Genomic DNA, 230686 nt, shown 5'->3' with positions numbered 1-230686 from the left:
ATATGGTATCCAAAAGAGGAGGCGGTATCGTCCAACTGCCCCAATTGCGGCAGCGAAAATACGGCGAATGAAAAATTCAACTTTATCGCGACCATATTGTTCTATTTGACCGGCCTGGTCGTGCTAGGCCTGGTGTTGTTCAGCTGGCAACAGCCTGAGCCCGCCCCGGTAGTCGAGCCATTAAGCGCGGTGGAAGATTCCCTGACCAAGGCAGAGCAACAGATAGCGCTACCCGACATTGAAGAAGAAACCGAAAATGCGGTTGCACCCGCAAAAGCGCCGCCAGTCACAAAACCTGCCGATATTGAAAAATTACCAGTGCCGGCTGAGCCCGCCGTCGTCACGCCACCACCAGCGCCGGTCGCCGAAAATGTGCCTCCGCCAAAACCTGAGCCAGCGCCTGTAGAAGACCTGCGGCCGATTGTGAATGTGTCTACCAACCAGATCACTTTCAGCCTGTGGAGTGTGTCTGAACTCAGGTTGAGACGCGCTTATACCAACTTGCTGAATGATGGTTCTATCAGGTCAGAATTGAACAAAAAGGATTATCTGCACTTTGTGAGCAACCGGGCCAAAAAGTGCGGCGAGCTAGACCCCGCTTTTGAGAAGAATATTAATGCCATCGAAAGCATTAAATTCAAGGCAAATGACTCCAAGGTACTGGAATGCTACGCCTCGGAAAATACCAGTGAATACAACAGGTTAAATATCGCTACAGAAGGGAATTGATTTCAATATTGCCATTTATTCCAGGCTGCTTCACAGCGGGTGGTGGAACAGCTCACATCAGGGTATCTTGAACATTTACAGGAGCGCAATATGAATAAAAGTGGTGTGATCGTGGTTGATCTGCAAAACGAATATCTGCCTACCGGCAAACTGCCGCTTGCTGGTATTGAAGCCGCTGCCGCCAATGCAGCAAGCGTCATTGCCGATGCCCGTCAAAAAGGCATTCCTGTCTTTCATATCCGTCACGAGTTCGCCAACGGAGAAGCGCCGGTATTTGTGCCGGGCACGCCTGGGGTTGAAATCCAGCCTGCCGTTGCGCCGCTGGCAGGTGAAGTGGTGATCGTCAAGAATCACATCAACGCTTTCCGCGATACTGACCTGAAACAGCAACTGGATGCACAGGGTGTGGAAGAAGTGATTGTGATTGGCGCAATGAGCCATATGTGTGTCGATGCCGTCGTCCGCGCGGCGGTAGATATGGGCTATGTCGCCACCATATTGCACGATGCCTGTGCCACGCTGGACCTGGAGTTTGACGGCGTGAATATCCCCGCTGCGCAAGTGCATGCTGCCATGATGGCTGCTTTTGCATTCGGTTATGGCTCAGTGATCTCTACCGAAAAATATCTTTTTTAATCACGCTTTCTGGCAGTGCACGCTGTAAAAAACAGGGCCGGGAAACCGGCCTTTTTGATTGGTCACATCGCATCCATCGCTTTTCCCACATTTAGGCAAATCTATCTCTACACAAAGCTGGCAGGTTGATCTATCGCAAATATAGATGTGCGCCTGTTATGTATGCTTAGGCTTGCATAACATCGCAGTCACATGAATAATTTATGCTGAGAGTACAACCTTCGCTCCTCCCAGCCTGATAAGAAAAGAGAGTGCCTCATGGGGATTTATAAAAAGCTTTGGCTTATTTTAATTGCCGTACTGATAGCTACGTTTACTATCCTGGGTTACATGGGGGCGGAGATTTACCGTTCTGCGCCACCAGTACCTGCCAGTGTGGTGAGCGGTGACCAGCGCCTCAACTTTGCAGAAGCCGATATCCTGGCAGGGCAGTCACACTGGCAATCCATAGGCGGCATGCAGGTGGGTTCCATCTGGGGGCATGGCGCTTACCAGGCGCCAGACTGGACGGCCGACTGGTTGCACCGTGAACTGGTCAACTGGCTGGATCTGGCCGCTCAAGAAAATTACACTGCAAACTACGCCATGCTAGACCCGGTCAAGCAAGCTGGCCTGCGTGCGTTGCTCAAACAAGAGTACCGCAGCAACCGGCTGGATGCGCAGGGCACTTTAACGCTGACACCTCGCCGCGCCCAGGCTGTGCAACAGACCGCCGCCTATTACGAAGCCTTATTTTCTGACGCGCCTGCACTCAAGAAAACCCGCGTCGCCTATGCCATGAAGGACAACACTTTGCCAGCTGCCGAAGCCAGGCAAAAGATGGCTTATTTTTTCTTCTGGACAGCGTGGGCAGCCGCGACAGAACGTGCTGATAGCACAGTGACCTACACCAATAACTGGCCGCACGAACCGCTGATCGATAACCAGCCCAGCAGTGAAAATATGCTGTGGTCCCTGGGTAGTATTGTATTTTTACTGGCAGGCATAGGCTTGTTGATTCTGGGCTGGTCTATATTGCGTAAAGAGGATGATGTGCCGCCCAAGGCCGGCAAGCTTGACCCGATCAGCAGTTTTAGCTTAACGCCTTCGCAGCAGGCATTGGGCAAGTACCTGTTTGTTGTGGTGGCATTGCTGGTTTTCCAGGTGTTTATCGGCGGGTTCACCGCGCATTACACGGTTGAAGGCCAGGAATTCTATGGTGTTGATGTCTCGCAGTGGTTCCCTTATTCACTGACGCGTACCTGGCATATCCAGAGTGCCTTGTTCTGGATAGCCACCGGCTTTCTGGCAGCCGGGTTGTTTCTTGCACCCATCATCAACGGCGGCAAAGATCCGGCTTATCAAAAGCTAGGTGTGAACAGCCTGTTTGTCGCCTTGCTGATCGTAGTCGTCGGCTCTTTCCTCGGCCAATATTCAGCTATCGCTAACCTGATGCCTGGCGCATTCAATTTCTGGTTCGGGCATCAGGGCTATGAATATATCGACCTCGGGCGTTTCTGGCAGATCGCCTTGTTTGTCGGGCTGTTGCTGTGGCTGGGCCTGATGCTGCGCTGCATGATCCCCGCGCTCAAGGCGAAAGACAGCGACAAAAACCTGCTGGCATTGCTGACGGCGTCTGTGATCGCGATTGGCCTGTTTTATGGCACCGGCCTGTTTTACGGTGAGCACAGTAATCTCTCGGTGATGGAGTACTGGCGCTGGTGGGTGGTGCATTTGTGGGTAGAAGGCATTTTTGAGGTATTTGCCACCGCCGCGCTGGCCTATATTTTCATGTCGCTGGGCCTGGTGTCACGCACGGTAGCCACAACTGCCAGCCTGGCTTCGGCATCGCTGTTTATGGTGGGCGGTATCCCCGGCACTTTCCATCACCTTTACTTTTCAGGTACCACGACGCCGGTGATGGCGATAGGCGCCAGTTTCAGTGCGCTTGAAGTAGTGCCTTTGCTGGTGCTCAGCCACGAAGCCTGGCATCACTGGCATTTGCATAAACGTGCCGCCTGGCTGGAAAACCTGCGCTGGCCGCTGTGCTGCTTTGCCGCAGTAGCTTTCTGGAATATGTTAGGCGCAGGCGTGTTCGGCTTTTTAATCAATCCCCCCATTTCGCTGTATTACATCCAGGGCCTCAATACCACGGCAGTGCATGCGCACGCCGCCTTGTTTGGCGTGTATGGTTTTCTGGCGATAGGCTTCACCCTGCTGGTGTTACGTTATATCCGGCCGCAGGCCATCTTTAACGAGAAACTGATGCGCACTAGTTTCTGGACGCTCAATATCGGTTTACTGCTGATGATTTTCACCAGCCTGCTGCCTATCGGCATCATGCAGTTTCAGGCCAGTTTTACGCATGGCCTGTGGTATGCGCGTAGCGAAGCGTTTATGCAGCAGCCACTCTTGCAAACCTTGCGCTGGGTGAGGACGTTCGGCGATGTCGTGTTTATAGTGGGCGCATTAGCCATCGCCAGCCAGGTTGCCTTAAGCCTATTTGGAAAGCCGGCGCAGTCGCGTTAAAATCAATACACGCGTCAAACTAAAGGCTTACCCATTATGAGTATCCAGCATTTTGCCCCTGGCCAAGTTATTGATATCAGCCCATACGGTGCAGACTTTGATTCTGCCGCATCGGAAACACTGATACGTGAAAGCCACATTGAAGTGTTCAGGTTTGTGTTAACCGCAGGTAAAACCACGCCGGAACATACCGCAGCTGGTGCCATCACCATACAGTGCATTGAAGGTGAGGTAGAACTGGGGCTAGGGGATGAAATCAGGGTGCTCAAGCCGCACAACCTGGTGTATCTCGGTGTCGGTGAGGCGCATACCGTGAAGGCGCTGACTGATGTAACACTGCTGATCACTATCCTGCTGCAACGCGAGTAGTGCTTAAATCTATATCGCTACATAGCAACGCTAAATCATCGGCTAAACGCCGACCGGTGCTGCGACATACCCAGTGATCATCTATCGATCTGTCGGTATGAAGCTGGCGAGAATCTGGCACAGAGTATCAATAACAACACGGCCCCGAGTAGCATGGCTATCCAGGCATGCGTCAGGTCAGAAAACTGATCCCGCAGCACACCCGCCAGCAAAGGCATACCACTGGCGATCATGTATCCACCCCCTTGCACAAACGCTGTCAGCATACCTGCCTGTGCCGGGTCTTCGATATGATCCAGCGTCAATATCAGTGACAAAGGAAACAATGCGCCTATGCCCAACCCCAACAGCAAGCTCGCTGGCAAAGCCAAACTTAAAGGCGCAAAAATCAGGCATGCCAGGCCAGCAATCAGCAGTATCAGCACCGTGAAGAGTGGCAGGCGCCTGTCATTAAACTTGCCTATCCAGGCTGAGACGGCCAGCCCTGCGATCACCTCGGCCAGTGTCAGCCCGCCTAATAGAAAACCTGCCGCAGAGGGTTGCCAGCCCAGGCTGGTATAAAACGGCGGTAGCCACGCGAGCACCAGGGTATACGCGCCGGTACCTATGCCAAAAAACAGCATCAACTCCCAGGCTCTTTGATTTCGCCAGAAGTTTCGTTTTGGTAAATGAGAAGAGGGGGCAGATTGGATCAATGTGGCTTTGCCTTTTGTGGCCTTTAACCACAGCATAAAAGCAAGTAATGCCGGAAGCGCCCAAATGGATAGCGCCAACGGCCAGCGGCCATGCCCGGCAACGATGGCCACCGAAGATGCCGCGATGGCAGCCCCAGCCATGATGCCAGTGGTATATAGCGCAAATACGTTACCAGCCTAGGTAGCAAAGTGACGTTTGATAAATGCAGGCAGCAAGGTTTGCGCTAACGCGATCCCGATACCGGCCACCACAGCAGTGACAAGCAAACCAGCGCTGCTTGTTATCTGGTAGCGCGCCCAGCATGCCGCGACAATGAGCGCTATGCCTAAGGCAACACCGTTTCGTTCACTCAGGCGGCCAGTCACATGCTGGCCAAATAGCGCGCATAACCCCATGACAAACACGGGCAGGGTGGTTAACAGGCTTGCGTAGGTATGCGACAAACCCGTGGCCGCCACTATCATATCCAGCAGTGGCCCAATCGCGGCAATCACCGGGCGCAGATTCAGGGCGACGCTCACAATGGCAATCATTATCAGCACATCAGCATAGCGCTTGCTAAACATACAATATCTCTACATAAAGATTCTTTATAAGGAATCATATACACAATATCAACCTTATACAATGCTATGATTAAGTTATAAATTAATTTGATAAAGAGATAATAATGAATGATAGAGCGAATCTTGCGACTGAACAGTGGCAACAAGAGCGCCCTGACATCGATGCCGCGGTCATGGCTTTAGTCGGCAGATTGTTGGAAGCAACACAACTGATAGAGCGGGATTGGCTTTACCCGCTGGCTACACAGTTCGAACTGCATCAAGGCGAATTTGACGTGATCGCCACCTTGCGCCGTTCAGGTCAGCCATATGCCCTCACACCTACCGCACTCTATGAAAGCCTGATGCTTTCTTCTGGTGCCATGACCAGCAGATTGGACAGGCTGGAGAATAAAGGATTAATTGAGCGTAGCCGTGCGCCCGAAGACCGACGCAGTATCCTGGTCAGGCTTACCCCGGCTGGGCTGGCGCTCATTGATAAGCTATTGCCGCTGCATGTTGCCAACGAGCAACAGGCTTTGTCTGCATTAAACCAGGCGGAGCAGAGGCAGCTGGACACGCTGTTGGCTAAATTGTTGACTGGTCTGCATAACAAGCCTGAGTAAGTTTGACTAACAGTGTATTTATAAACATTTACATGCATGCCTCGCACCCATATCCCGTATAGATAGTTGTAGTTTTTAGGACTATACCGGGCCGTATTTTTTCAAATATCTGAAATATTCCAGGCGTAATTTGGCAGCGTTAGAAGGTGTTCTAACCCATTGCCATCGCCAACCTTAAGGAATACATCATGATCTCATCAGCATTCAAATTGAAAGTAGTTGCCAGCCTGTTGCTGGCTTTCGCCGGTAGCGCTTCAGCGGCGGTTTACACCAACGTGCCAGCTGGCGCCAGCACAGGTTTGCCATTTGCGTCGTTTGGCAATGCAGCTAACCCAAGCGGTGACTCCCCCAAAGTCGGCCAGGTGTTTTCACTGGCCGAAGCCAGCCTGCTGTCCTCTTTCAGCTTCTACGCCCTTGGTAATACTTCAGCCTCTATCCAGTTGAACGTTGCCCAGTGGAACCCGGACACCAACGCGCAAAACCAGGCCGTGAATACGGTTGGCAGCAATTTGCTGACTACCACGTTTAACGCGGTGGAAACTTACAATGCCGCCGGCGGTTACACCACCTTGTCATTTGAAAACCTGGGCCTGAGCCTGAATGCAGGTACAAAATACATTGCTTACCTGACCAGCAGTGACGCCAGCGTGACAGGCATTCAGCTTTCACGTACCCAAACTACAGTTGATGCCACAGGTTTTGGTCTGGGCAATGCCTATAACAGCACCATTCCAGGCCAGGGCTGGCAGTTGCCTTTCAACGGTAACGGCTTCCTGAGCCTGCAATACACAGCAGTGACTGCTGCTGCGGCAGTACCAGAGCCAGAGTCATACGCCATGATGTTTGCTGGTCTGGCTTTGGTGGGTGCAGTTGCCAAACGCCGTAAACAGGCTTAATTCGCCAGTTATAACGTAATAAAGTTATAAGGCTATAAAGCAACAGGTAATAAAAAACGGGAGCATCTGCTCCCGTTTTTTATTCATTTGAGTACCGCTTAGTGATCTTTACCATGCCCGGCAATTTTATCCATCCAGGCAAACAGCACGCCGGTGATGATAAATGTTAAATGAATGCCCACCAGCCAGGCCATTTGTTCGGTCGTAAAGCTGGCCGTGCCAGAGCTCTGGTGCACAAATGCTTTCAGCAAGTCGATCGCAGAAATCGCCACGATCGAACCGATCAGCTTGATCTTCAGGCCGGAGTAATCGACTTTACCCATCCATTCGGGCCTGTCTTCACTGTTGGCCGTATCAATGCGTGAGACAAAGTTTTCATAACCACTGAAAATCACCATGATCAGTAAATTGCCGACCAGCGTGATATCCACCAGCGCCAGCAGCGAAAGCACGGTTTCTTGTTCTGAGAAGGAAGCTAAATGCGAAACAATGTGGAAAAACTCCTGGCCAAATTTCACCAGCAAAATAAACAGGCCACCCACCAAGCCAAGATACATTGGCGCCATCAACCAGCGGCTCTGGAAAATCCAGCCTTCTATTAATCTTTCTAAATAACGTCCCATATACACTCCAGATAAATATAACAACTACTTTTATAAGTGATTTTGCGGGATGAAGTGCAAGGCGCACGGAGCACAGAAACCGCAATGTACAGTTAGTACATGAGGATTTCGAGCACCGCGCAACGCAACAATTCGCCCGTTAAATCACTTATTTTTTAAAACTGAACCAGCATCTCGCGAACTGCCTGTTCATCAATCCCTTTGCCGATAATCACAATCCGGCTGATCGGTTCCTCTTCATCCCAGCCTTCCAGCAGCGTGGGCGGGTAGGGCGTAAAGTGCACCGCGTGTACCGCCAATGGCGCTGGCGCGTCTTCCACATGCAAAATCCCTTTTAAACGCAATAACTGCTCACCATGCACCTGGCACAGCTTGAGGATCACGCCCCTGAAATCCGACCACGTCATTGGCTTGGGCAAATAGACGGTAAACGTAGTCACATCGTCATGCGCCGGTGCTTGCGGCAGCGTACCTTTTTTAGCAGTGCTGAAACCACTGGCCGGCGCACGCAACCAGCGCTCCGGGTTGGCCTGCTTATTGGCAAAATCAAACAGCCCCACGTCAATGATCTGCATCGGGTTTATCTCGCCATGCGACACAAACTGCTGCGTGGCATTCGGGTTGATCGCGCTTAGTTTTTGCTGCAAAGCGCCAATCTGCTCCGGCGTGGCCGTGTCTGATTTAGTGATCAGCAACACATCCGCCACCGCAGCCTGTTTCAACGCTTCTTTCTGCGTTTCAATCTGCTGCAAACCATAGGCGGCATCAATGGTGACGACTACTGCGTCTAATCTATAAACCGATTCAATCACCGGCTCATTCATCAGGTTGGCTAATATCGGGCCAGGGTCAGCCATGCCGGTGGTTTCAATCACCAGACGGTTAAACTCCGGCACCGCCTGCAAGCTGCGTTTGAAGAACAAATCGCGCATGGTGTCAGCCAGCTCGTTTTTGAGTGAGCAGCACAAACAGCCAGAGCTCAACAACACCGTGTTATCAGCCACATGCTCGCTCTCAACGGTCTGCGAAATCTGGCTATTGGCAAAAATCTGATCCAAACCTGCTTCACCAAGCTCATTGATGATCACGGCAGTGTCTTTCATCGCCGGGTTATGCAGCAGCTTGTTAAGCAGGGTGGTTTTACCGCTGCCCAAAAAACCAGTGAGCAGCGTGACGGGGATACGTTTATCCATATGAATTCTAATAAAACGAGTGTGGCGGTATTTTAACGCGGATGATTGTTGGTGGTGCTAAGTGTTTCGACTTATATGGTGGTGTAGTCATAAATGACAAGGGATTTATAAACAAGAAGCCTCAATTAATTGAGGCTTTTCGAGTCCGCTTTGGCTCACCAATGCTGATAAATCTGGTAACTGGACATTTAAAGTAGTGCTGTAATTATTTAAGATTATGGTCGAATCGAAATGATTAACTGCTGTTCAGACAAACATTTATAAAGTACAGAGTCGGGATTCTGTTTTCCACCTTGAGATAAGGCAAATTTTTGAGTTGGATCAATACTTTCTTGATGTGCAAGCCCTACAGTTTTAAAGGCATAGCTAGGACTAATTTTCTTAGCTGCATCAAGGAAGTTGGATAGATAAACTCCGCCAGTCGATGTGTCGTATGAAGCCTCTCCAATTGAGCATGAGTAAAGTGATGCCTGCTGAGGTATCGCCTGCATTATTCTATTATCATATCGCTCTCGAACAGTACTTTGAGATTTTCTAATTAGATTTGCAAGCGAGTCTTGCGCATAGCCCTCATATACAGGTCTTAATTGAACTCTGCAGCAATCATAAATATTAAGCTGCCTCGAGGATAAATTTTTTAGTAGTGACTCTTCAATCTTCTCACCTTGCGCATTTATTTCCAAAACAGTTTGGCGTAAGTAGCCTCCGTGACCGCTAAAAACTACCACACAATAATCATATTGTTGTCTACGAATAATATCTAAATTACTTCGAAGTGTAATTTTCTGAGGATTTACTAAAGTATCAATTTCTTTTTCATTCCAACTTCCGCCTATTTCGCTCAGAAGAAAGGCTCTGAATTTGTCTAAATCGACTTTTACTCCATTTAAACCCTGCGTATTACCTATTAATAAAGCTTTTCTTTTCATTAGGTTCTCACTTTTAAGTAGATTCAGATTGCAGGAAATTATCGATATTTTGCTTGGACAATGCTGGAGTCTTTCTCTTTGCGTATTCTTTAGTTATAGATGTTCGCAAGTTTTTCAGTACGTTCGTATAACGTAACATCGTGGAAAGATGACCTCAAAGTGTTTACATCGCTGCTAAGGGCTGCCCACCAATACCTGAATGGTATGCAAAATGAATTATGTATAATGCCTTTATCAACCCAGCCTCTGAGATAAAAGTCGGCAACAGTCTCAAGATGATCTAGCACAACTTCCATTTGAGCAGATGTTGGTTTCACATTTGTAAGTAAAAGATTGGCAAGGTCTCTTCTGTTCTCCCTCATGTGCTTTTCATCGTACCTATCTCCTAACTGAAGGGATATTTGAACCTTAAGAGATTTCTTTGATGAGCATATTTGAAAAAGCACCATAACAATTGATGCAATTACTGCTGCAACAGCTGCCCATGCTGTTATTTGAATATAAAAAAGTTCTGGGCTTACAGTTTGGCTAGTTGGCATAGTTTTATCTCAGTTTGAAATTTCCCCAGTTATGTAACACGGGGGGGCTATAAATACATTCCTACATAATATTCCAAATTTATAGAAATGTACTGCCCTACATAACCAGATGTTCATAAAGAATATAAGACCCAATCGCAATCAAAACCAAGCCACCAACAATTTCCGAGCGCTTCCCAAACATTAACCCCAGCACACGCCCCAGCATCACCCCGATAGTCACCATAGTAAATGTTGCTAAGCCAATCGCTGCGGCGGTGACGAATATATTCACTTCCATAAACGCCAGGCTGACGCCTACGGCCATGGCATCTATGCTGGTGGCGAATGCAGTGATGGCGAGGATATAGAAGGAGTGTTTGGTGGGTTTTTCTTCTTCGGGTTCTGCGGGTTGAAAGCCTTCGTAAATCATGTGCAGGCCGAGGGCGAGCAGGAGGGTGAAGGCGATCCAGTGATCCCAGTCGGTAATGTAATGTGACGCAAAAGTTTTGATGGTGAAGGTGGCGATGGCCCAGCCGATTAAGGGCGTGATGGCTTCGATGACCCCAAAAATCAATCCGGTGCGTAGGGCTTCTGACAGTTTGGGATTTTTGAGCGCTGCGCCTTTGCTGATGGCGGCGGCAAACGCGTCGGTGGACATGGCTAGCGCAATAAGCGCGATGGAGGTGCTGGTAAGGTTCATTGAGTGTTGTTTTCTAGTCGGGACGAAATCAATAGATAGCAGCACGCCCGACTTTTGTCGCACTGTTATCCATTAGTCTCGCCAACCGAAAACGGCCGCCTGCACCACGACGTGAGTCGATTATGTTGACACAGGCGCTTCGCATCCCAAAAACTTATCAGGCCGAAGCAGGCTACTCCCCAAAGGTTGCGGCATTATAACTGATTCGGCATGGTTTTTTATTTGAAGCTTGTAATAGAATAGGGCTATGCGCCGCCTGTTTATTTTGTTCATCATCTGGCTTTTACCGCTGCAACCGTTACTGGCTGCGGACGTAGAATTCGCGCATCTGGTCGGCTCGCAAAGCTCGCAGGAAAAAACACTCACGCATATGGTCGAGCATATGGCGCATATCGCACATCACCATGAGCAAGATGGCGATTTGCATCAGGATGACTCGGTGCCATCGGTGCTGCATTTAATTGATTTTGAGCACAATATCCACCTCTCTACCTTGCTGGCTGATGAAGTGTTGATGACTGCCAGCAGGTCTGCCACTGAAGTGCCAGGGTTTGTGCCTGTGATTTACCTCAACCCCTCTGCCTCTCCCCCGCAAAAGCCGCCTTACCTCGCCCTGTAAGCGCCTGACGACAGTGTTCGCCCGGCGCTCTATGTGTATTTCTTAAACATTGAGGGGCTTTTATGATGGTTATTTCTACGCTGTCTCTGCGAGGCAGTTTTATTTGCATGTTGTCTGCATTGGAGAGTTCAAATGGGTGATTTTTTGAATTTGATCCAGCACGGCAACGGCTGGTTGTTTATCCCTAGCGCCATTTTGCTTGGCGTATTGCACGGCCTGGAACCCGGCCACTCCAAAACCATGATGGCGGCTTTCATTATTGCCATCCGCGGCACGGTGAAACAGGCGGTGTTGTTAGGGTTAGCGGCGACCATTTCACATACGGCTATCGTCTGGGCGATTGCCATGCTGGGGCTGTATTTTGGCAGTGGCTGGAACGCTGAAACTTCAGAGCCTTATTTTCAAATCATCTCAGCGGTTATTTTGATCGCCATGGCGATCTGGATGGCTTGGGTGACACGTCAGCACGCGAGAATGGCGCATGACGATCACGATCACGATCACGATCACGATCACGATCACGATCACGATCATAAAGCCGGGCTGGAAAATCTGTCACTGGGCTATCAAGACCCGCATGAACTGGCGCATGCCAAAGAGATACAGCACAGGTTTGCAGGTCGTCAGGTTACCACCGGGCAGATTGTGATTTTCGGGTTAACCGGCGGATTGATTCCTTGCCCGGCATCCATCACGGTATTGCTGTTATGTTTGCAGCTTAAGCAGATTGCATTGGGGGCGACGCTAGTACTTTGTTTCAGCATAGGTCTGGCATTGACTATGGTGGCTTCTGGGGTGCTGGCGGCGATGAGTATCAAACATGTTTCCAACCGTTGGGCCGGGTTTGGTGAATTTGCCAGAAAGGCGCCGTATTTCTCTGCGGTGTTGATTTTGCTGGTGGGGATTTATGTGGGCTACCATGGGCTCAGTGGATTGCCAGGATAGTACGTTTGAACCAATAAAAAAGCCTCCGAATCCGGAGGCTTTTTAGTTTGTGGTATCAGGCTGAGCCTGAATGGGTAGCGTAGGGCATGCTTGTCTGTCGATATCAACAATCCCGGCAGGAGAGATAGCTAGTTTTGCAAAACCTGCAGCATTTCTTTGCGGTCTTTACGCGAGCGTTTGTTCGCATACATGCGTTTGTCGGCGATGCGCATCAATTCTGCCGGGGTATTGGCTTCACGCGCAAACACGACGCCCTGGCTGGCGCCGGCGCCGATAAAACCGCCGACTTGCAGTTGTTTGTTGGTGGCCTCTACCTGGTGCTGGCACCATTCCACTTCATCTTCATGACACAAAATGGCAAATTCATCCCCACCAAGGCGGTATAACTGTGCCTCGCGGCCCAGGCGCTGGTTGAGGTAGAGGCTGAAGTTTTTCAGCAGGGTATCGCCCACATCATGCCCAAAGTGGTCGTTGAAGTGTTTGAGGTTATCCATATCCAGGAAGATCAGGCAGCCATAGGCCGGAAAATTCAGCATTTTGCCTTCCAGCGCGTGACGGTTGGGCAGGTTGGTCAATCGGTCGGTCAGGGCGAGCGAGCGGGTATCTTGCAGCTCCACCAGCATGCGGTCTTTGTCTTTGTGCAGGCGGTTGATCTGATAGGCCAGCACCAGTGCCAGCAAAATGGCTTCAACCGTCACGGCGATCAGCCCCATCTGTTCTATGGTCCAGATATTGGTGCTGAGTTTTTGCGCGCTGATACTCATGCCACCCAGCACGCCAAACACGGTGATGGCGATCAAATAGTATTGCGCGGTGCGATGTTTGAGCCAGCTGAAATAACTGCCGCAAATAAAGCCAAAGACCAGAAAGATCGCGACACCGGTGCGTGCCATTTCCAGCATCCAGTTGGGGTTGATCAGGGCATTGACTAATAGCGCCACCAGAATGGCGTAAACGATCAGCGAGAACTGATGCAGCCTGGGATAGTGCGTGGCGTTGATGCCGAGCAGGTGGCGCACAAAGGCAACGTAGGCGATATTGGACAGCAGGATAGGGGCGCTGCTCAGGTAAAACCAGTGTGAATCTGCCAGTTGTGCAAACGCGCCCAGGGCCGCACCCTGGAAGATCAGGTTGCCTAGGATAAACAAGGCATACATGCGTTCGGTCACATGGCCGGGTGCCAGGCCGATAGCGATGTAATAGACAAAAATACCCATTAGAACGCCCAGCATCAGGATCGCGCCTGCCGAGCTTGCGAGCACCTGGGAAAGGTAATCCGGTTCAGTGGCGATAAACAGTTCGGGTTGTGCCAGGAAATAAGGCGAATTGAGCTGGGTGGAAAGTTGGTAGGTGCCGGGTGACAGGTCGAACTTGCGCCCGTGACGCAACAGGTAAGGGTTTTTTTCAGCGCTGTTGAGGCCACCGTGCGCAGTATAGGCCTTGCCATCTGCCGCACTGAGCTGATGGTTGAAATTGGCGATCACGGTGGTGTTTTTAAAGTCGAGCACATAACTATCAGCTGCGGTGATGGTCAGCGTGGTGTGGCAGGTGAATTTGCCGCCATATAGCGGAATCTGCTGCACGGTTTGGCCGCGCTCATTCTGGCACACGCTGTCGCTGAGCGTAGGGTTTGCAAATAAGGGGTTCGCAAATGCGGGGTTTGCAAACGCAGCCCCGGCGAATAGCAGGCTGAGCAACAACAGGCTGAGCAACAACAGGCAACGATAGAATATGGGTGAAAGCTGCAAACTGACCCTTAAGCGCCGACGATTGAGTAAAACACCATTATGTATGAATCTTTCCCGATTTGATGCCGCCTGAAAAGAATTTGCAAGTGTCAGGATGGCTATCATACGTAAATATAGACCATATTACTGGCCAGAGGGCGATGCCGCGCTCGCCCTGGCTTCGATTTGCGGCATGATCCATTTACGGAACATCAGCGGCGTGATCAATGTGGTCACCACGCCCATCAATACCAGCACCGAGAACAGGTCCTGGCCGATAAATCCGCGCTCGTAGGCGATGCTGGCGATCACCAGTTCCATCACGCCGCGGCCATTGAGGATAAAGCCTATGCCCAGTGCATCACTTTTTGGTAAGCCGATCAGGCGGCCACCCAGCCATCCGGCCAGGATCTTGGTCACGATAGACACCAGCAATACCACCGCCACAAACCAGAATGATTCGATGATATGCACTTTGAATTCCAGCCCCAGGTAGGCAAAAAACACCGGTGCCAGAAAGCCACCAGTGATAGAACCCAGGGTTAACTCCAATTCTTTGTAGCGGGAGGGCAGGAAGAAGTTACGGTCTATCAGCAACGCGCCAAAAAATGCACCGATGACGAAATGGAAACCAAGTGCGGCACTCACCGAGCCGAAGATGAGGACAAATAGCAGCAGGATGCCGAATAGCGCTTCATTGCCTATCAGGGCGACCAGTTTTTCTGACCACAAATGCAGGTTAACGCCTTTATCAATGACTTTTTTGATCAGCAGACTGACACTCAGGATCAGCAAGATCAGCAGGATCAGTTTCCAGCTGGCATTAAAGATGGCAATGCTCACCGCCTGGTAGGATTTTTGTTCCGGCAGGTTGAGGATCACGCCTAAGACCAGCAGCGCGGCGATATCGTTAAAGATAGCCGTGGCAACGGAATAGCGTGCGATATCTGAATCCAGCAGTTTGAAGCTTTGCAGGATGCTGACGGTGACCGGCAGTGCGGTAATGGATACGCACAAGCCTAAAAAGATGGTGCGGCTGACATCCAGCCCAAACGCAACGCCGACCAAGATACCGCCTGTGAGCGGCAGTAAAAAGCCGAGCAAGGCAATCACGATGCCTTTGCCGCGCATGGAGTCTATGACTTCCTTGAAATTCATTTCCAGGCCGGCAGAGAGGACGATCAGAAACACTGCCAGTTCTGAAATGCCGGATAAGGCCGGGGTCGGTGTAATCAAATTGAACAGGCTGGGGCCAAGAATGACGCCGGCGACCATTTCACCGATGATGGCGGGCTGGTTAAAGCGGGTGAACACTTGCCCGAGCAGGCGGGCGCAGACGATCAGGACAAGCAGGGTAGTGAGTAAAGGCATGACTACTTTCTTCTGGTGCTTAAGCAAGGCAACTGAGGCTTGTTTTAAACATGTATCTAAAGCCTTTTAATGCACAGGTTAAAAGGTCTTACATCAGATGCGCTGGTGATAGTGCCTTGCGAACAATTTGATGAGTATAAATCATAAGCGGGCCAGCTTTGCGGTTTTAAATACAGCAATGCATGTATGTGGCAAGAAAGTAAATCTGACAGGGCTTTTATGAACGCCCTCTGCAATGATCAGGGGTGCAGGACCTGCATCATTTCCTTGCGGTTTTTGCGCGTGCGTTTGTTTTCGTACATGCGTTTATCGGCGATCCGTAACAAGGCTTCGGTGCTGGATGCCTCGTGCGCAAAGACGATGCCCATGCTGGCACCCACGCCGGCAAAGCCTTCTTTGCCTAACTGGATATGCGTGTATTCCAGCTGGTGCTCGCACCATTCGACATCATCTTCATGGCATAGAATAGCGAATTCGTCCCCGCCCAGCCGGTAAAGCTGGCCATGTTCGCTGAGTTTATTGGAAAGTATCTGGCTGAACAGCGTGAGCAACAGGTCACCGGCTTCATGGCCAAACTGGTCGTTCACGTGCTTGAGGTTATCCATATCGAGAAACATCAGGCAGCCATGTTGCGGCAACTTCAACAGTTTATTTTCCAGCGCATGCCGGTTCGGCATGCTGGTGAGCCTATCTGTCAGCGCCAGTGAACGGGTGTTTTGCAACTCGACCAGCAATTGCTCTTTTTCAAGATGCAGGCGACTGAGTTTGTAAGCGACTAATATCGATAGCAGGATGGCATGTATGGTCACCGCAAACAGCCCGAGTTGCTCCAGGGTGAAAATGTGCTGCGTGGCGTTGGCCGCACTGCTCGCCATAATGCAAAGCATACCAAAGCCTATGGTCGTCAGCAGGTAGAGTTGGCCGATGATCTGCCTTTGCATGCTCAGGCGCAACCCGCATAACAGGCCAAAGGCCAGGGAAATGAGCACGCCCATGCGCGACATTGCCAGCATCCATGCCGGGAAGATCATGCCGAGTACAATCAGGGCGATCAGCAGACTGCTGGCAATCAGCGATAGCTGGTATAGGCGCGGCCGGTGGAACTGGTTAATGCCCAGCAAGTGGCAGATAAAACTCACATAGGCTAGGTTGGCGATCAGCAACGGCAGGCCGGTCAGGTAAAACCAGTGCCAGTTGAAGAACTGGTTAAACGCGCCCAGCGCGGCTGCGTGAAACACCAGGTTGCCAAAAATAAACGTGGCATACATGCGTTCTGTCATATGGCCAGGCAGGGCGCCCAGCGTTGCATAGTAAGCGAATAAGCCCAGCAAAGTCCCCAGCAGCAGCAAGCTGGCGGCTGCGCTGATATTGCTCTGGCGCTGGTAGCTGGCCAGGTCGGTGATCAGCAGAGTAGGCGCTGCCAGGTAGTAGGGGGATTGCAGCCAGGTGATCAGCCTGTAGGTGCCGGGGTTCAGGCTGACGATGCGCCCATGCCGCAGCATAAATGGGTTGTGTTCTGCACTGCTCAAGCCGCCGGTCAGAATATGCAGCAGGTCTTTTTTTTGTAGAGCTTGTGAGTGGGTGGCTTGGTTTGGCGATGTGCCTGCTGAGGAATGTTTCCCTTGAGCTTCGTCGGGCTGTGCGCCATTTTCCTGGAAAATTTCATGCTGGAAACGTGCAATGGTCGAGGTGTTTTTGAAATCGATCACATACTGGTTGGCCTGTGTGATTTTAAGCAGGCTCTGGCAAGCAAACTTTCCGCCCTGCAACGGGATGCTCTCGATGATGGCGCCTTGCTGGTTAATGCAGGTAGTGCCGAGCAAAGCCGGGGCCGCTGATGCCAATGGCACCATAAAAAACACCAATGGAACAAAGCGCATCCATTGTGTCAGTCGCGTCCAAAACCGATATCGTTGCAATCAAATTTTCCAGTCAACGCTGCAAATCACGGGGCAGTGTACATGAAAAATTCCTGTGCTATAGCTGGGCCAGCCGATTAAGAAAAGCAAAGAATTACTAACTAACGTTGTGACTTGGGCTATAAAAAAACCCGCCTGTGAAGACGGGTTTTTTATGCGGGCCCAGACTTATTTATTTTCAACGGTTTTTTCAGCCGCTTCAGTGGTTTCCTTAATCTGTTCCTTGGCTGCCGCTGCGGCGTCTTTGGCAGCCTGCACAGCATCGACAGCAGCTTCTTTGGCTTCAGCTGCGGCCTCCTCGGTGTGGGTTTGCGCAGATTCCAGCGCCTCTTCAACCGTGGGTTCTTTCTCGCCACAGGCAACCAGCAAGGTGGCACTTAAACCGGCGATGATTAACAAACGAAAAAATGCAGACATGATCTTTCCTCCTGATAGTTTTTAAATAATCTGATATTGCCGACAATAATGAATGACTGACTAATGAATCACTGATACGCAACTGATAAATCAGTACGCGTTACTCCGGAATGCGTAATGCCTGGCCAGGGTAGATTTTGTCAGGATGGTTAAGCATGGGCCGGTTGGCTTCAAATATCTTCATGTAGGCATTGGCATTGCCATACATCTCTTTGGCGATCCTCGATAAGGTATCGCCTTTGACGACAGTGTAAAACCTGGCTTCCGGCTCCTGGCTGGGCACGTATAATTGGTCCTGCACACCTTCCACGCCGGACACATTGCCACAACATAACAGGATTTTTTCCTTGATCTCCTGCGTCTCTACATTGCCTTGCACGATGACGGTGCCGCTGCCGCCATCAAATTTAATGTCGTAGCCTTCCGTCGGCAGGTTGTTTTTTGCAATGTAATTCTGGATAGCCTTGGCGGCAGCGGCGTTGGCCGCGTCGACATTGACCGGGGTAGGTGTTTTACTGGCTGTTTCCTGCGCAGCTTTGGCCTCGCCAGCGCCAAACAGCTTCTCACCCGCTTCTTTGATAAAAGAGAATAAACCCATTACCAGCTCCTGACTTTTTTATTGTGAATGGAAAAGTCATCATAGCAAATAGACGGTGTTGCCACTAGCGCGTGACCAGCGCTTCGCATAAAAAAACCGGCTACCAAAAGCAGGTGCCGGTGATTCATTCTTGCAGGCTGACCAGCCTAGGGCGTGCGTGGTCATTGCCCTGCGATCTGCGCGCTGAGTAGATCCAGGTTATTGCCTAATGCGCGCACCAGTGCCGGGTAGCCACTCTCTGCCAGCGGCGTAGTGAATTTGAATGAATGGCTTTGCAAAGGCTTGTGGTCGGCAGACAGCAACTGCCACTGGCCACTGAGCACGGCATAGCCATCGATCTGGCCGTGGAACTGGTCTATGGTCAATTGCAGGCTGGTAGCAGCAGGTGCGCCGGCTAGTGGATCTATGATGGCAGTATCTGGCAGACGGCTGGAGAGTCGCGCACGCAGGCCACGGCGCAACTCCTGTGAAAGGTTATCTACCCATAGATGGTCGCGCGCAGGATGCAAAGTGACATCATCCAGCTGCACCACAATGCGGTCTGTATCCAGGTAATCTGCCAGTTGAATACGGTTTAACACTAGGGTTTGTTTTGCTGCATTTGCCGATGGCGGTTTAGGTAGTACGGCAGACACTTCTGGCAAACTAAAGCGCTGACTTTGCACCGGCGGGTTTGATTTCAGGCATGCACCCAGGCTGCATGCCACTAGTAACAACAAGCCAGTCCGTAATTGTTTTTTGATCATCATGAATATTTTTCCTTACGGGTTGGCCGGCGCTTGTTGATTTTCTGGTGCCTTAGGCACTTTTAAGTCTGCCGGTGCTTTAGGTACTTTTAAATCTGCCGGTGCTTTAGGCACCGGGTCATTGCCCGGTTTGCGGCCAAACAGGATGGCGCTCGGCTCTTCATTCAGGGTGCGCGCCAATGGCTGTATATCACGCAAGGCTTTATCCAGCCGTTGCAGGGTAGTGGTCAGTTCCTGATAAGCAGGCGAGTCTGGTGACAGGCCTTTGAGTGTGGCTTGTACTTCCTGCATGGTTTTGTTCAGGTTGGCTGGCATCTGTTGCAAGTCAGGCTGGCTGATAAACTGGTTCACCTGCACGCTTAGCGCACGGATTTCTTTCATGGTGATTTCAGATTGTTGCAGGTTTTTATCCAGCCCGGAAAGCACAGGTTCTACATTCAGGTGGTTGAGTTTATCCAGCAGGTCAGACAGTTTCTGTTCGATCTGCGCCAGGCTGGTGGCACTGGTCGGCAATACCGGCAGGCCTTCAAAACGTTCTCGCTTGTAGGGTTTATGCGCTTTTTGATCCACATTCAAATCGACATACACTGAACCTGTCAGCAGATTGCCGGATTTAAGGGTGGCATGCAGCCCGCGCTGTAACATGTGGCTAATGCGGCTTTTCCATTCTTCCAGGTCTGCCTGGCCGTTGTCGGCCAGCCGTCCAGGTTCCAGGTGGATCAGCACCGGGATCGCATAACGGAAATCTTTTTTGCGTTCAGGCGAGTTGAATTTCCACGGCACGTTCATGACAGTGCCTATACGTAAGCCCCTGAATTCAACCGGGGCGCCTTTCGTCAGCCCGCGCACGGTATCGTCCACCAGCAGCACATATTCGATGTACTGGTCATAGGTTTGCTGGCGTGCAGCGTCTTCATTGGCAAACAGTTCAAAAGTGGTTTCCGAGCGCACCGGTTGCCCCATGGGGATATCGTCCGGATGACCGAAGCTGACGCCGCCGGCGATCAGGGATTCCACGGTGGGGATATTCGCTTTAAAGCCTTCTGCGTCTAATTTGACATCAATGCCTACCGCAGTCCAGAAGCGGGAGTTTTTAGTCACCAATACATCGTAAGGGTGCTCAATAAACAGTTCGTGCTGCATTTTGCGCTGCTTGGGATCAAAGGTGGCGCTGACAACGCGACCAACGCGTAAACCCTGATACGTGACCGGGTCACCAACGCGCAAGGCATTGCCGACTTTGCCTTCAAGATTGACATGTACGCCTTTGGCGCCATTAAGTGAGATAGGCGGTTGATCGAGCACAGTAAAGTGGTCGGTTTCCTCAACCTCTTTGCCAGGTTGCAACTGGATATAAGAACCTGAAATCACTGTATTCAAGCCACTGATGCCTTCCAGCCCGATGCGCGGTTTGACTACCCATAACTGGGTATCCTTGACCAGCATGGGTTGCGCTTTGGGCGTGATGCGCGCCAGCACTTCGATATGTGTGAGATCATCGGACAAGGTCACTTGCTCGACCTGGCCGATATCCACGCTATGTACCTTGATTTTGGTTTTCCCGGCTTCAATGCCCTCGGCGTTGGTCATGGAGAGGGTGATCTGTTTGCCGACGCGGGTGTAATTGTCATAGATCAGCCATAAGCCTATCAGCAGGGCGACGATAGGCACTATCCAGATCGGCGAGACGCGTACTTGCTTGCTGACATTGGCCAGTAAATGGTCATGGGCTGGCTGACCATTCGTTTGCTGGCTGTTTGTTTTCTCATCAGGCGCTTGCTGGCTGCTTGTTTGCTGATCAGGTGCTTGCTGATCAGGGCCGGGCGGGTTTTTAGGTGGCTGATTATTATTTTGCTCTGTCATAAGGTTTTCCTTGGGTATCCCACAATAAACGGGGATCAAAAGCCATCGCCGCCAGCATGGTTGTAATCACAACCGCGCAAAATGCCAGTGCCGCCGGGCCGGGCAATACCGACATCAGGTTGCCGGATTGTATCAGCGCTACCATGATGGCGACGACGAATACATCGACCATGGACCAGCGGCCGATCAATTCGGTAATACGGTAAAGCGCAGTTTTTTGCTGCGCATTCAATGGGCCGGGATGGCGCGCCAGCCATAGCAACAGCATTAATATCAGCATTTTAATGATAGGCACCAGCACGCTGGCGACGAAAATAATGACTGCTACCGGCTCAGAGCCATGCTGCCAGAGTTCTATCATGCCGCCAATGATGGTTGAGGAGTGACTCTGGCCTAATGAAGTGGTGATCATCATCGGGTAGGCATTGGCCGGAATATATAACACGGCGGCTGTCAGCAATAATGCCCAGGTGAACTGCAAGCTATTCGGTTTGCGTGCATACAAGGTGCTGCCACAACGCATGCATAGATAAGCGGAGTCTTTGCCTGCGGCGGGTAGTGCATTGATCAGGCCGCAAGTCGTGCAGCCGGCCACATGTTGTTCAGCCGCATTGACACCGCAACGGATGCCGGTATCAGGCGGCGGTTCGCCCGCCAGTTTCAGCCATAGCAGATCGATATCGACAGAACGCGTGGTCATCAATAATAACAAGGCAAACACGCAATAGGCCCAAAACGAAACGCCTAGCTGCACTTCACCGATATCAGTCAGTTTCACCAGGCTCACTAACGCTGCGATCATAAAAACATCCGCCATCATCCACGGATGCAGGCGCGAGAACAGCCGGGCGATGATGTCGCTATAAGCACGCGGCACGGTGCGCAACACATTGGCCTGCATGAGGATCACCCCTATCAGGTACAACGCAGGCAGAATGATCGCCGTGGCGCTGACGATCAGCGCCACCAGCGGCTGGTTGACATTCAGCAGGGTGACGGCAGTTTGCGGCAAGGCGATCTGACTATCCAGGCCGTTGGTATCCATGCTGATAAACGGGAAGGCGATGGCGATCAATAAGCTCAGTAGCGCGGTGACTGCCAACGCGATACTGCGTTGCACAGGGTGCAAATGCCGCCGCGCCAATACATGACCACAGCGCGGGCAACTGGCGTGCTCGCCGGGGCGCAACACCGGGATCGCGCTGACCATATCGCAAGCGCTGCAGGCACGCAAGCGCCGCCATTTAATTTTTTGCTGGGTAGTCATCAAGATTGGTTTGATAGATTAAGGCACGGCTTTAAATGGCATGTTAAACGGATTGGATTTGAACGGGCAAGCACATTTCATCATGCATGTTATGGCAAAGCCCCTATAGGAGTGACCGGGAAAACGGAAAAAGATTCTCGCGTGGCTGCCTTACCAGGCTTAGCTATTGAATCCTGCCGCCTTCATCAATAGTTTAATGATCACACTCACCAGTGCGAGCGCAGCAATGCTGGTAGCCCAGATCAGCACCAGCCAGCCTAATCTTTTGGCAAAACTGCTTTTCGGTTTTGTGCCTGTCATGCAACTGTTCCCTTAATGGTAAGCCTCATCCGGGTCTACCTTGCCGCGGAAAACGTAATAAGCCCAGCCAGTGTAGATCAGGATCACCGGGATAATCACCAGCGCGCCTATCAGTGCGAACATCTGGCTTTGCTGCGGTGCCGCTGCGGCATGTATTGAGATATGTGGCGGGATGATATTAGGCCAGATGCTGATGCCCAGGCCTGCATACCCTAACAGGATCAGGCACAGCGTGTAGATAAACGGCGTGGTTTCAGATTTCGCACGCAGCGATGCTTGCAGGCGATAAAAGAAAAACGCTACCAGCAGTGGCACCGGCGAGAGATATAAGAAGTTAGGCATTGAAAACCAGCGCTCTGCAATGCCGCTATCCATCAGCGGTGTCCACAGGCTGATGCCTATGATGATCAGGAACAAAATGATGGAAACTTGGCGTGACAGTTTATAGCAGGTCGCCTGTAAATCGCCCGCTGTTTTCATGATCAGCCAGGTGCAGCCGAGTAGGGCATAAGTCACCAGCAACCCGAGGCCGGTGAAAATGGAAAAAGGTGAAATCCAGTCTAACGGCCCACCCGCATAGGTATGATTGACGACCTTGATGCCTTGCAGGTAAGCGCCTAGCGCCATGCCCTGGAAGAACGTCGCCGCAATCGATCCGCACAAGAATGCTTTATCCCAAAAATGACGTTCTTCATCGGTCGCGCGGAACCTGAATTCAAATGCCACACCCCTGAAGATCAGCGCCATCAGCATAAATAACAACGGTAAGGAAAGCGCGCTTAAGATCACCGCATAAGCCAGCGGGAAAGCCGCCAGCAAACCGGCACCGCCCAGTACCAGCCAGGTTTCATTGCCATCCCACACCGGTGCGACGGTATTCATCATCAGGTCGCGGTCATGCTTCTCTTTGAAAAATGGATAAAGGATGCCTATGCCCAGGTCAAAGCCATCCATGATGATGTACATCATGATGCCAAACAGGATGATGACGGCCCAGACCAGTGATAAATCCATTTATTGATCCTTTTTATCAGTGTGAGGTTGCTCAGGGTTATGTTGAGAAGTCGCTGGCTCCTTGGTGTCAGGGTGGAATTCTGGTGCCAGTGCAAATTCATCGAGCTCATTGCGGTTGATGGAAATAGCATCCCCCTGCAAAGCCTCATCGGTTTTAGGCCCGACATTCACCAGTCGTAATACATATAAAGTGCCCATGCCGAACAGGGCGAGGTAGATCACCACAAACAAGCCCAATGTGAGCGCCACTTCACTGGTGGTGTGCGGCGTCACCGCATCTGCCGTACGCAAAATGCCATATACCACCCATGGCTGGCGGCCGATTTCTGTGGTGTACCAGCCGGCCAGGATGGCTACCACCCCGGCAGGCCCCATGGCGATGGAGAATCTCTGGAAAGCCGTGCTTTCATATAAGCGATCTTTCAGGCGCAGCCACAGTGAAGTGACTGCCAGCAATATCATCAGCAAACCTAATGCCACCATGATCCGGAAAGTCCAGAACACAATGGTGGCATTCGGCCGGTCTGCGGCAGGGAAGTCTTTGAGCGCCGGGATCTGCTCAGTCAGCGAATGGCGCAATATCAGGCTACCCAATACCGGGATCTCGACCGCAAAGTGATTTTTCTCCTGTGCCATATCTGGCCAGGCAAACAAAATCAGTGGCGTTGCTTGTTTGTCTTTGTTTTCCCAGTGGCCTTCAATCGCGGCGATCTTGGCCGGCTGGTGTTTCAAGGTGTTCAGCCCATGCAGGTCACCCACTACCGCTTGTAGCGGCGCGATCAGCAAGATCAGCCATAAACCCATAGATAGCATCTTGCGCACGCTAGGGTTATTTTTACCATGGAACAATTGCCAGGAAGCCGCCGCCGACACAAACAAGGCCGTGGCCAGATAAGCACCAATCACCATATGCACGAGACGGTAGGGGAAAGAAGGATTGAAAATGATTTTAAACCAATCGACAGGGATGACTTTGCCATCTACCAGCTCAAACCCCTGCGGCGTATGCATCCAGCTATTGGAAGCCAATATCCAGGTGGCCGAGACCAGTGTGCCAATCGCTACCATCAATGTCGCGGTGAAATGCAGGCCTGGCCCCACTTTGTTCCAGCCAAACAGCATCACGCCTAAAAAACCCGCTTCAAGAAAAAACGCCGTCAGTACTTCATAAGTCAATAGCGGGCCAGTCACGCTCCCGGCCACTGTAGAAAACCCCGCCCAGTTGGTACCGAATTGGTAAGCCATCACCAGGCCAGACACCACGCCCATGCCAAAACATAAAGAGAATATCTTGACCCAGAAATGGTAAAGATCGAGGTAAACCGTGTTCTTGGTTTTTAACCAGCTGGCCTCAAGCACCGCCAGATAACTTGCCAAACCAATAGTGATCGCCGGAAAGACGATATGGAAAGAGATGGTAAATCCAAATTGAATTCTTGCTAACGTTAATGCCAGATCAGACATTCTTATCCTTATATATCGCGCATGGTGCTACCGGCTAGTCACCTGCCGAGCAAATAATGGCTTACTCAGGAATGTTAACAGAGTGACTACGGTTATAACATGGAGCTGATTTAAAGCAGGATAGTTGCATCGCCTTTTTTAAATATGGTTGAGCAACCCACATGAAAGTGGGTGCCGGTGAGTATTCATGAGTGTTACAGTGATAAGGTGTGACCGCTGCGATGGCATTGCGGATAGGATAAAAACATCACATAAATAAGTAACTGGTGACTAATGATTCAAATGGAGAGATCAATGAAAAAAGCACTTACATGGGGTTTGGGGATCATTGCAGCGCTTATCATCGTTTGGTTGATAGTGGGTGCGTCGTCTGAAGAAACGCAGACTCAACAAACCGCGGAAGAAAAACCTGTACCAGGTAACAACGCGCCACCTTTTGAAACTACCGCAGGGGAAATAGCCAAAGCTTATGCCGACGATACCGTTGCGGCAGATAAAAAATACAAAAACAAAGCTTTTATAGCCAGCGGTAGTGTTGTCGAGGTGAAGACTGATGAGTCTGACCATGCCGTGCTGGTACTCGACGGTGGCGTGAATCCATCGCTGGAACCACACTTCATTTTGGCGGATAGTGAGAAGAACAAAGCTGCCGAGCTCAAAAAAGGACAAAAAGTAAAACTACAGTGCTATGGCAAAGGCGAAGTGACCAAGATCGCACATGCTGAAGATTGCGAGTTGTTGTTTATAGACTGGAATTAAAACTGGCCGCTGCACACAGCCTCTTGATGAGCCACGCATGACCAGATGAAATTTATTTTTATGGAAGAATTACGGAGTGCTCCGAAAATCGTATAAAAAGCAAAAGGCCTTGCATTTCTGCAAGGCCTTTTTTATTTGGCTCCTCAACCTGGGCTCGAACCAGGGACCTACGGATTAACAGTCCGGCGCTCTACCGACTGAGCTATTGAGGAATCGGTACGTCGTTTGAAGGCGCTATATTACTGAGAGCGTGCCCCTTGGTCAACCACTTTTTGCGAATTTCTTTATATTTTTCCATGCGCACTTTAATTGCCTGTTTCGTTAATAATTTGTCTATGGAAGTCAAGGGGTGAATGTCGCTTAGAGACCACTTTGTTACCCGAATGGGCCAATTTTTTATTGTGGCAACGTCGTTTATAATAAGCGCAACAGGAGATGACGATGCGTACAGTTTTAGGGAAAGTGGTGGGGCTGACCGGTGATGCGGAAGTTGTAGATCAACATGGCCAGCATAGATTGCTAAAGGCAGGGGATGCGTTGCACGAAGGCGACCAGTTAGTGACGGTGGCAGGCGCGCAGGTTGCCATGCAGGCTGCCAATGGCGAGGTCGTTCAGTTTGCCGAACAGCAGGCGATCAAGCTTTCTGATGTGCTGTCCGCCTCATCTGGTGCCGTGGATATCAGCGAATACGCTGTGAATCCGGCTGTGATCCAGCATGTGCTAGCGGTCTTGCAGTTGAATGATGCGATCGATTTATCGCCACCGTTGGCTTCTATGTTGCAGGAAGACAGCAGCGCTTTTGTTTCAATCGCCCATGCGTCTGTCACCGAGCAAACCTTGCAGCTGGATGCGTTGAATATCCATGATGTACTGGTCTCCGGAGATAATCAGGCGGCTGTCGCGCCTACGGTGCTGCCAATTACGCAGCTGGCTGACCTGATGACGCAAACCACCAATGCAGATATCGGCTTGCCAGGTGGCCCGTTAAAAGATTTCCTGAATGATTGAGGATTAATTCTTTAAAACTAAAAAAGCGCCTGAGGCGCTTTTTTATTGTCTGCTAAATGCCGTGCTTTATACGCTAAGGGCTTTTTCAATCCGGTCTAAAGCTTCGCGCAGATTATCCATGCTGGTGGCAAACGAGATGCGGAAGTAACCTTCGGCACCAAAAGCCGAGCCCGGTACCACTGCCACGTTATGTTCTTCCAGCAAATATTCAGCCAGCGCCATGTCGGAGGTTTGTTTGATTTTACCGGCCTGGTGCAGGTGATTGATCGCGTGACGCGCATCCGGGAAGGCATAAAAAGCGCCACCCGCCATCAGGCAGCTCAAGCCTGGCATCGCGTTAAAGCGGTCAACGACGTATTTGTGGCGCTTTTTAAAGGCAGCGACCATGGGCTTGATACAGTCTTGTGAACCACTTAATGCCGCTTCAGCTGCATATTGTGAAATGGAAGTCGGGTTGCTGGTGGACTGGCTTTGCAGGATTTCCATCGCCTTGATGATGTAAGCAGGGCCAGCCGCGTAACCGATACGCCAGCCGGTCATGGAGTAGGCTTTTGAAACGCCGTTCAACACGATACAGCGGTCTTTGAGGCCAGGTGCTGCATTCAAGATGTTATGGAATTTTTCGCCAGTCAGGTTGACGTGTTCATACATGTCATCCGTAGCGATCAGCACATGCGGGTGCTTGAGCAATACTTCGCCCAGGGCTTTTAATTCTTCCAGACTGTACACCGCGCCTGTGGGGTTGGAAGGTGAGTTGAACATCACCAGTTTGGTATGGTTGTTGATCGCCGCTTCCAGCTGGCTGGGCAGCAATTTAAAGCCTTGTTCAATACCACATTCAAGGATCACTGGTTTGGCTTCGGCCACCATGGCGATATCGGCATAGCTGACCCAGTAAGGTGCCGGGATAATCACTTCATCGCCAGGGTTTAGCACGGCCAGGCACAGGTTGAAAATGGTTTGTTTGCCACCAACGCCGACGATCACTTCATTGACTGCATAGTCAAAACCGTTTTCATTCTTGAATTTGTTAACGATGGCTTTTTTCAGGGCAGGGATGCCGCTGACCGGGGTGTATTTTGTGTAACCGGCATCAATCGCCGCTTTGGCTGCATCTTTAATGTGTTGTGGCGTATCGAAATCCGGCTCGCCTGCTGCCAGGCCAATAATCGGTCGGCCTTCAGATTTATATCTGGCGGCTTTGGCAGTAATCGCCAAAGTAGGGGATTCTTTAATGGATAAAACACGCGCAGACAGCACGTTGGCGGCAGGTTTGCTCAAAATGGCTTCCTTGTTGGTCGGTGTGCACATGCAGGCAGAAAGTGCCTGCAAAAAAATGAAAAACGCAACATTTTACGCAAAAATGAGCGGTCGTGGAAGTCAGCAGCTAGCGTTTTTTGCCGGTTTAACTCATTGTTTCTGACAGTTTTTCTCGCATTGCAGGTAATTCTGGTAAATAGACACCAGTAAGGGGTCGATTTTCTGTAATTGCAACTCAATATCTTTCACTGTTTGGTGGTCGCCAAGTAGCTGGGCGACTTCACCGCGCCTGAACCAGGCTTCGACAAATTGGCCATCAAGGGTGACGGCTTTCTGGAAAGCATTGGCAGCCGCATCTAGCTGCTTAAGCGATTGTTCGGCCAGGCCCAGGCTGAACCAGGCATCGGCATTAGTGACTTCCTGCTGCGTCCACAGCAGGCTTATTTTTTCCAGGTTAGGCCAGTCCTGTCGGGATTCTGGCACGGCTGCCCGCATGTAATAAGGTTTTTTATCTTCGTCTTCTTCCCAAAGCGCTTTGCCGCGCACCGGGAATTCAGTACTGGCGGGCATTTTCTCCAGCGTCTCCAGCCACTCCACCGGCAATGCAAAGTAGATGCTGCCGCCATGACCCGCGGTTTTGAAGGTATTAATACCTACCAGCTTGCCATCCATATCAAACAAGCCACTGCCGCTCGCGCCCATCAGAAACTTGGCGCTGCTGCGTATCATATTGCCGGAAGGCGTAGGGTAAAGCCCCTGGATTTCACCGATAGAGGTGATAGGGGCGGGCACGCCATTGGAATGACCGATCGCGCTGATCTCCTGCCCGCGCAGCAGTGCATAGCTATTGCCGCGCGGCACCGGTTTAAACGGCAGCGTAGGTGAGGTGACTACACACAGGTCATGCCAGACATCGGCCCGTACCGTGGTGATAGGGTAGGTATCTTCCCCACGCGACACCCAGGGCTGCTTGGTGGCGCGCAACACGTGGCAGTTAGTGACGACAGTATGGTCAGCAATAATGACGCCGGAGCCATAAGCCATGCCGCCATTTTCGTTGTAGCCGCGTATCATGACCACGCCAAAATAGGCTTGCATCATGGCTTGCTGATTGTAAGCCTGTGCCGATGAGGAGAGTAGTGCGATGAAAACCAATAACAGAAGCTTCAAGCTGTTCCCCGGGGTGATTGTGCAGGCATTCAAAAAAGGACCATTTTTTGTGTGTAAAAGTTCTGTCAATTGCGTGTGCTTTCAAATGTAAATCACACGCCTGATGAACTAAAAACGGTTAAAATGGGACTATTGTATATTTCATCAGATTGTTTTTGTGATCGTCACCTTTCCAGGTAGCAAGTTTGAGTTACATCAGCCTTTTCCTCCGGCTGGAGATCAGCCACAGGCCATCGAGAAACTCACGCAGGGCGTTGAAGACGGGCTGAAGTTTCAGACCCTGCTCGGCGTGACCGGCTCTGGTAAAACCTACACCATGGCCAACGTGATTGCGCGTACTGGCAAACCTGCGATCGTGATGGCGCCTAATAAAACCCTGGCAGCGCAGCTTTACAGTGAGTTCAAAGAGTTTTTCCCCAATAATGCGGTTGAGTATTTCGTCAGTTACTATGACTATTACCAGCCGGAAGCGTATGTGCCATCGCGCGACCTGTTTATCGAAAAAGATTCCAGCATTAACGAGCATATCGAACAGTTGCGCCTGGCAGCCACCAAGGCCTTGCTGGAGCGTGAGGATGCGGTGATCGTGGCAACCGTGTCGGCGATTTACGGTATTGGTGACCCAGGTGAATACCATGGCATGGTGTTGCATGTGCACCAGGGCCTGAAAATTGCGCAGAAAGACGTCGTTTTGCGCCTGATCGCGATGCAGTATGACCGCAATGACTTTGATTTTGGCCGCGGTTGTTTCCGTGTGCGTGGCGACATCATTGATGTCTTCCCGTCTGAAAACAGTGAAACGGCCGTGCGTATCAGCCTGTTTGATGATGAAATCGACAGCATTCAGCTGTTTGACCCACTCACCGGCCAGGTCTTCAACAAAATCCACAACTTCCGTATCTTCCCTTCCAGCCATTATGTGACAGCGCGTGAAGCAACCGTGCGTGCGATGGAGACCATCAAGGTCGAATTGCGTGACCGCGTGGCGACTTTCCTTGCGGATGGCAAACTGGTGGAAGCGCAACGTATTGAGCAGCGCACGCGTTTCGACCTGGAAATGCTGAATGAGATCGGCTTCTGCAAAGGCATTGAGAACTATAGCCGCCATTTAACCGGCCGCAACCCTGGTGACCCGCCGCCGACATTGATTGATTATTTACCGGAACAGGCGTTGATGATCATCGACGAAAGTCATGTCACCGTGCCGCAGATCGGCGGCATGTACCTGGGTGACCGTTCACGCAAGTCTAACCTGGTAGATTACGGCTGGCGATTGCCTTCCGCAATGGATAACCGTCCGCTCAAGTTTGAAGAATTTGAGCGCATTATGCGCCAGTGCGTGTTTGTATCTGCTACGCCTGCCGATTACGAAAAGAACCACCAGCAGCAAGTGGTGGAAATGATTGCGCGGCCCACCGGGCTGGTCGACCCTGTCATCATTGTCAAACCGGCAGATACGCAGGTAGATGATTTGCTGGGCGAGATCAAGGAACGTGTAGCCGTGGGCGAACGTGTGCTGACCACCACGCTGACCAAGCGCATGGCAGAAGACCTCACTGATTACCTGTCTGAGCACGGCGTGAAAGTGCGCTATCTGCACAGCGATATTGAAACCGTAGAACGCGTGGAAATTATCCGCGATTTGCGCCTGGGTGAGTTTGATGTGCTGGTGGGCATTAACCTGTTGCGCGAAGGCCTGGATATCCCGGAAGTCTCACTGGTGGCCGTGCTGGATGCGGATAAAGAAGGCTTTTTGCGTTCGGAACGCTCGCTGATCCAGACTGCGGGCCGTGCGGCGCGTAACCTGAATGGCAAGGTGATTTTTTACGCCAACAAGATCACCCGCAGCATGAAACTGGCGATGGATGAGTCCGCCCGTAGACGTGCCATCCAGGAAGCTTTCAATGCCGAGCATGGCATCATTCCTAAAGGCGTAACCAAACGCATTAAAGATATTATTGAAGGTGTGTACGACAAGGATGAGGCACACCGCGAGCGTAAGGCCGCGCAAGAGCAGGCCAGTTATGAAAACATGAGCGAAAAAACGCTGACCAAAGAACTCAAACGGATTGAAAAGGCCATGCACGATGCAGCTAAAAACCTTGAGTTTGAAAAAGCAGCCCAATTCCGTGACCAGTTTAAAAAACTCAAGTTGCAGGCCTTTGGTGCCGAAGTAGAAGATTTGAAATGACCACGCTAAATACCTGTATTGGTGCGATAGCGGCCGCGTGTACTACCCTAGCATTTGTGCCGCAGGTCGTTAAATCGTGGCGCACGCGTGATTTGAGTGGCATCTCGCTGCCGATGTACACGATTTTTACCATAGGCGTTATTTTGTGGCTGGTGTATGGAGTATTGATCAGTGATTGGCCGGTCATCATTGCCAACGCAATTACAGCTTTGCTGGCCAGTGTCGTTCTTTTGCTAAAATTGAAATCAATTGCATAGTGCTGATGTCAGATTAAGTATTATTTATTTTATAACTATATATTTACTTTATAACTAGAAGTTTCTTAGGATTATGACCATGAAAAGAATTACAAAAGCAGTGTTTCCTGTTGCCGGGTTAGGGACCCGTTTTCTGCCGGCGACCAAAGCAAGCCCTAAGGAAATGTTGCCCATCGTAGACAAGCCATTGATTCAATACGCCGCTGAAGAAGCCATCGCCGCGGGTGCCACCGAGCTGATCTTTATTACCGGGCGTAATAAACGTTCGATCGCAGACCATTTTGACAAAGCCTACGAACTGGAAGCTGAGCTGGAAGCGGCCGGTAAACAGAAATTGCTGGATATCGTACACAGCATTTTGCCAAAAGGCGTCAGCTGCGTATTTATCCGCCAGTCACAAGCGCTGGGCCTGGGCCATGCGGTGCTATGCGCCAAGCCAGTGGTTGGTAACGAGCCATTTGCCGTGCTTCTCGCAGATGATCTGTTGTGCGGCGATGTCTCCATCACTAAACAAATGGTTGATATCTATCAGGAACATCAGTGTTCCATCCTGGGCATTGAAACGGTTGCCCCTGAAGAAACCAGCAGTTATGGCGTGGTGGATGCAGTGGCAGAAACAGATGATTTGTTGCTGGTGAAAGGCATGGTTGAAAAACCAAAACCAGAAGAAGCACCTTCTAACCTGGCAGTGGTTGGCCGCTATGTCTTGTCCCCACGTATTTTTGATTGCCTGGAACATGTCAAACCAGGCAAGGGCGGCGAGATCCAGCTGACGGACGGTATCTCTGCCCTGATGGAATTTGAAAAAGTGAAAGCCTACCGCTACAAAGGCAAGCGCTACGATTGCGGTAGCAAACTCGGCTTTATGCAGGCGAACGTTGAGCTGGCGCTGCAACATAGCGAAATCTCTGACAGTTTCAGAGCCTATCTGAAAACCCTGGCGATTTAATTCTAAATTTAAATCATCATGCAAGATCCCAATACCCAGTCGCCTGACTACTGGCTTGCACATTCTGACATCGTCTTCACTGAAGCGGATGTCAGGCGGGCATTGGATCATATCGCCCGGACACTGCACGAGAAATTAGCCGGTCAATCCGTGCTGCTGTTATGCGTCATGCGCGGCGGGCTTTACCTGGCTGGCCAGTTAATGCAAAGGCTGCAATTGCCAGCGCGCCTCGATTACCTGCAGGCGAATCGCTACCATGGCACATCCGGTAGCGATATCGTCTGGGCCAAAGCACCAGAGTTTGACCTGGCTGGGCAAACCGTTGTCGTGCTGGATGACATCCTTGATGAAGGCATCACGCTGGCTGAAGTAGTCCGTCATTGTGAACAGGCCGGGGCAAAACAAGTGCTGACCGCCGTACTGGCAGATAAAGACAATGGCCTGACCAAACCACTCAACGCCGATGTCGTGGGCTTAACTGTACCCAACCGCTATGTGTTTGGCTGTGGCATGGATGTCTATGGCTGGTGGCGAAACCTGCCCGAGATTCGCGCGCTGAAAGAAGCCTGAATAAGCCCCAAAAACAAAACGCCCTTGCGGGCGTTTTGTTTTTGGGTGATGTTTAATAACATCCGCACTGGGTTTATCCCTATTATTTACTCACTTACTCTCGATACACATATTCAGGAAAAACTCCTATAGGCACGAAGAATGATTCCCTGCATGCTTATGGCTAGGGCTTGAGCTTGCCACTAGGACTGTTTAAATTGAGGCGACTTAATTTAAACAGGGCAAATCAAACCCTGCCAGTATTCCCCAATATGGTCTCCGATTTATAAGGCATCTTTCAAAGGTGCCTTTTTCTTTTTCAAGACTTCACCGGCGCAATTATTCTTCGGGATTAACAGAGCAAATTCAGAACAAAGAAATTCTGTATTCCCGGCCTGTAAAAGAATGCATGTCTGTATCTGTGTTAGTCATGTTTGGCGAACACCATAGAGTAAATACTTTAAAGTTTCCCGTTAATCCACCGTTTAGTATTGATATAAATAATAACTATTCGGGTCACGATGTCAATTTCTGTTTCACTAGTGAGCGCTACCAGTAAATCCAACCTTCCTAGCAACTCTGGAGGTGGAGGGACAGCGATTGAAGTGTTACAGAGAAAACTTGCGGCACTACAAAATGACTTAAAGGAAGCTTTAGGCAGTCTGAAGAAGGCCAGGCTAAGGCGAAACTGATCCAGATGCAAATCCTGGCCACTCAGTCACAATTGCAGCAGTTGATGCTTGAAGAGAGTAGAAAAGCGGCTGAGAAGCAAAACAAGAATAACAACACTACAATGCCGACTGTTAATCAAACCTCGCAACCTAAGACTACTTACATAGATGAGTATGTATAAGTGAACGAAACTGAGATAGGGCTAACTTAAAGAGGCTCTTCATCATCACTCTTTTGCATTAATGCCCGTCTGGTTCTTTCAATAAGTAACTTTCCTGGTTAAGAATTACCTTAAGCTTCCCTCCAGGAATCACATTAAGCGACTGGCCATCGCGCCGCTTTTCAAACATATCAGAGGTGCTGTCTCAAAGGTGATGCGGTGAGCGATAGAGGCTAAAGAATTCAGAATATTTGCTACGACTTGCATGGGATGCCCTTGACTGATTCATTGAATATTCCAAGGGACATCCTTAAGTCTTCACAATCTGGGGTGAAAACGTGGGTGGAATCTAACGCTAACTATTAATAACCTATTGATTTATAAATATTAACAGGCAGGTATAAAACCTGGCGGAGAAGGAGGGATTCGAACCCTCGATGCGCTCTCACGCATGCCTGATTTCGAGTCAGGTACATTCAACCAGCTCTGCCACTTCTCCGGTATTGCGCAAGCGTCAGGGTGCCAGGCAAGGGCGTTAGTCTACACCGGGCGGATGACGCGTTTCAATAAAAATCTGGCTTGGGTGAGTGGTTAAAGACTCAGTTTAAAGGCAAGTCGATATGGATGATGAGCCCTGACGCTGGCGCTGGTTTGTTGCTCAGGGTCATGCTGCCGCCGTGTTTTTCCACAATCATGCGGGCGATGGATAATCCCAGCCCTGTGCCGCCAGTGTGGCGTGAGCGCGAATCCTCCAGCCTGCGGAATGGTTCTAGCACCGTATCCAGTTCTTGCTCCGGAATGCCAGGCCCTTCATCGGTGATGATGCAGATGACGTGCTTGTTTTCCGTGTGTATGGAGAGCGTCGGCGATAAGGCGTAATGGATAGCATTATTCAATAAGTTATTCAGGCAGCGGGTCAGCAGGTGCGCCGAGCCCATGATGGTAATGGCTTCGGTTGGCAGCGTTTTGTGGATAGGGTAACCCGCTTCGTCAAAATCATCGCACACGGCGGTGGCCAGGGCAGTGAGGTCGACGCGGTTCTTATCAATGCTGTCACTGCATAGCCGGGCAAAATCCAGGCCTTCACGCACCATTTCCTGGGTGGCTGTCAGGTCTTTGACCAGGCCTTGTTTGAGTTCCGGGTCTTTCACTTTTTCCAGACGCAGGCGTAAGCGGGTCAATGGGGTTTGCAGGTCATGCGCAATCGCCCCGAGGATAAATCCGCGTTCCTGCACATGGTTGAGGATGCTGCGTTGCATCTCATTAAAGGCTTTGGCGGCATGGCGCACTTCGGTGGAACCCTGGTTTTCAGGCAAGGGCGGATGTTCGATATTTCGCGCCAGTTGCAGGGCGGCGTTTGCCAGTTTGCGTAAAGGCTGCGTGGCCACAGAGGCGACCACCCAGATGATGCTGATCAGGCCGAGCAAGGCCAGCAAAAAGGCCAGCGGGCTACGTTCCGCCGGGTGTCCGGGTGGTGGTCTATGGCCGCCGTAACGCAGTTGTATCAGCACCGGGGTGCCATCTTGCAAATGCGTATACACCGCCAGGCAATGGCCTTGTGGCGGAGGCGGGCCAAAGCCGGAGGGAGGCGGCGGTGGCGGGCGGTTGCGCGGGGCGCACTGATCCAGGTCCAGCGTGTTGATCTGGTCGGCTATTTCCGGCACCAATAGTGCATTCAGGGTAGCCAGTTCCGCAGGTAGCGCCGGTGCATTGGCAGGCGGGATAGCATTGAGCTTCAGGCTGCTGCCCATGCGGTTAAATACATTCTGGATTTCCGGGCGCTTTTCGGGCACGGTGATTTCAAGGATGCGGATCATGCTCTCAATGCGGTCAAACGCAAACTGATCGCGCAGGCGGGATTCATTCACGCGTGAGTCGCGCTGCCCCAGCATATTGACCACTGCAGCTGTCAGCAGAATGCCGATGACAGTGATGAGGAATATCCTCACTGACATGGCGCCTAACAGGTTTTTCAACATAGCCTAAAGCCTCTTTATTTGAGATATCGCACATTGGCGGTGAGCAGGTAACCTTCATTGCGCAAGGTCTTGATCACGGTAGGGTTTTTGCTATCGACTTCCACTTTTTGCCGGATCCTGCTGATCTGCAGGTCGATCGATCTGTCGAAAGGACCCGCTTCACGGCCGTGCATTTCTTCCATCAGCTGATCGCGGCTGAGGGGACGGTTTGCGTGCAGCAACATAAACCGCAGAAATTTGAATTCTGCGTTGGAGAGCGGGATGCTGGTATTGAGTTTATCGATCAATGTGCGATTCTGGATATCCAGCGTCCATTCATTAAAGGCAATGAAGCGCAAAATGCCGTTATCCAGCTCTTCGACATGCTTGCCGGCCGTTTCTGCCGCCATGCGGCTACGGCGCACCACGCTGCGTATGCGCGACAATAATTCCAGCGGTTCAAACGGCTTGGCAACGTAATCATCTGCGCCTGTCTCCAGGCCCATGATGGTATCCAGCGAGCTGCTGCGCGCTGTCAGCATGATGATGGGGATGTTGTGGTACTTGGGAGATTCACGCAGTTCACGGCACAGTTCTATGCCATTGCGCTGCGGCATATTGATATCCAGGATGACCACATCAGGGACTTTTTGTTGCAACACCTGCCACATCTGCGCATGGTTGGCGGCCTGATGGGTGCTGAGCTGATTTTCCTGCAGAAAATCACACAGCAGATCGCGGATCGCGTCATCATCATCTACCACCAGAACATGGGTTTCGTGGTTGGCTTCGGTCATCACTGGTTATCTCTATGAGTTGAAGTAAATATTTGAGCACAAAACCGGCCATTCAGGCCGGTTTATATACGTCAGCGATTATGATTGTGGCTTGTCGTGGTGTGATTTGTCATGCTGGAGGCCGCCATGATCGTGACCACGTCCGCCATGATGAGGATGCTGGAACGCATTCTCATCAAACACCTTTTTCTGTGCGTCGTTTAATTGAGCATAGAAAGTACGGATGGCTTTTGAGCGCTCAGCCTGGCGTGCATCACGGGTTTTATCCCAGGCTTCCATTTTGTCCAGACGCTGGAGGGTGCCTAATTTGTCCAGTTCGGCAAAATCAGGATGCTCGCCTTTTTCCTTAGGCTTGATTTGCCCTTGATAGGCGTTCCAGGCAGTTTCCTGGGTGGCGTTCAATTGAAGCACGGTGTGCAGTTTTTCCTGGTGCTTTTCAAAGTGCTCCAGTTTATGTTCTTGCCAATGGGCTTTGTCGAATTTACCTTTGCCACAAGTGGGTCCGTCTGCAAAGGCAGCCATAGAGACTAAAACCAGAGCACCTGCGATAGCCAGTTTTTTTAGTTTCATCATGTATCCTTTAGTCATCATTGCGAAATTGCAATGTTGACATTAAAACACCCGAATGTATCGGGTGTTTGTCAGGGGTGCTGGGCTATGTATCGGAATGTATCATTGACTGCCGCGTAATCAGGGCCAGATTACTCAATGCCCTGGCTAGCCAGGTAATCTTCATAATTGCCGGTGAAATCAACGATGCCATCGGCCTTGATTTCAATGATGCGGGTGGCGATCGAGCTGACGAATTCCCTGTCATGGCTGACAAAGAACAAAGTGCCTTTGTATTTATCCAGCGCCGTGTTCAGCGCTTCAATGGATTCCATGTCCATGTGGTTGGTCGGCTCGTCCATCAATAGCACATTGGTTTTAGCCAGCATCAGTTTGCCATACAGCATGCGGCCTTTTTCACCACCAGATAGCACTTTGACTGATTTTTTGGTGGCTTCTGTCGGGAACAGCAAGCGGCCCAGCATGCTGCGTACAGTATTGTCGTCATCGCCTTGCTGGCGTTGCGCGGTCATCCATTCAAACAGGTCTTCCCCTTTTTCAAACTCGTATTCGTGGTCTTGCGCAAAATAACCAAGATTGGCTTTTTCTGCCCATTTCACTTCACCGTGTTTGGCTTGCAGATCACCTGCCAGGCAGCGTAAGAAGGTGGTTTTACCAATGCCGTTCTCACCAATGATGGCGACTTTCTCGCCGGCTTCAAACATCATTTCAACGCCGTTGAATAAGGGTTTATCAAAGCCATGGCTGAGTTTTTTGAGTTCTACCGCATTGCGATGCAGTTTTTCGCGCTCGTCATATTCAAAGCGGATAAACGGATACTGGCGGCTGGAAGGCTTGAACTCTTCCACCTTGATTTTATCGATCTGCTTGGCACGGCTGGTCGCCTGTTTGGCTTTAGATGCGTTGGCTGAGAAGCGACGTACAAAGTCCTGCAAGTCAGCAATTTGCTGTTTGGCTTTGGCGTTGTCTTTGGCCTGCTGGTTACGCGCAGCGATGCTGGCTTCCATGTAGTCGTCGTAGTTACCCGGGTAGGAGGTGATTTTGCCGTAATCCATGTCACAGGTATGCGTACAGACCTGATTCAAAAAGTGCCTGTCATGCGAAATAATGACCATGGTGCAGTCACGATTATTGACGATATCTTCCAGCCAGCGGATGGTGTTGATATCCAGGTTATTGGTCGGTTCATCAAGCAGCAATACGTCCGGGTTAGCGAACAGGGCCTGTACCAGTAACACACGCAGTTTCCAGCCTGGTGCAACGGCGCTCATCGGGCCGGTATGCTGCTCGATAGGAATACCCACGCCCAGCAGCAATTCGCCAGCACGCGCTTCGGCGGTATAGCCGTCATACTCGGCAAACTCGCCTTCGAGTTCTGCGGCGCGCATGTAGTCATCTTCCGTGGCTTCGAGGTTGGCGTAGATCGCGTCACGCTCCTGCATGGCTTTCCACATCTGCTCGTGGCCCATCATGACCACATCAAGCACGCGTTGGTCTTCATAAGCGAACTGGTCCTGTTTCAGGAAAGCCATACGCTCATTCGGGTCCAGGCTGATATTGCCACTGGAAGGTTCCAGTACACCTGCCAGGATCTTCATAAAGGTGGATTTACCGCAGCCGTTAGCGCCAATCAGGCCATAACGGTTACCATCGCCGAATTTCACGGAGACATTTTCAAACAGTGGCTTGGAGCCAAACTGCATGGTGATATTGTTTGCAACTAACATGCAAGAACTCTCAAAAAATAGTTAACTGGGGATGCGATCTTCAGGAAGGTGCGCAAGATTATTCAAAACGGTTATAGATGACGACTTCATTGATGGGCAACTGCCCACCGCGTGGCTTGGCGGCTTCCAGTGCTTTGCCAACCACCACGAACATGACAGGGACATGGTCTGCCGGCAGGTTGATCAGCTTGGCTACGGCGTCAAAATCAAAGCCATCCATAGGACAGGTGTCATAGCCCATCTCCTTGGCGGCCAGCATCAGCGTCGTGGCAGCCATGCCGCCAGAACGCATGCCTTCATCACGTTCGGCCTGGGGATGGTCTTTGTAGTAGCCAAGGATCGCATTCACCAGATACTCACGTACAGCTTCTGGCGCATTGGCACAGTAGCGCGCAGGATCTTTCTGCCAGGCCTTGAGGTCCACGGTTAAAATGATCAGCAAAGACGCATCGGTGACTTGGGCCTGGTGCCAGCTCACGGCGCGGATCTGATGGCGTAGTACCGGATCGGTCACCACCACAAAGCGCCAGTGCTGGATATTGAACGCGGTCGGGGAGAGCATCGCCAGCGACAGCAGCTGCTCTATCTCAGCTTCCGTCATGCGGTGGCTGGCATCGTAAGTTTTAATCGAGCGCCGCTCGTGTATGGCTTGTGATACGTTCATGTGCTTCTTCAATATTCAATATTTAAAATGTCTAGCTGCATGGCGCCCGCCGGGCGCTGCCACTGCGTACTGTCCCCGATTTTACGGCCCAGTAATGCTTTCGCCAGCGGCGAGACATAACTGACTTTGTGCTGCGCGATATCTGCTTCGTCTTCGCCGACGATCTGAAACGTGTGCTGGTCACCATCTTCGTCTTCAACCGTGACGATGGCACCAAACAACACCGTATGTTGCGGTTGCTGCTCTGGTGTGACTAATTGCACAGATTCCAGCCTGGCGACAACATAACGCAGATCGCGGTCTATCTCTGCCAGTTTCTGTTGCGCATTGGTTTCTTCCTTGCGCCTGGTATATTCAATGCGCTCGCTCTCGAGCGTTTTCGCGCTGAGCTGTAATTGTTGCAGGCCGTTAGGCGTCACATAATTGGCATGCGGACTGATAGGGCGCTCTGGCAGATCAGTGCCAGCCCGCTCCAGATCATCTTCCTTCACAAATCCGCGACTCATATTGGTTAACTGTTAGTCTGCAGTGGCAATCAAAAGTAGGTCAGACCCAAAGCCGCACGCACCTCACTCATGGTTTGTGCAGCGACTTCGCGCGCCTGCTCGGTGCCTTCACGCAGCAGTTGCAGGATATAGCCTTTATCTTCAGCCAGTTCGGCACGGCGCGTGCGTATAGGTTCCAGCATCTCCTGTAACACTGCTTCCAGGCGCTTTTTCACGATGCTATCTGCCAGGCCACCACGCGTGTAATGCGCTTTCAGTTCTGCCACGGCGGCTTTATCGATATCAAACGCATCCAGGTAGGTGAACGCAATATTGCCTTCTACATGGCCTGGGTCTTCAATTTTCAGGTGCAGCGGGTCGGTATATACTTTTTTCACGGCTTTGCTGACTTCATCAGCAGTCGCGCCCAGATTGATCACATTGCCCAGCGATTTACTCATTTTGGCTTTGCCATCTATGCCAGGTAAACGGCCTAGCTCAGGTACTAGCGCTTTGGTTTCGACCAGGATTTCTTGTTTAGTGCTGGCATGTTTATAAGTGCGGTTAAAGCGGCGCACGATCTCGTTGGTTTGCTCTATCATCGGGATCTGGTCTTCGCCCACTGGCACCAGTGTAGCCTTGAAAGCGGTGATATCTGCCGCCTGGCTGACCGGGTAAGTGAGGAAGCCAGCCGGAATATCGCGCTCAAAATCACGCAGGCGGATCTCTTCTTTCACGGTCGGGTTTCTTTCCAAACGCGCGACTGTGACCAGGTTCAGGTAATAAAACGCCAGCTCAGTCAGCTCAGGCACTTGTGACTGGATGAAAATCGTCGACAGCTTGGGGTCTATGCCCACCGCCAGGTAATCCAGCGCCACTTCGACCACATTGCGATGCACTTTATCAATATCATCCATATTGTCGGTCAGCGCCTGCGCGTCAGCCAGCATCACGTATTGCTTGTATTCGTGCTGGTATTTCACGCGGTTACGCAAACTGCCGACAAAATGCCCCAGGTGCAAAGGGCCGGTAGGGCGGTCGCCAGTGAGGATAATGGGTTTTGTGCTCATCGTCTTGTTCTCTGTTTTAAAGGTGAGATCGAATCAAAATCAGGGTTTATTCCCACTCAATCGTGGCTGGTGGCTTGCCGGAGATATCGTAGACCACGCGGTTGATGCCGCGCACTTCATTGATAATACGGTTAGACACTTTGCCGAGCAGGCTATAAGGTAATTCTGCCCAGTGTGCGGTCATGAAATCACTGGTGACCACCGCGCGCAAGGCCACTACATAATCGTAAGTACGGCCATCACCCATCACGCCTACCGATTTCACCGGCAGGAACACGGTAAACGCCTGGCTGGTCAGGTCATACCATGACTTGCCTGATTTTTCGTCTACGGTATTGCGTAACTCTTCAATAAAAATGGCATCCGCACGTTGCAACAGCAAGGTGAATTCGGGTTTTCACTTCACCCAGGATACGTACACCCAGGCCTGGGCCAGGGAAGGGGTGACGGTAGACCATGTCTCGCGGCAAGCCCAGGGCAACGCCGAGTTCACGGACTTCGTCTTTAAACAGTTCGCGCAGAGGCTCTAACAGTTTTAAGCCTAATTGTGCTGGCAAGCCACCTACGTTGTGGTGGCTTTTGATGGTCACGGCTTTTTTGGATTTTGCACCACCTGATTCAATCACATCCGGGTAAATGGTGCCTTGCGCCAGGAAGGTCGCGCCTTTATGCCCGCCACCGCTGGCCTTGAGTTTGGCGGCTTCGGCTTTAAACACTTCTACAAACTCGCCACCAATGATTTTGCGCTTGGCTTCCGGGCTCGCTCACGCCAGAAAGCTTGCGCATGAATTGTTCGGTGGCATCGACACGGATGACATTCGCGTTTAAACGTCCGGCAAACATCTCCATGACCATGTCACCTTCGTTCAGGCGTAACAGGCCATGGTCTACAAAGACGCAAGTCAATTGGTCGCCAATGGCGCGGTGGATCAATGCCGCAGCTACAGAGGAATCTACCCCACCAGACAAGCCTAAAATGACTTCTTCATCACCGACTTGTGCCTTGATATTGGCAACCGCTTCGGCGATATAGTCGCCCATGATCCAGTCCGGTTTCGCAGCACAGATTTCAAGGACAAAGCGCTCCAGCATGGCCTGGCCTTGTCTGGTATGGGTCACTTCCGGGTGGAACTGCACGGCGTAGAACTTGCGCTCTTCATCAGCCATGGCGGCGATAGGCGTCGTCTCGTTGCTGGCGATCACTTTAAAGCCAGCTGGCAGTTCAGTGACTTTATCACCATGGCTCATCCATACGTCAACCAGGCCGTGGCCTTGTTCATTGGTGGCGTCCTGAATGTCGCGGAACAGGGCAGAATGACCGCGTGCGCGCACCTGGGCATAGCCGAACTCACGTTTTTGGCCTGCTTCGACTTTACCACCCAGTTGTTGCGCCATGGTTTGCATGCCATAGCAGATACCAAGTACAGGAATGCCGAGTTCAAACGCGGCTTGTGGCGCTTTGTCGGTTTCTTCTTCGTATACGCTGGCATGGCTGCCGCTGAGGATGATGCCATCTGCGCCGAAGTTGCGCACAAATTCGTCAGATACATCACAGGGATGGATTTCACAGTAGACGTGGGCTTCGCGCACGCGGCGGGCGATCAGCTGCGTTACTTGCGAACCGAAATCAAGAATAAGGATTTTTGAATGAGACATTTTTTTAGCCACAGAGTGCACAGAGGACACAAAGGGTTGAGAGAAAAATCTCTGCGTCCTCTGTGTCCTCTGTGGCCAGGTTTAGTTGTTGATAGTTAGATTTAATCAATACGCTAGATTTAATCAATGCGGTAGTTCGGTGCTTCTTTAGTGATCTGCACATCGTGCACATGCGATTCATGCATGCCGGCACTCGTGATCTGTACAAACTCGGCTTTGCTGCGCATGTCTTCAATCGTGGAGCAGCCGACATAGCCCATGGAGGCACGCAGGCCGCCCATCAGTTGATGCACAACCGCCAGCACGCTGCCTTTGTAAGGCACGCGACCTTCGATGCCTTCTGGCACCAGTTTGTCAGCATTCGCATTGTCCTGGAAGTAACGGTCAGACGAGCCTTTTTGCATGGCGCCTATTGAACCCATGCCACGGTAAGACTTGTATGAACGGCCCTGGTACAACTCGACTTCGCCAGGGGCTTCTTCAGTGCCCGCAAACATGCCACCCAGCATCACACTGTTGGCACCAGCTGCGATCGCTTTGGAAATATCACCGGAGAAGCGGATACCGCCATCGGCAATAAACGGCACACCGGATTTTTCCAGCGCTTTGGCGACATTGCTGATGGCCGTGATTTGCGGCACGCCTACACCAGCGACAATCCGTGTGGTGCAGATAGAGCCAGGGCCTATGCCTACTTTTACGCAGTCTGCACCATGATCTACCAGCGCCAATGCGGCATCGGCAGTGGCGATATTGCCACCAATGACTTGCAGGTTAGGGTAGCGCGTTTTTGCCCATTTCACGCGGTCCAGCACGCCTTGTGAATGGCCGTGTGCGGTATCCACGACAATGGCATCGACGCCTGCTTCGACCAGAGCTGCGATACGTTCATCCGTACCATCACCCACACCGACTGCAGCACCAACGAGTAAGCGGCCTTTTTCATCTTTACAGGCCAGCGGGTGGTCTGAAGATTTTTGAATGTCTTTGACAGTGATCAGACCTTTGAGCTCATATTGCTCGCCGATCACCAGTAAACGTTCCAGGCGATGTTTATGCAACAGGCCCATGATTTCTTCACGGCTGGCGCCTTCACGTACTGTCACCAGGCGGTCTTGCGAAGTCATGACATTGCTGACAGCCTGGTCTAGATTAGTCTCGAAACGCAAATCACGGTTAGTCACAATGCCAACCACTTTGCCATCCTGTAATACAGGCAAGCCGGAGATTTTATGGTGCTTAGTCAGTTCGATCACTTCGCGTACGGTCATCGCCGGGTGTATGGTCACGGGGTCGATCACTACGCCAGATTCAAAGCGTTTAACGCGCGAGACGCGTGAAGCCTGCATCTCTATCGTCATGTTTTTATGGATAATGCCCATGCCGCCCAACTGTGCCAGCGCGATGGCCATGCGGGCTTCCGTCACGGTATCCATGGCGGCAGAAAGCAGGGGAATGTTTAAAGTGATGTTTTTTGTGAGTTTTGTGCGCAAGCTGACATCACGAGGCATCACGGTAGAATGGGCTGGAACGAGTAAAACATCGTCAAAGGTTAGAGCTTGTTGCAACAAACGCATGTGGAATCCTTATCTCCAAAATATAATTATACCGATTTCGTTTTACCTTGACAAAGCGTTTTGCATTTTTAGCTGCTAAAACAGCACTGTCTGGCATGGTTTATGCATGGCTATTTCGAATGGTGGGCATGGGCACATACTGTTGAGGCGGGAATTAAACGTGAGATTAATGAAAGTGATTCGGAATATTGTATGCATTGCCTGTTTGTTGCATATCCCCGCACATGCCGAGATCTATAAGTGGCGCGACGCAAAAGGAGTGATGAATTATTCGGATGTTCCGCCACCCGCAGGCAAGCAAAGTACGCAGGAAATCAAAGCCAGCAAAGTCTCTAATGAATACCCCTTAACCCGCTCAGATGCTTATAAAGAGAGCGCATCACCCGCACAAATAGAGAAAGAAACCGCTGCCGGAAAAGGGCAGCAAAAGAAACCGCTGTCTGATGAAGCCGAGGCGGTTGCCAGGGCTGCAGAAACCCGCATGAAAGCGCAAAACTGTGCGGCAGCACGCACCAATTATCGCAATTATGCGGTGGGGGGGCGCATGCAAAACGTCAATGAGTTCGGTGAAAGGGAGTACTTAAGCGATGAGCAGATTCGCGAAAACCTGGCCCGTGCCCAGTTCGAGATTGACGAAAATTGTCCAGTTGAATAACGCTGTAACTTGAATAGTCAGCGGCTATTACGTTTTTGCTGACCACTTTTGGCAGCCTGATTCTTTTCGGCCACTGTATTTTTTAGCGCGGCTCTCAGTCTGCGCGCTTGTTTAGGGTCAGCAATCAATGGCCTGTAAATCTCTACCCGGTCCAAAGCTTGTAATACAGCATCGCGGTTAACGACTTTTCCAAATATACCTATCTTGCAGTGCTCAACCGACAGCTCAGGAAAATCCAGCAATAACCCTGATTGCAGAATAGCTTGCAGCGCAGTCGTCCCGCTTTGCACGGTGAGCGAGATGATCACTTGTTTTTGCGGCAGTGCGTAAGCGACTTCCACAGTAATCATTCCCGATAGCGCTTCATCCATATATATGAATTACTTCGAGTAAAGCTTGTTCGCCTGCTTCACAAAGCTATCGACAAAGGTATTGGCGATATGGCTGAAAACCGGCGCAATGATGCGTTCGATCAGGCCGTTGGCGAACACATACTCGAGTTTGAATTCGATTTTGCAAGCATCTTCACGCAGGGGAATAAAATGCCAGTGGCCGGTTAGCTGTTTGAACGGGCCGTCTACCAGCGTGATATCCATCCGATGCGGGAACTGTTTGTGGTTGCGGGTCGTGAAGTGCTGAACGATGCCATGATAGCGGATGTGGATAGTCGCCTGCGTCACCTCTTCGCTGCGCTCAATCACATCACTGCCGCCACACCAGGGCAAAAAGCTGGCGTAATCCTCTACAGCATCCACCAGTTGAAACATGGTTTCGCACGAATGCATGACCAATACGGTTTTTTCTACTTGAGCCATTATTCAATATAGCGCCGGAACGGAGTTTGGTTTTGGGTTAAAATGCTATTTTAAGTGATTTAAGCCAGCAAACCAGCGTTATGACCATCGCGCAAAACAAAAAAGCGTTTTTTGACTACTTTATCGAAGAGAAGTACGAGGCCGGTGTCGTGCTCGAAGGCTGGGAAGTCAAGGCTATCCGCGATAACCGCATCAACCTCAAAGAGGCGTATGTGGTAATCATGCGCGGCGAAATCTATCTGATCGGTTGCCATGTGACGCCATTAGGTGCGGCTTCTACGCATATACGCCCGGATGCGATCCGCACCCGTAAGTTGTTGTTGCATAACGAAGAGATAGGAAAATTGATCGGCAAGGTAGAACGTGCCGGTTACACCATCGTGCCGCTGGATATGCATTTCACGCGTGGTCGCGTGAAAGTGCAGATCGGCCTCGCTAAAGGTAAGAAGCAACATGACAAACGTGAGGCTGAAAAAGAGCGCGATTGGAAACGTGAACAAAATGCGCTGATGAAGTCACACATAAAGCGTTAGTTTTAGTCCTTGCATGGGTAGGCTTCGGTTTATCTCAGGTATGCAGGGTTCGTGCAAGCGTCTTTTGCAAACTTTGCAGCCTTTGGTGAAATCGATTCGAGTATCTGAATCTGATTTTTATATGCAGTTAAGCATCTTTGCTGCGTGTTTCGATCTACATTTGTGTAGTAGTGATACTTTGCCATCTCTGCCAATGCACTTGCTGCGCTTTCGGGAGATTTCTCTGCGAAATGCCTGAATGCAGATTCAAAGCGGATTTGGGCCTGGTTTCCAAGTGCGTGGTTTTTTTGCATCATTGCCTCTGCTAATGCGCACAAAAAATCTGCAGAGGTGTTGTCCTGCAAATGATCCATCAACTTCCAAAACTCATTAAGGCTGGTTTTAATCAGCTCATCTTCGATATCGACCTGTATGCCTGGATTTCTGGAAACAAGTAGCGCGTTTTCTTCGAGGTGGGCATTGCTGGTTTGCAACAGAAAAGCGGAAAGTCGCAAGGCATTCAGGGGTGAGGCCATGTCTGCGTGCAGATAAAGCCTGATTGAGTATAGCCATTTTAAGCTTGCCTCTTTTTTAAGCACCATGTCTTTTATGCTGTTGATGTAAATGGTTCTAAACCATATCATTGCCTGATCAGGGTTGCTGGTTTCACATGCAAGCGCGAAAAGCTTGTTTAAAGCCTGCGCATAAGCAGGGCTTTCCATAGAGCCATATCTAAGCAGGTTGTTGAAATAGATGCCTGCAATGTTTTGATCTGGAAAAGGATGTAAAACACCTGACTCGTAAACTAGATGGGTGATTTTTAAGCGGTGAGCCTGGCTGGAGTCGGTATGATCATTGCGCTTCTCAAACAGGTAACGCATATACACGGCCCTAGTGTAATCGGGCGCATCTGTTTTTAATGCCTGTGCAATCAACAGGCTTTTATCAAGACTATCTAGTGTAGAAAAAACATAACCATGGCTCTCTCCCGTGCCAGAGCGATGTCTTAAGGCATGCGTGACTTGGCACACATAAGTCGGCGAATGAAGGCTCTCATCTACCAGCAAATCCAATAAAGCATCCGCTATCTGATTTTCACCATAGGCTATGTACGGCCAATTGGCATAAATGATAAAGCCGATTTCTATACCGGCTCTTGAAGAGGGATGCTTTTGTCTGAATCGTTGAATCAGGATATCTCTTGCTGTAATACATAACTTCAGCTGATGATGAATAGAGGCAAGAATTGCAATGACCCTGATGGCAATGTCCGGTTTTTTATCATGTAACAACTGAATATTCCGTAAAAATCTTTCGCCTTCAGGGCTGATATTCTCAACCCATTTGCTATCAGGCCACATTTGAGCTTCAGGAAGCGCTCTCATTTTCCTGGCTTCAATACCAAGGGCATGGCTGAGTGCCGGGCTGATCAGCACTTTCCGAAACTGATCTACTTTTGGCACATCTGACGCTGGTTTCCAGCTGTAGCTCCAACGTAAATCGCCAGATTGGGTGCGGGATTTTGTGCCGCCGTCATGCAATTTGTGCGGGATGATGAGATGCGACAGATTTTTGATCAGGTGTAATAGAATCATTGCAGCATATTTTTTTAATGTCGGTGATGCAATCTGGCAAGTACCTTGTAGTGATGGCGCTAGTGAAAGAGTGGCTGCATGATTTTGGGTATCAACCCCGGTAAATCATCTGCAATCAATCCTATACCATATGATTTAGCGGCTTCGCTGTGCAACCATACCGCAGCTGCCGCCGCTTCAAATCCGGGCACGCCTTGTGCCAGCAATCCTGTGATCACACCTGCTAATACATCTCCAGCCCCAGCGGTGGCGAGAGCGGATGGCGCATTTTCATTGACGATAACGCGATCATCAGGCGCAGCAATAATCGTGTTTGCACCCTTGAGCAAAATGGTGGCGTTTGTTTGCTTTGCAGCTATTAGTGCCTGGGCAATGCGTTCAGGTAGCTGCTCGGCTGGCCGCAAGCCAAACAGTTTTTCAAACTCGCCGTCATGTGGCGTCAGCACGCACTGGCCAACGATTGCTTTTTTTAAGCTATCTGATTTTCTGGCAAAGGCTGTGAGCGCATCTGCATCAATCACCACTGGCTTGGCTGTCTGCAACATGGTGAGTGTGGTCTCGCGGGTTTCTTTGCTGGAGCCAGCCCCTGGACCGATCAGAAAAGCGCCTATCCTGGGGTCATGAATCAGGGCATACAAATCCAGTGTGCTGGCATAGGGTTTGGCCATGATGCTGAATAGCTGGCTGGCGTAAATCGATAAAGCCACTGCGGGCACCGCGATGGCCGTGATGCCAGCGCCGCTGCGCGCCGCAGCCAATGCCGCCAGCCTGGCTGCGCCGGTGACGGGATATCCACCCTGGATCAGCACATAACCACGGCTGTATTTATGGCTGTTGTGATCTGGCCTGGGCAATAAGGATTGCCACAGGGCAGGTGCGTTGGGCTGGTAGTGTGACATGGCTGGATTGTATGCTTGTCTGCGTTGATTAGCGAGTTTGTGCAAGATTTTATCCCTTTGCTTCATTGTGGGCGAGGGGGCTTTACGGTAAAATGTTCTCCCGTCTGCAACAATCTCAAAGTACCTCATCCATGACCAAATATGTATTCGTAACCGGCGGTGTAGTTTCTTCTCTTGGAAAAGGTATCGCAGCGGCTAGTCTGGGCGCTATTCTCGAATCGCGTGGCATTAAAGTGACCATGCTCAAGCTTGACCCCTATATCAACGTTGACCCAGGCACCATGTCGCCATTCCAGCATGGGGAAGTCTTTGTCACCGATGATGGCGCGGAAACCGACCTCGATCTGGGGCATTACGAGCGCTTTATCAGCAGCAAGATGTCCAAGCGTAACAACTTCACTACCGGCCAGATTTATGAAACCGTGATCAAGAAAGAGCGTCGCGGTGAATACCTGGGTAAAACCGTACAGGTGATCCCGCACATTACTGACGAGATCAAATCCCATATTAAACGCGGTGCCGAAGGCGCTGATGTCGCGATCGTCGAAGTCGGCGGCACTGTAGGTGATATCGAGTCCTTGCCGTTTCTGGAAGCGATTCGCCAGATGGGGTTTGAAGAAGGTAAGAATAATGCCTGTTATGTGCATTTGACCTTGTTACCGTGGATCCCGACCGCAGGCGAGTTGAAAACCAAGCCAACCCAGCACTCGGTGAAAGAATTGCGTGAGATCGGTATCCAGCCGGATATCCTGTTGTGCCGCGCCGAGCGCGAGATCCCGGAAGATGAAAAACGCAAGATCGCCTTGTTCACCAATGTGCCTTTTGAGGCGGTGATCAGCGCGATTGATAGTGACTCTATTTACAAGATCCCTGGCTTGTTGCATGAGCAGATGATGGATGAAATCGTCTGTCATAAATTGAACATCCTGGCTAAAGCTGCCGATCTGTCTGCCTGGCAGAAGATCACCTATGCGGTGGCCAACCCTAAAGCGCAGGTGGATATTGCCTTTGTCGGCAAGTATGTCGACCTGACGGAATCTTACAAGTCATTGACCGAAGCGCTGATCCACGCCGGCATCCACACTGAATCCAAAGTGAAGATCCACTACATCGACAGTGAAGATATAGAGAAATCTGGCACCGATGCCTTAAATCGCATGGATGCCATCCTGATCCCTGGCGGTTTTGGCGTGCGCGGTACTGAGGGCAAAATCAAGGCCATTCAATTTGCGCGGGAAAACAAAGTGCCTTACCTGGGTATCTGTCTGGGCATGCAACTGGCGGTGATTGAATTCGCGCGTAACGTGGCTGGTTTAAAAGATGCCAACAGCACCGAATTCAACCCGGCCACTGAGCACAAATTGATAGGCCTGATCGATGAGTGGCAAGACGCTACCGGCAAGATAGAGAAGCGCGATGAACATTCAGACCTAGGCGGCACGATGCGTCTGGGCGCGCAAGTCTCGCCTATCGAGCCAAATACACTGGCAGCCAGCATTTACGGGAATGAAGTCAACGAGCGTCACCGTCACCGTTATGAAGTCAACAATCATTATGTCGATCAATTGAAAGCGGCAGGCCTGGTGGTTTCAGCACGTACACCACGTGAAGAGTTGTGTGAAATGATCGAGTTGCCGCAGACCGAGCACCCGTGGTTTGTGGCGTGCCAGTTCCACCCTGAGTTCACCTCCAACCCAAGACACGGACACCCTTTGTTTAAAGCCTATGTGCAAGCAGCGCTGGCCCAAAAAAGCAAAAGTAACGTCTAAATCAAGAAAACAAGGAACATCATGAAGTTATGTGGTTTTGAGGTGGGTCTGGAACATCCCCTGTTTATTATTGCAGGGCCTTGTGTCATTGAATCCAAACAGATGGCGATCGATACCGCCGGCCAGTTAAAAGAGATGGCGGCACGCGTGGGCGTGCCTTTTATCTATAAGTCGTCTTATGACAAAGCCAATCGCAGCTCTACCAAGACCTTTCGCGGCTTTGGCATGGATGAAGGCCTGCGTATCCTGGATGACGTGCGTGCACAATTGAATGTGCCTATCCTGACTGACGTGCATACCGAGGCACAGGTGCCGCATGTCGCTGCGGTGGTCGATGTGCTGCAAACACCGGCTTTCCTGTGCCGCCAGACTGACTTTATCGTTGCCTGTGCGCAATCCGGTAAACCGGTCAATATCAAAAAAGGCCAGTTTTTAGCGCCGGGTGATATGAAACAGGTGGTGAACAAAGCCAAAGAAGCCAATGGCGGCGTCGATAATATTATGGTCTGTGAGCGCGGTGCGTCTTTTGGCTATAACACGCTGGTTTCAGATATGCGTGGTCTGGCGATCATGCGCGAAACCAATTGCCCGGTGGTGTTTGATGCCACGCATTCAGTGCAGCAACCAGGCGGGCAGGGCGAAAAAAGCGGCGGCCAGCGTGAGTTTGTGCCAGTGCTGGCACGTGCGGCAGTGGCCAGTGGCATCGCCGGTGTGTTTATGGAAACGCACCCTGACCCAAGCCAGGCGCTTTCAGATGGCCCGAACGCCTGGCCATTAGGCAAGATGGAGGATTTACTGCATCTGCTGGTAGATCTGGACAAATTAGTGAAAAAAGCAGGGTTTGCCGAACAAACGCTTTAACCTGCCATAGACTGTGCATCGCAGATATTCGTAAAGTTTGAAGTTAAAAAAACATAAGGAAAATAGTATGAGCGCAATTGTAGATATTATCGCCCGCGAGATCATGGACTCTCGCGGCAACCCGACCGTAGAGGTTGATGTATTGCTGGAAAGTGGCGTGATTGGTCGTGCTGCAGTGCCTTCAGGCGCGTCTACCGGTGCAAAAGAAGCGGTAGAGTTGCGTGATGGCGACAAAAGCCGTTATTTGGGCAAGGGTGTGTTAACCGCTGTTGAAAACGTCAATACAGAAATCACCGAAGCCATTTTGGGTTTGGATGCTGAAGAGCAAAGTTTTATCGACAGAACACTGATCGAGCTCGATGGCACAGAAAACAAAGACCGTCTGGGTGCCAATGCGATCCTGGGTGTATCTATGGCTTGTGCTCGTGCTGCAGCTGAAGAAAGTGGTTTGCCTTTGTATCGTTACCTGGGTGGTTCTGCATTCATGCAATTGCCTACGCCTATGATGAACATCATCAATGGTGGCGCGCATGCCGATAACTCTGTGGATATCCAGGAGTTCATGATTGTGCCAGCTGGCCTGCCAACGTTCCGCGAAGCATTGCGTGCTGGCGCTGAAATCTTCCATGCATTGAAGAAAACGCTGCATGACAAAGGTCTGGCGACGACAGTGGGTGATGAGGGTGGTTTTGCACCTAACCTGCCATCTAACGAGTCTGCATTACAATTGATCATGGAATCGATTGAAGCGGCAGGTTATGAGCCAGGCAAGGATATCTACCTGGGCCTGGATTGCGCAAGTACCGAGTTCTACAAAGATGGTAAATACCACCTGGAATCAGAAGGCGCTTCGCTGACTTCAGCTGAGTTCACTGATTACCTGGCTACGTTGGCTGGCAAATACCCTATCATCACCATCGAAGATGGCATGGACGAATTCGACTGGGCAGGTTGGGATCTGCTGACAAAACGCCTGGGTAAAACCACCCAGCTGGTCGGTGATGACTTGTTTGTGACCAACCCGAAAATCCTGCGTGAAGGCATCCAGAAGGGCGTAGCTAACTCAGTGCTGATCAAAGTCAACCAGATCGGTACTTTGACTGAGACTTTCCAGACGATAGAGATGGCGAAGCGTGCAAACTACACGGCTGTGGTTTCTCACCGCTCTGGCGAAACAGAAGATACGACTATTGCCGATATCTCTGTCGCCACCAACGCATTGCAAATCAAAACGGGTTCCCTATGCCGGTCCGAGCGTATCGCCAAGTACAACCAGTTGCTGCGTATTGAAGAAGAATTGGGTGATGCGACCAGCTACGCTGGTTTGTCAGCCTTCTACCAGCTATTCAAATAAGCTGGTAGATACCGCATCTAGGCCAATGTGCGCAAACTGACTGTGATCTTTATTGTCCTGATTGCCCTGCTGCAATATCCATTGTGGTTGGGCAAAGGCAGTTGGTCACGCGTCTGGCAGTATTCGCAGCAGATCGAAGCGCATGAAAAACGCAATGATTATTACCGCCAGCGGAATGAAACATTGCGCGCTGAAGTGCGTGATCTGAAACAAGGCCAATCCGCGGTAGAAGAGCGTGCGCGCAGTGAGTTAGGCATGATCAAGCAGGACGAAGTGTTTTACCAGGTCATGCAGCGCAAAAACCCTAACCCGGCGGCGCCAGCCAGTGTGATCACTGCAACGCCGCCCAAAGAGGCAGTCATGCCTGCATCTCCTGTCTCAGAGGCTCCGGCGACAGCGTCGGATTAACCGCTGGACTACATGGCACAAAAAATAATGGCATGTCACAAAAATAATGGCGCTACAAGCGCCATTATTTTTAACACTGCCTGGCGTTATGCCAGCGTATACGGCAACTCTGAAAACCCTAAGGCATATTCCTGCCAATAAATACTGCCTGCGGCCTGGGCTTCCAGCCTGCATTCCGCCAACACCCACCAGCCGCCTTGTTTGTTCGGTGCCACACGCACCAACTGGCCGGCTTCTTGCTGTTTGGCATCTAATAAAGGATCGCCAATCGCGGGTGCAGTGGCCGTGTCAGGCAAAATCGCCAATTGTGTGCGGCGTTTCACCTTGCCCAGATAATGCGTACGCGCCACGATCTCCTGGCCGGTATAGCAGCCTTTTTTAAAGTTGATACCATCCAGCGCATCCAGGTTCACCATTTGCGGCACAAACTTTTCCTGGGTCGATTTGTAGACTTGCGGGATGCCCGCCTGAATTTCCAGTGCGTCCCATTGCACGCTATCCGCAGGCGTAAACGTGGCTGCCAGGGTTTTCCAGGCGTGCTCTGCCTGGGTGGTTTCAATGATTAACTGCGCGCGCTGTTTTCCGTGACTGTCTGGTAAACGGATCAGGCTGCCCAGAGGCGTTGGGCTGGAATGATGCGGATGCAACGGCAGGTGCTGGATATGCGCTGCCGAATCAGCACTGGCCAGCCCCAGAATGACAAACTGCTCGCTGACATCTTCTACCAGCACTTTGCTACGCATGACGAACATGCGCAGGCGTTTGACCAACTCCGGAATCAATGTACGCGGACATTGCAGGTAGATGATTTCATTGATGCTGAAGGCATAAAACAGTGCCAGCAAACGGCCTTTTGCCGTACAGTAGCCGGTGAATTGCGCCGCCTGTTGTACCAGTTTAATATCATTGGTGAACTGGCCTTGCAGAAACGTCAGGGCATCCGCGCCGCTGACCGCAATGAGGCCATGCGTGGACAAATCAAATAACTGGCCGGGCGCAGGGGCATCGGGTGAAATAAAACCGGCTTCACCAGACTCGTTAAATTGAGCACCCTGTGAAATTAAGAATTGTTGCCATGTGGCGCTGGACATAAAAGACCTTCCTGGTGAGTGCGAGTGATGTGATATCAATCGACGGCATGCAGACTTGATGAAAAAACCTATTCTACCAACTGGAATCGTATTGCGCTTTCATCCCTCTAAATTTTTATGGGGGTGGTGGCTGGTATTTTCAATGGCGGTGCTGCTGAGTCTTTGTGCTTGTTTGCCGCTATCGTGGGCGATGACCTGGGTGATCATCTACGCAATAGCTTGTGTCTGGCAGTGGACACAGCTACTCGCCACCTGTTGGCAGTTCAGCCCGCAATCACTGCAGGTGGATGTCTATGGTCAAATGACAGTAACCAATGCCGCAGGCCAGCGCTGGGTAGTTCACGTGTTATCAGATAGTGTCGTGCATCATAGGCTGATGGTTTTGCATATCGACTACCTGGAATTGCAGCATGAAACTGCAGAAAAAGAGATTCCTCTGTCAGGCCGCAAAATGTGGCAATGGCTGCGACCCACACGCTTGCTGATTTTGTCTGACCATGCCGACACCGAAGCGCAAAAAGCTTTGCGTGTCTGGCTGACCTGGGGTCTGCGCGAATAAGCATCACGGCTTATTGAAAGTGATTGTCGTGCGCAACCGTGTCACTGCGCGCAAAGAATCTGGATTTCACCTGTTTGCGATACAGCCCGAAAGTATGTTTGCACTGGCGTATCGATTCCCTATGTATGCTGGTCGCCAGCAAACACAAGCCTGCCAGGGTAGAAAGTATCCAGGCGATAGAAAAGGGCACGATCTCATGGCGCGGAGATTTGTGGGATTGTATGGATTGCAGCACCGTATAAGTGTCATCACCGGGGAGATATTGCGCACCGATCTCCTGCGCCAGTTTTTGCAAGTAAGGGCCGTCACGCTTGGAAATAAAACGGTCGAAATCCGAGAGCGCTACACTGTCATCGCGGCCGCTGCTTTTGCTGGCTGTCACCTGTGCAATATTGGGTTGCACAGCAAAGCTTTCATTCGACCAGTACCCTATCATCTGGTTTTCTTCTGTCAATTTGGGGATGCCGGTGCCTTTATCTGAGCCGATACCGACAAAGAACCAGCCATCGCCACCCTGGAAATCCCTGAGATTGCGGGTGTTGAACGCATGCAGCAATGGCGCTTCGTCGCCATCGGTAAAATAGACCGCTTTGGTCGCTTCCGGCATCTGGCGCAACAGTTTGGCCGTGATTGCCAGGCTTTCACGTAACTGGCTGTTGCCTGTCCACGCCATGCGCCAATCCAGGTGATCTATGGTTTCGTGTATTGCAGAAAAATGCTGGCACACTTGCAGCGGCGTGTATAGTGCCGCTACCGCATCGCCCGCAAACAGCCCTATGCTCAGGCGGGTGTGGCAGGGCAGCTGGGCGACGATCTCATGCATCATGCGCTTGGTGTAGTCTAAACGGCTGACGGTGCGACCATTGAGCGACATATCCTTGGCATTCATGCTCTGCGTGACATCGGCGATGAGCAGGTAGGTATGGACGTTGCGCTTGATCGGGATGGTAGGCACCAGGATGGCGCCCAATAAACAGAGTAACGCCAATGCGAGCAGGAAGGTGTCGCGATGTTTAAGCCAGTGTTTGAGCCAGTGATTTTTCATGGTTTTTTTCCAGGAAACCCGGCATAAATCATTCAGTGAGCGCATTGCTGTGCCGCGTGGTACTAAAAAACCTCATGCACTCATGTGCATGCCGGTTTCTGCGTGCCGTGCGCCTTGCATTCGTCTCGCTAAATAACTTATTTCGTGCTTCCTTCATGATGTGCCTGCATCACTGGCCTAGGATGTCCGAGGTAAATCAGGCGTTATTAAAATTTACTGAAAATGGTTATCGTGCGCGATCGCCTCACTGCGGTTAAAGAGCCGGGATCTGATCTCATGATGGTAGATCTTGAGGTTTTGCCTGATCTGGCGCAGCGGTTGGCGGCTCGCATAGGTGCCGATGATACATAATCCGCCCAGGGTGGCGAGTAGCCAGCCCAGTGGGAGCGGTGCAATATCACGCCGGGCCGGTTTTTGAGTTTTCATGGCTTGCAACACGGCGTAACTGCTATCGCCCTTGATATATTTGGCACCGATCTCCTGTGTCAGGCTTTGCATGTATTCCGCTGCCATTTTGGAGATATAGCGGTCGTTCTCACCGGCCACATTGTCATCGCGTACGCCCAATGTGCTTTCCGAAATCTGCGCAATACCCGGCTGCATGGCAAAGCTCTCGTTAGACCAGTAACCGATTACCTGGTTATCTTCACTCAATTTGGGGATAGCGTCGCCTTCTTCAGTGCCTATGCCAACAAAGATCCAGTCATCACCGCCCTGAAATTCTTCCAGGTTTTTGGTATTGAATGCATGCAGTTTGGGCGCTTCTTCGCCATCGGTGAAATAAACCACTTGTGCAGGTTCTGACAGTCCGCGCACCACTTTGGCGGTGACAAACAGGCTCTCCCGCAAGCGGCTGTTACCTGACCAGGCCATACGCCAATCGAGATGGTCTATCGTATCCTGGATGGCGGCAAAGTTTTTACAGATTTCTATCGGTGAATACATGGCGGCGACCGAATTACCCGCATAAAGCCCGATGCTGACTTTAGTGCCGCAGGGCAGGGAGCCCACCACCTCATGCATCATATTTTGCATATAGGCCAGACGCGTGACCTTTTTGCCACGGATGGTCATGTCCGAGGTATTCATGCTCTGGGAGATATCTGCCACCAGGAAATAGGTGTAAATATTATGTTTGAACGGGATGCTGGGGCGCAAAGTAGCGCCCAGCAGGAACAGCAGCGCCAGCCCCAGCAAGACAGAGTCGCGATGTTTGATAAATCGTCTGAGCCAGATATTCATACTTTTCAGTTTATAAAGTGCAAGCAATCATGCATTGGGTTAAGGCAGACCGTTGGGGATATTGCCCATGATCAGGCCCGGATTGTCGGATTCGCCCACGCCTGGGGTTGGTTTTTCAGGCAGCAAGCTCAGCACACGGTCATAGTTGCGGCGTGTGCCCCAATGGTTGTTGTCTGCTTTCAGCGCGCTCTTGTACGAGGTCATGGCCTGTGTGAGCAGGTATTCCACTTCATCACGCGTGTTATTGTCGTTACCGCCAGTGACCTGGATCGCCTTGAGGAAAAACATATTGCCGATGTTATGCAGGATGGCTGCGCGTTGCACAGCTGTGGTGCCGTCTATCAGTTTGGCAAACAGCAACGTAGCCTCCTTGTAGCGCTCATTTTTTGCCAGCCAGTAGGCCACTGCATATTTAGCCTCAAAACTCTGCTGGTCGGTTTGTGGTGTTTTTGCCGTGGTGATGGCTTCATTAAAGGCCCTGGCCTGTTGAATCCGTTGCCAGGAATATGCCATGGTGATGGCGGCAGCGACAGCCACCACGATCAGGCCGATGACCAGTTTTTTTACGCTGAGCGCCATGTGTTGATCTCCAGATATTTAACCGCCAGGAGGAAGGCAATCATGACGATTGCAATCCAGTAACACACATTGGTGTAATCATGGCCGGGGATTTTTTCCATATATTGAATCGGTTTTTTTTCTTTGCTGTTAATGTCCGCAATCGCGGTTTCCAGCGACTTGGGGTCAGACGCTTCATAAGCACTGAATGGGGTGCGCAGGGTCTGGAAGTATTGATAAAGTAATACTTCAGTCGGCATATGGCCGTCATAACCACTTTCGGTGTACTTAGGGTCGAAAATGGTGATACCGCCCGGCTGGCGCAAAACGATCCAGTACAAGCCTATGTTATAGCGTTGCAGCCAGTCACGCAGTTTCTGCTGCACCATATCGCTGACGCGACCTGCGCCATCCGAAATCAGGATGATGGCGCGTGAGCCTGAGTCAGGCACATCTTTAAACAACTCCACCGCGCTGGTTAATCCGCCACCAATATTGGTCTGGAACAGCGAGTTACCGGCAGTGGCCTGCACGGCAGAAAGCACGGCTTCTTTGTTCTCGGTGAGTGGCAACACATACATGGCCGAGTTACTGAAGGTGATGACACCCATCATGTCATTGCGGCGGCCTTTAATGAAATTGGTGATGATGCGGGCGGCGGCAACGGATTTTGTTTCGCCGATATGGCCATCTTTATCGCCGACAAACGCATCATCCATACTGGCGCTGCGGTCCAGCACCAGTCCGATCTGCGCGCCTATGCCGGTACGCAATGCTTTTTGCTCCAGCGTATGCGGCCCTGCCAGCCCTAGAATCACAAACAGGATACTGAGGGCTGCCAGTGCTTTTAACAACAGGCCTATGATGCTCGATAAGGGGTCAGGCGGCAGCAGGCCTATCCACGAATAATGTTTGCTGTGTGAGCGCTCCAGCAGCAATGGCAGCAATGCCAGTGGTAACGCCCACAATACCCAGGGGTGATTGAATGCCATGATGCTATTTCGCCCTTGCTTGCAAATCAGATTTCAAATCAGGTTGCAGGTCTGGTGTCAGGCCGCGTTCGCAATCACGCATGTGGCGGCAAAACTTGCGCACCCATTGTTTGGCAGGCATGCCAAGTTCCAGCGAGGTCTTGGAATCAAAAAACACCTGGCGGGAAAGATCAAAAAAACGCTCGATCTCTAGCCTGGCAGCCTGGTAAGCCGGTTTTTCCTGTATGAATTGATCTACATTGTTGCCGAATACGCTGTGCCCGGCTACTTTCTGTATGGCCTGATGTACCACGCCTATGGCTTGTTGCAGGCCTTCCTCAGTGTCAGGCAGTTTGCCGACTTTGCGATAAGCCTTGGCAAAAGCACCGCCCATACGCGGCAGCCAGGTATTGGCGCCCAGGATATACAGCAAACCAAGCAGGCTCAGTGCCAGCACGCCAGCCGCTATTTTTAACGCCTGCTCTTCTTTGGCTGTGCTCAGTGTGAACGGCGGGATCAGCGGGCTCATTTCACTCTTGAGATTGACTTCGCCATACACAGATAGCGGTGAAGTCCTGAAGTTAAAAGACGGGAAGCGTAATTGGCGCAGTTCTGTTTTGCCATTGTGACGCAGTTTGACGATCTCGCCGCGCAGGATGGCAGGTTTGACCACGCGTCCGGACTTGAATACCTGGTAAACCAGGTGGATGGTATGCACGCTGCGGTCTGAGAAGGTTTCATCTTCTACACTGATGCCAGCCAGTTCAACGCCCGAGACCTGGCCGCGATAGCGGTGCTCGTAGCCCACGATCGGTAACGATTCGCGTATCAGTTCATAGGGCTTTTTAACGGTCAGGATAATGGTGCGTTCCAGCTTGTCACCAACCACATAACCAGCATCACGAGTGGGGTTGATTTCCTTGACGGTGACGAATTTGTTATCTACGTTAGGCAACGTCACATCGGCATTCACAGGAAGGGCTGCCGAGGCGAGTACCGTCAGGAATAAACAGGTGCACAGGAATTTAGGCGCTTTCATCAATCTTATTCCTCAGACAGTCACATATTGATGGAAGTAGTCGGACAGCAGGTCTGCGTCAAACGTGTCTTCCACAAAAAATGGCTGCATATCAAATTTCATAAATATATCTTCGATGGCCTTGCGTCTGGCGGCAAAGGTATCCAGTATCCGCTGCCGGTAAGAAGCGCGCAGGAACAGGGTGCGGCGTTCGCCGGTTTCAGGGTCGTTAATGCTGGTGATGCCAAACTCCGGCAGATCTTTGTACTCGGTGCTGTTCCATAACACCACCGGCACAATGTGGTGGCGTAGCATCAGCAACAGGGTTTCTTCCAGGTGTTCCAGCGGCATGTGAAAGTCGGAAACGAGGAAGATCAGTGCGCGCTCGCGTGGCAGCAGGCGGGCGCTGTGGATCAAAGCACCGGCACCGACTTCACTCGGTAAATGGTTTTCCAGGCGATCCGCCAGTTCCAGCATGCTGTGCGGCCTGGCCGAGAGCGTGCTCAGCCATTCATCGCGCAGCTCATCATCAAAGCCGACAAAAGCCACCGGGTCACCGTTACGGGTGGCAGATTGCGCCACCGAACGCGTGATTTCTGCCGCAGTGGTTAATTTGGTATGCGGCACACCATACTGCATGGACCCCGACAAATCACACATGACAAACACCGGCGTCGCACTTTTCTGGTTGAAAATGCGGACATATACCTGTTCCATCGGGTCGCGGATGGTCTGGCGGATATCGATCCGGCGCGGGTCAGGATAGGAGAGTAATGTGGTATGCCCACGAAACTCCATGCCCATGCCGCGCTGGTTGCTTTTATGGCGACCAGGACGGCGGGAGCGTGAGCGCCAGCTGATGTGGTAGCTGAATTCCTTGATGTAATCCATAGGGTGCGGTCAGTTCAGGCGTGCATTAAGGCGCAGAAACGGCATTGATGATGCCGGACAGCATTTCACGCGCGATTTCCGTGCGGCGCATTTCGTATACCGGGCTGAACACCAGACGATGGGCAATAGTTTCATGGAATACGGCATGAATATCTTCCGGGATCACTGCATCACGCTCATTCAACCAGGCATTGACGCGGGCAGCACGCAGCAGCATACCCATGCCGCGCGGGCTGGCGCCGGACAATACCAGGCGTTTCATATCCACATTGGAGACCTTGATGCCGTAAGCCAGCGGGTCTTTGGTCGCCAGCCACAGGTTCAATGCATATTTACGCAGGGCAGGGCTGGCAGAGATGTTTTCCTGGATGACTTTGGCAAAACTGTTGAGCTGGTCAAACTTCAATACATCTGCGTCCACATTGCTGATCAACTGATCTACATCATGAAAGCGCGTATCAAAAATCAGCGATTCCATGATGTCATGCGCCGGTGGCACCACAATCGGGATCTCCATCATAAAACGGTCACGTGCCGCAGACGGGATATCAAACGTTTCTTCCCTTTCCACCTGGTTACGGTCAGCGAACACCAGCATGTGCGGGAAGTAATGTTCTTTGTTAAAGGCCGTCAGCGTGCGCTCCGCCATCACGCGCAACATTAGCGAGTGCACCTGCGGACGGGCACGGTTGATCTCGTTAAAGAAGAAGATGGATAAATCCTGGCCGGACATCAGCAACGGGCCAGGGCTCACATGCGGTTTGCCGTCTTCACCCAGGTAAGTGTGGTACACCAGGTCATTCGGCATCAGGTCAATGGTGCCTTCAATCCGCTGGTAACCACCGCCAATGCCACGGGTAAATGCACGCAACAACGTCGTCTTGCCGACACCGACATCACCTTCAAGCAATACATGGCCACGGGCAAACACTGCAGTCGTAATCAAACGGACTGGGCTTTCCTGACCGACCACCACTTTATTGACTTCTGATTCAAGTTTTAACGCGTGTACTCGCCAATCGGCTAGTTGTTGATCATGCATTGCTGATTTCCTGACGTAATATAATTTTTTGAAAGTTAATTGTAACTAAATTGTAATTTCTAAACAGCCATTTGTCGCAGATTATCGCCCAAACCCTTATGAAACGATATTTTCCAATATGTAAAATTCCGTAACAATTTAGGGAATCTTACCTAGGTTTTGTTTAAAAGTATACAGGTCTGTATATTGTTGATCTGACAAAAAGCTTTGACTAAACGCGATTTCCGGCGAAAATATTGTTTTATCCAAAAAATTAAAATTACATGTCCAAGAATTCCATGTCTGGCAAAAGCAGTTTCAGTAAAGAAGAACTATTGGCCTGTGGCCGGGGTGAGATGTTTGGTGAAGGCAATGCACAACTGCCTTTGCCACCAATGCTGATGTTTAACCGGATCGTTAAAATATCTGATGAAGGCGGTAGATACGGGCAGGGCGAGATTATTGCAGAACTGGATATCAGCCCTGATTTATGGTTTTTCCAGTGCCATTTTACCGGTGACCCGGTCATGCCAGGCTGTTTAGGCCTGGATGCCATGTGGCAGCTGGTAGGTTTCTTCCTGGGCTGGAAAGGTGGCCTGGGTCGTGGTCGCGCGTTGGGGTCAGGTGAAGTCAAGTTTACCGGTCAGGTATTGCCTACCGCTAAAATGATCCGTTACCACATTGATTTGAAGCGTGTGATCATGCGTAAATTAGTGATGGGTATTGCGGACGCACGGATGGAAATTGATGGCCGCGAGATTTATAATGCTAGTGATTTGCGTGTTGGCTTATTCACCACCACGGATAATTTCTAGAAGTCGTTCATAGTGATGAAGTCTATAGTATTGAAGTCTAAGGAGGCGCAATGCGTCGCGTAGTGATTACAGGATTTGGTATCGTATCAAGTCTTGGTAATAACAAACAGGAAGTGCTAGACAGCCTGAAAGCAGGCCGTTCAGGCATTACCTATCAACCGGAATATGCCGAGCGCGGTTTGCGCTCGCATGTGGCTGGCTCTATCAAAAATCTGGATGTCGAGGCGCTGATAGATCGCAAATTATTGCGTTTTATGGCAAAAGGGCATGCCTATGCCTGGCTGGCGATGCAGGAAGCGATTGCTGATGCCAAGCTGCCTGAAGACCTGGTTTCCAATGTGCGCACTGGCCTGATCGTCGGGGCTGGTGGTACATCGACCGAGAGTATGCTGGAAGGCACCAATACGCTGGCAGAAAAAGGCATACGCCGTGTCGGCCCTTATATGGTGACCAAAACCATGAGCAGCGGCATTGTCGCCTGCCTGGCGACCGGCGCTAAAATCAAAGGCGTGAATTACGGCATCAGCTCAGCATGTTCTACCAGTGCACACTGTATCGGTGCGGGCGTGGAACAGATCCAGCTGAATAAGCAGGATATTGTGTTTGCCGGTGGTGGTGAAGAAGAGCACTGGACCATGAGCTATCTGTTTGATGCCATGGGCGCACTCTCTAGCAAGTATAACGAAACCCCTGATAAGGCTTCCCGTACTTATGATGCTGACCGTGACGGCTTTGTGATTTCTGGCGGTGGCGGCATTGTCGTGCTGGAAGAATACGAACATGCCAAAGCGCGTGGTGCGCACATCTATGCTGAAGTGGTTGGTTATGGCGCAACCTCGGATGGTTATGACATGGTCGCACCAAGCGGTGAGGGCGCGGTGCGCTGTATGCAGCAGGCGCTGCAAGGGCTGGACATCAATGATATTGATTACATCAATACCCATGGCACCAGCACGCCGGTAGGTGATACCAAAGAGCTGGAAGCGATACGCACTGTATTTGGCGACAGCAAGGCCGCTATCGCTTCGACCAAATCATTGTCTGGCCATGCATTAGGCGCGGCAGGGGTCAATGAAGCGATTTACACCTTGCTCATGATGCAGCATGGCTTTATTGCTGCTTCTGCCAATATTGATACCCTGGATCCGGCAGCGGAAGGGCTGAACATTGTTCGTCAGCCAATCACATCGGCTAAGGTAGAAACTGCATTGTCAAACAGCTTTGGCTTTGGTGGCACTAACGCCACATTGACACTTTCTACAAAAAATCTGTAGCAGCAAAAAGAGTATTTTTTGGCAGCACCTGAAATGTGTTCCTGATCCCAGGAGCACATTTTTCTTTTATAAACCCGGTTTGTTTTAAAACTCGGGTTTTTTATAACTTGGGTTTTTCCAGCTTCAGGATTTTATTAACAGCCGCTGCTGTCTATGGTCACGGATAATACGGATGGGTTAGCTGGCGCGGAAGTGATGCTATATTCCAGCTTGCAATGATTTTCGTCATGCGCGCCGGCCAGAAAGTAAGTGGCCCGGTTAGTGTCTGAAAGTGCTGGCTGTATCGTAAATCGACCAGGCATCATCAGTTGGTCTAAGCCGCCGGTGCCATCAGGGGCCATCCCTACCGGATATCTGCCCGTAAATAACACGGGTTTGCCTTCAATCGTGGTAGAAGTGGTGGTCTGATATTGATCGATATCGCATTGTGGATCTGAGATACACAAGCCTTTTGCCATGGTGGCGACAGACACCACCGTAGCTTTGAATGAATGTAGCGATGCCTGCTTGGCCTGGGAATCGGTTTTTGAAAAGCGCGTGTAAGCGGTGACTGCCAACACTGACGTGATCAGTATGACGAACAGCAGCTCGACCAGGGTAAATCCCGATTGGCTTGCGTGTGTTAAACCAGGTTTGCGGCCACCCATCAGTGCGCGCAGGGCGGAATGCATAGTGTCATTTTTAATCATCGCGCGGTATGTTACCGCAGCCAGATGAAGCAAATGTCAATTTTTGATGAATGTTGCAAGTGTTAAATAAGGCTTACAAATGCGTCTTTTTAAAACTATTTTTTCAGCGTTGCTAGCCGTCCTGTTGTTGAGCCAGTGTGCCACCATGATGGGGGAACGTACGGTCAGGATGAATACCAGCCAGATCCAGCAAAAGCTGAATAGCAAACTGGCCAAACCATTCAAAGTGATGAAGGTGTTTCAGGTACAGTTATCCAACGCGCTGGTCACGCTGGACCCGGCAACGGGCAGGATTCATACCACTATGGATGCCAACATAGGCAGCGAGCTGTTAGCCAACACCGCCACAGGTAAAGCGAGTTTGTCTGGCCAGCTTAAGTTTGATGCGGCGCGTAATGCGGTGATTTTGGATCAGCCTGCAGTGGATGCAATACAGCTGGATGGCGCCAATAGCGAATGGAATGGCATGCTGCAACAGGTTGCCAAAGACATGGGCAGCAAGTGGCTAAATCAATTGGTGTTATATGAAGTGAAACCTGACGAGCTGGTCTATGGCGGCACACATTACCAGCCGACTGATTTGCGCATCACTGCGGATGAGGTGCAAGTGACTTTAAAGCCGCAATGAGTTTGAAGCCAGAATGACTTTGAAGCTTAAGTCGCTTTGAAATTAAAGCGGCTTTAAAACTATACTGACTTCAAAACTACAGTAACGTTAAAACCGCCATCACTGCGGCCTCACGCTGCGGTTATATGTTTTTCCAGCAATAATGCCGCCACGACTTTGCGGCCTTCTGCCGTCAGGATATTGAATGTGCGGCAAGCTGCTGCTGTCGTCATGCATTCAACGGCTATATGTTCAGCCAAAAATGACTGAAGATGTTTGGGGTGCACAAAGCGTTGCTTGTCACCGGTGCCTAATAACACCACCTCTGGCTTGAATGCCAGAATTGCCTCTAAAGCCTGCGCATCCAGCGTCTCCCATGCACCGCTGAACCAGTCTGTGCTGAGTGCGTCGTCACTGATGATCAGGGGTTGCGTATAGAGCTGGTGATTGATGGTGATGGCCTGGCTATCTACGCCATTGATCTGGTATTGCTGTTCGCTTTTATGCAGGTGTAATTTCATGCGCCGTGCTCATCTCTAAACATTAAAAAATAAAACAATCTATCTGCCTGAACAGACCATGATCTGGTCGCGCCGTTCATTGATGAAGCAAGGGTTTGCAGGTAGAATGAAAGTTTTACTTTAAGAGCTTAACACACGCTAAATGTGTTTGTTAACAGTGTATGCAGCCAGTCAATAAATCCAATAAACTCAGCAACGTTTGCTATGACATCCGCGGCCCCGTTTTACAACGGGCGCGCCAGATGGAAGAAGATGGACAACGCATCATCAAGCTGAACATCGGTAACCCGATGCCATTCGGTTTCAATGCCCCGGAAGAGATCGTGCAGGACGTGATCCATAACATGGATCAGGCCTCCGGCTACACTGATTCCAAAGGCCTGTTTGCCGCACGTAAAGCCATCATGCATTACACCCAGCAAAAGAATATCGAAGGTGTGACCATAGACGACATCATCATCGGTAACGGCGTGTCTGAGCTGATCGTGATGGCGATGCAGGGCTTGCTGAATAACGGCGATCAGGTGTTGATCCCAATGCCGGATTATCCTTTGTGGACGGCGGCGGTGAACCTGGCTGGCGGCAGCGCACGTCATTATATTTGTGACGAGCAGTCAGGCTGGTTGCCAGACCTCAAGGATATCGAAAACAAAATCACTGCCAATACCAAGGGTATTGTCATTATTAACCCTAACAATCCAACAGGTGCCTTGTATCCTCAGGAGATCCTGGAAGGCATTATCGAGATCGCGCGCCACCATGGCCTGGTGATTTTTGCCGATGAGATTTATGACAAGGTGTTGTACGACGGTAACACGCATACCTCGATTGCGTCACTGGCAGATGATGTCTTGTTCGTGACATTCAACGGGCTTTCAAAAAACTATCGTGCCTGTGGCTATCGTTCGGGCTGGATGATTATTTCCGGCGACAAAAAACCGGCCAAGGATTACATCGAAGGCCTGAATATGCTGGCCTCCATGCGCCTGTGCGCCAATGTGCCCGGGCAGCTGGCGATCCAGACCGCATTAGGCGGCTACCAGAGCATCAATGACCTGGTAGCACCGAGCGGACGTTTGTGCAAGCAGCGCGACCTGGCATATGACATGTTGACCGCCTTGCCTGGCGTGAGCTGTGTCAAGCCGCAGGCGGCCATGTATCTGTTCCCCAGGCTGGATCCAAAAATCTACCCGATTCAGGATGACCAGCAATTCATCCTGGATTTATTGCTTGAAGAAAAAGTATTGCTGGTGCAGGGCACTGGCTTTAACTGGCCTTCGCCTGACCATTTCAGGGTGGTGTTTTTACCCAATGTCGATGACCTGACCGAAGCGATGACGCGGATTGGGCGCTACCTGGATGGCTACCGTAAGAAACATACAAAGTAGCGCGTGCCAGCACGTGCTGATGATTCATTTACAGTGTGACTAAGTTATAGAATGTGGATATGAAAGAACTAAAAGTAGGGTTGTTGGGCATTGGGACTGTAGGCGGCGGCACATACACTGTGATCACGCGTAACCAGTCAGAAATTGCACGCCGCATAGGCGGCAATATCCGTATCGTGCAGGTCGCCGACCGTAATCTGGAATTGGCCAAACAGGTCACTGGCGGCCAGGTGGCAGTCACTGATGATGCATTTGCGGTAGTGAGTAATCCTGAAGTCGATGTCGTGGTTGAACTCATCGGTGGTTACACCATCGCCAAAGAGCTGGTGTTGAAAGCGATCGCCAATGGCAAACACGTAGTCACCGCCAACAAGGCTTTGCTGGCAGTACACGGTAACGAGATCTTCAAGGCAGCCGCTGACAAAGGCGTGATCGTCGCGTTTGAAGCCGCGGTCGCTGGCGGTATCCCTATCATCAAGGCATTGCGCGAAGGCCTGAGTGCCAACAAAGTTGAATGGGTAGCCGGCATCATCAATGGCACCACCAATTTTATCCTGACAGAAATGCGTGACAAAGGCCTGGCGTTTGCCGATGTGCTGAAAGAAGCGCAACGCCTGGGCTACGCCGAAGCGGACCCCACCTTTGATGTAGAAGGCATTGATGCCGCGCACAAACTGACCATCATGGCCAGCATCGCATTTGGCACGCCTATGCTGTTTGAGCAGGCCTATACCGAAGGCATCACCAAGCTCACCAGCCAGGATATTCAGTACGCACAAGAATTAGGTTATAGAATCAAGTTACTTGGCATCAGCAAAAAAACCGAGGCGGGTGTGGAGTTGCGTGTGCATCCAACCCTGATCCCTGAAAAACGCCTGATTGCCAATGTGGATGGCGCGATGAACGCCGTTGTAGTCAAAGGTGATGCTGTTGGACCAACCTTGTACTACGGTGCCGGTGCCGGTGCTGAGCCAACCGCTAGCGCAGTGGTGGCCGACCTGGTGGATATCGCCCGCCTGCAAGGCACGACTGCCGACCAACGCGTGGCTTTCCTAGGTTATCAACTGGATCAGCAACAGGCTTTGCCGGTGCTGCCGATTGCGGAAGTGCACTCTGGTTATTACTTGCGTTTGCGTGCTTCTGATAAACCAGGCGTGATGGCGGATGTGACCAAGATCCTGGCAGATTTGAAAATCTCGATTGATGCCATGTTGCAAAAAGAGCCTCAAGAAGGCGAAGCCGAGGCTGATATCATCATCCTGACGCATACCACGCAGGAAAAAACAATGGATGCCGCGATTGTTAAGATAGAAGCATTGCCTGCGATTGACGGAGCAGTGACTAAAATCCGTCTGGAAACCTTGTCCCGCTAACGATAGCCAAGCTGGCCGGGCTAACTGCCTCAGCCAGCGCTAATACATTAGGTTAAATGTAATGAAATATATCAGTACCCGCGGACAATCGCCCGCTTTGAGTTTTAGTGAAATCTTGCTGGGTGGCCTGGCGCCAGATGGCGGCCTGTATTTGCCTGAGCAGTATCCACAATTCAGCGACGCTGATTTAACTGCTATGCGCGGCATGAATTACCGTGAACTGGCGTTTGCGATTTTGTCGCGCCTGGTCGATAACAGCGATATCCCGCACAGCGACCTCAAGACGATTATAGATAAAACCTACCGCGCAGAAGTGTATGGTTACGCGCGTGCCGGGCAATTGGCCGAAGACATCACGCCTACCCAAAAGCTGGAAGAAAACCTCTACCTGTTAAGTCTTTCTAATGGACCAACGCTGGCTTTCAAAGACATGGCCATGCAGCTGCTGGGCAACCTGTTTGAATATGTGCTGGCCAAAACCGGCCAAACCACCAACATCCTTGGCGCTACTTCGGGTGATACAGGCTCGGCGGCGGAATATGCCATGCGTGGCAAAAAAGGCGTGCGCGTATTCATGCTGTCGCCATACCAGAAGATGAGCCGTTTCCAGACTGCACAAATGTTCAGTCTGCAAGATGACAACATCTTCAATATTGCCGTCAAAGGCGTATTTGATGATGCGCAGGATATCGTCAAAGCCGTTTCCAACGATCATACATTCAAGGCGCAATATAAGATCGGCGCCGTAAACTCCATCAACTGGGGCCGTATTGCCGCGCAGATCGTTTATTACTTCAAGGGCTATCTGGCGGTCACTCAGGATAATCGCCAGAAAGTCAGTTTTACCGTGCCTAGCGGTAATTTCGGGAATGTCTGTGCCGGGCATATTGCGCGCATGATGGGGTTGCCGATTGACCAGTTGATTGTTGCCACCAACGAAAACGATGTCCTGGATGAATTCTTTAAGACTGGCGTCTACGCACCACGTGGCTCGGCTAATACCTACCATACTTCCAGCCCGTCTATGGATATCAGCAAAGCCTCTAATTTTGAACGCTTTGTGTACGACCTGGTAGGGCAGGATACTGCCAGGGTACGTGAATTATGGACAGCAGTAGACCATGGCGGAAAATTCGATTTGAATGCTGATGGCTACTTTGCCCAGGTGGCTGATTTTGGTTTTGTGTCTGGCAGCAGCAATCATGCTGATCGCCTGCAAACCATCCGTGCCACCAAAGAGAAATATGGTGTGACGATAGATACGCATACCGCAGATGGCCTGAAAGTCGCGCTGGAAAAACGCAATCTGCAAGTGCCTATGTTAGTGCTGGAGACAGCCTTGCCAGCCAAGTTTGAAGATGCGATCGTAGAAGCGCTGGGCGTAGCCCCTGAGCGTCCAGCCAGCCTGCATGGTCTTGAAGACTTACCGCAGAAATCTACCGTGATGGATGCCAGCGTAGATGCGGTTAAAGCGTTTATCGTCGCCAATACTTAATCATTTCCGGGAGCCCTCGCATGCAACAGTATCATGATCTGCTCAACCACGTACTCGCACACGGGCACCAGAAAACCGACCGTACCGGCACCGGGACGATTTCGGTGTTTGGCTACCAGATGCGATTTAACCTGGCAGAAGGATTCCCGCTACTGACGACTAAAAAAGTCCATTTGAAATCCATTATCCACGAGTTGTTATGGTTTTTAAAAGGCAGCACCAATATCGCCTACCTGAAAGAAAACGGCGTCAGCATCTGGGATGAGTGGGCAGATGCCGAGGGTAATCTTGGCCCGGTGTACGGTTACCAGTGGCGTAACTGGCCCAAGCCGGACGGGTCACATATAGACCAGATTACCCAAGTCATCAACCAGATCAAAAAGACGCCAGATTCACGTCGTTTGATCGTATCGGCCTGGAATGTCTCGGATATCGAGCACATGAAGTTGCCGCCTTGCCATGCTTTTTTCCAGTTTTATGTCGCAGATGGGAAATTGAGTTGCCAGTTGTACCAGCGTAGTGCGGATATTTTCCTCGGCGTGCCGTTCAATATTGCCTCCTATGCGCTGCTGACCATGATGGTGGCGCAAGCCTGCGACTTGCAATTAGGGGATTTTGTGCACACGCTGGGCGATGCGCATATCTACAATAACCATATGGACCAGGTCAAAGAGCAATTGTCTCGCTCAGCACGGGCATTGCCAACCATGCGTATTAATCCTGAGGTGAAAGATATTTTTGCTTTCCGTTTTGAAGATTTTACGCTGGAAGGTTACGACCCACACCCACCTATCAAGGCGCCAGTCGCCGTATAGTCCAGTCCCTAAAAAGGTTGACAAATGGCTATTTTTAGCCATTTTGTTAACAAAATGTAATTTTTTAAAAATTATAGGTTGTTTTTGATATCCTTTTTCGCGTTATGTATCGTGATGCAAGAGTCCCTAGCTTGAGTATCACACCTCAATTCATGACATTAACAAGGAGATCAAAATGCAAATAAAAGTTTCACTTATTACTGCCGCACTGTGCGGTTTATTATCCGGTCAGGCCTTTGCTGACCATGCAACCCTGAAACCAAAAGCCTACGACAGCCTGGGCAAGTGCGTAAAAGCAGCTTTATCCAAGCATGATGGCAAAATCGTTAAAGTTGAAGCCAAGTCTGAGCGCAAGCAATTGGTTTACGAGTTTGACGTGCAATCCAATGATGGCAAAGCCTGGGATATCGAGTGCAATGCTAAAACTGGCAAAATCACTGAAGTAGAAGAAGAAGTCTCTGCTGATGATGAAAGATTCAAAGCATTAGCTAAAGTATCTGAAGAAGATGCGAAAGCCACAGCCCTGGCTGCACATCCAGGTAAAGTGGTAGAAACAGAGTATGAGCTGGAGCCAGATGGCAAAGCTTCTTACGAGTTTGATATCCTTGAAGCGGACAACGAAGAAGTGAAAGTGGAAGTCGATGCGACCACTGGTAAAATCGTTGAAACCAGCTACGAAGTGTACCAAATCGGCCAGGAGTAATAGGCTGAGTTGAAAGCCTGCGTTGCGCAGGCGTGCATGAAAGACAAAAGGCACCGCATATGCGGTGCCTTTTTTGCATGAGATCAATATGCAAGTTAGGGAGCGTCTACCCCGATAGGAGCAAGTTTGCAGTTGCTCATATCGGTCCTAGTGATAGTTCACTCCCTTCAATATAAGTAGCATTTTGTATGCCAGTGAGAAGTTGCTTTTCAAGCGGCTGATTGGAAAAACATTTTTCCATGTCAATGGGAGTTTTTCCTAAAATTATGGTGGTTCATTACAGCCAATTGGTTGTAATTATTAAGATTTTACAACCAGTTTTGGCTAAATATCAGGCTGCTTCCAGGAATCGATGGATGCCTGTCAACAGCTTTTTGTATTCACCCCGTTTAATTAACTCACTCTGCGCCAGCATGTTGAGCAATGAAGCCTGCTGATGTTGCTCGTTTAAGGCGCTCAGAAAGGCGCTGGAGAGGTTTTCATTGCTGGCGACATAGCAAAGGTTAAAAGTGTCGCAGAAATCGCCGTATAGGCTTCCCAGCATCAGGCTTTTCGCATATTTGCTGGCTAATGGCGGTGGGCTCTCCTGGCTGAGTGGAAAGCTGCTGCGCTGATCATCAATTAATAACAGGCGGTAATCGCTCAGTTTTTGCGCAAGCAAGGTTTGATCTGCCATGTAATTTTCATTATTGAACAGGGTAGACGTATCGCACCATACGGCAGATACCGGGTAGTTGATGCAATATTTCTCGATCTGCTCGGCAAAGGTGGCTGCCTGAGTGCCTGCCGTTTCGGCCAGCTGGATCACATGAATGCCCTGTTTTTGCAGCAGGGTGACCAGTGTCTGGCTGATGGTGTGGTCTACCAGCAATAAGCCGTCATCAGGGCTGATACTCTGCAGCACTGCATGTTGCAGCGCTAGCCAGCTGCCGCAGGCAATATGGTCGGGCGATACCAGGAATCGTTTTTCATGCGCTAACAGGTTTGCCAGCATATGTTTGAGATTAAACAGGCCGGTGGCGTCGTAATCATTTGCTTGCAGTTTGTGCATATGCAATGCTGCGCGGCGAATATGGTGCAAGCTGGTTTTCTGGATCAGGGTGTGTATGCTGTTGGTAAAGGCATCTGCCTGTGGCCGGTGCAAAGAGGCGACAGAAGCCTCTTGGTCTGGCGTCAAGGTGTTAGAAGCATCTTTGGCTCTGGCGGTGACTGTGACAAAGGTGCCGCGTTTAGGCTGGGTATAGATCAGGCCAAGCGCTGAGAGTTCTTCATAGACACGGGAAACGGTTTTACGGTTGATACCCAGGCGTTGAGCGATGTCACGCGAACTGGGGAGTGCACTGCCGCCCAGCCAGGCTCCGCCTTCAATCATGGTGCGAAAATGCACTATCAATTGCTGATGGATAGAGGCAGCTGCCTCTTTATCTAATACCAGGGAATAATGCCAGGGTCTGAGCACAGCCAGTGTTTGCCTTCATCTTATCAAGTAAAAACGCGATACCGTCATAAAGAAGGTGCCGCAATTACCTGAAGATCACACTAGGACGTGTCCTTCAATGCAGGCATGATACAAAAGAAATGCAATTCAACAAAGTTTTCGGAAAAATTCCTTGTCTGGCCCATGAATAAAACCCGAAACTGGCTGGCTGTCTTCACGGCTTATCTATATTACAGTTACAACCGCTTAATAAAGTGATACATCTGTAACAGGATGAGTAACAGCGCTGGAAGCCTAGTCCGGTAGCAAACTAAGCGTCGCACAATGTTTTTACGTTTATTCAATATTTTTACAATATTGCTACATGTGATTTATCTCCGGAGATATAACTATGATGAAAATCAAAACTGCTTTTGGCGTAGCTGCTAGCGTGGCCCTTGCCTTGCCAGTCATGGCATTTGCCGCTGCTGACCAGGAAGCCGCAATGAAAGACCCAAACAACTGGGCACATCCACGCGGTCAACACAACAACCAGGGCTACAGCAGCCTGGCACAAGTTAACAAAGGCAACATCAAAAACCTTAAAATGGCCTGGACATTCGCTACCGGTGTTAACCGTGGCCACGAAGGTTCTCCAGTCGTTGTAGGCAATATGATGTACCTGGTATCTGCTTTCCCTAACAACATTTATGCACTGGATCTGAACGATAACCAGAAAATCGTTTGGTCTTATTTCCCAAAACAAGACCCTAGCGTTCAAGCCGTTCTGTGCTGTGATAACGTGACACGTGGCCTGGGTTTTGGCGACGGTAAAATCTTCCTGCAACAAAACGACGGCATGCTGGTCGCTTTGGATGCCAAAGACGGTAAAAAAATCTGGGAAGTAAAAAACACTGATCCAAAAGTTGGCGCGACTAACACTAACGCTCCACACGTGATCAAAGACAAAGTATTGACCGGTTGTTCAGGTGCTGAATTCGGCGTACGTTGCTTTATCCAGGCTTATAACATCAAAGATGGTTCTACCGCATGGAAAGCCTACTCAACAGGCCCTGATGCTGAAACATTGCATGACGCTAACACCAACAAAGACAACCCGCTGTACAACGCGCTGTCAGTTTACCAGGACGTAAACGGTGGTAACAAAGAAGGCGGTTCCTTCAAGCGTCTGGAAGCTTCACAAATCAAAGGTGGCGAAAAAGAATTGGGTACCCGTACCTGGTTGAAACCACAAGCGATCAAAGATGGCTGGCAACATGGTGGCGGTTCCGTATGGGGCTGGTGGCCGTATGATGCAAAAACAAACTTGGTTTACTACGGTGCTGGTAACCCATCCGTCTGGAACCCGGACGTACGTCCAGGCGACAACAAATGGTCTATGACAGTGACTGCACGTGATTTGGACACTGGTGTGGCCAAATGGGCGATGCAAATGACACCACACGATGAGTGGGACTACGATGGCGTGAACGAAGTCATCCTGTTCGACAAAGGTGGAAAAACATACGCATGGCACCATGACCGTAACGGTTTTGCCTACACATGGAACGCAAACACTGGTTCTCTGATCGCTGCTGAAAAAGTACACCCGTTCGTTAACTGGGCTGCTGACGTTGACCTGAAAACAGGCGTACCAAGCAAAGATGGCCGTTATTCAACGCACCAGGATTACAACGCTAAAGGCATCTGCCCGGCTGCGTTGGGTACTAAAGATCAACAACCTGCTGCTTACTCACCAAAAACAGGTTTGATGTATTCTCCACTGAACCACGTATGTATGACATACGAGCCAGTTGAATCTAAATACGTTGCTGGTCAACCATGGGTTGGTGCGACTTTGACTATGTTTGCTGGTCCTGATGGCGTAATGGGTGGTTTTGCTGCTTATGATCCAATGACCAACAAAAAAGTCTGGTACAACAAAGAGAAATTCTCTGCATGGAGTGGTGCGCTGACAACTGCGACTGATCTGGTGTTCTACGGTACTCTGGACCGTTGGTTCAAAGCTGTTGATGCTAAATCTGGTAAAGAGTTGTGGAAATTCCAGGTTGGTTCAGGTGCGATCGGTAACGCATTCACCTACGGTAACAAAGGCAAACAATACGTTGGTATCTTCTCTGGTATCGGTGGTTGGGCTGGCGTTGCGATGAACCTGGGTATGACAAGTGACACAGACGCACTGGGTGCTGCTGGTGGTTACAAAGAGTTGACCAAGTACAACGCTGCTCCTGGCGGCGGTGCACTGAATGTATTCTCACTGTAATTTGAGATTGATCTCGAAGTACTTTTAGAATTACGTTGACTTAAAAAACACCCTGCTTCGGCAGGGTGTTTTGCTTTGTAGAGCTGGATAACAGAGAGTGACACTAGTCAGGCCAACAGATGATGGGCAGGAAGTTTGACTAGCCTAAAAAGTCATTGCTCTGAAAAACAAGCAGCTAAAAGGAAATAGCGTAAGTGCTTAGCCGTAGATATGCACCGCGTTTTCAGCACGGATCTGCTGAAATATCTGGTGGCGTGCCGGGGCGATTTCACCTTTAGCCACGGCTTCCAAAATCACGCAGCCAGGCTCATGCGTATGGGTGCAGTTATTAAATTTACAGTGGCCGATATGTGGCCTGAATTCAACAAATGCATATTCAAGCGCGATACTATCAATATGATACAAGCCGAATTCCTGCAGGCCGGGGGAATCTATGATGGCGCTGTCATGATCCAGGTGGTAGAGATGTGTGGCAGTCGTGGTGTGTTTGCCGCTATCCAGCGTGGTGCTGATTTCCTGGGTCTTGCTACGTACTTCAGGCAGCAAGCCATTGATGATGGTGGATTTGCCCATGCCGGATTGGCCGACCAGGATACTGGTATGCCCGGCGAGGATAGGGCGCAGCGCATCGACGGATTCTTTGGCGTTGAGCGGTAACGAGATGTAGCCCAGTTGCGCATATTGGGCAAGCTTCGCCACGGCATCCGGGTTGGGTAAATCACTTTTATTGAGGATGATCACTGCGCGTATGCCAGCGGCTTCTGCAGCGATCAGGCAACGGTTTAATAGATCTTCATAAAAACTGGGCTGGGTCGCCAGCACAATGAGTATTTGAGTGACATTGGCTGCCAGGATTTTGCTTTTAAAGGCATTGCTGCGATAGAGCAGGGTGTCGCGCTCAGCGGTTTTCTCGATCACGCCTTCTTTGTTGGAGGTGAGCTGGACAGAGACACGGTCACCCGCAGCATTATCGACTTTCTTGCCACGCGTGACGCAACTGAGTTTGCGCCCATCAGCTAACTCAACGTTATAGCGCTTGCCAAAGGCGGCGACAATTAATCCTTCTTCTAGCATATTAGAAATGATAGTAGGTCTGGTTGAGGTACTGCACCACCTGCTGCTCATCATCGTCGAACCATTTGAGATTGAGCATGGTGTTGCAATTGGTGACCTGGGCTTTCAGGCCATTGAGTGAGCGTACTTTGCGGTATTCCCTGGTATAAATCCCGCTGCCATCGCCGCCAAAACTGCTAGCGTGGCAGGAGATACAGTGCGTTTTCACCAGTTTTTCACCTGCCTGAAAATCAGCTTTGCTAGCCGCGTGCACAGGTGTGACCAGCAATGCGGATAAAACAGTGATGACTAGTGCTTTCATGCGTAGGTTTGCAATTTGGCAATACGCAAACTTGCAGGCGGGTGCGAGTCGTAAAAGGCCGAGTGCAACGGGTCTGGCGTCAGCGTAGACGCATTATCACGGTAAAGCTTGACCAGGGCATCAATCAGGAATTGCGGACGTGATTGTTGCGACGCGTATTGATCCGCTTCAAACTCATTAGTGCGCGAATAGGCCGCCAGTAACGGGCGCAGGATAAACATAAACGCCGGGCTGACCAGCATAAACAGCAGTAAAGCCATATGGTTGCTGGCCTGTGCCACCCCTAAACCTTGGTAGAACCAGTCCTGCTTCATCAAAAAGCCTAACAACGCCAAACCGAGCAGGCTTAAGCCGAACATCATGATAATGCGTTTAATCACGTGTTTGTGCTTGAAATGCCCCAGTTCATGGGCGAGCACCGCTTCGATTTCATCTGCATTGAGTTTTTCAAGCAAAGTGTCAAAAAACACCACACGCTTGTTTTTGCCAAAGCCGGTGAAGTAGGCATTGCCATGGCCGGAACGTGTGGAACCATCCATCACAAATAGACCCTGACTAGCAAAGCCGCATTTTTGCATCAATGCTTCAATACGTGCTTTCAGGTTCTGGTCTTCCATAGGCGTGAATTTATTGAATAATGGCGCGATCCAGATCGGGTACACCGCCAGCATAAACAGGTTAAACACACTCCAGATCAGCCACAGGTACAGCCACCACCAGTCGCCAGCGCCTTGCATCAGCCATAATGCGACAAACAGGAGAGGGCCACCCAACAGCAGGCCAACAATGCTGTGTTTGACCAGATCGGCAAAAAACATGGTGCGCGACATTTTGTTAAAGCCAAATTTTTCATCGACATTGAAAGTTTGAATATAATCAAACGGCAGCGTTGCTGCGCTGGAAATCAGCATGGCCGAGCAAATCACCAGGGCACCACGGATGATCTCGTGCGCAGGCAGCCATTGTTGCCAGAGTTGGTCCAGGCCTTGTAACACGCCGCCCAAGGTTAGCACGATCAGTACCGCTGACTCAATCACCGTTTCACTCAAACGCAGCTTGACCTTGGCTCTGGTGTAATCGGCCGCACGTTGGTGCGCATCCAGGCTGATCGTTTCTTCAAACGCCTGAGGCACTTGCTGGCGATTTTGCTGGATATGTCGGATATGCCGTAAGCCAAGCCAGACGCGGATAGCGAGACTGATGGCAATGACGGCAATAAAAATTTGAGTAAAGAGTTCAGGCATATCGATCATTGATGGGCTTAGTGATTTCGGTTAGCTATTTTGATGGATTAATACCCACCTTGTTCACTGAACTGAATATAATGTTTCATTTTAATGGAAATCATGACGTGAGGCACACAATTGGCAACTAATCAGGACAATTTAATCTGGCTGGACATGGAAATGAGCGGCTTGCTGCCAGAGTCTGATCGTATTCTTGAGCTGGCGGCTGTGGTTACAGACGCGCAACTGAATGTGATTGCAGAATCGCCGGTACTGGTCGTTCACCAATCTGATGCCGTACTGGATGGCATGGATGCCTGGAATAAAGGCACACACGGGCGCAGTGGCCTGATTGAGAAAGTGAAAGCGTCGACGCTGGATGAAGAAGCGGCAACAGATGCCATGCTGGCCTTCCTGAAAGAGCATGTGCCTGCCAGCAAATCACCGATGTGTGGTAATTCTATCTGTCAGGACAGGCGCTTTATGGCGCGTTATATGCCGCGACTGGAACAGTTTTTTCATTACCGTAACCTGGATGTCAGCGTATTTAAAGAATTATCACGTCGCTGGCGCCCGGATATTTACTCCGGCTTTAAAAAAGCGAGCCGCCATGAAGCACTGGCAGATATTTATGAGTCTATTGATGAGCTGAAGTATTACCGTGAGCACTTCCTGGTGATGACGCCGCCAGCCAAGCCAGAATAAGCTGCCAAAAAAAAGACGCCTACTTGGGCGCCTTGAGGGAGGAGAAGTTAGCTTTGGAGAAGCTTGATTAGTAATTAGCATCTTCTGTGCCAACTTTCCTTTTTCCTCCACCGAATAATCATTTTCAGTCGTAATCAGCTTGCAAGCAGCCTGTCATATAGCTTTTGATAGCGTTTGGCACGCGTTTCCCAGCTCACATCCTCCCGCATTGCCTGTTTTTGCAGTTGTAACCACTGACCAGAATTGGCAAATAGTTTAATCGCTTCGCGCAAGGTGACCAAAAGTGTCCAGGGGTTATGGTAGGGCATTACAAATCCTGTCATTTTTGCAGGCACGTTCCCTTCAGCAGTCAACTCGCCACCGTGTACAGAATCTGCCAGCCCACCCGTGTTGGCAACCACAGGAATCGTTCCGTAACGCAGCCCATACATCTGGTTCAGGCCGCAAGGCTCAAAACGCGAAGGCATGACAAAAATATCGGTGCCGGCCATGATGCGGTGCGAGAGGGGCTCGTTGTAGCCTATAGTGACGGATACTTGCACGGGATAAAGTTGCATCAAGGTTAGGTATTGCTGCTCCAGTGCGGGTTCGCCACTGCCCAGCACCGCTAATTGACAGCCGCTTTCAAGTAGTTGATGGGCAATGGTGGCCAGCATATCAAGGCCTTTCTGATGCGTCAGTCGGCTGACGACCCCCAGCAAAGGCGCCTCGGCATTCAGTGCCAGGCCCAATTCAGTTTGTAGTGCGTGTTTGACTTCCTTTTTACAGCGCAATTTCTTGACGCTATAGTGCACGGGTAAATAGGCATCAGTCGCCGGGTCCCACACATGGGTGTCTATGCCATTCAAAATGCCGGTCAGATCGGCTGAACGGTGCTGCAACAAGCCTTGAAAGCCAAAGCCAAACTGTTCGGTCTGGATCTCTTGGGCATAAGTCGGGCTGACGGTAGAGAGCGCATCGGCGTAGTAAAGCCCAGCTTTCATAAACGAGACATGGCCAAAGAACTCATAGCCTTCGGGTTTGAAGTCCTGATCATCCAAAGTCAGGCGATGACGCCAGTCGGCATGGAAATTACCCTGGAAGGCCAAATTATGAATACTGAAGACGGATTTGGTTTGACTGCCCATCTGGCGCAGGTAGTACGGCGTCAGGCCGGTTTGCCAGTCATTACAGTGGACCACATCCGGCTGCCAGGTCTGTAAATCGTTGGGCATGGCCAGCATGGCTGCCACTTTGGAGAGCACGCCAAAACGCAAGGCATTATCCTGCCACTCGCCGTATTGCGGGTGATGATAAGGCCCACCCTCACGGTCATATAGTTCCGGGTAATCGATCAACAGCAGCGGGATCTGCGTGCCTGGCAGTGTGGTCTGATAAATGTCGCAGCTGATATCATGAAAGACCTGCAGTGCTCCCAGCAAACGCGGTGATTCACAGGTAGCCAGAATGCCGCGGTAAGCAGGTAGCACGATTTGAATGTCTAGCCCGGTGGCGAATAATGCAGTGGGCAATGCACCACTGACGTCTGCCAAGCCTCCTGTTTTGATGATGGGAAAAATCTCTGAAGTAGCAAATAATAAACGCAAGGGAATCTCTTTAAATCAACAGAATGTGGTGGAAAGGCAGTGGCACTAGCAAGTTATGATACATTGCCTGAAACGGTTTTAGAAGGACATTAAAATGAAATCTTGGCTAGCAGTGGCGGTCGGCGCAAGTGTGGGCGCATGGATCAGGTGGGGTTTATCGGTGGGGTTGAATAGTATAGGCGTGATTCCATTGGGGACTTTCCTGGCAAATGCGGTGGGCGGTTTGCTTATGGGTGTGGCATTAGGCATCTTGCAAACGGTGCCGAATTTATCCCCGGAATGGCGATTACTGATGACCACCGGTTTTTTAGGCGGGTTAACCACCTTCTCCACCTTTTCGGCAGAAGCCTTTGCACTCTTGCAAAAACAACATTACGGCTGGGCCATGATATACATCAGCAGCCATGTCATCGTATCGATTGTACTGACTATCATTGGCTATTGGTGTGTGCTGCGCTGGCAGTGAGCCGCACGCTGCTCTAATAAGCCATATAAAAAAAGAGAGCCATTACTGGCTCTCTTTTTTATGGGCGCTGGCTTCAGTGTTAGCTTGAAACCAGTGGTTACCGGCGGACGCTAGTTATTTCTTTTGCGTTTCAACCATCACCATTGCGTTAGCTTCACCAGCGGCTGCTTCATCTTTTTTCCATTTGGCAGCTGAGCGTGGCTTTTTGGCTTTGCTCGGGGCATCTGCTGCTGGCGCTTCTGCAGGCTTAGTGTCACCAGACTTGGTTTCAACCAGTTGTATGCCTGGATCCGCCGCAGAGCTATTGCCAGTGGCTTTGGCTGCTGCCGGTTTGCGTTTACGTGCTGCCGGTTTCTTTTCCGCAGTGTCTGCTTTTTCAGCAGTTGCTTCTTTGCTGGCTGGTTTAGCAGCAGCCGCTGTTTCAACCAGTTCAATCGAAGGTGCAGCTGAGGCAGAAGTTTCTTCTGCTGCTTTACCACGTGGCTTGTTAGCAGTTTTGCCACCGCGTGAACGATTGCGTGCAGGTTTTTCTGCAGTGCTGTCGTCAGTTGGCGCTTTTTCTGTGGCTTTCGCTGCTGGCGCTGCTTTGCTTGACTCTACAATATCAGCAGCGTCTTTCGCTACAGGCTGCGTTTCAGTTGGTGCGCTAGGCTTGGTTTCAATCCTGGCTTCAGGCTTTGATTCCACCTTGGCTTGAACCGCTGGCGCAGTCGGCTGGCTAGTGACTTCAGCATTGGCTGGCGTCTGTGGCGCTGCTTGCGACTCGTTCACTTGTACCTGTGCCTGGGCATTGTTGTTCAAGCCTTCAGCGTTCTCATTGCTACCTGATTCATCACGAGGGCGGCGGTCACGACGGCCATGACGGTTGCGGCGGTTGCCGCGCTCACCACGTTCTTTGTTCTCGCCTGGTTGCGCAGTTAATGCGGCCTGGTTAGTCTCGGTTTTAGCGACTTCCTGAGCAGGCTGGCGTGGCTGCCTGTCTTGTCTATCCTGTCGGTCTTGTCTCTCTTTACCGGCAGGTTTTTCCTGTTGCTGTCTGTCCTGTCTAGGTTTGTTCGCTGCATCTTGATCTTTAGCAGGGCGCTCGCCACGTTCCTGCTGTGGGCGCTCGCGTTGACGGTCACGGTCACGACGATTACGGTTTTTGTTACGGTCACGGCCATGCTCTTTGTTTTCACGCGCTGGCTTGGCAGTTTCTTCAGCCACTTCTTTTTCTTCTAATCCTAACCAGGATTTGATCACGCCGAAGAAAGACTTTTTAGGGTCAGCTGCAACAACCACTGGCTTCTCTTCCACGATAGGTGCAGAAGTCGCCGGGGTAATGCCTTTTACCAATGCTTCAATCTTGCCTGGTCCAGCCGCTTGCTCCAAACGGTGCTGATAATCTGACTCAGTCGGCAGATCGACCATCTTGTAGCTGGCCTGGCTGGTTTCTTCATTCACATCATCATTGCGGATACGCACGATGTTGTAGTTAGGCGTTTCCATATGGATGTTAGGGATGAGGATGACTTCAACACCTGTGCGTTCTTCGATCTTGTGAATATCGGCACGTTTTTCATTGAGCAGGAAAGTCGCCGCTTCAACAGGTAATTGCACCTGGATGATCGCGCTGTTGTCTTTCATCGCTTCTTCTTGCGTGATACGCAGAATATGCAGTGCGGTCGATTCGATACCGCGGATATGGCCGGTGCCGTTACAGCGTGGGCAGGTCATATGGTTGGTTTCACCCAGGCTAGGGCGCAGGCGCTGACGTGACAGCTCCAGCAAGCCAAAGCGGGAGATCTTGCCCATTTGCACGCGGGCGCGGTCGTGATGCAATGCATCGCGCAGCGCATTTTCAACTTCACGCTGGTTTCGCTGGTTTTCCATATCGATAAAATCGATCACGACTAAACCGCCCAGGTCACGCAGGCGCATCTGGCGCGCCACTTCTTCAGCGGCTTCCAGGTTGGTATTAAATGCAGTTTGTTCAATATCCGCACCCTTGATCGAGCGGCCGGAGTTGACGTCGATAGACACCAATGCTTCGGTGTGGTCAATCACGATCGCACCGCCGGAAGGCAGGCGCACTTCACGCGAGAATGCAGATTCAATCTGATGCTCGATCTGGAAGCGCGAGAACAGGGGGATTTCATCCTGGTACAATTTGACGCGTGTCACATTGCCCGGCATGACGTGGTTCATAAACTGCAAGGCTTGTTCATGCACATCTGCCGTATCGATCAATATCTCGCCGATATCGGCACTGAAATAATCACGGATGGCACGAATGACCAGGCTGCTTTCCTGGTAGATCAGGTAAGCACCAGGCTGGAAATTGGAAGCATCTTCAATTGCTTGCCATAATTGGGTCAGGTAGTTCAGGTCCCATTGCAGCTCTTCAGCAGTACGGCCAATGCCGGCGGTACGCGCAATGATGCTCATGCCATTAGGCACTTCCAGTTGCGCCATGGTGTCACGCAGTTCATTGCGGTCTTCACCTTCAATACGGCGGGAAACACCACCGCCACGTGGATTGTTAGGCATCAGCACCAGGTAACGGCCAGCCAGCGAGATAAACGTGGTCAAGGCTGCGCCTTTGCTGCCGCGTTCGTCTTTGTCCACTTGGACAATGACTTCCTGACCTTCTTTGATCACATCCTGGATGCGGGCGCGACCTTCAGGTTTGTCCTGAAAGTAGCTGCGGGAGATTTCCTTGAAAGGCAAAAAGCCGTGTCTGTCAGTACCGTAGTCGACAAACGCGGCTTCAAGTGAGGGTTCGATACGGGTGATGACCCCTTTGTAGATATTGCTTTTACGCTGTTCTTTACCAGCGTGTTCAATATCCAGATCTATCAGTTTTTGTCCATCGACAATGGCAACGCGTAATTCTTCTGATTGCGTTGCGTTAAACAACATTCTTTTCATGCAGTGCTCCTTGGCGAAGCTGCAGAATACAAATGAGTACAGGGCGAGCCAGGGTTGTGTATCAACCGCCAGAATTTAACGTGAGGCCAGATTTAACTTGAGGCCAGTGCAATGGCAATTGCAAAGCTTGTGAAGCAGTGCAGGCATCAATATGCACAATCTTTAAGTATGTCAATGAACCACAAGGGCAATCATATTGATACTCAATATATCTGACAGAGTCTAGCTCGATAAAGGCCTGGCAGGTGTGTCATTGTTATCCACCTGTATGATCCAACGCTATGTATCTACTAAAATAAAACCCTATACAGAGTCTAAATTCGTTAAAATTCGGGTTTGGCAAACGCCGGGCTCATATCGTTAATTATTCTGCTTGAGCTTTCGCGTTTCGTATTTCTATTAATTATCGCTACTTGATGGCGAGCGGTATTCACCAAAATTTTTTTGATTCTGAATTGACACACAAGGCCAGTAAAATGGCCGTTGTCGCTAAGGTTATTTCGATGTCAGCAATGTGAAAAATTGTTGACGATACCGGAAAAAACGCAGACCCAGAATGCCGACAGTATATCTATAAGTCCTGATAAAGCAAAGCAAGACCTGCATATGACCCCCAATTCACCACAATCACCAATACTGGCCCCGTCTGGCGACGTTGAAAAGCCCGTACACCAGGATAAACCAGCCAGTGACAGAGTGACCTTGCTGCTGGTGGATGAGGCCTCTGAAACCCAGCGCGTGGATAATTACCTGGCCAAAGTGCTGAAGGGTGTGCCCAAGAGCCACGTCTACCGTATTTTGCGCAGTGGCGAAGTCCGGGTGAATAAAAAGCGTGTCACGGCCGAATACCGTTTGCAACTCGGTGACGAGGTGAGGGTGCCGCCTATCCGCATGGCAGAAGCCGCGCCTAAATCTGGATTGCCCGCAGTCAGGCCAAAACTCGCCGAGATGGTCATCTATGAAGATGATGCCATGCTGGCACTCAATAAACCTGCTGGCATGGCCGTGCATGGCGGCAGTGGTATCAGCCTGGGGGTGATTGAGCAGCTGCGGCTGGAGCGCCCGCAGGCCAAATTTTTAGAATTGGTCCACCGGCTGGATAGAGAAACCTCTGGCGTGCTGATGATTGCCAAAAAACGTTCTGCCCTGACCGCCTTGCATGAAGCGATGCGTCAGCACAAAATGGATAAACGCTATGTCATGATGGTGCAGGGCCAGTGGCTGGAAACGAAAAAGAAAGTCATTCTGGATTTGCAGAAGTATGTGACTGAGAGTGGCGAACGCCGTGTACACGTAGTCGATCAGCCTTTGCTCAACAATCAGCCAGGTGGCAGGAAATCACTCAAATCCGCAGGCGTGATTGCGCAACAGCAGGCGTCTAAAGGCCGGTTTGAAGTCGAAACGCAAGTGTCTGAAACCTGGTTTTATTTGCAGGAAGCACTTGGGCAATACAGCCTGCTACAGGCCAAGCTGATCACCGGGCGTACGCATCAATTACGCGTGCAGTTAGCACATTTGGGCTTTCCTATCCTGGGTGATGATAAATATGGCGACTTCACGCTCAACAAGCAATTGAGCAAGCAGCGGTTAAAACGCATGTACCTGCACTCCAGTGAAACGCGGATTGCGCATCCGTTAACCGGCGAGCCTTTGCACCTGGTGGCGCCATTGCCGGCAGAACTGGACACTTTTTTGCAACACCAGCGTCAACTTAATATTAAATAATATAAGTACTCAACAATAAGAGAATCGAATGAAATGACAAAAGGCGCGCCCGTGAAGCAGTTTGATTTGGTTGTTTGGGATTGGGACGGCACTATTGCCGATTCCACTGGCATGATCACGCAGGCACTGATTAAAGCCGCCGATGAGGCTGGCTTGCCTGTGCTCACTGAAGCGCGGGCACGGAGTATTATCGGCTTAGGCTTGCGTGAATCGATTGAAGTGCTTTATGGCAATATCCCCAATGCGCAGGCACAAGCACTGATCACCAATTACAACCGTAACTACTACGCGGCAGAAGAAACTATTTTGCTGTTTTCCGGCATTGTGGAAACGATTGCCAGCATAGACAGAAAAGGCTGCAAACAAGCGGTGGCAACAGGCAAAGGCCGCCGTGGACTGAATAATGCCTTGCAGCTTTCCGGCCTGGCTAAATATTTCAATGCCACCAAAACCGTCGATGAATGCTTTTCAAAGCCGCATCCGCAGATGCTGGATGAGTTGATGGATGAATTGGTAGTTATGCCGGAACGCACCTTGATGATAGGTGACTCGCAATATGATATGCAAATGGGCAAAAATGCCGGTGTGCACACAGCCGCAGTGACTTATGGCTCACAAACTGCCACGCATTTACAGCAGTATTCACCGGATCATATGTTTGATGACGTGGCAACATTGAGTGCCTGGTTACTGGCATCTACATGAGTGAAGCCGTGTTGACATTTAATAGCGCAGAGTTGCTGGAAAAAGGCGACGGGCTGCGTTTTGCCATGCCGGCCTTAGGGCCGCATGCCAGCGGATTTGTCGTCCGTTACCAGGGCAAAGCCTATGCTTATGTCAACCGTTGCGCCCATGTGCCGGTGGAACTGGACTGGGAGCACGGAAAATTTTTCAATATGACGCAAGAATGGTTGATTTGCGCGACCCATGGCGCCATGTATTCTCCACAGAGCGGGCGCTGTATCGTTGGGCCATGCCAGGGTAAATCACTATCGCCTATCCCCGTCAGTGAACAAGACGGTATTGTCACAGTGCATCTGGATCAGTTCTAACAGCTTTTATTTTTAGAGCAATATGACTAAATAGTGGCAAAATGATTAAAATCATTGAAAGTCACTCAATATTAAAGTGACCAAAATTTATTAATGAAAGTTGAGTTATGCAAGAAGAAAACCAGCAGTCGCCAGAATTAAAAAATAGCCAGTCTTCGCACGACTCGGCGATTCACAGCCTGGAAAAAATAGCATTAGCCGGCTTGCAGGAGCAGAAAGTTTCACGGCGCTGGTCGGTATTGTTCAAATCCTTAACTTTTCTCTACCTGTTTTTCCTGCTGCTGATGCTGCTGGGCTGGGTAGGGGCCAACAAAAGCTCATCATTGGCACATACAGCATTGATCGATCTCAATGGCGTGATTGAAGCTGGCGGCCAGGTGAATGCCGATGCCGTCATCAGCAGCCTGAAAGACGCTTACGACCACAAGGGCACCAAAGGCATTATCTTGCGTATTAACAGCCCAGGCGGCAGCCCGGTGCAAGCGGGTATCATCAATGATGAGATACACCGCCAGCGCAAACTGCACCCGGAGGTGCCAGTGTATGCCGTGGTAGAAGATATTTGTGCTTCGGGTGGTTATTACATTGCGGTGGCTGCGGACAAGATTTTTGTGGATAAAGCCAGTATCGTCGGCTCGATAGGCGTGCTGATGGATGGTTACGGTTTTACCGAGTTAATGAAGAAAGTCGGCGTAGAGCGCCGCCTGATGACTGCCGGTGATAACAAAGGCATGCTTGATCCATTCTCCCCTGAGAATCCAAAACAAAAAGCGTTTGCGCAAAACATGCTGGACCAGATTCATCAGCAATTTATCAAGGTCGTGCGTGAAGGCCGTGGTAACCGCCTGAAAGAAACCCAGGAAACTTTCAGCGGCCTGTTCTGGAATGGGGAAGAAAGTATCAAACTTGGCCTGGCCGATGCAGAAGGCAGTGCGGATTATGTTGCGCGTGAAGTCATCAAACAGGCTGAGATTGTGGATTTTACCTATCAGGAAACAGTGGTTGACCGTTTTGCCAAGAAACTGGGCGCGAGTATGGGCCAGGAACTGGGCCTGAACGCCAAAAACCTGGTGCCTATGTTGCGATAGTTCTGAGCATACTTTTACTTTTTGAAAAGGGACTTCAGGTCCCTTTTTTTATTGCGCTATTCACACTTTTTATTGGAATGTCATGGAATGAAGCACAAGTCAGCAGCCACAATACGCAGGATTGAAGCCAATGATTACGCCGGTTGGAATCAATTGTATGCCGCGTACGCAGCGTTCTACGCCGTTGCGCAAACGCAAACCATGCGCGATCAGGTCTGGCAGTGGATACACCAATCCGCGCCATTGGTTTACGCACTGGTGGCGGTGGATGAAAAGGGGCATTTAGTCGGGATTTTGCACTACCGGACATTTGTGCGCCCGCTGGCCGCCAGCATGGGTGCTTACGTGGATGATATATTTGTCATGCCTGAAGCAAGAGGGCAGGGCATAGCCGCGCAATTGATTAAAGCCGTTGTGGCAATCGGGCAACGCAGCGAGTGGTCAGTGATACGCTGGATGACAGCAGAAGATAATCAGCGTGCCAGAGCTTGTTATGACAGGATTGCAGAACACACGCACTGGCAGACTTATCAGATACCGCTTTGAAATAAATCTTTTGAAATCAGGCGATTGAATCAAGTTCTTACTCAGTTATACCCAAGTAAAAACTTGATTTAAATAAGTACTATTTTTTTGTTTTATTTTTTTCGTTGCGTTGCTTCAACTTTGCACGCAACTCGTTTTTACGGCGACGCATGGTCACCAGACCTTCACCTGGTTTGCGTTCGTCTTCTTTATCAAACGGGTTATCACCCTTGTGATATTGCACGCGTAATGGTGTGCCGACCAGTTGGAAAGCTTTGCGGAAGATACCTTCGAGATAACGAGTGTAGCTATCTTTGATGCCATCAATATGGTTGCCGTGCACGACCACAATCGGCGGGTTGCTGCCGCCCTGGTGTGCGTAGCGTAATTTCGGCCGTATGCCACGCGTGATTGGTGGCTGATGTTGTGTGGTGGCTTCACCAAGCACGCGGGTCAGTTGCGGCGTTGCCAGTTTGGCCATGGCCGCCTTGAACGCGACATCGACTGAACTTAGCAACTCATTCAGGCCTTTTTTACGCAAGGCAGAAATATAGTGGAATTTGGCAAAGTCGAGGAATTGCAATTTACGATCGATCTCGCGCTTGATCCATTCGCGCTCGTCATCTTGCAGGCCATCCCATTTATTGATAGCGACTACCAGTGCACGACCTGAGTCCAGGATATATGCCGCGACGTGCGCATCCTGCTCGGTGATGCCTTCCTTGGCATCCACCACCAGGATGGCGACGTTGGCATCTTCAATCGCCTGCATGGTTTTAACGACGGAGAATTTCTCTACCGCTTCAAACACTTTGCCGCGTTTGCGTACGCCAGCAGTATCAATAATGATGTAATTCTTGCCGTCTTTTTCGAGTTCAATTTCAATTGAATCGCGCGTGGTGCCTGGCTCATCAAATGCGATGACGCGGTCTTCACCCAGCAGGGCATTCACCAAGGTAGATTTACCTACGTTTGGACGACCAACAATGGCGATTCTAGGGGTATCCGGGTTGATTGGTGCAGACTCTTCTTCGATCTTATCGGCGATGGTTTCAAGCGCAATTTCGATCAGGTCACGCACGCCTTCGCCATGCGCTGACGAAATTGATAGTGGTTCACCAATACCAAGTTCGTGAAAGTCTGCACTGACCACGGCTTTACGCATGCCTTCGGTTTTATTGACGGCCAGCAGCACAGGGCGTTGTGCTACACGCAAAGTCTGCGCAATGGTGAATTCCTGTGGTGTGAGACCTGCTCGTGCATCGACCAGGAAAATGATCACATCGGCTTCATCAATGGCCAGCAAGGTCTGCTTGGCCATTTCTTTCAGGATGCCGCTATCCGCGGTGGGCTCAAAGCCGCCGGTGTCAATCACCAGGTACGGCTGGCTTGCGCCCATGCCGCGGCCATAGTGGCGATCGCGTGTCAGGCCAGGCAGGTCTGCAACCAGCGCATCCCGCGACCTTGTCAGGCGGTTAAATAAGGTGGATTTGCCGACGTTTGGTCGGCCAACTAGAACAATGGTAGGTAACATTACTTATATGTGACGGCATAAATGTGCCCATCACGTGATTGTGCTAGAAACTGGTTATTAGTCCCTGCAACCAGTGACATGATTGGTTTGGAGCCAAGTTGAATGCGGCCTACGAAGCTGCCATCATCCTGACTGAGGAGGTGTATATAGCCTTCAAGATCACCTACGGCGACGACACTACTTAATGGTAATGGCACAGTCAGGTGACGGTAGCCCAGGTTGCCCTGGCGCCAGAAGGTTTTGCCATTGGTGTTGTCCAGTGAGTAGACAGAACCTATGGTATGACTTAAGTAAATCTTGTTGTTATCAACGGTCAGGCCCACATAGCTGGAAATATCACGGCTCCAGGCAACCTGGCCGCGCTGGCGGTCAACGCCCGCGACTTTACCCTGATAAGCGACCACATAGACGAAAGCGCCATCGACAAACGGCAGGCTGGTGATGTCTGCAATGCGTTCGATCTCGGTGACGCCTTTAGGCTGGGCCACAGTGGCTTCCCACAGCAGTTTGCCGTTGTCGGCACGGATAGCAACTAGCTTGCCGCCCGGAAAGCCTGCATAGACGGCACCGCCATCAACGACAATACCGGCCTGATTTTTAAGTGAGAGGGAAGGGGTTGCGCGCTCATACACCCATTTGCGGCGGCCATCAGCAGCGTCAATGCCGTAAATGTGATGGTCACTGGTGCGTACAATCACAGTGCCGTCAAAATAACGGGGCTGCCCCTGGACTTCGCTACTGAGGATGGCGCTCCATAACTTTTTGCCATTCACATTCAGTGCATATAAATGACCTTTACTGGTGCCTGCCAATACCAGCCCGCCACCTAAACCTACGCTACTGCTGATAGGTTCATTCAGTTCGGTTTGCCAGATGGTTTTGCCGTTTTCAGCAGATAACTGCGTGACTGTGCCTTCAGCATTGACGGCATAAATCAGGTTGTCAGACAGCACTGGCGCATAAGTAAAACGGCCCGGCTCACCCACGTCAGCAGACCAGGCGATGCGCGTTTCGTAAGAGCTCTTGATATCTTCAAGTTCGACTGGTGGATTGGCCGGTTCGGCGCCAAAAATGCTTTCGCTCAGATTGGTTTTGACATCATTGAACGCGGTGCAGGCGGAGAGGCTGCTGCCAAGTAACAAAATGGCAGCCAGCGTCAGGCTGTTTAGCAAATGCGGTTTTTTCATGCGCAAAATAGGTGAGCTCGGCAAACGTTGCATGTTGTTAACCCAATGCATCCAGTTTTTGCTGGGTCAGGTAAAACAGTTTTCCTTCCGGGTCCAGGCCTTTAAGTGCCTGAATATAAGCTTGTTTTGCTTCTTTTTCCTGTTTTTTCGCTATGTAGATATCACCCAGCATGCTGTTTTTCAGGCCATCAAAACCGCTGTCGTTAATCGCTTCCAGTGTTTTCTTGGCATCATCCAATGCATTGCGCTCGATCTGCAGACCGGCAATCTCAATGGCTGCCATCTGTTTGATCGCTGGCTCTTTGGCTTCGGCAACTGCCCAATGCAATTGTTTCTCAGCCGCTTCGCCTTGTTTGGCCTGATGCAGTGCACGCGCAGCAAACAGGGCCGCTCTGCCAGCATAAGGCGTCATGCTGAACTCTTTTTCGATCACTTCGGCATCTTTGCTGATCTGCTCGGCTTTTTTATTGTCTACGTCCTGCAATGAATTGCTGACCAGCGTTTGATAAGCAGTAGAAGCCGCTGTCGCTTTGCTGTCCATCCACGATTGGTAACCCTGCCATGCAGCATAGGCAACGATAGCGGCTATTACCAGGCGGATCGCCATTTTGCCGTTCTTGTTCCACCAGACTCTGAATTCGTCCAGCTGTTCCTGTTCTTCCAAATCGTACGCCATGATATTTTCCTGCTTATTTTTTGTATGAGTGATTATGCGGTTGCTGTGCGCAAGCCATGTCCGGGAATTGCGCTAAGTAATTGTTGTGTATAAATTTGCTGGGGTGCATTATAAATGTTTTCTACGCTTCCTTGCTCAATTACTTTGCCTTTTTGCATCACCAGCACTTCATCGGCGATATGCCTGACCACCCTTAAATCGTGGGTGATAAACAGATAACTGAGCCCCATTTCCTGCTGCAACTGCTTTAACAGCAATAGAATTTGCGCTTGCACAGACACATCCAGCGCCGAGACCGGCTCATCGCACACCACAAGTTTCGGCTCTAAAATCAGGGCGCGTGCGATGCCTATGCGCTGACGCTGGCCACCGGAAAACTGGTGCGGGTATTTTTGCGCATCTTCAGCAACTAAACCGACTTTTTCCAGCATCTGGCTGACGCGGTCTTTTTGCTGCCTGGCATTGCCTATATCGTGTATCACCAGGCCTTCGCCTATGATGTCGCCTACACGCATTCTCGGGTTGAGCGAGGCAAACGGGTCTTGGAAGATCATCTGGATATCGCGGCGTGCACTGCGCAAGGCAGATTTATCCAATGCCAGGAAATTGACGCCATCAAACTCAACTTCACCGCTATCCAGCGGCAATAAACGTAAAATGCCACGCGCCAATGTTGATTTTCCACTGCCGGATTCGCCGACGATCGCCAAGGTCGTGCCACGCTTGAGTTGCAGGCTGACATCATCCAGTGCGCGGATAGTGTGATTGCCCAAGCCCAGTGCGCCGGTGCGCTGGGTATAAAATTTTGTCAGGTGATGGGCTTGCAGGATCAAATCAGACATCTGTGCTCCCTCAGGCCGGGGTTAACCAGTCATAGGTCATGGGCTGTAGTATCTTTTTACCTTCTGCATCTGGCACACAGGCTAATAACGCTTTGGTGTAGGGATGTTGCGGTTGGTTTAATACCTGGCTGACGCTGCCCACTTCGACAATCTCGCCCCTGAACATGACTATTACCTCATCGGCGATATCTGCCACTACACCAAAATCATGCGTGATAAACAGCATCGCCATCTGCATACGGTCTTTCAGTTCTTTGAGCAAGCGTAATACTTGTGCTTGTACGGTCACATCCAGGGCGGTGGTGGGCTCGTCAGCAATTAAGAGCGCCGGTTCACAGGCGATGCTCATGGCGATCATCACGCGCTGGCGCTGGCCACCGGAGAGTTCATCCGGATAGCTATTGGCGCGGGCAGGGTCTATGCCGACCTGCTCTAATAATGCCGCGACCTTCTGTTTGAGCGCAGCGCCTTTAAGGCTCTGGTGCGTTTGCAGTGGCTCGCCGATCTGAAAGCCCACTGTGAGTACCGGGTTCAGTGAAGTCATTGGCTCCTGGAAGATCATGCCCACTTGCCGGCCACGCAGGCGCTGCATGGCTTTTTCATCCAGCGAGGTGATGTCCTGGCCCTGAAACAATATCTGGCCTTGCATACGCAGTTGCGAAGAGAGTAATTTCATCACACTAAGCGCGGTCAGGCTTTTGCCACTGCCGGATTCACCGACGATACAGGTGGTTTTTGCGCGTGACAATGACAGTGATACGTCACGCACCAGTTTGCGTTCAGGCGCGTGCGCCGGAAAAATGCTTAACTGGTCTATGCGTAAAATTTCACTCATTTAATAAGGTGTATTCCGGTGAAAAACCGTGAAGATGCGAGCCATTTCAAAGCCGCTAAAGTTGTGAAAAAAATGCGTTTTTTGCAACTTCCGGCCTCCTGGCTAATTATCCTGCTTGCACAATGCTGAGTACTTGTGCCAACGATACACGGGCTTGTTCGCCCTGGCCCAGCATAGGTTTCAAGCTGACTTCATCAGCTGCCGCCTCATCGTCGCCAAAAATAGCCGCGTAGCGGGCGCCGCTACGATCAGCTTTTTTCATTTGCGATTTAAAGCTGCCGCCACCTGCGTGCAAAATGACGCTTAGCCCCATATTACGCAGGGTTTCCGCCACGGTAAAGGCTTTTTGTTCTGCCAGTTCGCCTACGTTCACCAGGTAGATGTCCGGCTGGTTTTGCGCGTTGACGCCATATTCCTGCATCAACAGGAATACACGTTCCAGGCCAATCCCAAAGCCGCAGGCAGGCGTAGCATTGCCACCAATGCGCTCTACCAGAGTGTCATAGCGGCCGCCGCCTGCGATGGTGCCTTGGGCGCCCAGCTTGGTGGTGACCCATTCAAATACAGTGCGGTTGTAATAATCCAGTCCGCGTACCAGGCGATGGTTGATGGTGTAAGCAATGCCGGATTGCGTGAGCAGGGCGCACAACTGGGCAAAATGTTGTTTAGATGTTTCGCCCAGGCCATCCATCAGCTTGGGGGCGGCTTCGCACATGGCTTGCATGCGCGGGTTTTTGCTATCCAGGATACGCAGTGGATTGTTGTGCAGACGGCGTTTGGCATCATCATCCAGCAAGTCGGCATGTTGCTCAAAATAAGCAATCAGCGTTTCGCGGTATTGCGCACGTTCATCAGCATCACCGATGCTATTAATCTGTAATTCTACGTCCTGAATGCCTAAGGCTTGCCACAAGCGTGCCAGTAGCACGATTTGTTCAGCGTCTACATCGGGGCCCTCAAAACCAAACGCTTCCACCCCTATCTGGTGAAACTGGCGCTGGCGGCCTTTCTGCACGTTCTCGTGACGGAACATGGGGCCCATATACCAAAGACGTTGCGGGCCGTTATAGGTCAGGTTGTGTTCAATCACTGCGCGTACGCAGCCAGCGGTGCCTTCGGGGCGCAAGGTGAGTTTGTCGCCATTGAGGGCGTCTTCCCATGCATACATTTCTTTTTCGACGATGTCGGTATGTTCGCCCACACTACGCACAAATAACTCGGTCGGTTCTACCACGGGCATACGGATATTGTTGTAGCCATACTGGCTCAGGATTCTGCGTGCGGTGTCTTCCAGCTTGAACCAGAGCGGGGTGGCTTCCGGCAAAATATCGTAGAAGCCTTTGATGGATTGGAATTTTTTGGTCATTGCTAACAGCCGTTTGCTTGAATTATTGTGGGATGGCGAGGATAGGGATGATGCTGGGTTTGAGGACGCGCAATTTTCCGCCTTCGGCATAATGGGTGCGTACATATTCATCCACAATCAGCTGGAAATCCTCTGCAATATGGTCGCCTTTCAGCGTCACGGTTTTTTCGCCATCGACAAACACCGGTGCGACCGGGGTTTCGCCGGTGCCGGGTAAACTGATGCCGATATTGGCCAGTTTGGATTCGCCGGGACCATTGACCACGCAGCCCATGACAGCGACATTCAAGGTTTCTACGCCAGGATATTGGCCGCGCCAGATCGGCATCTGGTGACGTAACCAGCTCTGGATTTGCATCGCCAGCTCCTGGAAATAAGTGCTGGTGGTGCGACCACAACCCGGGCAGGCGGTGACTAAGGGTGTAAATGAACGTATGCCCATAGTCTGCAGGATTTCCTGCGCGACGATGACTTCTTTGGTGCGGGATTCGTTGGGTTCTGGTGTCAGCGAGACACGTATGGTGTCGCCTATGCCGGACTGCAATAGAATCGCCAGCGCGGCGGTTGAGGCGACGATGCCCTTGGAGCCCATGCCAGCTTCAGTCAGGCCCAAATGCAATGGGTAATCGCAGCGCTGGCCGAGGTCGCTATACACCTGGATCAGGTCTTGTACATTGCTGACCTTGCAGGAAATAATGATCTGGTCGGGGCTCAGGCCCAGGTCTATGGCTTGCTGTGCGCTTTCCAGCGCTGATTGAATCAGGGCTTCGCGCATCAGAGCATCCGCAGAAAGCGGTTCTGCCAGCTTGCCGTTGTCATCCATCATCTGTGCCATTTTTGCCTGGTCCAGACTGCCCCAGTTCACGCCGATACGCACGGCTTTTTTGTAGTGGATGGCGGCTTCGATCATGGCGCCAAATTGCTCGTCGCGTTTGCTGCCTTTACCCACATTGCCGGGGTTGATACGGTATTTGGCCAGGGCTTCTGCACAATCCGGGTAAGCTTGCAGTAGTTTATGGCCGTTAAAGTGGAAATCACCCACCAACGGCACGCTGCAACCTAATGCATCCAGGCCTTTGCGGATAGTGGCAACCTGCGCGGCAGCTTCGGCGGAGTTCACCGTGATACGCACCACTTCAGAACCGGCTTGCCATAATTCATAGACCTGGCGTATGGTCGCTTCAGCATCTGCGGTGTCGGTATTGGTCATGCTTTGCACGACGACTGGCGAAGCAGTGGTGCCATAGAGCCCGCCGCCGACTGCGACGTGGCCTACCATGACCTGGCGGGTATTTCGGCGTTGAATCATGTTTATTTTAACTGGATGCGCGCCACGCGACCACGCGTGGCCTGGGTCAGGTCATAGGGTTGATTATCTATCGTCAGTTGCGTGCCCTGGGCATGCCCCACAATCACATTGACCGGTTTTTCTGCCACGACATTGTGCTCAGAACCTGCTGTCAACACTTCACTGAGGATCTTTTTGCCTTGCATATCTTCGATACGCACCCAGGAATCATCGGTGACTTTAAACACCAGAATGGCTTTTTGTGCGTCTGCAGATTTTAGGGTGGTGCTTTCCACAACATTATTGGCAGCCGGTGTCGGGGTGCTGACGATGGTGCTGTCCGGGACTGCCGATGAAACGCTGGCAGGCTCTGTGGCTGCGGTAGTTTGCGCTTCAGGCGTCAGGCCGGCCGCTGGTTCAGTGGGGGCTGGTAATGGCGCCGTGCCCGTACTTTCAGGTGTGACAACAGCATCTGCTGCCACTGCCGGAGAGCTTAAGGCGTCAGCTGCCGGTGCCGGGACATTGATCTCCTGGCCGGTGGTTTCGCTGATCTCATCCACATCCAGCGCCAGCGAGGCGTTTTTGAGTGCCTGCGGTTTGATATGGTTGATGTAAAAATACGCCAGGATTGCAGCCAGGATCAGGAATATAAAAAAAGTCAGGATGCGTTGCGGACGAATCACGCGCGCAGGTTTGTCAATAATGGATCGACTGGCGTTAGACCGCACGCTCAGTGGCAAGGGTGCCGTGCTCGGCACCATGCGCTGATAGGCTTCCAGTACTGGAGTGACATCAATATTCAGCAATCTGGCATAGTTGCGGATAAACCCGCGCACGATGCTGGGTTGTGGCAATTGATCAAAATCATCCTGTTCAATCGCCTGAATCTGCTTCACGCCCAGGCGCAACTGGCTGCAAACCTCATGGATACTCAGCCCCAGTGATTCACGCGCAGCTTTTAATACGTTACCGCAACCTGAGCCTGCGATCACTGGTGTGACAGTTTCCTCGATCGGAGGAGGCGCATGTTCTGGTGTGGAGGATTGCATAGTCATGTCGTCTGTCGGTTCCGGAGTAGGGGGGGCAAAGGGTTGTGCTTCAACGCCGGCATTGTCTACCTGATCAGACACATTCTGTGTATCGATTTTACGTTTGCGCCCACGTTTAGGCTTATCTGCCGCCTCTGTCGCTAGCGGATTGACGTTGATCTTGTCTTCTGACGTCACTTGCATTTACTCCATTTTCAACAATTGTTTGGTTTCGTTGGAATTTGGAAACAGTTTATGCAACTGCACACTGTAATGATGCGCCTCATCCGGCATTTGTAACGCACGGTAAATGCGGACGGCTAAAAACAATGATTCAGGCGTTGGGGCGACACTGACGCTGGTTTGCAGTGTGTTCAATGCGGCACTCGCATCCCCGCGTGAAAACTGCAAATTGGCTAGCTGGTAAGCACTCGCGTGCGCAAGTGGGTCGACCTGCAATGCCTTGCCGAAATAGATTTCGGCCTGCGGTTTTTGCTGGCTGCGCAAGGCGCAGACGCCGGCATTGTAATAAGCAAATTGTGGTGTTTTATAGAGCGGGTTTTTAACCGCCAGCATGAATTCTTTTTGTGAATCTTCATAACGGCCCTGGTCGCATAAAAAGCGGCCATAGTTATTATGGGATTCCGAGTTCACCGGCTGCAATTGAATCGCACGCTGAAAAGCCGCTTCTGCACGCGATTTATCGCCCAATGCCGCATACACTAAACCGAGGCCGTTATACGCAAGCGCATAACTGGGGCTGCGTTCAGTGGCAGTGTTGAATTCTTCAAGCGCGACATCGTAACGTTTGAGTCTGAAATATTCTGCGCCGAGTTCGGTATGCACGCGGGCGGATTCCACATCGCCGCTTTCGCGGCCTATGGGTTGCTGGTCATAAGGCAGGTTGTTTGTGTTTTCGGACGGATTTTGCGCACAACCGGCCAGCCACAGGCTAGCCAGGGAGGTCACTAGGAGTTGCGCAAAAAAGTATTTTTTCATGACTTATTGGCCAGTTTGAATCGCACCAGGTTGAATGGCAATGGTTCTTTCTGTTCGACGGGTTTTGTCCAGCACCTTGCCCGCCAGCTGGCCGCAAGCGGCATCAATGTCCTCACCACGGGTTTTGCGGACGGTTACGACATAGCCAGCTTGCATTAACATATCACGAAAAGCACGCACCTGCATGGGCTTGGAAGTACCGTAACCGCTGTTAGGAAAAGGGTTGAACGGGATCAGGTTGAATTTGCAAGGCACATTACGCACCACATCCAGCAACTGTCTGGCATGCTCAATGCTGTCGTTCACGCCATCCAGCATCACATATTCAAACGTCACAAAATCACGCGGCGCCTTGACCAGGTAGCGCTCACAGGCTGCCATCAGGTCTTTGATCGGGTATTTTTTGTTAATAGGGACGATCTCATCACGCAAAGCGTCATTCGGTGCGTGCAATGAGACGGCGAGCGCGACCGGGCAATCCTCTTTTAATCTGTCCATCGCTGGGACCATGCCGCTGGTCGATAAGGTTACGCGGCGGCGGCTTAAGCCATAGGCGCTGTCATCCAGCATGATCTGCATGGCGGTGACGACATTATCGTAATTGGCCAGCGGTTCGCCCATGCCCATCATGACCACGTTGGAAATGATACGGTCACTGGCAGATAACAGGTTGTAGCCTTCAGCCTGGCGCAATGAGTGGTTGGCGACCCATAATTGGCCGATGATTTCAGACACGCTCAGGTTGCGGTTAAAACCCTGGCGCCCGGTGCTGCAGAACGTGCATTCGAGTGCGCAGCCGACCTGGCTGGAAATGCACAAGGTGCCACGGTCGTCTTCGGGGATAAACACGGTTTCTACGCTGTTGGCCGTACCGTCTTTAAGGTTGTTGGTGCCAATCAGCCATTTACGTGTGCCATCGTCGGAAATTTGCTCCAACTGCACATCAGGTAATTTGAATTCGGCTTCCTGGCGTAATTTTTCACGCAGGACTTTGGCGATGTCTGTCATCTGATCGAGGTCTAACACCCCGAAGTGATGCATCCAGCGCATCAGTTGCTTGGCGCGGAAAGGCTTCTCGCCGATACTGCTAAAGTAATCGGCGAGTTGCGGCTGGTTAAGATTGAGTAAATTAACCAAAGAAGTATTTAATTTCGATTGCTGCATTTTCCAGTGAGTCAGAACCGTGAACAGCGTTCGCATCAATGCTTTCTGCAAAGTCAGCACGGATAGTGCCAGGTGCTGCATCTTTAGGGTTAGTTGCACCCATCAGGTCACGGTGTTTCAACACTGCATTTTCACCCTCAAGCGCCTGGATGATCACAGGACCGGAGATCATGAATTTGACCAGGTCGTTGAAGAAAGGACGCTCTTTGTGCACAGCATAAAAGCCTTCGGCTTCAGCTTGTGTCAGTTGCGTGAATTTAGCAGCCACGATTTTCAAACCGGCGTTTTCAAAACGGGTGTAGATCTGACCAATCACGTTTTTTGCAACAGCGTCTGGTTTGATAATGCTAAGTGTGCGCTCTAAAGCCATGGAAACTCCAATGTGTAGTTAATTAACAAGAAAAATCAAACGACTATTCTACTATTTTTAACGTGATAGATAAACCTTGATTGCGGATTGTTTGTGTATTCATTGCGGACGCCTTGCTTGCTTATCGCCGGCATGTTTACTTTTAACAGCTTAAATAACGCGCATTCCCCGCTTTATTTTTTCTATCCATACCCTATAGATGTTTGTATGATGTGATGGTTTTCAACGATGGCGTTGGCTTTTTCAACGTAAACGAGAGATCTTTCCACTCATGATAAATACAGAACAGAGTTTGCATGCCTGCCCAGCCTGTGGCTTGCTATGTGACGATATTTCGGAGGATGCGATTGCCAGACAGCAGTTTTCGTGTGGCAAAGCAGCAAAATTTTACGCGCGCAAGACTGTCAATACGCCGCCACAGATCAATGGTCAACCAGCCTCTCTGGCTGAGGCTGTTGCTGCTGCGGCAGAGTTGTTGCAGCAAGCCAAAGCACCGTTGATCGCCGGTAGCAGCACCGATGTGCATGGTGCACGTGCACTGGTCAGCCTGGCCAACCAGAACGGTGCAGCCATGACGCACCTGAATGCCGCCAGCACGCTGCGCAATATGAAAGTGTTGCAGCACCGCGGCTGGCAAACCACCACACTGACCGAAGTGCGTAACCGTGCTGATGTGATCCTGATGATAGGCACTGATGTGGTCAGCCACAACGCACGTTTTTTTGAACGCGTGGTGTGGGTAGAGGAAGCGATGTTTACCGAGCCTGCTGCCCGCCAGATCATTTTCCTGGGCGGCGACAAACTGAAAACGCAGGCCGGCACTGCACCGGATGGCCGTGCGCCACAAGTGATTGCCTGCCCATCTGAACAATTACCGCAAGTGGTGTCTGCCTTGCGTGCACTGGTCATGAATAAGCCAGTTGCCGGTGAAAGCGTGGCTGGCGTTGCGATCAGCACCTTGCAGGCACTGGCAGAAACCCTGAAGGCAGCCAAATACGCTACGCTGGTCTGGGTCTCCAAAGACCTGCATTACGACCACGCTGAATTAACCATCGAAAATATTACCGAAACCGTGGTTGCGCTCAACCAGAAATCACGTGCCATGGGCTTGTCACTAGGCGGCAGCGATGGTGATACCAGTGTCAATTACGCGCATACCTGGCTCAATGGCGTGATTATCGATGCACCAGACTGGCAGGAACATGATGCCGTAGTGTGGGTGAATAGCTATAGCCCTGAGGCCATGCCGCCTGCCGAGGTGTCACCCGTCATCGTACTGGGCGCGCCTGATAGCATTTTCACAATACCACCTGCGGTATTTATCCCGGTTGCGACACCAGGGTTGGATACCGGTGGCCAGCAATTCCGCGTCGATGGCTCGGTGACATTGCCGCTGACAGCGGCAAAGCCTTCTGATGTACCTACCTTATCGCATGTGGTTGCATTGATAGAAAAAGCGTTAGTGAATGAAGGGAAGTCGGCATGATTACGTTACTCAAAAATGCCAGGGTGATCGATCCGACCCAGAACAAAGATGGTCAATTGGAAGATATCTACATCCGTGACGGACGGATTATCGCCAAACCGGCCGAGACTGAAAAAATAGATCAGGCGCATGAGCTGAACGGCAAGATCGTGATGGCCGGTGCGATTGATATGCACAGCCACATTGGTGGCGGTAAAGTGAATATCGCACGCATGCTGCTGCCTGAGTACCAGGATATGCGCCGCCTGCAGGAACCGGAAGCACACATCTGCGGCGCGAATTGTAGCCACCATGCCACGCCGAATACCACTGACACCGGCATGCGTTACATCGAAATGGGCTACACCGCTGCGTTCGAGCCGGCGATCCTGGCCGTGAACGCACGTCAGGCGCATATGGAAATGGGCGATACGCCCATGATAGACAAAGGCGGATACGCCATGCTTGGTAACGATGATTACCTGTTGCGTTTGCTCAGCCAGAATGCGGACCAGAAAACCATTAATGATTATGTCGCCTGGACCTTGCACGCCACCCAAACCATAGGCATTAAAGTGGTGAACCCGGGCGGTATCTCTGCGTTTAAATTCAACGAGCGCCGCCAGGATCTGGACCAGCAACACAGCCATTATCACATCACGCCGCGCCGTATTTTGCAGGCCTTGAGCCGTGCCGTGAATGAGCTTGGCATTGCCAAGCCTTTGCATGTGCACTGTAACAACCTGGGCGTGGCAGGCAACTTCCAGACCACGCTGGACACCATGGGTGCCAGTGATGGCGTCCCTATGCATTTAACGCATATCCAGTTTCATAGCTATGGTACTGAGGGCGACAAGAAATTCTCTTCAGCGGCGGCCAATATTGCCGAAGCCATCAATAAAAACAAACATATCACTGCCGATGTCGGCCAGATCCTGTTTGGCCAGACCGTGACTGCTTCTGGCGACAACATGATGCAGCATTTGAATGCCAAAGTCGCTAACCCGAAAAAATCTGTGATCATGGATATTGAATGCGATGCCGGTTGCGGGGTTGTGCCATTCAAGTACCGCGATGAAAACTACGTCAACGCGCTGCAGTGGGCGATAGGCCTGGAGATTTTCCTGAGTGTAGACGACCCATGGCGCGTCTTCCTGACCACAGATCACCCTAATGGTGCACCGTTTACCAGCTATCCGCATCTGATCCGATTGCTGATGGACAGGACTTTCCGCAATGAAGCGTTTGACAAGCTGAACCTGGACGCGCAAGCCATGAGTAACCTCAAGGCGCTGGACAGGGAATATAGCCTGTATGAAATCGCCGTCATGACCCGCGCTGCGCCCGCCAAACTGATAGGCCTGCACGATCGTGGCCATTTAGGCATAGGCGCTGCCGCAGATATTACGGTATATACAGAACAACCCGACAAGGAAGCCATGTTCGCCAAGCCAGACCTGGTGTTCAAGGATGGTGAGCTGGTCGTGAAAGAGGGCAAAGTCATCAAAGTGGTGTGGGGTGCGACCCATACCGCCAAGCCTGCATTTGACCTGGGTGTGGAAAAAGACATCAAGCAGTATTTTGATCGTTACCACACCATGCAGATGCAACACTTCAAAATCAGTAATGACCATATTGCGGAAGATGGCCGCAACCATGTCATTAATCATCTGCAGGGGGCATGATGATTATCAACGGCGTAGAAATAGACGACACCTTTGCGGAAGCATTTAATATGCGCGCTACGCGCGTGCTGATCACTGCGCAAAACTTGCGCTGGGCTTATAACGCAGCCAATGCCATGACCGGTTTTGCCACCAGCGTGATCGGTTGCGGGGTAGAGGCGGGCATAGAGCGCGAACTGACGGCGGATGAAACGCCTGATGGCCGCCCCGGCGTCAGCGTATTGCTGTTTGCCATGGGTAGCAAAGTGCTGATGCAGCAACTGGAAACCCGCATGGGGCAATGTATCCTGACTTGCCCGACAGCGGCAGCGTTTGCTGGCATCGAGTCAGAAGACATGATCAGCCTGGGCAAGCATTTACGCTTTTTTGGCGATGGCAACCAGATCTCCAAGCAGATCCCTAATTCAGCGGGCAAACTCAAGCGCTACTGGCGTATCCCTGTCATGGATGGCGAGTTTCTCACTGAGGAGACCACCGGCATGGTACGCGCGATCGGCGGCGGTAACTTTCTGGTGCTGGGTACCAGCCAGGCACAAGTGCTGACAGCCTGTGAAGCGGCGATTGACGCCATGCGCAAGTTCACCAATGTGATCATGCCGTTTCCGGGTGGGGTGGTGCGGTCAGGTTCTAAAGTCGGTAGCAAATACCCGAAAATGTTTGCCAGTACCAATGATGCGTTTTGCCCGACCCTGAAAGGCGTGGTCAAGACCGAGCTCGACCCGCGCGTCGAAAGCGTGATGGAGATCGTTGTGAATGGCCTGACATTTGAAGATATTGCCGTCTCCATGAAAGCCGGTATTGAAGCGGCCTGCGGCCTGGGCAAGGACAATGGCATTCTGCGTATTTCTGCCGGTAACTACGGTGGCAAACTGGGACAACATCATTTTAAACTGCGCCCGATTTTAAGCGGGGAGGTCGCATGAGTATCATCACTTTAACTGCAAAGCCCATCACACGCAGCATTGATTGCCGTGCCTTGGCGCCGCAAACCCTGCAGGCTAAGACAGTTGCTGAAATCGCTGCGATCAAGCTGGCGAAAAACCTCACTGCTGGTGAAGTGTTTGATATCAGCGTGGATAACAGCAATGACGCCTTGCAGGTGGTCTTTAAAAACACCAATGCTCAGCATGCCTATATCGGTTTCGGCATGACACTAGGCCAAGTGATTGTTGAGCAGGATGCCGGTGACTTTTTAGGCGCCCAGATGCAGCAGGGCGTGCTGATCTGCAAAGGCAATGCCGGTGCGCGTGCAGGTGACCGTATGCGCAGAGGCATGTTGCTGATAGAAGGCGATGCCGGTGATTATTGCGCCTCTGACATGATGGCGGGAACACTGGGTGTACTCGGCACGACCGGTGCCTACCTTGGGTATGGCATGAAGCGCGGCACCTTGTTGCTGGCAAAACAGCCTGCGCCACAGGCGACCTGGATCGATTGCGGGCTGCATCAATTACCTTTCCTGAATATCCTGTATAAATCGTTTAAATTACTCGATAGCCAGTTTGCCGAAATTTCCAGCCTGCGTGTGCAACGCTGGATGGGCGATATGGGCGGCCTGGGCAAGGCAGAAATTTTAGTGATCCAATAATCTTTTGATTTGGATCAATATTTATCAAACGGGCGCGATGCCCGTTTGTTTTTTGCATATTTGTCTTTTTCATTCAGCGGCTTAGGGTGTTAAAATGCCACTCTTTGAAACAAAGCTATTTTGCAAATGAGTCAATACCTCACCGCCGCGCTGTATAAATTCGTCACGCTGGATAATTACCAAGACCTGCAGCAACCTATCCTCGAACAATGCCTGATGTTGGGCATTAAAGGCACTTTATTGCTGGCGAATGAAGGCATCAACGGCACGATTGCCGGCAAGCCGGACGATATCCGCGCCATTTTGACCTATTTGCGCAGTGACCCGCGCCTGGCGGCACTGGAACATAAAGAATCCTGGGCTGACAGTCATCCGTTTTATCGTATGAAGGTCAAACTGAAAAAAGAGATCGTCACCATGGGGGTACAAGGGGTAGACCCGAACGACGTGGTGGGTACCTACGTGAAGCCGGAAGACTGGAATGCGATCATCTCTGACCCGGACGTGATTTTGCTGGACACGCGTAACGATTACGAAGTGCATATCGGCACGTTTAAAGGCGCGGTGGACCCCAAAACCACTACCTTCCGTGAGTTTCCCAAATATGTGGCTGATAACCTGGATAACACCAGACACAAAAAAGTCGCCATGTTCTGTACCGGCGGTATCCGCTGTGAAAAAGCCTCCTCATTTATGAAGCAGCAAGGGTTTGAAGAGGTGTACCACTTGCAGGGCGGGATTCTCAAGTACCTTGAGACCGTGCCTAAGGAAGAAAGCCTGTGGGAAGGCGATTGCTTTGTATTTGACCAGCGCGTGGCGGTCAAGCATGGGCTGGAGGTCGGCGACCATCATCAATGCTATGCCTGCCGCATGCCACTGACCCAGGAAGAAATGCACAGCGAGCAATATGAGGCAGGTATTTCGTGCCCCTATTGTTACGATAAGCTGTCTGCTGAAAAAAGGGATTCTCTGCGCGAGCGGCAAAAACAGGTCAAACTGGCCAAGTCGCGCGGGCAAACCCATATTGGCGACGGCAAGCAGAAATAATCTCCGTTCATCCACCACTCAGGATCTTTCTGATCCTGAGCCTCATGGCTATCATCCCGCCAGACATTGCCAGCTGTGACTCGCGCGAATTAATATTCGTGAAATAAAATTGGTGTAAATATATGTGATTATGTCTATACTTTTATCAACGTATAGGCCGTATACCCATACGCCCAGATAGACAGCACTCGTTTTAAGGAGAAGGCAGTGAAGTGCCCTGCAGTATTGGCCAATGAACAAGAGCGGCTTGCCGCTTTATATGAACATGGGTTTGACGATGAAGGGCTGGTGCCGAGTTTAGACCCGATTGTGCAAATTGCCGCACGCATGTTTGATATGCCGGTGGCTGCGGTCAATATGATAGGCAGCGACCATGTGTTTTTTGCAGCGGCAGTCGGTGTGGGCGAAACAGATATGCGGCGGGACGTGTCTTTTTGTGCGCATGCCATTAACCAGGCGCAGATCATGGTGGTGCCGGATACCACGCTGGATGAGCGCTTTCACGACAATCCGCTGGTCACCGGGGATGCCAATGTGCGATTTTACGCCGGTGTTCCGCTACGCTCGCCAGGCGGGCTCTCACTTGGCGCTTTGTGTGTCATCGATAACAAGCCGCATTTGAATTTTTCTGAAGATGACCAACGCAGATTACTCGAACTGGCGCATATCGTGTCAGACCGGCTTGAACTGCGGCGCATTGAAACCTCCAGCAACCGCCATAGACCGACTTTCGAGAAATATGCCGGTAATTCAACCACGCCTGTGGTCTGGTTTGATGAACAACTACAAATCATTGCCTGGAACGCGGCAGCGGCACTTTCACACGGCTATTCGCTGTCGGAAGGCGTAAATCAGTCGGTCGACATGCTGGTGCCGGAACGGGATCGTTCTATCCTGCATGAAACCATCGCCAAAGCCGTGGCCGCCGATACGCTGGGCCATCTGGATACGTTTTCCGAGATATCAGGCTTGCGCAAGGATGGCACTCGCTTCCTGCTCGGGTTTTCACTGTTTGCCTGGAAAGAGTCCGGCAAGATGCGGTTTGAGGCTATCCTCAAAGACATTACTGAGCAGCGTATGGAAGAGGCCGAACTGCGGCTGCGAGCCAATGTTGATTTACTGACAGGCCTGGCCAACCGCGCGCGTTTTTACCGCGTGGTAGAAGACACCTTAACGGTGCCTAAACCGGCTGCCGTGTTTATGATAGACCTGGATGGCTTTAAAGACGTGAACGACACCCTGGGGCATACGCTGGGTGACGCGGTACTCAAGCAAGTGGCTGTGCAATTGGCGCAGCTGGTCAATGTGCCAGGGCTGGCCGCCCGCATTGGCGGTGATGAGTTTGCCATTGTGGTGCCTAATATTGTGAATGCCGAAGTGGCCATGGAGCTGGCTGAGAAAATCATCCAGCAGATCGCCATGCCTATCCTGATAGACGGACATGAAGTGCGTGTCGCCGCCAGCTGTGGCGTGGCTTTGGCGCCACTGCATGCACAGGAAGCGCTGGAACTGGTCAGCGATGCCGACCTGGCCTTGTTCAAGGCCAAAATGTCCGGTCGCGGCCGGGTGTTCCTGTTTACACCAGCACTTCGTATGGAGGCGGTGGCGCGTCGGTTGTACGCGATGGAATTGCACCGGGCGGTGGATCAGGGCGAATTTCTGCTCTATTACCAGCCACAGGTGAATTTAAATACCGGCGCGGTGATAGGCGCAGAAGCTTTGTTACGCTGGCACCATCCCAAGCGCGGTGTGTTAACGCCCATCTCGTTTTTGCCCGCCCTTGAAGATGGCCCATTGGCCGCCATTGTCGGCTCCTGGATACTGGATGAGGCCTGTGCGCAAGCCGCTTACTGGCGGCGGAACGGCGCCAGCGAGTTCCGTATCGGTGTCAACCTGTTTGAAGCACAATTCCACGTCGGCAATGTAGTGCAGGAAGTGATGGATGTACTGGCCAGGCATGGCTTGCCGCCAGAGGCGTTGGAGCTGGAGATCACTGAAAATATTGCGCTGGACAATGATGAGGTGGTATTAAACGCGCTGCGCAAGCTGAAGATCTATGGCGTAGGGATCGCTTTTGATGATTTCGGTACTGGCTATGCCTCGCTCAGTCTGCTGAAAACCTATCCGCTGACTCGCATCAAGATCGACCGCTCATTTGTGCATGGCATGCTGGAACACAAACAGGACGATTCTGTGGTGTGTGCCACGCTGGATATCGCCCACGGCTTTGACCTGCACACGATTGCCGAAGGCATAGAAACCAAAAGCCAGTATCACTATTTAAAAGAGAAACAATGCGAAGAAGGGCAGGGCAGCCTGTTCGGCAAGCCCATGCCAGCCACACAGTTCGCCAGCCTGATCGGCATCAGGCATTTCCCATCTGCCGCCTGAAGGCTATAAACAAGGTGGCTAAATCACATCCAGCGGGCTGGCGACACCGCGCCCGCCGGTATTGACCACTTGCGTATAAATCATGGTGGTGCTCACATCGGCATGCCCGAGTAATGCCTGCACCGTCTGCACGTCTTGCCCGCCTTGCAGCAAATGGGTCGCAAAGCTGTGACGCAATGTATTCGGCGTCACTTCCTTGTTGATGTCTGCCTGCTTGGCTACTTTTTTCACCGCACGTTGCACGGTTTTCTCATCTGCATGGTGGCGATACACCGCACCGCTTCGCTGGTCTACCGAGAGTTTGCTGGAGGGGAACACATATTGCCAGGTGAACGTTTTGCCATCCTCAGGATATTTTTTTGCCAGGCCCGCTGGCAAGCTGGCCTCGCCAAAGCCCTTGGCTAAATCTTCCTCATGCAACAACGCCACTTCCTGCAAGTGTGCTTTTAAGGGTTCCACCAAACTGGCGGGCAGTAAAGTGATCCGATTTTTATAGCCATTGGTATCGCGCACCAATAGCTCCAGCCGGTCAAAGTCAATATCGGCAATGCGCAAGCGCAAGCACTCCATCACGCGCAAACCGCTGCCATACAACAAACTCACCATCAGCCACATGCTGCCATCCAGCCGTGAAAGAACCGCCTGCACCTCATGCTTGGTCAAGACCACTGGCAAACGCTTGTCTGCTTTGACTTTGATCAGGTTTTCCATGGCAGGTAATGCGTGCTGCAAAACCTCTTTATATAAAAACAGTAACGCGCTTTTGGCCTGGCTTTGCGTGCTGGCCGACACCTTTTTATCAGTGGCTAAATGGTTTAAATAGGCTTCAATTTCTTCTGATCCCATCTCGCGGGGATGGCGCTTGCCATGGAATGTAATAAAGCGTTTGATCCACTGGATATACGATTCCTCAGTACGCTGGCTATATTCAAGCGCGGCAAGACGCTCAATAATGCTGGGAAACAGTTTTGGCTGAGGCGATTGTAAAGGTGCACTATCCATGATTTTAAACTTTTAAAAAGGTGCACTAAATTTAAATTAAATACTGAAAAATATCAATAATTATTAAATATAATCATTGTAGGATACTGATTTAATAAATATTAAACCCAGTTGGCAAGAACTTGTGTTCCTGAATTTCAGTCAAGATTAAAAGCCTGAACAACTATATGGAAAAAAGTGGGTGTTAAAGGAGAAAACATGGTGGCTAAAAACACGATTTGCCTCTGGTTCGATGGTGGCGCGCAGGAAGCGGCCAAATTCTATGCTGCCACTTTCCCTGATAGCAGTGTGGGTGCAGTGACTTACGCGCCGGGTGACTATCCCTCTGGTAAACAAGGCGATGCATTGACCGTGGAGTTTACTGTGATGGGCATTGCTTGCCTGGGCCTGAATGGCGGCCCAGCTTTTAAACACCATGAGGCATTCTCTTTCCAGGTGGCCACGGATGACCAGGCCGAAACTGATCGCTTATGGCACGCCATTGTTGAAAATGGCGGAGAAGAAAGCGCCTGTGGCTGGTGTAAAGACAAATGGGGCATTTCATGGCAAATCACGCCACGCGCATTAACGGCAGCGATCGCTGACCCCGACCCTGCAGCTGCAAAACGCGCTTTCAAGGCGATGATGCAGATGCAAAAAATTGATATTGCAGCCATTGAAGCAGCACGGCGCGGCTGATTCATGATTAACGCAGCCTGATTCAGGCTAGACATAGACCACATTTAGGCTGGACGTACACCATCCCAGCCCGTACTATAAGCTAAAGTAAAATAAAGTTAGAGAGGTCCAAGTGGCTATTCAGTTTTTACCTATCATCACGGCATTCGCGCCTTATATCGCGCAAGTGGCTACTGCCGCCATTCCAGCATTTACGCCCAAGCCTGAGGTCGCCAAGGTCGACCCTGTGCTAGCCAAGCAGATTGAGGAATTGCAATCGGCGGCGATCCAGAATGCAGAATCCCTGCATGTGCTGGCTGAGAAGATGCAGCTGGCGATTAAGGGCATTGAAGCGGCCGCACAAAAAGCGCAGAAGCAAGTCACTGCCTATAAAACCATGCTGTTTTTGTCGCTGGGGCTCTCTACTGCCTCGCTGGCGACCTGCATTTACATTCTGCTCAGATAAGGCATGAAGCCGCGTATCAGTATCATCACGCTTGCCGTGGATAACCTGCAAGTCTCGCTAAAGTTTTACCGCGATGGCTTGGGGCTGACCACTGAAGGCCTCATGGGTACCGAGTTTGAGCATGGTGCCGTAGTCTTCTTTGAGCTGGAAGGGGGCTTGAAACTGGCCATCTGGCCACGTGAAAGCCTGGCGCATGATACTTCTTTGCCTGTTTCATCGAAGGAGCGTACCCAGAATTCTCCCGCTTTTTCAATTGGGCACAATGTTGGCTCCAAAGCTGCAGTGGATGCGCTAATGGCGCAAGCCTTAATAAGTGGAGCGACGATTGTGAAACCCGCACAAACTACTTTTTGGGGAGGTTATGGCGGCTATTTCCAGGACCCGGATGGGCATCTCTGGGAAGTGGTGTGGAATCCGGACTGGTCGGCGGAAGATTAAGCGCCCTGTTGCAAAGTGTGCAAAACGATTGAATAACTGATCTCAGGAATGACCGGTGGCCTTTGACGCACATGCAGAATATATGGAAAGCCTGAGTCCCGAGATCCAGGCTTTAATGCTTGCTATTCAGCAGGTAGTTGAAACATGGCTACCAGAATCCACGCGATGCATCAGCTATCAAATGCCTGCGTTTCGCGGCAACAAACGATTGTTTTTCTACTTTGCAGCATTCAAGCAGCACATTGGTATCTATCCACCCGTCACTCAGGATCTGGGACTAATCAAAGCCTTGCAAGCCTATCGCGGCAAAAAAGGCAATTTATCCTTCCCGCTCAATCAACCATTGCCCCTCGTATTGATAGGCCAGGTAGCCATGGCATTGCATGATGAGTATGCGGCGGCTACACGCAAAACGTGAGCTTGATTTATACTTGTGCCATTCAGCGATATAAAAAAACAGGGAGGCGACACTCAATCATGGCAAATTTGAAAGTCACCGAAATCAAGGCATTTGTGCCTGCCAAAGATTTTGAATTATCCAAGCAATTTTATCGTGATATCGGCTTCACCATGGCCTCAGAGGGCGGCGGTGTCGCTTATTTTCACTACGAGCATGCGAGTTTTTTATTGCAAGATTTTTGTGCCGAAGGCTTTGCTGAGAATTACATGATGCATTTGCTGGTGGAAGACGTAGATGCCTGGTGGACAAAGGTTGAGGAAAGCGGCGTCGTTGCAACATATGGCGTGAAGATCTGGCCAATCACGCTGCAACCCTGGCGCATGCGTGATTTCTGTATTGCTGACCCTGCCGGTGTGTTGTGGCGCATAGGCCAGAATGTCGATTAAACAAGATGATCACTGACTGGTTTTTCTGGGCTGCACTTTCGGCCTGCTTTGCAGCGTTAACTGCCATCTTTGCCAAAATCGGCATCCACGGCATGGATTCTGACTTTGCCACCCTGATCCGCACGGTGGTCATTGCGGCAGTGCTGGCGCCTTTTGTCTGGTTTGCCGGCAAGTGGAGTAACCCGCTGGCGTTGCCCGCGAGGTCGTTGTTATTCCTGGTTTTGTCCGCAGTGGCAACCGGGGCTTCCTGGATATGTTATTTTCGAGCACTACAGCTGGGGGAAGCCTCTAAAGTCGCACCAGTAGATAAATTCAGCCTGGTACTGGTGGCCGTGTTTGCTTTCGTGTTTTTGGGCGAGCGCCTTTCAGGCCGCGAATGGCTGGGTGTGGCGCTGGTGGCGGTGGGTGTCTTTGTGCTGGCTTTCAAGCGTTAACTCAAGCATTAACATAAGCACAGTGGCTGCCTTTATGTATAAACGCAGCTGAGTAAAAAAACGTATTTTATCTATATTCAAAATCATGCATGCTTGGTCATCCAGTCACGTCAGGATGACCCATTCAGGGTTAATCACTTTAAGACTGGAACACACTTGTTACGTGCTTTGATTTATGGGCTCGCCATTTTGCATCTCGGGCCCGGTTTTGCGTTTGCTGTAGTGGCATTTGGCTGCGATGGATTAGACCCCGCCCTAGGCCAGATCTGTCAGCAAGACAGCTTTGCTTTGTTTATTCGATTAGCCCTGGTGGCGTGGGCAGTGATGATTTCTGCTTTATTGCTAAAAATTATCATCACAAACTACATGAATAAGAATTAATATTTAATTGATTTTAAATATAAAAAATATTTTTATAATACATTTATATAAACTTTTCTTGCTGCTTGCAACTCGAATGCAATCATAAGAATGGAGTATCCAGCTTTGCGTGCCCTGAATCAGAAAAAATCAAAACCTCTATTTTTAAAGTATTTATTACTCAGCCTGTTATGGTTGGGTGTGAGCTGGCAAATGTTGCAGCCTGTCGCGCATGCCGGCGATGGCGTCGTGCCAAGGTTGCTGCTTTCAGGTAGTGATGCAGCAGAAGCGGATAAAGAAGCCAACAAAGAACCCGAGCCGCCAAGAATCAGTTCGGTATTTGGCACGCAACCCCTCAAAGTCTACAAACTGCCTTTTGAGGACCAATATCCCAGCGGGCCGTTTGAGCGCCTGGATAAACATTTATTTTTGTTTATCAGCAAATGTGGCGATGTTTATTTTGTGCGCCAGAATGAAACGCTGGAGTTAGTCAAACCCGGCAAGCAATTGGCAAAGTTTATCCCCGGCGGCGACACTTCGGCGGATGAGAGCAGTAGCAAGCAACTGGTGTATTGCAAGGAGCTTTCTGGCGTGAAAGATTCGCTGCTGATTGGCAAAACGCTATATGTGGCATATACCGCCTGGGATGAGGTGACCAATGGCGTGCGCCTGGCTGTCAGCGAGTTTGCGGTGGATGTAGAAAACAGCGAAGTGAGTTTTGACCGCGAAATCTACATCAGCCGCCCGGCGATCAAAGAGCCTATTCTGGGCCACCAGGTCGGCGGCAAGCTGGCGCTGGGCGAGAACGAACGTACCTTGTATTTGAGTATAGGCGATTTCTCTAAGCCGGACCGTGTGCAGGATAAGACCACTTCCTTAGGCAAAGTCATGCGTATCGATTTGCAGCGATTGAATGCCGAAGTCTACGCGACCGGCTTCCGTTCACCTTCTGGGGGGCTGTTTTACGATAAGGAAAGCAATGAGCTGTGGTTAACCGACCATGGGCCACGTGGCGGCGATGAGATCAACCTGATCAAGCGTGGCAAGAACTATGGCTGGCCGATTGTCAGTTACGGCACCATTTATGAACGTGATGGCATGAGTGGCTATTACGGCAATAAATTCAACAGCCACGAAGGCCATGAAAAACCGTTGATGACCTTTGTACCCTCCATCGGCATCGGCCCGCTGGCTAAATATCCACCTACCGGACGCAATGATTTTTGGGATAACGATTTGTTTGTGGCAGGCATGGGTAACACAACGCTGTACCGCATACGCCGTGAGGGCACAACGCTGGTATATGCGGAGCCGGTACTCAGTGATTTCCGTATCCGCGCGATCCAGATTGATGCGAACGGTACTTTCTACCTGAAAACGGACCAGAACCAGCTGCTGATCTCAGAGCAGGAGTAGTTTTGGTTCCACACTCGCGATTGCTTGCTTAACCTGGCCGGCATTGTGGACTCAGTCACAGCATCAAACATTGCAGCGCTAGTGGGATGGCAAAGTTTGACGCAAAAGTGGCCTTTGAAATCAGTCACACCCATGACGAAGGAATGTAGTGTTTAAAACGTTGTTGCTGTTCGCCTGCACCGCCGTAGCGGAAATCGTGGGTTGCTATCTGCCTTACCTTTGGCTGAGGGAAGGCAAAAGCGCCTGGCTGCTTGTCCCTGCCGCAATCAGCCTGGCGGTATTCGCGTGGTTGCTGACCTTGCAACCGACGGCGGCTGGCCGTGTGTATGCTGCCTATGGTGGTGTGTATATCTGCGTGGCTATTGTATGGCTATGGCTGGTAGATGGCATACGCCCGACTGGCTGGGATATGCTAGGCGCAGCAGTCGCCATGTTGGGTATGGCGATTATTATGTTTGCACCCAGGCAGATTTAAGACGTTTTTAAACCTGAGTTTAAGAGAAATGGCGCCCTGGTCGCAACAGGCCGCCATTTTTTTAAGAGTAGAAGATCGTCAAACAGCCTGTACTAGAAATCAATGGTTGCCGAGATCAGTGCGGTGCGAGGTGCGCCCATGGTGATAAAGCTGCGTGACACTGAGTTCCAGTAATCCTTGTTTGCCAGGTTCATGATGTTGGCGCGGAAAGTGACTTTGTTGCCTGAGATCTGGGTGGCGTATCGTGCCCCTGCATCAAACGTGGTCCAGCCTGGAATGCTTTGAGTATTCGCGACATCGGCTTGTGCTTCGCCAAAACTGGAAATGCGGCCGGTCAAGGTTAGGCCAGGGATGGCAAACATATCATATTCAGCATTGATCACGACGCTCACTTTTGGCACGCCGACTGCGTCTTTACCATCATTCACCCCATTGAGCGTTTTAGTCTGCTCCGGGTCGATAAATGTCACGCCACCTAGCAAGCGCACGCCACTGAATGGCTGACCAAAGGTAGACAGCTCCAGGCCACGGTTGCGCTGTTCGCCATCTGCCACCAGTCGACGGGCGGCATTGGTGAATGTGCTGGGCTGAGTGATCTGAAAAACGGCTGCAGTGACGCCAAATGTTCCAGCGTTATACTTCACACCAACTTCTTGCTGTTTTGCGACAAATGGCGGCAAACTTTCGCCAGCGTTGGCTGCTGTGTTCGGTGCGACAGAGCCTTGTGACAGACCCTCACTGTAGTTGCCATACACAGAGTAATTGCCCAGTTTTGCGAGCAGGGCAGCAGTAGGCGTGACTTTGCTTTCGTCATAAGCATTTGTTTTGACGCCAGAGGTAAAAATGCCGCTATAGAGTGACTGGTGGCGGGCACCCAGAGTTAGCAGCAGATTGTCTTCAAGGAAGCCGAAGGTATTCACCAGGCCGACACTATGTAATTGCAAATCGCCATTTTGAGGAATCGCACCATAATTGACCGTGGGTTTTGGCAGGTTTGGGCTTTGGTATATATTGCCAGTATAGTTGGCTCCACGAACAGTTAAACCCCCAGCAGTCCGATCAAAGTCAGTGTAGGTCAAGGCATAGTTGTTACTCACGCTACCAAGTTGCATCTGCCCACGTAGTCCGACCTCATAGGTATCCACTTCGTAGTAGCCGCGATATCCGCCGACACCAGCAGTGAAATTACCAGCACTATTGACCAAAACGCGAGCGGTGGCGCCTGCATAAAAATACTCTTCATTGCCTTTGGCCTGGCCGTAATTGATATAAGCGGTGAGGGCAGGATTAAACTCGTATTCTATTTTGGTCATCCAGTAATGGGAGTCACCTTTGAAAAACTCCCAGTCATTGACAAAGTTTTTATCATTTTGTGGTGCACGTGGCAGCGCAAACCCCGGGTTATACTGAATGTTGGCGGAATAACCCTTTGTGAGACGGTCCTGGCTAGCTAGGTCGAAACTGGCGGTCAGTTTTTCACCACGATAATCCACCGCCAGTGAACCTATATACATGCGGTCGGATTGACGGCTGATCGGCGTGTCGCCTTCGCGAGCCAGTGCATTCAGGCGTACGCCCCAGGCGTTGTCCTCGCCAAAGCGGCGGCCGAGGTCCAGATGCCCGCCAAACTGGCTATCTGAAATATAACTGGCTGTGAAACGGTTGAGCGGAGTGTCACCAGCGCGTTTCGAGACCAGGTTGATGTTGCCGCCGGTGACGCCAAACGGGCTGCTGCCATTGAGCATGGAAGCCGGGCCTTTCAGGACATCGACACGTTCGTAAAAGTCTGGTGCGATGCGGCGCAGTTCTGTCATGCCGTACAACCCATTAATACCCACCTGGTTGGTGAACAACGGAAAACCACGGATATGGTAGGTTTCGCTATCGCCATATTCAGCCATGGCGCTACGTACGGAAGGGTCTACCGCCACAATATCCGCCAGGCGGCGTGCCTGCTGGTCCAGGGCGAACTCTTCGGTAAAGCTCTGCGTACTGAACGGGGTTTTAAAGATATCGACGTTGCCCATAATGCCCATGCGGCTGGCTTTTGCTACCTGGCCCCCGGCAAACACCTCAGGCAAGTCGCTGGGGGAGTGTGACCGGCTGGCTTGAACGGCGACCTCAGGTAGCGTATCAGTATGCTGAGTGACCGGACGCGGGACAATGATGACCGCGCCATTGGCTGGTCTGGCTTGCAAGCCTGTATCTTTAAGCAATTGCTGCAGCGCCTGGTCACGCGTTAATTGTTTTTTAAGCGCAGGGACAGATTTCCCTTTGACCTGTGCCGCATCAAAAGTCAGGCTGATGGCAGATTGCCTGGCTAATGTATTGAGTGCGTCTCCCAGTGTGCCGGCGGGTAGCTGGAAATCGAATACCTGGCTTTCTTCAGCATACGCGGTCACGGCTGAAGTAAGCGTCAGGCTGCTGGCAAAACCTGTGAGTAATACCGTATGGAATGCCGCAGAAAGCTGCCGTTTAAGAGATGGTTTTTTGCGATGGGTGCGTGCTTGCATCAGGTTAGACCTCTATCAGTAAAAGAGAAATAACCCTATGCCGGATAGCTCTGAAAAAACCCGCAGATTTTCTCAGATTATTTTTTTCTGATCACAATACTATCAGCTTGCCTGGTCACGCGTATCGGCAGCGTTTGAGCAATGGTTTGCAAGGCATGCTCTGCCGGGTCGGCACGATTAAGCTGAAATACGCCAGATACGATGAGCTTGGCTACTTCGGCATCGTAAGTCACCGGCAGCGCCTGATAACGTAATAACTCAGACACCAGGGCGTCCAGACGCATTTGTTTCGCCACGATGACACCGTCTAACCAGGCCATGGGGTCTTGTGCCTGCAAGGTTTCTTTTAACGGTAAGGCCGGTGATCCCTGCAGACTGTAGGATTCATTCGCATAAGCGCGTACTGGCGGATGCGCCTCTGTGTGCATGGCCACAATGCCTTCGCTCATATGCAGGCGGGTGCTGGCCTGTTGCTGATAGACCGAGAAACGCGTGCCTATGGCTTCTAAACTGGCCTGTTTGGTATTGACCCAGAAGGCGCGGCGGCCGAATAGTGCCTGTGTATCTTTACCTGTTTCCAGATAGATCTCGCCGTTGTTGAGGACGATTTCACGTTTCAGTAATGCGTAATGGATGTCGACGCTAGTATCGGTATTCAGCGTTAAGGTCGTGCCGTCAGAAAGGGTGTAGGTCGCCCTTTGACCTACTGGCGTAGCAAAATGCGATTCCTGATGCCACGGCCCAAGCTGGTTCACCAGTAACGAAAGCGTCACCAGTGCAATCGCGCCTATGCCCAGTTGCTTGAACGCGCCCTGGCGTTTGGCAGCACGCTGCGATTGTTGATCGACCAGGGCGATGGTCTGGGTCAATAATGCTTTGGATGTGGCCGGCACCGCATTCAAGGTCTGCTCCATCGCATGTAATGTTTGCCAGGCGGCTTCATGCATGGGGTCTTGGGCTCGCCATTGTTGAAAATTATGTTCATCTTCTGCACTGGCTGTGCCTGAACTGAGCTTGACTGACCACGTGATCAGTGCTTCCATCACTTCAGGAGGAATCTCTTTTTTATCGGGCAGGGAGTGAGCGAGAGCAGACATGGCGCTGATCAATCTCTTATGCGCTAGTCCGTGTCAGCAGGACATGCCTTAAGGCAACCGCCATATGCGCTTCAACGGTGCGCAATGAAACCTTCATTGTTTCAGCGATCTCAATATAAGTCAGCCCTTCCAGTTTTGAGAGCAGGAATACCGTGCGCACCACTGGCTTCAGGCCATTTAATAATTGATCGAGTTGCCACAGGGTTTCCAACATGGCGAGTTGTTCTTCTGGCGAAGGGGCCATGGCGGCAGGCAAATGCATGATAGTTTGCAAATAAGCCTGCTCAACTGCCTTGTGGCGAAACTGGTCTACCATCAAGCCATGCGCGATGGTACTCAGGAAAGCACGCGGCTCATCGAGATGAGGGACATTTAAGGATTTGGTAATCAGACGCAGAAAGGTATCATGAGCAAGGTCATTGGCATGATGGATGCAGCCTAAACGCCGTTTTAACCAACTGACTAGCCAGGCATGGTGCGACTGGTAAAGCGTATGAACTTGATGTTGCGGTGGCGCATCCACAGTGGGCATGAGGGTAATCATTACTAATGATAACTATTCTCAACATGATAGGTTGGGGTGGTATGACTGTCAATATGCGTGGTTGGTAAGTATTGTTAATCATCAGCGTTGTTGAAGAAAAGGGTGCTCAGTTGATGCGTTTGCTGATTTTTTTATGGGCATTGCCTACCACGCTGGTGGGGGTGGTCGCGGCTATTTTGTGGCTGTCGTGCGGCGCAAAACTGAGGGTCGCGCAGGGCGTGCTGGAAGTGCATGGCGGAAAACTTGCCCTTTGGTTTATGCGCAGGGGGTTTGCGGCCATTGCATTAGGGCATGTGATATTGGGATTTTCCGCGGGCAGGCTGGAGCAGCTAAGGCCGCATGAACATGTGCATGTCAGGCAGGCCGAACGCTGGGGCATTTTATTTATCCCGGCTTATTTACTGGCCGGGCTTTGGCAAAAGCTGAACGGGCGCCATATGTATTATGACAATCCTTTTGAATTGGAAGCTTTTGCCGTGGATGCACTGGCGGCAAAAGCTAAAGCGCGTAGTGACATGTGAATCCGCCAAATAAGCGGGGTACGAAATAAAAAAAGCGCCATAAGATTGGCGCTTTTTTATAGCTTCTGACAGGCTTCAGCTTATTATTGGTAAAGGCTTTCCCAGAATTTCCACCAGACTTTTTCGTCTTCGTTGATTTTCCCGGTGATCATAGGATTTTCCGGGTAGTTGGTTTTAAGCACACGCAAGGTGTCCTCCTTGAGGTCATCCAGGTGCATGGCGTCATAGGCGCTGATCATGGTCACCAGTGCATCCTCAACTGCGCTGGAGTTAGGGTAAGTCTCGAGCACATATTTAGTGCGGTTCACCGCAGCGACATAGGCTTTGCGTTGCATGTAGTAACGCGCGACATGCATCTCGTGCAGGGCCAGCGTGTTGACCAGGAAAATCATGCGCTGTGTGGCATCTTTGACGTAACGGCTGTTAGGGAAGCGCTCTACCAGTTCTTTGAAAGCATTGAATGACACGCGCAGCGTTTTCGGGTCACGGTCATTAATCTCTTGCTTGGTGTATTTCTCGATCACACCACGTTCATTAAACGTCGCCAGGCCTTTGAGGTAGTAGGCGTAATCCAGGTTAGGGTGGTTAGGATGCAGCTTGATAAAGCGGTCAACGGCGGATAAACATAATACCGGCTCGGATTTCTTGTAGTAAGCATAAGCTACTTCAAGTTGTGCCTGAGTGGCATAAGCCCCGTGTGGATAACGCGCTTCCAGCTTCTGGAAGTAATCGATCGCCTTATCGTAATTCTTATCCACCATTTTTTCCTGGCCAGCGGCGTACAGGCGTTGTTCAGGCCAGCCTTTGGTTTCGTCAAGCGGATTTGGATCACCAAAAATAGCACAAGCACTCAAGGTGAGCGCGGCGATAAAAATAAAAGCGCGCGTGAGCAGGGCGTTAAGCGGTAAAATGCGAAGCATGTTGTTCAATATCGTTATATATAAGGAAACTCAGGGCATTATAACTGATGCCGTTTGAAAATATGAAAGAAAGCGCTTCCTTACATCTGGTCGTACCCACCAACCTTGGCGGGCAGCGGCTGGATCTGGTTTTGCAGCAAATGCTGCCTGACCATTCTCGTAGCCGGTTACAGGGCTGGATCAAAGAAGGCCTGGTGTTGCTGGATGGCAAAGCGCCTATCGCTAAAACCAAAGTATGGGGTGGCGAGAATATCACCGTCACGCCACCAGTGAATGCGCAAGACAGCGCATTTGAACCCGAAGACATCCCGCTGGATATCGTGTACGAAGATGACGCCCTGATCGTGATCAACAAGCCTGCCGGCCTGGTGGTGCATCCTGCTGCCGGAAACTGGAGTGGCACCTTGTTAAATGCGTTGCTGTTCCATCGGCCGCAACTCAAGGAAGTGCCACGCGCTGGTATTGTGCACCGGCTGGATAAAGATACCAGCGGCTTGCTGGTGGTGGCGAAAACACTGGAAGCGCAAACCAGTCTGGTACGCCAGCTGCAAGCGCATTCGGTCAAGCGCGAGTACCGCGCCATCGTCTGGGGCCAGCTGTGGCGTAGTGGCAAGGTGGATCAGCCGATAGGCCGTCATCCGCACCAGCGTGTCAAAATGGCGGTGATACGACGGGGTAAATCTGCCGTGACGCATTATCAGGTGCTGGAACGCTTCGGCACTAATACCTATTTGCGCTGTAACCTTGAAACCGGACGCACGCACCAGATCCGCGTGCATTTGCAGCATTTAAAAGCGCCTATGGTGGGTGACCCCTTATATGGCATCGGCAATATCATTCCGCACAAAATGATGTCTACCGAGTTACGTGCCGTGATCGGTGATTTCAAACGTCAGGCACTGCATGCCATCAAACTGGGCCTGACGCACCCGGTCACCAATGAGCATATGGAGTGGCAAATCGAGCTGGCGGATGATATGCGTGCTTTGCTCGAAGCCATGCGCGCCACTGAAGTGCCTGATGAGCCCATGTCGCCAGTTGACCTCAATGTGGACGAAAACGGATTATTCATCGGCGAAGATGATGAAGACTGGGGCGATGACGACCTTGATGATGATGGCCTGGAAGAGGGCGAAGAGTGGGATGATGACGAACTGCTAGCGGACGAGGATGATGCTTAAACCTGCATTCATCACGCCGGACTGGCCAGCGCCTGCCAATGTCAAAGCATTGCAAACCACGCGCGCAGGCGGCGTCAGCACAGGCATATACGCCAGCCTGAATCTGGGCGATCACGTGAAAGATAATCCATTACACGTCGCGCACAACCGCCAATCATTAAGCCCGTTTTTGCCGACTGAACCAGTCTGGCTGCAACAGGTGCATGGCATACGCGTGATTGATGCCAGTGCCGCCAGTTGCCTGGAAAGCGCGGATGCCAGTTTTACGACGCGTAGTGATGTGGTTTGCGTGACGATGACGGCAGATTGTTTGCCGATATTATTGTGCGATCAAGCCGGCACTGCCGTAGCAGCCATCCATGCCGGCTGGCGCAGTTTGTGTGACGGCGTGATTGAAGCTACTGTCAACGCCATGCCGGTAGAAGCCGGGCAGTTAATAGCCTGGCTGGGCCCAGCGATAGGCCCGGATGCGTTTGAAGTTGGCAGCGAAGTACGTGCGCAATTCGTCGCGCAGGATGCAAAAGCCGATACTGCCTTCCGCCCGCATGGGGACAAATGGCTGGGGGATTTATATGCCATTGCCAGGCAACGACTTAACACACTTGGAATCCAGCAGATTTATGGAGGCGGCCTTTGTACCTACCATGACCCGGACACGTTTTTCAGCTTCAGGCGCGATGGCGATACCGGCCGCATGGCGACCATGATCTGGTTAGAGTAGGGTCTGGCCGGAATAGGGTTTTCCCCGGCATTCACGTAATTAATAAATTGGAAGATTGGTTTTAAAAGTCATTGACCAGTATTCCAGCAGTTTGAGACACGCATACTTCATGAAAAAACATCTGATTTTCGATCTGGACGGCACCTTGATTGACTCTGCCCCCAGCATCCTCGAAGGCTATGACCAGGCTTTTAAAACAACAGACACGCCTCTGCAAATGCCCTTAACCAGTGATGTCATCGGCCCGCCACTGATTGAAAGCCTGAAGATGCTTTCCGGGCGTGACGATGACGCACTGCTGCAAGCGCTGGCGACGGCCTTTAAACAGCATTACGACAGTACCGGCTACCTGAAATCTGTGGTGTTTGAAGGTGTGAGCGATCTGTTGCAACAGCTGCATGATGCGGGCTATCAGCTGTATATTGCGACCAACAAGCGTTTGTTCCCGACCGAGAAAATCATCCATCATTTGCAATGGGATGTGTTTTTTTCTGGCGTTTTTGCACTGGATTACTTTCAGCCTGCCTTGCGTTGCAAAGCCGATATGGTGGGCCGCATCGTGCAAGACCTGGCATTGCCGATCGATGAGTGCCTGTATATTGGCGACCGTCTGGAAGATGGCGAGGCGGCAGATGCGCACCAGATGGATTTTGTGCTGGTGACCTGGGGCTATGCCGCCGATGCTTCGCTGAAAAAACCACATTGGCAAAGCTGTACCGCTGTGAATGACTTACCCACATTGATTGCTGACACACAAGACAAGCATGCATGACGCAGCAACGCATGCGTAGTCGCCCGCGCCAGCTTGCAGATACTCAGCATAGTCGGCACCGATGCTAGTAACAGTCAGCGGCTTTGTCATTGCGTCATTCATAGAGTTTGGCAGTGACGATAACTGATTGTTTATGCTCATTTTTGGCAGAACTCACGTATAATGCCCGCCTCATTTCTACAAACTATGCATGATTAATTTCTCACCCTCTTTGACTGCCACCCTGGCGACCATGTCACCCTTGACCGGGATGGTGCTCGCCTGCCTGGCTGGAGGCGTGTTAAGCGTATCAGTGGCTGCCTTGTTTGCGCTCAATGCCAAAAAGCAGTGGGTGCCGCTGTTGGTCAGTTATGCGATCGGTGCCTTGCTGGCAGCGGTATTCCTGGAGATATTGCCACACGCGATTGAAACCAGCCCCAATATCGAAGCGATGACGGCCACCATGTTGTTCGGCATTTTGCTGTTTTTTGCGCTGGAAAAACTGGTGCTATGGCGGCACTGCCATGGTGAGCACTGTGAAATGCATGCCATGCATGACGAAGCGCATTGCCCGGAACTGCATCCAGGCCAGGCATCTGAGCAAAAGATAAAAGCACCGCAAGGGGCGATCAAGTTCCGGCCGGTATCAGTCGACACCCCACAAGTCATGAGTCATCACCATCATCATGATGACGGCCGTAGCGGCATGATGATCATGATAGGCGACACCTTCCATAATTTTGTCGATGGTGTATTGATCTGTGCCGCGTTTATGGTCGATATGCAGGTGGGGCTAGTGACGGCGCTGGCGATCATTGCACACGAGATTCCGCAGGAAGTCGGTGATTTCCTGATCTTGTTACATTCCGGCTATAGCAAGCGCAAAGCGTTCCTGTTCAATATCGCCTCCAGCCTGGCGACGCTCGCAGGTGGCCTGATCGCTTATGCAGGGCTGAATATGGTGCAGCACTGGGTGCCTTATATCCTGAGTCTGGCGGCTTCCAGCATGTTATATGTGGCGGTGGCGGATCTGATTCCCGGCTTGCACAAACGCACCGCACTGCGCGATACGCTGTTGCAATTATTGTTGATTACTTTGGGTGTGGCTTCGGTCGCTGTTACCAAACTACTGGTAGAAGGTTAAAAGGGTTTATTTATGCAGACGATGCCTAAAGTTGGTTTTGTGTCACTGGGTTGCCCCAAGGCTGGCTCGGATTCAGAACGTATCCTGACCCAGTTGCGCGCTGAGGGTTACCAGATCAGTAACAGCTACGAGCAATCTGACCTGGTGGTGGTGAACACCTGCGGATTTATTGATTCTGCGGTGCAGGAGTCGCTGGATGCGATTGGCGAAGCGCTGAACAAAAACGGCAAGGTGATTGTGACTGGCTGCCTGGGCGCAAAAAAAGATGTGGTCACTGGCGCACACCCTAGCGTGCTGGCTGTCACCGGCCCGCATGCGCTGGAAGAAGTCATGGGCCATGTGCACACGCATTTGCCGAAACCGCATGATCCGTATACCGACCTGGTGCCGCCACAAGGCGTGCGCCTGACACCCAAACACTATGCCTACCTGAAAATCTCGGAAGGCTGTAATCACCGTTGCAGTTTCTGCATTATCCCGAGCATGCGTGGTGACCTGGTCAGCCGCCCGATTGGTGATGTGATGAATGAAGCCGAAAACCTGGTCAATGCCGGGGTTTCAGAGATCCTGGTGATTTCACAGGACACTTCGGCCTATGGCGTAGACATGAAATTCCGTAGCGGTTTCTGGAACGGCAGGCCGGTAAAAACCCATATGACAGCGCTGAGTAAGGCATTGGGTGAGTTGGGTGTATGGATACGTTTGCATTATGTCTATCCGTATCCGCATGTCGATGAAGTGATCCCGTTGATGGCAGAAGGCGCGATTCTGCCGTATCTGGATGTGCCATTGCAGCACGCCAGCCCGCGCATTCTTAAAGCCATGAAACGCCCGGCCAGCAGCGAGAATAACCTGGCGCGCATTAAAGCCTGGCGCGAGACTTGCCCGGAAATCGCCATCCGCAGTACCTTTATTGTCGGTTTCCCCGGTGAAACAGAAGATGACTTTAAAATGCTGCTCGACTTTATGGAAGAGGCGCAACTGGACCGCGTTGGCTGCTTTGCCTATTCTGCAGTCGATGGCGCCACAGCCAATGCTTTAGATCATCAGGTGCCGGAAGAAATCAAGAAAGAGCGCTTGAGTCGTTTTATGGAAGTGCAGGAGCGCATCAGTGCCGCCAAAGTGTCAGCCAAGATCGGTAGCCTGCAAACTGTGCTGGTCGATGAACTGACCGAAGATGACGCTGGCAATGTGATCGCCATTGCGCGAACCAAAGCAGATGCGCCGGAAATCGATGGCATTGTTTACCTGCAGGATGCTGACGGTATTAGCCCTGGCGATTTTGTCGATGTGCAGATCGTCGATGCGCAAGGGCATGATTTGATAGGCGCGCCGCCTGAGTTTTAGTTGATGAGATAGCTATAAAAAATGCCGCAATTGCGGCATTTTTTTATTTAATCTATTGTTTATTTGAAATCACTTCCAGATTGCGTGAGGCTGACACTCGCGCCATTCTGCGGAAGCAGTTTTGCAGAAGTGAGCAAAACCTTGATTCTTATCAGGCGGCCTGGGTTAGCTGTGGCCGTTCGCAATCCGCGCGGTCAGCAAAGATATCCAGTGTATAAGGGCAGCGTTTCAGTTTTGATTCGCTATTTTTACGTTTTCCGGTCTGTGCCAGATTCACATAAGGCGTCTGGCTAAGCCTGACATAGCCAGACTGTAGCAGTTTTTTTTCAGTCGTTTCAAACTGGCTTAATGGGTTATCCATGTTTTGCAGGGTGATGCCTAGTTTGTGTACGGCAACCACATGATAAATCACGCTGGTTTGCCCAGGCATGGCCGGTTTGCCGTAAAGCTCACCGACGTGAATCTCGCTGCTGGAAGGGTTAGGCTGCATCATGGACGCATGATAACGCGTTTGTCAGCGCGCTTCAATCTGCCCATATGCAAAAAAGCAGGGCGCGGCATGAGTAGCGCCAACATGTTAAAATACCTTGCTTAAAAATTCAGAGAGTCATCATGCAACAAGTCGTTAAAACCCGTTTTGCGCCTAGTCCCACAGGTTACCTGCACATTGGTGGCGCGCGTACCGCATTATTTTCCTGGGCCTATGCCAAACGTCACGGTGGCCAGTTTATCCTGCGGATAGAAGATACGGATGTTGCACGTTCTACACCGGAAGCCGTACAGGCGATCCTGGATGGCATGGCCTGGCTGGAACTGGATCATGATGAAGGCCCTTACTACCAGATGCAGCGCATGGACACGTACAAAGCCACCATAGGCAAAATGCTGGACGCAGGCCAGGCCTATTACTGTTACAGCAGTAAAGAAGAGCTGGATGCGTTGCGTGAAAGCCAGATGCAACAAGGCTTGAAGCCAAGATACGATGGTCGCTGGCGGCCTGAGTCTGGCAAAGTGTTGCCGGAACCGCCTAAGGATATCTCGCCCGTTGTGCGTTTTAAAAACCCGCAAGAGGGCGTGGTGGCGTGGGACGATATGGTCAAAGGCCGTATCGAGATCGCCAATGCCGAGCTGGATGACCTGATCATTGCCAGAGGCGACGGCACGCCGACGTATAACTTCTGTGTGGTGGTAGATGACTGGGAAATGGGCGTGACGCAAGTGATACGCGGCGATGACCATGTCAATAACACCCCGCGCCAGATCAATATGTTGCAGGCGCTGGGCGCGCAAGTGCCTCAGTATGCGCATCTATCCATGATCCTGGGCGATGATGGCCAGAAACTCTCCAAGCGCCATGGTGCTGTGAGCGTGATGCAATACCACGAAGATGGTTACCTGCGTGAAGCGGTGCTGAATTACCTGGCACGCCTGGGCTGGTCACATGGTGATGATGAAGTGTTTGATATGACGCAATTCTGCCAGTGGTTTGACCTGGACCATATCACGCCATCTGCCGCGCAATTCAATACCGAAAAACTCAATTGGTTGAATGCGCATTACATCAAGACATTGCCATTAGAACAGATCGCCGAAGAAGTGAAGCCGCGCCTGGCCAAATTGGGCATCAGCGATACGCAATCACCGGACTTGCTGGCTGTGCTTAACCTTTACCGTGAGCGCGCCAATAACCTAAACCAGCTGGCAAGCGAGATCGCCTTCTTTTACCAGACGCCTGTCACCAACGAAGCTGATGCCACCAAGCATATCCAGCCGGAAACAGCTGCCTATATCGAAAGCTTCCTGGAAAAGATTAAAGATTCTGACTGGACTGCCGATAAATTACACGATGGCCTGAACCAGGTCGTCGCTGAGCAACAGATCAAATTCCCCAAACTGGCGATGCCATTACGGGTGGCTTTGATCGGCATTGCGCAGTCACCCAGCATCGATCAAGTGATGTCGATACTAGGCAAAGCGTCCTGTTTACAGCGCATTCGTACATTATTTCCAAAAAAATAATGCACAGGCATTGAAATTGGAACAAATTAGTACAATCATAGTCACTGTAAGGGATTGGTGTTCAACATAATAAAAACTCCAATATATGATTAAAACAATGAAGGAGCAATTCGATGAATAATAAAGGCCAAATGCTGCAAGACCCTTTTCTGAACGCCTTGAGGAAAGAGCATGTTCAAGTGTCCATTTATCTCGTAAACGGTATCAAGTTACAGGGTCAGGTAGATTCGTTTGACCAGTATGTCATTTTGCTGAAGAACACTGTCACGCAAATGGTATACAAACACGCTATTTCCACCATCGTTCCAGCCCGTCCTGTTAATTTAGGACCACACGAACCCGCACAAGAATCTTAATGCATGTTTGATAGACCTAGCGGCGGAGATGCTGTCGTTCTGGTCAGTATCAATTTTGGTGATGCTGATTATGAAGAAAGTTTACAAGAGCTCCGCCACCTTGCCGGCACTGCCGGATTAAATATTTCTGCTACGCTTGAAGGCAAACGTCAGTCTCCTGATCCCAAGTTTTTCATCGGTTCAGGCAAGGCAGATGAGCTGAAAGCCCTGATGGCCACCTACGAAAGTAAAGTGGCCGCCTTTAATCACGACCTCAGCCCTTCGCAACAACGCAATCTGGAGAAATTCCTGGAAGCCCGTGTGGTCGATCGCACTGGCCTGATCCTGGAGATTTTTGCCCAGCGTGCGCAATCACATGAAGGCAAGTTGCAGGTTGAACTGGCGCAGCTGGAACATTTATCAACCCGGCTGGTACGCGGCTGGACCCACCTGGAACGTCAAAAGGGCGGTATCGGTGTGCGTGGTGGCCCTGGTGAAACGCAGCTGGAGCTGGACAGGCGCATGCTGCGTGTGCGCGTCAAGCAATTGCGCGAAAAGCTGGCAAAACTGAAACAACAGCGCGGCATGCAACGCCGCGCCCGCAAACGGTCTCCTTTGCTAACCGTCTCCCTGGTCGGGTATACCAACGCGGGTAAATCCACCTTGTTTAACCGGCTCACACACTCCGGTGTGTATGCCGCTGACCAGTTATTTGCCACGCTGGATACCACTTCACGCAAAATGCATTTGCCTGAGGGGTACCCGGTCGTCATTTCAGACACTGTCGGCTTTATCAAACATTTGCCAACCACACTGATTGAAGCTTTTGGCGCCACGCTGGAAGAAGCCTCACAAGCTGACTTGTTATTGCATATCGTGGATGTGGCCAGCCCTAACCGCGACAACCAGATTGAACAGGTCAATATTGTGCTGAATGAGATCGGTGCTGCCCAGGTGCCGCAGATCCTGGTGCTGAATCAGATTGACCGCATGGGCATGGCGCCGGGAATCGACAGGGACGAGTATGGTAATATCAGTACAATTCGCGTGTCGGCCAAAGACGGTATTGGTATCGAAGATTTACGTCAGGCTCTGCTAGAGCATCAACAACATTTGAAGAAACTGAGTACGGAAGAGCGTGCTTACGTTTAACCGGAAATAGAAAACACGGAGTACAAGAATGAGAAAGTTTCCAGGCTTTTGGAATAAAAATAACGAAGGCCCGCCCGATCTGGACGAGGTGTTCAAGGATTTGAATCAAAAGCTGAATCGTATGTTTGGTGGTAAAGGCGGGCAGGGTGGCCCTCGTGCGAGTGGCCCTGCGCCACAGCCTTTACCTATCGCACCGATCCTGGGCCTGGTGGCTTTGATCTGGCTTGGTTCCGGTTTTTATATCGTGGATCAGGGTTCGCGTGGCGTCGTGTTGCGTTTCGGTAAGCATGTGGAAACCACTACACCTGGTCCGCGCTGGCACCTGCCTTTCCCGATTGAAACGGTTGAAAATGTCAACCTCGAGCAAGTGCGCACCATAGAACTGGGCTATCGCTCGTTTGAAGGGGAATCTGGCCGCAGTAAAGAGCCACGTGAATCATTGATGCTGACCGATGATGAAAACATCATCGATCTGCAAGTGGCTGTGCAATACAACCTCAAATCAGTTGAAGACTACCAGTTTAGCAACCGTTCAACTGAAGAAAGCGTGCGCGGTATTGCCGAGACTGCGATTCGTGAAATCGCCGGTAAAAGTAAAATGGATTTCGTGTTGTATGAAGGCCGCGACGAAGTAGCTGCCAAGGCGAAAAAGCTGATGCAGGAGATGCTGGATCGTTATCAGTCCGGCGTGCATGTCGTCAACGTCACCATGCAGAATGCCCAGCCACCTGAGCAGGTGCAAGCTGCGTTTGATGATGCAGTTAAAGCCAAGCAGGATCTGGAACGCCAGAAGAATGAAGGTCAGGCTTACGCCAATGACGTCATTCCAAAAGCGCGTGGTACGGCAGCGCGTCTGGGTGAAGAAGCTTCCGGTTATAAGTTGCGCGTTGAAAATGAAGCCAAAGGTAACGCGGACCGCTTTGAACAGATTCTGACCCAGTATAACAAGGCGCCAGAAGTGACGCGTCAGCGCTTGTACCTGGATGCACAAGAGCACATTTTGTCTAATACCAGCAAGGTGCTGGTGGATCAAAAAGGTGGCAACAGCCTGCTTTATTTACCGCTGGATAAGTTGATGGGCGCTAGTGGCGCGGGTGGCGGTACTAACGCTGCACCTGCCGCTGAAAAACCGGCGCAGGAATCCTCACAATCCGATGCTGGCGTCCTAGATCGCACACGCGATGCCATGCGTAGCCGTGATCGCGAATATCGCTAGTTTGCCCTGAAGGAAAAAGAACATGAGAAATATTGGAAGCATATTAATCGGGGTATTTGTATTGCTGGTGGTGATCACTTCATCCGCATATACAGTTGATCAGCGCGAGTTTGCACTGGTATTCCGCCTGGGCGAAATCGTATCGGTCAAAAAAACACCTGGCCTCTACTTCAAGATGCCTATGGTGGAAAATATCCGTTATTACGATAAACGTATCCTGACCCTGAACTGGGAAGAGCCTGACCGCTTTATTACCAGCGAAAAGAAAAACGTGTTGGTGGATTCATTCATTAAATGGCGCATTATCGACCCGGCTAAATACTACGTCTCAGTGCGTGGTGAAGAGGTGCAGGCCGAGCGCCGCATCTCGCAAATGGTCAATGACGGTTTACGTGCGGAAATAGGTAAGCGTAATATCCACGACGTGGTTTCCGGTGAGCGTGCGACGATCATGAATATCCTGCGTGAGCGTGCCGACAAGGAAAGTCGCCAGATGGGTATCCAGATACTGGATGTACGTCTGCGCCGGGTAGACCTGACTAAAGAAGTCAGTGAGTCGGTATATCAACGTATGGAAGCCGAGCGTAAATCTGTTGCCAATGAGTTGCGTTCACAGGGTGCAGCGGCTGCCGAGAAGATCCGTGCCGATGCAGACAAGCAGCGTGAAGTGATCATTGCCGAAGCTTATCGTGAAGCGCAAAAAGTAAAAGGTGAAGGCGATGCCAAAGCCTCGGAAGTCTATGCGCAGGCATTTGGCAAAAACCCTGAGTTTTACGCGTTCTACCGTAGCCAGGAAGCTTATAAAAACAGCTTCAAGAGCAAATCTGACGTACTCGTGATAGACCAGAGTTCTGACTTCTTTAAATATATGCGTAATGCGGGTAAAAAATAATTTAGTCCAGTCATAAGGTCATTGTATGAACTGGTGGTGGCTGATTGGCGGCCTGTTGTTGATTGAAGGGTTGATGCCGTTGCTATTTACGCAAGCTTGGCGTCAAACCTTTGAAAAATTGCTGCAACTAAGGGATGGACAGATACGTTTTATCGGTTTTCTTTCAGCCGCGATCGGTCTGCTTGTTCTGTGGCTTAACCGTTAATTACCTTTATGGATATTTTAAAGGCACGCTTATTTAGTGTGCCTTTTTTACGTGCTGCTCACGCCATCACAAGCCATTCCCAACGCTAAAGCCATGTCTAAGGCAGGGGTTTGCAGGTATAATAACGGTATGCATAATTGGTTACTTCCCGAATATATTGAAGATGTGTTGCCGGCTGAGGCGGCGCGTCTCGAATCCTACCGTCGTCAAATCCTCGATTTATTCCGCGTACATGGCTATCAGTATGTGATGCCGCCTATGATGGAATATGTCGAGTCATTGTTAACCGGCACCGGCCATGATCTGGATATCGCTACGTTTAAAGTCGTAGATCAGCTCACTGGCCGTCTGATGGGTTTGCGTGCAGATACGACTCCGCAAGCGGCACGTATCGACGCGCATATGCTCAACCATCAAGGCGTTTCCCGCCTGTGTTATGCCGGCACCGTGTTGCGCACCAAGCCTGATGGGCTGGCACGTACGCGTGAGCCGCTGCAACTGGGCGCCGAGATCTATGGCCATGCCGGGATTGAAAGCGATATCGAAGTGCAGCGCTTGATGGTCAAGGCTTTGCAACTGCTAGGTATGCGTACCTTGTTTGTTGACCTTAGCCATGTGGCTATTTTTGCCAGCTTGTCGCATATGGCGCAGCTGGGCACCCAGCAAGAGCGTGAATTACAGATCGCCTTGCAGGCGAAAGATGTTTCGCGCGTGCAGGAGCTGATCACCAATCTGTCTGAAAAATCGCGTAAGGCTTTTATTGCACTGACCCAGTTAAGCGGTGGGGTAGAAGTGCTGGAACAAGCGCGTGATGTGTTACCCGATTCGCCGGAAATTGAACAAGCCCTGCATGAGATGGCAACGGTGGCGGCTGCATTGAGTAACGACGAAGTCACGGTGACCATAGACCTCAGTGAACTGCGCGGCTACCACTACCATAATGGCATGGTGTTCGCAGCGTATGCCAAAGAATACGCCGGACCGATCGCCTTGGGCGGCCGTTACGATGAAGTCGGCGCTGCTTTTGGGCGTGCGCGGCCAGCTACCGGGTTTAGCCTGGACTTGCGCGGCGCTTTGCAGGCATTGGGTCCAGCCACCTTGAATAAAGGCATTCTTGCCCCTGTCTCCAGTGATGGAGAGTTGGCCGAGGTAGTCAACGCCTTACGTGCGCAAGGCCAGATCGTGGTGGAAGCCTTGCCAGATTCACTACTGGATTACTCTGAGTTGGCATGCGACCGTACTTTGGAAAAAGTCGATGGTCGCTGGCAGGTCGTTGCGGTTTAAAGCCGTTTTAAATTGGCAATCCATTTTCGTTTTAGACAAGATAATTATTGAACATGACACAATCTAGGCAAGCAAAAAACGTCGTTGTTATTGGTACCCAGTGGGGCGACGAAGGTAAAGGTAAAATTGTTGACTGGCTGACCGATCACGCCCAGGGCGTGGTCCGTTTTCAGGGTGGTCATAATGCAGGCCATACGCTGGTCGTCGGCCAGGGTGCGGCACAAAAGGTGTACAAGCTGAATCTGGTGCCATCCGGCATCGTGCGTGATGGCGTCAATTGCTATATCGGCAACGGCGTTGTGCTGGATACCACGCATCTGCTGCATGAGATCGCCACGCTGGAGCAGGGCGGCCTGGATGTGAAAAGCCGTTTGAAAGTCAGCCCTGGCTGCCCATTGATTTTGTCACACCACGTGGCAGTAGATTTGGCGCGTGAAGCCAAGCGCAGTGCCGAGAAAAAGATCGGCACCACTGGTAAAGGCATAGGCCCGGCTTACGAAGACAAGGTCGCACGTCGTGCCTTGCGCGTGTATGACTTGTTCCACCCTGAGCGATTTGCTGAAAAGCTGCGTGAAGTGATGGATTACCATAATTTCGTACTCACCCAGTATCTGGGCGCAACGGCGGTTGATTTTCAGCAGCAGTATGACGCCAGCATGGCGCATGCGGCAGTGCTGAAACCGATGGTGGCAGATGTTTCTGCCGCTTTGTACGAAGCGAATGCGCGTGGTGAGCATCTGTTGTTTGAAGGCGCACAAGGCACTTTGCTGGACATCGACCATGGTACTTATCCGTACGTGACTTCCAGCAACTGTATCGCTGGCCAGGCTTCTGCTGGTACCGGTGTAGGTGCCAATATGCTGCATTATGTATTGGGCATCACCAAAGCCTATACCACCCGCGTGGGTGGCGGCCCGTTCCCAAGCGAGCTGGATATTGAAACCGAAGGTGTGCCTGGTTACCAGATGTCTACCGTAGGTCAGGAGATTGGCACTGTGACACGTCGCAAACGCCGTTGTGGCTGGTTTGATGCTGCCGCTTTGCGTCGCTCTGCCCGCATCAATGGCCTGACCGGTTTGTGCATCACCAAACTGGATGTGCTGGACGGCATTGAGTCGCTGGATATTTGCACCGGCTACAAACTGGATGGCAAAGTCGTGGATATGTTGCCTGTCGGTGCCGATGATGTCGCCCGTTGCGAACCGATTTACGAAACCGTACCCGGCTGGACTGAAACCACCTTTGGCATGAAAACCTGGGAAGGCCTGCCAAAAAATGCTCAGCACTACCTCAAACGCCTGGAAGCCTTATGCGGTGTGCCGATCGCGATTGTCTCCACCGGTCCAGAGCGCGATGAGACTATTGTCCTGCAACACCCGTTTGCCTGATTAAGAGATTTCAGTGATGCACGCACAGCGATTGGCTTGGGCAATTACCGGTTCCGGCCATTACCTGCGGGAGTCTCTTGATATCCTGCAGACTTTGCAGGATGTGGATATTTACCTGAGTCGCGCCGCCGCCGAGATCATCAAGCAATATGGTTTTCAGGCGCAGTTGGACGCCACTGGCCACAAGGTCTACCAAGACAAAACGGCCAGCAGCATTCCGGTTGAGCGTTTTTACGAAGGCGTGTATCACACGCTGGTGATCTCGCCTGCCACGTCTAATACGATTGCCAAAATGGCTTATGGTTTTTCGGACAGCCTGGTCACCAATTTATTCGCCCAGGCAGGTAAAACACGTGTACATAGCGTGGTATTTGCCTGTGATACCGCCCCGGAACTGGAATCTGAAGCGCCGCGCGATAATGTGGTCAAAGTCTATCCGCGCCAGATCGACCTGGAAAATGTGGCGAAATTGAAGCTATTCGCTGATACTGCTGTGGTGGAGAATATGGCTGATTTGCAATCTACCATCATGCAGCGCCTGGCGACGCATCATGATTTGTATTTGCACACAGGTGTACAGGTCGCTGATTCCCTGACAGACTAGCGCTATGGCAAAACTGCTGTTCCTCACCGGAAAACTGGCAGAACATAGTCTGCATCAAGTGTTGGCGTCTATCCTGGCAGATAGCAAACAATCACCATTTGAATATGAAGTGAAACACATAGGCGTGTCGGTGGCCGCGTTAATGACCCCATCTTTAATTGCGCGCCGTGTGCCTAAAGTCGAGAACATCGACAAAGTGATTTTGCCTGGCTTGTGCCAGGGAGATCTCGAACCGTTAGTGGCGCAATGGGGAGTGCCGGTAGAACGTGGACCTAAAGACTTGAAAGATCTACCTCAATATTTCGGACAAAAAGGCAAGGCGCCAGACCTGACGCGCCATAGCGTGACGATTTTTGCCGAAATTGTGGATGCGCCTGACCTGACTGTAGAGCAGATCGTAGCCAAAGCCGTGCACTTTCAGCAGCAAGGTGCCGATGTCATCGACCTTGGTTGTTTGCCAGGTAAGTCATTTGCGCATATGTCCGCCGCCATCCACGCGCTGAAAGCAGAAGGCTTTCAGGTCAGTGTCGATTCCATGCGTGACGATGACTTGCTGGCCGCAGGTAAAGCCGGGGCTGACTATCTGCTCAGCCTGCATGAGCATAATTTGTGGATAGCTGATGAAGTCGAGTCTATACCTATCCTGATTCCGGCCAAGCCGACCAATGTCGCCAGTCTGACGCGGGCGATTGAGCATTGCCTGCAGCGCGGGCGGCGTTTTATTGCAGACCCTATCCTCGATCCGATTCATTTTGGCCTGACGGACTCTATCGTCCGCTATCATAAATTGCGCAAGCGTTACCCGGATATCGAGATGATGATGGGCGTGGGCAACCTGACAGAATTGACGGATGCTGATACTACCGGCGTCAATGCGCTTTTATTTGGCGTGATCAGTGAGTTAAATATCAATGCCGTGCTGGCGACTTCGGTCAGCCCGCATGCTTCTGAGGCAATTGCAGAAGCAGACATCGCCAGGCGCGTCATGTACCGTGCCAGCCAGGATAAACGCTTGCCGCGTGGCTATTCCAGCGGCTTGCTCGGCCTGCATGACCGCAAGCCATTCCCCTACAGCGCAGAAGAGATCATGGATTGGGCCAGCCAGATCAAAGACCCGAGTTTCAGGATCATGGTCAGTGAGCAGGGCGTACATGTCTATAACAGGGATGGTATCCAGCACGGCACCGACCCTTTTAGCTTTTATGCCGGTTTGAATCTGCAGAATGATGCTTCGCATGCGTTTTATCTGGGCGTTGAACTGGCCCGCGCGCAAATCGCCTGGCAGTTAAAAAAACGCTATGTGCAGGATGAAATGCTGGAGTGGGGCGTGGCATCCATTCAGCAAAACAGGCAAGCCAAGATCGCGCATCGCGAAGCCTCAATTAAAGAGCGTTTGGATAATACACGCGTTGCGCCTGATTCAGGCCAAGCGCCAGACACTGAATAATTCCCCATGATTTTCGAAATGCTTACATGATCTACGAAACAATCGTCACTACCTGTTCTGCCCAGGGTGAGGCGCATATAGCGCCATTCGGTGTGCAATGGTTTGATGGCAAGGTGATGATCTCGCCTTATAAGCCATCAGCCACCTTGCAGAATATTCTTGAAACCGGACATGCCGTGTTAAACCTCACGGATGATGTGCGCGTCTTTGCCGCTGCCATTGCAAAGAAAACACAATTTGCCACCTTGCCTGTTGCAGCTGGCTGTGTGCGCCTGCAAGATTGCCTGACCCATCATGTATTAAAACTCGATCAGGTCGAAGAGGATGAAGTGCGTCCAAGATTATCGATGACAGTGGTCGAAAGTGCCTTGCATGGCCCGTTTATGGGCTTCAATCGCGCGCAAGCGGCGGTGATCGAGCTGGCAGTGTTGGTGAGCCGCCTGCATATGTTGCCGGTCGAAAAAATCACGCAGGAGATGCAATACCTGCAAATTGCCATCGACAAGACCGCCGGGGAGCGTGAGCTGGAAGCCTGGCAGTGGCTGGTCGATTGCGTCAATAACCATCTGGCACGCCAGAGCGGCATGCAGCAGGCTTGAATCATATGCAGGTGTTAGTGAGTGTGAGTTCAGTCGCTGAAGCGCAGATGGCATTGTCAGCCGATGTCCGGTTGATAGACTTGAAAGAAACATCGCATGGTGCGCTGGCCGCTCTAGACCTTGCGCTTTCTGAATCCATCATTAAAGAGGTCAATCTTTACCGCCAGCAACACCCGCAAGCGGGCATTATTGTCAGTGCCACCATAGGTGATGATTGCCCGTCAGCCGAAGTGCTCGCCGGGTTGATTCAATCCAGGATAGAGATAGGTGTGGATGTCATTAAGCTCCCGCAAACCATTTGGGCGGACGCCGCATATGCATCCGTGATTCAAGAGTTCCTTATCCGGCAGATTAAACTGATTGCCGTGCTATCAGCAGATCATTTTTCAGGCAAAGAAACCCTAGGCAAGCACTTGCAGGCGCTGGCAAGTGCCGCTTATTGGGGAGTCATGGTAGACACCATTCAAAAATCCAGGCCTTTAACGGCATTGATTAGCCTGACGTTGCTGGATTTTTTTGTCAGTTCGGCAAAATCACTTGGGCTATATGTAGGCCTGGCAGGCGGTTTAAAGCTGGAACACTTTGATTCTCTGGCCGATTTGTCCCCGGATTATCTGGGTTTCAGAAGCGGTCTATGCCTGAATCAGCGTAGAGAACAGCCGCTGATTAAAGAAAAATTACATCTGGTCATGGCAAAAGTGTCGGAATTTTGTTGAATATTGCCTCAAAGCCAATAAATACTTGATTCGCATGCTGGTGAGGGTTGCGTCAAGGTTGGCCTTTGCGTATAGTTCAACTTGTAAGTCTTTTCAAAGATGTGGCTATTAAAGCCTAATAATAAGGAGTCAATGAATGAAAAAGAATTTTTTAAGCTTGGCAATTGCTTCTGCATTTGTATTAGCGTCGCAAGTTGCGCAAGCTGAAGATATGTACCGTGGCGCTTGGTATGTAGTGCCAGGTGCGACATACATCAACACAGACAATGATCTGGATGCTGACAATGGCCGTGGTGGTTTCTTGTCACTGGGTAAAGAACTGAGCGAGCACTGGGACATCCAGGGTCGTCTGGGCTACACCCGTTCTGATGAAGATACTGGCATTGCTGGTGCAAGTGGTAAATACAAGCAAACAGCTTTGGGCCTGGATGCATTATATGTATTCAGCCGCGAAAAATTCCGTCCATTCCTGTTAGCAGGTCTTGGCGCAGCGCGTAACGATGTAGATTACTCTCTGCCAGGTACTGACTTTGATGGTAAAAAAACATCATGGTTAGCTAACGTTGGTTTGGGTGCACAATACTTGTTTAACGACAAATTCGGTATTCAGGCTGATGTACGTCATCAGTGGAGCCGTGCGAAATTCAGCGCAAATGGCGCTTTGAATGGTTCTGATTCAGGCACTATCGGCAACACACTGGTAAACCTGGGCGGTATCTTCCGTTTCGGCGCACCAGCACCAGTAGTTGAAGAGCCAACACCAGCGCCAGCACCGGCACCAGTAGCGGCTGCTGAGCCAGCACCAGCGCCGGTAGCACCAGCACCAGCACCTACCTGCAAACCGCAAAACGAAGTGGTTACTGTCAGTGCTGAAAAACTGTTTGGCTTTGATAAAGCTAACCTGCGTGAAGAAGGCCGTAAAGTTCTGGAAGAAACCGCAGCTAAAATCAAGGCTAACCCAGAAATCACTGCTGTGATCGTAACTGGTCACACTGACCGTATCGGTACAGATGCTTACAACCAGAAGTTGTCTGAGCGTCGTGCTAAACAAGTATCTGATTACCTGATCGCTCAAGGTATTGATGGCGGTATCATCACTTCCGAAGGTAAAGGTAAATCTGAGCCAGTTGTACAGTGCGAAGGTAAAAAAGTATCCAAGAAACTGATCTCTTGCCTGCAACCTAACCGTCGCGTTGAGATTCGTGCTGAAGGTACCAAGCAACTTGGTTGCCAGTAATTAGCACTTAGTCTTACTAAAAAGCCACGCAATTGCGTGGCTTTTTTTACGTCTGTGGTTAGCAGCGAGTACAGCAGCTACTTGCCTCGGTTATAATTCAAACATGAGTGACTCTCAATTTATTATCAAGCCACGCTGGGTAATCCCCATGGATGGCAAACAAGCCACTCTCGAACAGCATGCCGTATTGGTGGATGCCGGCAAAATACTAGCGATCGCTCCTAAAAACGAGATACCGGAATGGGCTAGCGATTGGCCTGTGGTGGATTGCTCCCGTCATGCATTACTGCCAGGATTGGTCAATTTGCATGCACACAGCAGCATGAATCTGCTGAGAGGTTATGCGGATGATCTTGCACTAATGCCCTGGCTCAATGAGCATATCTGGCCTGCAGAGCGGCAATGGGTATCAAAATCTTTCGTGCATGATGGCAGTTTGCTGGCATGTGCCGAGATGTTGAGTGGTGGCATCACTACTTTTAACGACATGTATTTCTTTCCCCAGGCGACGATTGAAGCGGTCAAGCGCTGTGGCATGCGCGCACATATCGGCCTGGTGATCATGGAATTCCCCACCAATTATGCCACCACTGCCAACGAATATATCCGCCTGGGTACTGAAGTGAGAGATCAGTTTAAATCTGATACTGACATCAGTTTTTCTTTTGCGCCGCATGCGCCTTACACCGTCAGCAATGCGACCTTTGAGCAAATCAGTACGCTGGCAGAGCAGTTGAATCTGGGTATTCATACCCATTTGCATGAAACACGTGCCGAGATCCAGCAGAGTATTGAGCAATTTGGTGTCAGACCCTTAGATAGATTACTGGCACTTGGCATACTTGGCCCAAGTACCGTCTGTGCGCACGGTGTGCACCTGGAACAAAATGAGCTGGAGATACTTGCCACGCAAGGCGTGCATATCGCCCATTGTCCATGCTCTAATTTAAAACTATCCAGCGGCATTGCCCCGGCTGCTGCCGCTTTACGCGCAGGATTGAATGTAGGCTTAGGTACGGATGGGGCGGCGAGTAATAACCGGCTGGATCTGTGGCAGGAAATGCGCACGGCTGCCTTGCTGGCAAAAGTGGCAGACGATAATGCAGAATCAATCCCCGCCTACGCGGCACTGCAAATGGCCACCATCAACGGTGCACGTGCATTGGGGCTGCAAGACCAGATAGGTAGTATTGAAGTGGGCAAACAGGCGGACCTGATTGCGGTCAGGCTGGATGATCTCAATAGTTTGCCTGCTTATGACCCGATTTCACACCTGGTGTATGTGGCCGGGCGTGAGCAGGTCACGCATACCTGGGTTGAAGGCCATCTGCGCTATCAGCGCACTGAGGAAGGTCAGGCCGTTTTTGCAGGCGTTGAGGCAGAAGAATTAAGGTCAATTGCATTGCAATGGCAACTGAAAATACAGTCAGCGCAATCTTGAAGAAAGTAAAAAAGGAGTCATGATGGCAAATGTAGAAGCCGCTGAAGTGAATAAATTTGCTGAGCTGGCGCACCAGTGGTGGGATCCGCAAGGCGTATTCAAGCCCTTGCATCAGCTTAACCCCTTGCGCCTGAATTATATTGATGACCGCGCCAGCCTCAATGGCAAGCAAGTGCTGGATGTAGGCTGCGGCGGCGGTATTCTGAGTGAGTCCATGGCACAGCGTGGCGCGCAGGTGACAGGCATAGACCTAGCGGATAAGTCGTTGCAAGTAGCGCAGCTGCATGCACTGGAAGCCAATGTGTCTATCGAATATCGCTGCGTGGCGGTGGAAACGTTGGCCACAGAAAAACCGCAATCGTTTGACGTAGTGACCTGCATGGAAATGCTGGAACACGTGCCAGACCCTGCCAGCGTAGTCCGCGCCTGCGCTGCCCTGGTCAAACCGGGCGGCCAGCTGTTTTTTTCTACACTCAACCGCAATGCAAAAGCCTATTTAATGGCGGTTGTTGGCGCCGAATATATATTGAACCTGCTGCCTAAGGGCACGCATGATTACAGCAAGTTTATCAAACCCTCAGAGCTGGCAGCCTGGTTACGCCAGTCCGGCCTGGAACTGCAACACCAAACCGGCGTCACATATAACCCGCTCAACAAGCACTACAGCCTGACGCTGGATACCAGCGTCAATTACATGCTGCATGCCATCAAGGATCATTAATGCAGGCCGTATTATTTGATCTCGATGGCACACTGGTTGATACCGCAGCCGATCTGGGTTACGCGCTCAATCTTCAGCGGCAACGCCATGGCCTGTCATTTCTGCCAGATGCAGCCATGCGGCCTTACGCCTCACATGGCTCAAAAGGCTTGCTGGAGATCGGTTTTGGATTAAGCCCTGAGGATGCAAGTTTTACCGAGATGCGCACAGAGTATCTGGACTTATATACCGAAGTTCTGACGCGACAACCGATATTATTCCCAGGCATGGCTGAAACCCTGGCTGCGATAGAACAACAAGGCTTACAGTGGGGCATAGTCACAAACAAACCGCGCCGCTTTACCACCCCGATTGTGGAAGCATTAGGCCTGGCAACCCGCGCCGGTGCTGTGATCAGCGGCGATGATGCCCCGGAACCCAAGCCCTCACCGCAAACATTATTACTCGCCTGCGAACGCATGCAGTTAAACCCGGCCAATACCCTCTACTTGGGAGATGCAGAGCGCGATGTACAGGCGGGCAATGCTGCAGGCATGACCACACTGGTTGCCTTGTTTGGCTATTTGTCTGAATCTGATAGACCAGAGCAGTGGGGCGCACACGCCTCTATCTCGCAACCGCAGGAACTGTTGCAGTTCCTTTAAGAACACGTTGATGTCTGCCTGGTTAACCACCAGGCAGCGCTTTTTTAAAGCCTGGCTTAAACCTTAGTCAATGTCTTTCAGCGCTATTTCTTTTTTACACGCCTGTTTTAAACTGCACGTTCTATGTTTCCTTATAAAGTAATTCTTACAAGGGAATCAGGGGATACCTATAAGAAAATGCTGAATACCTAGTGACAATCAAATCACTCTTCTGATGGCTGGAAGTAAAGTTGCTTGAGTGAAGGAGTACGTGATGAATGAAGATACTGTGAAAGGCGAGTGGAAACAATTGGCTGGCAGGATCAAGGCCAAGTGGAGCAGACTCACGGATGACGAAATTCAGGAGGCTGAAGGCAATAATGAGTATCTGGTGGGCAAGCTACAGGAAAGATATGGCCTGGCAAGAGAGCAGGTCGAAGAGAATTTACGTGATATAGGCTACCCGTGACCAGTATGAGTCGCTTGAGAAGGTCATTGTGGTCAACACATTGTTTTGAAAGAGAATAATGTCTTTTTAAACAACCCGGAATGTTGATTTCTCACAGAATGACTTTCTTTGAGTCTTCTAGAAAACACTTTTCAACACACATAAAAATACCGCGAGAGAAATGATTTTCTGGCGGTATTTTGTTTCAAATGCTTGCCATGCTAGCGTGCATTAGGTGTCGCTGATGACGCGCATTGATTGGCGGATGCCACTTGCCCATCAACAGTGTAACAGGTGTTATTGGAGGCCGGCGGTACTGTGGTGGTATTGCTTCTCGCCCTGGTGTCCCTGTTCGCCGGATCGACTTTGTTGATGTCTTTGCGTAGTGGCGCAGGTCTGTTCTGATCCTGGCCGGCAGGCGCAGCTGGTTGATTAGGGTCTACCGTTGGTCTGTTCGCCGGGGCAGCAGAGCCGCCAGTTGCGCCGTTAGGCACGACAGCGCCATTCGCTCCAGCATTTCCATTAACGCCTGCATTACCGTTTACACCCGCGCCTACACCTGCGGCGCCAGCATTGCCACCAGCACCCGTGCCCACACCAGCAGCGCCAGCGTTTCCAGCAGCTCCGGCACCTACACCTGCAGCGCCTGAGTTACCGCCAGCACCTGCACCCACGCCGGCTGCTCCTGAGTTACCACCAGCACCGGCAGCGCCAGCACCCGCAGCACCGCCTGCCCAGGCAGTGCTAAGTTGCAACGAGCCCAGTAATAATACGCTCACGAATGGTAAAGATAGTTTTGTTAGTTTCATCACCGCTCCTTATTGATATGATTGATCTTTACTGATGATCCAACTGCTTTTTGCATGGGGTGAACCTTGGAAAAGTGTCCCTGGACATGTCAGTCAAGATGATGATGTTCAATATAAGGAGTTAGCGGTGTAGGGGTTATCGGTTGTTGCTTAAAACTGTGTAGGAATCGGTTGACCATAGCATTGATGCGTAGACATTGTTAATCAAACGCGACTGCTAGTAAAGCCACAGGTGGAGGAATGTTAAGTGACGATTTTTCGCTCTAGCAGTGCGGTTGAAAGTGTGCCGCTATCCACATACTCGATTTCGCCACCCATAGGCAGGCCACGTGCAATGCGGCTCACTTTGATGCCCCTGGATTTAAGCATTTGCCCGATGTAATGGGCGGTGGCCTCACCTTCAGAAGTGAAGTTGGTTGCAATAATGACTTCTTCTACCAGTTTGTCCTGCGCGCGTTTGAGCAGTTTATCCAGATGGATATCCTTAGGGCCTATGCCATCCATGGGCGAGAGTTTGCCCATCAATACAAAATACTGGCCCTGGTAGCTGCGTGTGTTTTCCAGCATCATCAGGTCGGTTGGCATTTCAATCACGCACAGTGAAGATTTGTCTCTGTGGGTGTCCTGACACAAGCTACAGACCGCATGTTCACTGAAGTTGTTGCAGTAGTCGCAATGGGCAAGCTTATCCAGTGCCTGCTGTAAGCTGGCGGCCAGGCGCTGCGCACCTTCGCGGTCGCGCTGCAATAGGTGGTAAGCCATGCGGGTGGAAGATTTAGGCCCTACGCCAGGCAGGCAGCGCAGGGCGTTGATCAGTTGTTCGAGGACTGCTGGTGAGTTCAAGCGATTATTTTCCGCTTAGAACGGTAATTTAAAACCGGCAGGCATCATGCCACTCATTTTGGCAGACGATGTGGCTTCGGCTTTTGCCTTGCCATCTTTCAGCGCAATCAGGATCAGGTCTTCCAATGTTTCCTTGTCATCCATGACTGAGTCGTCAATCTGGATGCGTTTGACATCGTTGCTACAGGTCATGGTTACTTTGACCAGGCCATTGCTGGCTATGCCTTCGACTTCGGTTGTCGCCAGTTCGGCTTGCGCCTTTTGCATATTGGCTTGCATCATTTGGGCCTGTTTCATCATATTGCCCATGCCACCTTTCATCATCGTATGCTCCTAAGTTTGATGTGGTTAATGTAGAGGTTTGATCGAGTTAGGCACGATGGTCGCACCCATTTCCTGCATCAGGCCTTGCACAAAGTGGTCGCTCAGTATGGCATCTTTGGCTTGATCCTGTAATTCTGCTCTTTCGACTGCCATTTGTCTGGCAGGCGTATTGGCTTCCTGCCCGACCTGGATCTGCAGTTTAATGCGGCGGCCAAAATGGCTATTCAGGGCGCTGTTCAATTTATCCAGATAATTGGTGCTGGCCAGGTGTTTGTGCGCATCACCGATACGCAGCACCATATTGTCTGCATCATAAGAGACCAGTTCACAGTTTTGCGCCAGTGCCCGTACCAGCCCCAGTTTGCTTAAATGATTTTCGACCAGGGTGCGCCAGTTGCCATCCCATTGAAACGTTGCAGCTACAGACGGCGTTTCATTCGGCTCGGCAGGTTGTGCAAAGACTGGTTCGGAAATCTCTGGCGTGGCTGTGACAGGCGGCTCAATCACGACTGTTTGCGTGACTGAGGCCGTGGTTTCAACCGCAATGGCAGTGGCCGCAAGTGTGGGGGCTTCTGCCACAGGCACGGCATTTGCAGGCAGTGTCTGATGGCTTTGCGCCAATGCTGCACGTGCGCCCCCGCTGGCAGCGCCGCTGCGGGAATTACTTTCATTAGAGCCGGCATTTCCAGCAGGTGCTGCTGAAGCAGGCGCCATCGCATCCGTTTTAAACGCCAGCATGCGCAGCAATGTCATGGTGAAACCGGCGTAGGCATCAGGTGCCAGCCCGATATCGCGGTGACCCAGGATAGCAATCTGGTAATACAGTTGCAGCATCTCGGCAGTTAGTTGCGCTGACAGGTCCAGCAGGGTTTGTCGTTCCGGGTGGTCATCTGCAACCGCCTGCGGACTGTGCTGGGCAATTGCCAGCAGGTGCAGCAAGGCAGCCAGGTCTTTGAGCGCACTTTCAAAACCAATGCTGCGCGAATCCATTTGTTGCGCAATATTGAGTAAGGCCGGGGCATCATTGTTGATCAGGGCGCGTAATAATTCATACAGGTAGCTTTGATCAATGGCGCCCAGCATGCTGCGTACATCTGTTTCACGCACGGACTGGTTGCCATAGGCGATTGCCTGGTCGGTCAGCGATAGGGCGTCTCGCATGCTGCCATTGGCGGCGCGTGCGATCAATTGCAGGGCAGGTGCTTCAAAAGATATTTCTTCCTTGCCCAGGATATCCTGTAAATGCGCGGTAATGGTACTGCTCGCCATCTGGCGCAGATTAAACTGCAGGCAGCGTGACAGTATGGTCACCGGTACTTTTTGCGGGTCAGTGGTCGCCAGGATGAATTTGACGTGCGCTGGCGGTTCTTCCAGCGTTTTCAGCATGGCATTGAAGGCTTCTTTGGTCAGCATATGTACTTCATCGATCATATAGACCTTGAAGCGGCCGGAAGAGGGCGCGTAAATGGCCTGCTCCAGCAAACTGACCATATCGGCGATGCCGCGGTTAGAAGCGGCATCCATTTCCACATAATCCACATAGCGGCCGATATCAATCGCGCGACAGGCGTCACACTCACCACAAGGGGTGGCGGTGATGCCGGTGGCACAGTTGAGTGACTTGGCCAGAATGCGCGACAGCGTGGTTTTACCGACGCCACGCGTGCCGGTGAACAGATAAGCATGGTGTAACCGTTGCTGGCTCAGCGCATTGCTTAACGCTTGCACCACATGGTCTTGTCCGACCAGATTACTAAAGGATTTTGGACGCCATTTGCGCGCCAGCACTTGGTAAGACATTGCGGTCTCTATTGATTAAATATCGTGAAGCCAAACCAGTACTTTAGCCTAAATTGCCCGATTATGCGCACATCCGGACAACTAAATGATGCCGGGAAAGGCACGAGGGATTTGGCAGGCTGGCAATACAGAAAGGGGCGAGCCCAACCCCCGGCACTTGCTTGACAGTTGTGGCTGCTTGCTTCCGCATCTGACCAGGTTGGCTATCTTACAATGCGGGGAGGCCCGCCGGCGCTATTGTAACGCAAAACCGCGTGCGCATGATTTTGTTTTTGAAAAACAGGTGTTGAAAAGCGCTGGCCGCACAATTCAAAAATGACACGCAATCTGCCTTCTTATGACCACATTAAATCGCGCATATGCACGGCACAATACGCTTTAATTTTTCAGTAAATGTGTGCGGTAAAAATACTATGGCAACCCACGGAACATCGATGACTGCATCGGAAATTGCACGCGAAACCATCAAACAGATGGCGGTACGCCGTGTGGAACCTACGCCGGACAATTACACACAGATTTACCTGGAAGTCTCCGGCAAGCCAGCCAAAGAGGATGCTACCTCTGCCTTGCGCAAAGCACTCAAGCAATTGCCACATGATTCCATGGAACAAACCAACTGGGTCAACCGTTGGGAAAAAGTCCTCAAACAGGATAACTGGCAAGGCCTGGGTGATCTGCTGAAAGAAGCCATGCAGCAGCAACTCAGTCATTCTACCAAATGGCCTAAAGCGATACGCACGCTGATGCAGGGCTGGGATGATAAACGCACCGGCATGGACCTCGCCAGGAAGCGCGAGATGCTGGAGCGGGTGCTGATAAATTTTGGTAATGACGATACGTTGTCTGACAAGTTAATCGGCATGGCAAATAACTGGTTGCCGGCGGATGCCAGGGTTGAAGGGATTGCTGTCCCGGATTTAAAAGAGACGACCAGTGCGGTTACTGTGCCTGTAGCGATAGAGCCATTGACCAAAGAAGAATTACCCAGCGAAGTGCAGCAATTTCATGGTGCATTCACTATTTTGCAAACCCTGCTCAAGCAGACCTTGCAATTGGGGCTGATTCCGCGCCTCGAAGGCTATCCGGATTTACAGGTAGAAGCCATCGCTGTGCAGGAAAGCACCGAGCGCGCAAAAAAAGTCAAAGAGTGGGAAGCGCTGGCCAAATCACTGAAAGCCTTATTGATGCGCGTAGAAGTGATAGGCGCGAAAGAGGATGATGTACGTGGCGACATTATTGATTTGCTGCATTTGCTGCTGTCTAATATCGGCGAGCTGGTGGCTGAAGATAGCTGGTTAAGTGGCCAGGTCTATGCCGTGCAATCAATCATCAGTGGCCCGCTTGACCGTGCCAAACTCAAGCAGGCAGAAAAAAGCCTGAAAGAAGTGGTGTATAAACAAGGCTTGTTGAAACATAGCCTGATCGAAGCGAGAAACTCTTTTAAAACGCTGATCAGTTCATTTATTGATAAGCTGAAATATATGGGCGAAGCCAGCGAGTTGTATAGTGGCAAGATTGAGACCTATGCCCAGGAACTCTCGCAAACCGATGACCTCATCAAAATCAATGAACTGGTCACGCACCTGATGCGTGATACCTCGGTGATGCAAACCGATATCCTGCGATCACGCGACGATTTGCTTAATCAGCAGCAGGTTGCCAGTGATACACAGGTGCGGATCTTGAAGTTGCAGGAAGAGCTCAGTCAGCTCAGTGAAGTGGTGCGTATCGATCAGCTGACAGGCGTGCTGAACCGGCGTGGAATGGACGATGCATTCAGTACTGAAATCGCCCGTTATCGCCGTAGCGGTGAAATGCTGAGCGTGGCGCTACTGGATATTGATAATTTCAAATCACTCAATGATCAGCACGGGCACGCGGCCGGCGATTCTGCCTTGAAACATCTGGCGGGCGTGGTTAAGCGCACTGTGCGCCCGACCGATATCGTGACACGCATGGGCGGCGAAGAGTTTGTCGTCATTCTGCCTAATACCAGCCTCAATGAAGCGGTCACCACCATGAGCCGTTTGCAGCGCGCACTGACTAAAGAGTATTTTCTCGGCAATAACCAGAAACTACTCATCACCTTCAGTGCTGGTGTGGCGTTGTTTCAAACTGAAGATGATGTCAGCTCTATTCTGCTACGCGCAGACCAGGCCATGTACCTGGCCAAGAAGAGTGGCAAAAACCGCGTGATGACTGAGATGGATTTACTGCAAAGCCCATCCTCACTCAATTCTTTTAAGTAGTTCCGGTTTCATTATTTCCCGATCCAGCCCATCAGGCATGATGGGCTGCTGGCATTTCCCATAAAGCATACCCAAGCCACAGGGTGTCATGGTATGCTAATTGGCATCAAACCTGAGGTGCCCTGTGACCAGCCCTGCAACTGACTCTCCTGTCGATAGCGTCAAAGATGCCTTGCATGAAAGCGAGCGCAGATTTTCAGCCATTGTTTCCAGCATTCCTGGCCTGGTATTTCAAATACATATGACTGCCGATGCGCAAGTCGTATTCACTTACCTGAGCGAAGGCTGTGAAGCGTTGCTGGGCATTCCCCCTGCGGCATTGCTGAAAGATGCGCAGACTTTATTCAATGCCATGGAAGAAAAGTCCGCCACCCAGTTCAAGCATAAATTGCAGCAGTCTGCCCGGCAACATAAACGGCTGGATTGGGAAGGCAAGATATGGATTGCCGACTGGCAGGACATGAAGTGGGTGAACATCCGCGCCACCATACAGGCGCTGGGGCAGGGCGCAGTGCAATGGGATGGCATCATGCTCAATATCAGCCAGAGCAAGCAGGAAAAGCAGGAGATCGAACAGGCAAAGCAGGATCTGCAGGCACTGACTGCTCACCTGAACCAGGTCAAAGAGCAGGAGCGCGTCAGCATTGCGCGCGAGATCCATGATGATCTCGGCGGCAATATGACAGCGATGAAACTGGGTCTTTCCACTATTATCCAGAAAATTCAGCAAGGCGCGCCGGTCGATATTGAACAGGCGACCATGCTGCAATCGATTGTGAACCAGACGTTTGACTCCGTGCATCGTATTTCCGGTAACTTGCGGCCCAATATCCTGGATTTAGGCCTGGTGGATGCGTTGGAGTGGCAGGTCAATCAATTCAAGAAACAATTGGGGTTGAAAGCCAGGTTTGTCACCAATTGTGATGAACTGGACTGTGACCATGACAAATCCATGGCCTTGTTCCGCATTTGCCAGGAGGCCTTGTCCAATATCGCCAAATACGCACAGGCAGATGAGGTGAGGGTAGAGCTGAATAAGGTAGAAGAAGAACTATGTATGACCATCGCCGATAATGGCATCGGTATCGCGCCTGCTGATAAAATAAAACCTAATTCTTTTGGCTTGCGTGGCATGCAGGAACGCGCAGCCGCTTTTGGCGGCGAATGCTATATTGAGTCGCCTGCGCAAGGGTCAGGCACGCTGATCCGCGTGCAGGCCCCTGTGCGGGCAGCAGCAACATGACAAATGTGAGGCAACAGCTTGGATACTAAAAAAATCAGAGTCATCATCGTTGATGACCACGCCATTCTTCGCTCTGGCATTAAGCAGATACTCATCGCCAGTGGCGATATCGATGTGGTTGGCGAAGCGGAAAATGTTGCGCAGGCGCTGAAGTGTGTGCGGGAGATCCAGGCGGACGTGATGTTGCTGGATATTTCGCTGCCGGATAAAACAGGTATTGAAGCGCTCAAGTTGATCAAGCGCGAAAACGCGGCGCTGAATGTGCTGATGTTGTCCATGTATATGGAAGACCAGTACGCCGTGCGCTCCATACGCTCGGGCGCCTCCGGTTATTTATGCAAGCATACGGCGTCTGAGGAGCTGCTGACCGCTATCCATACCCTGGCAAAAGGCCGCAAATATATCACCGCCAATGTGGCTGAAATCCTGGCTGAGCAGGTCGGTAATGAACATGCGGCTGCGCTACACGAATCTTTGTCGGATCGCGAGTTCCAGGTCATGCGTATGATTGCTTCGGGCTTGTCGGTGAGTGAGATCGCTGACAAACTGGCCTTGTCGGTGAAGACGGTGAGTATGTACCGGACGCGCTTGCTTGAGAAAATGAATTTAAAGCACAATGCAGATATTACGCATTATGCGATCAAGAATCAGTTGGTTGAATAAGATTTTCAGCAATAAAAAAGGCCTTTTAAAAGGCCTTTTTTATTTTTAAATCAGACTATTACGAATTTTTCTTCGAGTAGTTGATTAAACCATTGGTTGAGCTATCAAAGCTGGTCACGGCATCGTTATTGGTCAAGAGTGGCAGAATCTGGCTGGCGATTTGTTTGCCGTATTCCACGCCCCATTGGTCATAGCTGTTGATGTCCCAGATAATGCCTTGCACAAAAATCTTGTGTTCATACAAGGCAATCAGCTTACCCAGTGTGAAGGGCGTCAACTGCTCAAACATGATGGAAGTGGTCGGGCGGTTACCTTCAAATACTTTGTGCGGTAACAGGTCTTCCAGCGCTTTACCGCTGATGTTCTGTTGCGCCAGCTCAGCACGTGCTTCTTCACGGGTCTTGCCCAGCATCAATGCCTGGGTTTGCGCCAGGAAGTTGGCCAGCAAGATTTTGTGGTGCTGGTCATCCGGGCTGCCGACTTTGTAATGGCTTTTCACTGGCATCAGGAAGTCAGCCGGTACCATTTGCGTGCCCTGGTGGATCAACTGGTAAAACGCATGCTGGCCATTGGTGCCAGCTTCGCCCCAGATGACCGGGCCGGTTTTATAGCTGACACGGCTGCCATCACGGCAGATAAATTTACCGTTGCTTTCCATATCTGCCTGTTGCAGGTAAGCCGCAAAACGTGACATGCCCTGGTCGTAAGGCAGAATCGCATGCGTATCAACATGGAAGAAGTTGTTATACCAGATACCCAGCAATGCCATGATCACCGGCATGTTTTGCTCAAGAGGCGCATCCTTGAAGTGCTGATCCATGGCGTGACCACCGGCCAGCAACTGTTCAAAGTTGTCCATGCCTACATACAATGCAATCGATAAGCCAATGGCAGACCACAGGGAGTAGCGTCCGCCTACCCAGTCCCAGAAAGCAAACATGTTGTCAGTGTTAATACCGAAGGCTTCCACGGCTTTAGCATTGGTCGATAAAGCGACGAAATGTTTGGCAACGTGGTGTTCATCTTTAGCCGTATCCAGGAACCAGCGGCGGGCAGAAAGCGCATTGGTCATGGTTTCCTGCGTGGTGAAGGTTTTGGAAGCGACGATGAACAGCGTGGTTTCAGGATTGCATTGTTCCAGCGCGCGCACCAGGTGTGCGCCATCAATGTTGGAGACAAAATGTGCTTTTAAATCGGGGCTGGCATAAGGTTTGAGTGCATCGCAAGCCATGACCGGACCAAGGTCGGAACCGCCAATACCGATATTCACGATATCGGTAATGCGTTTGCCGGTGTAGCCGGTCCATTCGCCATTGCGTACCTGTTCAGTGAATGTACGCATATGTGCCAGCACGGCATTCACCTCTGGCATCACATTCTTGCCATCGACTTCTACCGGCGTGTTGCTGCGATTGCGCAGGGCGGTATGCAGGACGGCACGGTTTTCGGTGATATTGATTTTTTCCCCGGAAAACATGCGGTCACGCCACGTCTCTATTTTAGAGTCACGTGCCAGCTGGAAAAGCAGGGATAAGGTTTCTTTGGTGATACGGTGCTTGGAATAGTCCAGCAGAATGTCATCTACATTTAAACTGAATTCTTCAAATCGTTTTGCGTCTTGTTTAAACAAATCACGCATTTGAACATTGCGGATATCACTTTGATGCTGGTTCAGCGCGTGCCAGCTGGGGTGCGTCGTTAATTTAGCCATGTTATGTTGTTGCTTTAGTTTTCAAGTCAATAAATTGTTAAGTCAATGCGTTTTATCGGGCCTGCAAACCGCAATTTCTATTGCTTTTTTTGCAGGCTCCTATGTCTTTACTACAGTGTATCCAGTTATTGTAACTGAAGTATGACACCTGCCAGTGGTGGTAAGTTTATACTGATAGAGTCAGGATGATCCATCCACGGAACGGGGTCGCTGTGACAGCCATCACCATTCCCTACGTTACTACCGCCATAACAGGTTGCATCACTGTTAAATACTTCTTTGTAGACGCCAGCTTGTGGCACGCCCAGGCGATATTGGTGGCGTGGTACCGGTGTGAAATTCAGTACTATTATAACAAAACTATGGTCATTGCCGCGCCTAATATAACTCAGAAGCGATTGACCAGCATCCTGGCAATCTATCCATTGAAAGCCTTGCTGATCAAAGTCATGCGCATGCAGGGCCGGGCGTTGCCTGTAAAGTGCATTCAAGTCACGGACCAGCGATTGCACGCCTCTGTGCATGGCATGTTCTGGATAGCTGTCTTCCAGTAAGTGCCAGTCCAGGCTTTGGTTGACATTCCATTCTCGCCACTGGCCAAATTCGTTGCCCATGAAATTCAGTTTCTTGCCGGGGATCGTCATCTGCAAGGTCAATACCAGGCGCAGATTGGCAAATTTCTGCCAGCTGTCACCAGGCATTTTGCCGAGCAGCGATTTTTTACCATGCACTACTTCATCATGAGAGAAAGGCAGGACGAAATTTTCTGAATAGGCATACATCTGGCCAAATGTCAGGCGGTTATGATGATGCTGGCGAAAAATAGGATCGAGCTGCATGTAGGTAAGGACATCATTCATCCAGCCCATGTTCCATTTCATATTGAAACCCAGGCCGCCAGCGTAGACCGGGCGCGAAACTGCGGGCCAGGAAGTGGACTCTTCAGCGATGACCAGCGCGCCTGGGAAGCGTTCACCGACCATCATATTCAATTGCTTGAGAAACTCGATCACTTCCAGGTTTTCACGTCCGCCATACGCGTTCGGCAGCCATTCACCTTCCTTGCGTGAATAATCCAGGTAAAGCATGGAAGCCACGGCATCGACCCGCAAGCCATCAATATGGAATTCTTTGATCCAGTAATAGGCATTACTCAACAGGAAGTTGCGTACTTCATTGCGCCCGTAATTGAAGATATAGGTGCCCCAGTCTGTATGTTCACCCAGCCTGGGGTCTGCGTGTTCATACAGGGCGGTGCCATCAAAGCGTGCCAGCGCCCAGTCATCTTTAGGGAAATGTCCTGGCACCCAGTCTAGGATCACGCCGATATTGGCGGCATGGCACTGGTCGATAAAATATTTCAGGTCGTCCGGGCTGCCATGGCGTTGTGTAGGCGCAAAGTAACCGGTGACCTGGTATCCCCAGGATTCATTCAACGGATGCTCGGCGATCGGCAACAATTCAATATGGGTATAGCCCATGTTGGTTAAATGCGGGATAAGCGCATCTGCCAGGGCGCGATAGCTGAGGAAGTGGCCATTTTCATCACGTTGCCAGCTGCCTAGGTGTACTTCATAACAGTTGAATGGTGTATGTAACCAGTCATGTTTCTGGCGCTGTTGTAGCCAGTTTTGGTCCTGCCATTCGTATCGGCTTTGGCAGATACGGTTGGCTGAGCCAGGTCTGGGCTCGAAAGCCTTGCCATATGGATCGGCTTTAATGACGACGAAACCGTGCTCACGGTTGCGGATCTCGAATTTGTATAAGTCGTGCTCAGTCAGGTGCGGGATAAACAGCTCCCATACACCGCTATCACCCAGTACACGCATGGCATTGACGCGACCATCCCACTGGTTAAAACTGCCTACCACACTAACGCGCTCGGCGCTCGGTGCCCACACTGCGAATCTGACACCTGCTACGCCTTGCACCGTCATGGGGACAGCACCTAGCGTATTGTAGGCCTCCAGCAGTTTGCCTTCGCCAAACAGGAAGAGTTCTTCCTGGGAAACGGTGCTGGGAAAACTATAGGTATCGCTGGTTTCGTAAAATGCAGTCTGCCCGTGTGGTTGTATGCGTAGTGGCACAGGGGTTGGCAAGGCTGTCTTGGTTGCGAATTCAAATAAACCGTGGCTATCGACCAACACCATCGCTTGCCAGGCAGCATCGATATAAACCCAGAGTTTTTCGGCATTGGGCTGAAACACACGCACCAGCCATGACCCGTCAGCTTCATTCTGGTGTACGCCCAGGAACTGGAAAGGATCGTGGTGAGTCGCATCAAGTATGCGTTGCAAGTGCTGGGAATACGCGTGATTCGGTGAGGCTAGTTTGACTGTCATGCTGGCAAGGTCCGTTTGACTAACCCTCATCCTAACAAAAAAAGTGAGGTTTTACGCCGTTTACGGCGGAAATATCGTTGTCATTGCCTGAATTATCATGCAGACTGTGGATGTCGGACCTGTGGTTAACATGCGTTATGTTGCCTTAACAATTCATCGCTAGACATGACTGCAGGCTGATTTTCAGGATCAGGAAAAAGGGAAGGCATCATGTCACAAGTAGAATTTGTTGAACGCAGAAGATACAACCGGCGACAAGAACGCCATTCTGACCGGTTTATCAGTACTCTTACAAAAAATACCGTTGCCATCATCCTGGCAGGTGGCCGCGGTAGCCGATTGAAAAACCTGACGGACTGGCGCGCCAAACCGGCTGTGCAGTTCGGTGGTAAATTCCGCATTATCGATTTCCCGCTTTCCAATTGTATTAATTCCGGTATCCGTCGTATTAACGTCGCCACCCAATACAAGGCGCAAAGTCTTATTCAACACGTGCAGCGCGGCTGGGGGTTTTTGCGTGGTGAATTCAACGAATATGTGAATATTATTCCCGCCCAGCAGCGCCTGGGTGAAGAGTGGTACAAGGGGACGGCAGACGCGGTTTACCAAAATATCGATCTGCTACGCGAAAACGGCGGTGAATATATCCTGATACTGGCTGGTGACCATATTTATAAAATGGACTACGGCAAAATGCTGGCCACGCATGCACGCAGCAATGCGGATATGACGATTGCGTGCATTAATGTGCCGCTCGAAGATGCCAAGGGCTTTGGTGTGCTGGAAGTCGACAGCAGTGACCGTGTGGTCGCCTTTGACGAGAAACCAGCGAACCCCAAGCCGACGGCAGATGACCCGACCCAGGCATTTGCGAGTATGGGTATCTACATCTTCAACGCTAAATTTTTATATGAGCAACTGATCCGCGATGCTTATGACCGTCATTCCAACCATGATTTCGGCCAGGATATTATCCCTTACATCATTAATAAATACCGGGTACACGCACATCGCTTTACTGATAGCTGCGTGGGCGCCCTCGGGAACAGTTATTACTGGCGTGATGTCGGAACGATTGATGCCTATTGGGAAGCCAATATGGAGCTGACAAAAGTCATTCCTGAATTGAACTTGTATGACAGCGAGTGGCCTATATGGACTTACCAGGAGCAATTGCCACCGGCTAAATTTGTCTTTAAAGATGAAGGGCGTACTGGCAAAGCGACTGACTCGCTGGTTTCAGGCGGTTGCCTGATCAGTGGTTCCAGCGTGTCTAACTCGGTTTTATTCTCAGGTGTGCATGTGGCGGATTATTGTGACCTGGATGGCGCAGTCATTTTGCCCAAGGTAAAGATCAACGAAGGCGTCACTCTGAAAAATGTGGTGATTGACCGCGGATGCGATATACCGGCCGGCATGCAGATCGGCATTGACCTGGCTCGCGACAGCAAGCGCTTTTACGTGTCTGAGAAGGGCATTGTGCTAGTCACGCCAGACATGTTGGGTCAGGATTTGTATCGTGTGAAATAGTGAAGGAAGTTTTGCATTAAGTGCAGCTTCAAACCATTCTTGACTTAAAAATGTTGCCCGGCATCATTAATTAAGCATTTTTCATAAGCAATAGCGAATGGTGACGAAGTGGGGCTTGACCAGGGCTTTCGTAAAAAATAAAGTAGGTCGAATGTGAAAGAGGTATATGTATGTCCGATAAAAAACTACTGTTAAATCTGTATTGGCACATGCATCAACCCGATTACCGGGATCAGGTCAGTGGTGAATATGTGTTGCCTTGGACATATTTGCATGCGCTGAAAGATTACAGCGATATGGCCTATCATCTCGAGCAGAATCCCAAGGCCAGAGTCACTTTCAATTTTGTGCCTATCCTGGTGGAACAGTTACAGGATTACGCCGAGCAATCGCGTATTGGCCAATGGCGTGACCCCTTGTTGCGCTTGCTGGCCAGCCCTGATCTTGATCATATTACGGATGCAGATTGCCAGCTGATTGTGGATAGCTGCTTCAAGGCGCACCACGAAAAAATGCTGAGCCCGTTTCCCCATTACCAGCGTTTGTTGCACCTCTACGAGCTGGTCGAGCCTATCATGAAGTCCGGACAGTTTCACTACCTGTCCGCACAATTCAAGGCTGACTTGCTGGTCTGGTATCACCTGGCCTGGACTGGTGAAGGCTTACGCCGCAAAAGCAAGGTCATCCAGCGCCTGATGAAAAAAGGCCTGCTGTTTACCCTGGAGGACCGGGTAGCGCTTGTGGATGTACTGAGTGAAACACTGCAGGGCATTTTGCCGCGCTATAAGGCGTTAGTGGCTAAAGGCCAGATCGAACTTACCACCACACCTTACTATCATCCTATCCTGCCATTGCTGATTGATCTCAACAGCACGCGAGACGCAATGCCGGATGCGCCACTGCCTAAATCGCCCAGTTACCCGGATGGTCATGCGCGTGCAATCACTCATGTCGAAGCCGCCAAGGTTTTTCATGAGAAAGTATTTGGGCAAAAATCCATAGGCATGTGGCCAGCCGAAGGTGCGGTCTCGCATGCTGCCTTATCTTTATTGGCAGAGCAAGATGTCGCCTGGGCAGCCACCGGGCAGGGCGTACTGGCCAATAGCCTGAAAGCATTGGGATTGGAACACGAGCAGTCTAAAGACTATTTGTACCAGCCTTACCGTGTGACTAATGGCCAGCAGGATATCGTCTGCTTTTTCCGCGATGACCAACTATCAGACAAGATTGGTTTTGAATATTCCAAGCAATACGCCAGCGAAGCGGTGCATGACTTTGTGCAATCACTGGAAGCGATTCATGCCAATAGTGATGAAGATATAACACCGGTTGTCAGCGTGATTCTGGATGGTGAAAATGCCTGGGAATACTATCCTTACAACGGCTATTACTTCTTGCACGAGCTATACCAGGCCCTGGCAAGTCACCCGCTGATCCAGATGACAACTTTTAGCGATATTCTTTCTTTGCAGGAGTCGCAAGTGTTACCACAGCCCAAGCTCCTGGAAGATATTTGTGCCGGTAGCTGGGTGCATGGCACCTTTAGTACCTGGATAGGTGAGCCTGCCAAAAACCGCGCCTGGGACCTGTTGTGTGAAGCCAAGCGCCAGTATGATCAGCATGTGCACAAGCTTTCAGTGTCAGCCAGAGAAAAATGCCAGCAGCAACTATCTGTCTGCGAAAGCTCAGACTGGTTCTGGTGGTTTGGCGATTATAACAATGCCCAAAGTGTCACCAGTTTTGACAAACTCTACCGCCGCAACCTGAGCAATCTCTACCATTTGTTGGGTTTGGTTCCGCCTGACAACTTGTCTCAGTCTATCAGCCATGGCGGCGGCAATTCTGAAAATGCAGGCACCATGCGTCGAGGAACCTCTTGATCGGTCATTGAAAGTGACCTGATTAGATATCTCGATAACTTCCCCATCATTTCCACCATTATTCAATAAGAACAATATGACGCAAGCCAGACAAGTTGGTGTATTGATGCATATCACCTCGTTACCGGAAGGTAACGTTGGTCCGGATGCTTATCGTTTTGTGAATCACCTGGTGGATATGGGCGTGACCATCTGGCAAACCCTACCAGTCAGTTTGCCGCATGAAGACCAGTCTCCCTACCAAAGCGTGTCGGCGCATGCCGGGCACACGGGTATGATCAGCGTAAAACAGTTATTGAATGAAGGCTGGTGCCTGCCGGATGAGGTGAATCTGTCGCAGCCAGAATTATTCGCAAAAGTCATACTGCGTGTGCAGTCCAATGGTGCTATTTCCAAAGTGGATGGTCATGGTCTGAGTTGGTCAGGCTTCGCTCGTTTTTGCCAGGCGCAGCAATACTGGCTGGAAGATTTCGCCTTGTTTATGAGCCTGCGGGAACAGCACGGCTACAAAAGTTGGAATGAGTGGCCTGAGGCATATCGTAGACACGATTTACAGGCACTGCAGGCATTTACAGAAGCGCACCAGGAAAAACTGACGCTGATTAAATTCACGCAATACATCTTTTTCCAGCAGTGGGCGCAGCTCAAAATATACGCCAATGAGCACGGCATTAAACTGTTCGGCGATATCCCTATTTTTGTCGCTTATGACAGCGCTGATGTCTGGGCACACCCGCAATGGTTCAAGCTGGATGCCGAATCCAGTATGACCGTAGTGGCCGGCGTGCCTCCTGATTACTTTTCTATCACCGGTCAGCGCTGGGGTAATCCGCATTACAACTGGGACCTCATGCAGGCAGATGGGTTTTCCTGGTGGCTGGGCCGTATCCAGACACAATCCAAACTGTTTGATATTGTGCGTGTAGATCACTTCCGTGGATTGCAGGCAGCATGGGAGATCCCCGCCAGCGAGCCGACAGCCATTAATGGCTACTGGCAACCCGCCCCGGGGCATGCGCTATTGCAAACCATCATACAAACTTTCCCCCAACTCAGCCTGGTGGCTGAAGATCTGGGGATCATCACTGAAGATGTGGATGCTTTGCGGCATGCGTTTCACCTGCCAGGCATGAAGATCCTGCAATTCGCCTTTGGCAGCGGCTACGATAATCCTTATCTGCCGGAAAACATCGACGAAAACAGCGTGATGTATACCGGCACCCACGATAACGATACAACGCTGGGCTGGTACCAGGAGGCAGAAGAGGGTGCTCGGGCGCATCTGCAGGATTACCTGCAGCAGGAAGTACCTGACATGCCACTCGCCTTGATGCGGCTGGCCTTGCACAGTATTGCTTTCCTGGCTGTCGTGCCCATGCAGGATATCTTGGGCCTGGATGGTAGTGCGCGCATGAACACGCCCGGCACCAGCATTAATAACTGGGCCTGGCGCATGCACTGGGAACAACTGACTGATGAAAAAATCGCCACCTTTAAACAACTGGTGAAAGAAAGTGGTCGCGCTGATGGCTGAAACCCCCACAGTTTTGCGCCTGGGGCTGGATGTAGGCGGCACTAATTTAAGATTAGGTGTGTTTTCAGGACTGACATTGCTTGAAGAAACCCGCTTTCAGGCAAATTATTCAGCCATTTGCAAGCAAGATGCGCCGGAGCAAGCCTGGCAGAAAATACTGCAAGTGACGGCGGAGGCTATTCAACCCTTGCTGGAAAAATATCCGGATATACAGGCAATTGGCATTGGTTTCCCCGGGTTTATTAACCCGCATACTGGCGTGTTAGCGCAATCACCGAATTTCCCCGGGCTACGTGATGTCAACCTGGGTAAAAACTTATCCCAAATCCTGAAGCGTCAGGTACTCGTCGCAAATGACGGCAATGCTGCGGCTTATGGCGAATATTGCTTGCTTGGCAGGCCTGCTGGTGGTTTGCTGTATGCCGGTCTTGGTACCGGAATAGGTGGCGGATTAGTCACCGGCGGTCAAGTATGGGCGGGCGCGCATGGTTATGCCTTGGAATTAGGACATCTGATTGTCGAACCCGGCGGGCCAGAATGCGGCTGCGGCAATTATGGATGTGTAGAGCAGTATGCTTCTGCCACGGCCATCGGCAAAAGCTACGCCAGATTGACCGGTAAACAATTAACGTCTTTTGACGTGGCAGCGCTGGCGACACAAGGCGATACGCAAGCAAGGGGAGTGTTTCAGCTGGCAGGTGAAAAGCTAGCGCAAGCGATCGCTTTGACGCTGAATATTGTGGATGTTGAACATGTCGTGATCGGGGGCGGAGTCGTTTCGTCGTGGCCGCTGATGCAGGAATCATTTACAAACAGGTTGCAGACAGATTTGATACCTGTGTTGCGTGACAAAGTGAAAATACATCTGTCATCTTCCGGAGATAATGCTGGCATACTAGGCGCAGCCTTACTCGCTGATCACGTGGCTTAGGTGACTGGCACAAGGCTGACTGGCCAAGCTTTTGTGATAAATTGGATTGCTTTCAAAAGGTTTAAAAAACCAATTAAAAACGTCTAAAAAGTCATGAGGGGCTTGTCGTGCAAAAAAATAATAAAGCGGCTTTTTTTTATTTTTAATTTAAATTATTACTTTAAATAAATTAAATAAGTGATTGTTTAAATTAAACTTAAATATGACGTTCTAATGCCCAGCGCACATGTTCTCTCACCATGTCACTTGTATCATTTTGCCGTGATTGTAGCGCGTTGATCACTGCGGGTGAGGTGGGGGCATTGCCTAACCCAACCGCTACATTGCGCAGCCATTGCGCATAGCCAATGCGGTAAATCGCGCTGCCCGCCATGCGTTGCTGAAATTCCGCTTCAGTCCAGGCAAAGCAGGTCACTAAATCTGTGCTGTCCAAGCCATTCCGCACTGCAAAATCACTTTCTTCACTGGAGACAGAAAATTTGTTCCATGGGCAGATCAGCTGGCAATCATCGCAACCATAGACGCGATTGCCTATCAGTGGACGCAGTTCGAGCGGGATGCTGCCTTTGTGTTCAATGGTCAAGTACGAGATGCAGCGACGTGCGTCGAGCTCATAAGGCGCCACAATGGCCTGAGTAGGGCAGATAGCAATACACGCGCTGCAGCTGCCGCAATGTGAGCTGGTGGGCGCGTCAATCGGCAAAGGCAGGTTGGTGTAAATCTCGCCGAGAAAAAACCACGAACCCTGTTGCCGGTTAAGCAGCAACGTATGTTTGCCGCGCCAGCCCACGCCCGCTTTGGTTGCCAGCGCGACTTCGAGCACCGGCGCACTATCGGCAAATACCCGATATTCAAAGCTGCCAAATGTTTCGCTGATGCGTGTGCAGAGTTGTTGCAGTTTTTGCCGCATCACTTTGTGGTAATCACGCCCCATGGCGTAGCGAGCGACATAGGCTTTGTTCGGGTCTTCAAGAATTTTCCAGCCATCCTGCGCATCGTCTGGCATGTAATCCAGGCTGACCGAGATCACACGCAAGGTGCCGGGCACCAATTCTGCCGGTCGGCTGCGCTTGGAACCGTGTTTTGCCATATAATCCATGTCGCCATGGTATTTTTTTTCCAGCCAGCGCATAAAACCTGGCTCTGCGGCGGACAGGTCGGTATCCGTAACACCGATATTGCCAAAGCCCAATTCGCGCGCCCAGTCCTTGATCGTGGCCGCCATTTTCTCGGCAGCATGATGATCAGGCAGGTGAATGGGAGCGGGATGTATAGGGTGTGACATGACAGAAACGTATTCTACACAGATTTTAAAAGACGAAGCAGCCACTACGCATGCCGCAGGCGTGCTGGCCAAGCAATTGCAGCCTGGGCAGGTGATTTACCTGCATGGCGACCTCGGCGCCGGTAAAACGACGCTGGTGCGCGGTATCCTGCATGCGTTGGGGCATCAAGGCAAAGTCAAAAGTCCCACTTACACCATAGTAGAACCTTACGGTCTGGCTATCGCTTCATGTTACCATTTTGATTTATACCGTTTTCAAGACCCTGAAGAGTGGGAAGCCGCCGGATTCAGGGATTACTTCAACGCCACCAGCATTTGTATGGTCGAGTGGCCGGAAAATGCCGGTACTTTATTACCGACTGCCGATATTGAGATTCGATTTGATATTTTGCCACATGGCCGCGTCCTGCATATCACCAGCCAGCAACCACTCTCATTGGAAGGGCTATGCCAGTGATTAGCATGCAGCATTGTAAAACCTGGGTGCTGACAATCATGCTTTTGGCAATCAGCACATGTGCACAAGCCGCTGAAGTGATCCTGGCGAACTTGCAACAACAGGGCAGCCAGGTGCATTTGGAGTTATTGCTGGACCAGCAGATCAAATACCGGATATTCACGCTGGATAACCCTTTCCGCGTGGTCATCGATATGGATACCGTCGCCATTAGCCCGACTTTGAAAGCGCTGCCGCCACAACTGGATCCCCAGCATCCTTACCTTTCCAAAATCCGTATTGCACCGTTTACCGAAACCACCACGCGCCTGGTATTTGATATCAAATCGGATATCAAGCCTTTGGTGACTGATATGAATGCCGGTAACTCGCAGCAACGGCTGGCGATCAGTATCGCCCCGGCGACAGCCACTTCTGAACCTCCACTCGGTTCACCGGCCCTGGCCCATACAAAAAAACTGCAAGAATTAGAGTCCGCCAGTGGGGATGAAAAACCAGCCAATGCCAGCGAGCCAGTGGCAGAGCCTGCAATCGTCAATCCGCCCGCAGAAAAGCCATCGGAAAAACCGCCGGTAGAAAAACCTGCTGAAAAACCAGCGAAACAAGCCAGGCCAGGCCAGAAAATCATCACTATCGCGGTAGATGCCGGCCACGGTGGCGAAGACCCGGGCGCCAGAGGCTCCAAAGGCAGCCACGAAAAGAATATCACCCTGGCCATCGCCCGCAAACTCAAGCAGCAGATCGATGCGGAAGATAATATGCAGGCGATCCTCATCCGTGATGGCGATTACTTTGTGCCATTGGGCGATCGCGTCAAGAAAGCGCGTGCGGCTAAAGCCGACCTGTTTATTTCGATTCACGCGGATTCGTTTATCAATAGCACCGCACGCGGCTCCTCAGTGTTTGCCTTATCCGAGCGCGGCGCCACCAGCGCCGGTGCGCGTTACCTGGCGAAGAAAGAAAACGCGGTGGATTTGATCGGCGGCGTGGCGATTGATACTAAGGATATGGATTTGGCAAGAACCTTGCTGGACCTATCGCAAACCGCAACGATTCATGACAGTATCCGCCTGGGTAAAGGTGTGCTTGGCAGAATCGCAAAGATTAATACCTTGCATTCCAAGTATGTGGAACAGGCAGCGTTTGCGGTGTTGAAATCCCCGGATATTCCTTCTATTTTGGTGGAGACAGCGTTTATCAGTAATCCTGATGAAGAGGCCAGGTTGAATGATGATGGCTACCAGGATAAATTGGTGAATGCGATCTTGTCGGGGGTGAAGTCGTATGTGGCGACGAACCCTTCTTTTTCTAAGAAATAAGCGTTAGTTTTAACGCGATATTTTTTGAAAGCGCTATTAGCCTGGAGTGGAAGGGGCTTTGTAACGTATTCTGTGCGCTTATAAGACGATTTCCTTACTTGTGAGCAGATGATCTCCCGGCAATCAGTCGTCATTCTGGCGGAGGGTGTGGCAGGGGTTTCAAAGAGCATGCTCTTTGCCTGCGAAACGACTGGCTTATGCAGAAGCCAGTGCGCCCTGCAAGGGAGAATCCAGGCAAGGTTCATGCATAGCTTGGCTACAGTAGAAAACAAGCATTCCACTTACTGAAAGTCCTAATAGGTATTTCTTTGGATGGTTTGGTGCTCTATTTCGCCATTCTTTTTCGCCCCTAGGCGAGTGACTTTTCTTTGCCTGCCCAAAGAATAAGTCACCAAAAGAAAAGGCACCCTAGCTTCCGCTTATTTCCTGCGTTGCTCATCAACGTGGGCGTCCAGCGGAACTCGCCCTAGCGGCTTGCAAAAGACGCAAGCCACCGCGGAGCTCAAACAGGCGCTGGCCGAAGACTCCCACGCTGACTGCGCTACTCGGCGCGTCAGATAGGGGCCCGTGAAAAGCACCACGCGGTTACTTAATACTGAATTCCAGCACATTGCATCCCGCCGACACACTGAACTAAAACAAAGAGAACGGACAAAATGACCAACAAAATAGTTTGTTGGTCATTTGCTTTGGGGGGGTAAAAAGTCCCTTAGCGCCCTGAATGCGATGCTCTTAACCAACATTTCATCGTGGTGGGTTTAAAGCGGGCCCCTATCTGACGCGCCGAGTAGCGCAGTCAAAATAAGGAGGAAGGGAGCGACTGTCCGGATCCCGCGGTGGCCTGCGTAGTGTGCAAGCCGCTAGGATGAGTTTCGTGACCGCTTATTTTGGCGAGCAACGCAGGGAACAAGCGGAAGCAAGGGTGCATTTCTTTTGGTTACATTTTCTTTGGGCAAACAAAGAAAAGTAACTCGCCTAGAGGCGAAAAACAACCTGCCAATATAACAATTAATCTTATTTAAATTTACGGTGAATTTGAATGGCTTAGTTAACGCTGTTGCATCAACTCCGTCTCTCGCTGCGTCTTCCCATACCCCGCCTGCACCCTCAGCGCCCGACTAATAAACGCATTCAACGTTTTCCTTGCAACATCTACCAACTCCCGATCCGGGAAGATCTTTGGATACTGATAACCTAGCCAGCTATATAAACTCAAATGCTGGCAAATCAGTTCTGCCTGCTCCAAATATTGCGCCTGCTGGCCTTTCAGCCATTCCGGGAGCATGGGCAAAGGGCGTAGCTGATGCTGATAGATGGCTTGTATGCATTGCACAAAATAATCCCGCGCAATCGGCACTTGTATCGCCAGTGGTGCACACAGCAAGCGATATTTATCGCGCATGGCCATTTGTGGAGCGGTTTCATCAATCAGCAGTGCCTGCTGGTGCTGCAAAGAGGTGATTTGCCATTGCATGGCCTGCACGCCAGATTGGCGCTGATATTGTGTATGCAAATACTCCACACACTCCGCCAGCCGCCAGGTGGGTATGCGCTGGCTCAGTACTTCTATATCGCCACCACTCACCGCCATCGGCAGGGCGAATGGTGCCACGGTGTCATCGCAAGCAAGCATTTCATGCAAATGCCATTGCTCATCATCTTCCAGCACGGTGACATAGCCGGTTTCATACAAGCCATGGCGTCCGGCACGCCCGGCGATTTGCCGCATTTCAGTGGCATTGAGCGGGCGCGGTGCCACGCCATCAAATTTATGGATATTGGCGAAAATCACGCGTCGAATGGGCAGGTTGAGCCCCATGCCTATCGCATCGGTGGCAATCAGGATTTGCGCCTCGCCATTGGCAAAGCGTGCGGATTCGCCACGGCGCACCTCGGGCGAGAGTGCGCCATAAATGGTGGCAACGTTAAAGCCCCATTGGCGGATACGTGCTGCCAGTGTCAGCACATCCTTGCGGCTAAACGCAATGATCGCATCACCGGCCTGTAACACTTTGCGCAGTTTGGCGGCATGGTAGCGCTCGCCGCAGATGCTGGCGTCTTCAATCATCAAAGGCGTCATGCGTTGCAGATGAGTGAGGGTGTAAGGCTCATTGAGTGCGTCCAGCACACGCGTGCAGCTTTCTGTCACGCTATTGGCACCGCAGATGAATACCTGCCTGGCCGGCACGCCAACAAGTGCCGCAGTCCAAGCACTGCCACGGTCCGGGTCCATCAGCATTTGGATTTCATCTATGACCGCGACATCCACTTGCATATCCGGCCGCAGCATTTCGATAGTCGAAGCCGTATGCTTGGCACCCGGCACCATGACACGCTCTTCACCCGTCACCAGATTGCATGGCACACCCGCCTGCGTTAACCGGTCACGTACTTCCATCGCCAGCAGGCGCAATGGCGCAAGGTAAACGCCAGACTCGGCTTTGCGTAAGGTTTCCAGTGCCTGATAGGTTTTGCCAGAATTGGTCGGGCCGACATAAAAATGGTGCTGACGTTTTAGCTGGCGGGCGAGGGCAAAGCGGTCTAGATAGGCTTGGAAATCGGAAAGCGGCATGGGCTCCATTCTAGCAAAACAGGCCGGTAAGCTCTAAATAAGTGATCAGGCGGATCAAATTGCAAGGTGTGCGCACTGCAGAAATTTGCCGGTGTAGCCATTTATTTGCGAGTTTCCTTTAGAATGGCGAGATGCAAATTAAATTATTACCTGATCAACTGATCAGCCAGATTGCTGCTGGTGAAGTGGTTGAACGCCCGGCCTCGGCGCTCAAAGAACTCCTTGAAAACAGTGTCGATGCCGGTAGCACCCAGATTCAAGTCGCGCTTATACAAGGCGGCACCAAATTATTAAAAGTGACCGATAACGGCCACGGCATTGCCAAAGATGAGCTGGAGCTCGCCTTGACACGCCATGCCACCAGCAAGATTCAAAGCCTGGAAGACCTGGAGCAAGTCGGTAGTCTTGGTTTCCGTGGCGAAGCGCTGGCAAGTATCGCGTCTATTTCACGCACTGTGCTTACTAGTCGCCAGCAGGCTTCCAGCCATGCCTGGCAGATCAGTGCCGAAGGCACGCAGGGCCAGCCAGTCAGCCCGGCGGCGCTGGATGAAGGCACTATCATCGAGGTGCATGACCTGTACTTTAACACCCCGGCGCGCCGCAAGTTTCTCAAGACCGAGAATACCGAGTTTGGCCACTGTGAAGATGCCTTTACCCGCATCGCCTTATCGCGCTCGCAGATTGGTTTTTTGCTGCAACATAACGGCAAAGCCATTATACGGCTGGCCGCCAACACGCCACAACAACGTATCGCCGATGTATTAGGCAGCGAGTTTGCCTCACAAAGCGTGTGGCTGGATGAAGAAAGCAGCGGCTTGCGCCTGTGGGGCATGACCGCATCGCCAACTTACCAGCGACATAGCCGCGATACGCAATACGTATTTGTGAATGGCCGTTTTGTGCGCGATAAACTGATTGCGCACGCCATCAAGCAGGCCTACCAGGATGTCTTGCACGGTGATAAACACCCGGCGTTCGTGCTTTTTCTGGAGCTGGATCCATCCCTGGTGGATGTCAACGTCCACCCGGCCAAAACCGAAGTGCGCTTCCGTGAATCGCAAGCCGTGCATCGCTTTATCTTCCATAGCCTGCACAAGGCCCTGGGCAAAACATCTGCCGAGATTCAGGCCAGCCAGCCAGTACAAGCGCCATTTAACCCATTTACGCCGGGCTTATCCATGCCGCGTCAACAAGTGGAAATGCCATTGCAGAACCGCTCGGTATTCGATGGCAGTTACCAGCCCAATGTGAATAATGGTGCAGCCATTGCCCAACAATTTTACGGGCAACTCTACGGCGACTTAAAACCGACCAATATCAGCGCATTGGGCAATCCCCAGGAAAACTATTCTTCTGAGGATTACTTAAACCCGATATCACTCTCTGAAGCGGTTTTAACTGCAGAATCAGCCCCACAGCCACAGCAATACCCGCTGGGCTTTGCGCTGGGGCAAGTGCACGGCATTTATATCCTCGCCCAGAATACGCAAGGCATGGTGGTGGTCGATATGCACGCCGCGCATGAACGCATCATGTACGAGCGCCTGAAGAATGCCTTAAGCGAACAAGCGATTGCCACGCAGCCACTACTCATCCCCATGAGTTTTTATGCAGAAAAAGTAGAAGTGGCTACGCTGCAAAGTTTAAATGGCAGCGACACTTTGCAGCAGCTTGGTTTTGATTTAGCGACTTTGTCGCCAACCACTATTGCCATTCGTGCCGTGCCCACCATGCTGCAAGATGCAGATGTGGTGTCATTGGCCAGAGCTGTATTACGTGACCTGCACGAGTATGGCGCCAGCCGTGTATTGCTTGAACGCCAAAACGAAGTATTAGGCACCATGGCTTGCCATGCCGCCGTCAGGGCCAACAGACAACTCACCATCACTGAAATGAATGCTTTGTTGAGGGATATGGAAGCCACTGAAAGAAGCGGGCAGTGCAATCACGGCCGGCCAACCTGGTTTCAGGTGAGTTTGAATGATCTGGACAAGATGTTTATGCGGGGGCAATAAACTTGGCCTGTGTAAAAACTCATTAAAAATAATAGTTTATGGCTTATCCAATCGATAAAAAATTAGTGATCAGTGTTGCCTCAAGCGCTTTGTTTGATTTAACTGAGTCGCACGAAATTTATAAGACTCAAGGCGTAGAAGAATATCGTAGGCATCAAGAGACACATATTGATGTGCCATTTCCGAAAGGCGTGGCATTTCCCTTTATACGCAGATTTCTGGCAATCAATAAAGCATTTCCTGAAGAATTACCCGTAGAGGTTGTGCTGTTATCACGAAACTCACCAGAGACCGGGCTTCGTGTTTTCAGATCAATCCAGCATTACGGGCTGGATATCACCCGCGCCAGTTTTATGACGGGTAGATCCCCGCACGAATATATTCCGGCCTTCAATACATCATTATTCTTAAGTGCCAATGAGGCAGACGTACAAAGCGCGATAGATCTGGATTACCCAGCAGGTGTGGTTCTGCCATCTAAAGTCTACGATGACGAGGCCGACACAGAATTAAGGATAGCGTTTGACTTTGATGGCGTGATTGCCGATGACGAAGCTGAAACAGTATTCAAAAAGAACAATGACCTGGGCGAGTTTGAAGCGCATGAGGTAGAGAAACAAGCTATCCCGCACCAAGCTGGGCCTTTGGCTGACCTGTTTAAAAAGCTCTCTTATATGCAACAGCTGGAAGATAAACTGCTGCAAGATAATCCTAATTATAAAAAAATACTCAGAATCGCCATTATCACCGCCAGAAACGCACCATCGCATGAAAGAGTCGTCACAACGTTAAAAGAGTGGGGCGTTTCTGCAGATGAGTCATTTTTTCTGGGAGGCATGGAAAAAGCCAGAATCCTCTCAGTGCTAAAACCGCATATGTTTTTTGATGACCAACGTAGCCATTTGCAATCTTCTGCGGGAGATATTCCAATGGTGCATATTCCATTCGGGGTTGCGAATAAAAAAGCTAAATGAAGTATTGGATATCATGGAATGAACGCCTTGCTCTGAGATAAGGCTATTTCAAAAACTGAGGTAAATTAATTGTCAGAAAATCATGAAAAATATCATTACAGCATCACATGTAATACTTTAGATCCAATTGTGCTGCATTGCTTACGTGCAATAGCTCAGGCGGTAGAAAAGGGAAAGTATCCGCAAATAGGCTGGGGTGGTACAACTAGGGAAAATTGGGCAAAGAGTAATAATGAGTTTACTATCCGATTTACTTCTGATGGTTATAGGCGTGATTTCATTTCTGAGGCCAATCGCTTATTGTCTGGGCACTGGCTTCAAATATCGCAAAATGATGCAGATCCTGCTTCTCCACAAAGGTAGCGCTTTTAATTAGCAATAAACTACTGCACAGAGTTCAATTCTAAACTCTCAGATTTTCGTTGCTTAATTACATCGATGGCCTGGCACTACCAGCCGAAATCCTCTGTATCGCTTGCGGTGGTTGCCCATAAGCCCTCAGAAATGCCTGCCGCATACGCTCTCTATCCCCAAAGCCTGTTTCACGGGCAATGATTTCAATCTGATGGTGGCCAGTTTCCATCATCAATCTTGCAGACTCCACGCGTAGCCTTTCTACGGCCTTTGCCGGCGGCAAGCCTGTTTCTTCGGTAAACACACGGCTGAATTGGCGAGGACTCAGGCTTGCTACTTCGGCCAGGGATTCAACGGATAAATCTGCTTTCAGGTTTTCTTTGACATAAGACAGCACTATCTGGACCCGGTCAGATTTTGCATTAAGCTCTAGCAGTGTTGAGAATTGCGATTGACCGCCGCCACGCCTTTGGTGGACGACTAATTTGCGGGCGATCTGCCTTGCTAATTCTGGGCCGAGATCTTTCTCGACGATCGCTAATGCCAAGTCAATGCCCGCTGTTAAACCGGCTGAAGTCCATATCTGGCCATCCACCACAAAGATTTTGTCTTCATCCAACTGTACTTTCGGATAGCTTTTTTTAAATGTATTTGAATGCAGCCAGTGGGTGGTGGCACGTTTCCCATCCAACAGTCCGGCCTCTGCCAGGATAAATGCGCCAGTACAAATAGCGGCAATTCTTCTAATGTGTTTTGGTGATTCTTGTAAGTAATGCAGTAACTCGGGAGAGGGTAGTTTGCAATCGTTATCGCCACCCACCATTAATGTGTCGTAGTGTGCATCAGTGATGCGTTCAGTATTCACCGAAAAAGTATGTGAAGTCATGACCGGGCCGCCATGTTCGGACACCAGGCGGAAATGGTATATCTTTTCAGTATGCATCAGATTGGCGTATTCAAATACCGTTGAAACTGCCAGCCCCAAGGCCTGAAAATTAGGAAAAACCAAAAGACCAATGGTATGCATCATTCCTCTTTTCTTTAAAGTGGCATGAATATTTTATATGTCATTAAATAGGCCATTTTTATATATTGGACATTTTTGGATTAAATGCCATTTACACATGTATTCATGGTAAATCAGTATGTAAGTAGAAATAAAGTACAAAATGCAATAATGGCATAAAACATTGTATATATGTCATTGATGATATTTAAGCTCACGGTCAAAATGCGTTTCGTAATAGCAACCAACACACATTTTCATCTGGAGAAATAATATGACTTCTACACATAAAGGCACGGCTGTCGTCACGGGCGCATCAACAGGTATCGGCGCGGTCTATGCCGACCGTTTGGCAAAAAGAGGCTACGACCTCATTTTGGTTGCCAGAAATACTGAAAGGCTTAACGCGCTGGCAGATCGCCTGGTAAAAGAAACTGGCGTTAAGGTGAAAACCATAGGCGCTGATTTGAATGACAGAAAATCCTTGGCAGCGCTCGAAAAAATCCTGAAAGAATCCAAAGATATCAGTATGCTGGTAAACAATGCTGGCGTTGGTTCGGTGGCCTCGATTCTTGAGGCGGATGTGGATGAAATGGAAGCCATGATCGCTTTGAATATCACGGCTTTAACACGACTTACCTATGCGATTGCACCTGTTTTTACAGCAAAAGGCAGCGGCACAATCATTAATATTGCTTCTGTTGTCGGGATTGCGATTGAGCTGCTCAATGGTGTTTACAGTGCTTCAAAAGCGTATGTGTTGAGTTTTGGACATTCGTTACAAAAAGACCTGGCTGATAAAGGCGTGCGTATTCAAACGGTATTGCCTGGCGGCACAGCCACCGAGTTCTGGGATGTGGCTGGTTATGCTAAGGTGAAGGAGGCACCCACCACCATGAGCGCGGAGGATTTGGTCGATGCGGCGCTGGCTGGCCTGGACAATGGCGAATTAGTCACGATTCCACCCTTGCAGGATCATGATGACTGGCTACAGTGGGAAACTGCCCGCCGTGCTTTGGCGCCAAAATTTGCTAACTCAAAACCTGGCCGCCGCTACGGTATTGCTTCATAACAATTAAGAAAAGGTTGCCTCTATGTCTGAACTGAATCATGTACCCACCCACATCACTTTAGGGGATCGCCAACTTTATCGGATTGGTTTCGGCTCTATGCGCATTACAGGCACAGGCGTATGGGGGCCGCCTGATGACCCGGCCCATTGCCTGGCATTACTGCGCCGGTTGCCGGAGCTTGGGGTTAACTTTATCGATACCGCAGACAGCTATGGGCCCAATGTCAGTGAAGAGTTGATTAGCGAAGCATTGCACCCCTACAACGAGCTGACGATTGCCACCAAGGCGGGGTTGACCAGGCAAGGGCCTAATGTATGGACAGCAGTGGGGCGGCCAGAGTATTTACGTCAATCGCTGTTGATGAGTTTGCGTCGCCTGAAGGTAGAGCAAATTGATTTATGGCAATTGCATAGAATAGATTCTAAAGTACCCAGGGATGAGCAATTCCAGGCGGTGGCTGAGTTCCAGAAAGAAGGCCTGATAAAACATATAGGCCTGAGTGAAGTGAAAGTAGAGGATATTCAGGAAGCCGAGAAATACTTCACTGTGGATACCGTGCAAAACCAGTTCAATCTGATTAACCGGCAATATGAGCAGGAACTGGATTATTGCACGGCGAATCACATCATTTTCATTCCCTGGTACCCGCTAGCCAAGAATGCACTGGCTGGAAAAGTCGATATATTGGGTCAAATCGCCAGGAAATACGAAGCCACGCCAAATCAGATCGCGATCGCATGGTTGTTAAAGCGCAGCCCCATGATGTTGCCGATTCCGGGCACTAGCAAGGTGCAGCACTTTGAAGAAAACATGCAGGCCATCCATATCAAGTTAACAGACGAAGATTTTGAGCTGCTGGCAAATGCTTACAAAACCGTGGCTACATAGACCTGAATAATGACCTTGGCCAGCCGGATTCAGGCTGGTCCTGCTTTCATCAAACAGTCATTTTTGATCATCACATTTCTGATATTTTTCTGATTGATAACAATTAAAAAGATATCGGGAGTGAATGTGAATATATTAAAAACAGTGTTGCTGGTTAACTTGGCTTTACTGAGCAATCTGAGCCATGCATTGGTGATGCCAGCCGCTGGTTCGTCTTTGATTGTGGATCAGCGTGAGACGTTATATGTCAATGACGGCGATGTATTTGACCTTTCTTCCTTAAGTATCACTTCTTCCGGTGGCATTGATATTTTTGGCAATACCCAAAATGCTTCTTTCTCCATTGTTGCAAACAGCTTTATCAATATTGCTGGCTATTTAAATCTGTTTGTATCGGATACCACGCTTCACGCAAATGAAATCGACTTTTCTGGCATCCTCAATATCATTGGCGGTGGACGGATTACTTTTATTCCGAAAAATCGTATGGATTTTTCCGGATCAATCATGTTTGATGGCGTCTCTCCTCCCTCTTTTCCGCCGCAGGAAGGCCCGCTGATCGGCCCCCAGTTGCCACCTAAGGTTATCCTTTCCGCTGTGCCAGAAGCTGAAAACTACGTCCTATTGCTAGCCGGGTTGAGTATCATAGGCATGGCAAGACGGCGGCATTCAGCTTGATCGATTAACAGCCAAATGCTGATGGCTGTGCATCAGCTAGCAAGGCACTTATCTGCTCAAGCAAGCAGTAAGAATACCGTTGGTTTTTTATGTACATCCGGCAATGTCGACTTTTTCCACTCAGCCACTGTTTTAGTCACAATCAGTTCATCCTGTGCCGTGATATTGCAGGCTACACACAGGCGTGTCTGCGCTTGCAGGTTGGCGACCAGGTCTTCCAGCATATGCTGGTTACGGTAAGGCGTTTCAATAAATAACTGCGTTGCCTGCTGTTTCTTGGAATCAAACTCAATGCCTTTGATCGCTTTGATGCGTTCAGCTTTATCGCTGGGCAAATAGCCCAGAAACGTAAAGCGTTGACCATTCAAGCCGCTTGCCATTAAACCCAGCAACAAGCTGCTGGGGCCTATCAGTGGCGTCACACGGATATTTTTTTGATGTGCCACGGCCGCCAGTGCCGCGCCAGGGTCGGCAATGCCCGGGCAGCCGGCTTCGCTCATCAGGCCAACATCTATGCCTTTTTGTAAGGGTTGCAACAGGGCTGGCAGATCTTTTGGTGCGGTGTCTTTAGTCAGCAGTGCAAACGTCAGTTCGCGTATGGGTACCGGGTGTCCACTAGCGGCCAGGAACTGGCGGGCAGTCTTTTCATTCTCGACAATAAAATGGTTCAGGCTATGCATGCGCTGCACGACTTCAGCGGGTAAGACTTGTTGCGGCGTGGTGCCTTCAGCAAGAGGGACAGGAATGAAATATAAAGTACCGGTAGCCATAGCGATGTCGGGAAGTTTCAAAAATGGAATTATCCCACGCCGGGCATAAAAAAAGCATTCCGGTTAAGGAATGCTTTTTTAGATACTTCAAGGCAAGTGCTTGCCTGGCAATGACTTATGAATGCTTAGTATTTCACCTGCACTCTGTATTTGAGCATCACATCACTCTCGGCGGGTACATTGATCTTCCAGGTGGCCTCATGCGCTGAAGTTTTCTCGTGCGCTTGTGATGCATTGAGGATTTTCCAATCGCCGTTGATAGGCTCTTTAACAGTGACTGTGACCGCTTCTTTCTTGGCGTTGTGCAAGGTGATGGCATAGGCACTTTCATACAGCTGTGCCTGGTTGTTGTTCTTGCTCAGGTTTTTAAAGTCGGTTTGTACGCGGTCTGCGGTGACATCAAAGGCATTGCCCAGTTTTAAACGCACAGTATCGTTTTTAGCAGTGTGGTCGATATGGTCTTCACCGACAAACTGCGCAGTGCCATCGTTATCTTTTTTGTAGACGCGCATGGTGCCTTTGGGTAAAGGGATGCCCAGCTTGCTGCTTTCCTTGTTTTCAAACTCGACATACACCTGTACCTTTTGTTTTTTCTCGACGTCGCGGTACTGGCCTTGATAATAGTAATCGGAGCCGCTTAACACTAATTCTTTGCGTGCCGGGATATGTTGCGCAGAAAGCAGGGCCACTTGCTTGGTCTGGTTTTCGGCAATGGTGGTTGCACGTGGCAAAGTATATAAGTGATATTCCAGCAGGCCTTGTTCGGTTGGCATAGGCGCATCTGCGGCCATGGCTTCTGAGCGCATCATCATGGTTTTCGGGCGGATAGCTTCACGGACGCGATTGACATCGCCTGCTACCAATTGCACCTTGGCATTTGGGTATGAGGTGCCGCTGGTATTGTTGAGGGTCACCCAGCCAGAGAGATCTATGCTGTCTTCTTTGCTGCTGAGTTCAGCGACGTAGTCGGCTTTCCAGTTCAGGCCGCCGGTGAGGTAGCTTAATTCCACATTCGATTGTTCAGCACCCTTGTATTGCACTTGGGTGGTCAGGGTGGGGCGGTCGCGCAATTGGCCAGGCACATTCGGGTAGGCGATGCGGCCTGGAAAGCCGGTTTCGATGCGATTGCCGATTTTTAGCACGATGCCGTTTTGTGCGGAGAGTACGGTTGCACTTTCTTCAGTCTCGGCACCAGTAGTCGGGTTGGTTTTAATCACGCTGACTTGCTGGCCGACAAATTTTTCTAGCAGGGTTTGCGGGCTGAGCAGGTCAAAATCAAAGTTCTGTTCCAGGACTTGCAGGCTGGTATTGGGCAGCAGGCTGCGCAACAGGGCGGTTTCTGGCTTGATCTGTGCGCTGACATCACGGAATGACAGTGCGGATAAACCATTATTTAATTTAAGTTTGCGGCTATCTTTCACAAGGGCCAGGTCTTCGTTGTAAATCGTGACGGCGACACCGGTTTGATCTGATTGCGGGCTGATGATGGCGGTTTCCGCATGAGCGAGTGAAACACTGCCTAATGATAAAAGCAGCAGGGAGCTGAGTCGCATGAATATCCTCTCGTTGTTGTGTGTGCTTGTATGCTTGAGACTCTGTTAACGCGACAGCCGTTCAAAAGTTAACAGACGGTTGCAGCGATGACTGATCATAGCCTATTGACGTGGCAGGGATAAGACATCCACTCCAACTTGCTGCAGCATATTGACCAGTGCGATCACAGGCAGGCCGATGAGGGCATTCGGGTCGTCACCGCGCATATAATCCAGTAGCGCGATGCCCATGCCTTCTGATTTAGCACTGCCAGCGCAATCGTAAGGCTGTTCCAGGCGTAAATAGGTTTCAATTTGTAGCGGCGTCAGTGTTTTGAATTTGACGTAATAGGGCACGATAGTGGATTGCATCTGCTGGCTGGCGCTGTCATACAAACACAGCGCGCTATGGAAAATCACTTCCCTGCCACTGAGCATGGTCAGTTGCCTGACCGCGTTTTCGTGATTGCCTGGCTTGCCTATCTGCAAGCCATCCACTGTCGCCACCTGGTCACAACCGATAATCAAGGCATGCGGTTGAGTCTCAGCCACTTTTCGTGCTTTGCTTTCAGCTAGCCGTAAAGAAGTCTGTGCCGGGTTTTCATTCGTCAATGGCGTTTCATCGATGTCAGGCGATATGCATGCAAACGGCAGATGCAGCTTTTCCAGTACTTCACGCCGATAGCGTGAGGAAGAGGCAAGTATGAGTGTTTTTGCGGATACAGACATTAGGATAAAAAAATCCCCGAATAACGATTCGGGGATTTTAGCATTGCTATTTAATACTTAAGCAGGATTAATCCGGTTGAATTTCAATCAGGGTTTCGTCCGGTGTCACGCTGTCACCTTTGGCTACGTGGATCGCGACCACGGTGCCGGCTTTGCTGGCCTGGATTTCGTTTTCCATCTTCATGGCTTCGATCACTAATACGCCATCACCAGCGCTGACTTTATCACCCACGTTGACTTTGACTGTGACGATGGTGCCCGGCATGGCCGTTGTCACGCAGCCTGGGTGGGTAGGGCGAGGGCGACCACTGGAAGCGACGGCAGCCGCTTTTTTCTTGCTACCGTTGGAAGCGCTGCCATCACTGATTTCCATTTCGCTCAGTGTCTCAACAAATACTTCTTCTGAGATGCCATCGACTTTGACATAGTATGGACGGCGCTCTTCGCCGGCATGGCCGCTACCAGTCAATTTGATATGGTAGGTTTCACCGTGCAGTGTGATATTGAACTCATTTGGCGCATAGCGTGCAGCGGCAGTTTGCTGTGTCACTGCTTCTTTGCTCAGCAATTGTTCAGGTTGCAACGAACCGGCATTACGTTCTTGCAGGAATGTCTGGCCGATATCCGGGAACATGGCATAGGTCAGCACATCTTTTTCGTTATTGGCAAAGCGTTCAGCTTCACCCTGCAACTTGGTCATTTCAGGTTGCAACAGGTCAGCAGGGCGACAGGTGATCACTTCTGCATTGCCAACCGCTTTTTGACGTACTTCGGCATTTACCGGCGCTGGTGATTTACCATATTGACCTAGCAGGTAATTCTTCACTTCGTTAGTGATGGATTTGTAGCGCCCACCAGTCAGTACGTTCAATACCGCCTGTGTACCAACGATTTGTGAGGTTGGCGTCACCAATGGAGGAAAGCCCAAATCTTCACGCACACGTGGGATTTCGGCCAGCACTTCATCCATGCGGTTGAGCGCGCCTTGTTCTTTCAGTTGGTTAGACAGGTTGGAGATCATGCCGCCAGGTACCTGGTTAACCAGTACGCGGGTGTCTACGCCAGTGAATTCACTTTCAAACTGCCAGTATTTCTTGCGTACGTCTTTGAAGTAGGCGGTGATTTCCTGCAGTTTACCCAGGTCCAGGCCGGTATCGTATTCAGTCCCGCGCAAGGCAGCGACCAGGCTCTCAGTGGTAGGGTGGCTTGCACCTTCGGAGAATGATGAGTTACAGGTGTCGATAATATCGACACCATTTTCAACGCTTTTCAGCATGACCATGCTGGCCAGGCCTGAAGTAGCGTGGCTATGCATATGGATAGGCAAGCTCACAGCGGCTTTTAGTTCCCTGACCAGTTCGCCGGCCAAAGTAGGTGTCAGCAGGCCAGCCATGTCTTTTACGCCTATGCTGTCACAGCCGAGTGCTTCCAGCTCTTTGGCCATATTAACGAAGTAAGCCACGTCATGCACCGGGCTGGTGGTAAATGATAAAGTACCGATTGCGTGTTTTTTAACCGATTTAACGGCTTCAATCGCTGTTTTCAGGTTGCGGATGTCGTTCATCGCATCAAAAATACGGAACACATCAACGCCGGTATCAGCCGCCTGTTTCACAAAAGCGTGTACGACATCATCAGAATAGTGACGATAGCCGAGCAGGTTCTGGCCGCGCAGCAGCATATTGATTGGTGTGTTAGGCAGAGCCTTACGCAGGCTGCTCAGGCGCTCCCATGGGTCTTCTTTGAGAAAGCGCACGCAGGCGTCAAAAGTGGCGCCGCCCCAGGCTTCAAGAGACCAGAAACCAATATCATCCAGCTTGCTGGCGATCGGCAGCATGTCTTCGGTACGCATGCGCGTTGCGATCAGGGATTGGTGGCCATCTCTTAAAACGAGTTCGGTGACGTGTATTTTGCTCATAATCTTGTCGATCTTAATAATATCTGCAATACGTTAATCAAATGCCTTCGTGGGCGGCAATTGCGGCTGCAATCGCTGCGGCCATCAGTTCTTTCGGTAATCCGACGTCATATTCAGTCAGCTCCGGGTGTTGCTCTACAAAGCTGGTGTTGAAATTAGCCGCACGGAAATCCGGGTGTAGCATGATCTGCTGGTAGTAAGGGATGGTGGTTTTGACGCCATAGACTACCATGTCGTTCAGCGCACGGCGACCGCGTTCGATCACGCCTTCCCAATCCAGGGCCCAGACGGTGAGTTTGGCACACATGGAATCGTAATAGGGCGGGATCACATAGCCACTATAGATCGCTGCATCCATACGCACACCAGGACCACCAGGCGCGTAGTAGCGGGTGATTTTACCAAAGCTGGGCAGGAAGTCTTTTTGCGGGTCTTCAGCATTGATACGGTATTCCATGGCAAAGCCACGGAAAGCGATTTCGCTCTGCTTGTATTGCAGTGGCAAACCGGCGGCAACGCGGATCTGCTGTTGTACGATATCGACACCGGTAATGGTTTCAGTCACGGTATGTTCCACCTGCAAGCGGGTGTTCATTTCCATGAAGTAGAAATTGTTGTCTGAATCGAGCAGGAACTCGACAGTGCCGGCATTCTCGTAGCCGACCGCTTTAGCCGCTTTCACACCCAGGCCACCGATATAATCACGTTGTGCCTGTGACAGCTGTGGTGAAGGCGCAATTTCGATCAGTTTCTGGTTACGGCGCTGGATAGAGCAATCGCGCTCAAACAGGTGAATGACGTTGCCTTGCGAGTCGGCCAGAATCTGTACTTCAATATGGCGCGGATGCACCACACACTTTTCAAGGAACACTTCTGGTTTGCCGAAAGCCTTGCTGGCTTCGGAAATCACGCGGTCATAGTTACTCAGTAGATCTTTTTCACTATCGCAACGGCGTATGCCGCGACCGCCGCCACCGTTAGTGGCTTTCAGCATGATCGGGTAACCGATTTTCTTGGCTAACACAATCGCAGCATCCAGTGATTCAAGGTTGCCATCACTACCAGGCACACAAGGAATACCTGCCTCTATCATGGCATTACGCGCTTGGATCTTGTCGCCCATCTGGCGAATCACATGCGCTTCAGGGCCTATGAATTTGATACCACGGCGCGAACAGACTTCTGCCAGCTGTGGATTTTCAGAGAGAAACCCATAGCCAGGGTGTAGCGCGTCACAGCCAGCGGCGACGGCGATATTCACAATGTTATGTGCATTCAGGTAACCCGCAACCGGGTCAGAGCCGATGTTGTAGGCTTCGTCAGCTTTTTTGACATGCAAGGCATGGCGATCGGCGTCGGAATAAATGGCGACAGATTTAATGCCCATTTCCGAACATGCGCGCACAATGCGTACCGCAATTTCACCGCGATTCGCGACTAAAATTTTCTTAAACACACATTACCCTTAAAGCAAGAAAAAAAGGACAGAGTTTTTGTTAAGCTCATTGTTTCATAAGGCTTTTAAATACCTGTATCAACAATGTTTTGGCTAGTTTGGTTGCGGTTAAGTCCCATCCAGACCGCCGGGTAGGCTGGCCGATAATACTCACCGTACCATAGTTGTACTCTCGAAAAGAGCACTGCGTGAAGCGACGTTATTATAACAAAAAACTGCGGCTTATACAGTATCAAGTAATCCGGGGCTGTGTGGGCGTATATAAGGATTCGTCAATGACGGCATAGTTTGCTATATTAAATAGCATGTGAAGAGAAGGAGAGTTTTTTGTCGAACGCGCGTTATCTGGAGTTAGCCAGGCAGCAAAAAAAGAGTGAAGGGATGCTGGAAATCGCATCATTGCCGCGTCTGGAAGAGGCGCTAAGCGATCTGGGCGTCAATGATGCCCAGGCATTGGCTAAAGTGTCGGTGGTTTATCAATTGCAGGGTTTGCCGCCGCGTTATTTTGGCGACACGCAATTGCCTATGCTGGGTTTGGCGGTACAGGCAAGTTTGCCACTTGTTTGTCAGCGGTGTTTTGCACCCATGCCACAATCTTTGGATGTGCAGTTTGAATTTGCTGTTTGCGATGAGCCCCCTGAGGCCTTGCTTGAAGATGAGGATGTGGACTGGCTGGAATCCAGCGCTGAATCTACCTTTGAATCGTTGGTGGAAGATGAGTTGCTGATGGCTTTGCCGATTGCGGTCATGCATGAAGAGGCTTGTGCGCCTTTGCAGAAGACGGCGGGTGAAAAGCCCAACCCGTTTGCTGCGCTTAAAAATTTAAAGCTGGATAAATAAATCTGGTTAAATAGTAGGTTGAGTAAGGTGTCTAGGCCCGCATTTAGTTAAAAAGGTAATGAAAAGCGACAGTTGCAGGATTTGTTTGCAGTTGTCTCTGGAATATTTTATAATGCTGGATTAGGTAGCAATTCTGGTTTTTAAACTGCCCATTTATTAAATTGCGGCGGTTAATTTTGGAGTAATTTAAAATGGCAGTTCAGCAAAACAAAAAGACACCGTCCAAACGTGGTATGCACCGTTCCCACGATTTTTTGACAAACCCACCTTTGGCTATTGAGCCTACGACAGGTGAAGTGCATTTACGTCATCACGTCAGCCCAAACGGTTTCTACCGTGGCCGTAAAGTGATGCCTGCAAAAGGCGAGTAATTCGCTGGCAAAAAGCAACAACGTTTCAAACTGCGCCGCGCACAAAATGCGCGGCGTTTGTGTATCTGGCGTATGCCTGCGTTTTGGCGCAGAGCAGCACATGTGTTTAAGTGAACATGGGAAATAACATGACTACTGGTCAACACGGGCAATCTCAGGAAGTTGTCATTGCGATAGATGCCATGGGAGGCGATCACGGTCCGCATGTGACTGTGCCTGCGGCAGTACGCATCCTGAACGAGAATCCTAATCTCAATATTATTCTGGTCGGCTTGCAGGATGCCATCGAGGCAGAGCTGAAGGCGCTGCATGTTTCACCTAACCCGCGCCTGCGCGTGCATCATGCGACCGAAGTGGTGTTGATGAGTGAATCGCCGCAAAGCGCGATGAAGAACAAAAAAGATTCTTCAATGCGGGTGGCGATCAATATGGTCAAAACCGGTGAAGCGCAGGCTTGTGTGAGTGCAGGCAATACCGGCGCGCTGATGGCGACCGCACGTTTCGTGCTTAAAACGTTGCCAGGCATTGATCGCCCGGCGATTGCTTCTACCTTGCCTTCTGAAAATGGCAGCACTTTTATGCTGGATTTAGGTGCTAACGCTGATTGTACGGCAGAGCATTTGTACCAGTTTGCGATCATGGGCGCGATGGTCGTAAGTTGCGTCAACAATAAACCTAACCCGACCATAGGCTTGCTCAATATCGGTTCGGAAGATATTAAAGGTAATGAAGTGGCAAAGCAGGCAGCTGAATTGTTACGTGGCAGCCACCTCAATTTTTACGGCAACGTTGAAGGCGACGATATTTTCAAGGGCACTACTGATGTGGTGGTCTGTGATGGCTTTGTCGGCAATGTGTCGCTTAAAACCACTGAAGGCCTGGCTCACATGATGGGTAAGTTTCTCACCCAAGAATTTAAACGCAACTGGCTGACCAAGTTGATGGCGCTCGGTGCTTTCCCAGTATTAAAAGCATTTAAAAAACGCGTCGACCCGCGTCTTTATAATGGCGCCAGCTTTCTTGGCTTGCGCGGCATTGTCGTAAAAAGCCATGGCGGTGCAGATAGCGTTGGTTTTTACCATGCGATTCACGTCGCCATGGAAGAGGCACAAAGCGGCGTTTTAAAGCGGATTCAGTCGCAACTCGAGATCGAACATTTAGCGACAGCAGAAGAGTCCTGATGCGCTTGCAGCCATTGTTCTGTTAGGCGTTTTTACCCAATTAAGGCATAATCGCACCCATGATTCACACACGTATTGCAGGGACTGGCAGCTATCTGCCGCCCACTATATTGACCAATGTTGATTTGGAAAAATTGGTCGATACCACTGACGAGTGGATATTTTCCCGCACCGGTATCAAGCAACGTCACCGTGTCACCGATGAACTGACCAGTGACCTGGCAACCAAGGCCGCGCTCAATGCCATTGAAGCGGCAGGCATCCAGGCGCAGGATATTGACCTGATCATCGTCGCCACCACCACGCCAGATAAAATTTTCCCTAGCGTGGCTACCATGGTGCAGCGCAAACTGGGTATCTCCGGCTGTCCGGCCTTTGATGTGCAAGCCGTCTGTAGCGGATTTATCTATGCTTTAGCGACTGCTAATCACTTTATGCGCTCTGGGCAGCATAAAAACGTGTTGGTCATTGGCGCTGATACTTTCACCCGCATTTGTGATTACACCGACCGTAGCAACTGTATTTTGTGGGGCGATGGCGCTGGCGCTGTCATTCTGCAAACCAGTGACCAGCCTGGTGTGCTGTCTACGCATATTCATGCGGATGGCAATTACGAAAATCATTTGCATGTACCGCGTAACCCGGATGGGCCAGACACCGTCGTGATGGAAGGTAATACGGTATTTAAAATCGCCGTAAATACCTTAGACCAGATCGTTGACGAAACGCTGGAAGCCAACCAGATGCAAAAATCCGATATCGACTGGCTGGTGCCGCATCAGGCCAATATCCGTATATTGCAAGCCACCGCCAAAAAGCTGGATATGTCTATGGACAAAGTCATTGTCACGGTAGATCGCCACGGTAATACATCCGCGGCTTCAATTCCTTTAGCATTAGATACGGCAGTGCGGGATGGCCGCATTCAGCGCGGGCACATTCTACTCATGGAAGCATTTGGTGGCGGGTTTACCTGGGGTTCTGCGCTGGTAAGGTTTTAAGTAGTCACTTCAATAAGTGATTTACGCCTGGCGCATTCAACTACCCAATTCCTGCTTGATACTTATTAATTACTGATTTTAAACGCCTATGTCTACATTTGCTTTTTTCTTTCCTGGTCAAGGTTCACAATCTGTGGGCATGATGCAAGGTCTTGAGTCTCACGCCATTGTCAAACAAACCTTTGAAGAAGCTTCCAGTGTGCTGGGAGTAGATTTCTGGAAAATGGCCACTGAGCCGAACGATGCCATTAACCTGACCGAGAATACTCAGCCTATCATGCTCACCGCAGGCATTGCTACCTGGCGCGTATATCAAAACCTGGGCGGTAAACAGCCTGTGACGATGGCAGGCCATAGTTTGGGTGAGTACACCGCACTGGTCGCTGCCGGTGCTTTGAGTTTTGCAGATGCATTGCCATTGGTTAAATTCCGCTCGCAAGTCATGCAGCAAGCCGTGCCTGAAGGGCAGGGGGCGATGGCTGCGATTTTAGGGCTGGATGACGACACTGTGCGTGCAGTTTGCAGTGAAGCCGCACAAGGCCAGGTGGTGCAAGCAGTCAACTTTAACTCTCCAGGCCAGGTAGTGATTGCCGGTGAAAAAGCGGCGGTGGAGCGCGGCATGGAACTGGCGAAGGCCAGAGGTGCCAAACGTGCACTGCCATTGCCGGTCAGCGTGCCTTCGCATTGCGAGTTGATGAAGCCCGCTGCAGAAAAATTAAGTGATTATTTACAGAATGTAGCAGTGCAAACACCAGTGGTGCCCGTATTGCACAATGCGGATGTCGCTGCTTACACTGGCGCAGCGCAGATCAAGGATGCTTTGGTGCGCCAGCTTTATAATCCGGTGCGCTGGGTTGAAACAGTACAATTGTTAGCTTCCCAACAGGTGCTGATCAGCGCAGAATGCGGGCCGGGTAAAGTGTTGGCTGGCCTGGCTAAGCGTATTGTGGCGGAAGTGAACTGTGTGGCGCTGATCAATGAAGAAGCCATACAGACTTTTGTGAACCAATAATAAAAAAAGTACGGTGTGAAAAAGGAGAGATTATGCTAAATCAACAAGTAGTGCTGGTCACCGGTGCCAGTCGCGGGATTGGCGCTGCCATTGCGCTCGAACTGGGCAAGCAGGGTGCCATTGTCGTGGGTACAGCCACTTCTGCCAGCGGGGCAGATGCGATCACGACCTCACTGAAAGCGGCCGGCGTCAATGGCGTCGGCATGGCGCTGGATGTGACGCAGCCTGAGCAGATTGATACGGTACTCAAGAAGATTGCCGAGCTATACGGCGATGTCACTATTCTGGTGAATAATGCCGGCATTACCAAAGATACATTGCTGATGCGCATGAAGGACGAAGATTGGGATGCTGTATTAGGCACTAACCTGAAATCCGTGTTCCGCATGAGCCAGGCGGTTTTACGCCCGATGATGAAAGCGCGCAATGGCCGCATCATCAATATTTCCAGCGTGGTTGGCCATATGGGCAATGCTGGCCAAACCAATTATGCGGCGGCCAAGGCCGGCATGACAGGTTTTACCAAGTCATTGGCGCAAGAAGTCGGTAGCCGTAACATTACTGTTAACTGTGTTGCGCCTGGTTTTATCGAAACTGATATGACGGCTGAACTCCCGGAAGACATTAAAGCCAAAATGCTGGAACGCATTGCGGCCGGTCGCCTGGGTCAGGTATATGAGATTGCAGCCACGGTGGCTTTCCTGGCATCGCCAGCGGCAGCCTACATTACAGGCGAGACCATTCACGTGAATGGCGGCATGTATTGCGCATAAATTGAAATGCTAGCTATGTTTTCTATGGCATTTTATTAATAGTTTTTTGGTATTCTGGGCAAGATTTGTTAGAATACCGGTTTACTGAACACGACACTTATCAATAAGGGGTATTTTAGATGTCCGACATCGAACAACGCGTAAAGAAAATCGTTTGTGAACAATTAGGTGCAAACGAAGCTGACGTAAAAAACACTTCATCCTTCGTGGATGATCTGGGTGCAGATTCTCTGGACACGGTAGAATTGGTAATGGCTTTGGAAGAAGAATTCGATTGCGAAATCCCTGACGAAGAAGCCGAAAAAATTACAACAGTTCAGCAAGCGATTGACTACGTCAGCGCTAATCTCAAGTAATTCATTGACTTATTCATTTAATCAGCCCTCGCAAGAGGGCTGATTTCTATTATGACCAAACGCAGAGTAGTAGTAACCGGCTTAGGCGTGGTGTCTCCAGTGGGGATTGGCTACCAGAACGCCTGGAACAATCTTATCGCTGGTCAATCAGGCATAAGCCGTATCACCAAATTTGATCCCACCCCGTTTGCTTCGCAAATTGCAGGTGAAGTCAAAGGCTTTAACGCCGAAGACTTTATTCCTGCCAAAGATGCGCGGCGTATGGATACGTTTATCCAGTATGGCCTCGCAGCAGGTCTGGAAGCGTTCAGGGATTCCGGCCTCGAAGTCACAGAAGCCAATGCTGAACGTATTGGTGTCACGATAGGGTCAGGGATTGGTGGCCTGGGGTTGATTGAATCCACCAACGACAATTATGACGATGGTGGCCCACGTAAAATTTCGCCATTCTTTATTCCCGGCACCATTATCAATATGATTTCCGGCAACCTGTCGATCATGTTGGGCCTGAAAGGGCCGAATATCGCGATCGTTACCGCTTGTACGACCGGCACCCACAGTATCGGTGAAGCTGCGCGTATGATTGAGTACGGTGATGCCGATGTGATGGTCGCTGGTGGGTCTGAAGCGGCGATTACCGAGTTGAGCGTAGGTGGCTTTGCCTCTGCGCGCGCCTTGTCTGGCCGCAATGATGATCCTGAAACGGCAAGTCGTCCCTGGGATAAAGACCGTGACGGCTTCGTGATTGGTGAAGGCGCTGGTGTATTGGTGCTGGAAGAATACGAGCATGCCAAAGCCCGCGGCGCACGCATCTATGCCGAAGTTTCAGGTTATGGTTTGAGTGCCGATGCTTATCATATGACCGCACCTAATATGGATGGCCCACGCCGTTCCATGGTCAATGCATTGAAAAATGCAGGCGTGAGCCCTGACCAGGTGCAGTTTATGAACGCACACGGTACTTCGACACCATTAGGTGATGCCAATGAAACCAATGCCATCAAAGCTACTTTTGGTGACCATGCCTACAATCTGGTGGTGAATTCCACCAAATCGATGACTGGCCACTTGCTAGGTGGTGCTGGGGGCTTGGAATCGGTGTTTACCGTATTGTCTATCTATCATCAGGTGTCACCACCAACCATCAATATTTTCAATCAGGATCCTGAATGTGACCTGGATTATTGTGCCAACACCGCACGTGATCTGAAAATTGAATATGCATTGAAAAACAACTTCGGTTTTGGTGGAACGAACGGCAGCCTGTTATTTAAGCGCGTTTAGTTTTTATCATAGCGAGCAACAACAAAAAAGCCAGCATAAGCTGGCTTTTTTGTTCATTGAATCAGGGTTTTACCTGATTCAAACAGGCGATGCGTTCGCGTGATGTATCCGCCGCCTGTCTGGGTTTTTCAGTGCTTATAAAACAGCCAGAGCCGCTTCGTAGTTAGGCTCGTTGGCAATTTCACCCACCAGCTCACTGTACAGGACTTTGTTGTTTTCATCCAGCACAACTACGGCACGTGCAGTCAAGCCAGCCAGGCTGCTGTCAGTGATAAATACACCGTAATCATTGGCAAATTTTGCAGTGTCACGGAAGGTAGACAGGGTAACTACGTTTTCCAGGCCTTCAGCACCGCAAAAACGGCTTTGCGCAAATGGCAGATCAGCAGAGATACACAGCACAGCGGTGTTGCTGGCTTTGCTGGCTTCTTTATTGAAGGTGCGCACAGAAGTGGCACATGTAGGCGTATCAATACTAGGGAAAATGTTGAGCACTTTACGTTTGCCTGCGTAGGCATCCAGTCCTACCAGCGTGCGTTTGGCATCCGCCAGTTGAAAGTCAGGCGCTGTGTCACCCGCTGTTAAAAATTTTCCGCCAACAGCGACCGGGTTACCTTTAAGCGTTACGCTTGCCATAGTGTTCTCCAAAACGGGTTAAGTGTTAAAAGTAGCTACTGTAGCGCTTCGCGGGTTGGCAATCAACCTTATAAAAAATAAGTTAATCAGGCCGCCAGTGATCAGTTAGTTGCCTGCCAGTGACTTGAGTGCAGCCTCAAAGTCTGGCTCACTGGTCAGGTCTTCTACTAATTGCACATGTAATACGGTGTCATTCTCGTCAGCGACCATCAGAGCGCGCGCAGGTAATCCGGCCAGTTTGCTCGACGTGATCAGCACCCCATAATTCTTGAACATATCTCGGCCACGCAGGGTGGACAGATTAATAGTATGCAGCAGATGTTCCGTTTCAGAGAAGCGTGACATGGTAAACGGTAGGTCAGGGGAAATATTCAGGATGGCAGTGTTAGGCAGGGTTTGAGCCAGTGCGTCCAACCTGCGCACGCTGTCCGCGCTGGCAGGGGTATCTATACCAGGGAAGAAATGCAGGATCTTGCGCTTGCCCTGGAAGGATTCGAGGGTGATATCTTCCAGCGCATGGTTTACCAGCTGGAAAAAAGGCAGCACGTCGCCCACGCGCGGTAAGTTGTCTTCGACAAGGATAGGTTCATCAAGCAGTGAAATGGCGTGAGACATAATCATGAGCGCTCGGTTATCAGTAAGCCTGACATCATAGTGCATATTAGCAGTCGGCTTAAGTGTTTTTTGCAACTGTTAAGACGGCAGTTGATGCTTAGAGCGCGCGGTCATTTTAACCCTGTCAACCACATTATTTGCATCACAAGCCGTCACAAAAAAGGGGATGGCAGGTAAAATAACTGCATGGAAGCACCCCTCACACCAACCGTATCACCCGCATTTATTCATCTGCGTTGCCATAGTGAATATTCTATTGTGGATGGCACAGTGCGCATTGGCGATTATGTCAAAGCAGCCAAGCAAGATGGCATGCCTGCCCTTGCGTTGACTGACCTTGCCAACCTGTTTGGTGCAGTGAAGTTTTATAATGCCGCCCGTAGCAAAGGCCTTAAACCTGTATTGGGTTGCGATGTGTGGGTGGAAAACACAGTGCAGCGGGACCAGCCGCAGCGTATGTTGTTGCTGGTGCAGACCGCGCAGGGCTACCGCCATCTGTGCGAGCTACTCAGCCGTGCCTACCTGGAAAACCAGTACCGCGAACGCGCAGAAATAAAAGCCGAGTGGTTACAGGAGAAAAATGCAGGCTTGCTGATGTTATCCGGCTTTCTCGCGGGTGATGTCGGCCAGGCGTTGCAAGCCGGTAACCGGGCACAGGCGTTACAGGCAGCGCAACAATGGGCACACATATTCCAGGGTCGCTACTACCTGGAAGTGCAGCGAGTGCATGAACCCGGCAGCCAGGAGTCACGCGCCCAGGAACAATGCATACAACAAACGGTGCTGATCGCGCAGCAACTCGACTTACCATTGGTGGCCACGCATCCCATCCAGTTCCAGACCCCTGATGATTTCATGGCGCATGAAGCGCGTACCTGCATCGCTGAAGGCTATGTGCTGGCAGACAAACGCCGGCCTAAACGCTTCCTCGCCTCGCAGTATGTGAAAACCCAGGCAGAAATGCAGGCCTTGTTTGCCGATATGCCGATTGCTTTGCAAAATGCGGTTGAGATCGCTAAACGCTGTAATCTGGCACTCACGCTGGGTAAAAACTACCTGCCGGATTTCCCGACGCCGAATGGTGAGAGCCTGGATGCTTTCCTGATCGAACAATCAAAACAAGGCTTGGAGAAAAGGCTTTCTTACCTTTACCCGGATGAAAGCAAGCGCGAGCAAAAGCGCACAGAATATGAAGACCGGCTGCAATTTGAGTGTGGCATCATTATCCAGATGGGGTTCCCTGGCTACTTCCTGATCGTGGCCGACTTTATCAACTGGGCGAAAAATAATGGCGTACCGGTAGGGCCGGGCAGGGGTTCCGGTGCTGGCTCACTGGTGGCTTACAGCCTGGGCATTACCGATCTCGACCCGCTGAAATACAACTTGCTGTTTGAGCGTTTCCTCAACCCTGAGCGGGTATCCATGCCCGACTTCGATATTGACTTCTGCCAGGAAGGGCGTGATCGCGTCATTGATTACGTGAAAAACAAATACGGCCTGGCATCGGTCTCTCAAATCGCCACCTTCGGTACCATGGCGGCCAAAGCGGTGATCCGCGATGTGGGCCGCGTACTCGATCTACCGTTTAACTTTGTGGATGGCATAGCCAAGCTGATACCTTTAGAGCTTGGTATCACGCTAGAGTCTGCGCTGGAAAAAGAACCCCAGTTGCAGGAGCGCCGTGAAAAAGAAGAAGAGGTCTCAGAATTACTTTCCCTGGCATTGCGGCTGGAAGGCTTGGTGCGTAACATCGGTATGCACGCGGGCGGCGTATTGATCGCACCGGGCAAGATTTCAGATTTCTCGCCTATCTATTGCCAGCCCAATGGCGACAGCCTGGTCAGCCAGTATGACAAGGACGATGTTGAAGCGGTAGGCCTGGTCAAGTTTGACTTTTTGGGCCTGCGTACACTGACCATCCTCAATATGGCATTGGAAAACGCCAACGCGCAACGCGCCCAGGAAGAGCTGCCTCCGCTCAGCTTCGAGACCATCCCGCTGGATGACAAACGCAGTTACCACCTGTTGAAAACCGCCAATACCACTGCGGTATTCCAGCTTGAATCGCGCGGCATGAAGGACATGCTCAAGCAAGCCAAACCCGACTTGTTTGAAGATATTATCGCGCTGGTAGCGCTGTATCGTCCGGGCCCTATGGACCTGATTCCCGATTTCTGTCGACGCAAACACGGGACGCAGCGTGTGGAATATCCGCATGCCTCCACCGAGTCTATCCTGAAAGAAACCTATGGTATTGCCGTTTACCAGGAGCAGGTGATGCAGATTGCGCAGGTGGTGGCCGGGTTTAGCCTGGGCGGCGCCGACTTGCTGCGCCGCGCCATGGGTAAGAAAAAACCAGAAGAGATGGTCATACAGCGTGAAATCTTTAACGAGGGTGCGCTGAAGAATGGCCTGACCTTGCAGCAATCCAATGACCTGTTCGACTTGCTGGAAAAATTTGCCGGCTATGGTTTTAACAAATCGCACGCTGCGGCTTATGCGTTAGTGGCTTATCACACCGCCTTCCTGAAAGCGCATTATCCGGCTGCTTTCCTGGCCGCCACCATGTCTGCCGATATGAACAACACCGACAACGTGCATACGTTCTTTGATGATTGTAGCGGTAACCATGTGGATGTATTGCCACCGGACGTGAACGCCAGTATTTTCCAATTCAAACCCATGAGTTCGCAGCAGATTTTATACGGCCTGGGTGCCATCAAAGGTACTGGCGGCGCGGCGATTGACCTGATTGTCGCCTCACGCGAGGCTGAGGGGCCGTTCAAGGATATCTTCGATTTCTGTCAGCGCCTGGATTTACGTAAAGTGAACCGGCGTGTGATGGAATCGCTGATTCGGGCGGGCGCCTTTGATAAGCTAGAGCCAAACCGTGCCGCACTGCTGGCAGGCCTGGATGGTGCGATCAGTGCGGCTGAGCAAAGAGCCGCGCATGCCGGGCAGGATTGCCTGTTTGGTGGTGTTGTGGAGACAGAGCATCAATTACCTGCGGTGATCGCATGGAGCCCTGAACAGGCCTTGCAAGAAGAAAAGTCAGCGCTTGGGTTTTACCTCAGCGGCCACCCATACCTGAGTTATAAGTCCCAGCTGGGGCCGTTTATTAAAGGCAACCTGAGTGATCTGGCGCCGCAAAACGAACCCAAATTGCTGGCAGGCGTGGTGATGGGTGTGCGCGTGCGCATGACGCAGCGTGGCAAAATGGCCATCGTCACACTCGATGATGCGGTGGGGCGGGCAGATGTGGTGATCGGTTCCGAATTACTGCAGCAAAATGCACAGTGGATCAAGGAAGACCAGCTATTGATTGTAGAAGGCCGTATCTCAAATGACGATTTTTCCGGTGGTATCCGCGTCAGCGCCAGAAAATTGTATGACCTGGCCGCCGTGCGTAACCGGTTTGCGCAGATGCTGACCCTGAGTTGTAACGGGCAATCTGACCTGCAGCGCTTAATGACGGTATTAACGCCGTATCGCTACGCCAATGAGGAACAAAAGCGTTGCCCGATCAAAGTCGACTATCACAACCAGGCCGCGCAGGTCAGTTTAATGCTGGGCGAAGACTGGCAAGTGGTCTTGCATGATGACCTGCTGCTGAATTTACAGGGCTGGTTATCAAAAGAAAATGTCAAAATCCTTTATAATGCCTGAACTTTTTAACTAAAGAATTCATAATGAGTGCCAAACGTTTAACGCCTAGTAAACTGACTTATCTGGATTTCGAGCAAGCAATTGCCGGACTTGAAAAGCGTATTGAGGCTCTGCAATCATCTCATGACGAGCATGATTCACTGGATATCTCCAAAGAGCTGGATTTGTTACAAAAGAAGAATAGCAAGCTACTGCAAGACACCTACCAGAGCTTGACCGCCTGGCAAATCTCACAGGTCGCCCGTCATCCGCAGCGACCTTATACCATGGATTACATCAACGCCTTGTTCACTGATTTTCAGGAACTGCATGGCGATCGCGCTTTTGCGGATGATCCGGCCATTGTCGGTGGCATTGCGCGTTTTAAAGGCATCCCGGTCATGGTCATGGGCCACCAAAAAGGCCGCGATATCAAAGAGCGCCAATACCGTAATTTTGGTATGCCGCGCCCTGAAGGCTACCGCAAGGCCTTGCGCCTATTCCGCCTGGCAGAAAAATTCAATCTGCCTATCATCACGCTGATCGATACGCCCGGGGCTTATCCAGGCATCGGTGCTGAAGAGAGGGGCCAGTCTGAGGCGATTGCACGTAACCTGTATGTCATGGCTGAATTGAAAACACCTATCATCGGCATCGTCATCGGTGAGGGTGGTTCAGGTGGCGCGCTTGCATTGGGCGTGGTTGATCACTTGAATATGCTGCAATACTCTACTTACTCTGTCATCTCGCCAGAGGGTTGCGCTTCCATTTTGTGGAAAAGCGCCAGCAAGGCATCGGATGCCGCAGAAACGCTGGGCATCACTGCAGATCGCTTGAAATCATTGGGGCTGATCGACACCATTATCAGCGAACCATTAGGCGGCGCGCACCGTAACTACGAAGAAGTGATGGAGCGCATTGGCCAGACCATTGCCCTGCAACTCAAGACATTACAATCCAAAAAAATACCGCAACTGCTGGAAACGCGCTATCAACGCCTGATGAGTTACGGTAAATTTAAAGCCACTAGTGACAAATAACACCGTATTTTCTGCGCGGTTAGAGAAGGGCATTGCCTCTTTTTTGGCTGCGCAAAAGCCTCAAGCCTCACCTTTGCACCTGCTGCTGGCCTTAAGTGGCGGTGTGGATTCCATTGTGCTGCTGCATGCCCTGTCACAGCTTTCCACACGCCTGCCATTTAAATTATCTGCCATGCATATCCACCATGGGCTGAGCCCGCATGCCGATGAATGGCTAAGCCTGTGCGAGCGCGTGTGCGAGGCGCAAGGTATCCCGTTTTATTCAGATAAAGTGCATGTCAATCTGCGCAGCGGACAAGGCATTGAAGCCACAGCGCGCGAGGCGCGCTATCAGTCACTTGAGCAGATGCGCCAGCAATTGGGTGCGCAGGCGATTGTCACCGCGCATCACATACAAGATCAAAGTGAAACCTTGCTTTTGCAGCTCATGCGCGGCGCGGGGGTGAAAGGCTTATCTGCCATGAGCGAATGGGATGCCGAGCGCAGCCTGTACCGACCGCTGTTGCAGGTGAGCAAAGCCGATATTTTGCAACAGGCAACCGACTTGCAGTACCAATGGGTAGAAGACGAAAGCAACATCGATATCAGTTATGACCGCAACTTCATGCGGCAGACGGTGATGCCTGTGATGCGTGAACGTTACCCGCAACTAGATAACGCACTGGCACGCAGTGCCAGCCATATGGCAGAAGCGCAATCCCTGCTTGATAGCCTGGCCAGCCAGGATGTGACCGCATGCGATGTGCGCGAAGAGTGGCTGGGGCAGTCGGTAGATATCCAGCGCTTGCGCGCGCTGGGTGACGCGCGTGCGAAAAACATGTTGCGCTACTGGTTTCAGCAACTCGATTTGCGCATGCCCAATACCGAACAGTTGCAAAATTACTGGCAACAATTATCAACAGTCAAACCGCATCGCTATCTGCACCTGCCCTTACAAGGGCAGGCGGTGAAGCGTCAGGCTTATCTGCATCATTACCAGCAACGGCTTTATTGCGTAGGCAAGCCAGCAGCGCTGCCTAAAACACCATTGGTCTGGCAAGGCGGTAAAAGCCAGATCTGGGGTGACTGGCAAGTGCAGTTCAAAGTCAGCAAAGGCCACGGCATCGCCCTGGCTCGCCTGGGGGTGAATCCAGCCGCCATTACCTTGCATAAACGTTACGGGCAAGCCGTTCCATTAACTGATGGCTTAGAACTCATGTTGTTTGCAAGATCCGGCGGCGAGAGCCTGCAACCGGATGCCAAACGCCCGCGCCGTGAATTAAAAGTGATTTTCCAAATGCTGGCCATCCCGCCATGGCAGCGCGCATTTTACCCATTGGTCAATGTGGTCTCCTCACAACCTTCACCTACTCAAACCCTGGTTTCACTTGCCTCTCTTGCGATAGATGCCGCCTGGCGTCCTGGCCGTAATGCTTACGGCGTTGAGATATTTCTGCAGCCTCTTTCAAACAACCATTAAATTGGTTGTTAACAACCAGTTGCAACCATTAAATTGGCTGTAATTAACCAATTTAATGGTTGTTGTCCTATAATGTAATTCTCAATCTATTGATTTCCAAACGATTTTTCCTAAATGCAATAGAGGAACGTTAATTGCATGCCTGAGAATACTTTTTATAAAAAGTTAGAACCTAAATATTCTCGGGAAAAGGATTATTGATATGGATAAAAAAAATGCCGTCAAGCCGCTATTGCTCGCAATAGTGTCCGCTTACGCAACGCATGCAATTGCATTAAAAGCAGAGGAATCTTTAAACATTCAAAAAGTTGAGGTTTACAGTGCTACTCCGCTTAAGGGGATAGGTTTGCCTCTACACAAGGTACCAGCCAATATTCAAATGGCAAATCCAGCGGGTATTAACAACCAGGTGGGTGTCTCTATTGCGGATTATATGAATAATAATATGCAATCAGTGACGGTGACCGAACTAGGTGGTAACCCTTGGCAGCCTGAAATTAATTTCAGAGGCTACTCCTCTTCACCATTGCTGGGCAATCCACAAGGCTTGTCCACCTATATTGACGGTGTACGCGTCAACGAGCCTTTTGGTGATGTGACGTCATGGGACAAGATCCCTAATTTTGCCATTGGTGACATGCAACTGATCCCTGGTTCTAACCCGCTGTACGGTTTGAATACACTGGGTGGTGCTATCGCCATACAAACCAAAAGTGGTCGTAACAATCAGGGTGCAGCTCTGGAGTATGAAGCAGGTTCATGGGGTCGCCAACGTGCATTGGCTGAGTACGGCGGTGTGTCCAAAGATGGTTCAGTGGACTACATTGTTGGCTTCCAGCACACAACTGAAGATGGCTGGAGAAAATATTCACCATCACATGTGAATCAGTTGTTTGCCAAAACCGGCTGGCAAAACGAAACAACCAAGCTGGATTTGACCTATATGGGTTCGGATAACAAACTGATTGGTAATGGTTTGACCCCTGAATTCCTGTTAAACGGTGACCGTGACCAGATCCATACCCGTCCGGATGCGACCAACAATTACTCACACTTCCTGGCATTGAATGGCAGCCATTGGTTAAGTAAAGACACGATGTTGTCCGGTAATGTGTATTACAAAAAATCTAATCGTAGTACGCTAAACGGCGATGGTTACGAAGGTTCATTTACAGATGATGGTTTGGGTGGGAGTTTTCTCACGGGTTATCCGGGAATCACTTGCGTAAACCCTGCGGATGACTGTGAAGTGATCGGTTCTGTATTTAATAGAACACGTACTAGCCAGAATACCTACGGTGCAACAGCACAAGCTACCTTCAACCAAGATTTCCTGGGTAAAGAAAACCAGTTTGTCGTTGGTGCCGGATATGACTACAGCCTGATTCGTTTTAAACAAAACGAAGAGGTGAATTTGTCCTCTTTAAGTGAATCCATTGATGATGGCGACATTGTTGGTACGCCTGGTAGCGGGACTGTGTTTGATCCTACCAGAGCGCCTGTGACAAGTGGCGATGGGGCATTGGGCCAGCGCCAGACGGTAGGCCTGACCGGCAAGCAATATACAGCACGCTTGTTCGCAACCGATACTTTGTCTATCAATGAATTCTGGCATTTAAATGCAGGTGCTAGCTGGAACTTCACCCGTATCGACAACACGGATACTTTGCGTGGTCCAGCTTCAGCCGCGAATAACTTCAATAGCTTGACAGCAAAAGATAGCTACACGCGTTTGAACCCAACAGTAGGCCTGACTTATACGCCTACTAAAGCGTTGACGGTTTACACCTCTTACAGCGAGTCCAGCCGCGCACCAACTGCGATTGAAGTGGGTTGTTCAAATCCTGCTTCACCATGCTTGCTGCCAGCCGCATTGGCAGATGATCCACCTTTGAACCAAGTTGTTGCCAAGACTTATGAGTTTGGCGGTCGCGGTCAGCTGACTGATAACATTTCCTGGAACGCAGGTGTTTACCATGCGACTAACCATGATGATATCCAGTTCACGGCAGCAAACACGCAAAGCGGTGCTGGTTACTTTAAAAACGTAGGCAGAACAAAGCGTCAAGGCATCGATATGGGCGTCAATGGTTTCATTGAGAAGTTTAGATGGGGCGCTTCTTACAGCTTCGTTCACGCGACTTATGATACCGATGTTGAGTTTGTGAATGGCTCTAACTCTTCAGGCGAGACGAATGGCGGCATTTATACTGCACGTTCAGGCGACAGGATTCCGGCTATCCCGCAACATCAGTTGAAGTTACGTGGTCAGTACGCTGTGACTCCAAGCTGGAATGTGGGAACCAATATCATTGGCTACTCTAATCAGTTTGTCCTGGGCAATGAAAACAATAGTCATCAATCAAATGCAGCGGTGTGCGATAACGGTGATGAGTGTGCAACAGGCAAAGGCAAAATCGGTGGTTACTTTGTTGTGAACCTGGATAGCCAATATAACTTTGGCAATGGCTGGAAGTTGTTTGCTAAAGCAAACAATATTTTTGACAAAGAATACAACATTGCTGGTCGCCTGGCAGAAAGCTTGTTTGATGCGGGTGGTAACTTTGGTGCAGAAAGCAAAGTATTGAGCTTGTTACCTGGTGCGCCACGCGCTGGCTGGATTGGCCTGCGCTATGAGTTTAAACCTAAACAGTCTTTAGCTAGTTACGACAAAGACTAAAGTAAAACAATAAGGAGGATGCGTGCTTTCACAACTTTCATCATCAACAGATAAATCGATCATTCCAGGCTTCAAAAAGAAAATTTTGTTGGTCGAAGATGAGGTGCTTTTTGCTCGGGCGGTAGTCAAGCGCTTGCAGAAAGCCGGTTTCGAGTGTGAGCACGCAGAATCTCTGCATGACGCCAGATTGCTGGTCAAGCAGTTTGAACCAGATATCGTGTTACTGGATATGCGTCTGCCTGATGGCAATGGCATCGATTTGTTGCCTGAATTTGTCGCTAAGAATATTAATACTATCGTCATGACCGCTTACGGCGATGTCACTGATGCGGTGAGCGCCATTAAATTGGGCGCCATCGATTACCTGAAAAAACCGATTGATCTCGAAGAGTTGTTGTTGATCATTCAAAAAAATGAAAAGACTACTGAACTACAGACCAGCCTGGATTACTCGCGGCAGCGGGATACGCTGGCAAATGAATCCATACAACTGATCGGCGAGAGTGCTGCCATGCAAAGCGTGCGCCAGCAAATCACGCGTATTGCACAACTGAGTTCACTCAGTGATGCGGCGCAGCCGACCGTGTTAATTACTGGTGAAACCGGTACCGGTAAAGATGTGGTTGCACGTTATCTGCACGCCAGTTGTGTTAATCACGACAAACCGTTCGTGCATGTGGATTGTGCATCGCTACCGGCAGAGTTGATTGAAAGCGAGCTGTTTGGCAATGAGAAGGGCGCTTTTACCAATGCGGTGACTTCGCGCCCTGGCCTGATCGAATCTGCGGAAGATGGGACGCTGTTTCTGGATGAGATTGGTGAGTTGCCATTAGGGTTGCAGGCCAAGTTGCTCAATGTGCTGGAAAGACGCATGGTGCGCCGCTTGGGCTCTACCAAGGAAAGGCCGGTGCATGCACGTATTATTGCTGCTACCAACCGTGATTTATACCAGATGTCTAACGAGGGCCGGTTTCGGTCAGATTTGTATTACCGCCTGAATGTGATCACCATGCAGATGCCGCCATTGCGCGATCGTAGTCAGGATGTGATGTTGCTTGCCAATTATTTTCGGCAAATGACTGAAAAACGGTATGCCTTACCGCACCATGAGTTCAGCCCGACTGCACTGATTGCCATACAGCAATACCGCTGGCCAGGAAACGTACGCGAAATGCGCCACCAGATCAGCCGTGCGGTACTGATGTGCACGCAGCCGGTGATTTCTGAACATGATCTGGGTTTGCCACAAGTAGGCCATACTTCAGCCAGCGCAGCATTAGTCACGAATGATGCACAGTTAACGTTAGATGGTGCTGAAAAAGCCATGCTGTTAAATGCGCTGGAACAGGCCCGGAATAATGTGTCTAAAGCGGCACGTACCTTGGGCATTACGCGTATGACCATGCGCTACCGTATGGATAAGCACGGAATAGCAGTTTAATGCCTGTGCCTCATCAAAGATGTACTCATCAATCGCTTCAAAATTGATTTGTATAGGATGTTAAAAGACCTCGCGACTGCGGGGTCTTTTACTTTCCAGGTAGCAACGATTGCCTATGCTGCTTGCGCATGATTTAAATCAATGTTGACCAGCCGTCATACAAATGCCACATGGTAGAATTGCACTTTTACATCGGAGTGCAGCAATGATAGGGACCCCATTAAGCGCAAACGCGACCAAAGTCATGCTGCTGGGCAGCGGTGAACTCGGTAAAGAGGTGATTATTGCCTTGCAGCGTTTAGGGGTTGAAGTGATTGCCGTGGATCGCTATGCAAACGCACCCGGTCATCAGGTAGCACACCATGCGCATGTGATCGATATGACAGATGCCAATGCCCTGAAAGCATTAGTCAACCAGGTCAAACCGCATTTTATCGTGCCAGAGATTGAAGCACTGAATACAGATGCGCTGGCTGAAATCGAGGCTTCTGGCGTCACAGTCGTGCCAACCGTGCGTGCGGTACAGCTGACCATGAATCGTGAAGGCATACGCCGCCTGGCAGCTGAAGAACTGGGTTTGCCAACTTCCCCTTATGCATTCGCGCGTTCAGAAGCCGAACTGCAGGCTGCGATTGATGCGGGCATTGGCTATCCATGCTTTATCAAGCCTACCATGTCTTCTTCTGGCAAAGGCCAATCCCGTATTACCCAAGCATCTGAAGTGAAAACTGCCTGGGAGTATGCCGCCAGTGGCGGACGGGTTAACCAGGGTGTCGTCATTGTAGAAGGCCAGATTGATTTCGATTATGAGATCACCTTGCTGACCGTGCGTGCCAAAAATGCAAAAGGGCAGGTCGACACCTATTTTTGTGCGCCGATTGGACATGTGCAAAAGCAGGGCGATTATGTAGAAAGCTGGCAGCCACAAGCCATGCATCCCAAAGCGTTGGAGAACGCTCAGGAAGTCGCCAGGAAAGTGACTGATGCCTTGGGTGGCCAGGGTTTGTTTGGTGTTGAATTGTTTGTGAAAGGCGAGCAGGTCTGGTTCTCTGAAGTCAGCCCGCGTCCGCATGATACTGGCATGGTCACCATGTGTACCCAGCGTTTGAATGAGTTTGAATTGCATGCCAGGGCGATTCTGGGCTTGCCGGTAAATGTGACACAACGTGACGCTGGGGCGAGTGCAGTGATTTATGGCGGCGCCGATGCGACTACGCTGGAATACCATGGGCTGGAAGCGGCATTGTCAGTGCCTGATAGTGATATCCGCTTGTTCGGCAAGCCGGAATCTTTTATCCGCCGTCGCATGGGCGTCGCGCTGGCAACGGCTGAGAATGTTGAACTGGCACGTGAACGCGCCAAGCAGGCAGCATCGCTGGTCACGCCTAAAGTCTCAGGGTAGGTAAGGCATGGCTTTAACTGAAATCCAAGAGCCAAACTCACCTAAACAATCATTGTTTGAGTGGCTGGGCGGCGCGGAGAAGGGCACTGAGAATATCCGGCTGCTAGTGGATACCTTTTACGACATCATGGATAGCGATCCGAAAGCGGCAGGGTTGCGTGCCATCCATCAGCCGGATTTAACCGAAACACGTGAAAAACTGTTTATGTTTTTTATGGGTTGGACAGGTGGTCCTCAGCTCTATATTGAGCGCTATGGTCATCCACGCTTGCGTGCACGACATATGCCGTTCACGATTGGTGAGGCAGAGCGCGACCAATGGATGTATTGCATGATCAAGGCCATGCACCAATGCCAGTTTGAAGAAAGCCTGATACGGCATATGGCCAACCAGTTATATGGCGTGGCTGACTTTATGCGTAACCGTGAAGGTTAAACGTCGCTCAGCCAAGCATAATAAAAGCCCCGTTTTCACGGGGCTTTTATTAAGACTGCGAACTTTCGACTTCTGCTTCTGGTAACGCTGTTTGCTCTAAACTCTCTTTTTGACGGGTTTTAGCAGCATGCTGGCGTTTGCTTTCGGCAGGACGTCCTTTGGCTTTAGGGGTAGCCTTGAAGCCAAAACCACCGAGTAATGCCGCAACGACTTTACGCTTTGCCGCTGATGGCTTGGTGACAGGTACAACGACCGATTTAGTCGGCTCAACAAACCCGCTTGACTGGTAAGGTTGATAAAACCAGGCGTCATCTGCATTTTTAGATTTAGATGAACGTTGGCGTGGCGCGCGTTGACTTGCTGTATTGCCAGTATTCTGGCTACTTGAGTGCTGACTTGGCGTACTGCTGGTAACAGCTTTCTCTTTAGGAATCTGCTTATTAATCAGCTTTTCGATTTCATCAAAGTACTTGGTTTCTTCTTCATCAATTAATGAAATCGCAATGCCTTTGGCGCCAGCACGGCCAGTACGGCCTATCCTGTGCACATAATCTTCAGGCGCTGTAGAAATTTCGTAATTAATGACTAAAGGCAAGTCGCTGATATCCAGGCCACGTGCAGCCACATCGGTGGCTACCAGGGCATGAATCGTACCGGCTTTGAATGCATCCAGCGCTTCAATCCGTTCTTTCTGTGATTTATCACCATGGATCGCACTGCATGGGACTTCAGCGCGTTCCAAAGCACGTGCCAGTTTGCTGGCAGACAGTTTGGTTTTGGTGAAAATAATCACTTGCTGGCTGGCATATTGTTTCAATAGCTGCACCAGGAAACGTTCTTTTTTGTCTGTATTCACCAGATAGGCTTTTTGCTCCACATTGTCGTTAGTGGCATTGCTGCGCGCCACTTCGATCAATGTTGGCTGGTTCAAAAACGCATCGGCCAGTTTTTTAATCTCATCCGAAAACGTGGCTGAGAACATCAGGTTCTGGCGTTGTTTAGGCAATAAAGCCAAGATACGCTTGAGATCAGGCATAAAGCCCATGTCCAGCATACGATCGGCTTCATCCAGCACCAGAAACTGCACTTGGCTCAAAGAAAGCGTTTTTTGCTCTACGTGGTCCAGCAGACGACCAGGCGTGGCGACCAAAATTTCAACACCGGTCTTCAAGATAGGTGTCTGTGTTTTGATATCTACGCCGCCGTACACCACCAGGCTACGCAAGGAGGTGTGTTTGGCGTAAGTTTTAATGTTGTCATACACCTGGATTGCCAACTCGCGCGTTGGTGCCAGCACCAGCGCCCGGATCGGGTGTTTCGCCGGAGAGGTGCTGGTACTCGCGTGAGGGAGCAATGTATGCAGAATCGGTAGCGAAAATGCAGCCGTTTTTCCTGTGCCAGTTTGTGCGCCGGCCATCAAATCTTTGCGCTCTAGCGCCAGCGGGATGGCTTTGGCCTGGATGGGCGTTGGTGTCGTATAGCCGGATTCTTCAATGGCTTTTAACAACGGCTCGGCCAGGCCTAGCGAACGAAAATCTACAGTAATTTGCTCTGACATAGTCTTGGCTTATGCAAATGAACGAGGGCGTTTGATACCACCGGCTTCACCGAATGGCTTGCCACCGGTGCGCGGTTTGTTTGCGCCACGAGTGTTGTTGCCGCCATTAGGGTTACCAAAGCGCTCTTGCGGTTTTGCCGATGGGTTGCCTGCAGAAGAACGCGGGCGACGTTGACCAAATTCTTCTGTCAATGCGCGCGCAAACTGGAAGTCGGTATCTTTGGTGTAGCTTTTGCTATTGCCATTGACTTCGCGGTCTGTTCTTTGCTCAGTATTACGTGGTTCGCTGGCGCCGGTAGCTGCACGTGGTTCGCGCGGCTTGTTCGGCTGGCCTTCACGCATCACGCGGTCACCAAAAGAACTGTTTTCACGGTTGCCACGGAATTCGCGGTTCTCACGACCACCTTGGTTATCGCTGCGACCATCGCGGCTGTTACCACGGAAACCACCTTTGTTTTGTGGGCGGCCATTGCTGCTGCCATGACGTTTGCCGCCATTGCCGCGTTTGTCACCACCACCGTCATCCATACGGATAGCACGTTTTGGTTCAAAACCGGCAATCACCGCTGGCTGGAATTTATGGCCAGTGTATTGCTCGATTTTGCGCAACAGGTGACGGTCAGTATTAGAAGCAAAAGAAATCGCGATACCGGAGTTGTTGGCACGGCCAGTACGACCGATACGGTGCACATAATCTTCAGCAAATTTTGGCAGGTCGTAGTTGATCACATGCGTAATGCCATGCACATCAATACCACGTGCTGCAACGTCGGTCGCAACCAGTACTTTGACATCACCATGACGCAGTTTGGTCAGGGTGCGGTTACGTGCGCCTTGTGTCATATCACCGTGCAGGGCAGCAGTGCTGTGACCAGCGGCATATAAATCTTCAGCCAGCAAATCGGCGTGACGTTTGGTGCTTGTGAAAATAATGGCCTGGTTCACGTCCGGGGCAATCAACAAATGCTCCAGCAGTTTGTTTTTGTGGTTCATGTCGTCCACAAAGTGCAGGCGTTGTTCGATATTGGCGTGTTGTTCTTTTTGACCAGCCACTTGAATCGTCAACGGGTTGTTCAGGAAACGTTTACCGATATCCATGATGCCATCTAAGGTGGCAGAGAACAGCAATGTTTGGCGTTCGGCCGGCAATGCAGCACAGATCTTCTCAACATCAGGCATAAAGCCCATGTCCAGCATGCGGTCAGCTTCGTCCAGTACCAGCATTTGCAAGCGGCTCAGATCAATACGACCACGCTCAAGGTGATCAATGAAACGGCCAGGTGTAGCAACCAGGATATCCAATGGTTGTGACAGCAGTTTGTTTTGCAGTGGGTAAGGCATGCCACCGACAATGCTCACACAACGTGCGCGCAGGAATTTACCGTATTTACGGGCAGCTTCGTTGACCTGTGCTGCCAGTTCGCGGGTAGGGGTCAATACCAGGATACGTGGGCCACGGCTACGTACTGGATGTTGTGTTGCCAGCAAGTTTAATGCTGGTAATGTAAACGCGGCTGTTTTACCAGTGCCGGTTTGGGCTGAGGCCATGATGTCACGGCCTTGCAATGCTTCAGGAATAGATTGCGACTGAATTGGAGTTGGGTTCTCATAGCCTGCATCGGTTAATGCACGCAAAATGGATGGGTCTAGATTTAAATCTGCAAAAGACAAAGACAAGGATGTCCCTTTCGTATAACAATTAAAAAGGGCGCAAGTAAAGCAAATTAAAGCAAAGCAAAGAAGCAAAGCTAACCCATGACAGCACACAGAATTAAAAATCTAAGTGTGCTAACTCATTAAAGTAAGCCAAAGCAAATATGGAGATGAATCGCTTTTACCGGCGCTAGGCATAGCCACTAACCGATAAAAGAAGAGGTTGTCATAAAAACAACTTCTAAAGATGATAGCCTCAAAAGTTCACGAGTTATCGATGGGTCAGGGCGATGAATTTAAAACAGTCGGGCATCAATTTCAGCCCAGTGCGTTTTAAGTTGAGCGCAGTATAGCCATTTTATTTTAAAAGTCAAATATTTAACGTGATTTATGCTAAAATCGCGCCCTTTCCAAACAGATGGCAGTTCACATGGCACGCAACCTCAGAAATATCGCAATTATCGCCCACGTTGACCACGGTAAAACAACCATGGTTGATAAGTTACTTCAACAGTCAGGTACCTTTGCCACCCACCAGGCGGTCACTGAACGTGTGATGGATAGTAATGATATTGAAAAAGAGCGCGGTATTACTATTCTGGCCAAAAATACTGCCTTAACTTATGAAGGCACGCACATTAACATCGTCGATACACCGGGCCACGCCGACTTTGGTGGTGAAGTAGAGCGTGTGTTGGGTATGGTGGATGGCGTGTTGCTATTAGTAGATGCCGTTGACGGCCCTATGCCGCAAACGCGCTTCGTGACCAAGAAAGCCTTGGCGCTTGGTTTGAAACCGATTGTGGTGATTAATAAGGTTGACCGCCCGAGCGCGCGTCCTGACTGGGTGATTAACCATACCTTTGATTTGTTTGCCAACCTTGGCGCAACTGATGAACAATTAGATTTTCCAGTGGTATACGCATCGGCATTAAATGGCTTTGCGACACTAGACATGAATGCACCTTCAGATAACATGAAGGCTTTGTTTGATACGATTTTAAGTCATGTTGAACCACCTAAAGGTGACAGTGATGCACCTTTGCAATTACAGATTTCAGCCTTAGATTACTCTACTTATACTGGTCGTCTAGGAGTTGGTCGTGTCACCAATGGCCGCATCAAACCAGGCCAGGTGGTCGCCGTGATGCGCGAAAACGAACAAGTAGCGCAAGGACGTATCAATCAGGTGCTGGGTTTTAAAGGCCTGGAGCGCGTACCGGTTGAAGAGGCTGAAGCAGGTGACATTGTCATTATTTCGGGTATTGAAGAAATCGGTATTGGTTTTACCATCTGTGACCGCGACAAGCCAGTTGGCTTGCCACACCTGGGTGTAGATGAGCCAACCCTGACCATGGACTTTATGGTGAACACTTCACCATTGGCTGGTACAGAAGGCAAATTCATTACTTCACGCCAGATCCGTGACCGTTTGACTAAAGAGCTATTGGTAAACGTGGCGTTGCGCGTTGAAGATACTGAAGATACCGATGTATTCCGCGTGTCTGGTCGTGGTGAATTGCACCTGACCATTCTGTTGGAAAACATGCGCCGTGAAGGCTTTGAAATCGCTGTGGGTAAACCTCGCGTGGTTTATAAAGAAGTGAATGGCGAAAAATGTGAGCCATACGAAATCCTGACCGTGGACCTGGAAGACGAAAACCAGGGTGCAGTGATGGAGGAGTTGGGTCGCCGCCGTGGTGAGATGTCAAATATGGAGTCTGACGGTAATGGTCGTACTCGATTAGAGTATCGTATCCCAGCCCGTGGCCTGATCGGCTTCCAGGGCGAGTTTTTGACATTGACCCGTGGTACCGGCTTGATGGCGCATATTTTTGATGAGTATGCCCCTGTGAAAGCAGATATGCCTGGCCGTCGTAATGGTGTGCTGATTTCAGCGGAACAAGGCGAAGCAGTGGCTTATGCCCTGTGGAAGCTGCAAGACCGTGGCAAGATGTTCTCAAGTCCTGGTGACCGTTTGTATGAAGGCATGATTATCGGCATTCATAGCCGCGAAAATGACCTGGTGGTTAACCCGATCAAAGGTAAGCAATTAACCAACGTGCGTGCTTCCGGTACGGATGAAGCGGTGCGTTTGGTGCCACCTATCTCTATCAGCCTGGAAAGCGCTGTAGAGTTTATTGATGACGACGAATTGGTCGAAATCACGCCAAAAACGATTCGTCTGCGCAAGCGCTTCTTGTTAGAGCACGAGCGTAAACGGTCTTCCAAGTAATACTTGATTAAGCCCTCATGCAATGAGGGCTTTTTTTACGCCTATTGCTTTTAACCCTGGGCTTACAGCCAACGTTTTTTGGCTTGGGAAGCTATCCTTTTGCTTGAAGGGTGATGCCTGGCTTAATAAACTGCGATACACTGGTTTATATTCCCTCACAGTGAAGTTGGTATATTGCATGGATAAATTCAGTTTAAGCAGCTATCGCGTCAACCCGAAGAAGTTTGCACTCAAGCAGATTAAACCTGACGATAAGTCAGCAAGATCAGGCGATAAAGCGGAAGATGCCGCGATATTGGCGCAACTGACTGAAGCCATCAATGAACGACAAGATATCCTGCATGCACAGGCTGAGCATAAAGTACTGTTGATCCTGCAAGGCATGGATACCAGCGGCAAGGATGGTACCGTCAAGCAGGTATTTAGCGCCTGTGACCCATTAGGAATCCGTCTGGCGAGCTTTAAGGCGCCGAGTGAGGATGAGCTGGCACATGACTACTTATGGCGCGTGCATGCGCAGGTGCCACGCAAAGGCGAGCTGGTTATCTTCAATCGCAGCCATTACGAAGATGTGCTGATCGTCAAAGTGCATGACTGGATAGATGAAGCCGAGGCCGAACGCCGGTATCAGCAGATTAATGACTTTGAGCGCATGCTGAGTGAGTCCGGCACCACTATCATCAAGTGCTTTCTACATATTTCCAAAGAAGAACAGCAAGAGCGTTTGCAGGAACGTCTCGACGACCCCACCAAGCACTGGAAATTTAATCCTAAAGATCTGGATGAGCGTGCGCTATGGGATAAATATATGCAGGCATATGAACGTGCTTTGCAAGAAACATCCACAGACTATGCGCCCTGGCATGTGATTCCCGCAGATTCAAAAACCAATCGTAACCTGCTGATTTCCCGCATTTTATTACAGGCACTCGAAGGGTTGCCATTGGCCTATCCCGAGAAACCAAAAGCCTGGAACAAGCTGGTCATCAAAGATTAGAAGCTCAAGGGTTAATTAATGATTTTACGCTGTCCAAAAACAGGCGAGCACGGTTAAATAGCGCCACTTACTACTTGACTTAGAAAATGTGCCTGCGCTGAAAAAATGAGTCTACGCTTTAGATTAAATCTTTTAGTCACCATGCTTTCACTGGCTTTTTTGCTGGCGGCAGGCATCGTGCTGGTACGGGATACCCGGGACAGCATCCGTGAGCGCGTTGAAGCTGCCATGCGCGTCACGGTCCAACTATTGGATACCGTGATTGTCAGCTCGGCCATGAACCCAAGTTTGGGCCCCACCCATTATGTATTGCAGGATTTCCTTAAGTCTTTAGGCTACGTGCGTAGCAGCCGTATCGAGCTGTACGATTATTCCAATACGCCTTTGTATATTTCGCCTAACTCGACTTTTAAATCAGAAATCGAACCGCCGAAATGGTTTGTGAAGCTGGTTTCTCCCAAAGAGGAAACAGTGACGCGCCGCGTGCGCTATGGCATTTTAATTATCAGTTCCAGCGCAGAAGGCTCTGTGCGGGAAGCATGGTCAGGTTTTCTGCAACTGATCGTCATGGGCACCGGCTTTTTCGTTTTACTCAATCTGCTGGTATACGGGCTGTTAAGTCATGCCTTGCGTCCGGTGCATCATATTTTGCGTGCTATCAATCAGATAGAGCAGGGTGATCTGGCAACGCGGTTGCCCAAATTCTCGTTGCCGGAATTTGATCGCATCGGCGCCAGCCTCAACCAGATGGCGCTTTCACTGGATGCCGAGCGGCAACTGGAACAAAACCGTCAGCTGACACAGCTGATCCAGCAACATATTGAAGATGAGCGCCGCAGCCTGGCGCGCGAGTTGCATGATGAACTGGGCCAGTATGTGACCGCGATCAAAACCTTTGCGGTGGCGATTGTGAACAAAACCAGGGATAAAACGCCGGATATTGCCGCCAATGCACAAACCATCGTTGCCGCCGCCAATCATATTTACGACGGCATGCACAATATCATCCGCCAGTTACGGCCAGCGGCCATGGATAATATGGGCCTGGTAGAGACCTTGCGTGATATGGTGGCAGGCTACCAGGCGCAGCATGCTGGGTTGAACATCCAGTTACAGGTATCCGGCCAGTTTCAGCCCATGGGTGAAAACGTCAATATTAATTTGTACCGTATCGTGCAAGAAGCCATTAACAATGCCATCAAGCATGCGCATGCCCAATCCATCCATGTGCATATCGTGTCAGCAGAGGATGGCCTGCAACTGACGATAAGCGATGACGGGGTAGGTATGCAAGTGGAAGCGGTGGACCAAACCCGGCATTTTGGCTTGCTGGGTATGCGTGAACGTGTGCAAGCCCTGCATGGACAGTTTAAAGTCGTTTCAGAGCCAAAAGCTGGTGTGGGAACGACCCTGGAAATTAGATTGCCTATACAAACGGCGTAAAACAACAGCGTTAAAATAAGAGGAATGAAAAGTATGATTAGCGTGATGCTGGTAGATGACCATGCAGTTGTCAGGATGGGGTTTAAAATGCTGCTCGAGTCCGATCAGGATATCAAGGTCATTGCTGAAGCCGAAAGTGGGGAGGCAGCGATTCGTGCCTATGTAGAACATCATCCGCAAGTGGTAGTGATGGATATCACCATGCCCGGTATAGGCGGTATGGAAGCCATAGAACGTATTCTTGCCAAGGACAATCACGCGCGTATCCTGGTCCTGTCAGCGCATGAGGATTCGGTGCACCCCAAACGTGTGCTGAATGCGGGGGCGATGGGCTACGTGACCAAGCGCAGCGCTGCTGAAGAACTGATTAAGGCGATTCGCAGTGTGGCTAATGGCAAAAAATATATCGAAGCCAGCGTAGCACAGCAAATGGCCATTCAGCAGTTGTCGGGTGAGCAGAATCCGGTCGATGTCTTGAGCGAGCGCGAGTTTGAAGTGTTTATGTCGCTGGCGCGCGGCAAGTCGACCAATGAGATCGCAGAAACCCTGTTCCTGAGCCCGCGCACGGTCGGTACACATTTATACAATATCAAGCAAAAACTCAATGCGCAGAACTCGGCAGAAATTGCGCTGATAGCCATGCGTTGTGGCCTGCTCGAACCCTAGCGAGTATTGGTAACGCGGGCACTGCTAGCGCGGGAACTGACGATCCCGCTCAGCATGATCAGCAGCATGCCCAGGTACTCCATCCAGGAGAGATGCTCTCCCCACCAGAACACGCCTATCAGCGTTGCGAATACCACGGTGCTATAAGCCAGGCTGGCTACTGTCAGGGTGCGGCCGGTACGATAGGCGCGCGTCATGGCGAGCTGGCTGATAGTGGCAGATATGCCCAGTCCCAGTAAAAATGGCAAATCTTGCCAGTGCAAAGGCGTGATTTCGGTATTCAGCATCAGGCCGCCGCTGGCGACACTGCATACCAGGGTGAAGTAAAACACAGTCCGCCAGTCCGGCTCACCTCTCACCCCTAACTGTTTCACATGCACATATGCCAGGGCAGCACCAACGCCCGAAAGCAAGCCGATACCCGCAGCGATCCATAAGTCAGGTTCCCACCTGGGCTGCAGCAATAAGGTGACGCCAATAAAACCTGCAATCACGCATATATTCAATGTACTTTGCTGCCGGCGCGACAAGGGTTGTTCCGCCGTGAGTAGCCAGGGTGAGAATAAAGCCAGGAACATGGGCGAGGTGTAGTTGAGCGTAATGGCTGTTGCCAGCGGCAAATGCGCAATGGCATAAAAGAACAGCAGCAGGGCGATAAAGCCGGTCAATGCGCGACCCATTTGTTTGCCCAGCAGCGGGGTTGTGAGTGGCTTGCCCTGCCAGTAGACCATGGCGGCGATGGTGATAAAGCCGAATATCGAGCGATAAAACACTAATTCTGTGCTGCTGAAACGTTGGGCGCCGGTTTTCACGAAGGCGCCCATTACGGCGAAGCCCAGGCCGGCGACCAGTATCCACAGGCTGCCGAGTTGCCAATGTCTGGGATGCGTCCAGCGCCTGGGGTGAAATAAGGACAAAATGTGCCGGATAGTCTTGGGCTAGCGCACCGAATGTGCGGAGAGGTGAGGTTCTATTTGTGAACGATACCAGTGGTGGAAGTGTTCCAGCCCGGTTTCCATCGGGTGCTGATAAGGGCCGCGTTCATCTTTTCCGGTCAGGTAGAGTGCTTTGCGACCTTCTTGCATACGTTGGCAGATTTCGTTGTCTTCAATGGCTGTCTCGAAATAGGCGGCCTGCTGCGCTTTGACGTATTCGCGCTCAAATAGGGCGATATCTTCCGGATAGTAAAATTCCACCACGTTTTTGCAAGACTCGACGCCAGTCGGGATGATGTGCGAGACCACCAGGACATTGGGATACCATTCAATCATCAGTAAAGGATACAGCACAAACCAGATCGCGCCATATTTCGGCTCCTTGCCGTCCTGATAATTTGTCACCGCCTGTTGCCAGGCTTTATAAGTGGGAGACAAACTGTAATCCGGTAACGGTTTATAACCCACGGTTTGTACGCTGTAGTGCTCGCCGAATTCCCAGTTTAACTCGCCGCAATCGACAAATTGATTCAAGCCGGGGTGGAAAGGGCCTACGTGATAATCTTCAAGGTAGACTTCAATAAAGGTTTTCCAGTTGAAGTCATAGTGATCAACAATGGCCTGGTCAAAATAGTAACCGGTGAAGTCAAAATCCTGTTTGCATCCTAATTGCTTCAATGTTTCCGCAATGTGCAATGGCTTGGCTTTGCCTAGTGTGGCAGAGGATTGAAACAATAGTCCTTGCCAGTCAATCAGCGGCTGTTTTTCCAGGTGTAAGCACGGGTTTTGTTCAAAGTGAGGGGCACCCAGTAGTTGCCCATTCAAGTCGTAAGTCCAGCGATGCAGCGGGCAGACGATATGCTGGGTATTACCTTGCCCGCTGAGCATGGCAGCTTGCCGATGACGGCAGATGTTGCTGACCAGTTGGTGTTCGCCCTGGTGGTTCACCAGCGCCATGGCATTGTGTTTCCATTCCAGCACGCGGAAATCGCCTGCATTGGGTGTCATGCGCGCATGCCCGACATACTGTGGTTGCAGCGAGAACAAGTGCGCCTGCTCTAATGCATAAATTTCCGGATTGAGGTACCAGTCAACAGGTAATTGTGCGAAGCGAGTCTTGTTTTGTTCTTTATTTAAAGAGGTGACAGAACCCATATTTCAAACTGATCGAACACGTGCAAAAAAGAATAATTGTGCCCGAAAAGGGCCTGAATGAAAAGCCAGAATAGGCACAATGACCGCTTGTATCCGTCACAATCAGTCGATTCAAACGCACGTAAGGAGGTTGCCATAACCCTGTTTTAAGCAGCATGTATAAAGGCAGTAATTGCAACAGGCCTTAACTAAGTCAATTAAATTCAGTTATAATATTAGAGGTTTCTATGTATAACTATACGTAACGATAATTGCATTTTAGGAGCAAGCGAATGGCAAATTTATTAGATCAGTTGAAAGCAATCACCACTATTGTGGCGGACACAGGTGATGTTGAAGCGATTAAAAGCGTTAAACCGGTAGACGCAACTACCAACCCATCCCTGGTATTAAAAGCGAGTCAGATTCCTGAATACGCACCTCTGATCGAGACAGCAATTGCCTATGCAAAAGCACAAGGCGGTTCAAAAGAGCAACAAATTGAAAATGCAGCTGACAAACTGGCTGTGTTGATTGGTGCTGAAATCACTAAAGTGGTTCCAGGCCGTATCTCTACAGAAGTAGATGCACGTTTGTCTTTCAACATCGATGCGATGATTGCCAAAGGCCGCAAACTGATCAAACTGTACGAAGACTCTGGTATTTCTAAAGAGCGCGTACTGATCAAACTGGCTTCTACTTGGGAAGGCATCAAAGCCGGTGAGCAACTGGAAAAAGAAGGCATCCAGTGTAACCTGACATTGTTGTTCGGTTTTGGCCAGGCACGTGCTTGTGCTGAAGCTGGCGTATTCCTGATTTCCCCATTCGTTGGTCGTATCCTTGACTGGTACAAAGCGAAAAACCCAAGCACAGAATACACACAGGAAACTGACCCAGGTGTTGTTTCAGTACGTGCGATCTATCAGTACTACAAAGAACACGGTTACAAAACTGTTGTGATGGGTGCTTCATTCCGTAACACTGGCGAACTGATTGCATTGGCTGGTTGTGACCGTCTGACTGTTTCTCCTAACCTGTTGCAAGATCTGGCAGCGACTGAAGGTACTTTGGTACAAGTGCTGAAAGATGGCGGCAAAACTAAAGAAGCACCAGCCAAGTTGACTGAAGAAGAGTTCCGCTTTGAACTTAACCAGGATCCAATGGCCACAGAAAAGCTGGCTGAAGGTATCCGTGGTTTCGTTGCTGACCAGAACAAGCTGGAAACAGCATTAGCCGCAAAACTGTAATATCTCTGTGACATCATAAGAGAACGGGCAGGGACCTGCCCGTTTTTGATTTTACACTCAGGCATAATTTGGCCTGTTACATTGACTTATTTTGGCTGCCAGCTTACTATTAGCGACCAGCTTGAATTGGTAGTACGCTAGAAATAGCATTTAGAAACTTATTAATATTTGGAGAAAAACATGGCATTAACTCAAATGGCATTAGACTCATTGGATTTTGACGCAACTATCGCTTTGGCAGAAAAAGTTGCTCCGCACGTTGACATTCTGGAAATCGGTACACCATGCATCAAGCACAACGGTATCAAATTACTGGAAACTCTGCGCGCTAAATTCCCAAACAACAAAATCCTGGTTGACTTGAAAACTATGGATGCTGGTGAGTACGAGTCTGAGCCATTCTACAAAGCTGGTGCTGACATCGCTGTTGTATTGGGCGTATCTGACATCGGTACAATCAAAGGCGTAATCAAAGCTGCAAACAAATACGGCAAAAAAGCGCAAGTTGACCTGATCAGCGTTGAAGACAAAGTTGCTAAAACTAAAGAAGTTGTTGCTGCTGGTGCTCACATCATCGGTATCCACACTGGTTTGGATCAACAAGCTGCTGGTCAAACTCCTTTTGCTGACTTGGCTGCTATCGCTGCTTTGAACCTGGGTGTTGACATCTCTGTTGCTGGTGGCGTTAAAGCTGCTACAGCTGCTCAAGTACGTGACGCTGGCGCGACTATCATCGTTGCTGGTGCTGCTATCTACGGCGCTGCTGATCCAGCTGCTTCTGCTGCTGAAATCACTGCTATCGCTCACGGTTAATTTTTAACTATCAATAAGTAATTATTGATCAGCGATAATAAAACCCGACTCAGCAATGTGTCGGGTTTTTTATTTGATATTTTGAATACACAGGACAAAAACATGGATCATCAACAGTTTATTTTAGACAATTTGAAACGTATTTTAGACGTGACTGATAAGTCAAAAGCGGCTGAATTACTGAAATTGGTTAGCGAAGCAGGCTCAACATTTATTGGTGGCGCAGGTCGCTCACTGTTGGTCTCACGCTTCTTTGCAATGCGCTTGGTGCATTCTGGTTACAGCGTGTTCATGATTGGCGAAGTTGTTACTCCTGCCATCAAAAAAGGTGACTTGCTGATCCTGGTTTCAGGTTCCGGCGGCACAGCGACCTTGTTGCCATTTGTGAAAAAAGCCAAAGAAGTGGGCGCTAAATTAGTGGTCATTTCCATGAAGAAAACATCTGCCATGGCAGACGTCGCTGACCTGGTTGTTCAAGTCGGTCAGGATGACAGCTTCCCATTGGTAAAAGGCATGCCTATGGGCGGTCAATTCGAATTGTCTACCCTGGTGTTCCTGGAAGGCGCTATTTCTGAGCTGATCCACGCCAAAGGCCTGACTGAAGAGGGTATGCGCGCATTACACGCAAACCTGGAATAAACTTTATTCCTGCAATAAAAAACCGGCTGCATGGCCGGTTTTTTATTGGGCAAAGCCGTGCAAGTCTGCCGCTGTGATTTTTTTCTGGTGCAATGCGCTGGCAATTAATACGCCGTCAGCACCTGTGTGAGTGAGCGCTCGGATATCTTCAATATCTCTGACGCCGCCTGCAGCATAGAGTTTTTGCGGTGTTTTTTGTTTCATGGCATGCAGTTTTTCAACATCGGGGCCTTGATTCGCACCTACCTTGGGTAAGCTCATGACGATGGTAGGCTGCGTCCAGTGTATCTGAGACGTTTGCAGGCTTTCTGGGCCATGGAAACCATCCTGAAAATAATCCAGGGAAAGAATGCTGTTTTCAGCTGCATGACGCAGTTGCTGGTAGGTTGGCAAATCGGGCAGTGATTCACTGGCGATCACAGGCCTGATCTTATTATCCAGCCAGGGTGTCAGCGCTGCTACACTCGTCAGCCCAGCATCAACCCACCACTGGATGTGTGGGAATGCCTGGATCGCCTCGGCAATATAGGCGCTGTGGTTGGGCAACAAGGTATCGCCGGTAATGGCATTTAAATCGGCAATATACACACAGTCAAATGGATAAACTTGTAAAATAGCAGCCACGACATCGAGCAGCTGATGGCTTGCCGTTAATTGCGATTGTATCGCGCGGTAAGACTGGCGTTGCCCCTGTATGGCTTGAACAACCTGGCCATGCATCAAATCGATGACGGGAATAATATGCAAAATAAATCTCGTTTAAAAATCTGGGTGTGTGAGTATGTCAGTGCCGGTGGCCTGGCATCTGAATCATTGCCTGCCAGTCTGCTGCAAGAAGGCTTGTTGATGCGCGATGCCTTGCTGGCTGACTTGTCTCAACTGGATGTGGATTGTATCACCAGCCATGATGCGCGGGTGATAGCTCCACAAGGTGTAGCCAGTGTAGCGATACAGCCTGATCACGATGCGTTTGCAATCTGGCAGCAGCAATTATCTGCAGATGATATAGATGCCTGTTGGGTGATTGCGCCGGAAACGGATGGGATACTTGAACGCATGTGCCAGCTGGTGCATAAAGCCGGTAAACGCTGGCTAGGCTGTAGTGAAGCTGCCATCAGGCAAACAAGCTCTAAATCATGGATGGCGGATCTTTGTTCTCAGGCGGGTATATCCACGATCCCACATTGTTATTTGCACGAAGCCGTGGCACTGCCATCGCTACCGCAGCACGAAGTTTCACCTGCCGGCTGGGTGATAAAGCCGGATGATGGGGCAGGGTGTGAGTATACCTATCACTTTAAAAGTGACTTGGAAGTATATGAATTTAATAATAAAATAAAATCAAATCCTGCGATTCCTTATCAGAAGTTACTATTGCAGCCATATCTGCCCGGCATTGCATTAAGCATGTCTGTGATTGCGAGTAACGAGCAGGTCAAAGTCATTGCCGGACACCAGCAATGGGTGAGTGTGGACAATGGTCGGTTCCGTTTTCAAGGGGCGGGAGTGAATCAGGCCGCACAATACTTACCCCTTATGCAGGCGATGGCGGAAAAGATATATCAGGCGATTCCCGGGCTTAGCGGTTACTGGGGCGCTGACCTGATACTGAATGAGGACAACCTTCTGACCCTGGTTGAAATTAATCCACGCCTGACCACCCCTTACATAGGATTATCGAAAGTGTTACAAGAAAATCCAGCCAAACTGGTATTAGATGCTGTTTTGCATAACCACTTAACCACGCGGGCGGCAGCTTCCTCAGTGTCCATCACTTTGCCAGCGGCCGGATCTGCGGCGATTGAGCGCCTGAACTCATGAGTAAGTCTGTGATTGGCTGGGACATCGGCGGGGCGCATGTAAAAGCGGTGCTGCTCAATGCTGAAGGGCATATTGTGCAAGTATCGCAACAGGCATGCGCTTTGTGGAAAGGCTTGCATTTACTCGAGTCTGCTTTACAAACGATTCTGCAAACCTGGGCGATTGAAGCAGATCAATGCCTGCACGCCGTCACCATGACCGGGGAATTGGTCGATTTATTTGAAAATCGGGCACAGGGTGTGCGTGAGATTGCACAAGCGGTCAAAAAGCAGTTACCGCAGGCCATGTTTTATATGGCTGGCATGGATCAAGCAGCCTTATTCACCGAGACCGTCGATGGGCTTGAATCTTATATCGCCTCCATGAACTGGCACGCATCGGCACAGTGCCTGGCTGAAGCCAGTGATGCTTCATGCATGCTTATTGTGGATATTGGTAGCACCACCAGTGATATCACGCTGTGCCATGCGAAGAAGGTTATTGCCAATGGCTGGACGGACGCTGAGCGCATGGAGAGGCATGGATTGTTATATTCAGGAGTGGTGCGCACGCCATTGATGGCATTTGGCCCTTATATCGCGTGGCATCGGCAAACGCGTCACATCACTGCTGAATATTTCGCGACCACTGCTGATGTTTACCGTGTGCTGGGTGAATTAGATCCGGAACATGATCTAGCGGACACTGCCGATGGGCAAGGCCGTTCTGTGCCTGCCAGTATGCGCCGCTTGGCGCGTATGGTCGGGCATGATCTGGAGGATGCTGAAACCAATGATTGGCATTCGCTGGCGCAGGCATTCAAAGATCAGCAGTTGTCCAGCCTGCTACATGCCATTCAATCCTGCATTGAGCAAGCTACGCTACAACCTCAGGCCTTAACAGGCTTGGGAGCGGGCAGTTTCCTGTTACCAGAGATCGCGCAACGCTTGAACCTGACTTATACACCGGCATCAACCTGGATGTCGGCTGGCAACTCCACATTAAAAAGCCACGCAGAAGTATGTTTCCCTGCTTACGCCGTGGCAAGGTTATGGCAAGCATGGCATTGATACAACTCGATTTACCTTATGCCGAAGGCGCTTATTGGCTAACACAGGTCAGGCATTTGCCCTGGCCGATGTTGCTTGAGAGTGGACGGGTGGAAACTGCAGCACAGCAGTCTTCGGTAGATGAAGAAGTCAGCCTGGGGGCGAGGTTCGATATCGTCGTTGCTGATCCAGTGGCAAAGATTATCCATCGCCGGCCTTACACCGTAGTGCATAGCCATCATGACGTTGAGCGTTTTGAGGATGACCCTTTTGCTATCGTCAAACGCTGGTTGCAGCCACACCAGGTCGCACGCGTGGCAGAGGTGCCTTTTGCCGGTGGTGCGCTAGGCTATTTTTCCTATGATCTGGGGCGCAGTATTGAACCCATGCCAGAGCTGGCCGCACAGGATATGCCTCTGCCAGAGTTACTGATAGGTATTTATGATTGGGCGATTGTGGTCGACCATCATCTGCGGCGTTGTACATTGGTATCACACACCAGGTTTATTACACAGCCAGCACTCACAGTGTTGCATCAAACTTTGCTGCAACCACGTGAACAATCAGAGACGCCAGCATTTAGCGTGGTTGGCGATATCTCGCACAACATGCACAAAGCAGCCTACACAGCGGCTTTTCACAAAGTCAAAAATTACATACGCGCCGGCGATTGTTACCAGATTAACCTGGCCCAGCGACTGGCGGTGCAGGTGAGCGGTGATGCCTGGCAAGCTTATGACCAGTTCCGGCAACTGAGTAAAGCGCCTTTTATGGCTTATCTACAGGTGGATGACGGTCAGGACCTATCGTTTTCCGTGTTATCAATGTCACCAGAGCGGTTTCTACAAGTGACTGAAAATAAAGTAGAAACACGGCCGATTAAAGGCACCAGACCCCGGCATGCGGATGCAATACGCGACCAGCAAGAGGCCGAAGCCTTGGCTAACAGTATCAAGGACAGGGCAGAAAACCTGATGATTGTGGATCTGTTACGCAATGATATTGGCAAGGTATGCGAAATAGGCTCGGTCAAGGTCGATGCCTTGTTCCGTTTGCAGCGGTTTACCAATGTGCATCACTTAGTGAGCATCGTGCGTGGCGTGCTGGCAAATGGCTATCATGCGTTAGACCTGTTACGAGGCTGTTTTCCAGGCGGATCCATCACCGGCGCACCCAAACTGCGTGCCATGGAGATCATTGAAGAGTTAGAGCCACACCGGCGCGGCATTTATTGTGGCAGCATAGGCTATATCGGTTTTGATGGCAGTATGGATACCAATATCGCTATCCGCACTGCAGTGATCTGCAAGCAGACCATGACTTTTTACGCCGGTGGCGGGGTGGTGGCTGATTCAGATTGTGACAAGGAATACCAGGAAACCTTAGATAAAGCTTCCCAGTTTTTAAAACTGGTTGCACAATTCAAAACACCAACTTAATAGCCGGGGAAAATACCATGTGGGTGATCAAGCTGGGAGGTAGCGTGACACACCATGACAGCCTGCTCAAATGGCTGCAACTGGTGGTCCGTTGGGGCGATGGCAAAGTGATTATCGTACCCGGTGGCGGGGTGTATGCCGACGCCGTGCGTGAGTTTCAGCAGATACGCGAACGTTTGCCAGATGGACATATCACCGATGTGCATGCACATGCGCTCGCTATTTATGCCATGGACCAGATGGCACGCAGCCTGGTTGCCATGGTGCCCGAACTGACGCTGGTGCGTAACCCCCTGGAGATTGCCGAGCGCGGCTGGCAGCACCGCGGGCTGGTCTGGTTGCCCAGTGAAATGGCTTTAAACCCCGAGTTATGGGCAGAGATGGCGCTGCCGGAAAATTGGGAAATCACCTCCGACAGTTTAGCTGCCTGGCTGGCCTGCCAGCTCGAAGCCAGTCATTTGCTACTGGTGAAATCCGAGGATAGTTTATTGCAACAAAAGCCTACCTTTGACCTGGCTGCCTTGCAGGCGCAGGGTATTGTCGATGCAGGATTATCCAGCATCCTGCCACAAGCGACATTTCAAACCTGGGTCATGCATCAAAGCCATGTGAAGCTGTTTGAACAAGGGCTGGCTGTGCAAGCCCTTAGCGGGAAACTGGTTCATCTACCTCAAACATAGCTGTTTTTTCAAACCGGCCAAAATGCAACATGATGGTCGGCAGGATCAGCAAGTTGAGTATGGTGGAGGAAATCAATCCGCCGACAATAATGGTAGCCATCGGCCCTTCGATCTCCCGACCAGGCTCACCACTGCCTATGGCCAGTGGCAACAAGCCTAGTGCCGTAACCAGGGCCGTCATCAATACCGATGGCAAACGTTCAGAAGCGCCACGTATGCAGGTTTCCAGATTCCATTCGCAGCCTTCTTTATCTACCAGATGCTGGAAATGCGACACCATCATAATGGAGTTGCGCAAAGTGATACCAAACAGCGTCACAAAGCCCACCAGCGTACCTACCGAAATCCAGCCGCCGGCAAAGAAGGTGGCGACAACGCCGCCAATCAGCGCGAAGGGCAGGTTGGCAAAGGTGAGCAACAGGTTGCGCAAACTGCCAAAAGCAATATAAAGCATCAGGAAGATGGCAGCCCCGGCCACCAGCGAATGTATGATCAGATCGCGGCGGGATTCGGCGTTGGCCTCTGCTTCACCAGAAAACTCCATGTAGTTTCCAGTGTGCAAGGTGAGTTTCTGGCGCAATGCTTTCTGTATCTCATCCATAACCAGTGCTTGGTCGCGCCCGGCAAGATTGGCGGTGATGGTTTGAATACGTTTGGCCCCCGAGTGTAATATCTTGGAGCGGCCGCCTTCCTGTGCAATATAAGCGACATCTGACAGTTTCAGCATCTGGCCTTCGGGGTTGAATATGGGGATATTACGCATATCGGCAATATCGTCCCTGTTGCTGTCGTTGAGCAACACACTGACGCCTATGGAGCGATTGCCCATGAATACATGGTTGACCGGCACGCCTTCATAGCTGGCTTTGACCGTATCCAGTACATCCACAGGTTGTAGCCCCCACAATGACAGTTTTTCCTGTTTGAGCCGAATAGCGATTTCCGGTGTTTCGGGCGGTGATTGAACCATGACATCCCTGACGCCGCGGATGCCGCCCAGGATATTGGCGACTTTTTGTGCATCCCGGTCCAGCGCGTCCAGGTCATGACCATAAATATTGACCACCAGGCCAGCGGCATAGCCGGAAATCGTCTCTTCTATGCGTTCACTAAGAAAAGTATTAATGGCAAAGTTGGCGCCAATAAACCCTAATTCGACTTTGCCATCATCGTCGTCATCTTCCGATTCGCCGGCCAGTTCTTCACGGATGCTGCGATAAATCCTTTCCTGCTCTGCGCCGGAAACGGTGCCGGTTTCTACTTCAAATTCACTGTAATGCGTGCCAAACGTATCGGCGGCATTCGGTGCGCGGCCTACCCATTGCGCCACGCTTTTCACCCCAGGGATATCCAGCAGGACTTTAGTCACCTGGTTGCCGAGTTTCAGCGATTGCACCTCAGATGTCCCCGGCACCGTGGTCATATGCAGGATGTAATGCCCCTCATGCAGCACCGGAATAAACTGGCTCCTGAACAGTGGCAGTAACACCAGGCCTAGCGCAATACACACAAAGCTGCTCACAAGGATGATCTGGTAACGGTGCTCGATATGGTGCAGCACTTTCACGTATCTGTGCTTCAGCCAGCGTAGCAAGGGGGATTCCTGGTTATCCAGCCGCGCTTTACCCAGCAGGGCGTAACAGAGAGCCGGTGTCAGTGTCAGTGCGACCACCAGTGACGCCAGAATGGCTGAAATGTATGCGTAAGCAAGCGGCGCAAATAGTTTGCCTGCCACGCCGGAGAGTGTAATGAGCGGTAAAAATACCAGCGCCACGATGATGGTGGCGTAGAAAACAGAACCACGGACTTCCATAGACGCCTGGAAGACCACTTGCCGGATAGGCAAAGGTTGCGCAAGTTGCCGGTTTTCACGCAAGCGCCGGAAGATATTCTCGGTATCGATAATGGCATCATCCACCACTTCGCCCAGAGCGATGGCAAGGCCGCCCAGCACCATGATATTCAGCCCCACACCATACTGGTGTAATACGACGATGGCAGATAGCAACGAAAGCGGAATGGCGGTGACTGAAATGACGGCCGTGCGCACGTTGAACAAAAATACGAACAACACCGCGATCACCAGGGTTGAGCCGATCAGGATATCGGAACGCAGGCTGTTGATCGCGGTTTCGATAAAGTTGGCCGGGCGAAACAAGCCCTCATGCAGAGTCACTTGCTGACTGGTCAGGCTGGGTTTGATATCCGCCAGCTTTTTTTCCAGCAACTGGGTCAGCGCATAAGTATTGGCACCCAGCTGGCCTTGCACAGAAAGGTAAACAGCCGGCTTGCCGTTAATGGCTGCGGCGCTAATGGAGGGCGCAGCGCCTTCGGCGACCTCGGCGACATCCCGGATGCGTATGGTGCGGCCTAGCTTGCGGACCAGTGTGATATTGCTTAATTGTTGCGGCGTAGTAGTCTGGCCCTGGCTATTCAGGATAATGCGCTGGTTATCATTCTGGATGTAACCGGCTCCGCGTACACCAGTGCCGCGGCTGGCGGCAGCTACCACATCCTGGATGTTCAACTGGTACAACATCAGTTTGCGTGGATCTATCTTGATCTGGAACTGGCGGACTTCACCGCCAAATACATTGATATCTGCTACGCCAGGAATCGACATCAGATGCGGCGTCAAATGCCAGTCTACCAATGTGCGTAGCTGCATCATGGTCAGTTTGTCTGAAGTGACACCCAGACCAAGAACCGTACTGGCCGAAGAGGTGAGCGGGGTGATGTTGGGGATAATCCCTGGAGGTAACTGGTTTCCCAGCATGTTCAGGTGTTCGGCAATGATTTGCCGGTTGCGGTAAATATCTGATTTATCCTGGAAAATAACCGTGATCACCGACAGTCCGGGAATGGATTGCGAACGCAGGCTTTTAATGCCTATGGCACCGGCAATGATATTTTCAATCGGCTGGGTGACCAGTTTTTCTACCAGGCTGGCTGAAAGGCCCGGCGATTCGGTTTGAATGACGATCTGTGTCGGTGCAAACTCCGGGAAGACATTCAAGTCGCTTTGGGTCAGGCTATAGGTGCCATACACCAGAATCAGCATGGCCAGCCCGATAATGACGCCATAAAAGCGAATGGCGAACCTGACTAAAGCCGACATCATGGCCGTTGTGCTTTCCGGATGCTTGTTAAGTGCGGCTTAGTCGTCATTCTCATTTTTAATCTGGAATTTAAACTCTTCCGAGAGCAATAGTTGCGCGCCATGAATGACGACTTCAGTCCCCGCGCGCAGGTTATTATCAAACCAGCCATTGTCCAGCTCGACATCGGAAGCCACCGGTTTACGCAGAAAGGTATCCTGCTTGGTTTTGACATAAATCCAGGCCATGCCGCCATGCCAGACGATGGCTTGGTTGGGCACGATCACGCCCTTGAGCATGGCTGATGATGATTGCGCGGGGACCACATTGACACGCATGCCTACACGCAGGAAATCTGCCGGCGCACTATAGAAATAGGTTTTTCCGATATTGCTGATATCAGTCTGGATGGATTGCGACACATAGTCAGCGCGGATCGGTTTCACTTCATCCTGGATAGGGGAGATGAAAATCGTGGAATTTGCTTCCGGCTCTTTAAAGTTCAGCGGGAAACTGACTTGTACCAATACTTTTTTTTGCATCAGCAAATCATGCAATGGCCCTGATGAAGGGTGCTGTGTGATCAGGGTCGCCAGCGGTTTACCCCATTGCGCGACGATGGTATCCGTCAAGGCTTTTAGTTGCGCCTGAGTGGCCCTGATTTGTGTCTGGTCATTGATGACCAGGGCTTGGGCTTCCTGCACCGCTTTGTCAGAGACGTTTTTATCGTCTTCATTTAACTGCTTGTAGCGCTGATATTGCAGCTGATGGTTAGGCAATACGCTTTCTGCGATGGCTAGCTGGGTGTTCAATTGCTGGTACTGGCTATTGTAATCCACCAATGTCTGAATAGAGATCACAGAACCGAGCACCTTGATATTGCCATGATAATCATAGGGTTGCAGGGCTTGTACACTGATGCCGCTATTTTGCTGGGTTGCCAGGTTCAGTTGCACGACCTGCAGGCCGTTTTGCTCAACCACATGCACCGGCCCGTCAATTTCTTCCTCGTCATCATTCTGCATTGTTTCATATTCATCACGGCCGACCAGCACGACGACCCAGATCAGGAGAATGATCAATGCAATCTGAGCCCCGATAATCCAGAGTGCTTTTTTATTCATTTGACTGGCGCCTCTTGCGTTTGAAGGGTAAAAGTTGCTGTTTGTTGTGAGAGCAATAATGGTTTCTGCATCACGTTTTCAATTTCCTGTAATGCACGCATGACGTTTGCCTGCTGCGTCACCAGCCGTTGCTGTGCGGCATAAAACTGGATTTCCATCTGCAAGTACTCCGTCTTGTCGATCAAGCCCTGGTGCCATTGGTTTTCAAGCTGCTGTTTGCGTTGTGATTGCTGGGCATATTCTTGGGTCATGGTGATCAGCAGGTTAGCGGCATCACGGTATTTTAAATAGCTTTGCTCGGACAATTGAATAATATGATGTTGCAAGGCATAAAAGCGCGTCGCTTCATTTTGGCGGAGTTGCTCGGCGTGCGCCCACAGGTCTGAGGATTTATTGAGCAGATTCAGCATGCCTCCAATCCCCAGTGCCCATATTCTGTCCCCATACTCATAGAGAATGCCCGGGCTGAGCGAGAGGTCCGGGTAACGTTTCGCCATCTCCAGCCGTAATTGCGACTCTGCCTTGGCGTATTGCGCCAGCCCGCGCTGGATATCCATGCGGTTGGTCAGGGCGTAATGCTGGATAGTCTTGGCATCCTGATAAGCTTGTGGCTGGTCGAATCTGGCTTTGAGTATCTGTGAAATATTCACCGCGCCAATATTAAGAGCGACGTTATTCTGGTCAGTCAGGCCGGCATCATGCATGATCTTTTGTTCTGTTTGCCTGATTTGCAGGTTCAGTTGCTGTAACTGCCAGGCAGACTGATCATGCTGCAAGCGGATCGGTAATACATCGGATTTGCCTGCGACGCCGATATCCAGCCTCTTCTGGTAAGCACTTAACAGGCTGGCTTGCGATTTTTGCAGTTTTGCCAGGCTGCCGTGCAGCGCCTGTTGTTCTGCCAGCAGGATCAGGTCCAGGCTCAATTGCTGCCTGAGCATCCACGCAGTTTCTGAAATCAGTATTTTGGCAATATCTGCTTGGTATTGCGCGATGTCGATACTGATCTGACGTTTGTTGGCGGTGATGACAGGGATATCTACCTGCAAGCCATAAGCCCAGGGACTGATATCCCCATTGGCCTGGTTACTGTGGGAAAGTTGCCCGTTAAGGCCCACTAATGGACGCAGGCCGGCACTGGTGATACCGGCCAGTGCTACCGCGTAATCTGACTTCGCGACTTTAAGGGTAGGGTGAAAATACAAGGCCGAGAGCGTGAGCCTGTCTATATCCCACGCGGTGATTGGCCATTCGGTTTGAGGATATTGCGTCTGTACAAACTGCCTGAAGCCTGCTTGCGTAGGCGTCGCCTGCTGGATGCTCTCGATATTTTCTTGCTGCTGGATAGGTTTTGCCTGGTAGGCGATGCCGCAAGCAGCGAGCAGTAGCGGGCATAAGCAGACGAGAGTGCGCATGGAATCAACAGTACTGCAGGGCAGCGCGTTGAATAATGATGAAATGCATCAACGCCAACAAATTACTCAACAATAGTCGCGTTGACGGCATCCAACGCATCTTGCAACAAGTCTTCTGGTAGCTGGTTAATGCTGGTCGCTAGTAAATCAGCGGCTTCTACGGTACGAATAGGGAGGTCAGCCGAATTCAACTCTGCGATTAATCCTGCCGCAACACCCGCAATCTTTAGCAGCACTTCGCGGTCTCTCATTAAAAGCTCTAGTTCTGCTCTGAGCATATTTTCTTCAGCTGAATACATATCCTGTCCTGACACTCACTATTACAAAATCAATTCCGCATCTTGCAGTTGAATGCCCGGCTTGTCAATGTGATGTCAGGCAGATTGTGAGCGCAGCGTGAATGCGCTATAATAACGAAGTCGGTCCTGCATCAAATGCCGGACTGGTTTTGCGAAAGTGGCGGAATTGGTAGACGCACTGGATTTAGGTTCCAGCGCCGCGAGGCGTGAGAGTTCGAGTCTCTCCTTTCGCACCATACATTTAAAGCCATACAAGATGTATGGTGCGAATTTTAAAATTCAAAGTTTTAAAGTTAAAAATTTAAAGTGTATTGCAATCAATGAGGCTTCCTTCACAGGAGGCCTTTGTTGTTTGGGCAAGCCCTTATCAGGTGAACTGACTTAGACAGGATGGAATAAATCATGAAAATAGTACAAACCCCACAGGCACCAGCAGCGATTGGTCCCTATGCGCAAGGCGTTATCGTCGGTAATATACTGTATACCTCTGGCCAAATTGCGTTGCGCCCTGATGGCAGCCTGAATGACGGCGATGTCGTGGTACAAACCCAGCAGGTGCTGGCAAATCTGCAAGCGATCATTGAAGCGGCGGGTGGCAATTTACACCAGGTCGTTAAAACGACGGTGTTTTTAAAAAACCTGGATGACTTTGTGGCGATGAATCAGGTGTATGGTGAGGCTTTTGGCACCCACACACCTGCGCGCTCTACAGTTCAAGTGGCAAAATTGCCGCGTGACGTACTGGTTGAAATTGAAGCGATTGTTGCGTTAGGTGAGATTTAAGCTTTTAAATTGAATTAGCCATCGCATGTGTATTGTTTTATCCACACTAAACAGGCAACATCCTATCTGTTAGATGCATCTGTGCTGGGTGCTGTTTTGAAGTTTATTTCAATTGCGACTTGTGTTATATTTTTATGCTCTTTTTTCATGATTTGATCACTTTGTAAAGCTTATAAAGTATGGTCAGGTTATGCTAAACATTCATTGAGGCGTGCAGTGGCGCGCCCATTCACATAACCCATCGTTATCAAACGATTTTTACAGGAAGTGCAGCATGGCAGCAGTATCTGTTGAAACAGTCAGCAACTTGGAACGTCGCATGACAATTAAAGTCCCTTTGGCTCCTCTGGAAGGGCAAATCAGGCAACGTTTGCAACAAATTTCGCGCACCGCCAAATTTTCAGGTTTCCGCCCAGGCAAAGCGCCTGTGGGTCTGGTGAACCAGCACTATGGTAATCAGGTGCGTGATGAAGTGTATTCCAAAGCGGTTGAAACCAGCTTTGGTGACGCTGTTGAACAAAACAAACTGCGTGTTGCAGGCTTTCCTAACATTGAGCATCTTCCATTTAAAGAAGCTGCCGAAGAATTGGAATATGTCGCCACTTTCGAGATTTTCCCTGAAGTCGCTATCGGCGATTTGAGCAAAGTGAAAATCGAACGTCCGGCACTGGAAGTGACTGACGCTGATGTTGAAAAAACATTGGACGTATTAGTCAAACAGCGCGTGAGCTACGAGCCAGTGAAACGTGCATCCAAAAAGGCCGATCGCATCAACATCACATTGACAGCCTCTATCGATGGTCAACAGGTGGAAAGCACTGGCGATCGTGGCATTGACCTGGTGATTGGTGAGCCTGGTCGTGTGGCTGAGTTTGATGATGCACTGGTTGGTGGTAAAACCGGTTCTGAAAAGAGCTTTGATATCACTTATCCTGCAGACCACAATCCTGCCCAACTCGCTGGTAAAACAGTGACTTATGCGGTGAAGTTTATTTCTGTTTCACAACCTGTTTATCCAGCGATCGATGCAGAATTCGCCAAAAACCTGGGTGTCGAAGATGGCAACCTGGACACGATGAAGTCTGAAATCAAGCAAAGCCTGGAGCAAGAGGTTGCAAAGCGCATTACAGCGCGTTTGAAAGAGGGCGTGTTTGAGGCGCTGGTGAACGAAAGCACATTCGAACTGCCAAAAGCGATTGTAGCGGCTGAAACTAACCGCCTGATGCAAGTGGCTGCGCAAAACCTGCGTGAACGCGGCGTAGACCCGCAAACTGTGCCTATGGAGCCTTCTGTGTTTGAAGCCCAGGCGCAGCGTAATGCCAAATTGCGCCTGATCCTGACTGAAGTGGTCAACAGCAATGATTTACAAGCCAATGCCGACCAGGTACGCGCCATGGTAGATACCTTTGCACTGAGCTTTGAGAAACCTGCAGAGCTGGTGAGTTGGTACTATGCCGACGTAAAACGCCTGGACGAACCAGCCGCTTTGGCAACTGAAGAAAATGTCGTGGCTTGGGTGCTTGAGAAAGCCAAAGTTACTAACAAAAAAGTTAAATTTGATGAATTGATGATGGGTGCTTAAACCATGAATTATATGAACGCAAGCGAAGGCATGATGCAAGAAAGAATGGAGCCGCAAGGCCTTGGGTATATCCCAATGGTGATTGAGCAAAGTGGTAGAGGTGAGCGTTCATATGACATCTACTCACGCCTGCTGAAAGAGCGCGTTATTTTCCTGATTGGCCCAGTGAATGATATGACAGCCAACCTGGTGGTTGCGCAGCTCTTGTTCCTGGAAGCGGAAAATCCTGACAAAGATATTTCTTTGTATATCAACTCGCCGGGCGGCTCAGTGACTGCGGGCATGTCTATTTATGACACCATGCAGTTCATCAAGCCGGATGTCAGTACTTTATGTATTGGCCAGGCGGCAAGCATGGGCGCGTTCCTGTTAACTGCAGGCGCTAAAGGCAAGCGTTTCAGCCTGCCTAACTCACGCGTGATGATTCACCAGCCATTGGGCGGTTTCCAAGGTCAGGCGTCTGATATTGCGATTCATGCCAAAGAAATTTTGTATTTAAAAGACAAACTGAATGGCATCATGGCACATCACACAGGGCAGCCAATTGACAGAATCGCTACCGATACTGACCGTGATAACTTTATGAGTGCAGATGCTGCCAAGGATTACGGTCTGGTAGATCAAGTGATTGCCACACGCGCTGTTTAATATTTGGTGAAATGAGACTAGCAGGGGAATAAATATGGCCAATAAGTCAGATAGCGAAAAGCTTTTGTATTGCTCGTTTTGTGGCAAGAGTCAGCATGAAGTCAAAAAGCTGATTGCAGGCCCGTCCGTATTTATTTGCGATGAATGCGTTGATTTATGTAATGACATCATTCGTGAAGAAATCCAGAGCCTGAACGAGATCAAGTCCGCAGATAAAAAACTGCCGACACCTCAGGAAATTTGTTCTATTCTGGATCAATATGTCATTGGTCAGGTGCAAGCCAAAAAGAATTTATCTGTAGCGGTTTACAACCACTATAAGCGCTTGGGTTACAACCCGCTTTCTGAAGGTGCTCAGGCGCCTAAAGACGATGTTGAAGTCCAGAAAAGCAACATTTTGCTCATTGGCCCTACAGGCTCAGGTAAAACTTTGTTGGCGCAATCATTGGCCCGCATGCTGGATGTGCCATTTGTCATGGCGGATGCAACGACTTTGACGGAAGCCGGCTATGTGGGTGAAGACGTGGAAAACATCATGCAGAAATTGCTGCAAAAGTGTGATTACGACGTTGAAAAAGCACAGCGCGGCATTGTATATATCGATGAAGTCGACAAGATTTCACGTAAATCTGATAATCCATCCATTACCCGTGACGTATCGGGTGAGGGCGTGCAGCAGGCTTTGCTTAAGCTGATCGAAGGTACGATTGCTTCTGTGCCTCCGCAAGGTGGCCGCAAGCACCCGAACCAGGAGTTCGTCCAGCTGGATACCACCAATATTCTGTTTATTTGCGGTGGTGCGTTCGATGGCCTGGAAAAAGTGATTCGCCATCGCTCTGAAAAAGGCGGTATCGGTTTTGGTGCCGAGGTGAAGAGCAAAGAAGATATCCGTGCGGTAGGTGAAGTTTTACGCGATGTAGAGCCAGAAGATCTGATCAAGTTTGGCCTGATTCCAGAATTCATTGGTCGTTTGCCTGTGGTGGCCACGCTTGAGTCTCTGGATGAGGCTGCTTTGATGACCATCCTGATCGAGCCAAGAAATGCATTGACCAAGCAATATATGAAACTATTCAAGATGGAAGGCGTTGAGCTGGAGTTTGAAGACTCTGCACTGCGCTTGATCGCCAAAAAAGCCCTGGAAAGAAAAACTGGTGCCCGTGGCCTTCGTTCTATCATGGAGCATGCATTGCTTGATTTGATGTATGAATTGCCATCGTTAAAAGATTTGTCCAAAGTCATCGTTGATGCTGGTGCCATTGAGCATACTTCTGAGCCTATCCTGATTTACCAGGATGCCCAAAAACGCGTCGAAAACGCCAGTTAAATCATGCTTGCAATAGCCTCCGGGCTATTGCAAGATACCATCTATTACTCTTGAGAGTCTGTTCTCTTGAATTTTCAAAGTACGTTCCCATCTAAATGCAAAGGCACATGCCTTTGACACTTTTTGAAAGAAGCTATGACCGAACACACTTTGTTTGACGCCGAGACTCCGGAAGAAACCACCTTGATCCCTTTGCTGCCATTGCGCGATGTAGTGGTATACCCGCATTTAGTCATTCCGCTGTTTGTAGGCCGCACCAAGTCAGTAAAAGCCCTAGAACGTGCTTCTGAAGGTGATAAAAAGATATTGCTGGTTGCCCAGAAGTCTGCAAATAAAGACGACCCTGTTGCGGAAGACCTGTACGAGATCGGTACTTTAGCCACTGTATTGCAAATGCTGAAACTACCGGATGGCACTGTGAAAGTGCTGGTAGAAGGCCTGCATCGTGTGCGCGTGACCGATTTCACTGAAACCGATGAATGCTTTATGGCATTGGGTGAAGAAATCGAACAAACCGACCAGAACGACAAAGAGGCTGAAGCCTTGATGCGTACTGTCATGACCCAGTTTGACCAATACGTCAAACTGAACAAGAAGATCCCACCGGAAATCTTAACGTCACTGGCCACTATTAATGAGCCTGGTCGCCTGGCAGACACCATTTCTGCACACCTGACGCTCAAGCTGGAAGAAAAGCAGAAAGTACTGGAAATGCTCAGTGTGATTGAGCGTCTGGAGCATTTGCTCTACCTGATGGAGTCAGAAATCGACATCCTGCAGGTTGAAAAACGTATCCGTGGCCGTGTCAAACGCCAGATGGAGAAGAGCCAGCGCGAATATTACCTGAATGAGCAAGTAAAAGCCATCCAGAAAGAGCTGGGCGAGCAGGACGAAAACGCCGAGATGGAGGAGCTTGAGCAACGCATTAAAAATGCAGCTATGCCTAAAGAAGCCCTCACTAAAGTCACGGCAGAATTCAAAAAACTCAAGTTGATGTCGCCGATGTCGGCAGAGGCGTCGGTTGTCCGCAATTACATCGATACTTTACTCAATTTGCCTTGGAAGAAAAAAACCAAGATCAGCAAAGATCTGCAAGCCGCGGAAGATATCCTGGATGCAGATCATTATGGCCTGGATAAGGTCAAAGAGCGTATCGTTGAATATCTTGCAGTGCAACAGCGTGTCGGTAAGCTGAAGGCACCTATTTTATGCCTGGTAGGCCCTCCAGGCGTCGGTAAAACGTCGCTGGGACAAAGTATTGCCAAAGCGGTCAATCGCAAGTTTGTGCGTATGGCTTTGGGTGGTGTGCGTGACGAAGCAGAAATCCGTGGTCACCGTCGTACCTATATCGGCTCCATGCCAGGCAAAGTATTGCAAAGCATGGCCAAAGTGGGGGTGAAAAACCCATTGTTCCTGCTGGATGAAGTCGACAAAATGGGCCAGGACATGCGCGGAGACCCATCTTCTGCCTTGCTGGAAGTGCTTGACCCTGAGCAAAACCACACATTTGCCGATCACTATGTTGAAGTCGACTATGATTTGAGCGATGTCATGTTTGTGGCCACGGCTAACAGCATGAATATTCCTGAGCCATTATTGGATCGTATGGAAATCATTCGTCTTGCGGGTTATACCGAAGATGAAAAGATCAATATTGCTCAGCGTTATCTATTGCCCAAGCAACTGAAAGCGCACGCACTGAAAACGACAGATATTTCCGTGGCAGAAACCGTGTTGCGCGATATTGTGCGCTATTACACGCGTGAAGCAGGTGTGCGTCGCCTGGAGCAAGAAATCGCAAAAATTTGCCGTAAAGCAGTGAAAGAACAATTGCTGGCCAAAGGCAAAACGAAAACAGTTAAGAAAGTGAACATCAACAGTAAAAACCTTGAGCAGTACCTGGGCGTCAGACGCTATGACTTTGGTGTTGCTGCCAAGGAAAATCAGGTCGGGCAGGTGACTGGCCTGGCATGGACATCTGTGGGTGGTGAATTGCTGACGATTGAAGCGGTTACCTTGCTGGGTAAGGGTAAGACTATCACCACTGGTAAATTGGGTGATGTGATGCAAGAATCAGTATCTGCTGCAATGAGTGTAGTGCGTAGCCGTGCCGAAGGTTTAGGTATCAGTCCAGATTTTTACGAGAAAAAGGATATCCATATCCACTTGCCTGAAGGCGCTACGCCAAAAGATGGCCCAAGTGCCGGCATTGCATTAACGACAGCACTAGTTTCTGTGCTGACAGGTATTCCTGCGCGTGCTGATGTGGCGATGACAGGTGAAATCACTTTGCGTGGTGAAGTGTTGCCGATTGGTGGCTTGAAAGAGAAACTGCTGGCAGCCCATCGTGGTGGGATCAAAACAGTATTAATTCCGTCTGCCAATGAAAAAGATCTGGTCGATATTCCTGCAAATATCAAAAAAGATCTGGAAATTCACCCGGTAAAATGGATAGATCAGGTGCTCGATTTAGCACTTGAAACGGCACCACAGCCACTTTCTGTCAAAACGCCTGAAGTCGAAATTGTGGCCTCAGAAGACGGAAATTCCGAGCAGGCGGTCACGCATTAGTTAAATTGATGCGAATTATTGTCAAAACGCTGGATTAGCGCTTGACAGCTCGTTTTGCGGCTTGATATAAAGGCAATACAGGATGTACCTGTTTTTTTAACTAGATAGGGGAAACACGTGAATAAATCAGAATTGATAGATCATATTGCTAATGCAGCCGGTATTTCGAAAGCCGCAGCCGCTCGTGCTCTGGATGCAACGACAGAAGCAATCTCTGGTGCACTGAAAAAAGGTGATTTGGTAACATTGATTGGTTTTGGTACATTCTATGTAGGTGAGCGTTCTGCCCGTTCCGGCCGCAATCCTCGTACTGGTGCAACAATTAACATCAAAGCCGCTAAATCTCCTAAATTTAGGGCTGGCAAAGGTTTGAAAGATGCTGTAAACTAGCGTGCTTTGGTTGAGCGCTAACATGCTCGGCCAGCTGTAGCAACACTTGGGTTGTTACGGGTGCTTAGCTCAGTTGGTAGAGCGTCGCCCTTACAAGGCGAATGTCAGCGGTTCGACCCCGTTAGCACCCACCAGACAATTTGAAAATCAAGAGTGCGAAGTCTGCGCTCTTAATTTTTTAAGTCTAGCCATACTTAATAAATTACATTAAAAAGTAACTCTAAGTAGCGGTAAATAGTTAGAAAATAGTTGTTGAAATTATAAAAAAGATCGTGTTATAATTTCGCTTTAACGATTACTGGAGCGGTAGTTCAGTTGGTTAGAATACCGGCCTGTCACGCCGGGGGTCGCGGGTTCGAGTCCCGTCCGCTCCGCCAACATAAAAACGAGTTAGGTTCATACCTAACTCGTTTTTTTTCGTCTATATTCCAAACTTAAACATGATTTTATTTAATTGGCTTGGTCGTAAGTATTTCACGCCTGCCGTTATGATTCTTTCAATACTTCCTTTTGCATTTGCCGGGATATTTTCCTTCCCTTTATTCTTACTCCAGAGATATGTCGACTTTGGCGCTTGCAGTGCTTTCAAACGTAAGCAGCGCTGGCTGTAAACAGGCGATTTTGATGTGTTTATGGTATAGTTTGCTGTTGCAAAAAATCAGGTAATGGAAACTAAAAAATGTTAGAAGCATTAAGAAAACATACACAAGGATGGATGGCGAAAATCATTTTGGCACTGATTGTGGTGCCGTTCGCTTTGTTCGGGATAGATTCATATCTCAATCAGGCCGGTGGCCAGGTGGCGGTAGCAAAAGTGGATGGCCAGAAGATTTCACTGCAGGAATACTCCAATGCAGTTGAAAATGCGCGTAACTACATGCAATCCCAAGGCCAGAAAGTCGACACTGCCTTATTGGAAAGCCCGGCTTTCAAGCAGTCGGTATTGGATAGCATTATTACGCGCCGCTTAATGGAAGGCGCGATCCAGGATTATCGTTTCAAGATCAGTGATGACCAGCTGAGCCAGCATGTAATTGGTATGCCTGAATTCCAGAGCAATGGTAAGTTTTCTGAGGAAACCTATAACCAGTTGCTGACACAGAATAAACTGACGCCTGCCAAATTCGAGCAAAATATCCGCAAGGATTTAGCGGTGCAGCAGGTACGTGATGGTTTGTCTAATCTGGTATTCATGCCGCAAAAGGTTGCTGAGCAGTCGCTGATGTCAGAATTCGAGCAACGCGAAGTGTCTGTCGTTGATGTGAAGGTGCGTGACTACGTGAGTCAGGTGACCGTGTCGCCAGACCAGGTGCAAGCCTATTACAACCAGCACAAAACAAAGTTTATCGCGCCTGCCAAAGTTAAACTGCAGTTTACTTTATTGTCTGCAGCTGGCCTGGTAGGGCAGGTGGCCGTGAGTGATGAAGAAGTGAAGCAGGATTATGAGGAAAATGCGGCTAAATACCAGGGTAATG

At 50.6% G+C, this 230686-nt stretch carries 213 protein-coding genes, 5 tRNA genes, 1 other RNA gene, 1 pseudogene and 1 riboswitch (2 of these 221 cut by a window edge); of the genes and pseudogenes, 126 read left to right on the top strand and 94 right to left on the bottom strand.

Annotated features, from left to right (window positions below; all coding sequences use genetic code 11):
* The 4 genes from ACTS9Y_RS14970 to ACTS9Y_RS14955 all read left to right on the top strand — a co-directional run.
* Window positions 1–729, top strand: partial view of a hypothetical protein gene (locus ACTS9Y_RS14970; RefSeq protein ID WP_442586704.1) — the 3' portion only. Its footprint begins 48 nt before the window's first position; 729 of the gene's 777 nt are visible here — the last part of the coding sequence; its start codon lies beyond the left edge, outside the window; the stop codon is at window positions 727–729.
* A 90-nt stretch (window positions 730–819) separates the two neighbouring features.
* Window positions 820–1365 carry a cysteine hydrolase family protein gene (locus ACTS9Y_RS14965; RefSeq protein WP_442586703.1) on the top strand — a complete coding sequence of 182 codons (546 nt, stop codon included), beginning with the start codon at window positions 820–822 and terminating at the stop codon, window positions 1363–1365.
* 258 nt (window positions 1366–1623) lie between these two features.
* Complete coding sequence (locus tag ACTS9Y_RS14960; RefSeq protein ID WP_442586702.1) at window positions 1624–3873, top strand: nitric-oxide reductase large subunit; 2250 nt, start codon at window positions 1624–1626, stop codon at window positions 3871–3873.
* A gap of 36 nt (window positions 3874–3909) precedes the next feature.
* Window positions 3910–4242 (top strand): cupin domain-containing protein, encoded by a 333-nt coding sequence (locus ACTS9Y_RS14955; protein WP_442586701.1) that lies wholly within the window; start codon window positions 3910–3912, stop codon window positions 4240–4242.
* 77 nt (window positions 4243–4319) lie between these two features.
* On the opposite strand, the gene ACTS9Y_RS14950 is transcribed toward ACTS9Y_RS14955, so the two are convergent.
* Together ACTS9Y_RS14950 and ACTS9Y_RS14945 are read right to left on the bottom strand one after the other, a co-directional pair.
* The gene (locus ACTS9Y_RS14950; protein WP_442586967.1) at window positions 4320–5048 is read right to left on the bottom strand and encodes an MFS transporter; all 729 of its coding nucleotides are present in this window, start codon (window positions 5046–5048) and stop codon (window positions 4320–4322) included.
* A gap of 66 nt (window positions 5049–5114) precedes the next feature.
* Window positions 5115–5504, bottom strand: a complete 390-nt coding sequence (locus tag ACTS9Y_RS14945; protein ID WP_442586700.1) for a hypothetical protein — start codon at window positions 5502–5504, stop codon at window positions 5115–5117.
* Window positions 5505–5608: 104 nt separating this feature from the next.
* On the opposite strand from ACTS9Y_RS14945, the gene ACTS9Y_RS14940 reads away from it, so the two are divergent.
* Together ACTS9Y_RS14940 and ACTS9Y_RS14935 are read left to right on the top strand one after the other, a co-directional pair.
* On the top strand, window positions 5609–6109 hold the full coding sequence (locus ACTS9Y_RS14940; protein ID WP_442586699.1) for a MarR family winged helix-turn-helix transcriptional regulator: 501 nt from the start codon (window positions 5609–5611) through the stop codon (window positions 6107–6109).
* 188 nt (window positions 6110–6297) lie between these two features.
* Window positions 6298–7005 (top strand): PEP-CTERM sorting domain-containing protein, encoded by a 708-nt coding sequence (locus ACTS9Y_RS14935; RefSeq protein ID WP_442586698.1) that lies wholly within the window; start codon window positions 6298–6300, stop codon window positions 7003–7005.
* Between the two features lie 98 nt (window positions 7006–7103).
* Here the strand turns inward: ACTS9Y_RS14935 and ACTS9Y_RS14930 are convergent, their stop codons facing one another.
* The 5 genes from ACTS9Y_RS14930 to mntP all read right to left on the bottom strand — a co-directional run bounded on the left by ACTS9Y_RS14930 (window position 7104) and on the right by mntP (window position 10971).
* A complete protein-coding gene (locus ACTS9Y_RS14930) occupies window positions 7104–7628 on the bottom strand; it encodes a TIGR00645 family protein (RefSeq protein WP_442586697.1) in 525 nt (174 codons plus the stop codon).
* Between the two features lie 155 nt (window positions 7629–7783).
* The gene (locus ACTS9Y_RS14925) at window positions 7784–8821 is read right to left on the bottom strand and encodes a CobW family GTP-binding protein (protein WP_442586696.1); all 1038 of its coding nucleotides are present in this window, start codon (window positions 8819–8821) and stop codon (window positions 7784–7786) included.
* 215 nt (window positions 8822–9036) lie between these two features.
* Complete coding sequence (locus tag ACTS9Y_RS14920; RefSeq protein ID WP_442586695.1) at window positions 9037–9750, bottom strand: caspase family protein; 714 nt, start codon at window positions 9748–9750, stop codon at window positions 9037–9039.
* Between the two features lie 89 nt (window positions 9751–9839).
* Window positions 9840–10289 carry a DUF4760 domain-containing protein gene (locus ACTS9Y_RS14915; RefSeq protein ID WP_442586694.1) on the bottom strand — a complete coding sequence of 150 codons (450 nt, stop codon included), beginning with the start codon at window positions 10287–10289 and terminating at the stop codon, window positions 9840–9842.
* Between the two features lie 97 nt (window positions 10290–10386).
* A complete protein-coding gene (gene mntP, locus ACTS9Y_RS14910) occupies window positions 10387–10971 on the bottom strand; it encodes a manganese efflux pump MntP (protein WP_442586693.1) in 585 nt (194 codons plus the stop codon).
* A 12-nt stretch (window positions 10972–10983) separates the two neighbouring features.
* Window positions 10984–11160: riboswitch (yybP-ykoY riboswitch) on the bottom strand.
* A 58-nt stretch (window positions 11161–11218) separates the two neighbouring features.
* On the opposite strand from mntP, the gene ACTS9Y_RS14905 reads away from it, so the two are divergent.
* Both ACTS9Y_RS14905 and ACTS9Y_RS14900 read left to right on the top strand, forming a co-directional pair.
* The gene (locus tag ACTS9Y_RS14905; protein WP_442586692.1) at window positions 11219–11590 is read left to right on the top strand and encodes a hypothetical protein; all 372 of its coding nucleotides are present in this window, start codon (window positions 11219–11221) and stop codon (window positions 11588–11590) included.
* 132 nt (window positions 11591–11722) lie between these two features.
* Window positions 11723–12535, top strand: a complete 813-nt coding sequence (locus tag ACTS9Y_RS14900) for a nickel/cobalt efflux transporter (protein ID WP_442586691.1) — start codon at window positions 11723–11725, stop codon at window positions 12533–12535.
* Window positions 12536–12663: 128 nt separating this feature from the next.
* Here ACTS9Y_RS14900 and ACTS9Y_RS14895 read toward each other — a convergent pair whose 3' ends face one another.
* The 11 genes from ACTS9Y_RS14895 to ACTS9Y_RS14845 form a co-directional block, all read right to left on the bottom strand.
* Window positions 12664–14283, bottom strand: a complete 1620-nt coding sequence (locus ACTS9Y_RS14895) for a diguanylate cyclase domain-containing protein (RefSeq protein ID WP_442586690.1) — start codon at window positions 14281–14283, stop codon at window positions 12664–12666.
* Window positions 14284–14406: 123 nt separating this feature from the next.
* On the bottom strand, window positions 14407–15633 hold the full coding sequence (locus ACTS9Y_RS14890; protein WP_442586689.1) for a cation:proton antiporter: 1227 nt from the start codon (window positions 15631–15633) through the stop codon (window positions 14407–14409).
* Window positions 15634–15872: 239 nt separating this feature from the next.
* Window positions 15873–17486: a GGDEF domain-containing protein gene (locus tag ACTS9Y_RS14885; RefSeq protein WP_442586688.1), complete on the bottom strand. Its 1614-nt coding sequence runs from the start codon at window positions 17484–17486 to the stop codon at window positions 15873–15875.
* Window positions 17487–17720: 234 nt separating this feature from the next.
* Window positions 17721–17969: a hypothetical protein gene (locus ACTS9Y_RS14880; protein ID WP_442586687.1), complete on the bottom strand. Its 249-nt coding sequence runs from the start codon at window positions 17967–17969 to the stop codon at window positions 17721–17723.
* Between the two features lie 100 nt (window positions 17970–18069).
* Window positions 18070–18567, bottom strand: coding sequence for a peptidoglycan-binding protein LysM (lysM, locus tag ACTS9Y_RS14875; RefSeq protein ID WP_442586686.1), 498 nt, complete (start codon window positions 18565–18567; stop codon window positions 18070–18072).
* A gap of 161 nt (window positions 18568–18728) precedes the next feature.
* Window positions 18729–19316, bottom strand: coding sequence for a PqiC family protein (locus tag ACTS9Y_RS14870; RefSeq protein ID WP_442586685.1), 588 nt, complete (start codon window positions 19314–19316; stop codon window positions 18729–18731).
* 12 nt (window positions 19317–19328) lie between these two features.
* Window positions 19329–21176 (bottom strand): intermembrane transport protein PqiB, encoded by a 1848-nt coding sequence (gene pqiB / locus ACTS9Y_RS14865; RefSeq protein ID WP_442586684.1) that lies wholly within the window; start codon window positions 21174–21176, stop codon window positions 19329–19331.
* On the bottom strand, window positions 21160–22443 hold the full coding sequence (locus ACTS9Y_RS14860) for a PqiA/YebS family transporter subunit (protein ID WP_442586683.1): 1284 nt from the start codon (window positions 22441–22443) through the stop codon (window positions 21160–21162). The genes pqiB and ACTS9Y_RS14860 overlap by 17 nt, the downstream gene beginning before the upstream one ends.
* A gap of 159 nt (window positions 22444–22602) precedes the next feature.
* Complete coding sequence (locus ACTS9Y_RS14855) at window positions 22603–22743, bottom strand: DUF2474 domain-containing protein (protein WP_442586682.1); 141 nt, start codon at window positions 22741–22743, stop codon at window positions 22603–22605.
* 12 nt (window positions 22744–22755) lie between these two features.
* On the bottom strand, window positions 22756–23757 hold the full coding sequence (gene cydB, locus ACTS9Y_RS14850) for a cytochrome d ubiquinol oxidase subunit II (RefSeq protein ID WP_442586681.1): 1002 nt from the start codon (window positions 23755–23757) through the stop codon (window positions 22756–22758).
* A complete protein-coding gene (locus ACTS9Y_RS14845; RefSeq protein ID WP_442586680.1) occupies window positions 23758–25221 on the bottom strand; it encodes a cytochrome ubiquinol oxidase subunit I in 1464 nt (487 codons plus the stop codon). It lies immediately after the preceding gene.
* A gap of 294 nt (window positions 25222–25515) precedes the next feature.
* Here ACTS9Y_RS14845 and ACTS9Y_RS14840 point away from each other — a divergent pair, with 294 nt between their 5' ends.
* The gene (locus ACTS9Y_RS14840; protein WP_442586679.1) at window positions 25516–25980 is read left to right on the top strand and encodes an OB-fold protein; all 465 of its coding nucleotides are present in this window, start codon (window positions 25516–25518) and stop codon (window positions 25978–25980) included.
* A gap of 136 nt (window positions 25981–26116) precedes the next feature.
* On the opposite strand, the gene ACTS9Y_RS14835 is transcribed toward ACTS9Y_RS14840, so the two are convergent.
* Window positions 26117–26192: transfer RNA gene (locus ACTS9Y_RS14835), tRNA-Asn, on the bottom strand.
* Window positions 26193–26421: 229 nt separating this feature from the next.
* On the opposite strand from ACTS9Y_RS14835, the gene ACTS9Y_RS14830 reads away from it, so the two are divergent.
* Window positions 26422–26988: a hypothetical protein gene (locus tag ACTS9Y_RS14830; RefSeq protein ID WP_442586678.1), complete on the top strand. Its 567-nt coding sequence runs from the start codon at window positions 26422–26424 to the stop codon at window positions 26986–26988.
* 66 nt (window positions 26989–27054) lie between these two features.
* On the opposite strand, the gene ACTS9Y_RS14825 is transcribed toward ACTS9Y_RS14830, so the two are convergent.
* The gene (locus ACTS9Y_RS14825; RefSeq protein ID WP_442586677.1) at window positions 27055–28269 is read right to left on the bottom strand and encodes a pyridoxal phosphate-dependent aminotransferase; all 1215 of its coding nucleotides are present in this window, start codon (window positions 28267–28269) and stop codon (window positions 27055–27057) included.
* Window positions 28270–28398: 129 nt separating this feature from the next.
* On the bottom strand, window positions 28399–29418 hold the full coding sequence (locus ACTS9Y_RS14820; RefSeq protein ID WP_442586676.1) for a trypsin-like peptidase domain-containing protein: 1020 nt from the start codon (window positions 29416–29418) through the stop codon (window positions 28399–28401).
* Window positions 29419–29575: 157 nt separating this feature from the next.
* On the opposite strand from ACTS9Y_RS14820, the gene uvrB reads away from it, so the two are divergent.
* The 4 genes from uvrB (at window position 29576) to ACTS9Y_RS14800 (ending at window position 33385) form a co-directional block, all read left to right on the top strand.
* Window positions 29576–31609, top strand: coding sequence for an excinuclease ABC subunit UvrB (uvrB, locus tag ACTS9Y_RS14815; RefSeq protein ID WP_442586675.1), 2034 nt, complete (start codon window positions 29576–29578; stop codon window positions 31607–31609).
* Window positions 31606–31866: a SemiSWEET transporter gene (locus ACTS9Y_RS14810; RefSeq protein ID WP_442586674.1), complete on the top strand. Its 261-nt coding sequence runs from the start codon at window positions 31606–31608 to the stop codon at window positions 31864–31866. Before uvrB ends, ACTS9Y_RS14810 begins: the two co-directional genes overlap by 4 nt.
* A 79-nt stretch (window positions 31867–31945) precedes the next feature.
* Window positions 31946–32815, top strand: coding sequence for a UTP--glucose-1-phosphate uridylyltransferase GalU (gene galU, locus ACTS9Y_RS14805; RefSeq protein WP_442586673.1), 870 nt, complete (start codon window positions 31946–31948; stop codon window positions 32813–32815).
* A gap of 18 nt (window positions 32816–32833) precedes the next feature.
* Window positions 32834–33385 carry a hypoxanthine-guanine phosphoribosyltransferase gene (locus tag ACTS9Y_RS14800; RefSeq protein ID WP_442586672.1) on the top strand — a complete coding sequence of 184 codons (552 nt, stop codon included), beginning with the start codon at window positions 32834–32836 and terminating at the stop codon, window positions 33383–33385.
* 1219 nt (window positions 33386–34604) lie between these two features.
* On the opposite strand, the gene ACTS9Y_RS14795 is transcribed toward ACTS9Y_RS14800, so the two are convergent.
* The 10 genes and pseudogenes from ACTS9Y_RS14795 to guaB form a co-directional block, all read right to left on the bottom strand.
* A tRNA-Ser gene (locus tag ACTS9Y_RS14795) sits at window positions 34605–34695 on the bottom strand.
* A 100-nt stretch (window positions 34696–34795) separates the two neighbouring features.
* Window positions 34796–36175, bottom strand: coding sequence for an ATP-binding protein (locus ACTS9Y_RS14790; protein ID WP_442586671.1), 1380 nt, complete (start codon window positions 36173–36175; stop codon window positions 34796–34798).
* A gap of 14 nt (window positions 36176–36189) precedes the next feature.
* Entirely contained in the window at window positions 36190–36951 is a 762-nt protein-coding gene (locus ACTS9Y_RS14785; protein ID WP_442586670.1) for a response regulator, read from the bottom strand.
* A gap of 78 nt (window positions 36952–37029) precedes the next feature.
* A complete protein-coding gene (locus ACTS9Y_RS14780; RefSeq protein WP_442586669.1) occupies window positions 37030–37524 on the bottom strand; it encodes a Spy/CpxP family protein refolding chaperone in 495 nt (164 codons plus the stop codon).
* Window positions 37525–37652: 128 nt separating this feature from the next.
* Window positions 37653–39248, bottom strand: coding sequence for an ABC-F family ATPase (locus ACTS9Y_RS14775; RefSeq protein WP_442586668.1), 1596 nt, complete (start codon window positions 39246–39248; stop codon window positions 37653–37655).
* Window positions 39249–39306: 58 nt separating this feature from the next.
* Window positions 39307–39912: a nitroreductase family protein gene (locus tag ACTS9Y_RS14770; protein WP_442586667.1), complete on the bottom strand. Its 606-nt coding sequence runs from the start codon at window positions 39910–39912 to the stop codon at window positions 39307–39309.
* Between the two features lie 8 nt (window positions 39913–39920).
* Window positions 39921–40418 carry a GreA/GreB family elongation factor gene (locus ACTS9Y_RS14765; protein ID WP_442586666.1) on the bottom strand — a complete coding sequence of 166 codons (498 nt, stop codon included), beginning with the start codon at window positions 40416–40418 and terminating at the stop codon, window positions 39921–39923.
* A gap of 29 nt (window positions 40419–40447) precedes the next feature.
* Window positions 40448–41467 (bottom strand): tryptophan--tRNA ligase, encoded by a 1020-nt coding sequence (trpS, locus tag ACTS9Y_RS14760; RefSeq protein WP_442586665.1) that lies wholly within the window; start codon window positions 41465–41467, stop codon window positions 40448–40450.
* 46 nt (window positions 41468–41513) lie between these two features.
* Window positions 41514–43123: pseudogene (gene guaA / locus ACTS9Y_RS14755) on the bottom strand (glutamine-hydrolyzing GMP synthase).
* A 119-nt stretch (window positions 43124–43242) separates the two neighbouring features.
* On the bottom strand, window positions 43243–44700 hold the full coding sequence (guaB, locus tag ACTS9Y_RS14750; RefSeq protein WP_442586664.1) for an IMP dehydrogenase: 1458 nt from the start codon (window positions 44698–44700) through the stop codon (window positions 43243–43245).
* 169 nt (window positions 44701–44869) lie between these two features.
* On the opposite strand from guaB, the gene ACTS9Y_RS14745 reads away from it, so the two are divergent.
* Window positions 44870–45355 carry a DUF4124 domain-containing protein gene (locus ACTS9Y_RS14745; RefSeq protein ID WP_442586663.1) on the top strand — a complete coding sequence of 162 codons (486 nt, stop codon included), beginning with the start codon at window positions 44870–44872 and terminating at the stop codon, window positions 45353–45355.
* A gap of 17 nt (window positions 45356–45372) precedes the next feature.
* Here the strand turns inward: ACTS9Y_RS14745 and ACTS9Y_RS14740 are convergent, their stop codons facing one another.
* Together ACTS9Y_RS14740 and ACTS9Y_RS14735 are read right to left on the bottom strand one after the other, a co-directional pair.
* The gene (locus tag ACTS9Y_RS14740; RefSeq protein ID WP_442586662.1) at window positions 45373–45705 is read right to left on the bottom strand and encodes an RnfH family protein; all 333 of its coding nucleotides are present in this window, start codon (window positions 45703–45705) and stop codon (window positions 45373–45375) included.
* Between the two features lie 30 nt (window positions 45706–45735).
* Window positions 45736–46170: a type II toxin-antitoxin system RatA family toxin gene (locus tag ACTS9Y_RS14735; RefSeq protein WP_442586661.1), complete on the bottom strand. Its 435-nt coding sequence runs from the start codon at window positions 46168–46170 to the stop codon at window positions 45736–45738.
* 47 nt (window positions 46171–46217) lie between these two features.
* Here ACTS9Y_RS14735 and smpB point away from each other — a divergent pair, with 47 nt between their 5' ends.
* Window positions 46218–46703 (top strand): SsrA-binding protein SmpB, encoded by a 486-nt coding sequence (gene smpB, locus ACTS9Y_RS14730; protein WP_442586966.1) that lies wholly within the window; start codon window positions 46218–46220, stop codon window positions 46701–46703.
* 29 nt (window positions 46704–46732) lie between these two features.
* On the opposite strand, the gene ACTS9Y_RS14725 is transcribed toward smpB, so the two are convergent.
* Together ACTS9Y_RS14725 and ACTS9Y_RS14720 are read right to left on the bottom strand one after the other, a co-directional pair.
* On the bottom strand, window positions 46733–48277 hold the full coding sequence (locus tag ACTS9Y_RS14725) for a hypothetical protein (protein ID WP_442586660.1): 1545 nt from the start codon (window positions 48275–48277) through the stop codon (window positions 46733–46735).
* Between the two features lie 59 nt (window positions 48278–48336).
* Complete coding sequence (locus ACTS9Y_RS14720; RefSeq protein WP_442586659.1) at window positions 48337–49221, bottom strand: NAD(P)H-hydrate dehydratase; 885 nt, start codon at window positions 49219–49221, stop codon at window positions 48337–48339.
* A gap of 86 nt (window positions 49222–49307) precedes the next feature.
* On the opposite strand from ACTS9Y_RS14720, the gene ACTS9Y_RS14715 reads away from it, so the two are divergent.
* The 4 genes from ACTS9Y_RS14715 to ftsB all read left to right on the top strand — a co-directional run bounded on the left by ACTS9Y_RS14715 (window position 49308) and on the right by ftsB (window position 53568).
* Window positions 49308–50945, top strand: coding sequence for a CTP synthase (locus ACTS9Y_RS14715; protein ID WP_442586658.1), 1638 nt, complete (start codon window positions 49308–49310; stop codon window positions 50943–50945).
* Between the two features lie 21 nt (window positions 50946–50966).
* Window positions 50967–51806 carry a 3-deoxy-8-phosphooctulonate synthase gene (gene kdsA, locus ACTS9Y_RS14710; RefSeq protein WP_442586657.1) on the top strand — a complete coding sequence of 280 codons (840 nt, stop codon included), beginning with the start codon at window positions 50967–50969 and terminating at the stop codon, window positions 51804–51806.
* Between the two features lie 67 nt (window positions 51807–51873).
* Window positions 51874–53160: a phosphopyruvate hydratase gene (gene eno / locus ACTS9Y_RS14705; RefSeq protein ID WP_442586656.1), complete on the top strand. Its 1287-nt coding sequence runs from the start codon at window positions 51874–51876 to the stop codon at window positions 53158–53160.
* A 27-nt stretch (window positions 53161–53187) separates the two neighbouring features.
* The gene (gene ftsB, locus ACTS9Y_RS14700; RefSeq protein ID WP_442586655.1) at window positions 53188–53568 is read left to right on the top strand and encodes a cell division protein FtsB; all 381 of its coding nucleotides are present in this window, start codon (window positions 53188–53190) and stop codon (window positions 53566–53568) included.
* Between the two features lie 86 nt (window positions 53569–53654).
* On the opposite strand, the gene ygfZ is transcribed toward ftsB, so the two are convergent.
* Window positions 53655–54659: a CAF17-like 4Fe-4S cluster assembly/insertion protein YgfZ gene (gene ygfZ / locus ACTS9Y_RS14695; protein WP_442586654.1), complete on the bottom strand. Its 1005-nt coding sequence runs from the start codon at window positions 54657–54659 to the stop codon at window positions 53655–53657.
* A 58-nt stretch (window positions 54660–54717) separates the two neighbouring features.
* On the opposite strand from ygfZ, the gene ACTS9Y_RS14690 reads away from it, so the two are divergent.
* Window positions 54718–55218: a hypothetical protein gene (locus tag ACTS9Y_RS14690; protein WP_442586653.1), complete on the top strand. Its 501-nt coding sequence runs from the start codon at window positions 54718–54720 to the stop codon at window positions 55216–55218.
* 10 nt (window positions 55219–55228) lie between these two features.
* Here ACTS9Y_RS14690 and ACTS9Y_RS14685 read toward each other — a convergent pair whose 3' ends face one another.
* From ACTS9Y_RS14685 to ACTS9Y_RS14655, 7 genes are all read right to left on the bottom strand, one after another.
* Window positions 55229–56263, bottom strand: a complete 1035-nt coding sequence (locus ACTS9Y_RS14685) for a VWA domain-containing protein (protein WP_442586652.1) — start codon at window positions 56261–56263, stop codon at window positions 55229–55231.
* A gap of 213 nt (window positions 56264–56476) precedes the next feature.
* Window positions 56477–57505: a vWA domain-containing protein gene (locus ACTS9Y_RS14680; protein WP_442586651.1), complete on the bottom strand. Its 1029-nt coding sequence runs from the start codon at window positions 57503–57505 to the stop codon at window positions 56477–56479.
* A 39-nt stretch (window positions 57506–57544) separates the two neighbouring features.
* The gene (locus ACTS9Y_RS14675) at window positions 57545–58084 is read right to left on the bottom strand and encodes a hypothetical protein (RefSeq protein ID WP_442586650.1); all 540 of its coding nucleotides are present in this window, start codon (window positions 58082–58084) and stop codon (window positions 57545–57547) included.
* Window positions 58069–59055 (bottom strand): vWA domain-containing protein, encoded by a 987-nt coding sequence (locus ACTS9Y_RS14670; protein ID WP_442586649.1) that lies wholly within the window; start codon window positions 59053–59055, stop codon window positions 58069–58071. Before ACTS9Y_RS14670 ends, ACTS9Y_RS14675 begins: the two co-directional genes overlap by 16 nt.
* Window positions 59056–59059: 4 nt before the next feature.
* Entirely contained in the window at window positions 59060–60073 is a 1014-nt protein-coding gene (locus tag ACTS9Y_RS14665; protein WP_442586648.1) for a hypothetical protein, read from the bottom strand.
* Between the two features lie 12 nt (window positions 60074–60085).
* Window positions 60086–60943: a DUF58 domain-containing protein gene (locus ACTS9Y_RS14660; protein WP_379029244.1), complete on the bottom strand. Its 858-nt coding sequence runs from the start codon at window positions 60941–60943 to the stop codon at window positions 60086–60088.
* Window positions 60944–60968: 25 nt separating this feature from the next.
* Entirely contained in the window at window positions 60969–61985 is a 1017-nt protein-coding gene (locus tag ACTS9Y_RS14655; protein ID WP_442586647.1) for an AAA family ATPase, read from the bottom strand.
* A gap of 278 nt (window positions 61986–62263) precedes the next feature.
* Here ACTS9Y_RS14655 and fabA point away from each other — a divergent pair, with 278 nt between their 5' ends.
* Together fabA and fabB are read left to right on the top strand one after the other, a co-directional pair.
* A complete protein-coding gene (fabA, locus tag ACTS9Y_RS14650) occupies window positions 62264–62779 on the top strand; it encodes a 3-hydroxyacyl-[acyl-carrier-protein] dehydratase FabA (protein WP_442586965.1) in 516 nt (171 codons plus the stop codon).
* Between the two features lie 50 nt (window positions 62780–62829).
* Window positions 62830–64053 (top strand): beta-ketoacyl-ACP synthase I, encoded by a 1224-nt coding sequence (gene fabB, locus ACTS9Y_RS14645; protein ID WP_442586646.1) that lies wholly within the window; start codon window positions 62830–62832, stop codon window positions 64051–64053.
* Between the two features lie 134 nt (window positions 64054–64187).
* Here fabB and ACTS9Y_RS14640 read toward each other — a convergent pair whose 3' ends face one another.
* Window positions 64188–64724: a type II secretion system protein gene (locus tag ACTS9Y_RS14640; protein ID WP_442586645.1), complete on the bottom strand. Its 537-nt coding sequence runs from the start codon at window positions 64722–64724 to the stop codon at window positions 64188–64190.
* A 97-nt stretch (window positions 64725–64821) separates the two neighbouring features.
* Here ACTS9Y_RS14640 and ACTS9Y_RS14635 point away from each other — a divergent pair, with 97 nt between their 5' ends.
* Complete coding sequence (locus ACTS9Y_RS14635; RefSeq protein WP_442586644.1) at window positions 64822–65370, top strand: DUF1439 domain-containing protein; 549 nt, start codon at window positions 64822–64824, stop codon at window positions 65368–65370.
* A gap of 110 nt (window positions 65371–65480) precedes the next feature.
* On the opposite strand, the gene ACTS9Y_RS14630 is transcribed toward ACTS9Y_RS14635, so the two are convergent.
* The gene (locus tag ACTS9Y_RS14630; RefSeq protein ID WP_442586643.1) at window positions 65481–65870 is read right to left on the bottom strand and encodes an Mth938-like domain-containing protein; all 390 of its coding nucleotides are present in this window, start codon (window positions 65868–65870) and stop codon (window positions 65481–65483) included.
* Window positions 65871–66031: 161 nt separating this feature from the next.
* On the opposite strand from ACTS9Y_RS14630, the gene ACTS9Y_RS14625 reads away from it, so the two are divergent.
* The 5 genes from ACTS9Y_RS14625 (at window position 66032) to ACTS9Y_RS14605 (ending at window position 71644) form a co-directional block, all read left to right on the top strand.
* Window positions 66032–67258, top strand: coding sequence for a pyridoxal phosphate-dependent aminotransferase (locus ACTS9Y_RS14625; RefSeq protein WP_442586642.1), 1227 nt, complete (start codon window positions 66032–66034; stop codon window positions 67256–67258).
* A gap of 59 nt (window positions 67259–67317) precedes the next feature.
* On the top strand, window positions 67318–68631 hold the full coding sequence (locus ACTS9Y_RS14620) for a homoserine dehydrogenase (RefSeq protein ID WP_442586641.1): 1314 nt from the start codon (window positions 67318–67320) through the stop codon (window positions 68629–68631).
* Between the two features lie 61 nt (window positions 68632–68692).
* A complete protein-coding gene (gene thrC / locus ACTS9Y_RS14615) occupies window positions 68693–70126 on the top strand; it encodes a threonine synthase (protein ID WP_442586640.1) in 1434 nt (477 codons plus the stop codon).
* Window positions 70127–70146: 20 nt separating this feature from the next.
* Window positions 70147–70941, top strand: a complete 795-nt coding sequence (locus ACTS9Y_RS14610; RefSeq protein ID WP_442586639.1) for a thymidylate synthase — start codon at window positions 70147–70149, stop codon at window positions 70939–70941.
* Window positions 70942–71116: 175 nt separating this feature from the next.
* Window positions 71117–71644 carry a PepSY domain-containing protein gene (locus ACTS9Y_RS14605; protein ID WP_442586638.1) on the top strand — a complete coding sequence of 176 codons (528 nt, stop codon included), beginning with the start codon at window positions 71117–71119 and terminating at the stop codon, window positions 71642–71644.
* Window positions 71645–71975: 331 nt separating this feature from the next.
* Here ACTS9Y_RS14605 and ACTS9Y_RS14600 read toward each other — a convergent pair whose 3' ends face one another.
* Window positions 71976–73103, bottom strand: a complete 1128-nt coding sequence (locus ACTS9Y_RS14600; protein WP_442586637.1) for a GntR family transcriptional regulator — start codon at window positions 73101–73103, stop codon at window positions 71976–71978.
* Window positions 73104–73473: 370 nt separating this feature from the next.
* Here ACTS9Y_RS14600 and ACTS9Y_RS14595 point away from each other — a divergent pair, with 370 nt between their 5' ends.
* Window positions 73474–75345, top strand: a complete 1872-nt coding sequence (locus tag ACTS9Y_RS14595) for a PQQ-dependent dehydrogenase, methanol/ethanol family (RefSeq protein ID WP_442586636.1) — start codon at window positions 73474–73476, stop codon at window positions 75343–75345.
* Window positions 75346–75543: 198 nt separating this feature from the next.
* Here ACTS9Y_RS14595 and rsgA read toward each other — a convergent pair whose 3' ends face one another.
* The 3 genes from rsgA to ACTS9Y_RS14580 are packed head-to-tail and all read right to left on the bottom strand — an operon-like array spanning window position 75544 to window position 77964.
* On the bottom strand, window positions 75544–76419 hold the full coding sequence (rsgA, locus tag ACTS9Y_RS14590; protein WP_442586635.1) for a ribosome small subunit-dependent GTPase A: 876 nt from the start codon (window positions 76417–76419) through the stop codon (window positions 75544–75546).
* 1 nt (window position 76420) lies between these two features.
* Window positions 76421–76720, bottom strand: coding sequence for a c-type cytochrome (locus tag ACTS9Y_RS14585; RefSeq protein ID WP_442586634.1), 300 nt, complete (start codon window positions 76718–76720; stop codon window positions 76421–76423).
* Window positions 76717–77964, bottom strand: coding sequence for a M48 family metallopeptidase (locus ACTS9Y_RS14580; RefSeq protein WP_442586633.1), 1248 nt, complete (start codon window positions 77962–77964; stop codon window positions 76717–76719). Before ACTS9Y_RS14580 ends, ACTS9Y_RS14585 begins: the two co-directional genes overlap by 4 nt.
* A gap of 120 nt (window positions 77965–78084) precedes the next feature.
* Between ACTS9Y_RS14580 and orn the strand changes: the two genes are divergently transcribed.
* Window positions 78085–78651, top strand: coding sequence for an oligoribonuclease (gene orn / locus ACTS9Y_RS14575; protein ID WP_379029290.1), 567 nt, complete (start codon window positions 78085–78087; stop codon window positions 78649–78651).
* Between the two features lie 134 nt (window positions 78652–78785).
* Here the strand turns inward: orn and glgA are convergent, their stop codons facing one another.
* Window positions 78786–80237, bottom strand: a complete 1452-nt coding sequence (gene glgA, locus ACTS9Y_RS14570; protein ID WP_442586632.1) for a glycogen synthase GlgA — start codon at window positions 80235–80237, stop codon at window positions 78786–78788.
* 94 nt (window positions 80238–80331) lie between these two features.
* Between glgA and crcB the strand changes: the two genes are divergently transcribed.
* Complete coding sequence (gene crcB, locus ACTS9Y_RS14565; protein ID WP_442586631.1) at window positions 80332–80703, top strand: fluoride efflux transporter CrcB; 372 nt, start codon at window positions 80332–80334, stop codon at window positions 80701–80703.
* 114 nt (window positions 80704–80817) lie between these two features.
* Here the strand turns inward: crcB and ACTS9Y_RS14560 are convergent, their stop codons facing one another.
* A complete protein-coding gene (locus ACTS9Y_RS14560; RefSeq protein ID WP_442586630.1) occupies window positions 80818–83613 on the bottom strand; it encodes an Rne/Rng family ribonuclease in 2796 nt (931 codons plus the stop codon).
* A gap of 606 nt (window positions 83614–84219) precedes the next feature.
* On the opposite strand from ACTS9Y_RS14560, the gene ACTS9Y_RS14555 reads away from it, so the two are divergent.
* From ACTS9Y_RS14555 to ACTS9Y_RS14535, 5 genes are all read left to right on the top strand, one after another.
* Window positions 84220–85338, top strand: a complete 1119-nt coding sequence (locus tag ACTS9Y_RS14555) for a pseudouridine synthase (protein WP_442586629.1) — start codon at window positions 84220–84222, stop codon at window positions 85336–85338.
* A gap of 51 nt (window positions 85339–85389) precedes the next feature.
* Complete coding sequence (locus ACTS9Y_RS14550; RefSeq protein WP_442586628.1) at window positions 85390–86043, top strand: HAD family hydrolase; 654 nt, start codon at window positions 85390–85392, stop codon at window positions 86041–86043.
* Window positions 86040–86390 (top strand): Rieske (2Fe-2S) protein, encoded by a 351-nt coding sequence (locus ACTS9Y_RS14545; protein ID WP_442586627.1) that lies wholly within the window; start codon window positions 86040–86042, stop codon window positions 86388–86390. The genes ACTS9Y_RS14550 and ACTS9Y_RS14545 overlap by 4 nt, the downstream gene beginning before the upstream one ends.
* 107 nt (window positions 86391–86497) lie before the next feature.
* Window positions 86498–87478 carry a S49 family peptidase gene (locus tag ACTS9Y_RS14540; protein WP_442586626.1) on the top strand — a complete coding sequence of 327 codons (981 nt, stop codon included), beginning with the start codon at window positions 86498–86500 and terminating at the stop codon, window positions 87476–87478.
* A gap of 87 nt (window positions 87479–87565) precedes the next feature.
* On the top strand, window positions 87566–88024 hold the full coding sequence (locus ACTS9Y_RS14535) for a GNAT family N-acetyltransferase (RefSeq protein ID WP_442586625.1): 459 nt from the start codon (window positions 87566–87568) through the stop codon (window positions 88022–88024).
* A 79-nt stretch (window positions 88025–88103) separates the two neighbouring features.
* Here the strand turns inward: ACTS9Y_RS14535 and der are convergent, their stop codons facing one another.
* The 11 genes from der to ndk form a co-directional block, all read right to left on the bottom strand.
* Entirely contained in the window at window positions 88104–89537 is a 1434-nt protein-coding gene (gene der, locus ACTS9Y_RS14530; RefSeq protein WP_442586624.1) for a ribosome biogenesis GTPase Der, read from the bottom strand.
* Window positions 89537–90757 (bottom strand): outer membrane protein assembly factor BamB, encoded by a 1221-nt coding sequence (gene bamB, locus ACTS9Y_RS14525; protein ID WP_442586623.1) that lies wholly within the window; start codon window positions 90755–90757, stop codon window positions 89537–89539. The genes der and bamB overlap by 1 nt, the downstream gene beginning before the upstream one ends.
* A 4-nt stretch (window positions 90758–90761) precedes the next feature.
* Window positions 90762–91400: a YfgM family protein gene (locus ACTS9Y_RS14520; RefSeq protein WP_442586622.1), complete on the bottom strand. Its 639-nt coding sequence runs from the start codon at window positions 91398–91400 to the stop codon at window positions 90762–90764.
* A gap of 32 nt (window positions 91401–91432) precedes the next feature.
* Complete coding sequence (locus ACTS9Y_RS14515; RefSeq protein WP_442586621.1) at window positions 91433–92242, bottom strand: ATP-binding cassette domain-containing protein; 810 nt, start codon at window positions 92240–92242, stop codon at window positions 91433–91435.
* Between the two features lie 10 nt (window positions 92243–92252).
* Window positions 92253–93077 carry an ABC transporter ATP-binding protein gene (locus ACTS9Y_RS14510; RefSeq protein WP_442586620.1) on the bottom strand — a complete coding sequence of 275 codons (825 nt, stop codon included), beginning with the start codon at window positions 93075–93077 and terminating at the stop codon, window positions 92253–92255.
* A gap of 106 nt (window positions 93078–93183) precedes the next feature.
* A complete protein-coding gene (hisS, locus tag ACTS9Y_RS14505; RefSeq protein ID WP_442586619.1) occupies window positions 93184–94443 on the bottom strand; it encodes a histidine--tRNA ligase in 1260 nt (419 codons plus the stop codon).
* Window positions 94444–94465: 22 nt separating this feature from the next.
* Window positions 94466–95752: a flavodoxin-dependent (E)-4-hydroxy-3-methylbut-2-enyl-diphosphate synthase gene (gene ispG / locus ACTS9Y_RS14500; RefSeq protein WP_442586618.1), complete on the bottom strand. Its 1287-nt coding sequence runs from the start codon at window positions 95750–95752 to the stop codon at window positions 94466–94468.
* A gap of 2 nt (window positions 95753–95754) precedes the next feature.
* Window positions 95755–96963: a RodZ domain-containing protein gene (locus tag ACTS9Y_RS14495; RefSeq protein WP_442586617.1), complete on the bottom strand. Its 1209-nt coding sequence runs from the start codon at window positions 96961–96963 to the stop codon at window positions 95755–95757.
* Window positions 96964–97758, bottom strand: coding sequence for a type IV pilus biogenesis/stability protein PilW (gene pilW / locus ACTS9Y_RS14490; protein WP_442586616.1), 795 nt, complete (start codon window positions 97756–97758; stop codon window positions 96964–96966).
* A gap of 3 nt (window positions 97759–97761) precedes the next feature.
* Window positions 97762–98895, bottom strand: coding sequence for a 23S rRNA (adenine(2503)-C(2))-methyltransferase RlmN (gene rlmN, locus ACTS9Y_RS14485; protein WP_442586964.1), 1134 nt, complete (start codon window positions 98893–98895; stop codon window positions 97762–97764).
* The gene (ndk, locus tag ACTS9Y_RS14480; protein ID WP_442586615.1) at window positions 98888–99292 is read right to left on the bottom strand and encodes a nucleoside-diphosphate kinase; all 405 of its coding nucleotides are present in this window, start codon (window positions 99290–99292) and stop codon (window positions 98888–98890) included. Before ndk ends, rlmN begins: the two co-directional genes overlap by 8 nt.
* Before the next feature lie 271 nt (window positions 99293–99563).
* Here ndk and ACTS9Y_RS14475 point away from each other — a divergent pair, with 271 nt between their 5' ends.
* The 6 genes from ACTS9Y_RS14475 to ACTS9Y_RS14450 all read left to right on the top strand — a co-directional run bounded on the left by ACTS9Y_RS14475 (window position 99564) and on the right by ACTS9Y_RS14450 (window position 107468).
* Complete coding sequence (locus tag ACTS9Y_RS14475) at window positions 99564–100778, top strand: formylmethanofuran dehydrogenase (RefSeq protein ID WP_442586614.1); 1215 nt, start codon at window positions 99564–99566, stop codon at window positions 100776–100778.
* Complete coding sequence (locus ACTS9Y_RS14470) at window positions 100775–102442, top strand: formylmethanofuran dehydrogenase subunit A (RefSeq protein ID WP_442586613.1); 1668 nt, start codon at window positions 100775–100777, stop codon at window positions 102440–102442. Before ACTS9Y_RS14475 ends, ACTS9Y_RS14470 begins: the two co-directional genes overlap by 4 nt.
* Window positions 102442–103365 carry a formylmethanofuran--tetrahydromethanopterin N-formyltransferase gene (gene fhcD / locus ACTS9Y_RS14465; protein ID WP_442586963.1) on the top strand — a complete coding sequence of 308 codons (924 nt, stop codon included), beginning with the start codon at window positions 102442–102444 and terminating at the stop codon, window positions 103363–103365. Before ACTS9Y_RS14470 ends, fhcD begins: the two co-directional genes overlap by 1 nt.
* Window positions 103362–104030 (top strand): formylmethanofuran dehydrogenase subunit C, encoded by a 669-nt coding sequence (locus tag ACTS9Y_RS14460; protein WP_442586612.1) that lies wholly within the window; start codon window positions 103362–103364, stop codon window positions 104028–104030. Before fhcD ends, ACTS9Y_RS14460 begins: the two co-directional genes overlap by 4 nt.
* A 126-nt stretch (window positions 104031–104156) precedes the next feature.
* A complete protein-coding gene (trhO, locus tag ACTS9Y_RS14455) occupies window positions 104157–105077 on the top strand; it encodes an oxygen-dependent tRNA uridine(34) hydroxylase TrhO (protein WP_442586611.1) in 921 nt (306 codons plus the stop codon).
* A 207-nt stretch (window positions 105078–105284) separates the two neighbouring features.
* Window positions 105285–107468: a putative bifunctional diguanylate cyclase/phosphodiesterase gene (locus tag ACTS9Y_RS14450; RefSeq protein ID WP_442586610.1), complete on the top strand. Its 2184-nt coding sequence runs from the start codon at window positions 105285–105287 to the stop codon at window positions 107466–107468.
* A gap of 18 nt (window positions 107469–107486) precedes the next feature.
* On the opposite strand, the gene ACTS9Y_RS14445 is transcribed toward ACTS9Y_RS14450, so the two are convergent.
* Window positions 107487–108470, bottom strand: a complete 984-nt coding sequence (locus ACTS9Y_RS14445; RefSeq protein WP_442586609.1) for an integron integrase — start codon at window positions 108468–108470, stop codon at window positions 107487–107489.
* Window positions 108471–108668: 198 nt separating this feature from the next.
* On the opposite strand from ACTS9Y_RS14445, the gene ACTS9Y_RS14440 reads away from it, so the two are divergent.
* The 9 genes from ACTS9Y_RS14440 to ACTS9Y_RS14400 all read left to right on the top strand — a co-directional run bounded on the left by ACTS9Y_RS14440 (window position 108669) and on the right by ACTS9Y_RS14400 (window position 113562).
* The gene (locus ACTS9Y_RS14440) at window positions 108669–109148 is read left to right on the top strand and encodes a VOC family protein (RefSeq protein ID WP_442586608.1); all 480 of its coding nucleotides are present in this window, start codon (window positions 108669–108671) and stop codon (window positions 109146–109148) included.
* Between the two features lie 112 nt (window positions 109149–109260).
* Complete coding sequence (locus ACTS9Y_RS14435; RefSeq protein ID WP_442586607.1) at window positions 109261–109593, top strand: hypothetical protein; 333 nt, start codon at window positions 109261–109263, stop codon at window positions 109591–109593.
* 3 nt (window positions 109594–109596) lie between these two features.
* Window positions 109597–110031: a VOC family protein gene (locus ACTS9Y_RS14430; RefSeq protein ID WP_442586606.1), complete on the top strand. Its 435-nt coding sequence runs from the start codon at window positions 109597–109599 to the stop codon at window positions 110029–110031.
* Between the two features lie 82 nt (window positions 110032–110113).
* Entirely contained in the window at window positions 110114–110449 is a 336-nt protein-coding gene (locus ACTS9Y_RS14425; protein ID WP_442586605.1) for an iron chaperone, read from the top strand.
* 59 nt (window positions 110450–110508) lie between these two features.
* Window positions 110509–110877, top strand: coding sequence for a VOC family protein (locus ACTS9Y_RS14420; RefSeq protein WP_442586604.1), 369 nt, complete (start codon window positions 110509–110511; stop codon window positions 110875–110877).
* Window positions 110878–110882: 5 nt separating this feature from the next.
* Window positions 110883–111311: an EamA family transporter gene (locus ACTS9Y_RS14415; protein ID WP_442586603.1), complete on the top strand. Its 429-nt coding sequence runs from the start codon at window positions 110883–110885 to the stop codon at window positions 111309–111311.
* A gap of 156 nt (window positions 111312–111467) precedes the next feature.
* Entirely contained in the window at window positions 111468–111692 is a 225-nt protein-coding gene (locus ACTS9Y_RS14410) for a hypothetical protein (RefSeq protein ID WP_442586602.1), read from the top strand.
* Between the two features lie 105 nt (window positions 111693–111797).
* Window positions 111798–113087: a PQQ-dependent sugar dehydrogenase gene (locus ACTS9Y_RS14405; protein ID WP_442586601.1), complete on the top strand. Its 1290-nt coding sequence runs from the start codon at window positions 111798–111800 to the stop codon at window positions 113085–113087.
* Window positions 113088–113235: 148 nt separating this feature from the next.
* Window positions 113236–113562, top strand: coding sequence for a YnfA family protein (locus ACTS9Y_RS14400; protein WP_442586600.1), 327 nt, complete (start codon window positions 113236–113238; stop codon window positions 113560–113562).
* 92 nt (window positions 113563–113654) lie between these two features.
* Here ACTS9Y_RS14400 and ACTS9Y_RS14395 read toward each other — a convergent pair whose 3' ends face one another.
* From ACTS9Y_RS14395 to ACTS9Y_RS14385, 3 genes are all read right to left on the bottom strand, one after another.
* Window positions 113655–116075: a TonB-dependent siderophore receptor gene (locus ACTS9Y_RS14395; protein ID WP_442586599.1), complete on the bottom strand. Its 2421-nt coding sequence runs from the start codon at window positions 116073–116075 to the stop codon at window positions 113655–113657.
* Between the two features lie 77 nt (window positions 116076–116152).
* Entirely contained in the window at window positions 116153–117172 is a 1020-nt protein-coding gene (locus ACTS9Y_RS14390; RefSeq protein ID WP_442586598.1) for a FecR family protein, read from the bottom strand.
* Between the two features lie 16 nt (window positions 117173–117188).
* Window positions 117189–117716: a sigma-70 family RNA polymerase sigma factor gene (locus ACTS9Y_RS14385; RefSeq protein WP_442586597.1), complete on the bottom strand. Its 528-nt coding sequence runs from the start codon at window positions 117714–117716 to the stop codon at window positions 117189–117191.
* A gap of 113 nt (window positions 117717–117829) precedes the next feature.
* Here ACTS9Y_RS14385 and ACTS9Y_RS14380 point away from each other — a divergent pair, with 113 nt between their 5' ends.
* The gene (locus tag ACTS9Y_RS14380; RefSeq protein ID WP_442586596.1) at window positions 117830–118237 is read left to right on the top strand and encodes a hypothetical protein; all 408 of its coding nucleotides are present in this window, start codon (window positions 117830–117832) and stop codon (window positions 118235–118237) included.
* Window positions 118238–118320: 83 nt separating this feature from the next.
* Here ACTS9Y_RS14380 and ACTS9Y_RS14375 read toward each other — a convergent pair whose 3' ends face one another.
* Entirely contained in the window at window positions 118321–119157 is an 837-nt protein-coding gene (locus ACTS9Y_RS14375; protein WP_442586595.1) for an outer membrane protein assembly factor BamD, read from the bottom strand.
* Window positions 119158–119204: 47 nt separating this feature from the next.
* Between ACTS9Y_RS14375 and rluD the strand changes: the two genes are divergently transcribed.
* The 5 genes from rluD (at window position 119205) to rimO (ending at window position 124301) form a co-directional block, all read left to right on the top strand.
* Complete coding sequence (rluD, locus tag ACTS9Y_RS14370; protein ID WP_442586594.1) at window positions 119205–120338, top strand: 23S rRNA pseudouridine(1911/1915/1917) synthase RluD; 1134 nt, start codon at window positions 119205–119207, stop codon at window positions 120336–120338.
* Window positions 120328–121059 (top strand): peptidoglycan editing factor PgeF, encoded by a 732-nt coding sequence (gene pgeF, locus ACTS9Y_RS14365; RefSeq protein ID WP_442586593.1) that lies wholly within the window; start codon window positions 120328–120330, stop codon window positions 121057–121059. Before rluD ends, pgeF begins: the two co-directional genes overlap by 11 nt.
* A gap of 109 nt (window positions 121060–121168) precedes the next feature.
* Entirely contained in the window at window positions 121169–121831 is a 663-nt protein-coding gene (locus tag ACTS9Y_RS14360) for an HAD family hydrolase (protein WP_442586592.1), read from the top strand.
* Between the two features lie 232 nt (window positions 121832–122063).
* A complete protein-coding gene (locus ACTS9Y_RS14355; RefSeq protein WP_442586962.1) occupies window positions 122064–122954 on the top strand; it encodes a ZIP family metal transporter in 891 nt (296 codons plus the stop codon).
* Between the two features lie 12 nt (window positions 122955–122966).
* Window positions 122967–124301 (top strand): 30S ribosomal protein S12 methylthiotransferase RimO, encoded by a 1335-nt coding sequence (gene rimO, locus ACTS9Y_RS14350; RefSeq protein WP_442586591.1) that lies wholly within the window; start codon window positions 122967–122969, stop codon window positions 124299–124301.
* Window positions 124302–124452: 151 nt separating this feature from the next.
* On the opposite strand, the gene ACTS9Y_RS14345 is transcribed toward rimO, so the two are convergent.
* Window positions 124453–124794: a hypothetical protein gene (locus ACTS9Y_RS14345; protein WP_442586590.1), complete on the bottom strand. Its 342-nt coding sequence runs from the start codon at window positions 124792–124794 to the stop codon at window positions 124453–124455.
* Between the two features lie 119 nt (window positions 124795–124913).
* Between ACTS9Y_RS14345 and gltX the strand changes: the two genes are divergently transcribed.
* The 17 genes from gltX (at window position 124914) to ACTS9Y_RS14260 (ending at window position 140649) form a co-directional block, all read left to right on the top strand.
* Window positions 124914–126320, top strand: coding sequence for a glutamate--tRNA ligase (gltX, locus tag ACTS9Y_RS14340; protein WP_442586589.1), 1407 nt, complete (start codon window positions 124914–124916; stop codon window positions 126318–126320).
* 113 nt (window positions 126321–126433) lie between these two features.
* Window positions 126434–126676: an RNA chaperone Hfq gene (hfq, locus tag ACTS9Y_RS14335; RefSeq protein ID WP_306390195.1), complete on the top strand. Its 243-nt coding sequence runs from the start codon at window positions 126434–126436 to the stop codon at window positions 126674–126676.
* A gap of 3 nt (window positions 126677–126679) precedes the next feature.
* Entirely contained in the window at window positions 126680–127807 is a 1128-nt protein-coding gene (gene hflX, locus ACTS9Y_RS14330; RefSeq protein ID WP_442586588.1) for a GTPase HflX, read from the top strand.
* Window positions 127808–127835: 28 nt separating this feature from the next.
* On the top strand, window positions 127836–129023 hold the full coding sequence (hflK, locus tag ACTS9Y_RS14325; RefSeq protein WP_442586587.1) for an FtsH protease activity modulator HflK: 1188 nt from the start codon (window positions 127836–127838) through the stop codon (window positions 129021–129023).
* Between the two features lie 22 nt (window positions 129024–129045).
* On the top strand, window positions 129046–129915 hold the full coding sequence (gene hflC, locus ACTS9Y_RS14320) for a protease modulator HflC (RefSeq protein ID WP_442586586.1): 870 nt from the start codon (window positions 129046–129048) through the stop codon (window positions 129913–129915).
* A 25-nt stretch (window positions 129916–129940) separates the two neighbouring features.
* Window positions 129941–130120, top strand: a complete 180-nt coding sequence (locus ACTS9Y_RS14315) for a DUF2065 domain-containing protein (RefSeq protein WP_442586585.1) — start codon at window positions 129941–129943, stop codon at window positions 130118–130120.
* Between the two features lie 129 nt (window positions 130121–130249).
* Window positions 130250–131404 carry an ATP phosphoribosyltransferase regulatory subunit gene (locus tag ACTS9Y_RS14310; protein WP_442586584.1) on the top strand — a complete coding sequence of 385 codons (1155 nt, stop codon included), beginning with the start codon at window positions 130250–130252 and terminating at the stop codon, window positions 131402–131404.
* Window positions 131405–131457: 53 nt separating this feature from the next.
* On the top strand, window positions 131458–132792 hold the full coding sequence (locus ACTS9Y_RS14305; RefSeq protein WP_442586583.1) for an adenylosuccinate synthase: 1335 nt from the start codon (window positions 131458–131460) through the stop codon (window positions 132790–132792).
* Window positions 132793–132808: 16 nt separating this feature from the next.
* Window positions 132809–133396, top strand: a complete 588-nt coding sequence (locus ACTS9Y_RS14300; protein ID WP_442586582.1) for a flavoprotein — start codon at window positions 132809–132811, stop codon at window positions 133394–133396.
* Window positions 133397–133400: 4 nt separating this feature from the next.
* A complete protein-coding gene (locus ACTS9Y_RS14295) occupies window positions 133401–134843 on the top strand; it encodes a DUF6513 domain-containing protein (RefSeq protein ID WP_442586581.1) in 1443 nt (480 codons plus the stop codon).
* Window positions 134844–134869: 26 nt separating this feature from the next.
* Window positions 134870–135442, top strand: a complete 573-nt coding sequence (locus ACTS9Y_RS14290) for a DUF447 domain-containing protein (protein ID WP_442586580.1) — start codon at window positions 134870–134872, stop codon at window positions 135440–135442.
* Window positions 135443–135459: 17 nt separating this feature from the next.
* A complete protein-coding gene (locus tag ACTS9Y_RS14285; RefSeq protein WP_442586579.1) occupies window positions 135460–136158 on the top strand; it encodes a (5-formylfuran-3-yl)methyl phosphate synthase in 699 nt (232 codons plus the stop codon).
* Between the two features lie 136 nt (window positions 136159–136294).
* A complete protein-coding gene (locus ACTS9Y_RS14280; protein ID WP_442586578.1) occupies window positions 136295–137395 on the top strand; it encodes an OmpA family protein in 1101 nt (366 codons plus the stop codon).
* A 103-nt stretch (window positions 137396–137498) separates the two neighbouring features.
* Entirely contained in the window at window positions 137499–138836 is a 1338-nt protein-coding gene (locus ACTS9Y_RS14275) for a TRZ/ATZ family hydrolase (RefSeq protein WP_442586577.1), read from the top strand.
* Between the two features lie 22 nt (window positions 138837–138858).
* Window positions 138859–139557: a bifunctional 2-polyprenyl-6-hydroxyphenol methylase/3-demethylubiquinol 3-O-methyltransferase UbiG gene (gene ubiG / locus ACTS9Y_RS14270; protein WP_442586961.1), complete on the top strand. Its 699-nt coding sequence runs from the start codon at window positions 138859–138861 to the stop codon at window positions 139555–139557.
* Entirely contained in the window at window positions 139557–140201 is a 645-nt protein-coding gene (locus tag ACTS9Y_RS14265) for an HAD family hydrolase (RefSeq protein WP_442586576.1), read from the top strand. The genes ubiG and ACTS9Y_RS14265 overlap by 1 nt, the downstream gene beginning before the upstream one ends.
* Before the next feature lie 253 nt (window positions 140202–140454).
* The gene (locus tag ACTS9Y_RS14260; protein WP_442586575.1) at window positions 140455–140649 is read left to right on the top strand and encodes a CsbD family protein; all 195 of its coding nucleotides are present in this window, start codon (window positions 140455–140457) and stop codon (window positions 140647–140649) included.
* A gap of 200 nt (window positions 140650–140849) precedes the next feature.
* Here ACTS9Y_RS14260 and ACTS9Y_RS14255 read toward each other — a convergent pair whose 3' ends face one another.
* The 5 genes from ACTS9Y_RS14255 to ffs form a co-directional block, all read right to left on the bottom strand.
* A complete protein-coding gene (locus tag ACTS9Y_RS14255) occupies window positions 140850–141437 on the bottom strand; it encodes a hypothetical protein (RefSeq protein ID WP_442586574.1) in 588 nt (195 codons plus the stop codon).
* A gap of 243 nt (window positions 141438–141680) precedes the next feature.
* Window positions 141681–142280 carry a recombination mediator RecR gene (gene recR, locus ACTS9Y_RS14250; protein ID WP_442586573.1) on the bottom strand — a complete coding sequence of 200 codons (600 nt, stop codon included), beginning with the start codon at window positions 142278–142280 and terminating at the stop codon, window positions 141681–141683.
* A gap of 15 nt (window positions 142281–142295) precedes the next feature.
* Window positions 142296–142604 carry a YbaB/EbfC family nucleoid-associated protein gene (locus ACTS9Y_RS14245; protein WP_442586572.1) on the bottom strand — a complete coding sequence of 103 codons (309 nt, stop codon included), beginning with the start codon at window positions 142602–142604 and terminating at the stop codon, window positions 142296–142298.
* 24 nt (window positions 142605–142628) lie between these two features.
* A complete protein-coding gene (gene dnaX, locus ACTS9Y_RS14240) occupies window positions 142629–144404 on the bottom strand; it encodes a DNA polymerase III subunit gamma/tau (protein WP_442586571.1) in 1776 nt (591 codons plus the stop codon).
* Between the two features lie 133 nt (window positions 144405–144537).
* Window positions 144538–144634, bottom strand: an RNA gene (ffs, locus tag ACTS9Y_RS14235) — signal recognition particle sRNA small type.
* Window positions 144635–144838: 204 nt separating this feature from the next.
* Here ffs and ACTS9Y_RS14230 point away from each other — a divergent pair.
* From ACTS9Y_RS14230 to ACTS9Y_RS14220, 3 genes are all read left to right on the top strand, one after another.
* Window positions 144839–146656, top strand: coding sequence for a diguanylate cyclase (locus tag ACTS9Y_RS14230; protein WP_442586570.1), 1818 nt, complete (start codon window positions 144839–144841; stop codon window positions 146654–146656).
* A gap of 124 nt (window positions 146657–146780) precedes the next feature.
* Window positions 146781–147899 (top strand): ATP-binding protein, encoded by a 1119-nt coding sequence (locus tag ACTS9Y_RS14225; protein WP_442586569.1) that lies wholly within the window; start codon window positions 146781–146783, stop codon window positions 147897–147899.
* Window positions 147900–147917: 18 nt separating this feature from the next.
* The gene (locus ACTS9Y_RS14220; protein WP_442586568.1) at window positions 147918–148562 is read left to right on the top strand and encodes a response regulator; all 645 of its coding nucleotides are present in this window, start codon (window positions 147918–147920) and stop codon (window positions 148560–148562) included.
* A 58-nt stretch (window positions 148563–148620) separates the two neighbouring features.
* Here ACTS9Y_RS14220 and pgi read toward each other — a convergent pair whose 3' ends face one another.
* Entirely contained in the window at window positions 148621–150273 is a 1653-nt protein-coding gene (gene pgi / locus ACTS9Y_RS14215; protein WP_442586567.1) for a glucose-6-phosphate isomerase, read from the bottom strand.
* A 125-nt stretch (window positions 150274–150398) separates the two neighbouring features.
* On the bottom strand, window positions 150399–152615 hold the full coding sequence (glgB, locus tag ACTS9Y_RS14210) for a 1,4-alpha-glucan branching protein GlgB (RefSeq protein ID WP_442586566.1): 2217 nt from the start codon (window positions 152613–152615) through the stop codon (window positions 150399–150401).
* Between the two features lie 210 nt (window positions 152616–152825).
* On the opposite strand from glgB, the gene glgC reads away from it, so the two are divergent.
* From glgC to ACTS9Y_RS14190, 4 genes are all read left to right on the top strand, one after another.
* Window positions 152826–154145, top strand: coding sequence for a glucose-1-phosphate adenylyltransferase (gene glgC, locus ACTS9Y_RS14205; protein ID WP_442586565.1), 1320 nt, complete (start codon window positions 152826–152828; stop codon window positions 154143–154145).
* A 170-nt stretch (window positions 154146–154315) separates the two neighbouring features.
* Window positions 154316–156025 (top strand): glycoside hydrolase, encoded by a 1710-nt coding sequence (locus ACTS9Y_RS14200; protein ID WP_442586564.1) that lies wholly within the window; start codon window positions 154316–154318, stop codon window positions 156023–156025.
* Window positions 156026–156101: 76 nt separating this feature from the next.
* Window positions 156102–157559 carry a 4-alpha-glucanotransferase gene (gene malQ, locus ACTS9Y_RS14195; protein WP_442586563.1) on the top strand — a complete coding sequence of 486 codons (1458 nt, stop codon included), beginning with the start codon at window positions 156102–156104 and terminating at the stop codon, window positions 157557–157559.
* Window positions 157552–158490, top strand: a complete 939-nt coding sequence (locus ACTS9Y_RS14190) for an ROK family protein (RefSeq protein ID WP_442586562.1) — start codon at window positions 157552–157554, stop codon at window positions 158488–158490. The genes malQ and ACTS9Y_RS14190 overlap by 8 nt, the downstream gene beginning before the upstream one ends.
* Window positions 158491–158686: 196 nt before the next feature.
* Here the strand turns inward: ACTS9Y_RS14190 and queG are convergent, their stop codons facing one another.
* Window positions 158687–159775, bottom strand: coding sequence for a tRNA epoxyqueuosine(34) reductase QueG (queG, locus tag ACTS9Y_RS14185; RefSeq protein WP_442586561.1), 1089 nt, complete (start codon window positions 159773–159775; stop codon window positions 158687–158689).
* Here queG and tsaE point away from each other — a divergent pair.
* Both tsaE and ACTS9Y_RS14175 read left to right on the top strand, forming a co-directional pair.
* Entirely contained in the window at window positions 159774–160232 is a 459-nt protein-coding gene (gene tsaE / locus ACTS9Y_RS14180) for a tRNA (adenosine(37)-N6)-threonylcarbamoyltransferase complex ATPase subunit type 1 TsaE (RefSeq protein WP_442586560.1), read from the top strand. The genes queG and tsaE overlap by 2 nt on opposite strands.
* A 5-nt stretch (window positions 160233–160237) precedes the next feature.
* A complete protein-coding gene (locus ACTS9Y_RS14175; RefSeq protein ID WP_442586960.1) occupies window positions 160238–161551 on the top strand; it encodes an N-acetylmuramoyl-L-alanine amidase in 1314 nt (437 codons plus the stop codon).
* Between the two features lie 1048 nt (window positions 161552–162599).
* Here the strand turns inward: ACTS9Y_RS14175 and ACTS9Y_RS14170 are convergent.
* Complete coding sequence (locus ACTS9Y_RS14170; protein ID WP_442586559.1) at window positions 162600–164123, bottom strand: helicase-related protein; 1524 nt, start codon at window positions 164121–164123, stop codon at window positions 162600–162602.
* Between the two features lie 131 nt (window positions 164124–164254).
* On the opposite strand from ACTS9Y_RS14170, the gene mutL reads away from it, so the two are divergent.
* The 3 genes from mutL (at window position 164255) to ACTS9Y_RS14155 (ending at window position 167475) form a co-directional block, all read left to right on the top strand.
* Window positions 164255–166138 (top strand): DNA mismatch repair endonuclease MutL, encoded by a 1884-nt coding sequence (gene mutL, locus ACTS9Y_RS14165; protein WP_442586558.1) that lies wholly within the window; start codon window positions 164255–164257, stop codon window positions 166136–166138.
* A gap of 38 nt (window positions 166139–166176) precedes the next feature.
* Window positions 166177–167112 carry a 5'-nucleotidase gene (locus ACTS9Y_RS14160; RefSeq protein WP_442586557.1) on the top strand — a complete coding sequence of 312 codons (936 nt, stop codon included), beginning with the start codon at window positions 166177–166179 and terminating at the stop codon, window positions 167110–167112.
* A 69-nt stretch (window positions 167113–167181) separates the two neighbouring features.
* Complete coding sequence (locus ACTS9Y_RS14155) at window positions 167182–167475, top strand: hypothetical protein (protein ID WP_442586556.1); 294 nt, start codon at window positions 167182–167184, stop codon at window positions 167473–167475.
* A gap of 67 nt (window positions 167476–167542) precedes the next feature.
* Here ACTS9Y_RS14155 and ACTS9Y_RS14150 read toward each other — a convergent pair whose 3' ends face one another.
* Complete coding sequence (locus tag ACTS9Y_RS14150) at window positions 167543–168496, bottom strand: GlxA family transcriptional regulator (RefSeq protein ID WP_442586555.1); 954 nt, start codon at window positions 168494–168496, stop codon at window positions 167543–167545.
* Window positions 168497–168746: 250 nt separating this feature from the next.
* Here ACTS9Y_RS14150 and ACTS9Y_RS14145 point away from each other — a divergent pair, with 250 nt between their 5' ends.
* From ACTS9Y_RS14145 to ACTS9Y_RS14135, 3 genes are all read left to right on the top strand, one after another.
* Window positions 168747–169544: an SDR family NAD(P)-dependent oxidoreductase gene (locus ACTS9Y_RS14145; protein ID WP_442586554.1), complete on the top strand. Its 798-nt coding sequence runs from the start codon at window positions 168747–168749 to the stop codon at window positions 169542–169544.
* A 22-nt stretch (window positions 169545–169566) separates the two neighbouring features.
* Window positions 169567–170433 carry an aldo/keto reductase gene (locus ACTS9Y_RS14140; protein ID WP_442586553.1) on the top strand — a complete coding sequence of 289 codons (867 nt, stop codon included), beginning with the start codon at window positions 169567–169569 and terminating at the stop codon, window positions 170431–170433.
* A gap of 126 nt (window positions 170434–170559) precedes the next feature.
* A complete protein-coding gene (locus ACTS9Y_RS14135; protein ID WP_442586552.1) occupies window positions 170560–171111 on the top strand; it encodes a hypothetical protein in 552 nt (183 codons plus the stop codon).
* 56 nt (window positions 171112–171167) lie between these two features.
* On the opposite strand, the gene ACTS9Y_RS14130 is transcribed toward ACTS9Y_RS14135, so the two are convergent.
* From ACTS9Y_RS14130 to ACTS9Y_RS14110, 5 genes are all read right to left on the bottom strand, one after another.
* On the bottom strand, window positions 171168–171881 hold the full coding sequence (locus ACTS9Y_RS14130; protein WP_442586959.1) for an SAM-dependent methyltransferase: 714 nt from the start codon (window positions 171879–171881) through the stop codon (window positions 171168–171170).
* Between the two features lie 125 nt (window positions 171882–172006).
* Window positions 172007–173434, bottom strand: a complete 1428-nt coding sequence (locus ACTS9Y_RS14125; RefSeq protein WP_442586551.1) for a DUF4139 domain-containing protein — start codon at window positions 173432–173434, stop codon at window positions 172007–172009.
* 102 nt (window positions 173435–173536) lie between these two features.
* Window positions 173537–174142: a Maf family nucleotide pyrophosphatase gene (locus ACTS9Y_RS14120; RefSeq protein WP_442586550.1), complete on the bottom strand. Its 606-nt coding sequence runs from the start codon at window positions 174140–174142 to the stop codon at window positions 173537–173539.
* 67 nt (window positions 174143–174209) lie between these two features.
* The gene (gene oadA / locus ACTS9Y_RS14115; RefSeq protein ID WP_442586549.1) at window positions 174210–176060 is read right to left on the bottom strand and encodes a sodium-extruding oxaloacetate decarboxylase subunit alpha; all 1851 of its coding nucleotides are present in this window, start codon (window positions 176058–176060) and stop codon (window positions 174210–174212) included.
* Between the two features lie 37 nt (window positions 176061–176097).
* Window positions 176098–177516 (bottom strand): acetyl-CoA carboxylase biotin carboxylase subunit, encoded by a 1419-nt coding sequence (locus ACTS9Y_RS14110; RefSeq protein WP_442586548.1) that lies wholly within the window; start codon window positions 177514–177516, stop codon window positions 176098–176100.
* Between the two features lie 327 nt (window positions 177517–177843).
* Here ACTS9Y_RS14110 and ACTS9Y_RS14105 point away from each other — a divergent pair, with 327 nt between their 5' ends.
* The 8 genes from ACTS9Y_RS14105 (at window position 177844) to fabF (ending at window position 184334) form a co-directional block, all read left to right on the top strand.
* Window positions 177844–178356 (top strand): YceD family protein, encoded by a 513-nt coding sequence (locus ACTS9Y_RS14105; protein WP_442586547.1) that lies wholly within the window; start codon window positions 177844–177846, stop codon window positions 178354–178356.
* 191 nt (window positions 178357–178547) lie between these two features.
* Complete coding sequence (gene rpmF / locus ACTS9Y_RS14100) at window positions 178548–178727, top strand: 50S ribosomal protein L32 (RefSeq protein WP_018985326.1); 180 nt, start codon at window positions 178548–178550, stop codon at window positions 178725–178727.
* Window positions 178728–178855: 128 nt separating this feature from the next.
* Window positions 178856–179908 carry a phosphate acyltransferase PlsX gene (gene plsX, locus ACTS9Y_RS14095; protein WP_442586546.1) on the top strand — a complete coding sequence of 351 codons (1053 nt, stop codon included), beginning with the start codon at window positions 178856–178858 and terminating at the stop codon, window positions 179906–179908.
* Window positions 179909–179967: 59 nt separating this feature from the next.
* A complete protein-coding gene (locus tag ACTS9Y_RS14090; RefSeq protein ID WP_442586545.1) occupies window positions 179968–180909 on the top strand; it encodes a beta-ketoacyl-ACP synthase III in 942 nt (313 codons plus the stop codon).
* An 88-nt stretch (window positions 180910–180997) separates the two neighbouring features.
* Window positions 180998–181921, top strand: a complete 924-nt coding sequence (fabD, locus tag ACTS9Y_RS14085; RefSeq protein ID WP_442586544.1) for an ACP S-malonyltransferase — start codon at window positions 180998–181000, stop codon at window positions 181919–181921.
* A 32-nt stretch (window positions 181922–181953) separates the two neighbouring features.
* Window positions 181954–182694: a 3-oxoacyl-ACP reductase FabG gene (fabG, locus tag ACTS9Y_RS14080; RefSeq protein ID WP_442586543.1), complete on the top strand. Its 741-nt coding sequence runs from the start codon at window positions 181954–181956 to the stop codon at window positions 182692–182694.
* A gap of 119 nt (window positions 182695–182813) precedes the next feature.
* The gene (acpP, locus tag ACTS9Y_RS14075) at window positions 182814–183050 is read left to right on the top strand and encodes an acyl carrier protein (protein ID WP_055825178.1); all 237 of its coding nucleotides are present in this window, start codon (window positions 182814–182816) and stop codon (window positions 183048–183050) included.
* A 51-nt stretch (window positions 183051–183101) separates the two neighbouring features.
* Entirely contained in the window at window positions 183102–184334 is a 1233-nt protein-coding gene (gene fabF / locus ACTS9Y_RS14070; RefSeq protein WP_442586542.1) for a beta-ketoacyl-ACP synthase II, read from the top strand.
* Window positions 184335–184469: 135 nt separating this feature from the next.
* On the opposite strand, the gene tpx (ACTS9Y_RS14065) is transcribed toward fabF, so the two are convergent.
* The gene (gene tpx, locus ACTS9Y_RS14065) at window positions 184470–184970 is read right to left on the bottom strand and encodes a thiol peroxidase (protein WP_442586541.1); all 501 of its coding nucleotides are present in this window, start codon (window positions 184968–184970) and stop codon (window positions 184470–184472) included.
* Window positions 184971–185075: 105 nt separating this feature from the next.
* Entirely contained in the window at window positions 185076–185591 is a 516-nt protein-coding gene (gene tpx, locus ACTS9Y_RS14060; RefSeq protein ID WP_442586540.1) for a thiol peroxidase, read from the bottom strand.
* 180 nt (window positions 185592–185771) lie between these two features.
* Between tpx (ACTS9Y_RS14060) and dnaE the strand changes: the two genes are divergently transcribed.
* The 7 genes from dnaE to ACTS9Y_RS14025 all read left to right on the top strand — a co-directional run bounded on the left by dnaE (window position 185772) and on the right by ACTS9Y_RS14025 (window position 197688).
* Window positions 185772–189251, top strand: coding sequence for a DNA polymerase III subunit alpha (gene dnaE / locus ACTS9Y_RS14055; RefSeq protein ID WP_442586539.1), 3480 nt, complete (start codon window positions 185772–185774; stop codon window positions 189249–189251).
* 23 nt (window positions 189252–189274) lie between these two features.
* Window positions 189275–190270 carry an acetyl-CoA carboxylase carboxyltransferase subunit alpha gene (locus ACTS9Y_RS14050; RefSeq protein WP_442586538.1) on the top strand — a complete coding sequence of 332 codons (996 nt, stop codon included), beginning with the start codon at window positions 189275–189277 and terminating at the stop codon, window positions 190268–190270.
* Window positions 190260–191729, top strand: coding sequence for a tRNA lysidine(34) synthetase TilS (gene tilS, locus ACTS9Y_RS14045; protein WP_442586537.1), 1470 nt, complete (start codon window positions 190260–190262; stop codon window positions 191727–191729). Before ACTS9Y_RS14050 ends, tilS begins: the two co-directional genes overlap by 11 nt.
* Before the next feature lie 202 nt (window positions 191730–191931).
* Window positions 191932–194409, top strand: a complete 2478-nt coding sequence (locus tag ACTS9Y_RS14040) for a TonB-dependent receptor (RefSeq protein WP_442586536.1) — start codon at window positions 191932–191934, stop codon at window positions 194407–194409.
* A 22-nt stretch (window positions 194410–194431) separates the two neighbouring features.
* A complete protein-coding gene (locus ACTS9Y_RS14035) occupies window positions 194432–195850 on the top strand; it encodes a sigma-54-dependent transcriptional regulator (RefSeq protein ID WP_442586535.1) in 1419 nt (472 codons plus the stop codon).
* A 205-nt stretch (window positions 195851–196055) separates the two neighbouring features.
* Window positions 196056–197252 carry a formate-dependent phosphoribosylglycinamide formyltransferase gene (purT, locus tag ACTS9Y_RS14030; protein ID WP_442586534.1) on the top strand — a complete coding sequence of 399 codons (1197 nt, stop codon included), beginning with the start codon at window positions 196056–196058 and terminating at the stop codon, window positions 197250–197252.
* Window positions 197253–197259: 7 nt separating this feature from the next.
* Window positions 197260–197688, top strand: a complete 429-nt coding sequence (locus ACTS9Y_RS14025) for a group II truncated hemoglobin (protein WP_442586533.1) — start codon at window positions 197260–197262, stop codon at window positions 197686–197688.
* Window positions 197689–197737: 49 nt separating this feature from the next.
* On the opposite strand, the gene ACTS9Y_RS14020 is transcribed toward ACTS9Y_RS14025, so the two are convergent.
* Window positions 197738–199246, bottom strand: a complete 1509-nt coding sequence (locus ACTS9Y_RS14020; protein WP_442586532.1) for a DEAD/DEAH box helicase — start codon at window positions 199244–199246, stop codon at window positions 197738–197740.
* A 9-nt stretch (window positions 199247–199255) separates the two neighbouring features.
* Entirely contained in the window at window positions 199256–200917 is a 1662-nt protein-coding gene (locus ACTS9Y_RS14015; RefSeq protein WP_442586958.1) for a DEAD/DEAH box helicase, read from the bottom strand.
* 412 nt (window positions 200918–201329) lie between these two features.
* Between ACTS9Y_RS14015 and typA the strand changes: the two genes are divergently transcribed.
* The 4 genes from typA to ACTS9Y_RS13995 all read left to right on the top strand — a co-directional run bounded on the left by typA (window position 201330) and on the right by ACTS9Y_RS13995 (window position 206241).
* On the top strand, window positions 201330–203135 hold the full coding sequence (typA, locus tag ACTS9Y_RS14010) for a translational GTPase TypA (RefSeq protein WP_442586531.1): 1806 nt from the start codon (window positions 201330–201332) through the stop codon (window positions 203133–203135).
* Window positions 203136–203313: 178 nt separating this feature from the next.
* On the top strand, window positions 203314–204132 hold the full coding sequence (locus tag ACTS9Y_RS14005) for a polyphosphate kinase 2 family protein (RefSeq protein WP_442586530.1): 819 nt from the start codon (window positions 203314–203316) through the stop codon (window positions 204130–204132).
* Between the two features lie 141 nt (window positions 204133–204273).
* Window positions 204274–205575: a HAMP domain-containing sensor histidine kinase gene (locus tag ACTS9Y_RS14000; RefSeq protein ID WP_442586957.1), complete on the top strand. Its 1302-nt coding sequence runs from the start codon at window positions 204274–204276 to the stop codon at window positions 205573–205575.
* 24 nt (window positions 205576–205599) lie between these two features.
* Entirely contained in the window at window positions 205600–206241 is a 642-nt protein-coding gene (locus tag ACTS9Y_RS13995) for a response regulator (protein ID WP_379029576.1), read from the top strand.
* Here ACTS9Y_RS13995 and ACTS9Y_RS13990 read toward each other — a convergent pair.
* Together ACTS9Y_RS13990 and ACTS9Y_RS13985 are read right to left on the bottom strand one after the other, a co-directional pair.
* A complete protein-coding gene (locus tag ACTS9Y_RS13990) occupies window positions 206238–207158 on the bottom strand; it encodes a DMT family transporter (RefSeq protein WP_442586529.1) in 921 nt (306 codons plus the stop codon). The two genes, ACTS9Y_RS13995 and ACTS9Y_RS13990, sit on opposite strands and share 4 nt — an antisense overlap.
* A gap of 21 nt (window positions 207159–207179) precedes the next feature.
* A complete protein-coding gene (locus tag ACTS9Y_RS13985) occupies window positions 207180–208331 on the bottom strand; it encodes an aromatic ring-hydroxylating oxygenase subunit alpha (RefSeq protein WP_442586528.1) in 1152 nt (383 codons plus the stop codon).
* Between the two features lie 272 nt (window positions 208332–208603).
* Between ACTS9Y_RS13985 and tal the strand changes: the two genes are divergently transcribed.
* The 3 genes from tal to hxlB all read left to right on the top strand — a co-directional run bounded on the left by tal (window position 208604) and on the right by hxlB (window position 211009).
* Window positions 208604–209557, top strand: a complete 954-nt coding sequence (gene tal / locus ACTS9Y_RS13980) for a transaldolase (protein WP_442586527.1) — start codon at window positions 208604–208606, stop codon at window positions 209555–209557.
* 180 nt (window positions 209558–209737) lie between these two features.
* Complete coding sequence (gene hxlA, locus ACTS9Y_RS13975) at window positions 209738–210370, top strand: 3-hexulose-6-phosphate synthase (RefSeq protein WP_442586526.1); 633 nt, start codon at window positions 209738–209740, stop codon at window positions 210368–210370.
* Window positions 210371–210472: 102 nt separating this feature from the next.
* Window positions 210473–211009 carry a 6-phospho-3-hexuloisomerase gene (gene hxlB / locus ACTS9Y_RS13970; protein ID WP_442586525.1) on the top strand — a complete coding sequence of 179 codons (537 nt, stop codon included), beginning with the start codon at window positions 210473–210475 and terminating at the stop codon, window positions 211007–211009.
* A gap of 42 nt (window positions 211010–211051) precedes the next feature.
* Here hxlB and ACTS9Y_RS13965 read toward each other — a convergent pair whose 3' ends face one another.
* Window positions 211052–211756 carry a HisA/HisF-related TIM barrel protein gene (locus ACTS9Y_RS13965; protein WP_442586524.1) on the bottom strand — a complete coding sequence of 235 codons (705 nt, stop codon included), beginning with the start codon at window positions 211754–211756 and terminating at the stop codon, window positions 211052–211054.
* On the opposite strand from ACTS9Y_RS13965, the gene ACTS9Y_RS13960 reads away from it, so the two are divergent.
* From ACTS9Y_RS13960 to ACTS9Y_RS13945, 4 genes are read left to right on the top strand one after another with little or no spacing between them, the layout of a single operon-like run.
* Window positions 211751–212830: an ATP-grasp domain-containing protein gene (locus tag ACTS9Y_RS13960; protein ID WP_442586523.1), complete on the top strand. Its 1080-nt coding sequence runs from the start codon at window positions 211751–211753 to the stop codon at window positions 212828–212830. The genes ACTS9Y_RS13965 and ACTS9Y_RS13960 overlap by 6 nt on opposite strands.
* Entirely contained in the window at window positions 212827–213879 is a 1053-nt protein-coding gene (locus ACTS9Y_RS13955) for a hydantoinase/oxoprolinase family protein (RefSeq protein ID WP_442586522.1), read from the top strand. Before ACTS9Y_RS13960 ends, ACTS9Y_RS13955 begins: the two co-directional genes overlap by 4 nt.
* Window positions 213870–215297: an aminodeoxychorismate synthase component I gene (gene pabB, locus ACTS9Y_RS13950; RefSeq protein WP_442586521.1), complete on the top strand. Its 1428-nt coding sequence runs from the start codon at window positions 213870–213872 to the stop codon at window positions 215295–215297. Before ACTS9Y_RS13955 ends, pabB begins: the two co-directional genes overlap by 10 nt.
* Window positions 215298–215314: 17 nt before the next feature.
* On the top strand, window positions 215315–215977 hold the full coding sequence (locus ACTS9Y_RS13945; protein WP_442586520.1) for an amino acid kinase family protein: 663 nt from the start codon (window positions 215315–215317) through the stop codon (window positions 215975–215977).
* Here the strand turns inward: ACTS9Y_RS13945 and ACTS9Y_RS13940 are convergent.
* The 4 genes from ACTS9Y_RS13940 to ACTS9Y_RS13925 all read right to left on the bottom strand — a co-directional run bounded on the left by ACTS9Y_RS13940 (window position 215943) and on the right by ACTS9Y_RS13925 (window position 221913).
* Window positions 215943–219098, bottom strand: coding sequence for an efflux RND transporter permease subunit (locus tag ACTS9Y_RS13940; RefSeq protein ID WP_442586519.1), 3156 nt, complete (start codon window positions 219096–219098; stop codon window positions 215943–215945). The genes ACTS9Y_RS13945 and ACTS9Y_RS13940 overlap by 35 nt on opposite strands.
* A 36-nt stretch (window positions 219099–219134) precedes the next feature.
* A complete protein-coding gene (locus ACTS9Y_RS13935) occupies window positions 219135–220199 on the bottom strand; it encodes an efflux RND transporter periplasmic adaptor subunit (protein ID WP_442586518.1) in 1065 nt (354 codons plus the stop codon).
* Entirely contained in the window at window positions 220196–221614 is a 1419-nt protein-coding gene (locus ACTS9Y_RS13930; RefSeq protein ID WP_442586517.1) for a TolC family protein, read from the bottom strand. Before ACTS9Y_RS13930 ends, ACTS9Y_RS13935 begins: the two co-directional genes overlap by 4 nt.
* Window positions 221615–221676: 62 nt before the next feature.
* Window positions 221677–221913 carry a hypothetical protein gene (locus ACTS9Y_RS13925; protein WP_442586516.1) on the bottom strand — a complete coding sequence of 79 codons (237 nt, stop codon included), beginning with the start codon at window positions 221911–221913 and terminating at the stop codon, window positions 221677–221679.
* A gap of 151 nt (window positions 221914–222064) precedes the next feature.
* Here ACTS9Y_RS13925 and ACTS9Y_RS13920 point away from each other — a divergent pair.
* From ACTS9Y_RS13920 to ACTS9Y_RS13875, 10 genes are all read left to right on the top strand, one after another.
* A tRNA-Leu gene (locus tag ACTS9Y_RS13920) sits at window positions 222065–222149 on the top strand.
* A 166-nt stretch (window positions 222150–222315) separates the two neighbouring features.
* Window positions 222316–222696 carry a RidA family protein gene (locus ACTS9Y_RS13915; protein ID WP_442586515.1) on the top strand — a complete coding sequence of 127 codons (381 nt, stop codon included), beginning with the start codon at window positions 222316–222318 and terminating at the stop codon, window positions 222694–222696.
* 274 nt (window positions 222697–222970) lie between these two features.
* Window positions 222971–224278, top strand: coding sequence for a trigger factor (gene tig, locus ACTS9Y_RS13910; protein WP_442586514.1), 1308 nt, complete (start codon window positions 222971–222973; stop codon window positions 224276–224278).
* A gap of 3 nt (window positions 224279–224281) precedes the next feature.
* Complete coding sequence (gene clpP, locus ACTS9Y_RS13905) at window positions 224282–224926, top strand: ATP-dependent Clp endopeptidase proteolytic subunit ClpP (protein ID WP_442586513.1); 645 nt, start codon at window positions 224282–224284, stop codon at window positions 224924–224926.
* A gap of 34 nt (window positions 224927–224960) precedes the next feature.
* Window positions 224961–226250 (top strand): ATP-dependent Clp protease ATP-binding subunit ClpX, encoded by a 1290-nt coding sequence (clpX, locus tag ACTS9Y_RS13900; protein ID WP_442586512.1) that lies wholly within the window; start codon window positions 224961–224963, stop codon window positions 226248–226250.
* Between the two features lie 135 nt (window positions 226251–226385).
* A complete protein-coding gene (lon, locus tag ACTS9Y_RS13895; protein WP_442586511.1) occupies window positions 226386–228821 on the top strand; it encodes an endopeptidase La in 2436 nt (811 codons plus the stop codon).
* Between the two features lie 117 nt (window positions 228822–228938).
* Window positions 228939–229211, top strand: a complete 273-nt coding sequence (locus ACTS9Y_RS13890; RefSeq protein WP_055825077.1) for an HU family DNA-binding protein — start codon at window positions 228939–228941, stop codon at window positions 229209–229211.
* Between the two features lie 58 nt (window positions 229212–229269).
* Window positions 229270–229345 (top strand) — tRNA-Val (locus ACTS9Y_RS13885).
* 166 nt (window positions 229346–229511) lie between these two features.
* Window positions 229512–229588: transfer RNA gene (locus ACTS9Y_RS13880), tRNA-Asp, on the top strand.
* Between the two features lie 302 nt (window positions 229589–229890).
* Window positions 229891–230686, top strand: the 5' end (the start) of a protein-coding gene (locus ACTS9Y_RS13875) for a SurA N-terminal domain-containing protein (protein WP_442586510.1). Its footprint extends 1103 nt past the window's final position; only the first 796 of its 1899 coding nucleotides appear in the window; the start codon lies at window positions 229891–229893; its stop codon lies beyond the right edge, outside the window.

Origin of the sequence: Methylophilus sp., from assembly GCF_052173275.1 — a bacterium.
Classification (GTDB): domain Bacteria; phylum Pseudomonadota; class Gammaproteobacteria; order Burkholderiales; family Methylophilaceae; genus Methylophilus.
This window is presented reverse-complemented; position numbering and strand designations above follow the sequence as displayed.

Bases quoted from the DNA above. Each gene is read 5' to 3' on its own strand.
- ACTS9Y_RS14540 (WP_442586626.1), top strand. From the start codon at position 86,498: ATGCAAGAAGAAAACCAGCAGTCGCCAGAATTAAAAAATAGCCAGTCT.
- ACTS9Y_RS14580 (WP_442586633.1), bottom strand. From the start codon at position 77,964: ATGCCTGAACTCTTTACTCAAATTTTTATTGCCGTCATTGCCATCAGT.
- tpx (WP_442586541.1), bottom strand. From the start codon at position 184,970: ATGGCAAGCGTAACGCTTAAAGGTAACCCGGTCGCTGTTGGCGGAAAA.
- ACTS9Y_RS14560 (WP_442586630.1), bottom strand. From the start codon at position 83,613: ATGAAAAGAATGTTGTTTAACGCAACGCAATCAGAAGAATTACGCGTT.
- ACTS9Y_RS13985 (WP_442586528.1), bottom strand. From the start codon at position 208,331: ATGGGTTCTGTCACCTCTTTAAATAAAGAACAAAACAAGACTCGCTTC.
- ACTS9Y_RS14190 (WP_442586562.1), top strand. From the start codon at position 157,552: ATGGCTGAAACCCCCACAGTTTTGCGCCTGGGGCTGGATGTAGGCGGC.
- ACTS9Y_RS14385 (WP_442586597.1), bottom strand. From the start codon at position 117,716: ATGATTACCCTCATGCCCACTGTGGATGCGCCACCGCAACATCAAGTT.
- ACTS9Y_RS14420 (WP_442586604.1), top strand. From the start codon at position 110,509: ATGGCAAATTTGAAAGTCACCGAAATCAAGGCATTTGTGCCTGCCAAA.
- acpP (WP_055825178.1), top strand. From the start codon at position 182,814: ATGTCCGACATCGAACAACGCGTAAAGAAAATCGTTTGTGAACAATTA.
- ACTS9Y_RS14625 (WP_442586642.1), top strand. From the start codon at position 66,032: ATGCAGCCAGTCAATAAATCCAATAAACTCAGCAACGTTTGCTATGAC.
- ACTS9Y_RS14630 (WP_442586643.1), bottom strand. From the start codon at position 65,870: ATGAAATTACACCTGCATAAAAGCGAACAGCAATACCAGATCAATGGC.
- ACTS9Y_RS14130 (WP_442586959.1), bottom strand. From the start codon at position 171,881: ATGGCTACCGGTACTTTATATTTCATTCCTGTCCCTCTTGCTGAAGGC.
- ubiG (WP_442586961.1), top strand. From the start codon at position 138,859: ATGGCAAATGTAGAAGCCGCTGAAGTGAATAAATTTGCTGAGCTGGCG.
- ACTS9Y_RS14535 (WP_442586625.1), top strand. From the start codon at position 87,566: ATGAAGCACAAGTCAGCAGCCACAATACGCAGGATTGAAGCCAATGAT.
- pgi (WP_442586567.1), bottom strand. From the start codon at position 150,273: ATGGCTAAATTAACGACGCACCCCAGCTGGCACGCGCTGAACCAGCAT.
- ACTS9Y_RS14800 (WP_442586672.1), top strand. From the start codon at position 32,834: ATGCAAGATCCCAATACCCAGTCGCCTGACTACTGGCTTGCACATTCT.
- ACTS9Y_RS14925 (WP_442586696.1), bottom strand. From the start codon at position 8,821: ATGGATAAACGTATCCCCGTCACGCTGCTCACTGGTTTTTTGGGCAGC.
- ACTS9Y_RS14675 (WP_442586650.1), bottom strand. From the start codon at position 58,084: ATGGCGCTCAGCGTAAAAAAACTGGTCATCGGCCTGATCGTGGTGGCT.
- cydB (WP_442586681.1), bottom strand. From the start codon at position 23,757: ATGGATTTATCACTGGTCTGGGCCGTCATCATCCTGTTTGGCATCATG.
- trpS (WP_442586665.1), bottom strand. From the start codon at position 41,467: ATGAGCACAAAACCCATTATCCTCACTGGCGACCGCCCTACCGGCCCT.
- ACTS9Y_RS14725 (WP_442586660.1), bottom strand. From the start codon at position 48,277: ATGATTCTATTACACCTGATCAAAAATCTGTCGCATCTCATCATCCCG.
- glgB (WP_442586566.1), bottom strand. From the start codon at position 152,615: ATGACAGTCAAACTAGCCTCACCGAATCACGCGTATTCCCAGCACTTG.
- ACTS9Y_RS14585 (WP_442586634.1), bottom strand. From the start codon at position 76,720: ATGAAAGCACTAGTCATCACTGTTTTATCCGCATTGCTGGTCACACCT.
- ACTS9Y_RS14840 (WP_442586679.1), top strand. From the start codon at position 25,516: ATGAAAAAAGCACTTACATGGGGTTTGGGGATCATTGCAGCGCTTATC.
- ACTS9Y_RS14345 (WP_442586590.1), bottom strand. From the start codon at position 124,794: ATGATGCAGCCTAACCCTTCCAGCAGCGAGATTCACGTCGGTGAGCTT.
- ACTS9Y_RS14040 (WP_442586536.1), top strand. From the start codon at position 191,932: ATGGATAAAAAAAATGCCGTCAAGCCGCTATTGCTCGCAATAGTGTCC.
- pabB (WP_442586521.1), top strand. From the start codon at position 213,870: ATGGCATTGATACAACTCGATTTACCTTATGCCGAAGGCGCTTATTGG.
- tal (WP_442586527.1), top strand. From the start codon at position 208,604: ATGGCAAATTTATTAGATCAGTTGAAAGCAATCACCACTATTGTGGCG.
- mntP (WP_442586693.1), bottom strand. From the start codon at position 10,971: ATGAACCTTACCAGCACCTCCATCGCGCTTATTGCGCTAGCCATGTCC.
- ACTS9Y_RS14680 (WP_442586651.1), bottom strand. From the start codon at position 57,505: ATGAATATCTGGCTCAGACGATTTATCAAACATCGCGACTCTGTCTTG.
- ACTS9Y_RS14735 (WP_442586661.1), bottom strand. From the start codon at position 46,170: ATGGCTCAAGTAGAAAAAACCGTATTGGTCATGCATTCGTGCGAAACC.
- ACTS9Y_RS14885 (WP_442586688.1), bottom strand. From the start codon at position 17,486: ATGGTGCCATTGGCATCAGCGGCCCCGGCTTTGCTCGGCACTACCTGC.
- trhO (WP_442586611.1), top strand. From the start codon at position 104,157: ATGAGTCAATACCTCACCGCCGCGCTGTATAAATTCGTCACGCTGGAT.
- ACTS9Y_RS14870 (WP_442586685.1), bottom strand. From the start codon at position 19,316: ATGATGATCAAAAAACAATTACGGACTGGCTTGTTGTTACTAGTGGCA.
- lon (WP_442586511.1), top strand. From the start codon at position 226,386: ATGACCGAACACACTTTGTTTGACGCCGAGACTCCGGAAGAAACCACC.
- plsX (WP_442586546.1), top strand. From the start codon at position 178,856: ATGACTACTGGTCAACACGGGCAATCTCAGGAAGTTGTCATTGCGATA.
- purT (WP_442586534.1), top strand. From the start codon at position 196,056: ATGATAGGGACCCCATTAAGCGCAAACGCGACCAAAGTCATGCTGCTG.
- der (WP_442586624.1), bottom strand. From the start codon at position 89,537: ATGTTACCTACCATTGTTCTAGTTGGCCGACCAAACGTCGGCAAATCC.
- ACTS9Y_RS14495 (WP_442586617.1), bottom strand. From the start codon at position 96,963: ATGCAAGTGACGTCAGAAGACAAGATCAACGTCAATCCGCTAGCGACA.
- ACTS9Y_RS14430 (WP_442586606.1), top strand. From the start codon at position 109,597: ATGAAGCCGCGTATCAGTATCATCACGCTTGCCGTGGATAACCTGCAA.
- clpX (WP_442586512.1), top strand. From the start codon at position 224,961: ATGGCCAATAAGTCAGATAGCGAAAAGCTTTTGTATTGCTCGTTTTGT.
- typA (WP_442586531.1), top strand. From the start codon at position 201,330: ATGGCACGCAACCTCAGAAATATCGCAATTATCGCCCACGTTGACCAC.
- ACTS9Y_RS14620 (WP_442586641.1), top strand. From the start codon at position 67,318: ATGAAAGAACTAAAAGTAGGGTTGTTGGGCATTGGGACTGTAGGCGGC.
- fabG (WP_442586543.1), top strand. From the start codon at position 181,954: ATGCTAAATCAACAAGTAGTGCTGGTCACCGGTGCCAGTCGCGGGATT.
- ACTS9Y_RS14690 (WP_442586653.1), top strand. From the start codon at position 54,718: ATGAAAAAACCTATTCTACCAACTGGAATCGTATTGCGCTTTCATCCC.
- hflK (WP_442586587.1), top strand. From the start codon at position 127,836: ATGAGAAAGTTTCCAGGCTTTTGGAATAAAAATAACGAAGGCCCGCCC.
- ACTS9Y_RS13960 (WP_442586523.1), top strand. From the start codon at position 211,751: ATGCAAAATAAATCTCGTTTAAAAATCTGGGTGTGTGAGTATGTCAGT.
- kdsA (WP_442586657.1), top strand. From the start codon at position 50,967: ATGAAGTTATGTGGTTTTGAGGTGGGTCTGGAACATCCCCTGTTTATT.
- ACTS9Y_RS14635 (WP_442586644.1), top strand. From the start codon at position 64,822: ATGCGTCTTTTTAAAACTATTTTTTCAGCGTTGCTAGCCGTCCTGTTG.
- hisS (WP_442586619.1), bottom strand. From the start codon at position 94,443: ATGACCAAAAAATTCCAATCCATCAAAGGCTTCTACGATATTTTGCCG.
- ACTS9Y_RS14890 (WP_442586689.1), bottom strand. From the start codon at position 15,633: ATGCCTTTACTCACTACCCTGCTTGTCCTGATCGTCTGCGCCCGCCTG.
- hfq (WP_306390195.1), top strand. From the start codon at position 126,434: ATGAATAATAAAGGCCAAATGCTGCAAGACCCTTTTCTGAACGCCTTG.
- dnaX (WP_442586571.1), bottom strand. From the start codon at position 144,404: ATGTCTTACCAAGTGCTGGCGCGCAAATGGCGTCCAAAATCCTTTAGT.
- oadA (WP_442586549.1), bottom strand. From the start codon at position 176,060: ATGAGCAAAATACACGTCACCGAACTCGTTTTAAGAGATGGCCACCAA.
- fhcD (WP_442586963.1), top strand. From the start codon at position 102,442: ATGATTATCAACGGCGTAGAAATAGACGACACCTTTGCGGAAGCATTT.
- ACTS9Y_RS13915 (WP_442586515.1), top strand. From the start codon at position 222,316: ATGAAAATAGTACAAACCCCACAGGCACCAGCAGCGATTGGTCCCTAT.
- ACTS9Y_RS14415 (WP_442586603.1), top strand. From the start codon at position 110,883: ATGATCACTGACTGGTTTTTCTGGGCTGCACTTTCGGCCTGCTTTGCA.
- ACTS9Y_RS14945 (WP_442586700.1), bottom strand. From the start codon at position 5,504: ATGTTTAGCAAGCGCTATGCTGATGTGCTGATAATGATTGCCATTGTG.
- ACTS9Y_RS14860 (WP_442586683.1), bottom strand. From the start codon at position 22,443: ATGACTACCCAGCAAAAAATTAAATGGCGGCGCTTGCGTGCCTGCAGC.
- ACTS9Y_RS14900 (WP_442586691.1), top strand. From the start codon at position 11,723: ATGGGTGATTTTTTGAATTTGATCCAGCACGGCAACGGCTGGTTGTTT.
- ACTS9Y_RS14715 (WP_442586658.1), top strand. From the start codon at position 49,308: ATGACCAAATATGTATTCGTAACCGGCGGTGTAGTTTCTTCTCTTGGA.
- ACTS9Y_RS14425 (WP_442586605.1), top strand. From the start codon at position 110,114: ATGGAAAGCCTGAGTCCCGAGATCCAGGCTTTAATGCTTGCTATTCAG.
- ACTS9Y_RS14255 (WP_442586574.1), bottom strand. From the start codon at position 141,437: ATGAAACTAACAAAACTATCTTTACCATTCGTGAGCGTATTATTACTG.
- ACTS9Y_RS14810 (WP_442586674.1), top strand. From the start codon at position 31,606: ATGACCACGCTAAATACCTGTATTGGTGCGATAGCGGCCGCGTGTACT.
- eno (WP_442586656.1), top strand. From the start codon at position 51,874: ATGAGCGCAATTGTAGATATTATCGCCCGCGAGATCATGGACTCTCGC.
- ACTS9Y_RS14280 (WP_442586578.1), top strand. From the start codon at position 136,295: ATGAAAAAGAATTTTTTAAGCTTGGCAATTGCTTCTGCATTTGTATTA.
- ispG (WP_442586618.1), bottom strand. From the start codon at position 95,752: ATGATTCAACGCCGAAATACCCGCCAGGTCATGGTAGGCCACGTCGCA.
- clpP (WP_442586513.1), top strand. From the start codon at position 224,282: ATGAATTATATGAACGCAAGCGAAGGCATGATGCAAGAAAGAATGGAG.
- ACTS9Y_RS14830 (WP_442586678.1), top strand. From the start codon at position 26,422: ATGCGTACAGTTTTAGGGAAAGTGGTGGGGCTGACCGGTGATGCGGAA.
- ACTS9Y_RS14275 (WP_442586577.1), top strand. From the start codon at position 137,499: ATGAGTGACTCTCAATTTATTATCAAGCCACGCTGGGTAATCCCCATG.
- ACTS9Y_RS14390 (WP_442586598.1), bottom strand. From the start codon at position 117,172: ATGTCTGCTCTCGCTCACTCCCTGCCCGATAAAAAAGAGATTCCTCCT.
- ACTS9Y_RS14305 (WP_442586583.1), top strand. From the start codon at position 131,458: ATGACACAATCTAGGCAAGCAAAAAACGTCGTTGTTATTGGTACCCAG.
- crcB (WP_442586631.1), top strand. From the start codon at position 80,332: ATGAAATCTTGGCTAGCAGTGGCGGTCGGCGCAAGTGTGGGCGCATGG.
- ACTS9Y_RS14790 (WP_442586671.1), bottom strand. From the start codon at position 36,175: ATGTTGAAAAACCTGTTAGGCGCCATGTCAGTGAGGATATTCCTCATC.
- ACTS9Y_RS13930 (WP_442586517.1), bottom strand. From the start codon at position 221,614: ATGCGCACTCTCGTCTGCTTATGCCCGCTACTGCTCGCTGCTTGCGGC.
- ACTS9Y_RS13940 (WP_442586519.1), bottom strand. From the start codon at position 219,098: ATGATGTCGGCTTTAGTCAGGTTCGCCATTCGCTTTTATGGCGTCATT.
- ACTS9Y_RS14740 (WP_442586662.1), bottom strand. From the start codon at position 45,705: ATGATTACTGTGGAAGTCGCTTACGCACTGCCGCAAAAACAAGTGATC.
- ndk (WP_442586615.1), bottom strand. From the start codon at position 99,292: ATGGCTTTAGAGCGCACACTTAGCATTATCAAACCAGACGCTGTTGCA.
- lysM (WP_442586686.1), bottom strand. From the start codon at position 18,567: ATGGGTTTATTCTCTTTTATCAAAGAAGCGGGTGAGAAGCTGTTTGGC.
- ACTS9Y_RS14315 (WP_442586585.1), top strand. From the start codon at position 129,941: ATGAACTGGTGGTGGCTGATTGGCGGCCTGTTGTTGATTGAAGGGTTG.
- ACTS9Y_RS14905 (WP_442586692.1), top strand. From the start codon at position 11,219: ATGCGCCGCCTGTTTATTTTGTTCATCATCTGGCTTTTACCGCTGCAA.
- ACTS9Y_RS14140 (WP_442586553.1), top strand. From the start codon at position 169,567: ATGTCTGAACTGAATCATGTACCCACCCACATCACTTTAGGGGATCGC.
- ACTS9Y_RS14290 (WP_442586580.1), top strand. From the start codon at position 134,870: ATGATCTACGAAACAATCGTCACTACCTGTTCTGCCCAGGGTGAGGCG.
- malQ (WP_442586563.1), top strand. From the start codon at position 156,102: ATGACGCAAGCCAGACAAGTTGGTGTATTGATGCATATCACCTCGTTA.
- ACTS9Y_RS14355 (WP_442586962.1), top strand. From the start codon at position 122,064: ATGTCACCCTTGACCGGGATGGTGCTCGCCTGCCTGGCTGGAGGCGTG.
- ACTS9Y_RS13995 (WP_379029576.1), top strand. From the start codon at position 205,600: ATGAAAAGTATGATTAGCGTGATGCTGGTAGATGACCATGCAGTTGTC.
- ACTS9Y_RS14445 (WP_442586609.1), bottom strand. From the start codon at position 108,470: ATGGATAGTGCACCTTTACAATCGCCTCAGCCAAAACTGTTTCCCAGC.
- galU (WP_442586673.1), top strand. From the start codon at position 31,946: ATGAAAAGAATTACAAAAGCAGTGTTTCCTGTTGCCGGGTTAGGGACC.
- ACTS9Y_RS14020 (WP_442586532.1), bottom strand. From the start codon at position 199,246: ATGTCAGAGCAAATTACTGTAGATTTTCGTTCGCTAGGCCTGGCCGAG.
- ACTS9Y_RS14005 (WP_442586530.1), top strand. From the start codon at position 203,314: ATGGATAAATTCAGTTTAAGCAGCTATCGCGTCAACCCGAAGAAGTTT.
- ACTS9Y_RS14520 (WP_442586622.1), bottom strand. From the start codon at position 91,400: ATGGCGTACGATTTGGAAGAACAGGAACAGCTGGACGAATTCAGAGTC.
- ACTS9Y_RS14475 (WP_442586614.1), top strand. From the start codon at position 99,564: ATGATAAATACAGAACAGAGTTTGCATGCCTGCCCAGCCTGTGGCTTG.
- ACTS9Y_RS14515 (WP_442586621.1), bottom strand. From the start codon at position 92,242: ATGTCTGATTTGATCCTGCAAGCCCATCACCTGACAAAATTTTATACC.
- ACTS9Y_RS13925 (WP_442586516.1), bottom strand. From the start codon at position 221,913: ATGTATTCAGCTGAAGAAAATATGCTCAGAGCAGAACTAGAGCTTTTA.
- ACTS9Y_RS14595 (WP_442586636.1), top strand. From the start codon at position 73,474: ATGATGAAAATCAAAACTGCTTTTGGCGTAGCTGCTAGCGTGGCCCTT.
- pqiB (WP_442586684.1), bottom strand. From the start codon at position 21,176: ATGACAGAGCAAAATAATAATCAGCCACCTAAAAACCCGCCCGGCCCT.
- ACTS9Y_RS13955 (WP_442586522.1), top strand. From the start codon at position 212,827: ATGAGTAAGTCTGTGATTGGCTGGGACATCGGCGGGGCGCATGTAAAA.
- ACTS9Y_RS14245 (WP_442586572.1), bottom strand. From the start codon at position 142,604: ATGATGAAAGGTGGCATGGGCAATATGATGAAACAGGCCCAAATGATG.
- ACTS9Y_RS14745 (WP_442586663.1), top strand. From the start codon at position 44,870: ATGAAAGTGATTCGGAATATTGTATGCATTGCCTGTTTGTTGCATATC.
- fabD (WP_442586544.1), top strand. From the start codon at position 180,998: ATGTCTACATTTGCTTTTTTCTTTCCTGGTCAAGGTTCACAATCTGTG.
- ACTS9Y_RS14470 (WP_442586613.1), top strand. From the start codon at position 100,775: ATGATTACGTTACTCAAAAATGCCAGGGTGATCGATCCGACCCAGAAC.
- ACTS9Y_RS14380 (WP_442586596.1), top strand. From the start codon at position 117,830: ATGCGTTTGCTGATTTTTTTATGGGCATTGCCTACCACGCTGGTGGGG.
- hflX (WP_442586588.1), top strand. From the start codon at position 126,680: ATGTTTGATAGACCTAGCGGCGGAGATGCTGTCGTTCTGGTCAGTATC.
- ACTS9Y_RS14920 (WP_442586695.1), bottom strand. From the start codon at position 9,750: ATGAAAAGAAAAGCTTTATTAATAGGTAATACGCAGGGTTTAAATGGA.
- ACTS9Y_RS14605 (WP_442586638.1), top strand. From the start codon at position 71,117: ATGCAAATAAAAGTTTCACTTATTACTGCCGCACTGTGCGGTTTATTA.
- tsaE (WP_442586560.1), top strand. From the start codon at position 159,774: ATGACAGAAACGTATTCTACACAGATTTTAAAAGACGAAGCAGCCACT.
- rpmF (WP_018985326.1), top strand. From the start codon at position 178,548: ATGGCAGTTCAGCAAAACAAAAAGACACCGTCCAAACGTGGTATGCAC.
- ACTS9Y_RS14300 (WP_442586582.1), top strand. From the start codon at position 132,809: ATGCACGCACAGCGATTGGCTTGGGCAATTACCGGTTCCGGCCATTAC.
- guaB (WP_442586664.1), bottom strand. From the start codon at position 44,700: ATGCGTTTGTTGCAACAAGCTCTAACCTTTGACGATGTTTTACTCGTT.
- ACTS9Y_RS14125 (WP_442586551.1), bottom strand. From the start codon at position 173,434: ATGCGACTCAGCTCCCTGCTGCTTTTATCATTAGGCAGTGTTTCACTC.
- ACTS9Y_RS14555 (WP_442586629.1), top strand. From the start codon at position 84,220: ATGACCCCCAATTCACCACAATCACCAATACTGGCCCCGTCTGGCGAC.
- ACTS9Y_RS14765 (WP_442586666.1), bottom strand. From the start codon at position 40,418: ATGAGTCGCGGATTTGTGAAGGAAGATGATCTGGAGCGGGCTGGCACT.
- ACTS9Y_RS14545 (WP_442586627.1), top strand. From the start codon at position 86,040: ATGAGTGAAGCCGTGTTGACATTTAATAGCGCAGAGTTGCTGGAAAAA.
- ACTS9Y_RS14845 (WP_442586680.1), bottom strand. From the start codon at position 25,221: ATGTCTGATCTGGCATTAACGTTAGCAAGAATTCAATTTGGATTTACC.
- ACTS9Y_RS14310 (WP_442586584.1), top strand. From the start codon at position 130,250: ATGCATAATTGGTTACTTCCCGAATATATTGAAGATGTGTTGCCGGCT.
- ACTS9Y_RS14855 (WP_442586682.1), bottom strand. From the start codon at position 22,743: ATGACAGGCACAAAACCGAAAAGCAGTTTTGCCAAAAGATTAGGCTGG.
- ACTS9Y_RS14660 (WP_379029244.1), bottom strand. From the start codon at position 60,943: ATGGATTACATCAAGGAATTCAGCTACCACATCAGCTGGCGCTCACGC.
- rluD (WP_442586594.1), top strand. From the start codon at position 119,205: ATGCCGTTTGAAAATATGAAAGAAAGCGCTTCCTTACATCTGGTCGTA.
- ACTS9Y_RS14685 (WP_442586652.1), bottom strand. From the start codon at position 56,263: ATGAAAAATCACTGGCTCAAACACTGGCTTAAACATCGCGACACCTTC.
- ACTS9Y_RS14960 (WP_442586702.1), top strand. From the start codon at position 1,624: ATGGGGATTTATAAAAAGCTTTGGCTTATTTTAATTGCCGTACTGATA.
- ACTS9Y_RS14785 (WP_442586670.1), bottom strand. From the start codon at position 36,951: ATGACCGAAGCCAACCACGAAACCCATGTTCTGGTGGTAGATGATGAT.
- ACTS9Y_RS14965 (WP_442586703.1), top strand. From the start codon at position 820: ATGAATAAAAGTGGTGTGATCGTGGTTGATCTGCAAAACGAATATCTG.
- ACTS9Y_RS14000 (WP_442586957.1), top strand. From the start codon at position 204,274: ATGCTTTCACTGGCTTTTTTGCTGGCGGCAGGCATCGTGCTGGTACGG.
- ACTS9Y_RS14780 (WP_442586669.1), bottom strand. From the start codon at position 37,524: ATGATGAAACTAAAAAAACTGGCTATCGCAGGTGCTCTGGTTTTAGTC.
- ACTS9Y_RS14775 (WP_442586668.1), bottom strand. From the start codon at position 39,248: ATGTTAGTTGCAAACAATATCACCATGCAGTTTGGCTCCAAGCCACTG.
- bamB (WP_442586623.1), bottom strand. From the start codon at position 90,757: ATGCAACGTTTGCCGAGCTCACCTATTTTGCGCATGAAAAAACCGCAT.
- tig (WP_442586514.1), top strand. From the start codon at position 222,971: ATGGCAGCAGTATCTGTTGAAACAGTCAGCAACTTGGAACGTCGCATG.
- tpx (WP_442586540.1), bottom strand. From the start codon at position 185,591: ATGATTATGTCTCACGCCATTTCACTGCTTGATGAACCTATCCTTGTC.
- dnaE (WP_442586539.1), top strand. From the start codon at position 185,772: ATGGAAGCACCCCTCACACCAACCGTATCACCCGCATTTATTCATCTG.
- ACTS9Y_RS14025 (WP_442586533.1), top strand. From the start codon at position 197,260: ATGGCTTTAACTGAAATCCAAGAGCCAAACTCACCTAAACAATCATTG.
- ACTS9Y_RS14295 (WP_442586581.1), top strand. From the start codon at position 133,401: ATGGCAAAACTGCTGTTCCTCACCGGAAAACTGGCAGAACATAGTCTG.
- ACTS9Y_RS14880 (WP_442586687.1), bottom strand. From the start codon at position 17,969: ATGTCTGCATTTTTTCGTTTGTTAATCATCGCCGGTTTAAGTGCCACC.
- ygfZ (WP_442586654.1), bottom strand. From the start codon at position 54,659: ATGTCCAGCGCCACATGGCAACAATTCTTAATTTCACAGGGTGCTCAA.
- ACTS9Y_RS14610 (WP_442586639.1), top strand. From the start codon at position 70,147: ATGCAACAGTATCATGATCTGCTCAACCACGTACTCGCACACGGGCAC.
- ACTS9Y_RS13945 (WP_442586520.1), top strand. From the start codon at position 215,315: ATGTGGGTGATCAAGCTGGGAGGTAGCGTGACACACCATGACAGCCTG.
- ACTS9Y_RS14090 (WP_442586545.1), top strand. From the start codon at position 179,968: ATGATTCACACACGTATTGCAGGGACTGGCAGCTATCTGCCGCCCACT.
- ACTS9Y_RS14160 (WP_442586557.1), top strand. From the start codon at position 166,177: ATGGCTTATCCAATCGATAAAAAATTAGTGATCAGTGTTGCCTCAAGC.
- rsgA (WP_442586635.1), bottom strand. From the start codon at position 76,419: ATGCTAGAAGAAGGATTAATTGTCGCCGCCTTTGGCAAGCGCTATAAC.
- fabF (WP_442586542.1), top strand. From the start codon at position 183,102: ATGACCAAACGCAGAGTAGTAGTAACCGGCTTAGGCGTGGTGTCTCCA.
- glgC (WP_442586565.1), top strand. From the start codon at position 152,826: ATGTCACAAGTAGAATTTGTTGAACGCAGAAGATACAACCGGCGACAA.
- hxlA (WP_442586526.1), top strand. From the start codon at position 209,738: ATGGCATTAACTCAAATGGCATTAGACTCATTGGATTTTGACGCAACT.
- ACTS9Y_RS14655 (WP_442586647.1), bottom strand. From the start codon at position 61,985: ATGCATGATCAACAACTAGCCGATTGGCGAGTACACGCGTTAAAACTT.
- ACTS9Y_RS14265 (WP_442586576.1), top strand. From the start codon at position 139,557: ATGCAGGCCGTATTATTTGATCTCGATGGCACACTGGTTGATACCGCA.
- ACTS9Y_RS14930 (WP_442586697.1), bottom strand. From the start codon at position 7,628: ATGGGACGTTATTTAGAAAGATTAATAGAAGGCTGGATTTTCCAGAGC.
- ACTS9Y_RS14915 (WP_442586694.1), bottom strand. From the start codon at position 10,289: ATGCCAACTAGCCAAACTGTAAGCCCAGAACTTTTTTATATTCAAATA.
- ACTS9Y_RS14375 (WP_442586595.1), bottom strand. From the start codon at position 119,157: ATGCTTCGCATTTTACCGCTTAACGCCCTGCTCACGCGCGCTTTTATT.
- ACTS9Y_RS14360 (WP_442586592.1), top strand. From the start codon at position 121,169: ATGAAAAAACATCTGATTTTCGATCTGGACGGCACCTTGATTGACTCT.
- pgeF (WP_442586593.1), top strand. From the start codon at position 120,328: ATGATGCTTAAACCTGCATTCATCACGCCGGACTGGCCAGCGCCTGCC.
- ACTS9Y_RS14935 (WP_442586698.1), top strand. From the start codon at position 6,298: ATGATCTCATCAGCATTCAAATTGAAAGTAGTTGCCAGCCTGTTGCTG.
- ACTS9Y_RS14510 (WP_442586620.1), bottom strand. From the start codon at position 93,077: ATGAGTGAAATTTTACGCATAGACCAGTTAAGCATTTTTCCGGCGCAC.
- ACTS9Y_RS14050 (WP_442586538.1), top strand. From the start codon at position 189,275: ATGAGTGCCAAACGTTTAACGCCTAGTAAACTGACTTATCTGGATTTC.
- ACTS9Y_RS14200 (WP_442586564.1), top strand. From the start codon at position 154,316: ATGTCCGATAAAAAACTACTGTTAAATCTGTATTGGCACATGCATCAA.
- mutL (WP_442586558.1), top strand. From the start codon at position 164,255: ATGCAAATTAAATTATTACCTGATCAACTGATCAGCCAGATTGCTGCT.
- ACTS9Y_RS14120 (WP_442586550.1), bottom strand. From the start codon at position 174,142: ATGTCTGTATCCGCAAAAACACTCATACTTGCCTCTTCCTCACGCTAT.
- fabB (WP_442586646.1), top strand. From the start codon at position 62,830: ATGCGTCGCGTAGTGATTACAGGATTTGGTATCGTATCAAGTCTTGGT.
- ACTS9Y_RS14230 (WP_442586570.1), top strand. From the start codon at position 144,839: ATGACTGCATCGGAAATTGCACGCGAAACCATCAAACAGATGGCGGTA.
- hflC (WP_442586586.1), top strand. From the start codon at position 129,046: ATGAGAAATATTGGAAGCATATTAATCGGGGTATTTGTATTGCTGGTG.
- thrC (WP_442586640.1), top strand. From the start codon at position 68,693: ATGAAATATATCAGTACCCGCGGACAATCGCCCGCTTTGAGTTTTAGT.
- pilW (WP_442586616.1), bottom strand. From the start codon at position 97,758: ATGAAAAAATACTTTTTTGCGCAACTCCTAGTGACCTCCCTGGCTAGC.
- ACTS9Y_RS14460 (WP_442586612.1), top strand. From the start codon at position 103,362: ATGAGTATCATCACTTTAACTGCAAAGCCCATCACACGCAGCATTGAT.
- ACTS9Y_RS14440 (WP_442586608.1), top strand. From the start codon at position 108,669: ATGGTGGCTAAAAACACGATTTGCCTCTGGTTCGATGGTGGCGCGCAG.
- ACTS9Y_RS14175 (WP_442586960.1), top strand. From the start codon at position 160,238: ATGCAGCATTGTAAAACCTGGGTGCTGACAATCATGCTTTTGGCAATC.
- ACTS9Y_RS14670 (WP_442586649.1), bottom strand. From the start codon at position 59,055: ATGGCATTCAATCACCCCTGGGTATTGTGGGCGTTACCACTGGCATTG.
- rimO (WP_442586591.1), top strand. From the start codon at position 122,967: ATGCAGACGATGCCTAAAGTTGGTTTTGTGTCACTGGGTTGCCCCAAG.
- ACTS9Y_RS14955 (WP_442586701.1), top strand. From the start codon at position 3,910: ATGAGTATCCAGCATTTTGCCCCTGGCCAAGTTATTGATATCAGCCCA.
- ACTS9Y_RS14770 (WP_442586667.1), bottom strand. From the start codon at position 39,912: ATGAACGTATCACAAGCCATACACGAGCGGCGCTCGATTAAAACTTAC.
- ACTS9Y_RS13935 (WP_442586518.1), bottom strand. From the start codon at position 220,199: ATGAATAAAAAAGCACTCTGGATTATCGGGGCTCAGATTGCATTGATC.
- hxlB (WP_442586525.1), top strand. From the start codon at position 210,473: ATGGATCATCAACAGTTTATTTTAGACAATTTGAAACGTATTTTAGAC.
- ACTS9Y_RS14665 (WP_442586648.1), bottom strand. From the start codon at position 60,073: ATGAAAGCGCCTAAATTCCTGTGCACCTGTTTATTCCTGACGGTACTC.
- ACTS9Y_RS14395 (WP_442586599.1), bottom strand. From the start codon at position 116,075: ATGCAAGCACGCACCCATCGCAAAAAACCATCTCTTAAACGGCAGCTT.
- gltX (WP_442586589.1), top strand. From the start codon at position 124,914: ATGCAACAAGTCGTTAAAACCCGTTTTGCGCCTAGTCCCACAGGTTAC.
- queG (WP_442586561.1), bottom strand. From the start codon at position 159,775: ATGTCACACCCTATACATCCCGCTCCCATTCACCTGCCTGATCATCAT.
- fabA (WP_442586965.1), top strand. From the start codon at position 62,264: ATGTCTGGCAAAAGCAGTTTCAGTAAAGAAGAACTATTGGCCTGTGGC.
- ACTS9Y_RS14940 (WP_442586699.1), top strand. From the start codon at position 5,609: ATGAATGATAGAGCGAATCTTGCGACTGAACAGTGGCAACAAGAGCGC.
- ACTS9Y_RS14170 (WP_442586559.1), bottom strand. From the start codon at position 164,123: ATGCCGCTTTCCGATTTCCAAGCCTATCTAGACCGCTTTGCCCTCGCC.
- ACTS9Y_RS14150 (WP_442586555.1), bottom strand. From the start codon at position 168,496: ATGATGCATACCATTGGTCTTTTGGTTTTTCCTAATTTTCAGGCCTTG.
- ACTS9Y_RS14640 (WP_442586645.1), bottom strand. From the start codon at position 64,724: ATGCATTCCGCCCTGCGCGCACTGATGGGTGGCCGCAAACCTGGTTTA.
- ACTS9Y_RS14260 (WP_442586575.1), top strand. From the start codon at position 140,455: ATGAATGAAGATACTGTGAAAGGCGAGTGGAAACAATTGGCTGGCAGG.
- ACTS9Y_RS14145 (WP_442586554.1), top strand. From the start codon at position 168,747: ATGACTTCTACACATAAAGGCACGGCTGTCGTCACGGGCGCATCAACA.